Origin of the sequence: Vescimonas sanitatis (genome assembly GCF_049060325.1) — a bacterium.
Taxonomy (GTDB): domain Bacteria; phylum Bacillota; class Clostridia; order Oscillospirales; family Oscillospiraceae; genus Vescimonas; species Vescimonas sanitatis.
This window is the reverse complement of the sequence record NZ_JBMGPW010000004.1, coordinates 1-227,365: the sequence shown is the minus strand read 5'-3', so window position 1 is coordinate 227,365 and position 227,365 is coordinate 1. Positions and strand designations below refer to the sequence as shown.

Sequence of the window (227,365 nt, the reverse complement as noted above, 5' to 3'; positions counted from 1 at the left end):
CAGCAGCCGACGGCGGCGTTCGCTGTTGTCCCCGGCCTGGGTGTGGAGCCAGAACTCAAGACCCGCCCGATCCATGGGGTCATATACGGTACTCGCCATAGCCGCAGAAGCTCCTGTCGTAGTAGCGGGCCGTCAGTTGGGTCAGGCGGCGGCACTGCTCCAGCATGGGCCGCAGCTCCGCGATCCGGCGGCGCAGACGCCGGGCCTCCTCCTGATCGCCGGTGGTACGCAGGGCCAGGCGCAGCTGCGCCAGCCGCCCGGCCACCAGCGCGGCGCTGGCGTCGTACTGTACGGAAAGTTGTGATAATGTCATATGCGATCCCCCTCTTTCGTTGTTCTGCATGGTTCTTTTGTGAAAGCTGTATAACTTTAAAGCGATAAATTTTCTGTTTCCTGATAAACTTTCTTGTTGACATTGAGGGAAAGCTCTGGTATAATACGGTTCGCTGGTGAGATGCTGGTGTAGCTCAGCTGGTAGAGCAGCTGATTTGTAATCAGCAGGTCGGGGGTTCGAATCCGTCCACCAGCTCCAATTGAATACCCGTATATTTGGGGGATTTCCCGAGTGGCCAAAGGGGACAGACTGTAAATCTGCTGGCAATGCCTTCGGTGGTTCGAATCCACCATCCCCCACCAAAAATACCGATCAGCCCTTCAGGCGGTCGGTATTTTTATTGTCAACGCCGCGGTACCTATCATGTGCACGCCCCGAGAGAAGCGGCCCAGCCCGCCGCAAAAGAGCACGCTCCGGCGTGCTCTTTTCGTTTTTTGCCGCCCCCTCTGCCGCCGTTTGTATCCACCTCCTCCACGCCACAGCATTCTTGTGACAACCCCCTTTCAAAACCAAGAAACTTGTTGATGACGCTACTGTATCACAAGAAACTTGTGATGTCAAGTCAAAAATCACAAGTTTCTTGTGATTATCCCTTGACAAAACCAAAAATCCAGCGTAGTATACTGTCAAAAGCAGTCTGTATTTGTCGAGGAGGTGCGCGGCGTGTCTTTTGGTGAACAAATGCGGCGGCGGCGGGAGGAGCTGGGGCTGACCCGGCAGGCGCTGGCCGACCGACTGGGAGTGTCCGTATCCGCCGTGGGCAACTACGAGACGGGCATCAGCGCCCCCAAGGAGGAGGTGCTCCTGCGGCTGTTTGACGCGCTGGAGGCTGAGCCCAACTATCTGTACCGGGGCAGCTACCGCGCCGCCTCCGGCGGCCACAGTGACGAGGAGCGCCGTCTGCTGGCCAAATACCGGGATCTGCCCCTGTCCGGGCGCCAGACCGTCCACACGCTGGTGGACGCGCTGACCGAAATGACTGACGACCTGCGCGCCGCCGCACCCGCCGCCGAGAGGCGGGTCATCCCGCTGTACACATCACCCGCCGCCGCGGGCTTTGCCGCCCCGGTGTTCGGCGAGGACTATGAGCTGATACCGGTCACCGGCGACGTACCGCCCGGTGCGGAGCTGGCCGTGCGGATACAGGGCGACTCCATGGCGCCGGTCATCGCCGACGGCGCCGTGGTCTACGTGAACCACGACCCGGTGCAAAGCGGCGACGTGGGCATCTTCTGCGTGGACGGCGATATGCTGTGCAAGCAGTACTACCGGGATCCGCTGGGTATGGTATACCTGTTCTCCCTGAACCGGAAGCGCTCGGATATGGACGTGATATTCCACCGGGGCAGCGGCCGCAGCCTCACCTGCTTCGGCCGGGTGATGCTCCACACCCAGCCCCTCCCGGAGGGACATATATAACGAAGCAGCCCGCCTCTTTCGAGGCGGGCTGCGTTTTCGCGGTCACAATATAAATCCTCCGTCGCAGGTGAGCACCTGCCCGGTGATGAACGACGCCTTCTCGTCCGCCAGGAAGCTGACAGCGGCGGCGATGTCCTCCGGCGTGCCCAGACGGCCCAGCGGCGTCTCCTGCGCCAGCTGGGGGAGTACCTCCGGCGGCAGAGCGCCCAGCATATCGGTCTTGATGACACCCGGCGCAACGCAGTTGACCCGGATGCCCGTTGGCGCCAGCTCCGACGCCAGCGACCGCGTCAGCGCGATCAGCGCGCCCTTGGTGGCAGAGTACGTCACCTCGCAGCTGGCGCCCCGCAGGCCCCAGATGGAGGACACGTTGACGATGCACCCGGCGTGTTCGCGGAGCATATGGGGCAGCACCGCCTGTATGGTGTGGAACGCCCCGTCCACGTTCACGGCGAAATACCGGTGCCACAGGGCGTCGGTGATGTCCTGGAACAGCGCCTGTCCCGCCACGCCCGCATTGTTCACCAGCAGCGACACGGGGCCGAGCTCGCCCTCCACCCGCCGCACCATCTCGTTCACCTGCACCCGGTGCGCCACGTCCGCCTGCACGGCCATGGCGCGGCCGCCGGCGGCGCTGATCTCCGCCACCAGTGACATGGCGCAGTCCTGCCGCTCCCGGTAGTTGACGCACACGGCGTAGCCCTCGGCGGCCAAGCGGCGGGCCACCGCCCGTCCGATGCCCCGGGAGGAGCCGGTCACCAGCGCGATCTTTTCCATGGGATCATCCCCTTTTCACAGTCTTTCCCCGTGAGTATAGCAAATTTCCGCGGGAAAGGCAAGAAAAGTGTTGACAAACCGGGGTTGATAGGGTAATATACTATCGTTGTCTGCGCGGTTAGCTCAGCTGGTAGAGCACATGCTTGACGTGCATGGGGTCACAGGTTCGAGTCCTGTACCGCGCACCACGAAAACCTCGGAACCACAAGGGTTCCGAGGTTTTTTGCTTTGCAAATTTTGAATTCGAGTCAGTGACGCACGCCAAAAAAGCCCCGGGGCCGAAAAGGTCCCGGGGCTTTTGGAGCACAGGAAGCGTTGTAAAACGGCAGCGGTTTGTCCGAGACGCAGCGGCGCTTATCCCTCGCTCCGCACAGGCGGAAGGACCTGAAAATCGCCGCGGCGCTCCGGCATGGCGTCGCCGTACTGCTTGAAGTAGTCCAGGATCAGATCGGACATTTCCGTGCCGATCTCCCGCACCACGGGGCAGCCCACATAGCAGTCATACCCGCCGGTGCCGCTGGCGCGGTAGCTGTTCAGGCAGATGGTGAACACATCGGTATCCGCCACGGGCTTTCCCTGCACGGTCATGGCAGCGACCCGCTGCCCCACCGGGCGGGAGATATCGTAGGTGTAGGACACGCCCATGTAGTAGTCATAGTTGTAATGCTCCACCTTCGGCTCCAGGAAGCAGTCCGACACCCGCAGGGTGCCGTCGTCGTTCCGGGTAAAGTATGCCGCGCTGCGCTCCATCGCCTGCCGCAGGACGGCGCCGGTGATCTCCAGCACCGACAGCGTGTTGGTGTAGGGGTAGGCGATCAGCAGATCGCGCCGCCGCACCACCCGCGGGAGCCCCGCCGCGTCGTTGGCCAGGCTGGAGGCGGACAGCTGCGCGCCGCTGGCCCAAAGCTGCACCGCGTTGAACAGATCGGGGAGGCCGCTGCCTCCGGCCGCCATGTGCAGCGGCGTGTCCGGCATCAGAGGCTGCGGCAGATGGCCCACCACCTGATCCAGCCAGTCCTGGGCGCCGCGCTCCATGCCGGCGAACTCGTCCAGCCACTCCCGGCGGCATGCACCGGATGCGGGGATCGTCTCGCTGGTGAAGCGCTTGCCCGTTTCGGATATGGCCGCCTCGATGTGCAAGAATTCCTGTCCCCGGTCGGTGGGCTGCACCACGAAAGTACCGCACAGCGTCTGCCCGTGGACGGTCATGTGCTGGTGCCCTGTCAGCAGAAGGTCAAAGTCCAGCTCCTGGCACAGGCGGTAGGCCACGTTCTCATGGGTGGTGGACAGCACGCGGCCGGTGGCCAGATCTCTCTCGAAGCCGCCGTGATAAATGCACAGCGTCACATCCACCCGGCCCCGCAGGGATTCCAGCGCCGCACGCGCGGCGGGGATAGGGTCGCTGATAGTGATGCCGGACAGGTGCTCCGGCTTCTCCCAGATGTTCACGTAGTCGGTGACGATGCCCACGATGCCGATCCGCAGGCCGTTCTCCAGCGTGTGGATACGGGCAGGGAAGCGCACGCGGGCGCCGTCCCAGCGGACATTCTCGCAGACGCAGCGGGCGTGCAGAGCGTTGAGATAGCTGTCCAGATAGTCCATGCCGTAGTTGAAGTCGTGGTTGCCCAGGGTCACATAGTCGTAGCCGCAGCGGTTCATTATCTCGGCGAACCGGCTGGCGTCGCCCAATGTGTCATGGCAGTAGGCACCCAGCGGCGAGCCCTGCAGGATATCGCCGCCGTCGATGACCAGCGTGTTCCCGTCCTTATGAAACTGGCTGGCACACTTGAACAGACCGATATTCCTCTCCTGCCGGCTGCGGTAGTCGGTGGGATAGATATAACCATGGAGGTCAGAGGTGAAGTAGATGGTAAAGCGTTTTGTGTCCATCGGCTCACCCCCGTGCCAGCTTGATACGGATCCGGGAGGATATCCACTCGATGATCAGCACCAGCACGATCAGGCCCAGCAGGATCGCGCCCACCTCGTTCCAGCGATAGGCGCTCATGGCGAAGATCAGCGGCGCGCCGATACCGCCCGCGCCCACCAGGCCCAGCACCGTGGCGTCGCGCAGGTTCATGTCGAAGCGGTAGATGATGGTGGAGGTGAAGTCCGCCGTCAGCTGCGGCAGAATGCCGTAGCGGATCTTCTGGAACGTGGTGCAGCCCGCGGCGTCCAACGACTCCAGGATGCGCTTGTCCAGGTCCTCGATGCTCTCGATAAACATCTTGGACACCATGCCGATGGAGCACAGGGACATGGTCAGCAGGCCTGCGAAGGGGCCGGGGCCGGTGACGCGGATGAACATCAGGCCGTAGACAAAGGCGGGAACGGTGCGGATAGCGGCGATCAGAATGCGTCCCACCAGCGCCAGCGGCTTGGGGACCAGATTGCTGGCGGAGATAAACGACAGGGGCAGCGAGATCACCGCGCCCACGATGGTGCCCAGAAAGGCGATGCAGAACGTCTCCAGCAGCAGATAAGGCACACCGTTGGTGCCCAGTGTGAACAGCAGCTTGGCGGAGGGATGGAAGATGCCGGAGATGATATTCCCGGCTACCTCCAGCCCGTTGCTGGTGGGGTTGCTGGTCTGTACGGCCGTGCCGGACCACGCCAGCAGGCAGGCCACGATGAAGGCCGCCAGCAGCTGCCACAGCCACGTTTTCGGCGCGGAGGCGCAGGCTTTTTGAATTCTCTGTTCCATACGGCCCTCCTTACGTCAGTTTCTTACGCAGGGCGTGGCTGATCGCCTCGATGACCATAACGGCCACAAACAGAACGATCAGGATCATGCCAAGGCTGTCGTACTCACGCCAGCCGATCTTTTCATTCATAATAAGGCCCAGTCCGCCTGCGCCCACGTAGCCCAGAATGGAGGCGTAGCGCACGTTGCCCTCCAGGCAGAACAGGGATACGGACAGATAGGTGGGCAGCACCTGGGGAAACACCGCCGTGGTAAAGGCCTGCAGCCGGGTGGCGCCCAGCGCCTCCATGGCCTCATAGGGTCCCATATCCACCGTCTCGATGATCTCGAAGAGCTGCTTGCCCACATAGGCGAAGGTAAACACCGCGATGGCGCAGGTGCCCGCCATGGTGCCCAGGCCGAAGATGTAGGTGGCGATCAGGGCGCACACCAGCGTGGGCAGTGTCCGCACAAGGCTGAGAAACAGCCGGACGATGAACACCACCACGCGGTTGGTGACGATGTTGCTGGCGGCGGCTACGGCAAAGGGGATCGCCAGCACCGCGCCGATGAACGAACCCAGGAAGGACATCTTGATGGTGTCCCACAGGGGCTGCCAGATCTTGCTCAGATACCCCGTGTTGGGCGGGAACATGGCCGCGAGGATATCGAAAAACTTGCTGCCCTTCTTCACCAACACCCCGAAATCGAAGCCGGTGATGTGCACAGACAGCGCGCCCAGCGCCAGCACGATCAGAATGACCAGCGGCGCGCGGCTGCGTTTTTCCTCCACCACTGCGCCGTTGGGCAGCGTATAGCGGCGGGGCTTGAACAGACGGTCGTACAGGCTCATGCGTCTGCCTCCGTCTCGCTGTCGTCACCGTAGATGGCGTCCAGCACCGACTGGTCCACATTGGCGGAGGGCCCGTCATAGACGATCTTGCCGGCGCGGATGCCGATAATGCGGTCGGCGTACTCCAGCGCCAGCTCCACATGGTGGATGTTCAGCAGGATGGAGATGCCCATCTCCTCATTGATGCGGACGAAGTCCTGCATCACCTGCTTGGCGGTAACGGGGTCAAGGGCAGCCACCGGCTCATCTGCCAGAATGATCCGGGGGTTCTGGGTCAGTGTGCGGGCCAGCGCCACCCGCTGCTGCTGACCGCCGGAGAGCTGGTCGGCGCGGATGTAGGCCTTGTCCAGAATACCCACCTTATCCAGCGATTCTAGCGCCTTGATCTTGTCCGCCTTTCGGAAGGCACCCAGCAGCACCCGCCAGAAGGGCATATCCGGCACGCAGGCGGACAGCACGTTCTTGATGACGGTGGTGCGGGTCACCAGATTGAAGGACTGGAACACCATACCGATGCCCCGGCGGAACCGGCGCAGGCTCTTGCCCGACAGGGTGCTGACATCGGTGCCGTTCACCGTCAGCGTGCCGGAGGTGATCTGGTGCATCCGGTTCACGGAGCGCAGCAGCGTGGACTTGCCCGCGCCGGAACGGCCGATGATGGCCACAAACTCGCCGTCCTGAATGGTCAGGTCCACGTCGTCCAGACCCACCGTGCCGTTGGGATACACCTTGGATACATGGTCGAAAATGATCATATGGTCTCCTCTTTTCCTGAAATAGCACACGGGGAGGGCTGCACAGCGGAAGGTCATGGCTGTGCAGTCCTCCCCGCGCTTGGGAAAGTGCTTTAGTTGGCGGCAGACAGCTCCTGGATGAGCTTCTGCGCGGCGCGCTCGTTGTCGTAATCGGAAGCCTGTGCCACCTGATAGCCGTTGTGGCTGTAGATAGCGATGACTTCCTTACCGGCATCGGTGTTGCCGATGTTGATGAACGCCTGCTGCAGCGCGGCGATCAGGTCAGCGTCCATGATCTCGGAGTTCTTGCTGACGGAGATGGTGTCGTTGTAGATGGGGGCGGTCACGCCGATCACGCCGGTCTCCTCCCAGATGGAGCCTTCACGGCTGAACTCGGTGTTCCAGCGCTCGGCATAGTCGCGGCGCGCGTCGGCATAGGTCACCAGCACGTCCACCTGGCCGGAGGCCAGACGGGCAAAGGCGCTGGCGTAGGAGTCGGACTGCACGGCGCTCTTCAGGTCAGAGATGCCCTTGCCGTAGTGATCCTGCAGCCACAGGGCGGGATAGATGTAGCCGGCGGGGGAAGAGGTGCCCATGACGCTCCAGTTGGCGCTGTCCAGGTCCTCCCAGGTCAGCTCTTCGCCGGCGTTGACCTTCTTCACCAGCTCCTGGCCCTTGTCAGAGGGGCCGGCGATGAACAGGGCGCGGTAGGAAACGGCCTGCTTGTCGGAAGCCTCGGTGGGCTGGCCGTCATTCCAGTCCTTGGCGTTGTCGGAGTCCTTGCTCAAGCCGTCGCGGGTAGCGGTCAGAATGACCTCGGCGCCGTCGTCATACAGCACATAGGTGCCGCCGGGGATCAGACCCACGTCGATGGTGCCGGCCTCAAGGCCCTCGCCCACAGCCTCATAGGTGGTGCCGACAGTGATCTCCACGTCGCCCACCTCGTAGCCCTGCTTGGCCAGCTCGTCCTTCAGCATCTGCTTCAGGGGCTCGGTAACGGTAATGATCTCCTCCGGCTCGCGGGAGGGCACGAACGCGACCTTCAGGGTCTCGATCTTCTTCGCGCCGTCGGTGTCGCCGGTATTGTCGCCATCGGTCTTGTCACCGCAGCCGGCCAGCAGGCCGAGCGCCATGACCAGCGCCAGCAGCAGAGCAAAAAACTTTTTCATTCTTTTTTCCTCCATAAAGTGTTGTTCCCTTGCCCGGAGTAGTTCTCCGGGACGTGTACAGCGGCATGGCACAGCAAAAGGCGCACCATACCGTCTCACAGTATAGCACACCTTTATAGAGAAAAATTTTCCGATTTGGTAAAAAAAGTAATATCTCAGGCGTCCCTCTCCCGCCCGAAGTAGAACGCCACCAGCTCCTCGAACGCCAATATCACATGGCCGAAAAAGCTGTTGGGCAGGCTGCCGGCCAGCGTCTGCCGCGAGCCGTCCACCACAAACACGATGTCCGACATCTGTGCCAGGGTAGAGTCGCTCCGCTTGGTGAACGTGACGATCTTGTGGCCGTTCTGCCGGGCGTGACGCACGTCGTTCAGCACCGGCTCCGTCTCGCCGCTCTGGCTGACGGCGAACATCACCGGCGGGGCCTCCGCCGCGTCGGACAGGTGGTGCGCGTCGCGGAACAGCATATAGTCATAGAAATGAACGTTGTTGAACACCATAAAGCCGCAGATAGACAGCCGCTGGGCGATATAGGCACCCACAATGTTGGAAAAGCCTTCGCCGGTGGTGAACAGCTTGGCCCGGCGCGACTGGTCCAGCAGGCCGCAGAACCGGTCCAGCAGCTCGTCGGAATAATTGTCGATCAGGCTCTTGATATTCTCCGCGCTGCGGTCCTGGCCGTGGGAGTTGAACTGGCGGCTGAGGTAGTAGTACAGCTCGCTGTATCCGTCAAAGCCCAGCCGCTTGCACATCTTGACGATGGTGGTGGTGGAGAGAAAGTTCTCGTTGGCGATCTGCTGGATACCCACGCGCTTCTCGCCGCGCTCGATATGTGCCGTGATGCTGGTGATCACCCGTTTCTCGTCCTCAGAAAGCAGATTTGTCAGCAGAAAATAGCCGTCGCCCACAGCCTGTCCCTCCTTGCCATCCATGATATTTTTTTCATTATAGCAAACCGGGCGGCGCCTTGCAAGACAGCGCGGGAGAATTCGGCATTCCGCCGATGCGGCGGCCTCCGCGCCGTCCCGGGCGATAGCAGATGACAAAAGAGGGGTGTGATCACCCCTCTTTTGTTCTGCCGTTTCCGAAGCGGCCTGCGCGGAACCGTCAGCGCGCAAACACAGTCTCTCCGTTGAACGTCAGCTTGCAGATGCGCTCCGGCTCCATGGGCTCATCGAACCGCGCCCAAACCATGCAGCTGTCGTCGGCTTGATCCGCAATAAAGCTCCAATCGCAGGGGATAGACTTGCCGTCCTCGTCAAACGCTTTGAACGCGCTGAGGATGCCAGTGGTGGAGTCCACATAATCGGCGAAGTACACCGCCATGGACAGCTTGGAGCATTCGATTTTCTCCGCCGTGAGCACCTCCCCGCCATAGGAGAGGGAAACGCTCTCCGCCAGCACCTCGCTCTCAACGGTGACGGGCGTTTCCTCCAGCGTGACCCGCCAGTCCCCCGGCAGCACGGTGGTGGTGATCTCCTTTCCGCCCCAGTGCAGTTCCAAATAGGGGAGCGCTTCCTTGTCAACGGCCACATCCCGCCAAAAGTACCGCCAGTCGGCATCCGTGGCATCCGGGTCAAACTCGTCGGGCTGTCCGAAATGACAGTGGGACTCCGGGTAGATGACCGTGTCCGTTCGCGTGTCCAGGAAATACCAGTTCTTCTCCCAGGACGCGGACCATTCATCCGAGCCCAGCGGTTCTTTCATCACCAGATGGAGAGTGCCGTCCTCCCATCCGGCGTTGCAGATGGACGCGCCGCAGGGCAGCTGCACGTCCGCGTCCCCCGGCTGCCAGTAATACCGCACCGTTCCGTTGCGGAATCGCTGCTGGCACTGGGGCAGCTTTGCGTTCTCTCCGGCGTTTTCCACCATCTCCGCCACGTTGAAGTCGATCGTCTCGTCGTCGAACCACCGTTTCTCCTGCCAGTTGGCGAAGGTCATCACCAGACCGTTGGCACTGCTGCCCGGCTGCCAGTCGGCGTGTACGACGCCCTCCAGCTCGTTCTTCGGCACGCCCTCCTTCCGCTCCAGAAAATACGACACATAGGCGCCGGACATCATCTTGCCGGGGAAGTACAGCTCAAAGTCGGCGAATTGGCCGCTCTGATCCAGCACAGCCCCCTCGTTGGCCTTCACAGAATAGAGAAGATACAGGGTGCGCTCGTCCGAGATCACCTTTTCCACACGGATGTGCAGCTCCTCCGCAGCTGCCGTGGGTTGCTGTTGGGAGACCACCGGCGTCTCGTCCCCGTCGCCGATGACAGTCTGTTCAGGAGAAAAGATGTCGCGCCATGACAGCGGCAGTCTGCTGACGGCAAAGGCGGTCACGGATACGCCCAGTATGACCAGCATCGCCACGCACGCGGCGGATAATTTAGGGAAGCGGGCTGCCCGTTTCCGGCCCGCGTTCGCGGCATCAAAATCAAGGGCCTCCTCCAGATATGCCGCATCCACGTCTCCGATGGCGGAGAGCAGCTTTTCGGTGTTGTGCTCCATCATAGAGTTACCTCCTTGCGTTCCAGGTACGTATGTAATTTCCTGCGAATTCTGCCCAGCCGGACAGATACGTTGTTTTCAGTGGTACCGAAGGCATCCGCGATCTCGGACAACGGCTGCGCGAACCAGTACCGCCTGACGAACATGACCCGGTCATCCCGGCGCAGGGCAGCGAGAAACGCATTGATCTGCGCGGACAGCTCACCTGCGGCAAGCTGCTCGTCGAGGGAATGGGCGGAAATGCAGTCCTCCAGTTCGGATAGCGAGACCTCAAACCGGCTGCTCCGCTTCAGCGCGGAATTGGCCCGCAGCTTTTTCAAAGAGAGGTTGCGGACGATACGGCAGATATAGGCTCTCAGCGGGTCGGGGCGCTGCGGGGGAATGCTGTTCCACGCGCCGAGCCAGGCGTCGTTGACGCATTCCTCCGCGTCCTGCGGGTCATCCAGAATGTTGTCGGCGATTTGGAAGCACAGCGCGCCGTACTTCCGTGACAGCTCGGTGATCGCCTGCTCCGAGCGCTCAAAAAACAGGCGTATGATCTGTTGGTCCTCCATGGGGCGACGTACCTCCTTTCGCCTTCTTCACACATTAACTACCCTTTTGAAGCAGGATATGACGCTTCCTTTCAAAATCCTTACGAAGTATATTATATAGTAAAAAGAGCGCCTAAGCGCTCTTTTTGTGTCTGCACCCGATATATCCCACGGAAACGGGCGCGAATATGCCGCGGAAAAGGGTCGGCCGCGCATTGCTTTTATGGCCGTATGTTCGGCGAGGTGTTGTCGATGATCTCCCATTTCCCGGTTTTCGCATCCTGCGTCAAGTAGAAGTGCTGCTCCGTGCAGCCGTCGTTCATAAACGTTTTTGTGTGGTCGTACGCCACATAGTATTTTGCCCGGACGACGACAAAATGCTCTGCCAGATACTCGTCCGTCCAGCCTCTTGACGCGGCGAGTTCGCTGCCGGCGTACATTTTAACGACACGCGCTGTTTCGCTCTTATCCACTTCGATCTCATCCACACGCACACAAATCGTATATGCTTTATCGGCTTGCCCTTCGATGGCACTTTGAACGGTTTGCGCCGGATCGGGAGACGGCCTCTGAAGCCACCGGTCAAACAGCCCCAGCTCGTGTGCCGTAAAACCGCAGAGCGCCAATGCGGCGATGATGGCGGCGGCCAGTACGGCCAGCTTTTTAGTGCCTACTTTTGATGTGTGCGGGCGCTCATAGAAAAGAGCCTCCGTGATATATTTGTCCTCCAGTGCACTCATGGCATCGGTAAGCTTCACTGCGTTCACACAGACACCCCTCTTTCTATCAGATATTCCCGCAGCTTCTCACGAATACGGGACAGTCGGACAGACACATTTTTCTCCGTTAGTCCCACAAATTCGGCGATATCCCTGCCGCTGTCGCAAAACCAATAGCGGCGCATAAAGATAACGCGGTTTTCAGCGGTCAGCGTGTCCAAAAAGCTCTCTATGATGCGGGCTAACTCTCTGGCTTCGATCTCTGCGTCCACTGTGTCGGGAGATGCTATGCAGGCTTCGATCTCCTCCATAGCCGCCGCGCAGCGGCCGCTTCGTTTGGCCGCTTTCTTTCTGTAATAGTTGTTCAGGGAAGTATTCCGAACGATCTTGCAGAGGTAGGTCAGCAGCGGGTCGGGTCTTGCCGGCGGTATCGTGTTCCACGCGCCAAGGTAAGCGTCGTTGACGCATTCCTCCGCGTCCTGCCGGTCGTTTACAATATTGTATGAGAGCCGATAACACGCCTTGCCGTATTTCGTATCCAGCTCCCGTATCGCCTGCTGGTCGCGCTTGAAAAGCAGATCGATGATCTCTGCATCCTCCATCATGTACACCGCCTCCTTTCCGGCTTCACCTATGTACTACGGTTTTAACGGCAAATGCTACATCAATTTAAAAGATCATATCAGATTTTTGCAAGCGCTTACACCCATGCCGCTTACACCGCTTTTCTTCGCCGTGCGTTCCCCCACCCCGAGCTGCCGGCCGAACAGCCGCAGCAGCTCCGACGTCAGCCCGCCGATGGCTGTATATTGATTTCGCCTTCTCAACAAACGTGTTCACATCGGAGGCGGCAGCTCTTAGTTTCTCCGGCACGACCGTCTCCAGTTCGAACGTGCGGATTTTGAGATGCGAAAAAAGGAGCACCCCCGGCGGGGTGCTCCTTCGGTCACTTTTTGTCAGCACAGCTTGGCGCCGGCGGGGACGCTGTCGTCGATCAGCATCAGGTGCAGCTTCTCCTCACCCTTCTCCTTGTGCACGGCGGAGATCAGCATGCCGCAGGAGGGAATTCCCATCATCTTCCGCGGCGGCAGGTTCAGGATGGCGATGGCCGTCTTGCCGATGAGCTGCTCCGGCTCATAGTACTGGTGAATGCCGGAGAGGATGATGCGGTCCGTGCCGCTGCCGTCGTCCAGAGTGAACTTCAGCAGCTTGTCGCTCTTCTTCACCGCCTCGCAGTTCTTGATCTTCACGGCGCGGAAATCGGACTTCAGAAACGTATCGAAGTCTACCTCATCCTCCACATAGGGCTCCAGCTCCACGGCCGGCAGGGCGGCCTTCTTCTGCTGCTCCTGCAGCTCGTTCAGCTTGGCCAGGGCCTCGTCCACATCGATGCGGGGGAACAGATTATCACCCTTGCTGATGACCGCCTGGTTGGGCAGCACGCCCCACACGTTGGCGTTGTCCCAGCTGCGGCAGGCCTCGTCCGCGCCCAGCTTGGCGAATATCTTATCGCAGGTGTCGGGCATGACCGGCAGCAGCAGGGTCGTGCAGATGCGGATGGTCTCCAGCAGGTTGTACAGCACGGCGGCCAGGCGCTCGCGCTTGTTCTCATCCTTGCCCAGCGCCCAGGGGGCCGTCTCGTCGATATACTTGTTGGCCCGGTCGATGACCTTGAACACCTCGTCCAGTCCGTTCTGCAGCTGCAGCTTGTCCATCTCCGCCTGATAGCGGTCACGCAGCGCGCAGGCCATCTTCTTCAGCTCGCAGTCCTCCGGAGCGTCCTCCCGCTGTACGGGCAGCTTGCCGCCGAAGTACTTTTCCGCCATGCCGGTGGTGCGGCTGACCAGGTTGCCCAGCTTGTTGGCCAGGTCGGTGTTGATGGTGCCGATCAGCAGCTCGTTGCTGAAGTTGCCGTCGCTGCCGAAGGGAAACGTCCGCAGCAGGAAGAACCGCAGGGCGTCCACGCCGAACATCTCGGACAGGGCGTAGGGATCCACCACGTTGCCCTTGGACTTGGACATTTTGCCGCCGTCGATGACCAGCCATCCGTGACCGTACACATGCTTGGGCAGAGGCATACCCATGCTCATCAGCATGGCGGGCCAGATGATGCTGTGGAAGCGCACGATCTCCTTGCCCACGATGTGGTAGTCGGCGGGCCAATACTTGTCGTAGTCGTTATACTTGTCGTTGTCAAAGCCCAGGGCGGTGCAGTAGTTGAACAGCGCGTCCACCCACACATACACCACGTGGCCGGGATCAAAGTCCACGGGAATACCCCAGCTGAAGCTGGTGCGGCTGACGCACAGGTCCTCCAGGCCGGGCTTGATGAAGTTGTTGACCATCTCGTTGACGCGGGTGCGGGGCTGCAGGAAGTCCGTATCCTCCAGCAGATGCTGTATCCGGTCGGCGTACTTGCTCAGCCGGAAGAAATAGGCCTCCTCCTCCGCGTCCTTGACCTCGCGGCCGCAGTCGGGGCACTTGCCGTCCACCAGCTGGCTCTCGGTCCAGAAGCTCTCGCAGGGGGTGCAGTACTTGCCCTTGTAGGTGCCCTTATAGATGTCGCCCTTCTCGTACATGGTCTTGAAGATCTTTTGCACGGCGGCGCAGTGATAGTCATCGGTGGTGCGGATAAACCGGTCGTTGCTGATGTTCATCAGCTTCCACAGGTCCAGAATGCCCTTCTCGCCCTCCACGATGTGATCCACGAACGCCTGGGGCGTCATGCCGGCCTCCTTGGCCTTCGTCTCGATCTTCTGGCCGTGCTCGTCGGTGCCGGTCAGGAACATGACGTCATAGCCCTGCAAACGCTTGTACCGCGCGATGGCGTCGGTAGCCACGGTGCAGTAGCTGTGGCCGATGTGCAGCTTGTCCGAGGGGTAATAGATGGGCGTGGTGATATAAAACGTCTTCTTCTCCATAGGATAGTTCTCCTTTTCCCCGTTCCGAATGGAAGAACGGTATAAACTCACATATATCATTTTAGCCCACACTATGCGCTTTGTCAATCAGACCCGTATGTAAAATACCGTATTTTTGCGTAAAAACCCATTTACAGACGGCATCATATTCTGTATAATAAGGAATGTTGATTTTACCCGCTGTGCCGCGGAACAAAAGAGCATAGGAGGAAAACAAACGTGTCTTACAGAATTCTTGTAGTCAATCCCGGCTCCACCTCCACCAAGATCGGTGTCTATGAGGATGAGCAGCTTCTCTTCGACAAGACCCTGCGCCACAGTGCGGAGGAGATCGCCCAGTTCAACACTATCCCCGCCCAGAAGGACTGGCGCCGCGACCTGGTAATGAAGGCGCTGCGCGAGCAGGGCTTCGACGCCCGCACCCTCTCCGCCGTCTCCGGCCGCGGCGGTCTGCTGCGCCCCATTCGCGGCGGTACATACGCTGTCAACGACAACATGGTCAAGGACTGCACCATCGGCGTGCAGGGACAGCACGCCTCCAATCTGGGCGGCCTGATCGCCCGCGAGATCGGCGACGAGCTGGGCATCCCCTCCTACATCGTCGACCCTGTGGTCATCGATGAAATGGCAGACGTGGCCCGCTATTCCGGCCACCCCCTGTTCCAGCGCGTCAGCATTTTCCACGCTCTGAACCAGAAGGCCGTGGCCAAGCGCTTCGCCAAGGAGCAGGGCAAGAAGTATGAGGATCTGAACCTCATCGTCTGCCACATGGGCGGCGGCGTTTCCATCGGCGCGCACATGAAGGGCAGCGTGGTGGACACCCAGAACGCGCTGGACGGCGAGGGTCCCTTCTCTCCCGAGCGCTCCGGCTCCCTGCCCACCGGTCAGCTGGTGAAGCAGTGCTTCTCCGGCAAGTACACCGAGGGGGAGATGCACCGCATGCTCTCCGGCCGCGGCGGTCTGGTGGCCTACACCGGCTCCAACGATATGCGCTATCTGCTGGCGCAGGCCGAGCACGATAAGAAGATCGCCGGCGTGGTGGATGCCTTCCACTACCAGATCGGCAAGGAGATCGGTGCCATGGCCACCGTCATGCACGGCAAGGTGGACCAGATCATCCTCACCGGCGGCATCGCCTACGGCAAGGAGACCGTGGACGCCATCTCCGAGATGGTCGGCTGGATCGCTCCCATCACCGTCTATCCCGGCGAGGACGAGCTGCTGGCCCTGGCCCAGGGTGCCCTGCGCGTCCTGAAGGGCGAGGAGAAGGCCCAGGAGTACCGCCGTCCCCGTCCCGAGGACAACAACTGATACAACAGAGAAAATGAAACGTCCCGCGGCTCTCGCCGCGGGACGTTTTTGCCTTGACAATAGCCCGGTTTCCCGATATATTGAGGATATCACATATAAAAAGGAGAGAGAAATCATGATGCCTACCACCATGCTCATTATCGCCGGTGTCCTGGCCCTCGTCGCCACTGTCCTGGCCTTCATCTATGTGGTCCCGGAGAAGAAGCGGGAAAAGCTGGGCGCCTTTGGCAAGTTCCTCCACGATACCTGCAACTTCAAGTACCTGATGGTGGAAAAGATCCTTCAGGCCCTGTACATCTTCAACACCGCCGCCGTTATCATCTTCGGCGTGCTCATGCTCTTCCGCACCGAGTACAACTACTGGACCGGCGACCGCATCTGGATGGGCGGCTATGGTCTGCTGATCATCATCCTGGGGCCCATTGCGATCCGCCTCAGCTATGAATTGATGATGATGGCCATCTTGCTGCTGAAGAACGTCATCTCCATCAACCACAAGCTGGCCGATCAGACCGGCAACGGCAGCGGGGACGTGTTCGCCGCCCCGAATATGCAGGAGATGAAGGAGGCTCTCCGCCAGCGCCGTGAAGCGGCACAGGCGGCACAGGCGGCACAGGCGGCACAGGCGGCACAAGCTGCGACACAGGCGGCACAGAGCCAGCCCGCCAATTTCTGCAGCCAGTGCGGCGCCAAGCTGGAGAACGGTGTCTGCCCCCACTGCTCCGCCCCCAAGGACAGCGCCCCGGCCGACAGCACACCGCCTCAGGAATAAATCAGGCAAAAAAAGAAGCACCCGCCCGGGTGCTTCTTTTTTTGTTCAGCTTACGATCACATAGCTTCCGCTTTGCGGTGCCTCCGCCGTCATGGCCACCACCCGCGTCTCCGGGTCATAGCCCTCCGGCAGCGCCGCCTTTACGGCGGCAAGGTCGCCCTCCGCCGGCACATACAGCCGGTCGAACAGCTCAGCCATCTGCTCCACGGACAGACTGTCCGTGTTCCGCACTACCACCGACAGGGCTGTGCCCTCCGGCAGTGCCGACCGCAGATTTTCGGCAAAGTCGGCCAGCACCTGCGCCGGGTCCGCCGCCGTGTTGGCAACGCCCGTCGTATCCGACGGGTAGCAGAACTGGTCCAGCAGGACCTCCTTAAAGCCCAGCTCGCCGCACTCCTTCACCAGCGCGGTGATGTATTGCAGCACCTGCGGGTCGGTGGGGTCCAGCCAGGCCTGCCCCTCCGCGTCGTACCACAGCTGCCCGTCCTCCCGGACCAGCGCCGTTTCCGGCACGCTCCGGGCGTAGGCGCTGTCCCGGAAGCACACGATGTGCCCCACGGTGTACCGTCCGCTGCTCAGTAGTGTACGCAGACATTCGATGGGCCGTCCCGTCTCCACCACCACGCCCCGCGGCGTCTCCACGTCCGTGGCGTAGGTGATGCCGCCGGTGGTACGCTTTACCGCCAGCACCAGGTCCTCCGGTGCCAGCGTGTTCATGATGTAGTCCGCGCCCCACCACAGGCAGTCGTCCGGCAGCCGCGTGCCGTGCAGCGCCGCCACCTTCACATGGGGATGCTCCGGCACCACCGTGTCCACGATGTCATCCCGGTCTCCGGTGCCGTCGACGGTGCTGTCATCCGTTTTGTCATCACGGTCGTCCTTCCTGTGGAAAAAGGGAAGGTCGATGGTGGCGTTGCCCGCCTCGTCGTATACCACGTAATTCTGCAATGCCAGATAGGCCAGCGCGCCCACCAGCACCAGCGCCAGCACCACGATCAGCACGATCTTTCCGCCGGACATTCGGCCACGGTAGCTGTTGTATCCCTTTGTCGCCATAGACGTTACCTCACAAAGTCACGTTTCTCTATCGGAACGCGCTCACTGGATGGCATCCAGCAGCGCCACACGCCGGGCGTGACGTCCACCTTCAAACTCCGTGTGCAGGAAGATCTCCACCATCCGCTTGGCCAGATTGCCGCCGGTGATGCCCGCGCCCAATGCGAGCATGTTGGCATCGTTATGCCGCCGGGTCATCTCCGCCTGGAGAGAGTCGGTGCACAGCGCGCAGCGTATACCCTTCACCTTGTTGGCGGCGATGGAAACGCCGATGCCGGTGGTGCAGATCACGATGCCCTTGTCGCATTCCCCGGCGGCCACCGCCCGGGCGGCCTTCTCGGCGAATACGGGGTAGTCCACGCTCTCGGTGGAATAGCACCCGAAGTCCTCATAGTCGATGTCGTTCTCCTCCAGCCAGATGAGGATGTCCTGCTTCAGCAGGTAGCCGCCGTGGTCACAGGCGATGGCAATTTTCATAGTGGTCGTCTCCTTTGTGTTTTTACAGCTTCCGGAACGTGGGCTTTCCGCCCTCAAACGTGCAGAAATACCGGAACCCGCACGTCCGCAGCAGCGCCTGCGTTTCCCGGACGCAGCAGCCTACATATTCGGCGGAGTGCGCGTCCGAGCCGATGGTGATGATCTCGCCGCCCGTCTCCCGGTACAGCTTCAACAGCGGCGCGTCCGGCAGGGGCACGTTGCCCCGGTTGGTGTTGCACTCGATGCCGCACCCGCTTTCGATCAGTGCCCGGAAAATCTCCCGGCACTGGTCGTAATGACCGTCGAAGGTCATCTGCTCGCCCAGATTTTCATTCATGTACCGCAGCGGCAGCGTCAGGTGGCCCAGCACACTGAACCTACCCCACCGCGCCAGACGCAGTACGTCCTCCAAGTAGCTGTCTATGACTCTATGATAATACGTTTCGCTGTTTTTTTCAATGTAATACAGGTCAAAATGTTTGAATTTTTCGCCTGCCATATGCACGGAGCCTATAACAAAGTCCAGCTTTGGCGCCTCGCCCAGCAGTTTCTCCGCCCGGTCAAAGCCCATGGGCGCCTCGCCCAGCTCCGCCCCCAGCCGGATGGCCAGCCGCCCGGTGTATGTCTCCCGCGCCTCCGGCAGCTCCCGCAGCAGCCGCGACCAGTCGAAATGCTCCCGGGGCCGGTGGTCGCCCCACAGCACCGTGTCCACGTGGTCCGTCACGCAGATCTCATCCAGCCCGACCCGCACCGCCGCTTCCGCCAGCTCACTGACCGTCAGCTGTCCGTCCGGCGACGTGGCCGAGTGGGTATGATAGTCCGCCAGATACATCCTTCACCTGCTCATTTCTTCTTGAAGAAGCTCTTGCGCTTTTCGTAGTTGCTCTCGCCCAGCATATCGCTGAAGCTCCGCAGGGCCTCCTTCTGCTCCTTCGTCAGATTTCGCGGCGTCTCTACGTTCACGGTGACATACTGGTCGCCGCGGCCTCTGCCGTTCAGCACCGGGATACCCTTGCCCCGCAGCCGGAACACCGTGCCCGTCTGGGTGCCCTCCGGCAGGTCGTATTTCACCTTGCCGTCAATGGTGGGGATCTCCAGCGTGGCGCCCAGCACCGCCTGGGCGAAGGTGATGGGCGCGTCGCAGAACACGTCCACGCCCTCCCGGCGGAATGTCTCGTCCGGCTGCACCATGACGGTGATCAGCAGGTCGCCGGCGCTGCCGCCGTTTTTGCCGGCGTTGCCCTGGCCCCGCAGAGAGATGGTCTGGCCGTGGTCGATGCCGGCGGGGATGTTGACCTTGATGGTCTTGCGTTTCCGCACCCGACCCTGTCCGCCGCAGTCGGTACAGGGCTGATGGATAATGCGGCCGGTGCCGTGACACTTCTGGCAGGGACGGCTGGTGGCAAACACGCCCATAGGCGTCCGCTGCTGCACCTGCACCTGGCCGCTGCCGCGGCAGTCGGGGCAGATCTCCGGCGTGGTCCCCGGCTGGCAGCCGCTGCCCTTGCAGGTAGCGCACTGCTCGCTGCGCTCCACGGTCACGTCCTTCTCGCAGCCGAAGGCCGCCTCCTTGAACGTCACGGACACGCTGGCGCGGATGCTCTCGCCCCGCTGGGGCGCGTTGGGGTTACGGCGCTGGCCGCCAAAGCCGCCGCCGAAAAAGCTGCCGAAGATATCGCCCAGATCGCCGAAGTCGAAGCCGCCCGCACCGCCATACGCGCTGCCGCCTGCGCCCGCGCCGTAGCTGGGATCCACGCCCGCGAAGCCGAACTGGTCGTACCGGGCCTTTTTCTCCGGGTCGGACAGCACCTCGTTGGCCTCGTTGACCTCCTTGAACTTCTCCTCGGCCTCCTTGTCACCGGGGTTCATGTCCGGGTGGTACTTTCGGGCCAGCTTTTTATATGCTTTTTTGATCTCGTCCTCCGATGCGCCCTTGCTGACGCCGAGGACCTCATAATAATCTCGTTTTTCCTGTGCCATGGGATAAATCTCCTATTGCCAGTCTTGTTGCCTGCGGAGCCGACTCCATCGGCAAAGCGATGGATTTTGCGTCCTGCCGATGGCAGACCGACGACGGCGTACCGCGTGTACGTCGAGGAGGTCTGACGATGGCAGGGCGCAAAAGGCGCGCTTTTCCTAAACGCCGCGACAAGGGACAGGTATACCCTGTCCCTTATCACGGGATATATTTGCCTTACTTGTTGTTTTGGTCATCATCGTCGACTACCTTATAGTCGGCGTCGTAGTACTGCTGGCCGCCGTTGGGGTCGCCGCCGGGCTGCTGACCGCCCATGTTGGGGTCACCCTGAGGCGCCTGCTGCTGGTACAGCTTCTCGCTCATCTTGTAGAACAGCTGGGTCAGCTCCTCGGTGGCCGCCTTGATGGCGTCGGTGTCCTCGCCCTTCAGGGTCTCCTTCAGCTTCTCCACGCCGGCGCGGATAGGCTCCTTCTCGCTCTCGGGCACCTTGTCGCCCACCTCGTTCAGGGTCTTCTCGGCCTGATAGACCATCTGGTCGGCCTGGTTGCGGACCTCCACCTTCTCCTTGATCTTGGCGTCCTCGGCGGCATACTGCTCGGCCTCCTTGACGGCCTTCTCAATATCCTCCTTGCTCATGTTGGAGGAGGAGGTGATGGTGATGTGCTGGGCGTTGCCGGTTCCCAGGTCCTTGGCGCTGACGTTCACGATGCCGTTGGCATCGATGTCGAACGTGACCTCGATCTGGGGCACGCCGCGGCGGGCCGGGGCAATGCCGTCCAGGTGGAAGCGGCCCAGGCTCTTGTTGGCGGCGGCCATCTCACGCTCGCCCTGCAGCACGTTGACCTCCACGGAGGTCTGGTTGTCGGCGGCGGTGGAGAAGATCTGGCTCTTCTTCACAGGGATGGTGGTGTTGCGCTCGATCAGACGGGTGCACACGCCGCCCATGGTCTCAATACCCAGGGACAGGGGGGTCACGTCCAGCAGCAGCAGGCCCTTCACGTCGCCGGTCAGCACGCCTGCCTGCAGGGCGGCGCCCATGGCCACGCACTCATCGGGGTTGATGCCCTTGAACGGTTCGCTGCCGGTAAAACTCTTCACGGCCTCCACCACGGCGGGGATACGGCTGGAGCCGCCCACCATCAGCACCTTGGCCAGGTCGCTGGGCTTCAGACCGGCGTCGGACATAGCCTGACGCACGGGGCCCATGGTGGCCTCCACCAGGTGGCCGGTCAGCTCGTTGAACTTCGCCCGGGTCAGGGTGACGTCCAGATGCTTCGGGCCGGTGGCGTCGGCGGTGATATAGGGCAGATTGATGTTGCTGGTGGTCACGCCGGACAGCTCGATCTTGGCCTTCTCGGCGGCCTCCTTCAGGCGCTGCATGGCGACCTTGTCGCCGCTGAGGTCGATGCCGTCGGACTTCTTGAACTCGGACACCAGATACTTCATGATGCACTGGTCGAAGTCATCGCCGCCCAGGCGGTTGTTGCCGGCGGTGGCCAGCACCTCGATCACGCCGTCGTCGATCTCCAGGATGGACACATCAAAGGTGCCGCCGCCCAGGTCGTAGACCATGATCTTCTGTGCCTGCTCTTTATCCACACCGTAGGCCAATGCGGCGGCGGTGGGCTCGTTGATGATACGCTTCACGTCCAGGCCGGCGATCTTGCCGGCGTCCTTGGTGGCCTGACGCTGGCTGTCGGTGAAGTACGCGGGCACGGTAATGACCGCCTCGGTGACGGTGGTGCCCAGATACGCCTCAGCGTCGGATTTCAGCTTCTGCAGGATCATGGCGCTGATCTCCTGGGGGGTGTAGCTCTTGCCGTCGATGGTCACGCGGTGATCGGTGCCCATCTCACGCTTGATGGAGGAGATGGTGCGCTCCGGGTTAGTGATGGCCTGGCGCTTTGCCACCTGGCCCACCATACGCTCACCGGTCTTGCTGAACGCCACCACGGACGGGGTAGTGCGGTTGCCCTCCGCGTTGGGGATAACGACTGCCTCGCCGCCTTCCATCACGGCTACGCAGGAATTGGTCGTACCAAGGTCGATACCGATAACTTTAGACATAATGATTGCCTCCTGTATATAGATAAATATTTATTGCTTACTGTATTTGATCTGGCCGCTTAATAGGGCCGGTCCGGCATGATGAGCGCGGCAATGATATAGGCCAGCACACCGCTTCCGCCCAGCAGGCAGAACACCACCCACGCCAAACGCACCAGCGTGGAGTCGATGTTGAAATACTCCGCGATGCCGCCGCATACACCGGCTATCTTCTTGTCTGTGCTGCTCTTGTACAGTTTCTTGCCTTCCATGTTCGTTACCTCCCACTCAGTTGGCTACCTTCACCATGGCGAAGCGCAGTATTTTGTCGCCCAGTGTGTAGCCCTTTTGGAATACCTCTACCACGGTGTTCTCCGCCGCGGTCTCGTCCTCGGTGTGCATCACCGCGTTGTGCTTTTCCGGATCGAACTTCTCGCCCAGGGCGGGTATCTCCGCAACGTTCAGCTTGGTCAAGACCTCCTCGAACTGCTTGCAGATCAGCTCCAGTCCCTGCCGGTGTGCGTCGCCCTCCTCAAATTGGCTCACGCCCCGTTCCAGGTTGTCCAGCACCGCCAGAAACGGCTTGATGGTGTCGATCTTCGCGTCATTGTACAGGTGCTCCTTCTCGCGCGCAGTCCGCTTCCGGTAGTTGTCGTACTCCGCCGCCAGCCGCAGGTATTTGTCATTGGCGTCCGCCAGCGTTTTCGCCAGCGCCTCCATCTGCTCCATCTGTGCCTTGGTGACGGTGTAGGTATCCTCGGCCGCCTCGGCCGCTTCCGCTGCGTTCTCCACCGCTTCCGGCGCGGCTTCCTTCGCGGCGCTCTCGGCGGCCTCTGTCGCCTTCCTGTTCTTTTTATTATCCTTTTCGCTCATTCCGTTGTATCCTCCGGTAGCTGTTTTTTACCAAACATGCGGCTCAGGCTCTCCGCAAAGTAGCTCAGCCGCGCCGCGACCGCGGCGTAATCCATACGCGTGGGACCCACAACGCCCACTAAGCCGCGCATATTATCGCCGATATCATAGCTGGCGATCACCACGCTGCTCTCCTTCAGGGCGTCGTTGACGTTTTCCGGCCCGATGAGTATCTGCATGGGCGCGTCCCCGGCAGGCACAGGCAGCTCCTGCTTGTTGTCCACCATAAAGCTCATCAGGTCGTGGGCCTTGTCGATATCCCGGAATTCCGGGAATTTCAGCAGCTGGCTGGCACCGCTGGTGTACACCTGCTGGTGGTTGGACTCCTCCAGCAGCGACCCGGCGTACTCCGTCACCTGGTTCAAAATCAGGAACCATTGGCCGGACACCTGTTCGCTGAGGTTCATCAACGTGGCGTTCATCTGCTCCGCGGACACCCCGGTAAAGTGGGTGTTCAGCAGGTGACTCAGCTGCGGCAGCGCCTCCGCCTCAACGGGCAGCGACGTCCGCATCAGCTGGCTCTTTACCCGGCTGTCCGACAGCATCACCACGGCGATAAAGCCGGAGGCGTCCACGCCGATCAGCTCAAACCGCTGTACCGTGGCCGCCGTGCGGTGGTCCGCTACAGCGTAGGTGGGATAGCCCACAAAGCTGGACACCATCTGTCCCGCCTGGTCGATGACCTGCTCCACCTGCTGCAGGGGCTTCGCCAGCGCCGTATTGATGCTGGCCTCCTCCTCTGCCGACAGGGTCTTGCGGTCCATCAGCTCGTTGACGTACAGCCGGTAGCCCCTGGCCGATGGAATGCGCCCCGCCGAGGTATGGGGCTGCTCCAGATAGCCCATGTCCGTCAGGTCGGCCAGCTCGTTCCGCACAGTGGCGGAGCTGACCTTTTCCGGCATCAGCGCCACGATGGCCTTGGAGCCCACCGGTTCAGCGGTGTTGATGTAGCTGTCCACCACGATCTTCAGTATTTGCTTTTTTCGTTGGGTCAGTTCCATAAGTCCATTCTCCGTTTAGCACTCGTTATCTTTGAGTGCTAAACGCAGTGTACCACCGGCGGGAACCGTTGTCAATAGCCGGGGTTTTAATTATTTGTGAACAACGGAAAAAAGGGCGTCCCGCCGCGGCGGGACGCCCTTTTTTATTTATATATAATGTGTTATGACTGCGTCGGAGGTACGCCATCTGTCCTGGCAGGCTTGCCGGAACGGATGTAATCCTGCACCAGCACATAGACCACCGAGCACACCGGTACGCCCAGCAGCATACCCAGCACGCCGAAGGCGCCGCCGCCGATGGTCACCGCCGCCAGCACCCACAGTCCCGGCAGACCCACAGACTTGCCCACCACCTTGGGGTAGATCAGGTTGCCCTCCACCTGCTGCAATATCAGCAGGAAGATCAGGAAGGTCAGCGCCTTGATGGGACTTTGGAACACGATGAGGAACGCGCCGGTGGCCGCGCCGATCCACGCGCCGAAAATGGGGATCAGCGACAGGGACGCGATGATGACCGATACCGGCAGCGCGTAGGGCAGGCGCAGGATCAGCATACCGATACAGCACAGCGTGCCCAGGATAAACGCCTCGGTCACCTGTCCGGTGACGAAGCTGGAAAAGGCGTTGTTGGTCAGGCTCAGCAGGCGCATAAGACGGTCGGCGGCCTTCTGGGGCAGGATCCGCCGCAGCAGGCGGCGGGACTGTGCCAGAAGCGTCTCCTTCTGGGCCAGCAGATACAGGGAGAACACCAGCGCCAGCAGGAAGTTCACCAGTGCGGACAGAATGGACGTAGTGATGTTCAGGGTGGTATTTACCACGCTGTCGCCCTTCTCCTGTAGGAAACCGGTGATGGTATCCTTGACCTGGTCGGCGCTGAGGGACAGCTCCGGCAGCGTCACGCCGTGCTCGGCAGCGAAGTCGCTGAGATTTGTCCACCAGACCTGGATCTGGTTCACATAGGTGGGGATATTGGCTACCATAGTAGTGCCGGCCTCCTCCAGACGGGGGATAAGGATGAAGAAGATAGCAAAAATGATACCCAGGAACAGCAGCAGCGTCAGCGTCAGGCAGACAGGCCGCTTCAGCTTGGCGTTCCACGGACTGTTCCATTTGATCAGGCCGCGGTCCCACAGGCGCTCCAGCGCCACCATCATCAGGTTCAGCACAAACGCGATGCAGATGCCGATCAGCAGCGGTGAGAGCAGGTCCAGCAGACTGCCCAGCACACCGCTGATCCACTTCAGGTTGTTCAGTCCCCAGTACAGCAGTGCCGCAAAGGCGATCAGCAGCATGATCCGCTTGATATTTTTCTTATTCAGGTCCAAAGCCATCCCGCCCTTCGGTCGTGTTACACTATATATTATCATGTCCTGTGTAAAGTTTCCATGCAAAAAGCGGCGCAAAGTGGAAAATTTTTGTGAACAGTCCGGCGGCGCCTATCAAAAATACTTTTCCCTATCGGAAACTCCCACTTGCATTTTGTCGAACCATTCGATAAACTGTAAGGTGACTGAAAGATTTTTCACATATGGAGGTATTCCCTATGAAGCAGCTCAACCGCTGGGTCTACGCCATTGTGGGCGTCATCGTCCTGCTGTTCGCAGGTCTCGTGTACGCCTGGAGCGTGCTGTCCACCCCCATCGGCGCAGAGTTCACCGGCTGGACAAAGGCCCAGCTGAGCCTGACGTTCACCCTGGTGATGATCCTGTTCTGTATCGGCTCCCTGCTGTGCGGCCTGCTGGCCGGAAGGCTCAGCGCCAAAAACGCCGTGCGCCTGGGCGCAGTCCTGTTTCTGGCCGGCTTTTTCATCGCCAGCCGCTGCCAGTCGCCGCTGACGCTGTATCTGGGCTTCGGCGTGCTGTGCGGCCTCGGCTCCGGCCTGAGCTACAACGCCGTGATGAGCACCATGGTCCGCTGGTTCCCGGATCGGCCCGGCCTGATCTCCGGCGTGCTGCTGATGGGCTTCGGCGGCGGCAGCTTTCTGATCGGCAAGCTGTACCAGGCCTGGACACCTGCCGGCGTCGGCGGCTGGCGCACCAGCTTTCTGGTGCTGGGCATCGTATGCTTTGCGGTGCTGGCGGTGTGCTCCTTCTTTTTCGTAGCACCCGGTGCGGACTTTACCGCCCCGGCGGTCAAGGGCGGCAAGACCGTGTCCCGTCCCGCTGCCGCGGATGTCACTCCCGGCCAAATGCTGAAAAAAACCACTTTCTGGCTGTACTACGTCTGGGCCATCGCGGTCAGCGCTGCCGGACTGGCCCTGATCTCTCAGGCCAGCGGCGTGGTGTGGCAGGCCAGCGCCGACCAGACGGCGGCCTCCGTGGCCACCATCGTGGGCCTGATCTCCATCTGCAACGCCGTGGGCCGCGTGCTCTTCGGCGGGATGTACGACAAGTACGGCCGCAGCCTGTCCATGCAGCTGGTGAACGGCCTGTTCATCCTGACCTCTGCGGTGCTGCTGCTGGCCATGTCCAGAGGCAGCGTAGCGGTGGTCATCCTGGGCTTTGTACTGGGCGGTCTGGCCTATTCCGGCGTCACGCCCACCAACTCCGCCTTCTGCCGCGCCTATTTCGGTCCCGGCCACTATCCGGTGAATTTCCCCCTGATCAACACGAACCTGATCTTCGCCAGCTTCGGCAGCACCGTCTCCGGTGCGCTGTATGACGCCGGCGGGTCCTATAACAGCACGTTTCTCCTGATCATCGGCCTGGCGGCGGTGGGTATCGTCTGCTCCCTGGCCATCTCTGCCATCGACAAAAAGGGAAACTAAGGCACAGAACAGAGCGCCTGACCCGCTGGGTCAGGCGCTCTCTTTATTCGGATATGCGGAACAGACGCTTGCCGTTTTCCAGTGTGGCGCGGGCCAGCTGCTCCGCGGGAACGCCCTTCCACTCCGCCAGCTTCTCCGCCACCAGGCGGACATAGGCGGAGTCGTTGCGCTCGCCCCGATGGGGCACCGGGGTCATGTAGGGGCTATCCGTCTCGATGAGCATACGGTCCAGGGGCGTGACGGCGGCCACCTCCGGAGCGCGGCGGGCGTTTTTGTAGGTCACAGGGCCGTCGAAGCCCAGGTACCAGCCCAGGTCCAGCAGCTCCCGCGCCATCTCCGGGCTGCCGGAGAAGCAGTGGAACACGCCGGTAACATCGGGGAACTCCCGAACGATGGCCAGCGAGTCCCCGTGGGCCTCGCGATCGTGGAAAATGACCGGTAGGCGCAGCGCGCGGGCCAGCGCCAGCTGGGCGCGCAGCACCTGCTGCTGGAGCTTCCGGGGCGGGTTCTCAGCCCAGTAGTAGTCCAGACCGATCTCACCGATGGCCGCCACCTTGGGCTGCCGGGCCAATTCACGCAGCACATCGATATCCGCCGGGACAAAGCCGGCGCAGTTCTCCGGGTGGATGCCCACGGCGGCGTAGACATGGGGGTAGGCAGCGGCGTAGGACACCGCCTTGCGGGAGCTGTCCAGATCGCAGCCGGGGTTCAGCACCAGGGCGACACCGCGCTGCGGCAGGCTCTCCAGCAGCAGCTCGCGGTCCGGGTCGAAGGCCTCATCGTCGTAGTGGGCGTGGGTGTCAAACAGCATGGCTCACGCCTCCAGACGGACCTTGCCCAGGGTCGTGCTGTCCACGTTCTGCTCCTTGATGGCCTTCAGGCGGGCCATGTGGGGCTGCTGCATATGGACGCGCTGGTGTTCGGCGCTCTGCCAGCGCTCGATAAGCAGCAGCTCGTTCTCGTCCTGGGCAGAGAAGTAGTAATCATAGGCCAGGCAGCCGTCCTCCTGGCGAATAAGGGTCAGGATGCCCTCCTCCACCAGCTGGCGGACAAATTTCTCCCGGCAGCCGGGCTTGGCCTGGTAGCGGACATACAGCATGAGTTCTTCCATCGTGCACCTCCGGTGTTTTTTTGCTATTGTAGCACTTCGGGCGGGCAGGTGCAAATATTTCTACGGCTAAGCGCAAAAAAGCATTTACAAGCTGTATAAAATAAGATATACTTTACAAGCTGTATTTTATTTCCGGGTGGGATATGCCCCGGAGCCAAGACAAGATAGGGTGGGAGAGAAACATGGCAACGGATTTTTCCAGAACACTGAGCCTGCTGCGGCAGGAGAAGGGCATCAGCCAGCGGAAGGCGGCGGCGGCGCTGGGAATCAGTCAGGCGCTGCTGAGTCACTATGAAAACGGCATACGGGAGCCGGGTCTGGCCTTCGTGTGTAAGGTGTGTGACTTTTACCGGGTGTCGGCGGACTTTCTGCTGGGCCGCACCGCCAACCGGGACGGCGCGATGATCGACTCGGAAACGCTGTACGACGGCAGCACGGAGAAGGGCTCCCTGCGGGGGAGCATCATGGCCACGCTGCAGAAGAAGCTGGCGGTGAACACCACAGGGCTGCTGTTCGACCTGCTGAGCCGCACCAACAGCCGGGAGGCCATCACCGCCGCCGGAGACTGCCTCGGCGCCACGCTGTACGATCTGCTGCGGCGGCTGTACCGGCAAAGCGGCGGCAATGAGGATCTGTTCGCCACAGAGGCGGTGGACTTCGATGCCGGCGCAGTGGACGCGGCGCTGCTGCGGAGCCGCGGAGCCTATATGCGGGCACTGACGGAGACGGAGGCACTGCCCCACCTGAACTCCGACGCGCTGACCACCCTGCCCGGCATCGGGCAGAGCGCCGCCCAGGTCATCCACAACGTGGACGAACGGGCAGGGAAGTAAGGAGGTTTTCTGTATGTTTGACCAATCCCATATCCGCAATTTCTCCATCATCGCCCACATCGACCACGGTAAATCCCTTCCCCAACTTGCCTGACGGCAAGCCGGGGTCCCCTCTTTTCATTTGACATCCTCGGCGGAAATGAATTCCGCCTGCGGCAAGGTTTTGCTCCGCAAAACGCTTGTGCGCGCTATCCGCGCGGTCAGCGTGGATTTACCCTAAGGAGGTTTTCTGTATGTTTGACCAANACATCCTCGGCGGAAATGAATTCCGCCTGCGGCAAGGTTTTGCTCCGCAAAACGCTTGTGCGCGCTATCCGCGCGGTCAGCGTGGATTTACCCTAAGGAGGTTTTCTGTATGTTTGACCAATCTCATATCCGCAATTTCTCCATCATCGCCCACATCGACCACGGTAAATCCCTTCCCCAACTTGCCTGACGGCAAGCCGGGGTCCCTTCTTTTGATTTCACATCCTCGGCGGAAATGAATTCCGCCTGCGGCAAGGTTTTGCTCCGCAAAACGCTTGTGCGCGCTATCCGCGCGGTCAGCGTGGATTTACCCTAAGGAGGTTTTCTGTATGTTTGACCAATCCCATATCCGCAATTTCTCCATCATCGCCCACATTGACCACGGTAAATCCACGCTGGCGGACCGGCTGCTGGAGAAGTGCCACGCCGTTCCGGAGCGCGAGATGGAGAACCAGCTGCTGGACAATATGGACCTGGAACGCGAGCGCGGCATCACCATTAAATCCAGAGCCGTGCGTATTTTCTATACCGCCAATGACGGGGAGACCTACGCCCTGAACCTGATCGACACGCCGGGCCACGTGGACTTCAACTACGAGGTCAGCCGGTCTCTGGCCGCCTGCGAGGGCGCGCTGCTGGTGGTGGACGCCACCCAGGGCGTGGAGGCGCAGACCCTGGCCAACACCTATCTGGCCATGGACCACGACCTGGAGATCCTGCCGGTGTTCAACAAGATCGACCTGCCCGCCGCCGATCCCCTGAAGGCCAAGCAGGAGGTGGAGGACATCATCGGCCTGCCGGCACTGGAGGCCCCGGAGATCTCCGCCAAGCTGGGCACCAACATCGAGGCCGTGCTGGAGGACGTGGTACAGAACGTGCCCGCGCCCAAGGGCGACCCCAAGGCGCCCCTGCAGGCGCTGGTGTTCGACAGCCAGTACGACCCCTACGTGGGCGTGGTGGTGTATTTCCGTATTAAGCAGGGCACTATGCGGAAGGGGCAGACCATCCGCATGATGGCCACCGGCGCGGAGTACACCATTCTGGAGTGCGGCTACCTCAAGCCCATCGGCAACGAGCCGACGGACGCCTTACAGGCCGGCGAGGTGGGCTATTTCACCGCCAGCATCAAAAACGTGAAGGACACCCAGGTGGGCGATACCGTCACCGACGCGGTGAACCCCGCTGCGGAGCCGCTGCCCGGCTACCGCCCGGCGCAGTCCATGGTATACTGCGGCATCTACACCGAGGATGGCAGCAAGTACCCGGATCTGCGGGACGCGCTGGAAAAGCTGCAGCTGAACGACGCCAGCCTGACCTTCGAGCCGGAGAGCTCCGTAGCCCTGGGTTTCGGCTTCCGGTGCGGCTTTTTGGGTATGCTCCACATGGAGATCATCCAGGAGCGTCTGGAGCGGGAGTTCAACCTGGACCTGGTGACCACGCTGCCCAGCGTCATCTACCACGTCTACAAATCCGATGGCACCATGGTGAAGGTGGACAACCCCCACAACTACCCCGACCCCGGCACCATCGAGCACGCCGAGGAGCCGTATGTCAAGGTGTCCATCATCAGTCCCCAGGACTATGTGGGCAACATCATGCCCATGTGCCAGGAGCGCCGGGGCGAGTTCAAGGATATGCAGTATCTGGACACCCACCTGGTGGAGCTGCACTACCAGATGCCGCTGAACGAGATCATCTACGACTTTTTCGACACCCTGAAAGCCAACACCAAGGGCTACGCCAGTCTGGACTATGAGCTGTCCGGCTACCGCACCAGCGACCTGGTGAAGGTAGACCTGCTGCTCAACGGCGACGGCGTGGACGCCCTGAGCTTCATCGCCCACCGTGACAAGGCCTATCCCCGCGCCCGCCGCCTGTGTGAAAAGCTGAAGGAGAACATACCCCGCCAGCTGTTCGAGGTGCCCATCCAGGCGGCCATCGGCGGCCGCATCATCGCCCGTGAGACCGTCAAGGCCATGCGGAAGGACGTGCTGGCCAAGTGCTACGGCGGCGACATCACCCGCAAGAAGAAGCTGCTGGAGAAGCAGAAAGAGGGCAAGAAGAAGATGCGCAATCTGGGCACCGTGCAGGTACCCACGGAGGCGTTCATGGCCGTCCTTAAGCTGGACAGCGATTGACAAAAAAAGAAACCGCCTGCGGCGGTTTCTTTTTTTGCTCTATTCGATCGTGCCGAACAGCGCCCAGGTATTGCTGTCGGTGATCTTTACTTCCCGGTATTCGCCCAGATCAGCCCGGTCGCCGGTGCAGTGGACCAGGCGGCCGCCGGCGGTACGGGCCGTCAGGGGCCAGCGGGCGTCGTCGCTCTCGCCGTCCACCAGACAGCGCAGCGTCTGCCCCACATACTGGCGGTGCAGCTCCTCGGAGATGCCGTTCTGCACGGCACAGAGCCGGTCAAACCACCGCTGCTTCTCCTCACGGGGGACGGGGTCCTCCATCTTCGCCGCCGGGGTACCGGGGCGGGGGGAGAAGATAAACGTAAACAGGGCGTCGAAGCGGACCTTCTCCACCAGGGCCACCGTCTCCATGGCCTCGCTCTCCGTCTCACCGGGGAAGCCGATGATCACGTCGCTGGTCAGCACCAGGTCGGGCATGACCCTGCGGGCGTAGGTGATCAGGTCCAGGTATTTGGCCACATCGTAGGGGCGGTTCATGGCGCGGAGCACCCGGTCGCAGCCGGACTGCACCGGCAGGTGCAGCTGCTTGGCCACATGGCGGCTGGCGGCCATCACGTCGAACAGCTTGTGGCTGGCGTCCTTGGGCTGGGAGGACATGAAGCGGATGAGGTAGTCGCCGTCGATCTTGTCCAGGTCGGTCAGCAGATCGGCGAAGTCATAGCCGGCGCCCAGATCCTTGCCGTAGGAGTTGACGTTCTGCCCCAGCAGGGTGATCTCCCGGAAGCCGTCGGCCACCAGCTCCCGCACCTCGTCGATGATCCTCTCCGGGTCGCGGCTGCGTTCCCGGCCGCGGACGTAGGGCACGATGCAGTAGGAGCAGAAGTTGTTGCAGCCGTACATGATGGACACCCACGCGCGGGTGCGGCCCTCGCGGACCACCGGCATACCCTCGGCAATGGCGCCGTGCTCATCCTCCACGGAGAACACCCTGCGCCGCTGGGTATAGACCTGATACAGCAGCTCGGGGAACTTCCACAGGGCCTGCGGGCCGAACACCAGATCCACATGGCGGTAGGACTGGCGGACCTTCTCGGCCACCTCCGGCCGCTGCGCCATGCAGCCGCACAGGCAGATCACCTGCGCCGGGTTGGCCTTCTTCGTGTGGGTCAGCGCACCCAGATTGCCGTACACCCGCTTCTCCGCGTGGTCGCGGATGGCGCAGGTGTTCAGCACCACCACGTCCGCCTGGGCCGGATCGTCGGTGAACGAGCACCCCATGGCCCGGAGCATACCCATAATGTGCTGGCTGTCGGCCACGTTCTGCTGGCAGCCGAAGGTATCCACCAGCGCGCGGAGGGGCCGGGCGGCGTGCATCTCCTTCAGCTTTGCTTCAAAATCCCGCTGGCGGTCCAGCTGCGCGGCGGGGATCTGTACCTGTGTTCTTTCCAAGTGGACCTCCCTGCCCCCGGCGGGGGCGAAGTTAAAATATCGTGGACAGTATAGCACACCCGGCGCGGAAATACAAGGACGGCGGGGCCATAGGCAAAAAGACGCCGCCCCCGGAAGGGACGGCGCAAGCGGGTGGGATATTGGAAAGCCTCCGAACCGTATAGTACACCGGGGCGAAGCGCTTGTAAATAGGAGCTTTTGCCGCATTTTGGCGGAAAAAGTCGAAGGCTGTCGAATTTGACCGTTCCGCGAATTTTTTGTGAACATTTCACAAATTCTTCCAAACCCTCTTTTCAACGCAAGACATATTTGCTATAATTAGTCAAGGATAAGGGGAAACCACTCCCTGACCCTTGCACCGTTATCCGTTACGGAAAGGAGCAAACACTATGAAGTTCACATTCGCCTGCAAGAAGATCTCTCTCAACGACTCCATCAAGGAATACGCCGAGAAAAAGATCAGTAAGCTGGACAAGTATTTTCCGGAGGAGGCAGACGCCTTTGTGACCTTTGCTGTGGAGAAGAAAAACCGCTGTGTGGTGGAGCTGACCATCCGCGCCGCCAACGGCACGCTGTTCCGCGCCCAGACTGAGGATCCCGACGGCGATATGCGCAGCGCCATCGACGAGGCCGTCAGCTTCATCGACCGCCGCATCCGCAAGAACAAGACCCGCCTGGCCAAGAACCTGCGGCCCGACGCGCTGGTGTCCACCGTGCCCGCCGAATTCGACGTGGTGGAGGACAACGACTTCGACATCATCCGCACCAAGCGCTTCTCTGTCAAGCCCATGACTACCGACGAGGCCGTTCTGCAGATGAACCTGCTGGGGCACTCCTTCTATGTGTTCCGCAATATCGAGACGAACGCCGTGTGCGTGGTGTACCACCGCAACAACGGCGGCTACGGCCTGATCGAGACGGAGGAGTAATTCACATACACGACACGAGAGAGCACCGCCGAAAGGCCGCCTGACACAAGAAAACACACGGTTTTGCCTGTGTCTATCCGGCTGAAATCGACCGAAAAACGCCCACATGCGTCAGCATGCGGGCGTTTTTGCAGCCAATTTCAGCTCGAATTTACTTTGGCAAAACTGCTTCGCACCGAAAAAGAGCGCGTTTTGTGCAGAGCCGAGGCGCACCGCCGCAGGCATACTGGATGTCTGTCAAGGCGGCGCAACGATGGGGCTGCGCGAAACGCGCCTTTTGCGGCGTATGTTTTCTTATGCCAGGCGGCCTAAAGGCGGTGCTCTTTTTTTGCTGGCGGATCCCGTCATTTTGATGCAAATGACCCGCCGCTTTATCCGATGCTGTAAGTATATTCACTAAAATCACATATTTTGTGGATAAATATTCAAATTTTCCTTGACATTCCCGGACTGTGGTGGTAAATTATGCAACATCAACGAGAGAGATGCACCGGACGGCGGCAAGCCCATCCCCGGAAAACGCACACCGGAAAGGCGGTACGACCCATGAAAAATCACCACATCAAAGGAGTTTGCACGATGGCACTGCTGCGACGACGACAGGCGCACCGCCTGCACCACGCGGCATGAGCTCTCCCGACCACATACATTTTATACATGAATAAATATTCACCATATACGGAAGGATATACGACCATGAAAAAGTTTGTTTCTTTGCTTCTGGCGCTGATGATGGCGCTTTCTCTGGCGGCCTGCGGCAGCAAGGCCGATACGACAGCCGAGGACAAGACCGATGACACCACCACAGCAGAGCCGACCAACGCGCTGGAAAAGATCAAGGCCGACGGCGTGCTGACCGTGACCCTCAGCCCCGACTTCTCCCCCATGGAGTTTGTGGACTCCTCCAAAACCGGTCAGGACCAGTATGTGGGCTTTGACATCACGCTGGCCAAGTACATTGCCGAGAACCTGGGCGTGGAGCTGGTCATCGAGCCTATGGGCTTCGACGCCAGCCAGACCGCCGTGTACACCGGCTCCGTTCCCATGAGCATCTCCGGCTACTCCTGGACGGAGGACAGAGCCCAGAACTATGAGCTCAGCGATTACTACTACGCCGGTGAAAACGAGACGAGACAGGCCCTGCTCATCAAAAAGGAGAACGCGGATAAGTACACCTCCCCCGAGGATCTGGCCGGTCAGGACGTGGGCGCGCAGAACGCCTCCCTGCAGATGCAGCTGGTGACTGAGCAGCTGACGGGTGCCAATCCCATCTCCATCGGCGACATCACCGTGGGCGTCATGGAGCTCAAGAGCGGCAACATCGAGGCGCTGGCCGTGGCCTACGGCAACGCGGAGATGATCGTGGACGCCAACCCCGATCTGGTCATCTGCACCTGGGAATTCGACGTGAAGGCCGAGTATTCCGCCAACGTTATCATGATGCAGAAGGGTGAGACGGAGCTGCTGGACGCGGTGAACGCCATTCTGGCACAGGCCAAGGAGGCCAACCTCTACGACGGCTGGTACAAGGACGCCGTAGAGCTGGGCAAGAGCGAGAACGCACAGGAGCTGACACTGAACTGACACGGATATACACCGCGGCGGCGGGTACGAAAGCCGTACCCGCCGCCGTATACACAGTAAGAGGAAATCACCATGAAATTCATTGACTTTGAAAAGCTGGCGGCCCTGTTCCTGAAATACTGGGACAAATTCCTCATCGACGGCGTGTCGTACACGCTGGCGCTGGCCGCCATCACCGTGGCCTTCGGCGCGGTGTTCGCCTCTGTGCTGGCACTGATGAAGATGTCGAAGATACCGCCGCTGCGGTGGCTATCCACCATCTACATCGAGATCATCCGCGGCACGCCTATGCTGCTGCAGCTGTATTTCTTCTATTTCGGCCTGCCCATGCTGATCCCGGCGTTGAACAAGCAGAAGTTCCTCTGCATCGCCATCGCCCTGATCTGCAACAGCGCGGCCTACGTGTCCGAGGTCATCCGTTCCGGCATCCAGGCGGTGGATCCGGGGCAGAAGGAGGCGGCGCTGAGCCTTGGCTTCAGCGAGAGCAAGGCCATGTGGTTCGTGGTGGTGCCCCAGGCAGTGAAGAACATCCTGCCCGCCCTGGGCAACGAGTTTATCATGATCATCAAGGACACGTCCCTGGGCTCCACGTTCTTCATCGGCGACCTGATGACCCAGTACCTGGTGGTCAAGGGCGCCACATACCTGCCCATCGAGCCGCTGGTGATCGTGGGCGTCATCTACTTCATTATGACGTTCGTGCTCAGCAAGGTGTTCGGCCACTTTGAAAGAAAAATGAAGAAGGCCGACCGGAACAACGGCTATGGGCGCAAGCGGAAGCAGCAGCGGGAGGTGCATATCTGATGGCACAGACACTTATCCAGGTCAAGGACCTGAAGAAATACTACAACGGCGGCGACGTCAAGGCGCTGGACGGCGTCACGGTGGACGTGTACAAGGGCGACGTCATCGCGGTGATCGGGCCCTCCGGCGGCGGCAAGAGCACATTCCTGCGGAGCCTGAATCTGCTGGAAACGCCCACCTCCGGCTCCATCATCTTCGACGGGGTGGACATCACCGGCAAGAAGGTGGACCTCCCCCTCCATCGGCAGAAAATGGGCATGGTGTTCCAGCACTTCAATCTGTTCCCCAACAAAACCGTGCTGGAGAATCTGACCATGGCGCCCATCAAGATCAAAAAAGTCCCCAAGTCGGAGGCCGAGCAGAAGGCCATGGCGCTGCTCCAGCGCGTGGGCCTGGCGGACAGAGCCAACGACTACCCCGCCCAGCTGTCCGGCGGACAGAAGCAGCGTGTGGCCATCGTCCGGGCGCTGGCCATGGAGCCGGAGGTCATGCTGTTCGACGAGCCCACCAGCGCCCTGGACCCGGAGATGGTGGGCGAGGTGCTGGAGGTCATGCAGGAGCTGGCCCAGTCCGGCATGACCATGGTGGTGGTCACCCACGAGATGGGCTTCGCCAAAGAGGTGGGCAGCCGCGTGCTGTTCATGGACGCCGGCAAGATCGCCGAACAGGGCACCCCCGCCGATGTTTTCGATCACCCCCAGAGCCCTCGCCTTCAGGATTTCCTGAAGAAGGTGCTGTGAAAAAGGAGCAGACAATGAACGATGCAAAAAAGGCGGCGCTGGCCGCCATTGACGAGAAGAAGGAACTGGTGGCAGAGGTGGCGGACGCCATCTGGGACTATGCTGAGCTGTCCATGCAGGAGGTAAAGTCCGCCGCCCTGTTCGTCAAGGTGCTGAAGGCTGAGGGCTTTCAGGTGGAGGAAGGCATATGCGGCATCCCCACCGCCTTCTCCGCCTCCTTCGGCAGCGGTGGGCCGGTCATTGGCCTGCTGGCGGAGTACGATGCGCTGTCCGGCCTTTCGCAGGCGGCGGGCAGCACCGCGTACCACGAGCTGGTGAAGGGCGGCAGCGGCCACGGCTGCGGCCACAATCTGCTGGGCGCGGGGGCCATGGCCGCCGCCATCGGTCTGAAGCACTATCTGACCCAGACCGGAAAAAGCGGCACCGTCATCCTGTACGGCTGCCCCGGCGAGGAGGGCGTGGCGTCCAAGGCCTATATGGCTCGGGAGGGCCTGTGGTACGGCCTTGACGCGGCGCTGACGTGGCACCCCGGCGACAGCAGCGAGGTGACTACCGGCTCCACCAACTCCTGCATCCAGATGATCTACACGTTCCACGGGCTGGCGTCCCAGGCATCCACCGCGCCGGAGCGGGGCCGCAGCGCGCTGGACGCGGTAGAGCTGATGAATGTGGGCGTGCAGTTCCTGCGGGAGCATATGCCCCGCGACGCCCGGGTGCACTACTCCATTCTGGACGCAGGCGGCGTAAGCCCCAACGTGGTGCAGCACCAGGCCAGCGTCCTGTACATGATCCGTTCCAACTTCGTCAAGGACTGCATGGCCCTGCACCAGCGGGTGGACAAGATCGCGCAGGGCGCGGCGCTGATGACGGGCACCACCATCGAGCGCCGCTTCGTGGACGGCCTGTCTGACACCGTGTGCAACCACGCGCTGGAGAAGGTGCTGTACGACAACTTCTCCCAGCTGGGCGTACCGCCCTGCACGGCGGAGGAGCACGCTTTCATGGAGGCACTATCCGCCACCTACGAGGGGCGTGACGTCCCCGGCGGCGTGGGCGCGGAGAACGATCCCGCCTTCGCCGAAAAGGTGAAGGCCATGCAGACCGGCCACTTCAACGACTTCCTGATGCCGCTGTATCAGGGTCCCGCCTTCAACGCCGGCTCCACCGACGTGGGCGATGTCAGCTATCAGTGCCCCACGGCACAGATCCATGTGGCGGTGTGGCCCAACCACGTCCCCTGCCACAGCTGGCAGGTGGTGTCCTGCAACAAGACGCCCATGGCCCATAAGGCCACTGTGCACGCCGGCAAGGTGCTGTGCGCCGCCGCCATCGATCTGCTGGAGCATCCCGCGCTGCTGGAGGCCGCCAAGGCCGAGTTCCGGCAGCGGACGGCGGCCGGGTACACCTGCCCCATCCCGGCGGACGCCGTGCCGGCGCCCCTGGAGCTGTAAAGAAAGAACACCCCTGACCTGCCGGTCAGGGGTGTTCTCTTACAGATGCAGCTCCTTCAGCCGCCGGAAGCTGCGGCTCGCCAGCAGCAGGCCCAGCGCCGCCAGCACCAGCGCCGCCGCGCCCAGCACCCAGGTCAGCGTGTCCGTCAGCCCCCGGCTGCACAGCCAGGAGAACAGCCGGTAGGCGCCCATGACCAGCAGGATGCCCGCCAGCAGCAGCGCCACCAGCACGGTGGAATTCTCGCAGTTGTCTATCTTCTTCATGGCGTCCTCCCCTGCGCCGGAACGGCCCCGGCGCTTCCGCATACCATCATACCATCCGCCGCACAGCCCGTCAAGGGCAGAGAGCCGGGGACTGTCCTCACGGGCAGTCCCCGGCTTCGCGTTTACGCCAGCAGAGCGCGGTCGTTGTCGTATTCCTGGCCGCTGACCTTGCTGAACAGCGCCAGCAGGTCCGGCACCGTCAGCCGGGCCTTCTTCTCGCCGGAGATATCCAGCACGATCCGCCCGTTGTGCAGCATCAGCAGGCGGTTGCCGTAGTGGATAGCGTCGCGCATATTGTGGGTGATCATCAGCGTGGTCAGGTGGTTCTCCCGGACCAGGCGGTCGGTGATGTCCATGACCCGCTGGGCCGTCTGGGGATCCAGCGCCGCGGTATGCTCGTCCAGCAGCAGCAGCTTGGGCTTCTGCAAGGTGGCCATCAGCAGCGTCAGCGCCTGCCGCTGTCCGCCGGAGAGGGTGCCCACCTTGGTGGTCAGGCGGTCCTCCAGACCCAGACCCAGCTCCCGCAGCCGGCGGCGATAGTCCTCGCGCTCGCCGCGGCGGATGCCGGGACGCAGGGTGTGATGCCGGCCGCGGCGCTCCGCCAGAGCCAGGTTCTCCTCGATCTCCATGCCGGCGGAGGTACCCATCATGGGGTCCTGGTATACGCGGCCCAGGTAGCGGGCGCGCTTGTACTCCGGCAGAGAGGAAACGTTGACGCCGTCCAGCTCGATGCTGCCCTCGTCGGGCTGCCAGGTGCCGCAGATGGCGTTCTGCATGGTGCTCTTTCCGGCGCCGTTGCCGCCGATGACGGTGACGAAATCCCCGTCCCGCAGCGTCAGGCTCAGGTGATCCAGCGCCACGCCGTACTCGGTAACAGAGGTACCCAGAATGGGGATCTCTGCGGTGGCGTTATAGGCCGCCTGCAGCACCGGTGCCGTCCGTCTTGGTGTCGTCGGTCTTGCTGCCGCAGGCGGCCATGCTCACGCACATGACGGCGGCCAGCAGGGCGGTCGTCAGCCGCCGTGTGATGTTCTTTTTCATGGTGTGGTTCCTCCTGATGGGTGTTTTTGAAAATTTGGCTGCAAAAAAGCCGCCCTGTGGATCTGCGATCCATAGGGCGGCTTTGATGTCAGTGCGTCTCCGTGGGAGAACATCCTCATTTCATCAGCAGCATTTCCGGGCACCACAAATCACTCTTACTTCATCCGCATAGGTAAAGTAAAAGCTAAATGCGTATGCCTTGTACAGCTGCTTCATCATGTGTGGCGTTCTCCTTTCCCGAAGTTTTCTGTAAGATATCACAACAACAACAAGTCACCGTCAACCGTCATATCCACCAAAAATATTTGCCGGGAATAAACACTCCGCTACGCGCTTTCGCGCTTTAAAGTTCGGATGTGCCCGGTGTTCAAGCAAATACCCGGCACTTTCCGCCGTCATTTTCCGCTGGACATATCGCCCAGAGCGCCGCCGTCCTCTGTCAGCAGCGTCAACCCGGCAGGGCGCTCCGCCAGCAGATACTCCAGCACACCGCGGCTGACGTCATCCATCTCCCCGGCGCGGCGGATGTGCACCGCCAGCGGCTGCCGCGCCGCCAGACCGGTGAGCCACCGGATAAACGCCTGGGCCACTGCCGCCGGTGCGGCCGTGACCTCACCCTCCGCGCCGGCACACACCGCCGCAGCGGGCTGTATAGCCCCCAGCACCCGCAGCAGCGTCCGGTCGTCCGGCCGCACGTCGTTCCCGACGACGTCCAGCAGCTTTCCCACTGCGTCCGCCATCCAGAAGCAGGGCACCGCCCGGAGGCAGTAGGTCCGCACGTGCAGGCCCGGCGCATCGGTCCGCGCCGCCGCAGGCTCCTCCGGCGCGGCGGGCGCGGCCTTCAGCTCCGCGTATTTCTGCGTGATGGCGCTGCCGGGATAGATCTCCAGGTTGGAGGCCAGCCGGTTGCGGAACTCGTTGAAAAACCGGATAGCACGGCTGCGGTCGCCGCCGCGCTCATACAGCGTCATCAGCCGCAGGGCCAACTGCTCGTTGTAGGGCTCGTATTCCATGACCCGTTCCAGAATGCCCACGGCCTCCGGCAGCATATCCCGCTGCTCATACAGCTCCGCCGCCTTCATCAGCAGCCGGTTCTTCCGCTTCTCATAATAGATGCGCTGGCTGAGGATCAGCTCATTCAGGTCCTCGCAGTGGTTGAAATAGTACCCCTCCAGCAGCTCGCCGCCGAAGGCGTCACACGCCCGCTTCAGCTCGTCCGCCGACCGGGTCTCCGGGTCGATCTCGTCGATGGTCTGCAGATCGCAGATATAGTCGTATGCCCGGTCGATGCAGCAGTACTCCCGGTCCAGCTTGATGAGCGACCGCCCACCCTCGCCGATATCGGTGCTCTTTTTGATCTTCCACAGGGTATAGCGCAGATTATACTTGGCAGCGCTGGCGGCGCTGTCCGGCCAGAGGTAGGCCGCCAGCTTCTCCCGCGCGTAGTAGTCCCCGCCCCGCAGGAACAGGATACACAGCAGGGCGCATCCCTTGTTGCCCAGCTCCGGGGTGATGTCCGTGCCGTCGCAGATGACCTGCGGCTTGCCAAACAGTCTGATCTGAAGCATGGCCGTCACCTCACTGCCGGCTGTGCAGCACCGACCCGGACTTGATGGTCACGGTCACGTCGGTCTGCTCCAGCTGCTCTGCGGGCGCGGCGCGGATGTCGCGGTCCAGCACCACGATATCCGCCAGGTATCCCGGCGCCAGCTTTCCCTTGCGCTTGTCCTCAAACAGCGCGTAAGCGCCGTTGACGGTGTACATCTCGATGGCCTGCTCCACGGACACGGCGCACCGGGGCACGGCGCGGTTCACCGCCGCGTGGATGCCCAGCATGGGCCGCGGCTCCGTCACGTCACTGTCCGACCCGCCGCACACCACCGCGCCGGCGGCGAACATGGCGGCAAAGTCGTTGGAGCGCAGATAGCGCTCGCCCATCCGGCGCTCGTACATACCGCCCTTGCCGCCCCACAGGTAGGCGTAGGCCGGCTGCACCGAGAAGATCAGCTTCATGTCCGCCGCCCGGGCGATCTGCTCCGGCGTGGCCATGATGGCGTGCTCGATGCGGTGGCGCAGGGCGGTGCTTCCGCCCTGACGGATGGCCCTCTCGTGGGCCAGCAGCACGGACTCGATGGCCCGGTCGCCGATGCTGTACAGCGCCAGCTGCATATCCTGCCGGTAGCACTGCTGCACGAACTCGTCCAGTCCATCCTGGGGCAGGAAGATCTGTCCCCGGTAGTCCGGCCGGTCCGCGTAGGGTGCCGACAGGGCGGCGCTGTGGCTGGACAGGGTGCCGTCCACCATAATATTGCCGCCCACCCGGCGCAGCCCCAGCTTCCAGACCTTCGCCAGGTCCATGGTCTGATAGAACAGCGGCATATCCACCGGGAACTCGCCGCTGTGGGCGTAGATGAACTCCGCGTCCCGGTCGTCGAACAGCCAGCCGCCCTCGATGGCCGCCACGGTGGTGATGCCGTTTTCCAGCAGCCGGGACATGGCCAGATGGATGGCCTCCATGCGGAACTCGTCCGGCAGGCTCCGCAGCACATTGGAGCGCAGCACATAGTTGGCGTTCCGCCGGAAAATACCCGTAGGCAGGCCGCTGCCGTCCAGCTCCACGCCCTCCAGGGAGAAGGGCACCTTGTAATACAGCAGGGCGTGGGTGTTCAGCATGCTGACGTGGTACTCCTTGGAAAACAGCACCACCGGACTGTCGCTGCAATACTTGTCCAGCACATACCGGTCCGGAAAACGCTTTTCCTCGAACTGCGACTCCTCCACCTGGCAGCCCAGCACCGCGCCCTCCCGCTTTTCGGCGGCGGCCAGCATCTCGCCCAGCTCCCGGTGGGACCGCGCACCTCCCAGATCCACGCTCATCATGTTCACAGCGGTCTGCATCACATGGAAGTGGTTGTCGATAAACCCCGGCAGCACCGTGCCGCCCCTGGCGTCGATGACCTGCGTGCCGGGGCGCACCAGCTTCTGCCAATCATCGCCGCGGCCTGCGGCGCAGATCATTTTCCCCGCCGCGGCCACCCAATCGGCCCCGCCGTCGCCGCACATGGTCATGCAGCGCCCGTTTTTGATGATGATATCCGCGTACATAGCGTCCCGCCCTCCTGTTGAAAGCCGTGTTGTGTTATGGCCGTATTGTACACCAGGGCGGGCCGTCTGTCCAGTGGCGCTGTGTCCCCGGCGGCAAATGTACCAAATCGTTTGTTGAAAAGCGCGGCACAATTTGCTAAAATGTTTAGCAACAACGGAAATTCAACGCTTTTCCCACGCGCGGCGCAACATCTCCCGGTTACAATGACATCAAACTGAGGCGGAGCACGGCCGGCGCGCGCCCTCTCCGCCCTCCCGAAAAAACGAAAGGACAGGGATGTATATGAGCGTTTTGATTTTGAACCGCGAGCAGGTCAAGCGGGTCATCTCCATGAAGGAAGTCATCCAGGAGGTGCGCGAGGTCTATCGTCTGAAATCCCAGGGCAAGTCCGTGATCTGGCCGCTGGTCAACTATGAATTCGTGGACGAGCACGCCGCCATGGACATCCGTTCCGGCTATATCAAGGGCGTACAGCTCCACGGCCTGAAGATGCTGAACAACTTTCCCGAGAACCGGGAAAAGGGCCTGCCGCCCTTCAACGGCATTATGATGGTCTACGACTCCAACACCGGTATTCCCGTCAGCGTCATGGACGCCTCCTACGTCACCTGTATGCGTACCGGCGCCGCCGGCGCGCTGGGCGTGGACCTGCTGGCCCGCAAGGACGCCAGGCACCTGTTCATCCTGGGTGCCGGCAAACAGGCTCCCTTCCAGATCGCCGCCACGCTGCTGCTGCGTCCGGCCATCGATAAGGTCTACATTGCCGACCCCATGTTCCCCGACAACGCGGTGCAGTTCGCCGCCCACATTGCCCAGCAGCTCTCCGATGACTTCGGCATCGACGCCTCCGGCGTGGAGTTCCTGCCGGCGCTGGATATGGCCGCCGCCGTGGGCGACAGTGATGCCATCATCACCGTCACGCCCTCCCGCAAGCCCATCATCCAGAAGGCGTGGCTGAAGCCCGGCACCCATCTGAGCTGCCTGGGCTCCGACATGGAATCCAAGCAGGAGATCGAGAGCACCATCTTCCAGGGCGCCGCCTTCTACGCCGACGACCGCGCCCAGTGCATCCGCGTGGGCGAGATGGAGCTGCCCATCAAGCAGGGCGTCATCAGTGCCGACGACATCACCGGCGAGATCGGTGACCTCATCGACGGCAAGGTCCCCGGCCGCACCAGCGACACGCAGACCACCATCTTCGACGCCACCGGCCTGTACATTCTGGATCTGGCCGCCGCCAAGGTAGCCATCGACCGCGCACTGGCCGAGGGCGTGGGCTTGCAGGCCGACCTGTAACCCCGCGGAATATATCCGCTTACCCTACAAAACAGACGAAATGAGGAGGACAATAAAATGAAACTGGCATGGTTTGGTGTGGAAGAGTGGCTGAATCCCATGGACTCTCTCGCCCGTATCAATCTGGGCAGCAGCTGCGTCAGCGCCCTTCGTATGGACGAGCTGTTTGACCTGACCGGCGAGGATCTGGACGCTTTCCTGAACGAAATGCGTACCATGAGCCTGCATTATCACCACGGCGACGCCACCGGCTCCCCCCGGATCAAGGCGGCGGTGGCCGGCATTTACCCCAAGGGCAACGTGAAGCCCGAGGAAGTGATGATCACCCACGGCGGCACCGGCGCCAATGACCTGGTGCTGATGAGCGTGCTGGAGCCGGGTGACAACTGCGTGGTGATCAAGCCCTCCTATCAGCAGCACTACGATATCCCCAAGGGCAGCGGCATCGAGACCCGCGTGGTCCAGCTGAAGGCCGAGGATAACTATCAGCTGGATTTCGACGCCCTGGACAAGGCCTGCGACGCCAACACCAAGATGATCGTCCTGACCAACCCCAACAACCCCATCGGCGTGACCCTGTACGACGAGGGCCTGCGTAAGGTCGTGGACATCGCCGCCAAGCACGACGCCTGGATCCTCTGCGACGAGGTCTATCGCGGGCTGGACGAGAACTATATGCCCTCCATTCTGGACTACGGCTACCACAAGGCCATCTCCATCAGCAGTATGTCCAAGATGTACTCCATGGCCGGCACCCGTATCGGCTGGATCGTCTGCCGCGACCACGAGATGTACGAGGTCATGAAGACCCGCCGTTCCTACAACACCATCTGCTGCGGCATCTGGGACGAGATCATCGCCTCCATCGCGCTGGAGCATTACCAGGCCCTGTGGGCCCGCGCCCGTTCCATTCTGGAGCCCAACCGCAAGATCGTGGAGGACTGGGTGGCCTCCCAGCCCCACCTGCACCTGCGTGCCAAGGCCATGGGCACCACCTGCCTGATCGACTATGATTACGACGTGGACTCCGAGACCCTGGCCAAGGACGCCATGGCCACCGAGCAGATCCTGGTGGTCCCCGGCGACTACTTCGATATGCCCAAGACCATCCGCGTGGGCTACGGCGCCTTCCGCGATCCCCAGGTGCTGAAGGCCGGCCTGGAGGAGTTCGGCAAGTACCTGGAGAAGTACAACTAACTGACACATCCCTCTCTCACAAATTTCTTCCCCCCTGCGGCACGCGCCGCAAAACAAGCGCCCGGCTTCTGCCGGGCGCTTGTTTTTTCGTATTCCGTTGGCGCTCACACCCGCGCCCAGCGCATCCGGCCGTCTCCGAAGACAGCCGTCAGCCGCCCCGTGTCCTTCAGCCACGCCAGATAGGACCGCACCGTGCTGCCCACCAGCACATACTGCTCAAAGCTCATGGTCAGCCCGTAGGCGGCAAACAGCTGCTGCAGGATGTCCTCAAAGCCGCGGGGCGCGGCGCAGAGGTCCACGATCCTCTCCGCGATCTCATGCACCTTTCGGATATTGTACTGTGCCAGGTCGGCGATGTCCTCCGTCACCTCCGTGTGCGCGGGCACAAATACCTTCGCCGTCATGGCCTGCACCTGCTCCAGCGTTTTCAGGTACCCGGCCACGTCGTAAATAAAGCCGATCTGGTACTTGTCCAGTATCTCCCGGCTGGACAGGCAGTCCGCCAGAAACACCACGTCGTCCGGCGTCCGAAAGCCTACCATGTCGAAAAAGTGCCCGGGCAGGGGGATAGACGCAAAGCCCTCCGGCAGCTTGTCCGCCGTCAGCTCCGCCGCGTCGCTCTCCTGTGCCAGCAGAAACTTGTGCCGCAGGTCCTTGGGCGGATATCCGCCGTAGAGAAACGACGGCTCCAGCACCGGGTGCCGGGTAAACGCGCAGTCGATTCCCGGCGCGTAGATCCTGCAGCCCGTCTGTCCCTGCAAATACCGGTTCCCGCCGATGTGGTCGGCGTTGGCGTGGGTGTTGTAGATCGCCGTCAGCTGCCAGCCATTGGCGTCCAGCACCTGCCGTATCCTCCGCCCCGCGTCCTTGTCGTTGCCGCTGTCGATCAGGCAGACGTTTTTCTCATCCAGCCGGAAGAGACCGATGTTGGTGGGGCTCTTGATGTAATACGTCCTCTCGGTAAGCTGTATCAGTTCGTACATAGCGGTATCCCCTCCGTTACTTTTTTGTATCGCCATCCGATCATGTTTTGTTGCTTCCTTGTCCTGTCATCCTATCAGTTTTTCCGCCTCTTTGTAATGTCATTCTATCATGTTTTGCTGTTTCTTTGTGCTGTCATCCTATCATATTCCCCCGCTTCTTTGTATTGTCATCCTATCATATTTCCCTGCTTCTTTGTATTGTCATCCTATCATATTTTCCCGCAAAACACAAGCGCCCGGCTGATAGCCGGGCGCCTGCGTACCTCATCTGTATATGGCGCCGCTGGCCGCCACACAGTTCTTTCCGTTGTTTTTGCAGATATACAGCTGCCTGTCCGCCTTTGCGATAAGTGAAAAGTCCTTCAATTCCAGGCCTGTCCCGCACGCAACACCGAAAGAGGCCGTAACAATGTGCCTGTCCGGCAGGTCCTCCCTTGGAACAGCCACGGCGCGCACCGCGTCAAGAAGCGCACCGGCGATACGGCGGGCCTCCTCCTCACCGATATCCGGCAGGATCGCCACGAACTCCTCGCCTCCAAAGCGGAAGAGATACCGGTCGGCCGCCGCCAACACCCCGACCACGCTTCCGGCCACACGCCGCAGCGCTTCGTCGCCCTTCATGTGGGAGTAGTTGTCGTTGTACGATTTGAAATCATCCACGTCAAAAATAATGACGCTGACCCGTTCCGGCGCGGTTTTATCGGCAATGAACGTGCCATACGTCTCCATCGCCTTTTTATTCAGTGTTTCCGTCATCACGTCGTTGTAGGCCAGCTTGATGAAAGCGTGACCCATCTCCTTGATGTGCCGTTCGTTGGCGGACTGCCGAAGGAAGATGGACCGCAGCACGATAAAACCTACAATGATGGAAAATCGCAGCAGGAAATGCTTGAACAGATCATAGTTCTCCGCGTAGGGAAGCTGCCCGGGCAGCCACCAGCTGATCAATATCAGAACACATACCGCCACGGTATCCACACGGCGGTATGTGGGCGCGATCATGATCGCAAACAGATAGCACATGGAGATGGACAACCCGACCCGGTGAAAGTTGCAGGAGACCATAAAGACGGTAACGCTGGCGATCACCACCCCATAGTAGGCCAGCAGCGCAAACCGCGCCGGCGGCGCATCGTATTCTCCTCCACGCTTTTTATAGGCGATCGTAAACACCAGCATCGCCAGCGAGCCGCCGATCATCATGTAAAGCGGCACCATGTCAATGGGGATCATCGAGCGCGCCGCGATGTTCTTGACCAGGTAGATCCCGTTGGTCAGTATAAACAGAATGGCTGCATAAAATACGACCGAAAAATTCTGCCGCATAAGGATGCTCTCCACAGTCGGAATCTCATCGATCTGTATTCCCAGCACACGATCACTAAAGCTCTTAAACCTGGCAAACGCCATATCCGATATCCAGCAGGACACCCTCTGCACAATATCGACCTTATTCCCTCGTCTTTCCATACGATCCCTCCAGCAAATAATACGACCCCGTTTGTCTGCTTTTGTTGATCTATTGTTATATTTTACCATGCTTCCGCCCAAAACACAAGCGCCCGGCTGATAGCCGGGCGCTTGGTATTATGCGGGAAATCGAGCCCTTACTTGGCGTCCTTGATGGCGGCCTGTGCGGCGGCCAGACGGGCGATGGGCACGCGGAAGGGGCTGCAGGACACATAGTCCAGACCCACGCGGTGGCAGAACTCCACGCTGGAGGGGTCGCCGCCGTGCTCGCCGCAGATGCCCAGATGGATGTCGGGGCGGGTGGCGCGGCCCAGCTTGCAGGCCATATCCACCAGCTTGCCCACACCGACCTGATCCAGCCGGGCGAACGGATCGCTCTCATAGATCTTATTGTCGTAGTAAGCGGGCAGGAACTTGCCGGCATCGTCACGGCTGAAGCCAAAGGTCATCTGAGTCAGGTCGTTGGTACCGAAGGAGAAGAACTCCGCCTCGGTGGCGATGGCATCAGCGGTCAGCGCAGCGCGGGGGATCTCGATCATGGTGCCCACCAGGTACTTCATGTTCATACCGGCAGCAGCCAGCTCCTCGTCAGCGGTCTTGACCACCACGTCCTTGACGAACTTCAGCTCCTTGACCTCGCCCACCAGGGGAATCATGATCTCAGGCACCATGTTCCAGTCGGGGTGCTTCTTCTGGACGTTGATGGCGGCGCGGATGACGGCACGGGTCTGCATGACGGCGATCTCCGGGAAGGTGACGGCCAGACGGCAGCCGCGGTGACCCATCATGGGGTTGAACTCGTGCAGGGAGGCGATGATGGCCTTGATGTCGGCTACGGTCTTGCCCATATCCTTGGCCAGCAGCTCGATGTCCGCCTCCTCGGTGGGAACGAACTCGTGCAGGGGGGGATCCAGGAAGCGGATGGTGACGGGGCAGCCCTCCATGGCCTCGTAGATGCCCTCAAAGTCGCCCTGCTGCATGGGCAGCAGCTTGGCCAGAGCCTTCTCGCGCTGCTCCTTGGTGTCGGAGCAGATCATCTCGCGGATGGCGGCAATACGGTCGCCGTCGAAGAACATATGCTCAGTGCGGCACAGGCCGATACCCTGGGCGCCCAGAGAGCGGGCGCGGGCGGCGTCGGCGGGAGTGTCGGCATTGGTGCGGACCTTCAGCCGGCGGAACTTGTCGGCCCAGGCCATGATGCGGCCGAAATCGCCGCCCACATTGGCGTCCACGGTGGGCATAGCGCCGTCGTAGATGCTGCCGGTGGAGCCGTCCAGGCTCATCCAGTCGCCCTCGTGGTAGGTCTTGCCGGCCAGGGTAAACTGCTTGTTGGCCTCGTCCATGTTGATGGCGCCGCAGCCGGAGACGCAGCACTTGCCCATGCCGCGCGCCACCACAGCCGCGTGGGAGGTCATACCGCCGCGGACGGTCAGGATGCCCTGAGCGGCCTTCATGCCCTCGATGTCCTCGGGAGAGGTCTCCAGACGAACCAGGACCACCTTCTCGCCCCGGGCAGCCCACTCCTTGGCGTCCTCGGCGTTGAACACGATCTTGCCGCAGGCAGCGCCGGGGGAGGCGGGCAGCGCCTTGCCCACCGGCTCGGTGGCCTTCAACGCCTTGGGGTCGAACTGGGGATGCAGCAGGGTATCCAGGTTGCGGGGGTCGATCATCGCCACGGCCTGCTGCTCGGAGATCATGCCCTCGTCCACCAGGTCGCAGGCGATCTTCAGAGCGGCGGGAGCGGTGCGCTTGCCGTTGCGGCACTGCAGCATGTACAGCTTGCCGTGCTCCACGGTGAACTCCATATCCTGCATATCGCGATAGTGGTCCTCCAGGATATTGCAGACCTTCACGAACTCGTCATAGGCCTCGGGGAACTTCTCAGCCATCTCGGCAATGGGCATGGGGGTACGCACACCGGCCACCACGTCCTCGCCCTGGGCATTGGTCAGGAACTCGCCCATCAGCTTCTTCTCGCCGGTGGCGGGGTCACGGGTGAACGCCACGCCGGTGCCGCAGTCGTCGCCCATGTTGCCGAAGGCCATGGACTGCACGTTGACGGCGGTGCCCCAGGAATAGGGGATGTCGTTGTCGCGGCGGTACACGTTGGCGCGGGGGTTGTCCCAGCTGCGGAACACGGCCTTGATGGCGCCGATCAGCTGCTCCTTGGGATCGGTGGGGAAGTCGCTGCCGATCTTGGACTTGTACTCGGCCTTGAACTGCATGGCCAGCTCCTTCAGATCCTCGGCGGACAGCTCCACGTCCTGGGTCACGCCCTTCTTCTCCTTCATGGCATCGATCAGCTGCTCAAAGTACTTCTTGCCAACCTCCATGACCACATCGGAATACATCTGGATAAAGCGGCGATAGCAATCCCACGCCCAGCGGGGGTTGTTGGACTTCTTGGCGATCACGTCCACCACGTCCTCATTCAGACCCAGGTTCAGAATGGTGTCCATCATGCCGGGCATGGAGGCGCGGGCGCCGGAGCGCACGGATACCAGCAGGGGATTTTCCAGATCGCCGAACTTCTTGCCGGTGATCTTCTCCATCTTCTCGATATACTCCATGATCTCCGCCATGATCTCGCCGTTGATCTGGCGGCCGTCCTCGTAATACTGAGTGCAGGCCTCGGTGGTGATGGTAAAGCCCTGGGGCACGGGCAGACCGATATTGGTCATCTCCGCCAGGTTCGCACCCTTGCCGCCCAACAGCTCACGCATCTTGGCGTTGCCTTCGGTGAACAGGTAACAATACTTCTTGCTCATTGCAGTTCCTCCGTATATTAAATAGTTGTACCAAACATTGAGAACAATTTATTATAGTCATATTTTTTTTTAAAAGCAACCCTGTCGCGGATATTTTTACAAAAAAATGTTGTTTCCTCTGCGGACACTCGCCGTAAACCGATAACACATTTCCGTTTCCTCTATTTTCCGTCCTTTTTGGCGCAGCACCCGCAAAGCCGCCGTCCTGGCGCGCTTCTCCCGGCGGAACGGAGGGAAGATTTTGTGTCTTGCCTATTCCCCCACTCCTGTGGTATACTATTATATTGAATTAGTAGGCACTTTACCGGGAGGTATGCGCATGGTCCAGCTGCCCCAGGAAAACAGCATATTTGCCCGCACCGTGCGCCGCGCCGCCGGGGAGGACCGTCTCAGCCACGCGGTCATCCTGACGGGCCGGGGTGACCTGACCGCCGCTGCCCGATTTCTCGCCGCCGCCCACGTCTGCGAGGGGACGGACAGGCCCTGCCTGCGCTGCCGCCACTGCCGCAAGGTACTGGAGGGTATCCACCCGGACGTGATCCCCGTGCTGGATACAGAGCACAAGGAGCTGACGGTGGAGGCAGTCCGCGCCCTGCGTAAGGATGTGTACATCCGCCCCAACGAGGCCCGGCGCAAGGTATACGTCATCTCTGACTGCCGCCAGCTGAACCAGCGGGATCAGGATGTCCTGCTGAAGGTGGTGGAGGAGGGACCGCCCTATGCCGCTTTCATCTTCTGCGCCGACGCTCCCGCCGCCCTGCTGGAGACCGTCCGTTCCCGCTGTACTCTGCTGAAATACGACGGGGAAGACGCGCCCCTCAGCGACGGTACCGCGGAGCTGTGCCGTGCGTTTGCCTCCGGGCGTCTGCTGCCGGTGACCACGGCGCTGCTCTCCCGCGAGCAGTCCCTGAAGCGCGAGACGCTGCAGGCCCAGCTGGAGGAGTTGTGGCGCGCCGCGGCCGAAGCCCTGCTGGTGCAGCAGGGCAAAGCGCGGCCAGATCCCTCCTGTGCGGAGGCAGCCCTTCTGCTGGCGGACAGGCTGACGGCGCGGCAGCTGCTGGGACTGTGCGCGGCCAGTCAGCGCTTTGCCGAACAATGTGACCAAAATGCGGGCGTGGGCCAGATATTGGGCGCCCTCGCCGTGAAATGGGAGGAACTTTTATGACCGATGTGATCTCTGTCCGCTTCCGCAGCGGCTGCAAGGAATACTACTTCGACCCCAAGGGGCTCACGATCCCCGCCGGCACCGACGTGATCGTGGAGACCGCCCAGGGCCCGGAATTCGCCCACTGCGCGGCGGGCAACCACCAGGTGCCCGATGACGCGGTGGTCAAGCCCCTGCGGTCCGTCCTCCGCATCGCCACCGACAACGACAAGCACACCGCCGCCTACAACCGCAGCCGTGAGAAGGAAGCCTTCGACGTCTGCAAAAAGAAGATCCAGCAGCACAAGCTGGAGATGAAGCTGGTGCGGGTGGAGTGCAGCTTTGACGGCAGCAAGATCCTGTTTTTCTTTACCGCCGACGGCCGCGTGGACTTCCGCGAGCTGGTCAAGGACCTGGCCGGTGTGTTCCGCGCCCGCATCGAGCTGCGGCAGATCGGCGTCCGCGACGAGGCCAAGATGATCGGCGGTCTGGGCATCTGCGGCCGGCCCTTCTGCTGCGCCCAGTTCATGGACGAGTTCCTGCCCGTGTCCATCAAGATGGCCAAGACCCAGAACCTGAGTCTGAACCCCACCAAGATCTCCGGTACCTGCGGCCGGCTGATGTGCTGCCTGAAATATGAACAGGACGCCTATGAGGATGCCGTTAAGCGCCTGCCCAAGAACGACTCCTTTGTTCTGACGCCGGACGGCACCGGCAACGTCAGCGACGTAAACGTGCTGAAGGAGACTGTGAACGTCCGCCTGGATGACCGCACCGACGGTCCCCGCTGCTATCACAACTGCGAGGTCTGCGTCCTGCGGAGCGGCAAGGGCAGCCGCGACGGCATCGCGGTCCCCGACAAGCGCCCCGAGCGCTATGTGGAACCGCTGGCCGAGGAGGAGCTGCCCTCCATCACCCTGCTCAGCGATTTCGACCCGGACGCCGCGGCGGAGAGCGAAAAGAAGCGCAGCCGCCGCAGCCGCAGCCGCCGTCGGAGCGACGGCGAGAAGCGCCCGGCAGAAAAGCCCGCCGCCCCTGCGGAAAAAGCCCCTCGTTCCGATGCCCCCGCCGAAGGCGGAAAGCCCCGCCGCGAGGGCGGTGATCGCCGCCGCAGAAGCGGACGCCGCGGCGGAAACGGCGGTGCCAACGCCGCCGGCAGCACCGGCGCACCCGCACCCAAGGCAGTCAAGCCCGCCGGGGACGGCCAGGGTACCGTGAGCGGTGAGAAGAAGCGCAGCCGCCATCGGCCCCGCCGCAGAAGCGGCGGCAGTAAGCCCAACGGCGGCACGGAGGCGTAAATCATGCGTAAATTCAACGGCTTGCTGCTGGTCAGCGATTTCGACAACACCCTTGTCTACACCGAGGAGGCCCTGCAAAAGTGCGTGGATATGCCCCCCGTCTCTGACGAGAACCGCGCCGCCATCGAGTATTTCATGGCCAACGGCGGCATCTTTTCCGTGGCCACCGGCCGCGCCAAGCCCGCCTTTGAAACGGTTGTGGACGGCATTCCCATGAACGGTCCCACCGTGCTGTTCAACGGCGCAGCTATCTACGACTTCCCGCAGAAGAAGTACCTGGTCACGGCCTTTCTGCCCGACTCCGTCCGGGAGCACGTCACGGAGGTCGTCACCGCCCTGCCCCAGGTGGCTGTGGAGCTGTACCACGATGACAACACCATCCACGCCCTGAACGCCAACGACGTCACCCGCCGTCATATGCACATCACCCACGCGCCGTCCATCGAGGTAGACACCATGGACGACGTGCCGTCCCCCATCAGTAAGGCCCTTTTCTCCACCGAGGAGGCGCACCTGCCCGCCCTGTTGGACTTTCTGGCCTCCCGGCCCTGGTACCACGACTATGAGGTAGTCCCCAGCGCCGTGACCCTGGTGGAGCTGACAGCCAAGGGCGCCAACAAGGGCGGCATGGTCCGGCGTCTGGCGGACCTGCTGGGTGTGACACGGGAAAACGTGATCTGCGTGGGCGACCACGCCAACGACATCAGTATGCTCACCTGGGCCGGCCAGGGCTACGCCCCCGCCAACGCCATTCCCCAGGTGCTGCACACACCCGGCGTCCGCCGCCTGCCCGACTGCCGCGACAACGCCATTGCCCAGCTGATCCGTTCTCTGGACAAGCAGCTTTGAAAAAGAAAAAATCCAAGCCCCCTTTCGGGGCTTGGATTTTTATTTTATCAGGAACAATACAGACCGCGTTTGACCGCCCCGGCCACTGTCCCGTCGCTTTTCATCAAAAAGTTTTTTCCGAAAACCCGCCGTTTCCCCCCATTAAAGCCCCTTTTTATAAGGTTTTCTCTTCACAGCAAGGTTTGTTTACAATTTAATCCTTGACGTGAGGGGAAAATCATTGTATCATACGCTTTGTAACTATTTGTAACTTTTAGGGGCTTACACCATGACGCAGGATCAACAACAGAAAAAAGCCGCCGGCCGCGACCCCAACCGGGAGCACATGACCCTATCGGAGCTGTGGCAGCTGTGGCGTGACAATTTAATGAGCTGGCGGAGCTTCTGCGATGAGCACCACGATCTGTTCACCCTGAACATACAAGCGGGCTTCCGCCGCATCGGTCGGTGGCTGTCCGATCTGCGCAGCAATGCGCGGGCTCTGGCGGCCGCCAACCGCGACAGGCGGTTCCCCGAATCCGAATACGGCGCAGCCCAGCTGTTCCTCTTCTTCCGCGGCAGCCTGGAGCGCCGGGCCGCCGCCATACGCGAGGGCTTCTCCAACCGGCGCAAGGCACTGACCTGGATGGGCGGCAAACGCCGCCACTTTTTTGAGAAGATGCATCTGCACCCGGTGGCATTCCTGTGCGGCGCCATGGCCATCGCCGCCGCGGCCACCGTTCTGTCCCTGTACACCCTGGGCGCTCAGGTGACCTATGACGGTCAGGACCTTGGCATCGTCTCCTCCCGCCGCGCCGCCGAAAAGGTGGTGGCGGAGCTGGAGGATGTCACCCGCACGGCTACCGGCGACAGCGGCTACACCGTGGATACGGCGCTGCTCACCGCCGAAACAGGCGTTTTCCCCCGCCGCGAGCTGATCTCCGACGACGAGTTTGAAGAGACACTGAGCGACACCCTCGGCGTGGTGGATTACGCCTATGTCCTGTATGTGGACGGCGAAAAGGTGGTGGCCACCACCCGCTCCGGCGCGCTGGAGGACCTGCTGGAGCAGCTGAAGCTGGGCTATGAGACGGCGGACACGGTGAACGCCTACTTCGTGGAGGAAGTGGACATCCGGCAGGAGTACGTGGAGTCGTCCTACGTGATGAACCTGGGCTACATCGCCGAGATCCTCAACGAGACGAAGGAGGGCGAGGTGACGTACACCGTCACTTCCGGCGACAGCTATTACAGCATCGCGGAGAAATACGACCTGAACGTGGAAGCGCTGATGAAGCTGAACCCCGGCTATGACCCGAAAATCCTGCGGGTGGGCGATGTGCTGACCATCAGCAACGCCGTGCCCTATCTGACGGTGGTGAACGTGGAGCGGCAGCGGTACGTGCAGGATGTGCCGTACCAGGTGGAGTACACCGACGACAGCTCCATGTATCAGGGTGAGTATAAGGTCACGTCCCCCGGCGTGTACGGCAAGGCGGACATGACCGCCAACGTGACGTACATCAACGGCGAGGAGACGGAGCGCGAGGTGGTGGCCAGCGTGACGCTGTCCCAGCCGGTGACGGAGCAGCAGCTCCGCGGCACGAAGGAGCGGCCCACCTGGTATCCCACCGGGTCGTTCTCCTGGCCCTGCACCGGCATCCTCACCAGCCGGTTCGGCTATCGAAGCCTGCTGGGCAGCACCTACCACAGCGGCATCGACATCGGCAACAGCTACGGCACGTCCATCTACGCCTCCGACGGCGGCACGGTGACGTACTCCGGCTGGATGAGCGGGTACGGCTATCTGATCATCATCGACCACGGCAACGGGTACCAGACGTACTACGGGCATAACAGCAGTTTGGTGGCGTCCCTGGGGCAGAAGGTCCACAAGGGCCAGCTCATCGCCCGCATGGGCTCGACGGGCCGCTCCACCGGCAACCACTGCCACTTCGGCATCAAGCTCAACGGCACGTTCCTCAACCCGCTGAACTATCTGTAAACCGCAGCGCCCCTGCCCATCGGCGGGGGCGCCGATCTTTCCCTGCGGCAGGGCGCACGTTTCCGGGGTTGCAAAACCCAAAAACTATGGTACAATAGACCTGCGCCTGTATGTATTTCCCCGCCGGCGGCGGTGGAATGGAGAAACCGTTAAAATGAGGTGAAAAAGATGAAAAAACTGATCGCGCTGCTGTGCGCGGTGTGCGCCGCGGCCATGAGCCTGTGCGTCGCCTGTGCCAGCCCCCTCACCGGCGACACCAGCAACATGGGCCTGTGGATCACCCTGGTGGTCGTGGCCGTCATCGCCGTTGTAGTGCTGCTCATCGTGGGCAAAAAGAAGAAAAAATAAACAGCGTGCAGACCGCCCCGGGCCAATGGCCCGGGGCGGTTTTTATGCTGCTGGCCCTGGCCATAGACCTAAGTCTGGCTGCCTGCGGCGAATAACCCGCCGGCGCTAACGGTATGCTCTTTTTCGGCGCATGATCCAGACCCACAAAAAAGAGACGGCCTCGGCCGTCTCTTTTTATGCCTTTTATTCAAACAACCCCGCCTGTCCCGGCACCTCCGTATGCCCGATGGACTGTATCTGGCGGACATTTTCGGCGGTCAGCGCGTCGCTGATGGCCATCTTACGGATGATGTTCTGCACCGTCACGTCCAGCCCCGTGCCCTCCCTGTAGTCGGCAGGGAAGATGAAATCCACCCGTCCCTTGGCCAGCAGGTCCTCCACGCCGGCCCGGTTGCTGCTCTGGTACACGGCGATGGCCTGCCCGCCGTAGGACCGCATCATCTTCATACACGGCACGTCGGAAAGCCCGTCGCCCACATAGATCATGTTGGTAAAGGGCACCCGCTTGCTGTCGTCGGGCATGGAGTCGTTCAGCGTCTTGTCATCGGCCACGTCCAGCACACCCTTGTTGATGCGGTAGACGAACTGGGTCTTGTTGGTGAAGTTGACGTCCAGCTTGGGCCAGCAGGCGGCACCCGCCTCGTCATAGTAGAACTCGCAGGCGTAGATCTGCTTGAACTCGTGGGCAATACCGCTGCCCTCAATGATCTCCTTCAGCCCGGAGGACAGCACATAGTGCTCAATGGTCACGCCCTGCTGCTCACCGAAGGCGTTGATCCGCTGAAACCACTCCCGCACGCCGGGAAACAGCTCCATGCTGCGGCCGCACGCCACCAGAAAGTCCCGCTTCAGGTCCTTGCCCTGGGCGCGGCACTCGACGATCATGGTGTACATATACGCCAGCAGCCCGTCCATCCGGTTCTCCCGGCCGAAGGTGTTGGCCTTGTGCCAGAACTCCGCCGGGGTGTATCCCAGGGCCGGGATGAAGGCGTAGTCCTCCATATCCGTAGTACACAGCGTCTTGTCAAAGTCGTACAGCAGCGCGATGATGGGCTTTGTCATACCGTCTTCCTCCGTGGAAAAAAGGCGGCGCAAGGCCGCCTTTTGTTGTTGTGCTTACTTGTCTCCGCTGTAATTCCGACCGAACTTCAGCTCGTCCAGACTCAGCCGGAAATCGCTGGGGATGGCGCTGCCGTCCACCGGCGGCAGCTTGATGGTGGGCTCGTCGGTGACGGCGCTCCCGGCGCCCTTCTCCTCCGGCGCGTCGATGTACTTGCTGAGGATATCCTGCTCGATGGCGGACACCACATCGGCCTGGGGCGCGGCAGCAGGGACCTCCGGCTGCTCCGGCACAAAGTCCAGCTCCGGCAGAGACTGCAAAAAGGCGCTCTGGGCCTGGCACAGCTCCTCGCTGCGGCGAATGAACGCCGCGGTCTTCTCCTGTGCGGCCTGCAGCTTCTTCTCCGCCGCCCTGCGCTCATCGTCCAGCCGGTGGATCTCCGCCTGGGCCTCCACCTGCGCGTCGGCCAGGATCTTCTCCTTCTCGCTCTGGGCCTCCTGCACCAGCTTGGCGGCCATCTTCTGGGCCGTCAGCAGTGCCTGGCGCATGGCCTCCTCGGTGGAACGGTACTCCTCCACCTTCTCGGCCAGCACCTTCAGCTTGGCCTTCAGCGTGACATTCTCCTTGAACAGGGCGGTGTAGTCCTCCGTCAGCGCGTCCAGAAACTCATCCACAGACGCCATATTGTATCCGCCGCCGCCGAATGACGCCTTCGGGAATACTTTTTCGGAAACTTCCTGGGGTGTAAACATTGCCGATCCCTCCGTTATATGATTTCTTTAGAAGTACAATCCGTTGTTCTCCAGCTCATCGATCAGGTCGCCCATGATATCCACGGAGTAGGGGGTGATGATGTACGTATTGGCCGCCACCTTCTTGATCTTGCCCTCGCCGGCATAGGCTACGCCGGACAGGAAATCGATCAGCCGCCGGGCCACGTCCTTGTTGGTGGACTCCAGGTTCAGCACCACCGTGCGCTTCTCCTTCAGATGGTCCGCGATCTCCGAGGCGTTCTCGAAGCGCTCCGGCTTCACCAGCACCACCTTCAGCTGGGTGGTGGCGTGGATGTTCACCACCTTGTTGTGGCGGTCCTCGCTGCGGCGATCCTCACGGCGGTCGTCCTTGCGGTCGTCAAACAGGGAACGGGAGGACTCCTTTACCGGCTCCTCAAAATCGTCCTCATAATCATAATCCTCATCATCGTAGGGATGAATGATCTTCTTCAGCTCGTCCATCAGGCCCATGTGCAATACCTCCCGCGTATTATTTGGAATAGTCTCTTGCGCCGAAAATGGCGGTGCCCACGCGGACCATGTTGGCCCCCGCGCGAATGGCATCGGCAAAATCGCCGCTCATACCCATAGAAAGATATTCTAATCCATTATCGTACATTTTTCTGTTTATGTCAACATATAGTGCCTGTACTTTTTGAAAATATACCACATTTTCTTCCCGTGTGGCGTCCGCCGGGGGGATGGTCATCAGTCCCCGCACCCGCACATGGCCCATTTCCTTCGCCTGTGCCGCCGCGTTTTCCACCTCCTGCGGCGCAAAGCCGCTTTTGGCCGCCTCGCCGCCGATGTTCACCTCCAGCAGGATATCCTGCACGATGCCCAGCTTTTCCGCCTGCTTGTCCACCTCGGCCAACAGCTCCGGCGAGCCGATGGACTGGATCAGGGCCACCTTGCCCACCACCTGCTTCACCTTGTTGCGCTGCAAGTGGCCAATGAAATGCAGCGGCGCGCCGCGATAGGCATCCTCCGCCAGCTTTGCGGTCATCTCCTGCACCCGGTTCTCGCCCAGGGCGTCGATGCCGGCGGCGATGGCCTCCTGGCAGGCGGCGGCATCGTTCATCTTGCTGGCGCCCACCAGCGTGATATCCGCCCCGGTGCGGCCCGTCTCCCGTGCCGCCGCGTCGATCTCGGCGCGGATCGCTTCCAAATTTTCCCGAATAGACATCGCTTGTGCCTCCTTGTCTCTTTCGTATCTAAGCCGCGTGCGCCCGCTGGAGGCGGGTGCCGCCGTGTTTATCGGATGACCTTGCCGTCATACAGCTCGCCGGACGTGGCGATGACCTGATCGCCGGAGCGCAGGGTCTGTGTGTCCCGCACGCCCTCGGCGGGCTTCACCAGCGCGTAGCCCTCCCCCTGATATACCAGCTCGATCGGCCGGAAGGAGGCGTTCTCGCCGTCCACACAGTACACGCCGGTGGTGCCGTCCGCGCTGACCCGCAGCGCGTCGGCCGGTACCCGCAGTCCCTGATAGGTGTGCAGCACCGCGTCCGCCGCCTGATGACGCAGCAGCGTGGTCTGTGCCAGATACCGTGTGCTGGACAGCACCACCGCCGCCTGGCCGTTCTCCTCCCGGGACACGGACACCACGCTCATGCGGATGCTCTGGTCAAAGCCCTTGGCCAGACGCACATCCACCCGGCCCATATCCTTCAGCGCCGCCGCCTGCTCCGCCGGCAGCACCACCGCATAGTACCAGGTGTCGCCGTAGATCAGCTTGCCCACGTTGCTCTGCTCCGCCGCCGCCTTCACGCCGTTCAGCTTGCCCGGCGTCACGTCCTCCAGAAACGCCTCCGTCAGTACGCTCTCGTACCCGTCGCACACGGCGGAATAGGTGCCGGAGACCTTGGCGGTCACGGTCTTCGCGCCGGACAGCGCGGCTTTCTGCTGCTGTATCTCGCTTTCCACCGACTTGATCTGCGCCTGTATCTCCTCCTGTGACGTATAGCTCCCGTGGTCCCGCTTCAGCACGGCGGCCTTCAGCGCCGCCAGGTCGCTCTCCGCCGCGGCATAGTCCCCGGCGCTCAGCGTCTGCCGCAGGGCCAGGATGTCGCCGGTGATGGACGTATCCAGTTTCAGCGCCGCATCCGGGTCCAGATAGGACGTCAGGGCGAACTGCAGCTGCTGCAGCTGCAATTCCAGCGTCTCGATCCGGCTGACGGTCTGCAAAGCGCTGTCGTCGCTGTACACCGTGGCCACCGTCTCGCCGGCGGCCACCCGCTGTCCCTCCTGCACAGCCCGGGACACGGTGCCGGTCTGGCCGGGCAGCGGCTCCTCCGTCCGCACCAGCCAGCCCTCCATGGAGATAACGTCCTCCGCCTGTGCCTCATAGACCAGCGTGATGGTCATCGGGTCGGCAAAGTAGTTGTATACCTGCGCGGCGAAGTACACCAGCACCGCCGCCAGCACCGCGATAGGCAGCACCTTCAAAAGCGGCGACGAGCGCTTGTTGTTCCCCGCCGGGATGTTTGTGTTATTGTCTGGGGTGTTGTTCATGGGCTTCCCTCTTTGTCTATGTTCTCTTACTCCGCGTCCTCCCACAGCGTGACATTCCGCGCCGGCGCGATGGTGGAGATGGCGTGCTTGTAGATCACCTGCTGCCGCCCCTCGCTGTCCAGCACCACCACGAAGCAGTCGAACCCCGTGATGACGCCCCGCAGCTGAAAGCCGTTCACCAGGAACAGTGTCACCGGCACGTTCTCCTTCCGGGCCTTGGTAAGAAAGATATCCTGTAAGTTGTTTGTCTTCTGCATGATCGTCCACTCCTTGTATGTCTGTACGGACGATATGCACAATATCTGCCTCCGCCCGCCGCTATCAGCATACCCCGGCGGACAGGAGGAATTCTGTCGCATTTTGTAACCCCGCCGAAAAATCCGGCGTTTTTTCCCATAATATCCAGTGGATGGCCTCGTTGCGCCGCAGCCAGGTCAGCTGCCGCTTGGCGTACTGCCGTGACCGCAGCTTCACCTCCTCGATGGCCTCGGCCGTGGTGGCGCGGCCCTCGGCCACCGCCAGAAACTGCTTGTACCCGATGGCCTGCAGGGCCGTGGCGTTCCGGGGCAGGCCGCTTTGCAGCAGTGTCTCCACCTCCCGCAGCAGCCCCTGCGCCACCATCGCGTCCACCCGCCGGTCGATGCGCTCCTTCATATCCTCCCGGTCCCGGAAGGCCAGGCCGATGTACGCCGCGTCGTACCGGGGCGGTGCCTCCCGGCTTTTTCTGTCGTGCGCCCCGATAGTCTCCCCCGTCTCGTAATAGACCTCCAGCGCCCGGACGATCCGCTTTTCGTCCCGCAGGTGCAGCCGCGCCGCGCTCTCCGGGTCCACGGCCCGCAGCGCCTCCAGCAGCGCCTCCGCGCCATCCTTCGCCAGCTTTTCCTGCAATTCCCGGCGTATCTCCCCGCCCTGGCTGCCGGCGGCAAAGTCCTGCCCCCGCACCAGCGCGTCCAGATACAGCCCCGTGCCCCCCACCAGCACCGGCCGCTTTCCCCGCCGCAGGATGTCCTGCACACACGCGTCCGCCTCCCGGACGTACCGGGCCACGGACCAGCTCTCCGCCGGGTCCGCCACGGCCACCATGTGGTGGGGCACGCCCTCCATCTCCTCCGCCGTGGGGGCGGCGGTGCCGATGGTCATGCCCCGGTATATCTGCATGGAGTCCACGGACACCACCTCGCCGCCGAAGCGCTTGGCCAGCGCCACACCCATCTTCGTCTTGCCGCAGGCCGTGGGCCCCACCACGCAGACGACCTTGTTGTCCATGTCCTCACCTCGATCCGTTTTGGAAAGCGCCGCAGCGCCGTTATGGCCTGTAAAGTCGTGGATTTTTCGTTCTGCCGATGACGGGACGGTGCCGCTGTACTTTGTGTACAGCAAGCCGACCCGGCGATGGCAGAACGGAAGAGACGCGGCTTTACGCCCGTTTGAACATTTTTTCGATCTCGTATTCCCTCAGCTTCACCGCCACGGGCCGCCCGTGGGGGCAGTAGCGCACCGCGCCGGACTGCACCTGCGCCGCCAGCGCCCGCAGCTCCGCCGGATCGCTGGTCATACCGGCCTTGATGGCGCTCTTGCAGGCCACGGTGTGCAGCACCTCGTCCCGCAGGGCCGCCCGGTCCGCGCTGTGCAGGCGCAGCTTCTGCGCCAACTCCTCCAGCGTGGCGGCGGCGTCCTCGGCCCGCACATCGTCGGGCACCTCCCGCACCAGCACCGTGCCGTCGCCGAAGTCCTCGCACAAGAACCCGCAGTCCGCCAGCAGCTCCAGATTTTCCAGCACGGCGGTGTATTCCTCCGCCGCCAGCGTCACCGCCGCCGGCGTCAGCAGCAGCTGCCGCATGGGCGGCTCCGTGCGCGCCTTCAGCGCGTCGAACCGCATTCTCTCGTGGGCGGCGTGCTTGTCAATGAGCCACACGTTCCGTTCCGCGTCCTCGCAGATGATATACGTCTTCAGCACCTCGCCCGCCACGCGCCAGGGCTGCTCCGCCGCGGCGGGGCCCTCCGGCATGGCGATCTCCTGCTGCTCCGGCTCCGCGGCCGGGGCAGGGGAGGGCGTCGTCTCCGGTCGTTCCGCCGTTTCCTCCGCCGGTGTGCGGACCTCCGGCGGTGTGATGTGATACACCACGCCCGGCGCGGCCGGTGCCGTGAACGGCTTGTCCGGCCGGCACACCACGTCGTGCACCGCCATCACCGGCGTGACCGGGGCGGGAGCGGGCGCGGGTCTGACCGGCTCCGTAGCCGCCGGTCTTGCGGGTGCCGAGCCGATGGCCTTCCCCGCGGGCAGCGTCACCGCCTGCGAAGGCTTTGGCGCGTTCGGCCGTTTCAGGAATTCCTGTGCCGTCATGGTCTGATAGAAGGGCTTTTCCGCCGCTTTTGGCCGCCCCTCGCCGTCCAGCGCGTCTTTCACGGTGTAGTGCACCGCGTCGAACACCGCTTTCTCGGCGGCGAATTTCACCACCGTCTTGGCCGGGTGGACGTTCACGTCCACCTCGTTCACCGGCAGCGTGATGTGCAGCACACAGCCGGGGAACTTCCCTTTCAGCAGCCGGTTGCGGTAGGCCTCCTCCACGGCGGCGGTCAGCAGCTGGCTTTTTACCAGCCGCCCGTTGACAAAGAACAGCTGCCGCGCCCGGGTACCGTGTCCCGCGGCGGGACTGCTCACAAAGCCGCTGGCCCGCACATCGCCGCTGCCGCCGTCCACCTCCAGCAGACTTTTGGCAAAATCCCGGCCCAGGGCAGCGTAGATCGCCGACAGCAGCTGCCCGTCGCCGGGGGTGTGCAGCACCTCCTGCCCATCCCGCAGCAGCTTGAAGGACACCTCCGGGTGGCTGAGCGCCAGCTGTGTCACCACAGCGGCAGCCGCCGCGCCCTCGGCACTGTCCTTTTTCATGAATTTCATTCGCGCCGGGGTGTTGTAAAACAGGTCCCGCACACACACGGTGGTGCCCTCCGGGCACCCGGCGGCCGTGACCTCACCGGGTACGCCGCCCTCCAGATGCAGGGACGCGCCGCTGTCGGCGCCCCGCGCACGGGAGAAAATATCCAGCCGTGACACGGCGGCGATGGCCGCCAGCGCCTCGCCCCGGAAGCCCAGCGTCCCGATAGCCGCCAGGTCCTCCGCCCGGCGCAGCTTGCTGGTGGCGTGGCGCAGAAACGCGGTAGGCAGCTGCTCCGGCGCGATGCCGCAGCCGTTGTCCGTCACCCGCAGATACGTCATGCCGCCGTGCTCCAGCTCCACGGATACGGCGGACGCCCCGGCGTCCAAAGCGTTCTCCAGCAGCTCCTTGCACACGCTGGCGGGGCGCTCCACCACCTCGCCGGCAGCGATGAGATCGGCAATATGGGCAGGCAGTTGTTGTATCTGCGGCATGGTATTCACTCCTTTTCTATTGCAGCTTGCTCTTCAGTTCATACAGCAGGTTCAGCGCCTCCAGGGGGCTCAGCGCGTCTACCTGCGTCCGGCGGATGATATCCGCCACGGCGCCCTCGGCCATGCCCTCCAGGGATACCTGGTCCTCCCGCGCCGCCGGGGTGTGGGGCTGCCGGGGCTGGCTCTCCAGCTCCCGCAGGATCTCCCGCGCCCGCTTGAGCACCGTGTCCGGCAGGCCCGCCAGCTTGGCCACCTCGATGCCGTAGCTCCGGTCCGCGCCGCCGGGGACGATCTTCCGCAGAAAGACGATATCCTCGCCCCGGGCGTGGACGGCCACGTTGTAGTTCCGCACGTTGGGCAGCTCCTGCTCCAGCGTGGTCAGCTCATGATAATGGGTAGCGAACAGCGTCTTGGCCTTCAGCTTCCCGGCGCAGTGCTCCAGCACCGCCCGGGCAATGGACATTCCGTCGAATGTAGACGTACCCCGGCCGATCTCATCCAGAATGAGCAGGCTGTTCTTCGTGGCGCAGCGAAGCAGCTCCGACACCTCGGTCATCTCCACCATGAAGGTGGACTGTCCCGCCGCCAGGTCATCGCTGGCGCCGATGCGGGTGAAAATGCGGTCCACCACGCCGATATGCGCCCGCTGGGCGGGGACAAAGCACCCCACCTGGGCCATCAGCACGATCAGTGCCACCTGACGCATATAGGTGGACTTACCGGCCATGTTGGGACCGGTGATGATGGCCACCCGGTCCTCCTTTGCGCCCATGTGGGTGTCGTTGGGCACAAAGAATGCGTCGCCCCGCACCTTTTCCACCACCGGATGGCGTCCCGCCGTGATCTCGATGACCCCGGACTCGTCCACCTCCGGCCGACAGTAGTGGTTCTGGGCCGCTACCTCGGCAAAGGCGCACAGCGTGTCCAGCTGCGCGATCAGCGATGCCGCCAGCTGCACCCGCGTCACCTGTCCCGCCGCCTCTGTCCGCAGCGCGGCGAACAGGTCGTATTCCAGTGCCGCGTCCCGGTCATGGGCGGTGAGCACCTCATGCTCCAGGTCCTTCAGCTCCTGGGTGATATAGCGCTCGCCGTTCACCAGCGTCTGCTTGCGTATGTAGTCCGCCGGCACCTGGTCCTTAAAGGAGTTGCTCACCTCGATATAGTATCCGAACACCTTGTTGTACCCCACCTTCAGGGTACGGATGCCGGTCTTCTCCTTCTCACGAGCCTCCAGCTGCGCGATAAACCCCTTGCCGCCGGAGAGTATCCCCCGCAGCCGGTCCACCTCATCGTCATAGCCCTCGCGGATCATGCCGCCCTCCCGGACGGAGAACGGCGGCTCGTCCACCAGCACGGCGGCAATGCGCCCGCTGATGTCCTCCAGCGTCTCCAGCTGCTCGTCCAGCTTTCCCAGCGCCCCTGTCCGGAACGGCGTCAGGCACCGCTTGATCTCCGGCAGGTGCTCCAGCGCCGCCCGCAGGTTCACCAGGTCCCTGGCTCCGGCGGTGCCGTAGACGATCCGGCTCATCAGCCGTTCCATGTCGCCCATGCCGGTCAGGGCCAGCCGCAGCTCCTGGCGGCCCACGGTGTTGTCCGTCAGCGCCGCCACGGCATTCAGCCGCCGGTCGATGGCCGCCACGTTCAGCAGCGGCTGCTGCAGCCACATCCGCAGGTTCCGCGCGCCCATGGGCGTCTTGGTCTTATCCAGCACCCACAGCAGGCTGCCCTTCTTCTCCTTGCCCCGCAGCGTCTCCGTCAGCTCCAGATTGCGCCGGGCCGTCAGGTCCAGCTCCATGAACTGTCCCGTCCGGTACCACTCCAGCTTATCCAGCTGCTTCACGTCGGTCTTCTGCGTCTCGTAGAGATACGTCAGCAGTCCGCCCAGCGCCAGCAGCGGTGCACTCTCATTCCGGGGCAGGTCCCGCAGCGCCGCCTCGCCGAATTGCAGCCGCACCTTCTTCTCCGCGTCCGACACGTCGAACCGCCCCTCCGCCAGCCTCTCCCGCCGGCAGGAAAAGCGCTCCTCCAGCGCGGCGGTCAGCGCCGGGTCGTCATAGGCCGCGGCGTTCATCACCGCCTCCGCCGGGGCGAAGCGCCCCAGCTCGTTGATCAGCCCCGTCAACCGCTGCGCCCCGGTGAACGCCGTCACCTGGGCCTGCCCGGTGGAGATGTCCGCCGCGCACAGTCCCGCCGCCGTGTCTGTCAGATACACGCCGCACAGATAGTTGCTGCGCCCCGCGTCCAGGCATGCCTCGTCCAGCACCGTGCCGGGGGTGACGGTACGGATGATCTCCCGCTTCACCAGCCCCTTGGCCAGAGCCGGGTCCTCCATCTGCTCGCAGATGGACACCTTGTACCCCTTGGCGATCAGCCGCGCGATATACCCCTCGGCGGAGTGATACGGCACGCCGCACATGGGGATGCGCTCCTCGTCGGACTTGCTCTTGTCCTTGTCCCTGGTGGTCAGGGCCAGGTCCAGCTCCCTCGACGCCGTCCGGGCATCCGGCCCGAACATCTCGTAAAAATCACCCAGCCGGAAAAACAGCAGGGAGTCGGGGTGCTTCTCCTTCTCCTCCATATACTGCCGCATCATGGGTGTCAGCTCAGCCATAGCTCGGCTCCTTTCTCCCTCCGGAAAGTCTGCGCCTTACGGCGCGGGGCGCTCAGTCCAAAAAGCCCAGCAGGCCCAGAATTCCGAAGGTGGTGTACATCAGGCACATGACCACCAGCAGAATGGTGATGATGCTGTACATGGCGCTGGTTTTCTTCGTGTGCTTGTACTTGCGGATATAGAACAGCGTGCCGCAGGTGATGCCCAGCGTCAGGGAGGACAGGTGGGTCATTACCGCGCTGTCCTTGAAGGCTGTCAGGCGCAGGATCAGGATCACCAGCACCACGGCAAACTCCGCGATCAGCGTCACATTCAGCCAGGTGGGCAGCTTCACCTTCTCCTGCTGGTTCACCTTCTCGGCCACCTTCTGGGCCATGTACGCGCCGGTGGTGTACCCGCCGTAGTTGCTGTTCTTCTTCTTGGAATGGATATTCTTATTGGGGTTGCCCTTGGCCTTGCGGATGGCCTCCTCCTGGTTGGCGTACTGGTTCACGTTGGCCTTGTAGCTGTTCTTTGCCATGGTTTTATTCTCCTTCTATCGGTAGATTGGTAAGATAACGCCGCAGCATATCAAAAGCGTGGTGGGCAGACAGCGTCCGGATGCGCTCCCGGTCGCCGCCCAATGTCAGATGCCGCACGGTCACGCCCTCCGGCGCGGAAAGCCCCACGAACACGGTGCCCACCGGGTTTCCCCGGTCGTCCCCGTCGGGACCGGCCAGTCCGGTGACGGACACCGCCAGGTCCGCGCCTGTCAGCACCCGGACGCCCAGGGCCATGGCCCGGGCCACCTCTGCCGACACCGCGCCGCAGCGCGCCAGCAAATTCTCCGGCACGTGCAGCACCTGCTGCTTCACATGGTTCGTATAGCTGACTACGCCGCCCAGAAAGACCTGCGACGCGCCGGGGATATCCGTCAGCCGCTTGGCGATCAGTCCGCCGGTACAGCTCTCCGCCGCCGCCAGCGTCAGTCCCCGTTCCCGGCACAGCGTCAGCACCGTCTCCTCCAGTCCGGACACGTCCGCGCCGTAGAGATACGCGCCCAGCCGGGCCCTTACCTCCGCCAGCACCGGCGCCATCCGCGCCTCGCAGGCACGCTCGTCCGCCCCGCGGGCGGACAGCTGCAGCATCACCTCGCCCGGCTTGGCATAGGGTGCCAGCGTCATGTCCGCCTCCCGCCGCAGCAGGTCGTCCAGCAGCTCCTGCACCTGCGGCTCCGTCAGGCCGAAGATATGCAGCGTGTGTGACCGCACCGTCTGTCCCCGGACCTGCTCCAGCCAGGGCAGCAGGCAGTGCTCGGCCATATAGCGGCACTCACGGGGCACGCCGGGCAGCAGCGCCGCCATGGTCTCCCCGGCGGTGAACACGCACCCCGGGGCCGTGCCCACCGGATTGCGGAACACGGTGCACCCCTCCGGCAGATAGGCCTGCTGCATATCGCATTCCGGCATCTCCCGGCGGAATACCCGGTCGAAATACCGCCGCATATCCTCCACCACCTCCGGGTGGAACACCAGCGGCGTGTCCAGCGCGGCGCACACCGCCGTTTTCGTCATATCGTCGTAGGTGGGACCCAGCCCGCCGGTGAATACCAGCAGCTCTGCCCGTCCCCTTGCGATGGTCACGGCCTTTTCCAGCCGCGCCGCGTCGTCGTCCACAGTGGTGTGGTACAGCACCTCCACACCGGCGGCAGTCAGCAGCCGGGAGAGGAACGCGGCATTCGTATTGGTCACGCCGCCGGTCAGCAGCTCGCTGCCCACGGCGATGATCTCCGCGGTACGGGGCATAGACGCGCCTCCTTATAGCGTAGGTTTGATCCGGATCATCTCGCGTCCGGCCATGGCCCGCTGGCACAGGCCCTCCACATCCAGCGCGCTTTCGTACTCCCGCGTCTCCTCCACGCTGGGCTTCGTCTTGGGGTGCCGGGGCGTGAACACGGTGCAGCAGTCCTCATAGGGCAGGATGGACGTGTCGAAGGTGCCGATATGGCGGGCGATCTTCACGATCTCCTCCTTGTCCATGCCGATCAGGGGCCGCAGCACCGGCATGGTGGTCACGTCCTCGCTGACGGCCAGCGCCTGCATGGTCTGGCTGGCCACCTGACCCAGATTTTCTCCGGTGACCAGGGCGCGGCACCGCAGCTCCAGCGCCAGCATATTGGCCAGGCGCATCATAAACCGCCGCATGATCAGGGTAAAGTGATCCTCCGGGCATTTGCGGCGTATCTCCTCCTGAATTTCGGTAAAGGGGATGATGAACACCGCCAGCCGGCCGCACCAGGGGGTCAGCTCCTCCGCCAGCTTCAGCACCTTCTCCCGGGCCAGCTCGCCGGTATAGGGCGGAGAGGCGAAGTGGATCATCTCCAGCTGGACGCCCCGCTTGGCGATCATATAGCTGGCCACGGGGCTGTCGATACCGCCGGACAGCAGGCTCACCGCGTGGCCGCCCATGCCCAGGGGCAGACCGCCGGCGGCGGCCTCGGCGGGGCCGTGGACGTAGGCCGCGTCCTCCCGTACCTCGATGTACACCGTCAGCTCCGGGTGGTGTACGTCCACCGTCAGGTGGGGGAAGGCGTCGTGGAGCGCGCCGCCCACCCACTGGCTCAGCTGGATGGAGCCCATGGGGAAGGACTTGTCCGCCCGCTTGCTCTCCACCTTGAAGCTCTTAGCCGCGGTCAGCGCACCGCCCAGATAGGTCTTTGCCGTGTCGAAAATAGCCTCCTTGCTCTTCTCGCAAGGCAGCGCCCGGGTGATGGCGATGATGCCGAACACCTGCTTGCAGGCAGCGTAAGCCCCGGCGATGTCGCATTTCTCCTCCGCCGGCTCCACATAGATAGTGGACTGGCGGGAATATATCTTCCACTTGCCGAACCGCTGGGTGCGGCGGCGGATGTTGCTCATCAGCTTCATCTCAAAGCTGCGGCGGTTCAGTCCCTTCAGGACCACCTCGCCCAGCTTGCACAGAATGATCTCGTGCATATGGTTCTCTCCTTGTTGTTGGTGTACAGATGTGGGGACGGCGGGCGGGCAGCTTCATCCGCCCCTACAACGGGGCGTCGTACCCCAAGGGCATTTGTTCCGCTGCGCTCCACTGCGGGACGCCGTCCCCTACGGACGTTTATCGGCGGCGTACTGGGTCTGACGATGGCTGGGCGGAAAATATCCCGCCACGGCGGTGAGATTTTTTGTCCCGCCGATGGCAAGCTGACGACGGCGTATCAGGTATACGCCGAGGAGACTTGACGATGGCAGGGCGGAAATGTATCCCGCCACGGCGGCGAGATTTTTCGTCCTGCCGATGGCAAGCTGACGACGGCGTATCGGGTATACGTCGAGGAGGCTTGACGATGGCAGGGCGGAAAAGATGCCGCCGTCATTTCAGTGTACTGCTGCTGCGGTACTGTATGGCCTCGGCAAGATGTGCCGCCTCGATGCGCTCGCTGCCCTCCAGGTCGGCGATGGTGCGGGCCATACGCAGTATGCGGTCGTGGCTGCGGGCCGTCAGGCCCAGGCGCTCAAAGGCACCCTGCATCAGCTTTTCGCCGGCGGCGTCCAGCGCACAGTACTGGCCGATCATGGCGGGGGTCATGTAAGCGTTACAGGACACCTCCGTCCCCGCAAAGCGCTTTTTCTGCACCTCGCGGGCGGCGTTGACCCGTTCCCGGATGGCCGATGACGGCTCCGGCTGCTCCTTGCGGCGCATGGCCTCATATTCCACCGACGGCACATCGATGTGCATATCGATCCGATCCAGCAGCGGGCCGGAGATGCGCTGCATATACTGTTCCACCTGCTGGGGTGAACAGGTGCAGCGTCCGGAGGGGTGGCCGTACCAGCCGCAGCGGCAGGGGTTCATGGCGCACACCAGCATGAAGCGGCTGGGCAGCGTCAGGGAGCCGGAGGCCCGGGTGATGGTCACAAAGCCGTCCTCCAGCGGCTGGCGCAGCGTCTCCAGTGCCGCCTTGCTGAACTCCGGCAGCTCGTCCAGAAACAGCACGCCGTTGTGGGCCAGGGATATCTCTCCCGGCCGGGGTATCCCCCCGCCGCCGGAGAGCGACACGGTGGACGCCGTGTGGTGGGGGCTGCGGAAGGGCCGCGTATCCACCAGCGGGTGCCGCGGGTCGGTCATGCCCGCCACGGAATAGATCTCCGTGGTCTGCAGGGCCTCCGCCCGGGTCATGTCCGGCAGGATGGACGGCAGCCGCCGGGCCAGCATGGACTTGCCCGCGCCGGGCGAGCCCACCAGCAGCACATTGTGGCCGCCGGCGGCGGCGATCTCCAGCGCCCGCTTCACATTCTCCTGTCCCATCACGTCGGCGAAGTCCGGCAGGGGCCGGTCCTGATGTCCCGGCGTCCACCGGGGCGCCGGCGTCATGACCTGCTCGCCCTTCAGGTGGGCGATGAGCTGTCCCACGTCCGTCACACCGTACACGGTCAGCCCGTCGGCCAGGGTGGCCTCGGCGGCGTTGGCCTCGGGCACATACAGCGTATCGATGCCCAGCCGCGCCGCCGTCAGCGCCATGGGCAGCACGCCCGTCACTGGCCGCAGCGCGCCGGAGAGGCTCAGCTCGCCCAAAAACGCCGCGCCCTGGGGCAGGGGAGATATCTCCTCCGCCGCGGCCAGAATGCCCAGCAGGATGGGCAGGTCGTACACCGTGCCCTCCTTCCGCACCCGCGCCGGAGCCAGATTGACCGTGATGCGGCTGACAGGGAACTTGGCCCCGCAGTTTTTCACCGCCGCCCGGACACGCTCCCGCGACTCCTTCACCGCCGCGTCCGGCAGGCCCACCACGTCGAACCCCGGCAGTCCGCCGGACAGAAAGCACTCCACCGACACCTCATATCCGGTGATGCCCGTCAGGCCCAGCGACCGTACCGTCACCATCATGGACAGCGCCCCCTTTACACTAATTTTATAGCACCGTACATTTTACCACAAAATTCCCGCCGTGAACAGCCACTTTTTCCAAAAAAGTCCCCTGCCTTTTGCGCGGAGTGCATGAACCTGTCCCGCCGCCGTGAGAATTTTTGTGCATGGCGCTAAAAAAGTTTTATCGTGGCACAAATCACGAAAATGTGGGTTTACATCCAGGATTTTTTGTGCTACTATGACGGTGCCTAACATTCCGTACAAAGGGGTCTTTGCGCCCTTCTGGCGGTACGGAAGTATATAATGTAAGGAGGCTCATTATGGTAAGAAAAATGAAGTCCATGGATGGCAATAACGCCGCGGCGCACGTTTCCTACGCGTTCTCCGAGGTCGCAGCCATCTACCCCATCACCCCGTCCAGCCCCATGGCGGACTTCGTGGACCAGTGGAGCGCCAACGGTCTGAAAAACATCTTCGGCACCAAGGTCAAGGTCGTCGAGATGCAGTCCGAGGCCGGTGCCGCCGGTGCTGTCCACGGCTCTCTGGGCGCCGGTGCCCTGACCACCACGTACACCGCGTCCCAGGGCCTGCTGCTGATGATCCCCAATATGTACAAGATCGCGGCTGAGCAGCTGCCCTGCGTGTTCCACGTGTCCGCCCGTACCGTGTCCACTCAGGCGCTAAACATCTTCGGCGACCACTCCGACGTTATGGCCTGCCGCCAGACCGGCTTCGCCATGCTGTGCGAGGGCAACGTCCAGGAGGTCATGGATCTGTCCCCCGTGGCCCATCTGGCCGCGCTGGAGGGCAAGGTCCCCTTCATCAACTTCTTCGACGGCTTCCGCACCTCCCACGAGATCCAGAAGATCGCTGTCTGGGACTACGAGGATCTGAAGGATATGTGCGACATGGACGCCGTGGCCGAGTTCCGCCGCCACGCCCTGAACCCCGAGCATCCCCATATGCGCGGCAGCCACGAGAACGGCGACATCTTCTTCCAGCACCGCGAGGCCTGCAACAGCTACTACACCGCCCTGCCCGCCGTGGTCGAGAAGTACATGGACAAGATCAACGCCAAGCTGGGCACCGACTACAAGCTGTTCAACTACTACGGCGCCGCCGACGCTGACCGCGTCATCGTGGCCATGGGCTCCATCTGCGACGTGGCCGAGGAGGTCATCGACTACCTGAACGCCCACGGCGAGAAGGTCGGCCTCATCAAGGTCCGCCTGTTCCGCCCCTTCGCCGCCGAAAAGCTGGTGGAGGCCATTCCCGCCACCTGCAAGAAGATCGCCGTGCTGGACCGCACCAAGGAGCCCGGCTCCCAGGGCGAGCCTCTGTATCAGGACGTCGTCACCGCCCTGGCCAACGCCGGCCGGAACGACATCACCGTCATCGGCGGCCGTTACGGTCTGGGCAGCAAGGACACGCCTCCCGCCTCTGTCTTCGCCGTCTATACCGAGCTGGCCAAGGCCGAGATGAAGCGTCAGTTCACCATCGGCATCGTGGACGATGTGACCAACCTGTCCCTGCCCGAGGATAAGAACTGTCCCAACACCGCGGCCCCCGGCACCATCGAGTGCAAGTTCTGGGGTCTGGGCGGCGACGGCACCGTCGGCGCCAACAAGAACTCCATCAAGATCATCGGCGACCACACCGACAAGTACGTCCAGGCATACTTCCAGTATGACTCCAAGAAGACCGGCGGCGTGACCATCAGCCACCTGCGCTTCGGCGACAAGCCCATCCGCAGCCCGTACTACATCAACAAGGCTGACTTTGTGGCCTGCCACAACCCCAGCTACGTGACCAAGGGCTTCAAGATGGTGCAGGATGTCAAGCCCGGCGGTGTCTACATGATCAACTGCCAGTGGGACTTCGACGAGCTGAACCACCACATGGACGCCGCCTCCAAGCGCTATATCGCCCAGAACAACATCCAGCTCTACACCATCGATGCCATTGACCTGGCCATCGAGATCGGCATGGGCAAGCGCAACAACACCATCCTCCAGTCCGCGTTCTTCTCTCTGGCCAAGGTCATGCCCGAGGAGGAGGCCATCACCTACATGAAGGAGAAGGCCAAGGCCTCCTACCTGAAGAAGGGCCAGGACATCGTGGACATGAACTACAAGGCCATCGACCTGGGTGCCACCGCCTATAAGAAGATCGACGTGCCCGCCGACTGGGCCAACGCCGTGGATACCAAGCCCGCCAAGCAGCTCAAGGGCAAGCCCGAGCTGGTGAAGATGGTCAAGGATATCCTGGAGCCCGTGGGCAAGATGGACGGCGACAGCCTGCCCGTCTCCGCCTTCGTGGATCATGTGGACGGCCAGTTCGAGCTGGGCGCCGCCGCCTATGAGAAGCGCGGCGTGGCCGTCTCCGTCCCCACCTGGGACGCCGAGAAGTGCATCCAGTGCAACCAGTGCGCCTACGTCTGCCCCCACGCCACCATCCGTCCCTTCGCCCTCACCGCTGACGAGGCCGCCAAGGCCCCCGAGGCTGCCAAGATCGTGGATGTCAAGGCCGGCAAGGGCAAGGGCACCTATCAGTTCACCATGGCCATCAGCCCGCTGGACTGCATGGGCTGCGGCGTCTGCATCGGCGCCTGCCCGGTGAACGCCCTGTCCATGGTCGCCCAGGAGGGCGAGCTGCCCCAGCAGGACGTGTTCGACTACTGCGTGGCCGAGGTGTCCGAGAAGAAGGATATGCAGGACAACACCGTCAAGGGCAGCCAGTTCAAGCAGCCCATGCTGGAGTTCTCCGGCTCCTGCGCCGGCTGCGCCGAGACCAGCTATGCCCGTCTCGTCACCCAGCTGTTCGGCGACCATATGTATATCTCCAACGCCACCGGCTGCTCCTCCATCTGGGGCGGTCCCGCGGCTACGTCTCCCTACTGCACCAACAAGGCCGGTCACGGTCCCGCCTGGTGCAACTCCCTGTTCGAGGATAACGCCGAGCACGGTCTGGGTATGTTCACCGGCCAGAACAAGATCCGCGAGGATCTGGCCGACGAGACCCGCCAGCTGATCGCTGTGGAGTGGGCGCGTCCCGAGCTGAAGGCCGCTGCCCAGGCATGGCTGGACACCATGAACGACGGCACCGCCAACGCCGAGCCCGCCAAGGCCTACGTCAAGGCGCTGGAGGAGAGCATCTGCACCGTGGAGGAGCTGGCCGCCATGCCTCAGCTCGCCGCGCACGCCGCCGAGCTGAAGGCCAAGGGCGCCCTGCTGTGCGACTGCGCCGCCTGCACGCTGGCCGCTGATATCCTCAGCAAGAAGGAATACCTGGCCAAGAAGTCCATGTGGATCTTCGGCGGCGACGGCTGGGCCTACGATATCGGCTACGGCGGTCTGGACCACGTCATCGCCTCCAAGCAGGATGTCAACATCTTCGTATTCGACACCGAGGTATACTCCAACACCGGCGGACAGGCCTCCAAGGCCTCCAACATCGGCCAGGTGGCCCAGTTCGCCGCCGCCGGTAAGGAGGTCAAGAAGAAGAGCCTCTCCGAGATCGCCATGCAGTACGGCTATGTGTACGTGGCCCAGGTGGCCATGGGTGCCAACCCCGCCCAGACCATCAAGGCCATCACCGAGGCCGAGGCCTATCACGGCCCGTCCCTGATCATCGGCTACAGCCCCTGCGAGATGCACTCCATCAAGGGCGGCATGATGAACTGCCAGAAGGAAATGAAGAAGGCCGTGGACTGCGGCTACTGGAACCTGTTCCGCTACAATCCCGACGGCGGCGACAAGAAGTTCACCCTGGACTCCAAGGCCCCTGCCGGCGGCTATCAGGAGTTCCTGATGAACGAGGCCCGCTACTCCCGCCTGACCCGCGAATTCCCCGAGCGTGCGGACGTGCTGTTCAAGCGCAACGAGGACGAGGCCAAGGCCCGCTACGAGCATCTGCTCAAGCTCATCGATATGTACGACAAATAAGCCGTATCTCCTCACAGCACAAAAAGAGACAGCCTTGCGGCTGTCTCTTTTTTGCGTTTCCCCTTCCGCTGTCAAAACTTGTCAAGCGCCCATATTTTTCCTTGACGATACACCATTCATGCAAGTATAATATTTCCATTGTGTATTCCCAAACCGACAGAAGGGGAGAGCTCCATATATGAAAAACCGCATCCTCGCCGCGCTGCTGGCGCTGGTCCTCGGCGTGCCGCTGTACCTGCTGGCCGCCGACGCCGTCCCCACCGCCGCGGCCAAAACCGTTTCCTCCGCCGCACCGGCCCAGGCCGTGGCCCTGCTGAAGGCCCTTCCCTCCGTGGAGGACCTGGCCGCCGCTATGACCCCGGAGACGGACGCCGCCGCCATGATCACCCAGACCAGGGCCGACCTCCAGCGGGAGATCGAGCGCCAGACCGGCCCCAAGGGCATCGACCTGAGCTGGTGGCAGAGCCACTACAACGACATCATCGGCTACATTTACAGCCCCGGCACCCCCATCAGCTACCCCATCGCCTACGACGGCAACAACGAGTATTACCTCCACCACGATCTGTACGGCAATTACAGCGAATACGGCACCATCTTCCTGGACGCCCGCGTGTCCAGCGACTTCTCCGGCCACAACAACGTGCTCTATGGCCACCATATGTCCGACGGCTCCATGTTCGCCTCCATCTCCAACTATAAGCAGCAGTGGTACTACGACGCCCACCCCTACTTTTTCCTCTACACCAACGCCGGCAAGTACCGGGTAGACCTGTTCGCCGGCATCGTTGTCCCCGGCACCCACGAGGTGTTCAGCACCTCTCTCTCCGCCGACCAGCTCCAGCGCTTCATCAATAATTCCACCTTCTACTCCGGCAAGGGCGTCCCCTCCGGCCAGATCGTGACCCTCTGCACCTGCTCCTACGAGGCGGCCAACTACCGCTATGTGGTCCTGGGCGAACTGGTCAAGCTGGAGGATACCCCTGCTGACACCGCCATGGAGGCCGCCGCATGACCCACGAAGAACAACAAGCCCTTTTTGACACCATCCTCCGCCGGGCCAACCTCCCCGGCAGCTTCAATGTGGAAAACGGCATCCGCCTGACATCCCTGTCCGACGGCGGTGCCGAGGGCGAGGTCCGCCTGACCGCCGGCCACCTGAACCCCCTGGGCATCGTCCACGGCGGCGTGTACTGCACCCTGCTGGACCAGGTAGCCGGCGCCGCCGCCTGCACCCGGGGCAGCCGCGGCCTTACGGTGAACTGCGAGACCCGCTTCCTGGGCATCGCCCAGGGCGACGTCCTCTGCGGCCACGCTCAGGCCATCCACATGGGCCGCACCCTGGTGGTCATGCACGCCTGGGTCACCGACAGTCAGGATACCCTCTGTGCCGACGGCACCTACACCTTCCGCATGAAGTCCGGCTTCCCGGAGGACTGACCTCCCGGCGCCCCTTTCCCGCCCCTTGCAGCGCCCCCCCTCGGGGCGTTTTTCTTTTCCGGTTGCAATCCCCGCCCAAATAGTCTATCATAACAGCAGTACATTCTCCCGGAGGAAACACTATGTGGTATGTCATCCTGCTGGCCGTCTGCATCGGCGGCGACCAGCTTCTCAAGTGGTGGGTCACCTCCCACCTGGACGTGGGCCAGTCGGCCCCGCTGCTGCCGGGCATCGTCCGGCTCACCCGCCTGCACAACACCGGCGCTGCCTGGAGCAGCTTCTCCGGCAAGACCGGCCTTCTGGCCGCCGTCACCATCGTCCTGATGGCCGCCGTGGTCTATCTGGTGGTAAAAAAGATCGTCCGCCACCCCCTGGGCCTTACGTCCGCCATGCTGGTGCTTGGCGGCGGCGCAGGCAACATGATCGACCGTCTCTGCCGCGGCTACGTGGTGGATATGTTCGACCTGGAATTCATGTCCTACCCCATTTTCAACCTGGCGGATATCTTCGTGGTCATCGGCGTCCTGCTGGGCGCGGTGTACTACCTGTGGTTCTACGACAAATACGACAAGCCGAAAAAGGAGCCTGACCATGACGCGGGAGCTGACAGCCGCAACTGAACACGCCGGCGTCCGCCTGGACGCCTTCCTCTCCGCCGACGGCGCGCTGACCCGTTCCCAGGCCGCCCGCCTGATCGCCGAGGGCCGCGTCCGTGTCAACGGCAAGCCCGCCGCCAAAAGCGCCCGCCTCACCGGCGGTGAGACGGTCACCGTGGACGTCCCCCAACTCCGCGAGACAGCCCTGCCCCCCCAGGACATCCCCCTGGACGTGGTCTACGAGGACGACGACGTCATCGTGGTCAACAAGCCCACGGGCCTGGTGGTCCATCCGGCCCCCGGCCACCCGGACGGCACCCTGGTCAACGCCCTGCTCCACCACTGCGGCGACAGTCTCTCCGGCATCGGCGGCGAAAAGCGCCCCGGCATCGTCCACCGCATCGACCGCGATACCAGCGGCCTCATCATCGCCGCCAAAAACGACGCCGCCCACCTGGCCCTCAGCGCGCAGCTGAAGGACCACTCCCTCTCCCGCACCTATGAGTGCCTGGTGACCGGCAATATGAAGCAGGACAGCGGCACCGTGGACGCCCCCATCGGCCGCAGCAGCGCCGACCGGAAAAAGATGGCCGTGGTCCCCACCGGCCGCCGTGCCGTCACCCACTGGGAGGTCGTCGCCCGTTACCCCGGCGTCACCCACCTGCGCTGCCGTCTGGAGACCGGCCGCACCCACCAGATCCGCGTCCACATGGCCTACATTGGCCACCCCATCCTGGGCGACACGGTCTACGGCGCCAAAAAGCCGGTCCCCGGCCTCACCGGCCAGTGCCTCCACGCCACCGGCCTGCGCTTCGTCCACCCCCGCACCGGCGAACCGGTGGAGCTCCACTGCCCCCTGCCGCCCGAGTTCACCGCCATGCTCCAAAAGCTGCAAAACAAGTCCCAGTAAGCTGTGCAGCCGAAAAGAAGGTAAAAAGACCGGCCCCGCCGGTCCTTTTTTCGTCCCCCGCCCGCAGGCGTCAGCCTTCCCCTTGAGGGGTTCGCGGCGTTGAATGACACGCCTCCGTTAGCCTTCCCCTTGAGGGGTCCGCGGTGTTGAATGACACGCCTCCGTTAGCCTTCCCCCTTGATGGGTCCGCGGTGTTGAATGATACGCCTCCGTTAGCCTTCCTCTTGAGGGGTTCGCGGTGGGAGTGGCGCACTCTCAAGCCTTCCCCTTGAGGGGTTCGCGGCGTTGAATGACACGCCTCCGTTAGCCTTCCCCTTGAGGGGTTCGCGGTGGGAGTGGCGCACTCTCAAGCCTTCCCCTTGAGGGGAAGGTGCCCCCGAAGGGGGCGGATGAGGTGTCGCCGCGCAGCGGCGTAAAACGCCCTCGTCCCGCCCGCAGCCAGCGCAGGGGCTATTACGTGTCTCCGACGGGTCACTTTTGTCAACAGCGACAAAAGTGACCAAAAGCACCGCTTAGACCTACGGTCTAAGAACCCCTCGCGCGCTATACTCAGTTGCGATTTCCCGCGTATTCTCGCGGGCATAGCCTTTTGTCGTCGTTGTCGGACAAAAGGACTGTGCCTGCGTTCACCGGCGCGGAGGCTGGCGCGGCCGCTTGCCCCAGCCACGGTAGACGTTTTCGCTCCTACCGCCGCCCCCTCCAAGCCTTCCCCCTTGATGGGTCGCGGTGTTGAATGACACGCCTCCGTTAGCCTTCCCCCTTGATGGGTCGCGGTGTTGAATGACACGCCTCCGTCAGCCTTCCCCTTGAGGGGTTCGCGGTGTTGAATGACACGCCGGTGGCGTGTCAGATCCGCGGACCGACCGACCCGCAGGGAGACAGGTGCCCCCATATCCCGGCGGCGTCAGCCGCCACCTACCCATTGCGGTGCAAAACACCGCAATGGGCGCGATTTGATAATCGCCACTCGACCAGCGCACCAGCCCCTACCCTCACTGCTGTCAGCGGCAGCGGCGCAGGGATAATTTCGCGCCCCGGCGCGAGCTACTTTTGTCTGCGGTGACAAAAGTAGCCAAAAGCACCGCTTAGACCTACGGTCTAAGAACCCCTCGCGCGCTATGCCTGTTCGCTGCCGCCCACGCTTTCCCTCACGTAACCGGCGTTTTCCTGATCGTTGTCGTTCCCCCGACTGTGCCAGCACAGCTTTCCGCTGCCGCTGCCTGCTACTACGGCAAAAATTATTCGTTCTGCCGTGTCGCAGGCTAAGAAATCATTATATCCGTTCCCAACGGGCACACCTACCTTTGCCGCCTTGCGGCGGCAAAGGCGCGATTTGATAATCGCCACCCGGTAGAAGCAAACACCCCTACCGTGGCTGGGGCAAGCGGCCGCGCCAGCCTCCGCGCCGGTGAACGCAGGCACAGTCCTTTTGACCGACAGTGATGACCGCTGCACCCCGCCCGCGAGTACACACCGCCAAATTCGCACTTGCCCGCCCCGCGCCAAGGGGTCCTTAGACCGTAGGTCTAAGCGACTTTCTTTCCCACATTTCTTTCTTCGCAGAAAGAAATGTGGCCGCCGGAGGCCGCCTCCCCGTCAGGGGGAAACCGACTCGCCGCCGGGGCGGCGAAACCCTCCCCGCGCCAAGGGACCCTTAGACCGTAGGTCTAAGCGACTTTCTTTCCCACATTTCTTTCTTCGCAGAAAGAAATGTGGCCGCCGGAGGCCGCCTCCCCGCCAGGGGGAAACCGACTCGCCGCCGGGGCAGCGCCCCCCGCGCAGGCGCAAAAAAAGAGACGGCCTTCGCCGTCTCTTTTTGTATCTCATCAGTTGTCCGTGCGGTTCCGCCACTCCAACTCCTGCTCCAGCTCGAATTTCAGCTTCTTGTTCTCCTCCACCAGCGTGTCGTAGTGGGTGCCCTGCACGTAGTACTTCACGAACGCAAACGTGGCCTCGTTGAACTCCTCCTCCGTGTACTCCGGCAGCAGGGAGCCGTTCTTCCGGCGCAGACCGGTGACCTCGATCACCACCAGCCGGCGGTGCTCCTCGGACAGCTGAAACAGCTTCAGCTGCTCGGGAATTTCCAGCTCCAGGTCACAGCGCTCGTTTACGATCTCCAGCAGACGGCGCTGCTCCGGCTTGGCGGACACGATGACGCCGTGCTCGGCAAACAGCCGCTTCAGATAGCTGGCGGAGACCTCCTCCCGGGTAATCGTGCCCTTGCCGATGCCGGTGAGCATGGTGTTGGACAGGTTCAGGCTCACATAGACCTCACTGCCGGTCTTCGGGTATTTCATGGACGTACCTCCTGATGTTCCGTTTTATTCGCCTCGCGGGCGTGGCTTCGTTCTGCGTATACCGTACCACATTCTATAAGAAATTGCAACTATTATATGATAAAAACATGGTGTTTTTCTAAAAAATACATGGTTTTCATCATCCCAAACGTACCAAACATTTTATACGCGCCTCCTGCCGTCCCGGCAAACTTTCCCTATTCAAACGCCTCGCGATGTGATACAATGTTGCCATAGCACAGTGCGGGCGGGCACGCCTGCCCGACACGATAAGGACAAGGGGGCTCTGCCATGAACATCCAGCGCGCCTATGTGGAGATCACCAACCTCTGCAACCTCCACTGCGACTTCTGCGCCGGCCACCACCGGCCGCTGATGGCCATGCGTACCGACGACTTTGCGGTGGCGGCCAAAAAGCTGCGTGCCGTCACGCAGTATATCTACCTCCACGTTATGGGCGAACCGCTGCTCCACCCGGAGCTGGGGAAAATTTTGGATACCTGCGCCCAGCTGGACTTCCGTGTCTGCATCACCACCAACGGCACGCTCCTGCCCAAAAAGTTGGATATCCTGCTTGCCTGCCCCGCCCTGCATAAGGTAGCTGTCTCTCTCCATTCCTTCGAGGGCAACCACCTGAACGTGCCCCTGGAGGACTACGTCACCGGCTGTCTCCGCAGCTGCCAGAAGCTGGCCGCCGCTGGGGTCAACTGCACCCTGCGCCTGTGGAACAGCGGCATGCCCCAGGCCCTGAACCCGGAGATCGAGCGCATTCTGGGCGAGCTCACCGGGCAGAATACCGCCCACCTCCCCGAGGATATGCTCCACAACCGCCGCCTGGCCCCCCGCATCTACATACAGAAGGACGAGCACTTCTACTGGCCCGGCGACGAGAACAACGACTGCCCCGACGACACCCAGTACTGCTACGGCCTGCGCCGCCAGCTGGGCGTGCTGTGCGACGGCACCGTGATCCCCTGCTGTCTGGACAGCGAGGGCCGGCTGGCCCTGGGCAACATTTTCCACCAGAGCCTGGACTACATTCTCAACACGCCCCGGGCCCAGCGCATCCGCCGCGGCTTTGACTGCCGTAAGCCCGCCGAGGCCCTCTGCCGCCGCTGCCACTACGCCTCCCGCTTTAATATACCTTTACCACAGAGCAACAAAAAGTAACGATCAGACAACAGCATTTGAAAATAAATGGCAAACAAGAGTAACAAAAACAGCAACCAAAGCTCCCATAAAATACCAGTCCCGCTGGCCTCTCTGCCGGCAGTCCTGCTGCCCTGGTACGACCGGGAAAAGCGTTCTCTCCCTTGGCGAGATATCGTTACGCCTTATCGCACCTGGGTGTCGGAGATCATGCTCCAGCAGACGCGGGTACAGGCGGTGCTTCCCTATTTTGATCGGTTTATGGCCGCCGCGCCGGACGTGCCCGCCCTGGCGGAATTAGCGGAGGACCGCTTGCTCTCCCTGTGGCAGGGCCTGGGCTATTACAGCCGCGCCCGCAGCCTGCAGCGATCCGCCCGTGTCATGGTGGACCAATACGGCGGCTGTCTCCCTGACACGTACAGCGATTTGATACAGCTCCCCGGCATCGGCGACTATACGGCGGGCGCGATACTCTCCATCGCCTTTAATAAAGCCGTTCCTGCCGTTGACGGCAACGTACTGCGTATCGCGGCGCGGCTGACCGCCTGCGGCGATAACGTCCTTGACCCGCGGACACGCCAGCATGTCCGCGATGCGCTGGCGGCCGTCATGCCCACCGACCGCCCCGGCGATTTTAACCAGGCCATGATGGACCTGGGTGCCGCAGTCTGCTTGCCAAAAAATCCCAACTGCGAAAGCTGTCCCGCCGCAAGCCTTTGTGCCGCAAAGGCTGCGGGGCTTCAGTCCCGGCTGCCGGTGCGGGAAAAAAATACCGCCAAGCCGGAAAAGGACCTGACGGTCTTTCTGCTGACCACCCCCGATGGCCGCACCGCCCTGCGCCGCCGCCCGGAAACGGGCCTGCTCTCCGGCCTGTGGGAGTTTCCCAACACCGAGGGGATGCTGACGGAAGCCCTTGCGGCACAACAGCTTCGGGACTGGGGACTCACGCCGCTTTCCTGGGAGAAGCGCTTTTCGGACAGGCATATCTTTACCCATCTCCGCTGGAATATGACGGTATTTCGCTTAACCGTCGCTGGCGACGGCCCTCCGGATTGGGTCTGGGCATCTGATGACCGGGATCTCTACCCCATGCCCACCGCCTTCAAAAAGTTGGAAAATAAATAAAATCGTATGCAAATAAAGGAGAAACAGGGATGGCACAGTTGTATTTTAAGTTTGGCGCCATGGGCTCCAGCAAGACGGCCAACGCGCTGATGGCGCGGTTCAACTACGAGGAGCGCGGCCAGGAGACGCTGCTGGTAAAGCCCCGTCTGGACACCCGTGACGGCGACCATATGGTCTATTCCCGCATCGGCCTGAAACACCCCTGCATCTACTTTGACGAGATGCGCGAAATGTCGGAAACCGAACTGCAGACCTATGCCTGCATTATCATCGACGAAGCCCAGTTTCTGACAAAAGATGAGGTCTATTACCTCGTCCACCTCGTCGATGACTGCAGCATCCCCGTCATCTGCTACGGTCTCCGCGCCGACTTCAAGGGCGACTTGTTCCCGGGCAGCTACCACCTGCTGGTGCTGGCGGACAAGCTGGAGGAGGTCAAAACCATCTGCTGGTGCGGCAAAAAAGCGGCCTTTAACGCCCGTTTCGACGAAAATGGCCATGTGGTAAAGGAGGGCGCACAGGTGGTGCTGGGTGCCAACGACAAGTATATCGGTCTGTGTCGCCGCCACTGGATGGCTGGCGACCTGGGCCCGGATTTTGACATCCACAAGGTATGATCTGCACCTTATGTCCCCGTAACTGCGGGGCAGAGCGCACTGCGGAGCACGGCAGCGGATTCTGCGGTATGCCCGCCGGACTGCGGGTGGCACGGGCCATGCTGCACCAGTGGGAGGAGCCGCCCATCTCTGGCACAAATGGCGCGGGAACGATGTTTTTCTCCGGCTGTACCCTGCGGTGCTGCTACTGTCAGAATGGCAGTATTTCCGCCGGTGGTCAGGGAAAGGATATCTCCACGGCGCGGCTGCGGGAGATTTTCGACGAGCTGATCTCCCGGGGCGCACACAACATCGAACTGGTGACGCCCACACACTTTCTGCCGTGGATACTGCCGGCCCTGGAGCCAAAGCTTCCGGTACCGGTGGTGTACAACTGCGGTGGGTATGAAAAGGTCGATACGCTGCGGCAGCTGGAAGGAAAGGTAGACATATATCTACCGGACCTGAAATATGCCGACGGCGCGCTGGCTAAGGCACTCTCCGGGGCGGAGGACTACTTTCCCGCGGCCTGCGAAGCCATACGGGAGATGTTCCGTCAGGTGGGACGGCCGGTGTACGACGAGAACGGGCTGATAAAAAAGGGTGTGATCCTGCGGCATCTGGTACTGCCGGGGTATCTGAACAACACCCGGCAAGTGCTGGACTGGATCGCGGAGACCTTCGCGCCCGGCGACGTGGTGGTATCGCTGATGAGCCAGTATACGCCGCCGGCTGGCATGACGGGCCGACTGGCGCGGCGGGTGACGGCGGCGGAGTACCGGGCGGCAGTGACCTATATGCGGAACTGCGGCATTGAGGACGGCTTCGTGCAGGAACGGACCTCCGCCGAGGATGCATACACGCCGGCTTTTGACGGAACAGGCGTATAACAGCAAAAAAAGAAAGCCCTTCGGGCTTTCTTTTTTTGCTGTTATCGGGCCTGGGCGCGGTCATAGGAGACCACCACGCGGCGGTTTGGCTCAGTGCCCACGGAGTAAGTGGTGACACCGGGGACATCCTGCAGGGCGGCGTGGATCACATGGCGCTCGTAGGCATTCATGGGCTCCAGGGTCACACTGCGGCGATACTTCTGTACCTTGGACGCCACCTTGCGGGCCAGGCTCTCCAGACTCTGCTCACGGCGGGCACGGTAGTTCTCGGCATCCATCTGGACGCGAACACGCTTGCTGTCGCTGCCGGTGTTGATGGCATAATTGGTCAGCTGCTGGATGGCATCCAGCGTCTCGCCGCGATGGCCGATCAGCTGACCCAGACGCTCGCCCACCAGAATGACCTTGTAGCGGCCCTTCTCCACCTCGTAGACCTTGACCTCGGCGGCACTGTCCATATGCTGGAGCAGACCGGAGACGAAGGCGATGATACGCTTGGCGTTATCGTCATCACACTCGGGCAGGTCGATGGCCGGGGCCACAGGGGCGGGACGCTCCTTCTTTTCGGGGCGGGGACGGTCGCTGCGGTCGGGACAGCTCTGACGGTCCTGACGGGGCTTGTCAGCCTTTGGCGCTGCCGGTTTAGCGGGGACGGCGGGCTTGGGCTCCGCTTTGGGGGCGGCAGGGGTCTCGGGGATGATCTTCACCTCGGCGGGGGCGGCAACGTCTGCCTCCTCGGGACCATAGGTGATACGGATACGGGCGGGGGTGGCGCCGATGCCCAGGAAGCCGGTCTTGGCACGCTCCAGAATGGAGACAGACACGTCATCGCGGTCCATGCCCAGCTGCTCAAGGCCTTTACGCAGCGCCTCGTCCTCAGTCTTGCCCGTTACGTCGATATAACTCATAGACAAAACTCCTTATTCGTCGTAGTGTTCCTCGCGGTAGGCGCGGCCCCGTGCGTAGGGACGATTGCCCACCTTACCGGCTTCCGTGGTGCTCTCGCCGGTCTTTTTCTTTTTGGGTTGGGGCTGGGGCTTCTTGCCTCCCTTGGACTGGGCCTGCTGCTCCAGCTGACGGTTGTAATTCTCGCGGGCAGCCTGCATTTTAGCGTAGCGGGCCTCGCGCTTCTGGCGCTCCTTGTCGGTCTCCTCGCGGTCCAGCACCTTAGAGAAGTGCTTGTTCAGCACCTGCTCCTGAATGCAGGAGAAGGCGGCGTTGGCGATCCAGTAGACGCACAGGGCGGCGGGGAGGATGTAGCCCATCCACACCGTCATCAGGGGCATCATGTAGAGCATCGCCTTGGAGGAGCCGTTCATGTTGCTGTTGCCGTTGGTCTTCATGGAGATGCGGGTCATCAGGAACTGCAGCGCGGCGGAGATCAGCGGCATGAGCATGATGCCGATGACGGGCCAGCCGCCGGAGGGGAACTGGCTGAACAGATCCTTGGGCACGGCGGACAGGTCCATGCTGAGGAAGGTGTAGTTCAGGTCGATAAGACCATCGAATTTACCCTCGAAGCTGGACCAGTTATCGTGGATGAACTTGGCCAGATAGATCTGGTCATAAGCAGAGGCCTGACCACTGGCGCCGGACACATACCCCAGGGACACCGCCAGCTCGGTGATCTTGGCGATGACCTCGTTGGACAGGGACATGAAGTAGCGCAGAGGTGTGCGGATGATGTAGTACAGGGCGATCAGGATGGGGAAGGGCAGGAAGGACCACAGGCACCCGGACATGGGGTTGACACCCTCGCGGGCATAGAGGTCCGCGATCTCCTGCTGCTGCCTCTCCTTGTTGTTGGCGTATTTTTTCTGGATCTCCTGCACCTTGCTGTTCATGCGGCCCATGCGGAGCATACTCTTCTTGCTCTTGAGCTGGAAGGGAAGCAGCACCAGCTTGACGATCAGGGTGAAGAGGATCAGAGCGACGCCGTAAGAGCCCGTCCAGGTATAGAACAGGCGGGTGAGCCACGCGAACGGCACACAGATGTAGTAGCCGAGTTGTGCGAACATAGGCTTTTATTCCTCCGTAGTTTTTTGAGGGGGTGGCTTCAGGGCACCGGATCATACCAGCCGCCCTTGTGATGGTGGAAGGGATGGCACCGCATAAGACGCTTGAAGGCCAGCCAGCCGCCCTTGGCCGCACCGTATTTCTCGACCGCCTCAAGGGCGTACTGCGAGCAGGTGGGGATATAGCGGCAGCGGGGCGGGAACAGGGGCGAGACGGCCCGGCGATAAAAGCGGATAGCGGAGAGAAGAAGTCTTTTCATACATCCTCCCGCAGCAATCCCAGCTCTGCAAGGCAGCGGAGGTATTGCTTTTCCAGCTTATGATAGGGCAGCTCGGCGGCACGGACACGGCCCACCATGATAATATCCCAGCCGGGGAGCATATCGGCCCTGTGCAGGCGATAGAGCTCACGAAACCGGCGGCGGACACGGTTGCGGACCACGGCGTGGCCCAGCTTGGTGGAGACGGTGACGCCCAGGCGGCTCATGCCCTGTCTGTTCTTCAGGCAGTAGACCACCACGCCGCCGGAGACGGCAGACCGGCCCCTGCGGTAAATGCGGCGGAAGTCGCTGTTTTGCTTCACCGTTACTCTTGCGTCCATAGTTCCCTCGCTATACTGGTTTTGCCTCGCCAGATACACCGATAGGGACGGGGATCTCGATCCTCCGTCCCTCAGGGCTTATCTGTATGTGCGATGCACCTTCCGTGACCTCAATGGGTCAGACGGGCACGACCCTTGGCACGACGACGGGCCAGAACCTTGCGGCCGTTGCGGGTGGCCATTCTCTTGCGGAAGCCGTGCTCCTTGGAGCGCTGACGCTTCTTGGGCTGATAGGTACGGAACATTGCATGACACCTCCATTTTTAAGATTATCCGGCGGGACAACAAGGCCCCGCGCTTACTCGACAGCGGTGAGATATTCACCGCCGCAGTAAACATTTCCACGCCTGTTGCACATCTGCGTGCAACCACGCGGAGTATATTATACAGATACAGGGGGGCACTGTCAACAAAAATTTACCCACAAGCGCCCGTTTTTGCGGGAAAAACAGGGAAAAAGCCGGCAGTTTATATTTAGAATAGGTGTAGACTTCCGGCGTGTTTTCTGCTATAATGTAGTGGGATATTTTGCGGCGGTATACCCCCCGCCATTTTACTGCGGAGGAAAACAGACAGCCTCCGCCGAAAGGGGAGCTTTTGCTTGAATTCCATGAAAGACCTGTGGGACAGCGTGCTCAAGCGGCTGAGCCATGAGCTGTCCGAGACCACCATCAACACCTGGTTCGACGAGGTAACGGTGGTAACGATGGAGGACTCGGCCTTCGTGCTCCATTGCAGCAATACCTTTAAAAAGAGCACCATCGAGGCCCGGTTCCTGCCACACATCAAGGCGGCGCTGCGGGACCTGTTCTCCACGGACCTGGAGGTAAAAATTCTGGACGATCAGCAGCTGGCGGCTTACCATGGTGTGGCGCCGGACAGGCCGGGCGATCTGTCAGAGTCGGAGGCCTTCACCTTCGAGACGTATGTGGTGGGACCCCAGAACAAGCTGGCCTTTGCCGCCGCAAAGGCGGTGACGGAAAAGCCCGGCGAGAACTACAACCCGCTGTTTATCTACGGCGACTCCGGACTGGGCAAGACGCACCTGCTGTACGCTATCGCCAACGCCCTGCGTAAAAAGCGGCCAGAGGCACGGATCGTCTATGTGAAGGGCGACGACTTCACCAATGAGCTGATCGCCTCCATCCGGGAAAACCGCAACGCGGAATTCCGGGAAAAGTACCGGCAGACGGATATCCTGCTGATGGACGATATCCAATTCATCGCCGGCAAGATACAGACCCAGGAGGAGTTCTTCCATACCTTCAACACCCTGTACGAGTCCGGCCGGCAGATCGTGCTGACGTCAGACCGGCCGCCCAAGGAGATCACTCAGCTGGAGGACCGGCTGCGGACCCGGTTCGAGTGGGGCCTGATGGTGGATGTGGCGCCGCCGGACTTTGAAACACGGTTCGCCATCGTGCAGAATAAGGCAGCCATGCTGGGCGTGAAGCTGCCCAACGAGGTGACGGACTACATCGCGGAGAACATCACCTCCAACGTGCGGCAGATCGAGGGCACGCTGAACAAGATCCTGGCCTACCGGGATCTGCTGGACGACCAGGTCAACGAAGAGACCGTCAGCCGGGCCATCCGTGATATGCTGAAGAAGAGCAACGACTTTGCCCCCACCCCTGCCATTATCGTGGGATACATATGCAGCTACTTCCATGTGGACGAGGAAACGCTGCGGGGACAGAGCCGCAGCCGCGATGTGGTGGCCGCGCGGCAGATCGCCATGTACCTCATCCGCCGTATGACCTCCATGAGCCTGAACGACATCGGCAAGGAGTTCGGCGACAGGGACCACTCCACTATTCTGCACTCTCTGGACAAGGTGGAGAGCACGATGCGCTCTGACCCCGCCTTTGCCGAAAAGGTGAAGGAGATCACCACCAACATCAACAGCAAAAAGTGAGAAAGCGCGGGTGCTGGCGAGACAGAGCGAAAGGGGAGGGTTTTCCCCATTTCCTGTGTAATCCACGTGGAAAATCTGTGCAACATCCGCATCACACATGAAGATGTGGGAAACCCGGCGTGTTTTCCATAAAGGTATGTCTATAAAAAAGCCGATAACGGCGCGGGATAAACATGGATGTCCACATAAAATTTCCCTACTAATAAGACTACTGAAATAAAAAATTAGTTTATGATTTGATTTAGAAAAATAGAACCGCTTTTTTGCGTAGGGCTGATCTTTCAGACAGCGCAGGCGGCAATGACTTTCGGAAAGCGAGGAACGACGGATATGGTGAGATTTTCCTGTGAAAAGGCACTGGTACAACAGGCGGTGGCCGCGGTGTCTCGGGCGGTAGCGGCTAAAAGCTCCATCCCGGCGCTGGAGGGTATCCTGCTGGAGTGCGGCGAGGGACTGCGGCTGTCCGGCTATAATATGCAGACCGGCATACGCACCACGGTGGAGGCCGCAGTGTCCGAGGCAGGGCACATCGTGCTGAACGCCAGACTGTTCGGCGAGATGATCCGCCGCCTGCCGGATGATATGGTGACCTTTGAGGCAGACGACAAGTTTAACGTGAAGCTGAACTGCGGCGATGCCAGCTTCGAGCTTCCCGGCCTCAGCGCCGACGACTATCCGGAGCTGCCGGAGGTGGACGACCAGTTCTCCGTCACACTGGAGCAGCGGACGCTGAAGGCCATGATCAACCAGACCAGCTTTGCTGTTTCCGTCAATGAGGCCCGTCCCATCCACACCGGCGCCCTGTTTGAGATCAGCGACAAGGGACTGACCATGGTGGCGGTGGACGGCTTCCGTCTGGCGCTGCGCCGCGAGCCGCTGGAGCACATCGACGGCGGGGCCTTCAAGTTCGTGGCCCCCGGCGCCGCCCTGAATGAGGTGGAGAAAATATGCGCCGACACCGACGACATGGTGACGGTGACCCAGGGCAAGCGCCATCTGATGTTTGAGGCCGGGGCTACCCAGCTGATATGCCGCCGGTTGGAGGGTGAATTCCTGGACTACAAGAATGCCATACCTACCACCAACCCCATCTGCATCGAGGTGGACAACAAGACGATGATCGAAAGCCTGGACCGCGTCAGCGTGGTCATCAGCGAGAAGCTGAAAAGTCCGGTACGCTGCCTGTTCAGCCAGGACCGGGTGTATATGTCCGCCCGGACCGGAAACGGCGAAGCCCGGGATATCTGCCCCGTCCGCGGCGACGGACAGGAGCTGGAGATCGGCTTCAACAACCGCTATCTCATGGACGCCCTGCGCTATGCCCCGGCGGATACGGTGAAAATGCAGCTGAACACCGGTATTTCGCCCTGTATCATCACGCCCGTAGATGACAGTGACAACTTTCTTTATATGGTGCTGCCGGTGCGCCTGAAGGCGCAATAAAGGCACATCTCTTGTGCCCTGCCATCGCTACACCTCCTCGACACACACCCGGTACGCCGTCGTTGGTTTGCCATCGGCAGAACGCAGGAGCTGCACCTTTATCGAACTGTGCGCGCTTTTTATTGAAGAAAAAAACGGCATATTATATCTATGAACGAGGTTCATTATTATGGAGACTATCACCATCACAACGGAATATATAAAATTGCAGGATCTGCTGAAGTTTGCCGCGGCGGTAGAGACCGGCGGCGAGGCCAAGCTCGTCATCCAGGAGGGTGACGTGACGGTCAATGGCGAGGTGTGCACCATGCGTGGCAAGAAGATCCGGCCCGGCGACGTGGTGGCCTTCAACGGGCAGACGCTGACGGTGACGTATGAGAGTTGACGCCCTGCACCTGCAGGGCTGGCGGAACTACGGCACGCAGGCGCTGACGTTCGACCCCAGCTGCAACGTTATTTACGGAGAGAACGCCCAAGGAAAAACAAATCTGCTGGAGGCCATCGTATATCTTAGCTGTGGAAAAAGTCCCCGCGCCCACGGAGACAAGGAGCTGATCGGCTTTGATATGCAGGAGGCCGCGCTGTTGGGAAATATCTTTTCCCGACAGCGGGAATTTGTGACGGACATACGCCTCTTCCGCGGAAAGCGGCGGAAAATGACCGTTAACGGTGTGCCCGCCAAAAACAGCGCCGCCCTGTCCGACGTGCTGCATACGGTGTTTTTTGCGCCGGAGGATCTGTTTTTGATCCGGGCCGGTGCGGCGGAACGGCGGCGGTTCATGGACCTGTCGCTGTGCCAGCTGCGACCGCGGTACGCCGAGGCGCTGAGCCAGTACAGCCGGCTGTATGAGCACAAGACCCGCATCCTGCGGGACAGCGAGGACAAGCCAGAGCTTTTGGACCTGCTGCCGGAATTCAACGAGGGCCTGTGCCGCAGCGGCGCAGTGCTGGTAGGCTATCGGGCGCGGTTCTGTGCGGCGCTGGCGGAATATGCCCGGCAGGCACACTATGAGTGCAGCGGCGAGAGGGAGGAGCTGACCCTGACGTACCAGACCGTCAGGACCGTCGCCGACCCGCTGGGCAGTCAGGCAGATATCTACGCGGCGCTGACGGCACATATGGAGAGCCATCAGGCGGCGGAGCGTGCGGCGAAGCTGTGTCTCTCCGGCGCCCACAAGGACGATATCGAGGTGCTGGTCAACGGGCGCAGCGCGCGGCAGTTCTGCTCGCAGGGGCAGGTACGGACGGCGGCACTGAGCCTGAAGCTGGCGGAGCGCGAGATACACAAAAACGCCATGGGGGAGTATCCGGTAATGCTGCTGGACGATGTGCTCAGCGAGTTGGATCCCCGGCGGCAGGAATACGTACTGAATCGCATCAGCGGCGGACAGGTGTTTATCACCTGCTGCGAAAACGACCGGCTGGACACGCTGCTCAGCGGCAGGGTGTTCCATGTGCGGGGCGGGGAGGTACTGTGATGGCGTATCTGCACATCGGTATGAACGTGATGGTAGAGGACCGGCGGGTCATCGGTATCTTTGACCTGGATAACACCTCTACCTCAAAAAAAACGAGAGAGTTTTTACAGGGAGCCGAGCAGGAGGGCGTGGTACAGAGTGCCTGCGAGGACATACCGCGGTCCTTCGTGGTGTGTGACCATCCCTATCACCGGCAGATCGTGTATCTGTCGCAGATCAATTCCCGGACGCTGGGCAAGCGGGTCCAAGGAAAAGGAGAGTAGTACATGGCAGAACTGGAAAAGACCGTGGTGGATACGGAATACAACGCATCAGAAATACAGGTGCTGGAGGGGCTGGAGGCTGTGCGGAAGCGGCCGGGTATGTATATCGGTTCTACCAGCGCCAGCGGTCTGCACCACCTGGTATATGAGATCGTGGACAACGCCATCGACGAGGCGCTGGCCGGCTACTGCACGGACATTACCGTGACCATCAACGAGGGTGACACCATCACCGTCACCGATAACGGCCGTGGTATCCCCGTGGATATTCAGGCCCAGACGGGCCGGCCCGCCCTGGAGGTGGTGTTCACCGTGCTGCACGCCGGCGGCAAGTTTGGCGGTGGTGGCTATAAGGTTTCCGGCGGCCTGCACGGCGTGGGCGCGTCCGTGGTGAACGCTCTGAGTGAGTGGCTGACGGTGCAGGTACACAAGGACGGCAAAATCTATGAGATGAAATTCTCCCGGGGCAATATCACCCAGGAGATGAAGGTCATCGGCGAGACGGACCATACCGGCACCACCGTGACCTTTAAGCCGGACCCGGAGATGTTCGACACGTTGGAGTATGACTACGAGACGCTGCACACCCGTATGCGGGAGCAGGCGTTCCTGAACGCTGGTCTGCGGATCACTATCAGCGACGCCCGGCCGGGCAGAGAGAAGTCCGAGGCCATGTGCTATGAGGGCGGCATCCGGGAGTTCGTCACCTTCATCAACCGGAACAAGACCCCGCTCCACGAGGAGGTCATCTATCTCTCCGGCGCCAAGGGCGACAGCACGGCGGAGATCGCCATCCAGTATAACGACGGCTACAACGAGACGCTGGTGTCCTTCGCCAACGACATCCATACGCCGGAAGGCGGCATGCACGAGACGGGCTTCAAGGCGGCCCTGACCCGCGTGCTCAATGCCTACGGCCTGAAATACGGCATGATCAAGGAGGGAGACAAGGTCTCCGGCGAGGACGTGCGCGAGGGTATCACGGCGGTGATCTCCGTGAAGCTGACGGAGGCCCAGTTTGAGGGCCAGACCAAGGCCAAGCTGGGCAACGCCCATATCCGCACGCTGGTGGACAGTATCGTCAGCGACCAGCTGGCGGTGTATCTGGAGGAGCATCCCATGGTGGCCCGCACCATTCTGGATAAGGCCATGACCGCCAACCGCGCCCGGGAGGCGGCTCGCAAGGCGCGGGAGTCCATCCGCCGCAAGACGGTGCTGGGCGGCGCGGCTATGCCGGATAAGCTCCGGGACTGCAACGAAAATAACCCCGAGCTGACAGAGCTGTACATCGTGGAGGGCGACTCCGCAGGCGGCTCCGCCACGGCGGGACGGGACAGCCGGTTCCAGGCCATCCTGCCCCTGTGGGGCAAGATGCTCAACGTAGAGAAGGCCCGGGTGGACAAGGTCTACGGCAACGACAAGCTCCAGCCCGTCATCATCGCGTTGGGCGCAGGTATCGGCGAGGAGTTCGACGAGAACAAGCTGCGCTATCACAAGATCATCATCATGGCCGATGCCGATGTGGACGGCGCCCATATCCGCACCCTGCTGCTGACCTTCTTCTTCCGGTATATGCGGCCCCTCATCGAGGAGGGCTACGTCTATTCCGCCGTGCCGCCGCTTTACAAGCTGATCCGGGGCAAGACCTCCCGGGTGGCCTACTCCGACGAGGAGCGTGACCGGGTGTCCAACGAGATGCGGAACGGCGACCCCAACGTGAAAATCGGTATCAGCCGGTTTAAGGGTCTGGGCGAGATGGACGCCCATGAGCTGTGGGAGACGACTATGGATCCCAACACCCGGACGCTGCGCCGCATCACGCTGGACGATGCCGTAAAGGCCGACGCTACGTTCACCGTCCTCATGGGCGAGAAGGTGGAGCCCCGCAAGGAGTTTATCGAGCAGCGCGCTAAGTACGCGGTAAATCTGGATTATTAAGGAGGTCGTGTCAGTATGAGCAAAAAGCCCCAATACGACCCGGAAGAAATACGCTTTCCCAACCAGCATATCGTAGAGTCCCCGCTGGTGCCGGAGATGGAGAACTCCTATATCGAGTACGCCATGTCCGTCATCGTGGGCCGTGCGCTGCCTGACGTGCGGGACGGCCTGAAGCCCGTGCACCGGCGTATCCTGTACGCCATGTACGAGGATAACCTGACCAGCGACAAGCCCTTCAAGAAATCCGCCACCTGCGTGGGCGATGTGCTGGGCCGCTATCACCCCCACGGCGACGCCTCCGTGTACGACGCGCTGGTGCGTCTGGCGCAGGATTTCTCCATGCGCTATATGCTGGTGGACGGCCACGGCAACTTCGGCTCCGTGGATGGCGACCCCCCGGCCGCCTACCGATACACCGAAGCCCGTCTCAGCAAGATCTCCAACGAGATGCTCCGCGACATCGAAAAGGACACGGTGGATTGGGACCCCAACTTCGATGAGAGCCGCAAGGAGCCCCGTGTGCTGCCCTGCCGGTTCCCCAACCTGCTGGTGAACGGCTCCAGCGGTATCGCCGTGGGCATGGCCACCAACATCCCGCCCCACAACCTGCGGGAGGTCATCGGCGCGTGCATCTGCGTGCTGGATAACCCGGACGCCACCCTCAGCGACCTGATGGAGCACGTCAAGGGCCCCGACTTCCCCACAAAGGGCATCATCATGGGCAGAAGCGGCATCCGCGCCGCCTACGCCACGGGCCGGGGCAGGCTCATGGTCCGTGCCCGGCATGAGTTTGAGGAGTTCAACAACGGCCGCACCCGTATCATCATCACGGAGCTGCCCTATCAGGTGAACAAGCGGATGCTCATCAAGGCCATTGCCGACCAGGTGGAGGACAAGCGGCTGGAGGGTATCTCCGACATCCGGGACGAGTCCGACCGCAACGGTATGCGTATCGTGATCGAGCTCAAGCGCGACGCTAATCCCCAGGTAGTGCTGAACCGCCTGTTCGCCCAGACCCAGCTCCAGACCACCTTTGCCATCAATATGCTGGCGCTTGTGGAAAACCAGCGGCAGCCGAAAATACTGTCCCTGCGGCACATCATCGACGAGTACCTGAAATTCCAGGAGGAGATCATCATCCGCCGGACCCGCTTCGACCTGAAAAAGGCACAGGAGCGCGCCCACCTGCTGGAGGGCCTGCTCATCGCCCAGGACAACATCGACGAGGTCATCAAGATCATCCGCAGCAGCTACGACAACGCCAAGGAAAACCTGATGCAGCGCTTCGGGCTGGACGACGTGCAGGCCCAGGCCATTCTGGATATGCGCCTGAAGGCGCTGCAGGGTCTTGACCGGGAGAAGCTCCAGACCGAGTACAAGGAGCTGGAGGAGAAGATCGCCTACTTCCTGCGTATCCTCAGCGACGAGGGACTGGTGAAGTCCATCCTCAAGGAGGAACTGACCGCCATTGCCGACAAGTTCGGCGACGACCGCAAGACCGAGATACAGGACGTGGAGGACGAGCTGGACATCGAGGACCTGATCGAGGAGGAGCAGTGCGTCTTCACCCTGACGGAGAACGGCTACATCAAGCGCACGCCGGTCAGCGAATACGCCGCCCAGAGCAAGGGCGGCATGGGCAAGAAGGGCATCACCACCCGTGAGGAGGACACGGTGGTGGACGTGTTCACCGCGTCTACCCACGACTATATCCTGTTCTTTACCGACACCGGCAAGGTCTACCGCAAGAAGGGCTATCAGATCCCCGAGAGCGGCAAGGCCGCCAAGGGCGTGAACATCGTCAACATCATTCAGGTGGAGACGGGCGAGCGGGTGCAGGCTATGCTCCACTTCCGGGAGACGGGAGACGAGGAGCTGTACCTGTTCATGACCACCCGGAACGGCACGGTGAAGCGTCTGGAGGTCAGCGCCCTGAAGAACCTGCGGAACAACGGTATCCGCGCCCTGACGCTGGACGAAGGCGACCAGCTGATCTCCGTGACGGAGACGCGGGGGCATGACCGTATGCTTATCGCCACCCACGACGGACAGGCGGTGTGCTTCGACGAGACGGATGTGCGCGCCATGGGACGTACCGCCGTGGGCGTCCGGGGCATCCGGCTGCGGGAGGGCGACTATGTCATTGGCGCCGCCCGCGCCGACGCGGACAAGACCGTGCTGTCCATCACCGAGAACGGCTACGGCAAGCGGACGCCCATTGAGGAGTACCGCATTACCAACCGCGGCGGCATGGGTATCCGCAACTATATGGTCACGGACAAGACCGGCCCGGTGGTGGGCATGAAGGTGGTGGAAGGTACCGAGGACCTGCTGCTGGTGACGGCAGCGGGCATCCTGATCCGCACACCTGTGGAAAATATCCGCGTGGCGGGACGTGCCACCCAGGGCGTCATCGTCATGCGCTTCAAGGAGGAGGGCGACCGGGTCATCTCTTTGGCTCTGGCCGATCCCGAGGAGAAGGAGCAGCCCGCGTCGGAGGAGGCCCCGCTGTGAACGGCTCCGGGCTGGACATCATCGCGCGGATAGAGACGCCCTTTGCGGAGAAGTTCGGCGTGCCGCGGCAGAGCGGCATTGCCGACAGCCCCGGACGCATCGTGTTCGAAAAGCCCTTCCGGGACGTGGATGCGGTGCGGGGCCTGGAGGGCTTTTCACACATCTGGCTCATCTGGCAGTTTGACCGGGCGCAGCGGCAGAGCTGGTCGCCCACGGTGCGGCCGCCCCGGCTGGGTGGCAACGAGCGCGTGGGCGTGTTCGCCACCCGTTCGCCCTTCCGGCCCAACGGCCTCGGGCTCTCCGCCGTGGAGCTGGAGCGTGTGGCCTTGGACGAGCCGGAGGCCCCGGTACTGTATGTCCGGGGCGCGGATATGGTCAGCGGAACGCCCATCGTGGACATCAAACCCTATCTGGCCTACGCGGACAGCTATCCCGACGCCGCCGGCGGCTTTACCGGCGGCGGTGCCGGCGCGGTGCTTACGGTGGACTTTCCCCCGGAGCTGCTGGCGCAGTTTGACAGTGGGCAGCGCCACGGGCTGCTGAGCGCCCTGGCCGCCGACCCGCGGCCCCGGTATCAGGACGACCCCGACCGCGTGTACGGCATGGCTTACGCAGGAAAGAACGTGCGCTTTACCGTGCAGGACGGGACCGTGCGCGTCGTTGGGGTGGAGTGAAGGAAGGATATATGAGAACCGTTACGATCTACACCGACGGAGCCTGCTCCGGCAATCCCGGCCCGGGCGGCTGGGGGGCGATACTCAGCTATAAGGGTGCGGAGAAGGAACTCTCCGGCGGCGCGGCCCAGACCACCAACAACCGCATGGAGCTGACCGCCGTCATCGAGGCGCTGCGGCTTTTGAAGGAGCCGTGCGTGGTGGAGCTGTACAGCGACAGCAAGTACGTCATCGACGCGCTGGAAAAGGGCTGGGCCAGAAGCTGGCAGCAGCGGGGCTGGGTGAAAAGTGACAAAAAGCCGGCGCTGAACCCGGACCTGTGGGAGCAGCTGCTGGCGCTGACCGATATTCACGAGGTGCGCTGCCACTGGGTGAAGGGCCACGCGGAGAATGAAAAAAACAACCGCTGCGACCAGATGGCTGTGGCCGAGAGCAGAAAGTTTCAGTGAAATGCGCTGTCTGCTGTGGAAAAAACGCGGCGTAAAAGGCAGAATTCACAAATTGTTCATGGCCGCTTCAAGATTCGGCCAAAATTAGAGGGTATTATAGCATCATCCAAAGGAACAACACTTCCTGATGTGATTTTCTCTCTCTCCTAACACAAACACACGGAAACACCCCGGCCATTCGGCCGGGGTGTTTCTGCTTTTTTTTCGCTTTCGGCAACGTATGTTTGCTTGCTTTTTGGTTTACGCAGCGTTTGCCTGGTTGTCCTCTGCATGTGCTGCTTATGTGCTCTTTTTTATACGTTTGAGGCAGTCATGGTGTGCCTTTGTGTTCCGGAAGGCTCCAAAGCCCTGTATTCTCAAAAGACGGAGAGAAAAAAGGCGCACAAAAGGAAACGAGGCTCAGTTATAATAATCGGTCTCGTCGGTCAGCGCCATGGGCAGGCCGTTGTGGTAGACCGGCAGGGTCTGGAATTTGAAGCGGCTGGCCCGGTGCAGGGCGTCGATGCGCTCCTTGATGGCCGGGTCCACCACGCCGCGGCGGACGTACTCGTTCACCGCGCGGTAGGGGAAGCCCAGATTGTCCTCGTCGGTCAGGCCGGTGAGGCCGTCGGACGGCGGCTTGATGAGAAACTTCTCCGGCAGGCCAAGCTGACGGCCCAGGGCGACGACCTCCTCGGTGGTGTACATCCCCAGGGGGGAGAAGGCGCCGGCGCTGTCGCCGTAGATGGTGCAGTAGCCCACCCAGTCCTCGCTGAGGTTGCTGGTGTTGATGACGATGCCGCCCTCTACGGACTGGGCCACGGCGTACAGGGTGGCCATGCGGACGCGGCTGGGCAGATTGACCTTTGTCTGGCGGCTGGGGGTCAGGCCCGCTTTTTCCATCTCGTTCAGCACGCCCTGAACGGCGTCGTGGATGTTGATGGTGGTGTGGGGCAGGTCCAGGTGCTGCACCAGTGCCTGGGAGTAGTCGATGTCCGGCTGGACGCCGTCGGGCATGAGGACGCCGAGCACGTTCTCGCGGCCGTAGGCGGCCACGGCCAGGGCGGCCACGGTGGAGCTGTCCTTGCCGCCGGAGATGCCGATGACGGCGGTCTTGCCGTGGCAGGCATTCATCTGCTCGGCCATCCACTCCAGCAGGCCGGCCAGCTGTATCTGGGGGTTGAATTCCATATGCGATACCTCCCGTTCCGAAGTTTTGATGTCCTATTGTACCGCGTCGGGGAGGATTTTGCAAGGGCTATCCCAGCAGGGCCGCTGCATCCTCCGGCGTCAGGCCGGGCTGGAGCGCCAGGGTGACGCCATAGCCGATGAGCCGGCCCAGCTCACGGACGCGGCGGTCGATGTCCTGGGGTGTGACGAACAACCCGGAGGGCGGGGCGTCCTCGTCGCCGCAGAGGGCCGCGCCGTCGATGACCGTGGGGACCCCCAGGGCGATGACCGGCACGCCAAGCGTCCGGGCGTTGACCGCCTTGCGGTGATTGCCTACGCCGCTGCCGGGGATCAGGCCCGTGTCCCCCAGCTGCACGGTGGCACACAGCCGGTGACGGCTGCGGGCGGCCAGCGCGTCGATGGCGATGACCACCGAGGGGTGCAGGCGGTCCGCCGCGCCGCGGACCAGCTCCAGCGTCTCCACCCCCGTGCGGGCCAGCACGCCGGTGGCCAGGGCCGCCACCGGCGTCAGCGCGCCGAACTGCCGGGGCATGGAACGGACCATGTGCCGCGTGACCAGCAGGTGCTCCAGCGCCGCCGCGCCCACGGCGTCGGGGGTCATGGCGTCGTTGCCCAGGCCCACCACCAGGGCGGGGCCGTCCGATGGCGGCGGCAGCAGGGCGCGGAGCTCGCGGCACAGGCAGAGGGCGGCCCGGCCGGTCAGCGCCTCCTGACGGGACAGGGCGGGGCGCAGGTCGATGGTGATATAGCGGCCCTCGGGCTTGCCGATGGCCCGGGCGCCCGCCGGGGTATGGACATGGATGCGGGTGACGGGACAGCCGCACAGCAGGCATTCGGACTTGGTGACGCCGGTGCCGGGGGCGAAAATATCCCGGCCGGTGGGCAGCGCCTCCGCTGTTTCCACGGCCAGATCGGTACGCGAGAGGTTCATAGTAGTGGTCAACGCTCCCTTCTGAACACAAAATATTGTGGCTTTTGGGTAGCATGGCCGGTGAAATCGCTTTTATACAAAAACTGCCGCGGAAATTGCAAAAAAGTCTTGCATTTTTCAGGCAAAGATGCTAAAATATCATCCTGCGTGGAAGTGTATATTTTCGCTGCACAAAAAATTCAAGTCGGGGAGGTGTTTGGTTTGCCGAATATCAAGTCTGCTAAGAAGCGTGTTCTGGTGGCAGAGACGAGAAATGCTCGCAACAAAGCCAATAAGTCCGCACTGAAGACTGCTATCAAGAAGTTCGAGGCTGCTGCCGTTGAAGGCAATCGCACCGAGGCCGAGGGCACTTACAAGGTGGCGGTCAAGGCGATCGACAAGGCTGCTGCAAAGGGTCTGCTGCACAAGAACAACGCGGCCCACAAGAAGAGCGCGCTGACGCTGAAGCTGAACAACATTGGCTAATGACCAAACGCAACGGACATCCGCAAGGGTGTCCGTTTTGGTTTATACGGGAAAAGGGACGGCGGCGCCGTCCCTTTTTTCATATCCCCTTATACTTGCGGCGCGTGGCCATTCCGCCGCGGATGTGCCGCTGGGAACGGTTTTCGTCCAGTATGGCCTTTACCTGCGTGTACAGCGCCCGGTCGCACAGGGCCAGACGCTCGGACAGGTCCTTGTGTACGGTGGATTTGCTGACGCCGAACTTCTTGGCGGCGGCGCGGACGGTGGTCCGGTTCTCTATCATGTACAGGGCCAGCTCTTTGGCCCGCTGCTCCAGATCGTCTCGCATAACGCAACACTCCCATGCCGTTGTGCTCTATCTATATGGCGGAACGCGGGCGGATATGACAAAGGGAACGGACCGCACATCCTTAACGGACACTTAGCGGGCGGCGGGAGTATAATTTGGCATCATCCGGAGATGAAATGAGGCGAGTCTATGGATATTTGGAAGGAATTGCGGGACGAGGGCGTGGACAGCGGCCTGCTGGAGGAGGTACGCCGCTTCCGGGAGGCCCACCCCCTGACGCCGGAGGCACAGGAGCGCGTGCCCGTGCCGAAGTATCTCTACTACGGCAGGGAGGTATGGGAGAGCGCGGCGGCGGCGCTGCTGTGCGGCGAGCACCTGCTGCTGGCGGGGCCGAAGGCCACCGGCAAGAACGTGCTGGCGGAGGACCTGGCGGCGCTGTTTGGACGGCCGGTGTGGGACGTGTCCATGTATGTGAACGTGGACGCGGCGGCCCTGATCGGCGCGGACACGCTGAAGGACGGGCAGGTGGTGTTCCGGGAGGGACCGGTGTGCGCCTGTGCGCGGCTGGGCGGCTTTGGCGTGCTGGACGAGGTGAACATGGCAAAGAACGAGGCGCTGGCCGTGCTGCACGCCACGCTGGACCACCGGCGCGTCATCGACGTGCCGGGGTATGAGCGCATACAGCTGGACGACGCGGCGCGGTTCATCGGCACCATGAACTACGGCTACGCCGGCACCCGTGAGCTGAACGAGGCGCTGGTGAGCCGGTTCGTGGTGGTGGATATGCCGGTGATCTCCGACGAGAATTTGCAGAAGCTGCTGCGGCGCAGTTTCCCCACCCTGAAGCGGGAGTGGGCCGAGCAGCTGACGGCGCTGTTCCGGGACCTGCGGACCAAGTGCGACAGCGGCGAGATATCCACCAAGGCGCTGGACCTGCGGGGACTGCTGGCGGCCCTGCACCTGATCGAGAAGGGGATACCCTCCGGGCAGGCGCTGGACCTGGGCATCATCAACAAGGCCTTTGAGCCCTTTGAGCGCCAGCTGGTGGCGGACGCGGTGTGGGCGCGCCTGCCCAAGGACGCCACCCGGGATAAGCTGTTCGACTGATATGGACAGACAGGACAGAGAGACGCGCCGGGCGGAAAATCAGGTGTGGAACGGCTGGGGGGACTATGCCCGCAAGCCGGAGCTGCTGACCTTCGACCGGGCGGGGGACGCCGAGCTGTACGGCAATACGGTGCTGGGTCTGGCCTGCCGGTATTACGACTTTGACCGCTTCCGGCCGCTGCTGAACGAGTTTCACCGGTCGGCGCAGGAGGCACTGTACACGGACGTGTTCTTCCTGGTGCTGGAGGGGGCGGTGTTCGCCCGCGGCGCGGCGGAACGGCCGCTGCTGCCGGCGCTGCGGCGGGACTATGCCCGCCGGCTGCTGGCGCAGACGCCGATGGCCGAGGGCATGAACGGGGACGCCGTGCGCCGGGCCTGGGCCTGCCGCGTGCTGGAACAGCCGGAGGACCCGGCCCTGTCGCCGCTGCTGGACGAGCTGGCCGCGCCGGGGGACAGCACGGAGGCGCAGCTGATCCAGCGGACGGAGCGCGTGCTGTACACCTGGTTCCGCCGCGCACGCCGGGCTGCCGACGACCGCCAGTGGGCGGCGTGGGTAGGCCGAAAGCGGGACAAAAGCGGCGGCGTGCACTTTGTGCGGCCCAACGCCCTGCGGGCGCTGTCACATGACGCGCCCGGCGGCAGCGGCGGCTTGCAGAAGCAGACGCTGTTCAGCTTTTTGCAGGGCCGGACGCCGGAGCCGATCCTGCGGCGGTATGTGGAGGACTGCTTCGGCGCGTCCATGCTGACGCCGGGGCAGCTCAGTGAGGCGGAGCGCACCCTGTGCACCGGCGTGCACAAGAACTGCCGGCTGCACTTTACCCGCGGCGAGCCGGTGGGCCGCGCGCCCGCGCCGGAGGCGGCCTGGGACGCGGCCCACTTCCGGCAGCAGCGGGAGAAGAACCGGGCGTATTACCGGGCGCATCTGGTGGAAAACAAGCTGGCCATCGCACAGCTGACGCAGAAGCTGCAGAACACGCTGCTGCTGCGGGCGGAGGACGAGGGTGGTACGGGCCGCGCCGGGAGGCTGCGGCCGGAGCTGGCCTGGCGCGCCAGGGCGCTGGGGGACGAGCGGGTGTTTTCCCGCCGGTCGCCGCAGGAGCCGGGAGAGCTGTCCGTGGACCTGCTGCTGGACGGCTCGGCCTCGCAGAACCGGCAGCAGGAGAAGCTGGCCACACAGGCGTATCTTATCGCGGAGAGCCTGAGCCGGTGCCGCATCCCCGTGCGGGTGACGGCGTTCTGCTCCGTCAGCGGCTGCACGGTGCTGCGGGTGCTGCGGGACTATGACCATCCGGAGCAGAACGAGGGGGTATTCGACTATGTGGCCGCGGGGTGGAACCGGGACGGGCTGGCCCTGCGGGCCATGGGCTGGCTGCTGCGGCAGCGGCGCAGCGAGCAGTCGCTGCTGCTGGTGCTCTCGGACGCCAGCCCCAACGACGACCAGCGGATACCCAACGGCCTGGGCGGATGGGCCTACACCGGGAAGCGCGGCGTGGACGACACGGCGGCGGAGGCCGCGGCCCTGCGGCTGCGGGGCGTGCTGCCGGTGTGTCTGTTCACCGGAAGCGACCGGGAGGTGCCGGACGCCCGGCGTATCTACGGACAGGCCATGGAGCGCCTGCCGGCCATCGGGTGGCTGGCAGACGCGGTGACGCGGCTGATCCGGGGCCAGCTGCGGCGGGGATAGGACGGTATTCGACACAAAACGACAGAAAGAGACACACCGAAGGGTGTGTCTCTTTCGCTGCTCAATACCAGGTGATGCCCTCCAGATCCTGTATCTGCACCCGCAGGTCCTCCAGCAGTGTCTCCGCGGCGGCGGAGAGGGCGCGGCCCTTGGGTGTGACCAGGTAGAAGGTGCGCTCCGCCGGCGGGTGGGCCAGGCGCAGCACCTGTACGTTGTTGAACATCCGCAGATACGACTCCGTGGCGCCGGCGGGGATGATGCTCCAGCGCTTGCCGCCGGCGGGCAGGGTCTCGGCCAGTTGGGGCGTGTCGGCGTACAGCAGGGGGCGGGCGTCCACGCCGAACCAGTAGTCGTGCCACTGCTGTATCTCCGGCTGGCCGTAGATGAGTATCTCGTCCTGCACGTGCAGGGTGGTGGCCTCTACCGGTTCCGTCAGTGCCACCGTTCTGGGCACCACAAGGAAGAAGCCCTCGCGGAACAGGGGTTTGGCTTCGATCTGCAGATCGTAGTGCAATGCGCCGTCCACGATGGCCATGTCCGCGTCGCCCCGGGCCACGGCGGACACCGCCTGGTCCGTCCGCATGGACTCCACCCACAGGTTCACCGGCAGCTCACGCTCCAGAAACCGCTGGTACACCGGCGGCAGAATGTACTGGTTGGCGGTGTAGGCGGCGATGACGTGGAGAAACTCACGCTTTTCCGCGGCGGCGAAGGTCTGCGTCTCCGAAAGCAGGTTCTGCCACCGGCGGGCCAGAGGCAGGAAGTGCTGGCCCGCATCTGTCAGGGTGATGCGGCGCTGGCCCTTGCCGCGGTGGAACAGGGGCGCGCCCACCTGGTCCTCCAGTGCCTTCAGCCGGGCAGACAGGGACGGCTGGGTGATGTACAGCGCCTCGGCGGCGGCGGTCATGGTGCCGTGGTCCAGCACGGCGAAAAAGGTCTCGATGTCCTGGTTGGTCATAGGCGGCTCTCCAAATTATAGTTTGTGTCTATATTATACCGTAGAATAATCAATTTTACAAGCACCAACCTTTGTGGTATGATTTGACCACAATACAGAAAGGAGTTGTTCCCTATGACAAACACGAAAACCAAGACTTCCCCGGCAAAGGCGATCGCCGCTGTTGTGATCGCGGTTATTCTGGCGTTCACGCTGGTGTGCCTGCTGACGGGGAACATCAACCCCGTGTGCCGTGTCACCGCCATGCTGATGCCGGTGTGGCTGGCCGCCGAGCTGCGCCTGCTGTGCACGCTGCTGTAACGGGGCGCCGGCTGATTTTGCTGTTTTCTTCCCTTTTCTCTTTCTTATTTGCGAAAAACGCGGACGCAGGTGCGTCCGCGTTTTTCATCGTCCGGACGCGTAAAGACGGCGCAAAGAATACTACGAACTCCGAACTATTTTTCCGAAAAAACCCTGTATTTGTAACGCTTTCGTGAATTCTGCACCGTTCCGCTTGCAAGTCGGCGGCGGGGATGGTACACTTACACATTATTACAGTTTTACCCTGGGCGCATGGGCGCTGCAGGTGGAAAAAGGAGGGACGGATATGGCCGGCTTCAGCGTGAAAAAACCGCTGACGATCTTTGTGACGGTGCTGGGCATTATCGTGCTGGGCGTGGTGGCGTATCTGAAAATGACACCGGATCTGCTGCCCAACATGGACTTTCCCTATGTCATCATCGTCACTTCTGATCCCGGCGCCAGCCCGGAGTCCATCGAGCAGTCCATCACCAGGCCGGTGGAGCAGTCCATGGCTACGCTGGATAAGATCAAGACCGTCACCTCCACCAGCCAGGACAGCGTATCCATGGTCACGCTGGAGTTTGAGGATGGCGCCAATATGGATACCATCAGTGTGGACATCCAGCAGAAGATCTCCGTATTGCAGGGCAGTTGGGACGACACCGTCTCCGCCCCCTATGTGCTGAAGATCAATCCCTCCATGCTGCCGGTGATGGTGGCCGCCGTGACCCGGGAGGACATGGACGTGTACGCGCTCAGCGATTTCGTCACCGGAGAGCTGTCCCCCAAGCTGGAGGGCGTGTCCGGCGTGGCCAGCATTTCGGTCAGCGGCGCCGTGACCCGGGAGGCCCATGTGATCCTGGACGAGGCCAAGCTGGATGCCCTGTCGGAGAAGCTGGCGGATGCGGTGCGTACCGAACTGAACAAGACGAAGCTGGATCTGCAGAAGGCCAAGGACCAGGTGGAAAAGGGGCAGGCACAGCTGGATGAGGCCAAGGAGGCCATTGCCGCCGGCGCGGCGGCCAAGGCGGGCGCGGCGGTGGATAAGCTGTACGAATATCTGAAAGAGGCCCGGGGCCAGATCCCGGAGCCAGACCCGGATCCGGATCCCGGTGAGCCGCCCATCACCGTGCCCGGGCTGGAACAGCTGCAAAAGACGCTGGAACGGCTGAACGCGACGCTGGATAAGCTGATGAAGGATCTGGAAAGCGGCGAGCTGAAGCGGGAGGTCACCAGTGAGGTCTATAACATGACGCTCTCCCTGATCGACGGCATTACCCAGCTGACGGAGGCGCAGATACAGCTGGATGAGGCCATGACCCAGATCGAGGCCGGCATGGACCAGATCAACGAGGCGTACAAGTCCATCGCCGACCAGACGGACGTGGGCGGGATGCTGTCCATCTCCGCCGTCAGCCAGCTGCTGACGGCACAGAATTTCGCCATGCCCGCCGGGTACATTGAGGACAACGACGGCGTGCGCTACATGGTGTCTGTGGGCGAGAACGTGTCCACCCGGCAGGAGCTGGAGGACATGGTGCTGCTGGACCTGGGCATGGACGGCATCGAGCCGGTGACACTGGGCGACATCGCCACCGTGGTGGTCACGGACAACGCCGGGGAGCTGTACACCAAGGTCAACGGCGACAACGGCATTCTCATCACCTTTACCAAGCAGTCCAACTACGCCACGGCGGAGGTGTCCAATAACATCAGCGCACGGTTCGAGGAGCTGGAGGGCCAGTACGAGGGATTGTCCTTCGCGCCGCTGATGGACCAGGGCGACTATATCTACCTGATCGTGGAGACCATCACCTCGTCGCTGCTGTGGGGCGCGCTGTTCTCCGTGGTCATCCTGTACCTGTTCCTGCGGGATTGGCGGCCAACGGTCATCACGCTGGTATCTATCCCCGTCAGCGTGATCTTTGCCATCGTACTTATGTACTTCACCGGCGTGACCATCAACATGATCTCCCTGAGCGGTCTGGCCGTGGCGGTGGGTATGCTGGTGGATAACTCCGTGGTGGTCATTGAGAATATCTACCGCCTGCGGGCCAAGGGCGCCACCATCATTCAGGCGGCGGTGTCCGGCGCGGGCCAGGTGCTGGGCGCGGTGACGGCCTCTACCCTGACCACCGTGTGCGTGTTCGCGCCCATCGTGTTCGTAGAGGGCCTGACCCGCCAGCTGTTCACCGATCTGGCGCTGACCATCACCTACTCGCTGCTGGCCAGCCTGCTGGTGGCGCTGACACTGGTGCCGGCGATGGCCAGCGGTATGCTGCGCCGGCCCATGGTGCAGAAGCCGGGCCTGCTGGACAAGGTCTATCCCGCCTATCGGAAGGCCATCGCTTTTTCGCTGGACCACAAGGCCGGCGTGCTGCTGCTGTCGCTGGTGCTGCTGGTGACCAGTGCCGGCGCGTGCCTGCGCCGCGGCTTTACCTTTATGCCGGAGATGGATATGAACAACCTGTCCCTGACCATCACCATGCCGGAGGACACCTCCCGCGAGGAGGCGGTACGGCTGGCCGACGAGGTGCTGGAGCGGGTGATGACTGTGGACGACGTGCAGGATGCCGGCTTTATGATGGGCGGCGGCACCATGGGCGGCCTGAACATGGGCGGTGCCATGGGCGGCACCTCCGGCGGCAGCTATGACGTGGAGGGCTACATCACCATGCCGGAGGGGACCTTCGGCTCTGTGGCGGGGAAGGAGATCGAGACGCTGTGTGCCGACCTGCCCTGTGAGGTGACGGCCAGCGGCGTGATGAGCGGTATGATGAGCTATATGACCGGCAGCGGCGTGTCGCTGCAGGTGTTCGGCAGCGATATGGCGGACCTGCAGAGCAGCGCCCGGACCATCGCCCGGCGGCTGGAGCAGGTGGAGGGCGTCGGTGAGGTCAGCGACGGGCTGGACGCCTCGGCCCCGGCGCTGCAGGTGACCATCGACCGGAAGGCGGCGGCGGAGAAGGGTCTGACCGTGGCCCAGGTGTATATGCAGATCGCCGCGGCGCTGCAGAGCAGCGCCAGCGTCTCTGATGTGACGCTGGACAGCGAGGACATGGACCTGACCGTGGACGCGGCGGAGGGCAGCGTCCTCAAGCGGGAGAACCTGCTGGAGCTGGAGTTGTCTGCGGAGAGCAGCGCGTCCTCCGCCATGACCGGGAGCGCCTCAGGCATGACCGGCAGCAGCGCCGCGGGGCAGCTGACCGGCGGCAGTGAGGAGGACAAGACCTTCAAGTTGGGCGATGTGGCCACCGTGACGGAGACGGTGTCCATGAACACCATCTCCCGTGACCAGCAGCGCCGGTGCGTTACCGTGACCGCCGCCATCGCCGATGGCTACAACGTCACCCACGTGACCTCCGCGGCGCAGCAGGCCGTCAGCGGTCTGACGCTGCCGGAGGGCGTCACCGCGGAATTCAACGGAGAGAACGAGCAGATCATGGAGGCCATGAGCCAGCTGCTGCTGATGCTGCTGCTGGGCGTGGTGCTGGTGTACTTCATCATGGTGGCACAGTTCCAGTCGCTGAAATCCCCGTTCATCGTCATGTTCACCATCCCGCTGGCCTTTACCGGCGGCTTCCTGGCCCTGCTGATCGCGGGGATCGAGGTATCTGTCATCAGCCTGATCGGCTTCGTGATGCTGGTGGGCATCATCGTCAACAACGGTATCGTGCTGGTGGATTACATCAACCAGCAGCGGCTGTCCGGCATGGAGCGCCGGGAGGCGATCATCGACGCGGGCGTGACCCGCCTGCGGCCGATCCTGATGACCAGTCTGACCACGATTTTGGGCTTGATCGTCACCGCCACGGCGAAAAACGCCGGCACGGCGCTGATGCAGCCCATCGCCGTGGTCTGTATCGGCGGACTGCTGTACGCCACGCTGATGACGCTGTTCGTGGTGCCCTGTATGTACGACATGATGAACAAGAAGGACATGCAGAAGGTGGACGAGAGCGAATTGCAGATCGTGGATATGTGAGCAAAAAAAGAAAGCCCCGCGGGGCTTTCTTTTTTTACGCTTAATAGGCCAGCTTCTCGGCCAGATAGGCCTTCAGCTCGCTGATGGGGATACGCACCTGCTCCATGGTGTCGCGCTCGCGGACGGTGACGCAGTTGTCGCCGGGGTGCTCGGCATCGCCCACGGTGTCGAAGTCCACGGTGATGCAGAAGGGCGTGCCCACCTCGTCCTCGCGGCGGTAGCGCTTGCCGATGGAGCCGGTCTCGTCGAAGTCCAGCATCCACTCCTTGGACAGGTCCTCGTAGATCTTGCGGGCGGGCTCGGAGAGCTTCTTGCTCAGGGGCAGGATGGCGGCCTTGTAGGGCGCCAGGGCCGGGTGCAGGTGCAGCACCACGCGGACGTCGTTCTTCTCCGCGTCCACGACCTCCTCGTCGTAGGCGTCCACCAGCACGGCCAGGACGCTGCGCTCCACACCCAGGGACGGCTCGACCACATAGGGGATGTAGCGCTCGTTGGTCTCGGGGTCGAAGTAGGTCAGGTCCTTGCCGGACACGGTCTGGTGCTGGGTCAGGTCGTAGTCGGTACGGTCCGCCACGCCCCACAGCTCGCCCCAGCCGAAGGGGAACAGGAACTCGAAGTCCGTGGTGGCCTTGGAGTAGAAGCACAGCTCCTCGGGGTCGTGGTCACGCAGGCGCAGGTTCTCATCCTTCAATCCGATGCCCAGCAGCCAGTTGTGGCAGAAGGTGCGCCAGTAGTTGAACCACTCCAGGTCGGTGCCGGGTTTGCAGAAGAACTCCAGCTCCATCTGCTCGAACTCACGGACGCGGAAGATGAAGTTGCCCGGGGTGATCTCGTTGCGGAAGGACTTGCCGATCTGGCAGACGCCGAAGGGCAGCTTGCGGCGGGTGGTGCGCTGGGTGTTCACAAAGTTGGTGAAGATGCCCTGGGCCGTCTCGGGACGGAGATAGACGGTGTTCTTGGCGTCCTCGGTGACGCCCTGGAACGTCTTGAACATCAGGTTGAACTGGCGGATATCGGTGAAGTTGTGCTTGCCGCAGCTGGGGCAGGGGAGGTTGTGCTCCTCTACAAAGTCCTTCATCTCCTGCTGGGAGAAGGCGTCGATGGGCTTGCTGAGCTCAAAGCCGTTCTCGTGGCACCAGTCCTCGATGAGTTTGTCGGCGCGGAAGCGCTCCTTGCACTCCTTGCAGTCCATCAGGGGGTCGGAGAAGCCGGCCAGATGGCCGCTGGCCACCCAGGTCTGGGGGTTCATGAGGATGGCGGCGTCCTGCCCCACATTGTAGGGGTTCTCCTGGACAAATTTCTTCCACCAGGCCTTCTTGATGTTGTTCTTCAGCTCCACGCCCAGGGGACCGTAGTCCCAGGTGTTGGCCAGGCCGCCGTAGATCTCGGAGCCGGCAAAGATGATGCCGCGGTTTTTGCAGAGGGCGACGATCTTGTCCATCGTTTTTTCGGTGTTTTTCATGGTGAGGTTCCTCCTATATGAAGTGTTTTGGCAACAAAAAAACGCCCTGAGCCGGTAAGGCTCAGGGCGAACTAAACATAGTCCGTGGTTCCACCTGAATTTGGATACTTCCACACTCTTCTGCCGGTAACGGGGCTTCCGGCGGGCATTTCCTCCCGCGGCTCAGGGCCGCCACGCCCGTCATCGCCTGTATCAGGAAAAGAATAGCACGTTTCGGGGTGGTTGTCAAGCACGCAAAGCAAAAACCGCCGCAGCTGCGGCGGTTTTCGGCTGTTTTCGGTTACTTCCCGGCGGCCATGACCTTTCCGGCGGCGTCCACCACCAGACGGTCGGTCTTTGCGCCGGCGGCGCTCTTGCTGAAGCTCACCGTCCACGCGCCGGAGGTGACGTCATAGGTGGCGTACACCTGATCGTACGCGCCGGTGTACTGGGCCTTGGCCGCGTCGATGGCGGCCTGCTGGCTGACGCTCTTGCGGCCGATCTGGGCGGTGCCCAGAATGGACAGCAGCGCATCGCGGTTGGCGTTCCACACCTCGGTGGTCATGGTCTCGGAGGGGGAAGCCACATAGCTGCCCGGTACGTCCTCAAAAAAGATGTCCGCCATGCCCATGGTGCCCTTTTCCGTGTTCTCCTCCGTGTGCTGCCAGACCTTCATGCCGTTGGCAAGGGTGATCTCCTCACTGGTGACGCCGGTGCCGCAGATGCCGTAGCCTCCCGTCCAGCACAGCAGCGTGTAGCTGACAGTGGGGTCATCGGTCTTGTAGAAGCGGATGCCCTCGGTCTTGTCGGTGCCGTTGTCGGACACCTGCTCCCAGCTCCAGCCCTCAGGCAGCTCCAGCTTCATGTCTACATAGCCGTGGGTAAATTCGGCGGTGGTGACGGTGGGCTGGGGATCCGGCGCGGGATCGGGGTCGGGCTTGTCGTCGTTGTTCTTTTTGCCGCAGGCCATCAGCGACAGGGCGCAGGCCAGGGCCAGGATAAATGCCAAAAACTTCTTCATGGGGGTCGTGCCTCCTTTTCTGTCTCTATCTGTTTGTGTGTATATACACCGCCGGGGGGCGGGGAGGGCGATGTGCCCGCCCTCTATCCACTAAGACGGAGCGCGGCGGGGTTTAGTTCCGCTTTTCTTATTCGTGCCCCTCGGGCAGCTGGGCGATGACGGTCTTGTACAGATGGCGGAAGAAGAACAGCGTCAGCGTCAGGGAGAATACCTCCGCGATGGGGTAGCTCCACCACACCAGGTCGCTGTTGCCCACGGAGGCGCCGTACCGGGCCAGCACGTAGGCGATGGGGATCAGGAACACCAGCTGGCGGACAATGGAGGTGATCATGGAGTACAGGGATCTGCCCAGCGCCTGGAAGGAGGCGCCCAGGGCGATGCACGCGCCGGCCATGCAGAAGCTGATGGAGATGATCCGCAGGGCGGGTATACCCACGGAGAGCATGGTGTCGGTGGCGTCAAATATCTTCAGCAGAGGGCCGGGGATGACCCAGAAGAGGACGGTGCCGAAGACCATGATGATAGAGGCGTACAGCGCGCCGCGCTTGATGGTCTCCACCATGCGCTTGCGGTTCCGAGCACCGTAGTTATAGGCCACGATGGGCACCACGCCGTTGTTCATACCGAAGACGGGCATGAAAATAAAGGAGTTCAGCTTGAAGTACGCGCCGAAGGCGGTGGCCGCCGTCTCATGGGCGGCATGGTAGGTGATGAGTATCTTGTTCATCAGGAACGTCATCACCGAACCGATGGCGATCATAATGACGCTGGGCAGGCCGATGGCATAGATCTCGCCGATGAGCCGGAAGTCCGGGCGGAAGCCCTTGATGGACAGGGTGATATCGGTATTCTTCTTGTGGTTGAAGTATATGGCCAGGGCGCAGCCGCAGAACTGGCCGATGATGGTGGCCACGGCAGCGCCGGTAACGCCCATGTTCAGGGTAAAGATGAAGATGGGGTCCAGAATGATATTGATGATGGCGCCCAGACCCTGGGTGTACATACTGAGGATAGACCGCCCGGTGCCCTGGAGCAGCCGTTCGTACATGATCTGGCAGAACATACCCAGCGAGCCGATGGTCACCACCCGCAGGTAGTCGTTGCCCATGCGGATGATGTTCTCGATCTGGGTCTGGGAACGGAAGAACAGGTCGGAGCAGGTGGCACCCAAAAGGGCGGAGATGACGAAGCCCACCAGCGCCAGCAGTATGCCGTGGTTGGCGACCTTGTCGGCGCGTTCACGCTGTCCGGCACCCAGTGCCCGGCCCATCAGGGCGTTGACGCCTACGGCGGTGCCGGTGGCCAGACCGATCATCAGGTTCTGGGCGGGGAAGGCCAGCGAAACGGCGGTGAGCGCCTGCTCGCTGACACGGCTGACGAACACGCTGTCCACGATGTTGTACAGCGCCTGCACCAGCATGGACGCGATGATGGGCAGGGACATATTCCAGATCAGCTTGGAAATGGGCATGACGCCCAGCTTGTTTTCTTCGGGCAAGGTATCACTCTTTTCTGTGCGAAATATTCAGTGTCTCTTATTGTATCATGTATATCCATAAAAGGAAATCCCCGAAATGCGCTTTTTCTGCACATTTCGGGGGTGTTTTTTGTTGAAATAACGCAAAATTATTTCGCGCAGCGAAGCAGTTTACCGGCAGGAGAAAAAGGCCCGGATCTCCTCCGCCGTGCAGGCGGCGCTGCCCTGGGCAAAGCCGTCGCGGCCGCCGCCGCGGCCATGGAGCGCGTCGTTCATGTCCTTCACCAGCGGCCGGATATCCTGTCCGGCATGGATGAGCGCGTACCGGTACGTGCCGTCTGTTCCGGAGAACACGGCGCAGCGGCCGCCGCACGTCTGGGCCACGGCGTCGCACAGGCGGCGGACACCGTCGCCTTCCAGCGGCGCGGTGATGAGCACGGTGTCGCCCTTGCCGGCGTATTCCGCCGCTGTGTGGGCGAAGACCTGCGCTTCCAATCCGGCGGCGCGTTCCCTGGCGGCCAGCAGCTCAGACTGCATCCGCTCCACGGCGGCAAAGGATGCCTCCGGCTTTACCGACAGCGATTGCCCGATCTGCCGGGATTGTTCCCAGCAGGCGGAGAGATGGTCCAGCGCCCGCTGGCCGCACAGCAGCTCCAGCCGCACGCCGTCCCGGAATTTCTGCCAGCCCACGAACTTCACCAGGCCCACCTGGCCGCTGGCGGCCACATGGGTGCCGCAGCAGGCGCACAGGTCCGCGCCGGGAAACTCCGTGAGGCGCACAGGCCCCTCCAGGGCTTTTTTGCTGCGGTAGGGCAGGGCGGCCAGCTCCTCCGGGGAGGGATACCAGATGTGGATGGGGTGGTTTTCCCAGATGTACCGGTTGGCGCGGCGTTCGATGTCCTGCACCTGCTCCCAGCTGATGTCGGCGTTGTAGTCGATGGTCACGGTGTCTGCGCCCAGGTGGAAGCCCACGTTGTCGCAGTGGAAGGCACTGCACAGCATACCGGAGACGATGTGCTCGCCGGAGTGCTGCTGCATATGATCGAAGCGGCGCGCCCAGTCGATATGGCCGCTGACCTCCGCGCCTACAGGCAGCTCATGGTCGCACAGGTGGGTGACGACGCCGTCCTTCTCATGGACGTCCAGCACGCGGGCATCCCCCAGCGTGCCGTGGTCGGCGGGCTGTCCGCCGCCCTCGGGATAGAAGGCGGTGCGGTCCAGCACCACCGCAAAGCCGCCCGTCACAGCCCCGCAGGACTCCACCACGGCGGTGAAGTCCTGCAGAAAGGCGTTTTCATAGTAGAGCTTGACGGTCTCCATCAGTCGTCCTTCTCCACCTCGCCCACGATGGCGATGTGCAGCTCATCCAGCTGCTTCTGCTCCACGGTGGACGGCGCGCCCATCATGATGTCCTGGGCGTTCTTGTTCATGGGGAAGGGGATGATCTCGCGGATGGAGCTTTCGCCGGCCAGCAGCATGACCATGCGGTCCACGCCCGGGGCGATGCCCGCGTGGGGAGGCGCACCGTAGCAGAAGGCGTTGTACATGGCGGGGAACTTCTTTTTCACGTCCTCCTCGCCCAGGCGCACCAGCTCAAAGGCCTTGATCATGATCTCCGGGTCGTGGTTACGGACGGCGCCGGAGCTGAGCTCCACGCCGTTGCACACCAGGTCGTACTGGTTGGCGTAGATGTCCAGCGGGTCGATCTCGCCGCGCTCGGCTTTCAGCAGGATATCCATGCCGCCGTTGGGCATGGAGAACGGGTTGTGGCAGAACTCCAGCTCGCCGGACTCGTCGCCGATCTCGTACATGGGGAAGTCCACGATCCAGCAGAACTCGTAGCGCTCCTTGTCAAAGTGGTTTTCGCAGGCGGCGCCGAAGGTCTTGATGAGCACGCCCACGGACTTGGTGGCGTATTGGCCTGCGGCTGCCAGCACCAGGGTGCCCGGCTTCAGGTCGATGATCTTGCCCAGCTCGGCCTCCACCGGGGCGACGAACTTGGCGATGCCGCCGGCCAGCTGGCCGTTTTCGTCCACCTTGAACCAGTAGGCCTTGCTGCCGGACTGGACCTCGCAGTCGGTGAGCAGCTTCTCCACCTGCTTGCGGGTCAGGGCGCAGTCGCTGATGGGCACCATCTTTACGGTCTGGCCCTTGAAGGCCTCGAACTCGCTGGCGACGAACAGCTCGCTGACGTTTTTGCAGGTCAGGTCGATACGCAGGTCGGGCTTATCGGAGCCGTAGGTCTCCATGGCGGTGTTGTAGGGGATGCGGCGGAAGGGGGCGGAGGAGGCCACGTTGTAGGTGCCGAACTTGGCGAAGATAGGGGGCAGCACGTCCTCCAGCACGGCGAAGATGTCGTCCTGGGTGGCGAAGGCCATCTCCATATCCAGCTGATAGAACTCGCCGGGGCTGCGGTCGCCGCGGGCGTCCTCGTCGCGGAAGCAGGGGGCGATCTGGAAATAGCGGTCGAAGCCGGAGGTCATCAGCAGCTGCTTGAACTGCTGGGGCGCCTGGGGCAGGGCGTAGAACTTGCCGGGGTGCTTGCGGGCGGGCACCAGATAGTCGCGGGCGCCCTCGGGGGAGCTGGCGGTCAGGATGGGGGTGGTGATCTCCAGGAAGCCGTGCTCCATCATGGCGGCGCGCAGGGCGGCCACCACCTGGCAGCGCAGGATGATGTTCTGCTTGACCGCCGGGTTACGCAGGTCCAGATAGCGGTACTTCAGCCGCTGGGTCTCGTCGGCCTCGCGGCTGCGGTTGATCTCGAAGGGCAGGGCGTTGTAGCGGCAGCGGCCCAGCACCTCGATCTTGGTGGGGACCACCTCGATCTCGCCGGTGGGCAGCTTGGAGTTCTTGCTGGCGCGCTCGCGGACGGTGCCCTCCACGCTGATGGTGGACTCCTTGTTCAGGCTCTTGATGACCTTCAGGTCGGCCTCGTCCTCCACCACCACCTGGGTGGTGCCGTAGAAGTCACGCAGCACCACGAAGGCCAGGCTGCCGCCTACCTCGCGGACATTCTCCATCCAGCCCACGATCTTCACGGACTTGCCCACATCGGCCAGCCGCAGCGCATTGCAGGTATGTGTACGCATCTGCATCATTGTCGTTTTCCTCCCATTTATGATTGTGTTTTGTATAACCTTATTGAATTATTACGGATTGTTTATCAAAAACGCCGCCCCCTACACCCGTCTGCCGGAAATGCTTTGCGCCGTAGGGTAAGGCGCTTACTTCTCCACGATGACCCTGCCCTTGTTCCTCTCGGCCAGACCGTCGCGCACCCGCGCCAGGGTGGCGGCAAAGTCCAGGGTGGTCTGCTCGCCGCTGGTCATATCCTTGCAGGCGATGACGTTATTTTTCACCTCGTCCTCGCCCAGGAACACCACATAGGGCACGCCGGTCTTGTCGGCGTAGTTCATCTTGGCCTTGAACTTTTTTTGCTCGGTGTACAGTTGGGTCCGCACGCCGGCGTCCCGCAGCTTTGTGGCCAGTGTGACGGCGGCGGACAGGTCCTCGGTCATGGGCAGGATCAGCACATCCGCCGGAGCGGTGGGCAGATCGCCGTTGAGCATTCCCTGCTCGCCCAGCACGTAGAACAGCCGGGTCAGGCCGATGGAGATGCCCACGCCGGGCAGCTGCTTGTCGGTGTAGTACGCTGCCAGGTTGTCATACCGGCCGCCGGAGCAGACGGAGCCGATCTCCGGGTGGTCCAGCAGCGCCGTCTCGTACACGGTGCCGGTGTAGTAATCCAAGCCCCGGGCAATGGTCAGGTCCACGGCAAAGTTCTCCTCCGGCACGCCGAAGGCGGACAGGTATTTCACCACGGTCTTCAGCTGGTCCAGGCCCTCGTCAAACGTTTCGTTCCGGCCGGCGTAGCCCTCCAGGGCGGAGAGAACCTGATCGTTGCTGCCGGTGATGGCGATGAATTTCAGGATCTCATCGGCGCTTTCGGCGGACACGCCCACCTCGTCGGTCAGCAGGGCGCGGACTTTCTCTGCGCCGATCTTGTCCAGCTTGTCCACGGTACGCATGATGTCGCCGGCCTTGTCGGTCAGGCCCAGCATGGCATAAAAGCCGTTGAGGATCTTGCGGTTGTTCACCCGGATGCAGAAGCGCCTGAGCCCCAGCTCACTGAACGCACGGTAGATGATGGCGGGCATCTCGGCCTCGTTGGTGATGTCCAGCTTGCCGTCGCCGATCACGTCGATATCCGCCTGATAGAACTCACGGAAGCGGCCGCGCTGGGCGCGCTCGCCCCGGTAGACCTTGCCGATCTGGTAGCGGCGGAAGGGGAAGGACAGGTCGTTGTAGTGCAGGGCCACATACTTGGCCAGCGGCACCGTCAGGTCAAACCGCAGGGCCAGGTCGGCGTCGCCCTTGTTGAAGCGGTAGATCTGCTTCTCCGTTTCGCCGCCGCCCTTGGCCAGCAGCACCTCCGCCGCCTCGATCACCGGGGTGTCCAGCGGGGTGAAGCCGTACAGAGAATAGGTGCGGCGCAGGATGTCCATCATGCGCTCCATCTGCTGCTGCGGCTTGGGCAGCAGCTCCATAAAGCCGGACAGGGTCCGGGGGGTCATCTCAGCCATTTTCCGTCGCTCCTTTATCTTCGGTGGTTTCGTTTTGCTCGTTTGTCTCCGGCAGCTCCTCCGCACCGGGCGTTAGCGTGTGGGCGGCGGCCTCGCGGGCGGCCTCGGCCTCCGCCTCGTGCTTCAGCTCCCAGGCGACCTCGCGGTAGATATTATCCAGGGCCCGGCCCTTCTTCACGCCGATGCGCTGGCCGATGACACCGCCGACTATGGCCAGCGCCAGGCCCGCATACCACAGACCCGGTACAATGACAGGCAGCAGCAGGCCCGCCAGCGCACCGAACCAGACGCCCAGCTCCTCGCAGTGGCCCCGGACGGCGTGGTAGGCACCTTTTTTCTCCCGGAGGTGCGTCATTCGCTTCAGCTGCGCCAGGCACATACCGACCCGCAGCAGCGCCAGCGCCGTCAGCGGGATGAAGATGTCCCGCACGTGGTTGTTGATGAAGTCCAAAACAGCCTGCATAGCGTTCTCCTTTGTGTTTGTGTCGGCGGCGCGGACGAAAAAACGCTCCCGTCCCTGCATTGGGACGAGAGCGTAAAACACTTCGTGGTGCCACCCAAATTCGGCCTTGCGGCCCTTTTTGCTCCTGTTACGGGGAGCGCGCCGTGGATGTTTCCATCCCCGCTAACTCGCTGTCTTCACCTGTGCCTTGCCGCGGTGCGCTTTCAGCCGATGGCGCACCTCTCTTGCAGCGGCGGTGTACAGGCTACTCCTGCGAGGTCTGCACGGTTATCCCTTATTGTATGCGATTTGCCGATGGTTGTCAAGCCGTAAAGGGCTTGTTCTTGGGGTTGACGATGTCACGCCAGTCCAGGTCGCCCCGGTCCAGACCCAGCACCAGCATCTCGGCGGTGGCCAGGTTGCTGGCAAAGGGCACGTTGTTCTGGTCGCACAGGCGGGAAATATACGTGATGTCTGCGTCCGGCGTTTTCTGGTTGGGGTCACCGAAGCACAGCACCATATCGATCTCGTTATAGGCGATGCGGGCGGCGATCTGCTGTCCGCCGCCGTGGGCGAAGGACAGGAAGCGGTGTATGGTCAGCCCGGTAGCATCGGCGATCTGCTGGCCGGTGCGGGCGGTGGCGCAGAGGGTGTGCTTGGCCAGGATGCCGCAGTAGGCGGTGCAGAACTGGACCATCAGCTCTTTCCGGTTGTCGTGTGCCATCAATGCAATATTCATGGAGGGCTCCTTTCCTTATATCTTCATCAGCGGGGTTTTCTGCCCCATGATGCGTTTCGCAATGTTTTCATAGGCCCGGGCGGCGTAGTAGTTCTGCTCCCGCAGCACCAGTCCGCGGTTCAGGCAGTAGGGGACGTCCGGGTCCTCCGGTATCACGCCCAGCAGCGGCAGGCCCGCCGCGTCGATGGCGTCGTCGATGGTGGTGTGCAGCTGACGCAGCACCTTTTTGGACACGCGCCCTACCACCAGATGCACCGTCCCGCTGGGAAAGGCGGACAGCTCTGCGGCGGTGCGCTGGGCGTCCCGCATGGCGGACACGTCCGTGGTGGTGATGACGATCACCTGGTCGGCCATGCACGCTGCCATCTGGAAGCCCTGACCCAGTCCGGCGGGCGCGTCGATCAGGCACCAGTCGTAGCTTTCCCGTATCTCACGCGCCAGCGCCTGCAGCTTCGGCACCGACAGGGACAGCGGGCGGTCGGCCATGGGTGCGGTCAGCAGGGAGAGGGAGGGGTATCGCTCATGGGGCACCGCCGCCTCATGCAGGGTGCAGCGGCCCTCCAGCACGTCGGAGAAGTCCATCAGCGCCCGGTCGCTGAGCCCCAGCGCCAGATCCAGGTTCCGCAGGGTGATGTCACAGTCCAGGCACAGCACCCGCTGCCCCATGTGGGCCAGCGCCAGCGCCACGTTGGCGGTGAAGGTGGTCTTGCCGGTGCCGCCCTTGCCGGACGCCACGGCGATGATCTTGCCCATGGACTCCCTCCTTTCACGGGCCGCCTATACCAGCGGCGCTTTTTTGATCCGGGCAAAGGCCCGGGGAAATTGCTTCGGTGTGTGCTGTGTTTTTTCGATGGATACGATGCGGTGCACCACGTCCGTCTCCGGCACGGTGTAGTCCGTGACGCCGGAGAGCTGTCCGCCCAGCTGGGCGATGGCGCTGTGGGCCTGCCGTATCTCCTCGTCGGTGGAGACGGACTTCATGGCGGCGAACTGTCCGCCTACCTTTACCAGCGGCAGCGTCAGCTCGCACAGTACGTTCAGCTGGGCCACGGCACGGGAGGCCGCCAGATCGAACTGCTCCCGGTGCTGCGCGGCGAATTCCTCCGCCCGGGCGTGAACGCAGGTCACATTTTTCAGGCCCAGGTCTGTCTGGACCTCCTTCAGGAAGTCCACCCGCTTGCCCAGACTGTCCAGCAGCGTGAAGCGGGCGTCCGGCGTCAAGATCGCCAGCACCATGCCGGGAAAGCCTGCGCCGGTGCCTACGTCGATGACGCGCTTGCCGGACAGGTCCAGCTGCGCCGCCAGCGCCGCGCAGTCCAGCAGGTGCAGGGTGGCAACGTCCCGGGGCGCGGTGATGGCCGTGAGGTTCATCACCTTGTTCTTTTCCAGCAGCAGTTCGGCGTAGCGCGCCAGCTTGTCCGCAGCGGCGGGGTCCAGGTCCAGGGCCGTCAGGCCGGCGGTCAGGAGGTCCCTCATTTCTGCTGCTCTTTCAGCAGGTCGCGGATCTCGGTCAGCAGCTCCTCGCTGGTGGGAGCCGGTTCTTCCTCCTCCTGCGGCTCCTCGTCCTTTTTGCCCAGCTTGTGCAGCTGGTTGATGGTCTTGACCATCAGGAAGATGACGAAGGCCACCAGAACAAAGTCAATGACCGTGCTCAGAAACGTGCCGATGCCCAGGGTAACGGCCTCGGTGACCACCTGGCCTGCCTCGTCCAGCACCTCCGGCTTCAGAACGATATTCAGCTGTCCCAGATCCACGCCGCCGATGAGCAGGCCGATCAGCGGCATGAACACATCGTTCACCAGAGAGGTGGTGATCTTACCGAACGCGGTACCGATGATCACGCCGACGGCCATGTCCATGACGTTGCCGCGCATGGCGAAGGTCTTGAATTCCGCAAAAAACTTCTTCATGTGTAAAAGCTCCTATACTAAAAGTATAATTACGGATAACTATTACGATACGCTATCAGTGCAGCGGTACCAGGCGCTCCTTGCCGCCCATGTAGGGCTGCAGCGCCTTGGGCACCAGCACGGAGCCGTCCGCCTGCAGGTTGTTCTCCAACAGGGCGATCAGCATACGGGGCGGGGCCACCACGGTGTTGTTCAGGGTGTGGGGCAGGTACAGTTTGCCGTCCTCGCCGCGGACGCGGATCTTCAGGCGGCGGGCCTGGGCGTCGCCCAGGTTGGAGCAGGAGCACACCTCGAAGTACTTTTGCTGCCGGGGGGACCAGGCCTCGATGTCGCAGGACTTGCACTTCAGGTCCGCCAGGTCGCCGGAGCAGCACTCCAGCTGCCGTACAGGGATATCCAGGCTGCGGAACAGCTCCACGGAGTAGCGCCACATCTTCTCGTACCAGGCCTTGGAGTCCTCGGGCTTGCAGACCACGATCATCTCCTGCTTTTCGAACTGGTGGATGCGGTACACACCACGCTCCTCGATGCCGTGGGCGCCCTTCTCTTTGCGGAAGCAGGGGGAGTAGGAGGTCAGCGTCTGGGGCAGCTTGTCCTCCGGCAGGATCTGGTCGATGAACTTGCCGATCATGGAGTGCTCGCTGGTGCCGATCAGGTACAGGTCCTCGCCCTCGATCTTGTACATCATGGCGTCCATGTCCGTCTGGCTCATCACGCCCTCCACCACGTTGCCGTGGATCATAAACGGCGGGATGCAGTAGGTGAAGCCCTTGTCGATCATAAAGTCACGGCCATAGGCGGTGACGGCGGAGTGCAGCCGTGCGATGTCGCCCATCAGGTAATAGAAGCCGTTGCCGGATACACGGGCGGCGGCGTCCATATCCACGCCGTCGAAGCGCTCCATGATCTCCGTGTGGTAGGAGATGGGGAAGTCTGGGGTCTTGGGCTCGCCGAAGCGCTCCACCTCTACGTTGCAGCTGTCGTCCGGACCGATGGGCACGGACTCGTCGATCATCTGGGGGATGACCAGCAGCAGCTTGTTCATGGCCGCCTCGGCGTTGGCCTTCTTCTCCTCCAGCCGAGCCATGCGCTCGGCGTTGGCCTTTACGGCGGCGTTGTTGGCATCGATCTCCGCCTGAAGGGCGGCCTTCTCCGCCTCGTCGGCGCACTTTTTCAGCCTGCCGAACAGGGGACCGTTGGCCTTGGAGATCTTGTTGCGCTCGGCCTTCAGGGCCTCGCCCTCGTTGATGGCCTCGCGGCGCTCGCTGTCCAGGGCGATGACCTCGTCCACCAGGGGCAGCTTGGCGTTCTGGAACTTCTTGCGGATATTCTCCTTTACCAGGTCCGGGTTCTCCCGGATAAACTTGATGTCAAGCATATTCTATACCTCTATTCGATGATGTTTCACGTGAAACGCTTATCGCTTTCCCAGCTTCTCCAGAGCCTCCAGCAGGGCGTTCAGGTCCTCGGTGCCGTAGTATTCCAGCTCGATGCGCCCCTTCTTTTTGCCGTTGACGATGCGGCAGGGGCGGCCCAGCTTTTCGCCCAGCTCACGGGCGGCCTCCTCAACATAATTGACGGAAAGCGCGTCCTTTTGGGGCTTTTCTTTTTTCTCGGCGGTGAGTTTTTTCACCAGCAGTTCCGTCTGGCGGACGGAGAGGGCGTCCTTGACCACGGTCTCCGCGGCGGCCTGCTGCTGTTTGCTGCCCAGCGTCAACAGGGCGCGGGCGTGTCCGGCGGAAAGCCGTCCGTCCTCCACCATGGCCCGCACCGGATCGGTCAGCCCCAGCAGGCGCAGGGCGTTGGCCACGGTGGGGCGGGACTTGCCCACCCGCTGGGCACATTCGTCCTGGGTCATGCCGTATTGCTCCGTCAGCACCCGGTAGCCCTCGGCCTCCTCAATGGGGTTCAGATCCTCTCGCTGGAGGTTTTCGATCATGGCCAGCTCCATGGCCTTGCGGTCGTCGGCCTCGATGACCACCACGGGCACCTGTGTCAGCCCGGCCATCCGCGCCGCCCGCCACCGCCGTTCACCGGCGATGATCTGATAGTAGCCGGATTGCAGCTTCCGCACGGTCAGCGGCTGGATGATGCCGTGTATCCGGATGGAGTCCGCCAGGTCACTGAGGGCCTCCGGCTCAAAGCTCTTTCTGGGCTGGGTGGAGCAGCTCTCCACCTGGCTGATGGGCAGCAGCAGGGAGGAGGCGCGCTCGTCCTTGGCGGCGATGACGTCATCGCCCAGCAGTGCGCTCAGTCCCTTGCCCAGACCTTTTGTGTTCGCCATACCGCGTCTCCTTTCAGCAGTTGCTCTTCCGCAAAAATTCCGCCGCCAGCGCCGTGTATGCGTCCGCGCCCCGGCAGGTCTTGTCATAGGCGGTGATGGGCTTGCCGTGGCTGGGCGCTTCGCTGAGCCGCACGTTCCGCGGGATCACGGTGCTGTACACCTTCCCGGCAAAAAACCGCTTCAGCTCCTGGGCCACTTGAATGGACAGGTTAGTGCGGCCATCGAACATGGTCAGCAGCACGCCCTCGATGTCCAGCCCCGGGTTCATGCTGCGCCGCACGATACGCACGGTGTTCATCAGGTCGCTGAGTCCCTCCAGCGCGTAATACTCGCCCTGCACCGGTACCAGCAGACTGTTGGCGGCGCACAGCGCGTTCAGCGTCAGCAGTTCCAGCGAGGGCGGACAGTCGATGAAAATGAAATCGTAATTGTCCGCCACCTGCCGCAGCGCGGCCTTCAGCAGGAACTGCCGGTCGTCCATGTTGATCATCTCCACGCCGGCGCCGGCCAGCGCCTTGCTGCTTGGCAGCACGTCGCCATAGGGCGTGGCCACGATCAGCTGGGCCGTCTCTGCGCCGTTGATGAGCGCGTCATATACGCCGTTGCTGGTGGTCTTGTCCACGCCCATGCCGCTGGTGGCGTTGGCCTGAGGGTCAAAATCGCACAGCAGCACCCGCTTGCCAGCGGCTTTTACGGCAGCGGCCAGGTTTACACAGGTGGTGGTCTTGCCCACGCCGCCCTTCTGATTTACGATCGCAATGATTTTCGCCACAGCAAATTCCTCTTTCTATCTGAGTTCATTATGATAGTATATACCACCTGCATGGAGGGTTTCAAGAGGGAAAATGCAAATTTTCGCCCTTTTGTTTCACGTGAAACATAAAGGGACAAAAACAGGGCGGCTGTTTCACGTGAAACAGCCGCCCCGTTCCTTATACCAGTATCACGCCGTTCAGCGGCGGCAATGTCAGGTGTGCTTTCCCGTCGATGACCAGAAATCGCTGTCCGGTTATCGCATCCTGCGCGGTGGGCGCGTCCCAGGCCAGCGTCAGGTCTGCCGGCGCGTCCCCGGCGTTCAGCGCCGTTACCGTGCGCTCGCCTCCGCACTCACGCTCGATGGCCAGAGCGCCGCCTCGGGCCAGCAGATAGCGCAGGGCGCCCGAGCGCAGGCTCTCCCGCGTTCGCCGCAGCTGTCCCAGAGTGCGGAAGAAGTCCGTCAGCGCCGCGTCCTCGCTGCCCCAGGGGAAGGCGCCCCGGTTCAGGGGGTCCTCGAAGCCCTGCACGCCGGCCTCGTCGCCGTAGAAGAGGGTGGGAGAGCCGGGGAAGCTGTAGAGCAGCATTCCCGCCAGACGGAGCTTTGCCAGGCCCCGGGCCAGCTCAGTGGGGGAGAGGCGGTACGCCGCACGCTCCGCCTTGGTTTTCGGTGTGCCCTCCGCGCCCAGCAGCGTCAGAATGCGCGCTGTGTCGTGGGTGCCCAGGAAGTTCATGGCGCCATAGAAGGCAAAGGGCGGGTAGTTCTCACGAATTGTCTCCATGCTGTCGCGGAAGACCGCGGCGTCGCCGCCGGCCAGCCAGTTCAGCAGGGCCGTGCGGAAGGGGTAGTTCATCAGGCCGTGGACCTGGCGGCCCAGCAGGTATCTGCGCCGTTGGGAGTAGGCGATCTTGTTGCTGCCGTCCTCCCAGACCTCACCCAGCAGGTAAGCCCCGGGCTTTTCCGCGTCGATGGCCGAGCGGATGCCCTCAATAAAGTCGCCGGGCAGCTCGTCGGCCACATCCAGCCGCCAGCCGTCCGCGCCGCAGCGCAGCCAATGCCGGACCACGCTGTCCTGATCGCCGAAGATGAAGTCACGGTAAGCCGGCTGCGCCTCATTGACGGCGGGCAGGGTCTTCACGCCCCACCAGGCGTCGTAGTCCGACGGCCACGGGTGGAAGCTGTACCAGTTGTAATACTCTGAATTCTGGCTCTGGGCCGCCCCCGGCTCCGGATAGTAGCCCTCGGCGTTGAAGTACCGGCTGTTGCTGCCGGTATGGTTGAACACGCCGTCCAGTATCACACGCATCCCACGCTGATGGGCGGCGGTGCACAGGGTGCGGAAGTCAGCCTCTGTGCCCAGCAGCGGGTCGATGGCCCGATAGTCGCCGGTGTCGTAGCGGTGGTTGCTGGCGGCCTCAAAAATGGGGTTCAGATACAGCGTCGTCACGACCAGGCCCGCCAGATAGTCCAGCTTCTCCGTGATGCCCTGCAGCGAGCCGCCAAAGAAGTCACGGTTGGTGATCTGCCCGTGCTCGTCCGGAAGGGACACCGGCTGCTCGTTCCAGCCGCGGTGCAGCCACCGGTGCCCGGGCATATGGCTCACGTCCGGCATGGATACACGGCGGAACCGATCCGGGAAGATCTGGTACGTCACGCCGCGCCCGAACCAGTCCGGGGCGGGGGAGGGCTCGTATACCGTCAGCTGCCAGCGTGCCGCCTTCTCCGGCGCGTCCTGCACGCCATTTTTGCCGTACCACACGCAGCGCCCGTCCACGTCCGTCAGGCGGAAGCAGTACCAGCACAGCTCACCGCCAGCCGGTGCGGTGTATGTGCCGGCGAAGCCGCCCTCCGCCGGCGGCAGGGCGCACGTGTCCTCCGTGCCTGAAAACTCCCGGAGCACCAGCAGCTCGCAGCCGTAGTAAGTGTCGTCCGCCAGCGCAAAGCGCACTTCGGCGCCGCAGGGGACGGCGCCGAAGGGATCTTTATAATGTTTGTCTCTCGAATTGAAATAGGGTCCCATGTGTGCCTCTTGTCTCTATAACAGATTTACCGCATCAGCGTGTCCTCGCCGGCGGCGGTGGCGCCGGTGCCGTCCCGGGTGAACCAGGCGTTGATGATGTCCACGGCCGCATTGGCCAGCAGACTGCCGCTGCCGCCCTTCTCCACCACGATGGCGATGGCGATCTCCGGATCGTCATAGGGGGCGTAGGCCACAAAGGTGCCGTTGGCGATATCCGTACCCACCTGGGCCGAGCCGGTCTTGGCGCCGGCCTCCACCACACAGCGGGAAAAGGCGCTCCGCAGGGAGTCGTAGGTCAGATCGTGCATACCCTTGGTCACCGCCGCCATGGTGCTGTCCGAGATGTTCAGGTCGTTCAGCGGCCCCTTGCCATATATGTCGATAACTCGTGAATTATCATAAGATTTTACGTTTTTCAGAAGATGTGCCTCATAGTGCTCGCCGCCGGATACCAGCGTAGCCACATAGTTGGCCAGCTGCAGGGGGGTGAACAGGTTGTAGGACTGGCCGATGGCCGCCGTGATGGTCTGGCCGTCGGTCCACTCCCGGTCGTGGGCCTCCGCCCACTCCGGGGAGGCCAGCACGCCGCTGACGTCGCCGATCTCAATGCCCGTGGACTGCCCCAGGCCGAAGGCTGTGGCGTACTCGTCCAGCTTCTTGATGCCTGTCAGCCGGCCCACCTCGTAGTAGAAGTAGTTGCAGGAGTCCACGATGGCCTGACTGACGTTGATGCGCCCGTGGGTGGTGTGGGCCTGCCGCCAGATCCAGCACATGGGCTGCGGGTCCACATAGTAGGTGTAGATACCCTTGTCTTCGATAATGGTACTGGGGGTGATGATGCCCTCCTCCAGCGCCGCCACGGACGTGCACAGCTTGAAGGTGGAGCCGGGGGCGTACACGCCCTGGGTGGCCCGGTTAAACATGGGCAGGCGTTCGTCCTTCACCAGCTCATCATAGTCCTGGTTGAACGTCTCCAGATCGTAGGTGGGGTAGCTGGCCATGGCCAGTACCTCGCCGGTGCCCACCTGAATGACCGCCGCCGCGCCGCCGCGCTCGTTGCTGTCCTTGTCGATCATGCCCTGAATGGTACTGGCCAGCGTGTCCTCCACCACCTGCTGCAGGTCGATGTCGATGGTCAGCGCCACGGTGCCGCCGGGCTGGGGCTCCCGGGTGTACAGCTCGCCGGTGATCTTGCCGTTCTCGTCGGTGGTGATGAGCCGCTTGCCGTCCTTGCCGTGGAGGTATTCCTCAAAGGCCTTCTCCACGCCGTCCTTGCCCACCAGGTCATTCATATTGTAGCCCTTGTCGGCGTAGCCCACATAGCCGGTGCTCTCGTCGCTGCGCCACTCCTCCTGCCATATGGCGCCCACGGTGCCCAGAATGTGCGCCGCCAGCTTGGTGTTGTACACCCGCGCCGCCGCCGTCTTGATGGTCACGCCCCGGTACTTTCCGTCGGTGATGCGGCCCAGCAGCTCCGTGGATACATCCTCGGCAAAGGTGTAGCTGCTGCGCCCGTCCAGTTCATACCGCACGCCCACGATCAGACGCGCCTGCGCGTTGGTATAGCTGTCATCGACCTTGTAGAGCTTCCGCATGGCGGCCAGCACTTCCGCGCTGCCGCCGTCCGTGGGCAGCTTGTTGTCGTCCAGATACTCCCGGAAGCTCTTGGTCAGGCTTTTGCTGGTCAGCTGGGGAGAGGACCCTGTGGTCATGGGCAGGGTGTCGTTCCATGTGACGCCCTGCTCCTGACACAGCTGTATCAGCTGCCAGATGGCGTCGTTCAGCGCGGCCTCGTCCTTGCCGAAGCTGCTCTTGTCTACCACCAGCGTATAGGCCAGCCGGTTGCTCACCAGCACCTTGCCATTCCGGTCGGTGATGATGCCCCGGGAGGCGGTCACCGTTTCGCTGGCGGTGTTGCTGGTGATGGACCTGGCCCGATTTTCGCTGCCGTGTACCACCTGTGCGTCATACAGCACCGCAAAAAACAGCACCAGAAACGCACAGAAAAACCCCAGCAGCACATATACCCGCCGCCGGGAGGGGTGAGGATTTTTCATCATAGCTTGGTTCTCCTATGGTCATTCGCTCAGTGTCCGCCGCCGTGCCCACCGGAACAGCGGGTGCGCTGCCGCCGCGAAGGGCAGCGATACCAAAAGCTCTCTGCCCAGCAGCAGGCCCGCCGCGGTCAGCCCCGCGCCGCTGTGTCCCGCCAGCACCGCCATGTGCAGCAGTCCGCAGAGCAGCATACATACGCCTGTCGCCACCAGCGAGCACACCACGCCCGCCATGATGACCTGCCCGCTCAGCAGCCACGCTGCCGCCGCGCCAAGCAGGAACGCCAGCGCGTAAAAGCACGGCAGGCCCGCCACCGGCGAGAGAAGGTCGCACACCAGCCCGAAAAATACCGCGTACAGCAGCGCCTGCTCGTTGCGCTCCAGCGTGGCCGGTATCACCGCGATGGCCGGCAGCAGGAACGGGTGCACGCCCCATACCCGCACGTGTACCAGAACCAGCCCCTGCAGCAGTGCCAGCGCCAGCGCGCACAGACAGTACAATATCCACTTCAGCAGTATCACCCGCCGCGTCATAGCCGTCCTCCATCATTGGATCACGTCAAAATCCGTGATAATAAACATCTCCTGTATCGCCGCCACATCGCATTTGGGCGAGAGCACCGCGTACCGTGCCAGCCCGCCGTCATCCGTCTGCACGGACTCCACCGTGCCGATGACCAGCCCGGCGGGATAGTAGCCGCCCAGTCCGGACGTGACGATCACATCGCCCTTGATCAGGCTCGCGCTGTCGTTGAGGTATTGCAGCCGCAGCCTGCCCTCGGCCATCAGGGCCAGGTCACCGCCGGCCACCGCCGTCTCGCCGGTGCGGAATACCCGCGCGCCGAACTGGGAATCCGTGTCCAGCACCGTGGACAGCCGGCACCAGTTCAGGCCCACGTCTGTGACCACACCCACCAGGTTCCCGGCGCTGTCCACCGCGCAGTCGCCTATGGCCACACCGTGCTGACTGCCCCGGTCCAGCACCAGCGTGCTGGCCCAGTTGGACACGTCGCGCTGGGTGACGCGGGCCGCCTCGAACACCAGGTCGCTGCGCTGCTGCCGCAGGCCCAGCAGCTGGCGCAGCTCTTTATTCTCGGTCGCCGCCGGCTCCATCTGCCGCAGCTGCTCCTCCAGCTCCGCGATCTGCTGCCGCAGCTCATCGTTCTCCTGCTGTAGGGTCTCCACGTCCTCAAACCGCTGGCTAATGCCGCCGACCCAGCCCGCCACGGCGGAACCCGCCGCCCGGAAGGGCGAGGCGATCACGCCCAGGGCATTGTGCAGCAGCCCCGTTCCGGAGCTCAGGGCCGACACCACGCACAGCACCACCGCGATGGTAGCCGCCGCGGCCAGCAGCCATATTCCCGTTTTCGTAAAAAATCGCTTCATGTGTCGTTTGTTCCTCTCTGAAGTCTCCCCCGGCAGGGGAGGCGGCAGCGCACCCTCTCAGAGGGAGCGAAAGGGGCATTATCCCAGCAGCTGTATCCCGAATTCGCCCAGCATCTCCGCCAGCAGCACCACCGGCAGCCCCATCACGTTGAAAAAGTCGCCGTCGATGCGCGCCACCAGCAGCGCGCCCTGCCCCTGTACGCCGTAGGCCCCGGCTTTGTCCATGGGCTCGCCCCCGGCGATGTAGGCCTTCAGCTCCCGCTGTGTGGCCGGACGGAAATACACGTCCGTGTGCTGGGCACGGGTCAGGGCTTTCTCCCCCTGCCGCACCGTCACACCGGTACAGACGGTGTGGCGCCGACCCTGCAGGGCCGTCAGCATTTGCAGGGCCTCCGCCTGGTCGGCGGGCTTGCCCAGCTTCTTGTCGTCCAGAAACACCATCGTATCCGCCGTGATGACGATCTCGTCCGCGTCGGACGCCACCGCCTGGGATTTCTCCCGGGAGATGTAGCACACCGTCTCCTCCGGCGTCAGCCCGGCGGGGAAGTATTCCTCCACCTCCGGCACCCGGACGGTAAAGTCGGTGATGCCCATCCGACGCAAAAGCTCCTGCCGCCGGGGGGACCCGGAGGCCAGCACGATCTTTGCCATATACGTCACCTGCCTGTGGAGCCGAAGCCGCCGGCGCCCCGGTCCGTCTCGTCCAGGTCCTCCGTCACCGTCACCGTGGGCTGCACCACCGGCACCACCATCAGCTGGGCGATCCGGTCCCCGGGCTGCACCGTGTACGGTTCGCTTCCCAGGTTTACCAGCCCCACGCCGATCTCGCCCCGGTAGTCGCTGTCGATGACGCCCACGCCGTTGGAAAGGCACACGCCCTTCTTGATGCCCAGCCCGCTGCGGGCGAACACCAGCGCCGCGTAGTCCGCCGACGGCAGGGCGATGGCGATGCCGGTGGGTACCAGCCGCCGTTCCCCGGCTGCCAGCGTCACCGCCTCGTCGATGCAGGCACACAGGTCCATGCAGGCCGCGCCGGCGGTGGCAAAGCGGGGGAGGGGTATCTCCGTCCCGATCTTGGGGGACAGGGCCTTGATCTTCAGCTCCATAGTAACACCTTTTTCTCCTGAAATTGAATACGGCTTGTAAATTATAACGAGTGTTATACCATTTGTTTTACTCTACGCCCCGGTAGAACAGCCCGCGTGTGCTGTTGTCACCGGCGGTGACGGTCCCGGCCCTGTGGGCGCGGAGAAGCGCCGCGCACTCCGCCGCCGTCTCTGTGGTAAACCGCAGGCGTCCGTACCGCAGGCCGCACCGGAATACCTCCGGCTTGTCCGCCAGCACCAGCGTCTTTCCGTTCTCGATCTCGCACCGGCACCCGTAGGCGCACAGCACCGGGAATTGCTCGCCCCGCCGGTCGGTCAGCACGCTGCCCGCCCCATGGGCGCAGCCCACGCTGTTCTTCGTCACGCAGTTTTCGGTGATCATCAGCGGCAGGCGGCCATAGACAAGGGCCTCGCAGTCCGCATATTTTCCCAGGTCCCGCACCTGCTGCCACCGCAGCTCGAAGCTGGCCGTCACGGACGATAGCTTCTGCTCCTGCCAGAAGCGCACCGCCCGGCTGTTGTACACGTTCAGACCGAAGTCGCCGCGGAGCGTTTTGCCCAGTCCCTTCACGATGGCCAGATGGCCCAGGTTGCCGATGGCCGCGGAGGCGACCTCCGGGTGCCGCTGCAGAATATCCCGGAACACCGGTTCGTCCACCGTGCGGAATATCCGGGGCAGCACCGCGCAGAACTCCGCCTGCCCGATATAGGGCATCAGGTCCATCTTATCCAGCAGCTCCGCCGGGATATACACGATAGCGGGGCGTTCCGCCAGCAGCTCGGCCGTCAGCTGATCGGGCCTGCTGATGGACACGGTAAAGTCCAGCTCCGCCGCGCCCGCCGGGGCCTCCGGCAGGGGAGAGGCGGGCAGTTCACGGCGCTTCGGAGTGTCCATCCGCCGATCCGCCAGCTCGTCCAGCAGCTCCCGCCGCAGCGCGTTCACCGCGCTGGCGGACACCATCAGCCCCTCGTCCAGCTCTATTTCGATCTGATCCGCCGCGAACACCGTGCCGCCGGTCTTGGTCAGCCGCTGCCGCAGCTCCTCCTCCGTCACGGCGCGGTTTCGCGCCTCCTCCGGCATATCGCCCGTGGCCATGACTATGGTGACGCCGCCCGGGACGGCGCACGCGCCGCTCAGCCGCACCGGTTTTCCCCGGCGCACCGTCAGACGGAGGTTCACAGGTATCTTTCGGTTTTCTTTTCCGTTTTCGTATGTCTCGCGGGCGCGGGCGAACAGCTCCTTTGGCTCCGGCACGTTCTCCGGCCGGGTGCCGAACATGGCCTTGCCCTTCCTGCCCAGCCAATAGCTGTCCGTAAAGCCGCTGCGGGAGAAGGCCTGCTCCAGCGCCCGGGACTCCTCCGCCGTGGGCAGCCGCCTTTCGTCCAGCAGGCGGCGGTAGATGCCCGTCACTACGGCCACGTATTCCGGCCGCTTCAGCCGTCCCTCCAGCTTCAGGCAGGCCACGCCCATGCGCTGCATGTCCTGCAAATAGGCGGACAGGTTGGCGTCCTTCAGGCTCAGGGGATGCGCGCCCCGGCAGGGGCCGTTCACGCCGTAGGGCAGACGGCAGGGCTGGGCGCAGGCGCCCCGGTTGCCGCTGCGCTGCCCCAGCACGGCGCTCATCTCGCACTGGCCGGAGTAGCACATACACAGCGCCCCGTGGCCGAACACCTCGATCTCCGCGCCGCAGCCGGCGCAGATCTCCCGTACCTCGTCCCGGTCCAGCTCCCGGGCCAGCACCACGCGCTCCATGCCCAACGCCGCGGCCGCATTGGCGCCGCCCAGCGTGAACAGGCTCATCTGCGTGCTGGCGTGAAGAGGCAGGTCCGGCACGATCTCCTTTGCCAGGGTCAGCAGGCCCCAGTCCTGCACCAGCACCGCGTCCACGCCCATGGCGCTGGCCTTCCGCAGCGACGCGGCCGCCCCGGGCAGCTCCCGGTCGGTCAGCAGGGTGTTCAGGGTCAAAAAGACCCGCACACCCCGCAGATGGCAATACCGCACCGCCGACGCGAATTCCTCGTCGGTAAAGTTTTTCGCGCTCCGCCGCGCGTTGAACGCACCGAAGCCCATATACACCGCGTCCGCGCCGTTCTGCACCGCGGCGGTCAGTGCCTCATATCCCCCCGCGGGGGCCAAAAGCTCCATCATCACCGGCGGTTGTTCTGGTTCTGGGCGTTCTGCAGCTTCCGGCGCAGCTCGGCGGCCTCGTTCTTAGCGCGGCTGGCCTCGTCCAGATAGGTCTTCACCTGCCGGCGCAGATTTTCCGCGCCCTCCTGCGCCTTGGTGAGCTGGTCCGCCAGATTGACCGCCGCCAGCACCGCCGCCGCGTCACGGCTCATGTGGGCGCTGTCCATCAGCTTCTGCATCTCCGCATCCACCATGCTGCCGATCTTCTCCATGTAGGCGGCGTCCTCCTCCGCTACGAGGATATACTCCGTGCCGCAGATAGACATCGTTACCCGGTTCGCCATGCCAAAACCCTCCTTAATTCATTTCGTTGGGTATATATACTTATACAAATAGCATTATACCACAAAACCCGCCGGAGAAAAGTCTATTTTGGCGAAAAGCGGAAATTTGTAAAAAGTTGTCCCGCCCCGCTTTACGCCGACCCCTTTTTCGTGTAGAATGGAGAGCACGAATGAGAAGGGAGGTCATCGCCATGGACGGCTATATACTTCGGAACAGGCAGGAGCAGCTGACGCTGTCCGCCGACGCGGCCGACAAGCTGCTGCAAAGCGGTCAGGGCGACGCCGCCCTGCTGTATCTGGCCCTGCGCCGCTTCGGCCGGGGCGTCACACCGGAGGAGCTGGAAAAGGTCCTGCCCATCAGCCGCCTGCGGATCGACGCGGCGGAGAAGGTCCTTCAGGACCTGGACCTGCTGCCTCGACCGGCCCGCCAGGCACCGCCCGATCCGGCGGACGAACGCCCGGTCTACACCGCCCAGGACATCGCCGGACTGCTGACGGACAACGAGGGCTTCCGCCTGCTGGTGCCCCAGACGGAGCAGCAGCTGGGCAAGAAGCTCCGCACCGCCGACTTGCAGATATTGGCCGGTCTTTACGATGACCTGGGTATGCCCGCCGACGTGATCTATCTCCTGGTGTGCCACTGTGTCGAACGGGCTCGCAGCCAGTGGGGCGAGGGTAGACGCCCAACCATGCGCCAGGTGGAAAAAGAGGGCTATCGCTGGGCACAGCTTGGCATATTTGACCAGAATTCTGCTGCGGTATACCTGAAAAAATGGGCAGAGCGCAACAGGAAGTACACTTCCTATTTGTCGAATTTACGAATTCTTAACAGACCGCCGGTGGAGGCCGAACGCCGCTACATCGACCAGTGGATGGACATGGGCTTCCCGCCGGAGACGGTGGCTCTGGCCTATGAGCGCACGGTGTTCTACAAGAAGGACCTGAACTGGCGCTATCTTAACGGCATCCTGCGCCGCTGGCACGACGCCGGCTGGCATACGCCCCGCCAGGTAGAGGAGGGCGAGGCGGCCGGCAAGCGGCCCGCTGCCGCCGGTAAGTCCGCCGCCCCCGCCGGGGACAAGGACGCCTGGATGCGCCGCTATATCAAGAGGTGAGAGTATGTCATACGACGGTATCATCATGCAGCGGGCCATTGCCCGCTTTGACCAGGCCCGCCAGCGTCGGGAGGCCGAGCTGGACCAGCGCCGCCGGGAGGTCTTTGCCCGCCAGCCCCGCCTGCGGGACATCGACCGCACCCTCCGCACCACCATGAGCCGCATCGTGGCCGCCGCCGCCAAAAAGGGCGAGGACCCGCTGCCCGCCCTGCGGGTCCTGCGGGACGAAAATCTCTCCCTGCAGCGCGAGCGCGCCGCCCTGCTGGAGGACATGGGCTATCCCGCCGACTATCTGGAGGACAAGCCCGCCTGCTCCCTCTGCGGCGACACCGGCTACACCCGGTCCGGCGTCTGCGCCTGCCTGAAGCAGTACTATGCCCGCGAGCAGCTGGCGGAGCTCTCCCGGCTTCTTCCCTTGGGCGAGGCCCGGTTCGACACCTTCCGCTTCGACCTGTACGACAGCGCCGTGTGGGACAGCTACGGCGTTTCGCCCCGGGCCAACATGGAGCGCAACTTCGACGTCTGCCGGGACTTTGCCCGCCAGTTCTCCCGGGGCAGCGGCAGCCTGCTGCTCTCCGGCGGCACCGGTCTGGGCAAGACGTTCCTCTCCGCCTGCATCGCCCGGGAGGTCAGCGACGCCGGCTTCTCCGTGGTCTACGACACCGCGATCAGCGTTTTCTCCCGCTATGAGGACGCCAAATTCCGTCCCGACGAGGTCAGCGATGCCGACGTCCGCCGCTGCGAGAGCTGCGACCTGCTGATCCTGGACGACCTGGGCACCGAGATGACCACCGCCTTTGTCCAGAGCGCTCTCTATCAGATCGTCAACGGCCGTATGCTCTCCGGCAGGTCCACCATCATCAGCACCAACCTGGCCCCGGACGAGCTGGGCCGCCGCTATGGCGCGCCCATCCTCTCCCGTATCGAGGGTGCCTACCAGATCCTGCCCTTCTTCGGCGAGGATATCCGCACAAAGCAGTGACCGCCGCACCCGTCCCGACAGGGGCGGGTGCATTTTTTTATTTCCCGACGGTCTTCGCCCGCTTTCGACAGGCCTCCCGCCGTACAATAGGCGAAAAAAGGAGGCGACCGCCATGAAAAAAGACCAGAAGACCGATTTCCTCTCTGCCCGTGTGCGATACATACCCATCAACGATATCCGTCCCAACCCCCAGCAGCCCCGCCGCCGCTTTGACCCGGAGAGTTTGCAGGAGCTGGCGGCCAGCATCGCCGCCTACGGCATTCTGCAGCCGCTCACCGTCCGGCAGCAGGGCGCAGTCTACGAGCTGGTGGCCGGCGAGCGCCGCTGGCGGGCGGCACGGATCGCCGGGCTGCGGCAGGTGCCCTGTCTGCTGGCCCGGGTGGATGAGGAGGACGCCGCTCTGCTGGCCCTGATCGAGAACCTCCAGCGCCGCGACCTGGACTACATGGAGGAGGCGGCCGCCATCGCCCGCCTGCTCCGCCGCTACGGCCTCAGCCAGCAGCAGGCGGCGGAAAAGCTGGGCCGCAGCCAGTCCGCCGTGGCCAACAAGCTGCGTCTGCTGCGGTTGGAGGAGCCGGTGGCAGAGGCTCTGCACCGCTACGGCCTGACCGAGCGCCACGCCCGCGCCCTCCTGCGTCTGGAGGACCCGGAGCAGCGCCTTGCCGCCGTCGAACACATCGGCAAAAACCAGCTGAACGTCGCCGATGCCGAGGCCTACATAGACCGTCTGGTCACACAGAACCAGACCACGCCGATCCGCCGCCGCAGCACCTATATCCTAAAAGACGTCCGGCTGTTTCTCAACAGCGTGGACCGGGGCGTCCGGCTCATGCAGACCGCCGGCGTCGGCGCCAAAGTCGCCCGCCGGGACACGGAGGACGCCATCTGCCTCACCGTCACCATCCCCCGCGCAAAGCCGCAGAAAGATGTGTCGTAACGCTTTTGTAACCCATTCCTTGACAAACCGTGATACAATGCAGTAACGGCACGGCATTTTGCCGGTATTGCCCAAACCTGATGATACAAAGGAGGGGACACCATGAGCGACGAGTTGAATATGTCCTCTGTTACCGCCGATCCCGCGCCGGAGACGGCCGGCAAGCGCGCGGCCCCGGAAGAAAAGCCTCCCAAGACCCCCGGCAAAAGAGCCGGACTGATCATCGGCATCGCCGCGGCGGTGCTGGTGCTGGCCTACGCGGGCTGCTGTGTGGCCGCCAACGCGCTGTATTCCCACACGGCGTTTCCCAACACCTCCGTGCTGGGCATGGATATGTCCGGCCTGTCGGCGCAGGAGGCCGAGCAGCGCTGGACGGAGCAGGGGAGTGCCCTGCTGGACGGCATGACCATCCGCCTGACCCGTGACGGGCAGGAGATCGGCAGCACCACCCTTTCCGACCTGGGCGTCACCGTTCTGCCCGTCTATGTCTCCAAGGCTGCCGGCTGCGACGTGCAGGACCGGGGCTGGGGCAGCGATGTGACCGCGTTCCTCCGCGGCGGCTGGCGCTTTATCGAGAGCTGGTTCAGGGCCGTGGATGTCACGCCCCAGCTGGACGTGGACGAGGCGAAGCTTACCGCCGCCTGTGAACAGCTGTCCGACACCGTGGGCTGCACCGTAACGGACGGCGGCTACCGGCTGGCGGAGGGTGAGGGTCTGTACATCACCAAGCCGCAGGACGGCGAGAAGCTGGACGCGGCGGCGCTGCGCGCCGAGTTGGTGCAGCGCTTCGAGAGCCGCGACCTGTCCGCTGCGGCGCGGTCCGTGGAATGTGTGTTCGCGGCCCACACCGCCGCGCCCATGGACGTGCAGGCGCTCCACGACGAGATCGCCGGCACCATGGCCGCCGCCATCTGCGACAAATCCACCGGCAAGCCCACCCAGTCCCGCGTGGGCGTACAGTTCGATGTGGAGACGGTGCAAAAGCAACTGGACGTCGCCCAGCCGGGCGAGGAATTCCTGGCTGACGCCCAGGTGCAGTTCCCTCCCGCCGCCACCGAGGAGCTGGAGCAGGCCATGTTCCGGGACGTGATCGGCACCTGCACCACCACCTGCGCCGGCCCCTGGGGCCGCCGCCAGAACATCAAGCTGGCCTCTGCCGCCATCAACGGCCGTATCTATAACCCCGGCGAGGAGTTCTGGTACAACGCCACTGTGGGCCAGCGCACCGAGGCCCGGGGCTTCCAGCCCGCCGCCGCCTACTCCGGCGGCAAGACCGTTACCTCCATCGGCGGCGGTATCTGCCAGGTATCCTCCACGCTGTACTATTCCGCCCTCATGGCGGACCTGCAGATCGTCCTGCGCTACGCCCATATGTTCGACCCCGGCTATATGCCCGTCACGGGCTGTGATGCCACGGTCAGCTGGGGCGGCCCGGACTTTGCCTTCCGCAACAGCACCAACTACCCCATCAAGATCACCACCAGCTACAACGACGAGACCAACCAGCTGACCATCACCCTGCTGGGCACCAAGACCGACGACCACTATGTGGAGATGACCAACCAGTTCCTCTCCTACTCCGAGCGCAAGACGGTCTATCAGGAGTCCGAGCGCATCGCCCCCGGCACCACCGAGGTGGAACAGTACGGCCACAACGGCTACGCCGTGCAGACCTACCGCAACGTCTACGCCGGCGACGGCACGCTCCTCCGCAGCACCAAGGAGGCGTACAGCGACTACGACCGGGCCGACAAGATCATCCTGGTCGCCCCCGGCGAGCTGCCGCAGTAAATAAAGAAACAGCCCCCTGCCGGGGGCTGTTTTCTGCTTTCGCTGTGTCTTCGCCGGGAGCAGACAGAGAAAAAGACCGGCGAAAGCCGGTCTTTTCTTTCTGCGTATCATTCTCTCCGTAGGGCTTCGATGGGGTTCAGCTTCGATGCCTTCATGGCCGGAACCAGGCCGAACACCACGCCGATGACCATGGAGAAGGCCACGGCGATGATGCACGCCGGTACGCTGATGGCCACCGGTGTCCCCATGATGTGGGACATCATCTCCGCCAGGCCGATGCCCGTGGCCACGCCCAGTATGCCGCCCATGCTGGTCAGCACCGCCGCCTCCGTCAGGAACTGCCAGAGGATGCGGCTCTGCTGCGCGCCGATGGCGATCTTCAATCCGATCTCGCGGGTGCGCTCCGTCACGGACACCAGCATGATGTTCATCACGCCGATGCCGCCCACCACCAGCGAGATAGCCGCGATCCAGATCAACTGCTTGTTGGTGCTCTCCGACAGGCTCTGCAGATCGCTGGCCTGCTGCAGAAGGTCCTTGGACTCGTACTTGTACTTCGTGGTCCGGATGGCGTTCTCGTTCAGATACTTGGCCACATTGTCGCCGGCGGCGGTCATGTCGTTGGTGCTGGTGGCCCGCACCGCCGCGTACTGGGGTTCATCATACCGGTACGGTACCGACCAGCATACGTCCGGGATGAAAATGGTCCCCGCTGTGCTGCCGGCGTACATCTGATAATCCTTAAAGCTGTTGATCACCGGTCCGCTGCTGGACCGGGAGGACACCACACCCACCACGGTGAACGGAATCCCGTTGATCTCGATGGTGCCGCCGATGGGGTTCTCCCCCTGGAACAGCGACTTTGCCGACTTCGCGTCGATAAGCGCCACATTCCGCCGGTTCTCATAGTCCCCCGCCGTGAAGGAGCGTCCGTAGTTCACCGCGTAGTCCACGGCCGTCAGATAGTGGTCGTCCACGCCGTACAGCGACCCGCTGAACGCCGTATTGCCCACATACACGTTGTCGCACCAATCCCGGGAGTAGTACATACTCACCAGCGACACGCTGCCCAGCTTCTCCATCTCATCCCGCATCTCCCGGGTCACTGGGTCGATACCCTCCGGCAGCGCCGAGTAGTTCAGGTCGAAATAGTTTTGGCTGTCCGTGGCGCCGATGGTCACCCGCACCACGTTGTTGCCCGCGCCGATCAGGTTCTGCTTGATCTGCTCGTTGGTGCCCTGAATGGTGGACACGATGGTGATGATCGCGGCGATACCGATAATAATGCCCAGCATGGTCAGAAACGACCGCAGCTTGTGGCTCCACACGCCCTGAAAGGCGAGATTTATATTTTCCAACATATGGTTATCCCGCCTCCTTTATATGCCGTAGTTGTACAGCTGGTCGGCCGTGGCTTCCTGGGTGTGGGCACCCTCCACCACGTCGCGTCCATAGGGGAACGCCACGTAGTCGTCGATGGTCAGCCCGCCCCGTATCTGGGTGTAGCTGCCCCACAGATCCCGGCCGGTCTGTACCCACCGCTGCTCCAGTCTGCCGTCCTCGCCCCGGGCCATCACATAGCTCTTGCCGTTGTCGGTCCGGATGAACATACTCTCCAGATACAGTGAACTGCCGCTTTCTTCCGCGCTGGTGTCCTTCTGGTACTGTATATCCACATAGTCATTGGGCTGCAAATTCGCATCCTCGGTGACAAACACCTTGAAGGGGTAGTAGGACACGTTACTGTTGCCGTCGCCCCAGTTGTTGCCGTTGCTGGTGGGATAGTCGTCGATGGACACGATGGTGCCCTCGCAGGCTGCGCCGGTCATCCAGCTGCTGATGGATACGGTGTCGCCCACCTGCACGCTGCCCAGATCCATCTCGCTGAGGGTGCCGGTGACGTAATATCCGCCGCCGCCGGACAGCTCCACCACGGCCTCGCTGTTGTTATAGGCCTCGTCCGGGTCCCGTACGGCCTTCACCGTGCCGTCGAACTCCGCGTACACGTTGCCGTCGCCCAGCTCCGCCAGCTTCTTGTCCAGCTTCAGCTTCGCCACCTTCAGGTTGACCTCCTGCTCCTTTACCGCCTGAGCCTTCTCCAGAATGGCCTTGTTCAGATCCAGCTGGGTCATGGAGGCATCCAGCAGCTCCTGCACCTGTGCCATCTGGCGCTGCAGCTTCTCGATCTCGGCCTTCTTATCGCCGTAGTCCGGCGCGCCGTCAGTGAACGGCTTGAAGCCGTTCCACGGCTTGACGGTCACAGATACCAGCTTTTTGGCCGTTGTGCCGCTGGTCTCGCCGCCTTCGCCGCCCTCGCCGGTGCCGGCAGGGGGCTGCTGCGGGTCTTGGGTCTCGCCGCCGGTCTCGCCGCCGGTCTCGCCGCCGCTGGGCACATCCTCCGTCACCGCCGTCAGGATATAGCCCTCGTTGCCCATCACAGCTCCGCCCAGCTTGTTGCCTGCACGGGTGACAAACACCAGATACAGCGTGCCGTCCGTCTTGCCCAGACTGCTGAAAATGCGCATCAGGTCAGCCTGCGACAGCGCGAAGCTGCCGTCGCTGTCCGTCGTGCGGTAGTAGTAGATGGCGTTGTCCTTGTCGTTGCCGCTGCCGGTGCCCAGCTTCATGTCGTCGGTAATGATGATCTGCTTCAGATCCACCACGTCCTTGTTGTCGTCCGGGCTCTTGGTGGCGTCCTCAATAAGCTTGTTCAGCTCCTTTTCCAGCTTATCATACTCCGCCTGCAGCGTCTCCTTGTTCTTCGCCTTCTTCAGCAGCTCCAGTTCGTTCTTCATGACCTCCAGATTCTCCACCTGCCGGTCATAGTCGATCTTGGCGCGCTCCACGGTGGCCTGTGTCAGGGTGGAGTCATAGCTCACCAGCGCCGTGCCCTTCTTGACGCTGTCGCCCTCCTTGACCCACACCTTCTTCACCGTCTGGCTCTGGGAGATGTAGATTTTCTGCAATTTGTCCGTGGTCACCATGCCGCTGGTGTTGGAGGTGTCCCCCCAGTAGTCGGTCATGGCGAAGTCGTTGACGGCGTATACGTTCACGTCGCCCCGCTGGGCGTTCCGGGCGATGGTCAGTCCGCCCCACACCGCGCCGCACACGCCCACCACGCAGGCGGCGGCGATAATGCCCTTTTTCAGCTTCTTGCTCATGCGCGGCTTCTCGCCGTCGGGGCGCTTTTCGCCGATATGCAGCTTTTCCCGCAGCGTCAGCTTCTCACTCATAGTCGTCACCTCCCGACAGTACGCCGTCCCGTATGGTCATGACCTTGGCGGCGTGGTTGGCGATGGAATGGTCGTGGGTGATCATGATGATGGTGGAGCCGCCGTCATGCAGCTGCTGAAACAGCTCCATCACCGCCGCGCCGCTGGCACTGTCCAGCGCGCCGGTGGGCTCGTCGGCCAGCAGCAGCTTCGGCTTGCCCACGATGGCCCGTGCGATGGCCACCCGCTGGCACTGTCCGCCGGACAGCTGGTCCGGCCGGTGATCCACCCGGTCGGAAAGCCCCACTGTCTCCAGCGCGGCCCGGGCCCGTTCCAGCCGTTCCGCCTTCTTCACCCCGCCGTACAGCAGGGGCAGCGCCACGTTCTCCACCGCCGTCAGCTTGGGCAGAAGGTTGAAGCTCTGGAACACGAAGCCCAGCTCCTTGTTCCGTACCTCCGCCAGCTGCTTGTTGTTGCAGGTGGTCACGTCCCGTCCGCCCAGCAGATAGCTGCCGCTGGTGGGCACGTCCAGACACCCGATCAGGTTCATCAGCGTGGTCTTGCCGCTGCCGGAGGGACCCATGATAGCCAGGTATTCCCCCTCCTCCACGTCAAGGTTCACGTTTTTCAGGATATGTGCCACGGACTTTCCCATGGGGTAGTCCTTGCATATATCGCGCATTTCCAAAATCATGGTCAGCCCTCCATCGGCGGAATGATCGCCGGCGCGGAGGCGTCCGCGCCGCCGGGAATCACGGCTGCGGTGCTGCCGTCGTCCGTGACGGTGTCGTTCTCAGCGGGCATATCGCCGCCGTCCATGCCGTCCATGGGCACGTTTTCGTCGATTTTTTCACCGTCGCCCTCGGGGTATACCTCGCCGCCGCTGGCGCCGGGGTCAAAGGTGCCCTCGTCATAGGTGATGCACGTCATGCCCGCCTTCAGGCTCTCGTCGGGATAGGCGATGTAGTCCTCCGCCGTCAGGCCGTCCGTCACGGGATAGGTGTCCGTCTCCGTGTTGTACTCGCCCAGGGTGATGCTCCGCTTCTCCAGCTTGCCCTTGCTGTTCTGAGCCCACACCCAGGGCTTGCCCTCGGCGTCGTTGATGAAGTAGCTGGGCAGGTTGATCAGGCTTTCGTCCTGGGTGTCCTCCTGACCGTAGTCCGGCTCTATGTACACGTGCTGGCCCATCAGCAGGCCCTCGCCGTCGCCCTCCAGCGTCACATAGAAGGGGTACTTGCTGGACATGGCCGTGTCGCTGTCGCCGTAGTCGCTGCGCGTCTGCTGGGCGTTGTTCCAGTCGATGGAGCTGATGCTGCCCTTCCACGTCTGGTCGCTGACCCGGGAACGGATGACCACCGCCGTGCCCTCGGTCAGCACGCTGGCGTTGTTTTCATTCACATAGCCCTTGATGCGGAAGCCGCCCGTCTCCACGATGGTCATGAACGGCAGGGCGTTGCCGGAGTTGTCCGTGCCGCCGTCCGGGTTCAGGGACTGTACCTCGCCGTCCACCGGGGACTTGACGGTGCTGTCGGCGGTGTTGGCCTTCAGCTTCTCAATGTCCTTTTTCTTGGTGGCGATGTTGGCCTTCGTCTCCAGCACCTTTACGTTCTGCTCCCGCAGGTCCAGGGCGTACTGCCGCTTGGTGGCGTCGTCATAGGTGCTGTCCATCAGCTTCTGTATGTTTTCCAGCTCCGCCTGCTGGTCCTCCAGCGTGGCGTTCAGCTGCTCCAGCTCCAGCTGGGCCATCTCCAGGTCGGTGCGGATCTGGCTGAGGTCATAGGTCAGCAGCACGTCGCCCTTTTTTACGCTGTCGCCCACCTTCACCTTGATGGTGTCGATGGTCATGGCGTCGTTTTTCTTGATGGTCGTCTCGCCCAGCGGGCTGACGATGCCTGCGAACCGGTCCGCCAGACCTACGGACCCCAGCCCGCAGATCATAGACACCGACTGCACGGAGGCCTCGCCCTCCGCTGCGCCGCAGCCGGACACACAGCCCAGCAGCATCACCAGCGCCAGTACAAAAGCCGCTTTTTTCATGTCGTGTTCTCCTTTTTCCTTCCCGCGCGCCCGCGGGATGATTTGCCTATTTACTTAGACGGCAGAAATTGTCATTCCGTTCCGCCGCTGTCCCCGACAATATCATATCATGCGCCTGGCCCTCAAAATGTGAACAAATCGTGAACACACGCTTAAGACCTTACTAAGGTTCCGTATCAAAACGGTGGCAAAACGCCCCGCGGAATATTGACAGCGTGCGGGGGAGTGTCCTATTATTATGGTGTTCCGTGTCCATCCCGGACATCTTACCGGTGTACGGGCGCCTTTCGACGGACACGGTCCGTGTATGATACCACCGGCAGGAGGTTTTGCCATGAACAAAAAACGTATCCGCCAGATGGACCTGGCCCTGCGCCGCCGCCTTTCCGACCGTCCCGCCGCGGACTATTTTGCCCCCGGGGACGCCCTGCTCCGCACCATCGAGAGCGAGGGCTATATGCAGCGCTTCACCGGGCTGTTCAACGGCACGCGCCTCCGCTGCGCCGACGTGCTGGCCCTCTGCCGCCCGGAGCTGGAGACGCTGTGCCCCGGCGAACCGTCCGAGGGCTGGCTGGCCTATGCCTACGACTATGCCCGCCGCCTGCTCTACCCGGAAAAGACCGATGCGGAGCCCTTCGCCCCCGGTGCGGTGTTCCTGCTGTCGGTGCTGCAGGTGCTGTTTGCCGCCGAGGCGGAGCTGCTGCCCCACGACCCGGCCTGGACCTTCGATTTCCTGACCGATGATGAGCTGGCCGGCAGTCCCTGTGCCCCGTCCTATCAGCGCTTCCTGCGCCTGTGGAGGCGGGAGTTCGTCTATGAGCTGATGCGTTTGGGCCTGGAGGTCACGCCCTACCGCACCCTTGAGCATATCGCCGGTGTCCACCACCTCGCCGTCACCGCCGCCCGCGCCCTGCGGAAAAGCGGCGTGGCCGTGGACGTGGCCCTGGTCTCCGGCGCCGCCGCCGGCCACGATCTGGGCAAGTTCGGCTGCCGCCCCGGCGAGCGCGTGCCCTACCTGCACTATTTCTACACCGACCAGTGGTTCCGCCGCCGCCGGATGACCGATATCGGCCACGTGGCCGCCAACCACTCCGTCTGGGACCTGGAGCCCGACTACCTCTCCGTGGAGGCGCTGCTGCTGATCTACGCCGACTTCCGCGTCAAGCAGCTCCACGATGCGCAGGGCCGGGAGATCACACGTATCTCCACCCTGGCTCAGGCCTTTCAGGTGATCCTGGATAAGCTGGATGACGTGGACGGCGAGAAGCAGAAGCGCTATACCCGGGTCTACGCTCGGCTGGAGGACTTTGAGCAGTTCATGGTCAGCTGCGGCGTGGATGTCACCATGTCCGGCGGCGATACGCCCCCGCTGCCGGAGAAGCACACCGCCCTTATGACCGACGACGAGGCCCTCCGCGCCCTGACGCTCCGCTGCGTGGGCCACAATATGGAGCTGATGCACCGCCTTACCGACCAGCGCAGCTTTGCCCGTCTGCTGGAGGAGGCCCGCGGCGAGACGGATTGGCGCCGTCTCCGCGCCTATCTGGCGGTGATGGAGTCCTACTCCCTCTATCTGCATATCCCCCAGAAGGTCCAGACCCTGACGTTCCTCTACGAGCTGCTGATGCACCGCGAGGGCGATATCCGCCGTCAGGCGGCGGCACTGCTGGGCGAGATCATCGCCGGCTTCCACGCCGGCTACGCCAAGGAGCGCCCCGCCGACATCCGCCCGGACCCCCGGGCCATCACCGACGTGGACCAGTGGAGACTCTATCTGGACAAGATACTGTATCCCGACCATAAGCTCATGCCCCAGCACCGCCGCTGGATCGGCTATACCCTGAAATTCGCCGTCGGCTCCCTGCTGAGCCACTGCCCCGGCCGGGAGGAGCGCTTCCTGGCCCCGGTGTTCGCCTACTACCGCAGGCCGGAGGATCTGGACGACTACACCGCCTTCCAGCTGCTGGATACCGCCGCCGCCCTGCCGGATACGGCCTATACGGCCAGCCGCGCCCGGCAGATGACGGACTTTGCCGCCGCCCTGTCCCTGCGTAAGGACCTGACCATCCGCATGGCCGCCGTGCTGCTGCTGGACCGTCTCGCCCGCCTGTACCCGGAGGACGGCCGCGCGCTGGAGGCCGTGACCGCCGTCCCCGACGGCGACAGCGGCACCCTGCGCTATCTCAAGCAGGATGTGCTCTCTCAGGGTGCGCCCCTTCTTCTGCCGGAGGACGTGGTCTCCGAGATCTTCCTGGACAACCTGAAGACCGCCACCCCCTGGATCACCAAGCAGGGCAACCTGCGCCTGCTGACGGACTTTGCCCGCAGCGGCAAAAGCCCCGCCCTCCATATCGCCACCCACCTGTCCAACCTCATCAAGGTCAGCGACCGCGTCACCGTCCGCCACAGCGCCGGCAACGCCCTGCTGGCCCTGGCGCCCCGCCTGACGGCCGACCAGCGCAACGAGGTGGCGGTGGAGCTGTGCCGCGGCCTGGAGCTGGGCCAGCAGGAGTTCACCAAATATATCCCCGACTACCTGGGCCGTTTTGCCCTGTGGCTGCCCCCGGCGGAGCTGGATGAGGTGCTGGACGACCTTCGCGTGAACCTCAGCTCCTCCGACAGCCGCGTTACCGCCTCCGTGCTGGATACCGTGGGCGTCATCTATGAGGCGTACGATGCCTATCGCTCCCGCTTCCCGGAGACGGACGACGCCTACCGCCGCCGCCGTGAACGGCTGCTGGGCCTGCTGATGCGGGGCCTCAGCGGCATTGACGGCGCCACCCGGCAGGAGGCCCTGTTCGTGTTGGGCCGCCGGGTCTTCGGCTCCGGAGAGCTGGGCCGCCACGAAAAGCGCCGCGCCTTTATGCTCACCCAGCGCAAGCTGCTCTCCGCCCAGGACGAATTCCCCGGCGAGGGCCTGACGTTCTACTACCGGGCCGCCATGCTGGGCAAGCTCTACCGCTTCATCACCGAGGAGCGCCTGTTCCACAAGGGCTTTGACTTCGGCGCGCCCCGCCCCGTGGCCTTCTTCCCCGGCACCTTCGACCCCTTCACCCTGTCCCACAAGGGCATCGTCCGGGCCATCCGCGACCAGGGCTTCGAGGTCCTGCTGGCCATTGACGAGTTCTCCTGGTCCAAAAAGACCCAGCCCTACCGCCTGCGCCGGCGCATCGCCGCCATGGCCGTGGCCGACGTGTTCCACGTCAGCATTTTCCCGGAGGACTTCCCGGTGAACATCGCCAACCCGGAGAACCTCCACGAGCTGCGCGCCGCCTTCCCGGGCCGCAGCGTGTCCATCGTGGTGGGCAGCGACGTGGTGCTCCACGCCTCGTCCTACAAAAAGTCCGTCACGCCGGACTCCATCCATACCTTCGACCACGTGGTCTTCCGCCGCACCGAGCCGGACGCCGAGCCGGCGGATTACAGCTGCATCACCGGCAAGGTGCTGGAGCTGACGCTCCCGCCCCAGCTGGAGGAGATCAGCTCCACCCGCATCCGCGAGGCGGTGGATGCCAACCGCGACATCTCCAACCTCATCGATCCCACGGTGCAGGAGTTCATCTATCGCCGCGGCCTGTACCTCCGCGAGCCCCAGGACAAGCCCGTTCTCCGCACCGAGGACCTGAGCTTCCTGCCTGCCTCGCCGGAGACGGCGGAGAAATTCCTCCGCACCATGCTCTCCGCGCCCACCGCCGCGGCGCTGCGGACGCAGATCGAGAGCCGCGGCGACGACGTGATGGTCTGCCGGGACACCGACGGCACCATTCTGGGCGCGGCCAGCTACGCCTGCCTGGACTCCGCCCGCCTCTTCGCCCGCCTGGGCGACCCGGCCCTCTCCGGTCTGGTCCGCCAGAACGCCGGCGGCCGCACCCTGCTCATCAGCGGGCTGTTCGTGCCCCGGGGCGAGCGCCAGAGCGACCTCTGCCAGCTGCTCATCACCGAGGTGCTGACCCTGGCCCTCAGCCGTGAGTTCACCTATGCCCTCTACCTTCCCCTGGAGGGCGCCGTCTCCGGCTACGGCCGCCAGCTGCTGACGCTTCAGGGCTTCGTCCCGGCTGGTGACAGCACGGACGCCCTGGCCGTGGATATGCGCTGCCCCATCGTCCTCAGCCGCAACGTGGACACCGCGGTGAAGGCGCCCTTCAGCTCCTCGCCCCGGGTGCTTGCCGCCATCGCCGCCGCCCACCGCCGCCTGCAGGCGGCGCTGACAAAGCTGCAGCCCGGATCTCTGGTGCTCAGCCTGTCCGCCGGCGTCATCTACCACCGGCTGCTCCAGCGTATCACCGGCCGCAACGGCGTCCCCGCGGAGCCCACCACGCCCCGCGTCCTCGGCCCGGATATCTGCGTCCCCTACGGCAAGATCCTCCGCGGCGTGGCCGTGCCCAACACCGTCACCAAGACCCTGCGTACCGACAAGGTCTACGAGCCGGACCTCAGCACCTATTCCATCGAAGCCTACCCGGACTACTCGCCCCTGCCCGACCAGGTCCGCACCATCCACGCCTTCGCCCGCCCCGTCATTCTCGTGGACGATATGCTCCACGACGGCAAGCGCATCCGCCGCCTGGCCCCGCTGCTCGCCGAGACGAACACCCCCGTGGATCAGGTGCTGGTGGGCTACCTCACCGGCATGGGCCGCGATCTGATGGAGCAGCTGGGCTACGACGTGGACGCCATCTACTACCTGCCCAACCTGCGCCTGCGCTTCGTCGAGTCCACGCTCTATCCCTTTATCGGCGGCGATACCGTCCGCCGCAGCGAGGCCCTGCCCGGCGGCCTTCAGCCCGCCGTCAACCGCATCCTGCCCTACGCCGCCCCCGAGTACACCGGCATGGACGACGAGACCGCCTGGGAGCTCTCCCTCTGCTGCCTTGAGAACGCCCGCGATATCCTCCTGGCCCTTGAAACGGAATTCCGTTCCCTCTACGCCCGCAACCTCACCCTCAGCCGTCTCGGCGAAGCGGTCATCCTGCCCCTCTGCCCCGACAAGGGCGGCTGCATGACCTACGATCTCTCCCGCGCCGCCAGCACGTATCTGGAGGGAGATATAGAGCTCCTGAAACGTATGCGCCCTGCGAGATAATGCACCGTCTTTTCCGCCCTGCCATCGTCAAATCTCCTCGACGTACACACGGTACGCCTTCGTCGGTTTGCCATCGGCAGGACGCAAAATCCGGCACATTCTCTATTCCTCAAGGGGGGGCCTGCGCCTCCGCGCCTCGTCTTGACACAAAATCTGAACCTTTATCAAGGCTATGCGGCGCCGCCTCGTCACCGGCAGGACGCAAAATCCGGCACATTCTCTATTCCTCAAGGGGGGGCCTGCGCCTCCGCGCCTCGTCTTGACACAAGATCTGAACCTTTATCAAGACTATGCGGCGCCGCCTCGTCATCGGCAGGACGCAAGATCCGGCACATTCTCTGCTCCTCAGGGGGCCTGCCGTGGCGTGAAATTTGCGCGTCAGCACCCCGCCGGAGGCAAAAAGATAGAAACAGGAGAAGCTACTATGATCGATCTCAACGATATCGCCCTGCCGCGCATCCCGTCTAAGTGCCGCGTCACCCTGCTGGCTCTGGGCGATGTGGGCAGCACGCTGCTGACGGGCCTGCGGCTCATGGGCGGCGACGTGATAGGCTCCATCGGCATCTGCGACGTGCGCCCCGGCGTTTCCGACCGCTGGGAGTTCGAGCTGAACCAGATACAGTCCCCGGACGGTGCGGCGCTGCCCCCGGTGGACATCATCGCGCCGGAGCAGCTGTTCGACGGCGACGTGTTCCTGTTCTGTGCCTCCCGGATGATCCCGGATACCTCCGTCACGGCGGGGGATGTCCGCATGGCCCAGTACGGACTGAACCGGGAGCTGGTGTCCGTCTACGCCCGTATGGCCCGGGACAGGCGGTACAGGGGCCTGTTCTGCGTGGTCAGCGATCCGGTGGACCCACTCTGCCGTGCCGTCCTGCGTGAAAGCGGCCTGTCCCCGGCCCAGGTCCGGGGCTTCGGTCTGGGCGTCATGCACGCCCGCGCCCTGTACTACGCCCGGAGGGACCCTCGCTTCGCGTCCTACCTCACCGAGGGCCGCGCCTTCGGCCCCCACGGCGAGGACCTGGTGCTGGCCAACTCCATTGCGCACTACGACGACGCCCTCTCCCGTGAGTTGACGGAGAAGGTGGCCCACGCCAATCTGGAGATGCGTAAGCTGGGCTACAAGCCCTATGTGGCCCCGGCCCTGTCCTCCGGCGCGCTGAGCCTGCTGGCCCTGCTGCGGGGGCAGTGGCATTATTCCTCCGTCTACGACGGCCAGGTGTTCATGGGCTGCCGCAATCGTCTGACCCCCGCCGGCATCGAGACGGAGCCGCTGACCCTGCCGCCCGCCCTGCAAAAGCGTATCGACGACACCCGCGCCAAGCTGAACGCCATAGAATAACGGAGGTATCCGCCATGCTCACCGTTCTGCTCCCCGAAAACGACCGCAGCCCCGCCCTGCGGGACCTGCTGGTGCCCCTGCTGCCTCCGGGCAGCGATATCCGCGACCCCGATGACGGGCTGGAGGACCTGGCCGGCCGCCGTCTGCTGTTCGCTGTGGCGCTGGACGAGGGCGGCTGCAATATGGCCTATTACCGTATGCTCTCCCGCCTGCGCCGCAGCACAGACCTGCTCTCCGACAGTATCGGCGCGTGCATCGTCACCGGCGTGGGCGAGTTCTACACCAAGGATGTGGCCCGGGACATGGTCTTCGCCGCCAACCAGGCGGGCTGCGGCTTCCTCGGCCGCCCACTGGTGGAGGCCACCGGTTCCCTGCGGAATTTCCGCACCCAGGCCCAGATCGGCGGCACCGATGAGGTCACGGCCTTCCATGCCGCTGTGGCGGAGCTGCTCTCCCGCCTGAACGGCTGGGAAAAGCCCGCCCCCATCCGCCATGTGCTGGCTCTCCACGCCTCCCAGCGCGCCACGTCCAACACCCTGGCCCTGTGGGAGCTGGTGAAGGCCGGTCTTCCGTCGGACATGGAGGTGCAGGAGATCTGCCTCCGCAACGGCACCATGGCCGACTGCAACGGGTGCAGCTATACCGCCTGTCTCCACTTCGGCGAGCAGGGCGGCTGCTTCTACGGCGGCCCCATGGTGGACGAGGTCTATCCCGCCGTGCGGAAATGCGACGCCCTGGTCATGCTCTGCGCCAACTACAACGACGCCCTGGCTGCCAACCTGACCGCCTGTGTCAACCGGCTCACGGCCCTGTTCCGCCAGACCCGTATGTACGACAAGCGGATCTTCGGCCTGATCGTCTCCGGCTACTCCGGCGGCGACCTGCTGGCCCGCCAGTTGATCTCCGCCCTGAACATGAACAAGTCCTTCTATCTCCCGCCCCGCTTCTCCCTGCTGGAAACGGCCAACGAGCGCGGCAGCCTTGTGAAGCTGCCGGGCATCGAGGCGCAGGCGGCGGCCTTCGCCCGGCACATCGCGGAGAGCTGAATAACCCCGCCGCAAACCGGGGAAAATACTTCCATCAATCAAAAGGAGGTGTGTTCCATGCAGGCAATGGTGTTGGAGAAGGCGTGCATCCAGTGCGGACTGTGCGCGGGGCTGTGCCCGGAGGTGTTCGAGCTGAACAGCGGCGAGCCCGCCCGGGTGACGGTGGACCCTATCCCGGACGCGCAGAAGATCGGCGTGCAGGAGGCGGCGGACAGCTGTCCCGTGGCCGCCATTCAGGTAACGGCGTAAAAATCCCCGGAAATGCCGCAAAAACCACTTTACAACGGTGATTTTCTGTGGTATTATCTCAAAGTACGCGCTAAGCGCGTCCGACCCCTGCCCTAGCCCTGCGGAGCGTTCCATCTCTCCCACGGCCCAGGCTGCGGGCGTATTTCAAGAAAGGTGGAAACACAACCATGATGCTGAAAGACCAGAAGACCTCTATCATCGAGGCCAATCGCACCCACGAGACCGACACCGGCTCCCCCGAGGTCCAGGTGGCCATTCTCACCGAGCGTATCAACCAGCTGACCGCGCACCTGAAGGTCCATCCCCATGACTTCCACAGCCGCCGCGGTATGCAGATGATGATCGGTAAGCGCCGTCGTCTGCTGGACTACCTGGCCAAGAAGGACATCGAGCGTTATCGTGCCCTGATCGCCAAGCTGGGTCTGCGTAAGTAAGTTGAAACAGGGTGATGTGCGCTTGCGCATCACCCTTCTTTCACATTCTGCGCCGTGTACAAATTGACCATTAGCAGTTGAAAATGCGCCGAAATTCAGGGTTTCGGAGCGTTTTCAAGTGCTAACGGCGATAGGTCGCGGGCAGAATGCCATTTCACAAAAAAGGAGAAACGATATGTCAACGATCATCACCAAGCGCCAGTTCCCCCACTATCACAAATACACCATGGACCTGGCCGGCCGTCCCCTGACGCTGGAGGTGGGCAAGCTGGCTGAGCTGGCCAACGCCGCCGTCATGGTGGGCTATGGCGACACCCGCGTGCTGTGCTGCGTCACCGCCGCGCCCCGTCCCCGCGACGGCATCGACTTCTTCCCCCTCAGCGTGGACTTTGAGGAGAAGATGTACGCCGTGGGCCGCATTCCCGGCAGCTTTAACCGCCGCGAGGGCCGTCCCGGCGAGAAGGGCATCCTGACCTCCCGCGTCATCGACCGCCCCATCCGCCCCCTGTTCCCCTATGACTTCCGCAACGACGTGTCCGTCATGTGCACCGTCATGGCCGTGGACCACGACTGCTCCCCCGAGATCGCCGCGCTGATCGGCACCTCCGCCGCCCTGGCCATCTCCGACATTCCCTGGAACGGCCCCGTGGCCGCCCTGAAGGTGGGCCTGGTGGACGGCAAGCTGGTCTTCAACCCCGACAGCGAGCAGCGCAAGGTCAGCGACCTGGACGTCACCGTGGTTTCCACCGGCAAGAAGGTCGTCATGATCGAGGCCGGCGCCAACGAGGTCCCCAACGATGTCATGTTCGAGGCCATCAAGCAGGCCCACGAGGAGAACCAGAAGCAGATCGCCCTCATCAATCAGATGGTGGCCGAGATCGGCAAGCCCAAGTTCGACTATCCCCACGCCGACTTCAACTACGAGCTGTTCAACAAGATCACCGCCGACTTCATGGACGAGGCCAAGGCCGCCATGGACACCGACGACAAGAACGTCCGCGAGCAGCGCTGGAACGCCATGATCGAGAAGTGGCACGAGAAGTACCTGGAAGAGTACCCCAACATGGACCAGTACCTGGAGGAGATCACCTACAAGTTCCAGAAGATGATCGTCAAGAAGTGGCTGCTGGAGGGTCACCGTGTGGATGGCCGTCAGAAGAACGAGATCCGTCCCCTGGACGCCGAGGTGGGCGTGCTGCCCCGCGTTCACGGCTCCGGCCTGTTCACCCGCGGCCAGACCCAGGTCCTGTCCGTCTGCACGCTGGACACTCTGTCCGCCAACCAGAAGCTGGACACCATTTGGGAGGAGACCGAGAAGCGCTATATGCACCACTACAACTTCCCCGGCTACTCCGTGGGTGAGGCCAAGCCTGCCCGCAGCCCCGGCCGCCGCGAGATCGGCCACGGTGCGCTGGCCGAGCGCGCCCTGCTGCCCGTCATTCCTCCCGTGGAGGAGTTCCCCTACGCCATCCGCGTGGTCAGCGAGGTCGTGTCCTCCAACGGCTCCACGTCCCAGGGCTCCATCTGCGGCAGCACCCTGGCCCTCATGGACGCCGGCGTGCCCATCAAGGCCCCTGTGGCCGGCATCTCCTGCGGCCTGATCCAGGATGACGACGGCTCCTTCACCACCTTCATCGACATCCAGGGCGTGGAGGACTTCCACGGCGAGATGGACTTCAAGGTGGCCGGTACCAAGAAGGGTATCACCGCCATCCAGATGGACCTGAAGAACGACGGTCTGACCATGGAGATCATCAAGAACGCGCTGGACATCACCTACGATGCCCGCTGCCAGATCCTGGACCAGGTCATGCTGCCCTGCATCGCCGAGCCCCGGCCCGAGGTCAGCAAGTACGCCCCCAAGATGGTCACCATGCACATCGACCCGGATAAGATCCGCGACGTCATCGGCAAGGGCGGCTCCGTCATCCAGAAGATCGTGGCCGAGTCCGGCGCCAAGATCGACATCGACGACGACGGCACCATCCACATCGCCTCCCCCGATGCCGAGAGCTGCGAAAAGGCCAAGAAGTGCATCGACGACATCGTCTTCGTGCCCGAGGTGGGCCAGCTGTACTACGGCCGCGTCGTGCGCCTGATGACCTTCGGCGCCTTCGTGGAGCTGGCCCCCGGCAAGGACGGTCTGGTCCATATCTCCAAGCTGGCCGACAAGCGCATCGAGAAGGTGGAGGACGCCTGCAAGATCGGCGACATGATGTGGGTCAAGGTCACGGAGATCGACGAAAAGGGCCGCGTGAACCTGAGCCACAAGGACGCCATGAAGGAGATCTCCGCCAAGGAAGCCGCCGGCGAGCCCATCAAGTAAAGCATCGTTTTTTATATCCCCCGGTCCGCCGGGGGATATTTCTTTTTCCCGCCGCCTGTGGTATACTGAAAAAAACACCCTGCAAGGAGGTCCCGCCTATGTCCGACAACATCGCCGCCATCGCCACGCCCGGACAGCCCAGCGCCATCGGTATCCTGCGCCTGTCCGGCCCGGATACCTGTGCCGCGCTGGACGCGGTGTTCCGCGCCAAAAACGGCAGGCCCGCCGCGCAGCAGCGCCCCCGCGCCATGGTGCTGGGCGAGCTGCTGGACGAGACGGGGCAGGTCATCGACAGCGTGCTGTGCGTCCATTTCCCCGCGCCCCACAGCTATACCGGAGAGGACTGCGCCGAGCTCCACTGCCACGGCAGCCCCATCGTGCTGGACACGGGCCTCCGCGCCCTGTTTGCCGCCGGCTGCCGCCAGGCCGGTCCCGGCGAGTTTACCAAGCGGGCCTTTCTCAACGGGCAGCTGGACCTGCTCCAGGCGGAGTCCGTGGCGGACCTGATCGACGCCGAGACGGCCCAGCAGGCCCACAACGCCGTCTGCCAGCTGGACGGCGCGCTGAGCCGCACCGTGGCGCGTATCTACGACGGCCTCATGGACATGGCCGCCCGGTTCTACGCCGTGGTAGACTATCCGGACGAGGACATCGAGGATCTCCAACGCGAGCAGATGCTGGACACCCTGCGCCGGGCCCAGAACGATCTGGAAGCGCTGGTGGCCGGGTTTTCCCGCGGCCGTTTGCTGAAGCTGGGCGTGCCCACGGTGCTGCTGGGCAAGCCTAACGCCGGCAAATCCTCTCTGCTGAACGCCCTCCTGGGCTATGACCGGGCTATCGTCACCGACATCGCCGGCACCACCCGCGACACGGTGGAGGAAAAGGTCACCGTGGGCGGCGTGCTCCTGCGGCTCATCGACACGGCGGGCATCCGCGACGGCGGCGACGCCGTGGAGACCATGGGTGTGGAGCGCAGCCGCGCCGCCGCGAAGCAGGCATCTCTGGCCCTGCTGGTGCTGGACGGCTCCCGGGAGCTGACGGCGGAGGACGAGGCCGCCATCGCCCTGGCCAACACCGTCCCCCACCTGATCGTGGCCGTCAATAAATCCGACCTGCCCCGGGCGCTGGACGTCGGCGCCCTGGCGGACCGCTTCGACAACGTGCTGTCCGTCTCCGCCATCACCGGCGCGGGACTGGACACGCTGACCGACGCCATCGCGGCGCAGTTCCCGTCGGGCGAGACTGCCGGCGGCGCGCTGCTGACCAACGCCCGTCAGGCCGACGCCGCCAACCGCGCCCTCTCCGCCGTGGCCGAGGCCCGCGGCGCCCTCCGTATCGGCATGACCCCCGACGTGGTGCTCACCGACTGCGAGGCGGCACTGGCCGCGCTGGGTGAGCTGAACGGCAAACAGGTCCGCGACGATCTGGTGGACACCATCTTCTCCCGCTTCTGCGTGGGGAAATAGGCGATAGACACCTGTATTTCTGCTAATATTCCGTATTATTTACAATTTGGCTCTTTTCCTGCGGCGGTTTTCATGCTATGATAGCGGGGAATATCACTCCCAAGGAGGTTTATCCCATGCGCGAATATGTCATTATGACCGACAGCTGCTGCGACCTGACCGACCACATGGCCAAGGAGCTGGAGCTGACCGTGGTGCCCCTGACCGTCCACATCGATGGGCACGATTACCCTAACCTGCTGGACGGCAGCGCCATCAGCTTCGAGGATTTCTACGGCAAGATCCGCGGCGGTGTGCTGGCCACCACCTCCGCCGCCAACGTAGGCCAGTTTCAGGAGGCCATGCGCCCCATTCTGGCTGACGGCAAGGACATCGTCAGCATCAACTTCTCCAGCGCCCTCTCCACCACCTACCAAAGTGCGTGCATCGCCGCCCAGGACATGAAGGAGGAGTTTCCCGATGCCAACATCTATGTGGTGGACTCCCTCTCCGCCTCTCTGGGCCAGGGCCTGCTGCTCTATCTGACCGTCCAGAAGAAGCGCGAGGGCCTCTCCGCTCAGGAGCTGGTGCAGTGGGTGGAGGACAACAAGCTCCACATCGACCACTGGTTCACCGTGGATGACCTGAACTACCTGAAGATGGGCGGCCGTCTCAGTGCCGGCGCCGCGTTCTTCGGCTCCATGCTCTCCATCAAGCCCGTCATGCACACCTCCGACGAGGGCAAGCTGGTCCCCGTCAGCAAGGTCCGCGGCCGCAAGGCCAGCCTGAAGGCCCTCATCGACAAGATCGCCGAGCTGGGCATCGAGCCCAGCGAGCAGGTCATGTTCATCTGCCATGCCGACTGCGAGGTGGAGGCCCGCGCCGTGGCCGAGGAGATGAAGGCCCGCTACGGCGTCAAGGAGGTCTACATCAACTACATCGGGCCTGTGATCGGCAGCCACACGGGGCCGAATACCATGGGCATATTCTTCGTAGGCACCAAGAGATAACGGCGCGTCTCTTGCGCCAATACTTCGTTGCGGCGGCTTGCCGTACACAAAGTACGCCTGCGCCGCCGCGCCTCGTCTTGGCGCAAGATCCATTGCCGTTAGAGGTTTGTCATCGACGGGACACAAGCTCCGTCGCCGCTGGCGGTGTACGGTGCATTTCAACTTTGCGGGAGGTCATCCTATGGACTGGCTGGAACTCAAGATCGACACGAGCCACGCGGGCTTGGACGCGGTGACGGAAATGCTGGAGCAGCAGGGGGTCACCGGCGTGATGATCGACGACGAGGCGGACTTTCAGAGCTTTCTGGAGAACAACCGCCAATACTGGGATTATGTGGATGACGACCTGCTGGCGCAGAAGAAGGGCGTCAGCCGCGTGACGTTCTATCTGGAACGGAACGAGGACGCCTACGGCACCGTGGCCGCCGTGCGTATGGCCATGTCGGCGCTGAAAAAGGACCACCCGGAGTACGCGCCCCTGCTGCTGACCATGGCCGACGTGGCCGACGAGGACTGGGAGAACAACTGGAAGCAGTTTTACAAGCCCATGGAGATCGGCAGCCGCCTGCTGGTGGTGCCGGAGTGGGAGGAGGCCGCCGACCCCACGCGGGTGAAGCTGGTGCTGAACCCCGGCCTGACCTTCGGCACCGGCAGCCACGCCACCACCCGCCTGTGCCTGCAGGCGCTGGATACGCACATCCACGGCGGTGAGCGGGTGCTGGACCTGGGCTGCGGCAGCGGCATCCTGTCCATCGCCGCCCTGCGCCTGGGCGCGGAGAGCGCCTTCGCCTGCGACATCGACGAGAAATGCGTGGACGTGGCCTACGAGAACGCCGCCCTGAACGGTATCGGAAAGGACCGCTACACCGTCCGCTGGGGCGATGTGCTCACCGACGCCGCCCTGCGGCAGGAGATGGGCGCCGGCTACGATATCGTGGTGGCCAACATCGTGGCGGATGTCATCATGGGCCTCAGCCCCCACGTCCGTCCTTTCCTGAAGCCCGGCGGCCGCTTCCTCTGCTCCGGCATCATCGACGACCGGGCGGCGGAGGTGCTGGAAAAGCTGAAGGCCGACGGCTGGGATGTGTTCGAGCAGCGCAGCAGCGAGGGCTGGTTCAGCTATCTCTGCAAGTAACGCAAAGAAAAAGATCGGCGCGGAGCTGCCGTCTCGGCCATTACAGCACACCTGCTGCATCTCTGTGGATAACGACAAAAAAAAGACCGGCGCGGGCCGGCCTTTTTTGCGCTTCGCCTGTCCGCGCCGCCGGGAACGGGAGAATTCACGGAATGTACTTTTCTTTTTCCTGAAAAGTTGCTATACTGAAAGCAAACGTAACATATAGCGAACGCGAATGTATACAGCAAAAGCAACGGAAAGTAAACGAAAGTAAAGGAGAAAACCGAAGCCATGATGAAGCGAATTCTGCGCCTGACGGCGTTTTTGCTGGGGTCGACGCTGCTGCTGTCCGCCTGCGGCAATACAAAAGGTAAAGAGATGGTGGACGCCTCCACCCAGACCGCCCCGCCCGTAGAAGGCGTCACCGCCCTGGCCCTGTGCGACGGCGATGTGACCCTCCGTTTTGAAAAGGACGAAACCGGCGCCTGGACCTGGTTTGACGACCCCGCCTTCCCCCTGGACCAGACGGCGCTGGAGGACCTGCTGGCCCTGCCCGCCGCCCTGGACAGCGGCGAAACGGTGGCCGATGTGCAGGAGCTGGCCGTCTATGGCCTGGAGGCTCCCAAGAAGTACATCACCGTCACCTCCGACGGCGTGGACGTCGTCTATTATCTCGGCGACCAGGCCGCGGATGGCCGCTGGTATGTACTCACCCCTGCCGGCACGGTGCGCTATACCTCTGACGAAAATAAGATGCTGCTCAGCCGCAGCATCTACGCCATGGCGGTCCTGCCCGTTCTGCCGGTCATCGAGCCGGACAGGCTGGTCAGCGTAAGTTTGCTGCGCGCCGACGGCACCGCTGCTGTCTCCTTCTACACCGCCGAGGACGGTACCCGCCGCAGCGCCAACCGGGACGTCACGGAAAAGACCGCCGCCCTGGCTGATGAGATCGCTGCCCTGACGCTCACCGCTTGCGTGGACTACGACCCGGCGGAGGGTGCGGCCGCCGTCTGCGGCCTGGACACGCCGGAGGTCACGCTGACGGTGAACTACCTGGCTGACAACAGCGCCGAGCGGACGCTGATCCTTGCCGTCGGCCTGTCCACCGGCGACGGCGGCCGCTATGTGGCCCTGGACGGCGACACCACCATCTACCGGATGGAGGAGTCGTCCCTGACCCAGATCCTGACCCTGTCCGAGACGGGGCTGTAAGCCATGAAAAGGGAGGCGCGGCTATGCGTATACTGATCGTGGAGGATGAAAAGCGCCTGGCGGGCACCCTGCAGGACCTGCTGCGCCGCCAGGGCTATACCGCCGACGTGTGTTATGACGGCATCTCCGGCCTGGACAACGCCCGCAGCGATATCTACGACCTGCTGGTGCTGGACGCCATGCTTCCCGGCATTGACGGCTTTACCCTGCTGCGCCAGCTGCGCGGCGGCGGCAGCCGCCTGCCGGTGCTGATGCTCACCGCCCGCAGTGAGCTGAATGACCGCGTCCGCGGCCTGGACGCCGGTGCGGACTACTACTTGACCAAACCCTTCGAGCCGGAGGAGCTGCTTGCCTGTATCCGGTCCCTGCTGCGCCGTGGCGGTGAGGACGCCGCTGCCGACCCGGAGGTGACGGCCTTCGGCGACCTGACGCTGCATATGGGCACATTCCTGCTGGAATGCGGCCCGCGAAGCGTCCGCCTCAGCCGCCGGGAGTACGACCTGATGGAGCTGCTGATGCGGAACGGCAGTCAGATCGTCTCCAAGGAGCAGCTGATCCTGAAGGTCTGGGGCTACGACTCCGCCGCCGAGGACAACAACGTGGAGGTCTATATCTCCTTCCTTCGCCGCAAGCTCACCCATCTGCAATCCACTGTGAAGATCAAGACCCTCCGTATGGTGGGTTATTGTCTGGAGGTGGAGGCATGATCCGGCACCTTCGCTGGAAGGTGGTGGCCACCAATATGCTACTGATCTCGCTGGTGCTGCTGGCGGTGTTCGCGGCGGTGTACTTCATCTCCCGGGGCAACTATCACAAGAATGTGCAGCAGCAGCTGTATCAGGCGCTGGAGCAGGGCGACTATGGCCGCAGCCAGCCCGGCATGGACAGCATCCCCTGCTTTGTGGCCGAGGTCTATGGCAGCGGCACCGTCCGCGTGGCCGGCAACAGCTACTATGACCTCAGCGACGAGACCCGCATGGCGGAGATCGTCACTGCCGCCCTGGCGGCGGACGAGGACGCCGGCACGTTGGACGAATTTCATCTGCGCTACCTGCGCCAGCGGGGCTACACCACTACTGCCATTGCGTTTACCGATACCTATCTGGAATACACCTCCCTGCACACACTGCTGAAGGCCTGCTCTCTGGTGGGCTGCGGCGCACTGGTGGTGCTGTTTCTGTGCAGCTACCTGCTCTCCGGTGTGGTTACCAAGCCTGTAGGTGCCGCCTGGGCCCAGCAGGAGCAGTTCCTCTCCGACGCCAGCCATGAGCTGAAGACCCCTCTGACGGTCATCCTTTCCTCCGCCGAGCTGCTGGAGCAGAGCGCTTCGCCGGAGCAGGCGGTCTACGTGGACAATATCCGGGCGGAGGGCCGCCGCATGAAGGCCCTGGTGGAGGATATGCTCACCCTCTTCCGCGCCCAGAAGAACGCCGGCAGCCCGCCGGACACCGTCACCGACCTGTCGGAGGCGGCGGTGACTGCCGCCCTGCGGTTTGAGCCGGTGGCCTTTGAGGCCGGCCATGTGCTGGATTACGATATTGCGCCGTCTCTTCCTGTCCGGGGCGACGGCGCCAAGCTGGGCCAGGCCCTGGCGGTGCTGCTGGATAACGCCGTCAAATACGCCGCACCCGGTACGCCCATCCGCCTGACCGCCGTCCGGCAGGGCAGCCGCGCTGTGGTGTCCGTGACCGATCAGGGGCCGGATATCCCTTCGGACAAGCTCCCCCGCATTTTTGACCGCTTTTACCGCGCCGACGACGCCCGTACCGACGGCGACAGCTTTGGCCTGGGCCTGCCCATTGCCAAAGCCATCGTGGATGCCCACCGGGGAGTCCTTCGCTGTGACAGCAGCGGCGGCGTGACCACCTTTAGTATCTCCCTGCCCCTGACGGCAGGGAAGCAGGAGAGAGGCACAGACCATGTTTGATACCCTTATCCGGGGCGGCGCCGTTGTTGACGGCACGGGCCGCCCCGCATTTGCGGCCGATGTGGCCGTTTCCGGCGGCAGGATCGCCGCCATCGGCGATCTGTCCGCAGCGTCCGCCGCTCATGTTATCGACGCCGCCGGCAGGACCGTTACCCCCGGCTTTATTGACATCCACCGCCACGCCGACGCGGCGCTGTTCCGCCCGGGCTTCGGCGCGGCGGAGCTGTGTCAGGGCCTTACCACCATCGTCAACGGCAACTGCGGCCTCAGCGCCGCCCCCTTCGGCCCCGCCCATAGCGACGCCATCCGGGACTACCTGCGCCCCATCACCGGCGTTCTCCCGCCGGGGCTGGTGACGGAAACCCTCTCCGGCTATTTCGTCTCTGTGCCGAATATCCCCGTCCATGTGGGTATGCTGGCCGGTGCCGGCGTCCTTCGGGCGGACGCGGCCGGCTACGAGCTGGAGCACCTGGAGGACCGCCACTACCGCGCCCTGCACCGCGCCCTGGAGCAGGCTCTGGCCGACGGCGCGCTGGGCGTTTCTCTGGGCCTGGGTTACGCCCCGGAGTGCTTCTATACCACGGCGGAGCTGATCCGTGCGCTCTCACCCATCGCGGGACAGGATATCCCCCTCACCGTCCATATGCGGCAGGAGGGCGCGGGCGTCTGCGATTCCATCGAGGAGATGCTGCTGGTGGCCCGGGAACTGCGGGTCCCTCTGCATATCAGCCACCTGAAAGCCATGGGCCGGGACAACTGGGGCAAAAAAATACCCCGGGCCCTGGAGCTGCTGCACCGGGCGAAGGAAGAGGGGCTGGATGTGGGCTGCGACGTGTACCCCTACACCGCCGGCTCCACCCAGCTGCTGCATATCCTGCCGCCGGAGTTTCTGGAGGGCGGCATGGACGCCGTTGTCCGCCGCCTGGCCGACCCCCACGAACGCGAGACGCTGGCTCACCGTATTGAAGACGGCGGCGGGTTTGACGACATTGCCAAGCTGGCTGGCTGGGACGGCATCTTCCTCAGCAGTCTTCACTGCCCGGAGGACGCGCCGCTGCTGGGCAAGAGCATCGCCCAGGAGGCCGCCATGGAGCACAAATCCCCGCTGGACGCCTGCTGCGACCTGCTGATCCGCGAGCACTGCCAGGTGACTATGATCGACTTCATGGCCGCGGAGGAAGACATCGCCGCTATCCTCCGCAGTCCCCTCAGCTGCCTGATCTCTGACGCCACCTACCCCACCGAGGGGATGCCCCATCCACGGGTCTACGGCAGCTGTACCCGTCTGCTGCAGCACTTCGTCCGGGAACAGGGTGTGCTGACGCTGGAGCAGGGCGTTCACAAGCTGACCCAGGCCCCGGCACAGGCCCTGCGCCTTGCGGGTAAGGGCGTTATCGCCGTGGGTGCGGACGCGGACCTGTGTGTGTTCGACCCCGCCGCCCTTACCGAGCGCGGTACCTATCAGGACCCCTGCCAAACGGCCCTGGGTATGGACGCCGTGCTGGTGGCCGGCCGGCTGGCCGTGAAGAACGGAGAAATGACCGGCGTGAAGGCTGGGACCCTCATCCGCAAATAAAAAGATCTCCCCCGGTCGGGGGAGATCTTTTTATTTCTTTTCGCCGCCGGACACGTTGGCCACGAACACGCACACCAGAATGATGACTACGCCAAGAGCCTGCCACAGGCTGAAATCCTCCTTCAGGAAGAGCACGCCCGCCAGCACCGATACCACCGTGGTCACGTTGGAGAACAGGGAACTCTCCGACACTGTCAGGTGGCTGTTGGCGAAGTTCAGCAGTCCGTAGGCCACACCGGAGGACAGTATGCCCAGATACAGCACCGCCAGCCAGAAGCTGCCGCTTTGCGCCGGCGCGGTGATCAGCTCGCTGTTTATCCCGCCGGCCTGTATCAGCGCCACCGGAATAAACACCGCCATGCCCACCACAAACATCACATAGGTCATCTCAAAGGGGGTGAAGCGCTTGGCGGCATCGTGGCTCAGCCCATAGTACACCGTGTCGCTGAGCATGGTCAGCAGCAGGAACAGCAGGCCCAGCGCCGAGATCATCACCGCCCCGCCCACGGAGATCAGCGCTACGCCGCCGATCGCGCCCAGGGCGCACAGCACCTGCCGCCGGGTGACGCGCTCATGCAGAACCAGCACGTCCATCAGGATGCAGCACACCGGCACCGCCGCGATGATGGTCCCCGCCACAGCGGCGGAGGTGTACAGGATGCCGTAGTTTTCGAAGATGAAGTACGCTACCGGCTGCACGATACCCAGCAGAAGCAGCTTTCCCACCGGCTTTCCCTTCAGAGAGAAGGCGAACAGCGGCTTTCCGCGTACCTTGCCCACCAGAGCATTCAGCGCGATGACCAGCGACATGGCCGCCACCGCCACCGTGAACCGGAAGGCCAGCAGCACTGTGGGCGCCGCCGTGACCAGCGCCATTTTTGAGAACATAAAGCTCATGCCGAAGATGGTGGCCGCGGTCAGCGCCGCCAGCAGCGACAGAATATGCAGTTTTTTCTGGTCCATAGGCAATACCTCTTTCTCTTTAACGCCGGTATCATACCATACGCCGCATGAAATAGCAAGGAAAAGCGATCACCTCCCGCGCTGCGTCCGGAGCAAAAAGGGCGCCGCCCGAAGGGGGCGGCGTCCTTTCACCGGCACGTTGGGAGGGCGCGCCGGCATTCACCAATTTGAAGGGGAATAGGGAGAAAAATTAAGGATAGAAAACAAAGGGTGTTGGGTTACTTGTCCATTGCCTTGGACACGATACCCGTAACCACCAGGACCGCCACCAGGCCAGCCAGAATGAGGTTCAGCACCATGCTCAGCGCCTCCTTTCGTTTGGGCTTCTTAACGTGTCTTTAGCATAGCACAGGACAAGCAATTTGTAAAACGCATGATTATCATCAAAACCATGAAAAATACTTTGCAGTACATGGCGAGATATGCTATACTGGCCCTGAACAGGAGGTGTCCCCATGTCCGTCACCAAATACCAGATATACCTCAAGACCGTGGAGCTGGGCAGCTTTACCGCCGCCGCCCGCGCCCTGAATTTCACCCAGTCCGGCGTCAGCCACGCCATCGGCTCGCTGGAGGAGGAGCTGGGCGTTACGCTGCTGGTCCGCAGCCACGGCGGTGTCACCCCCACGGCGGATGGCCGCGCCCTGGCACCATATTTTCAGGAGATGTGCGCCCTGTCCCACCGTCTGGAGCAGCACGCCGAGGACCTGCGGGGGCTGGATACCGGTCTTATCCGCGTGGCAACCTTCACCAGTGTGTCGGAAAAGTGGCTGCCCGGTATGCTCAAGACATTTCAGGAAAAGTACCCCCGCATCGAGTTCGAGCTCCTGCCCTCCAACTTCAACAACGAGATCTCCGACTGGGTCCTCCACGGTCAGGCGGACTGCGGCTTTATCTCCCTGCCCACCCCGGCGGAGAAGTATCTGGATTACTGGTTGCTCCAGCGGGACCAGTGGAAGGTCATCCTGCCCTGCGACCACCCGCTGGCGGGCCGCCAGCCCTTCCCACCGGAGGCCCTGGAGCAGTACCCTCTTATCCTGCTGGATGAGGGCGACGACTATGAGATCCAGGCCATTTTCGATCACTACAAGGTCCGGCCCCGGATCCAATACACCGTTCAGCAGGACCAGACGATCCTGGCCATGGTCTCCGGCGGCCTGGGCATCAGCGTCATGGAGGAGCTGATGCTCTACAAGTGCGCCTATCCGCTGGCTGCCAGCACCCTGCCCAAGGTGTTCCACCGGGACATCGGCATCTGTGTCAAGGACAAGAACGCCCTCTCCCACTCCACGCAGGCGTTCATCGACCACACCCGCCATTGGGTGCTGCAAAACTTTCCCGAGGGCTGGAACGCCCCCAAGCCCCACGAGCGATAAACGAAAAAGCAAAACCAAACGCCGTCCTCCGCCGTCAGTATTGGCAGAGGACGGCGTTTCGCTGTCCGCCGGAGGACGATCCCGTCCTTCCTGAAGGCGTAAAGTGCGCGGGACCTGCCCCGCGCCCGAAAGGAGTGCTTACATGATGAAAAAGATAGTTGCATTGCTGATGGCGCTGGTCATGGCGATGTCTCTGATGGCCTGCGGCCAGAAGGAGGATAACATCGGCGGCGAGAAAAAGGACGACCAGACGCAGACCGACGGTCAGTCCGTTGACCTGCGGGCGGCGTACGAGGCCGGTATCAAGCATGTGCAGGAGGAGCTGGGCGACAACGCGCCTGTGCTGCTGGAGGAGACGGCTGTGGAGATCCTGAACAGCTACTACCCCGGCCTGGAGAACGCCAAGCTGAAGCAGTCCGTGTTCTTCATCTCGCCCACCGCCACCTCCTGCGAGGTGTCCATGGTGGAGGCGGAGAGCGCCGCCGACGCCGAGATCGTTCGCCAGAGCTTCCAGGCCCGCGTGGACGCCATGGCCGACGAGACCAACTACCCCGAGGAGGCCGGTATGTGGAAGAACAACGCCACCGTTACCGTCAACGGCAACTATGTGGTGCTGGAGGTGCTGCCCGACGGCTGCACCGTACCCGACGCATTCCTGGCAAAATTCTGATTTCCTATGGCGTTTCCCCTTTCTGTGTGCTATGATGGTCTGAACGATACACACAGAAAGGAGAGTGGCCGATGGAGGACGCTCAGATCATAGATCATTTTTTCCACCGCGACCCGGAGGCCCTCCGCGCCGCGCAGGAGAAATACGAAAAGCGCTGCCTTGCCGCCGCCCGGCACATCCTGCCGGACGTTCGGGACGCGGAGGAGTGCGTCAGTGACGTGTGGCTCCGTTTGTGGAACGCTATCCCACCGGAGCGTCCCCGGTCGCTGGCAGCGTACATCACCACCGTCACCCGCCGCCTGGCCCTGGACAAGTGCGACTATAACCGCGCCGCCCAGCGCCGCAGCGACCTGACTGTGGCCTTCGAGGAGCTGGAGGGCTGCCTGCCCGCCGAGGACGGCGCAGTCCGCGCCCTGGAGCAGCAGGAGTTCCGCCGGGTGCTCAACGGCTTCCTGCGTAAGCTGACCCGGCAGAGCCGGACGTATTTCATCCGCCGTTACTGGTATGGCGAGAGCATCCGCGAGATCGCCGACAGCTGCGGCGCGGGCGAGGAGAAGGTCAAATCCTCCCTCTTCCGCACCCGTCAGCGTCTGCGTACCGTGCTGGAAAAGGAGGGGATGCTGTGAACGACAACAGAATGAAGCGCTGGATGGACGCCATCGACGACGATCTGCTGGAGGAGGCCCAGCGTCCCCTGCCCCGCAGCGGTGCGGCGCGCCGCTGGGGTGCTCTGGCCGCGTGCTTCTGCGCCGCGGCCTTGGCCCTGGCCCTGTGGCAGCCCTGGTCCGCCGGTATCGGTGACAATACCGCCGGCGCGGACGCCGACTTCGGCGGCATGGACAAGAGCTTTTCCGTCGCCATGCCGCCTGCGCTGGACGCCGAGCCGCTCTCTGCCTCTCTGGCCCTGCCGGAGAGCGCGTCTCTGACCTCTGACTACCGGTGGCGTCAGGACGGCGAGGGCGCCGTCACCGGCGTGTCCTGTACCGTCCTGCTGGACGGGTATGACTATGACTACGGCGCGGCCTATGCCAGCCAGCCCCTGCCCGCCCCGGACGGTACCCTCCCGGCGGACACCTGGCAGGTGAACGACCTGACGCTGCTGGTCTATGACGACGGTGCCGTGGGCTGGTACGACACGTCCGCCGGTATCCAGTGGTACTGCGCGGCCTGGGACGGCGGAGAGCCGCTGGTCACCGCCTTTACCCTGATGGACGCACAGTATTACACCGTTCCCACCGCCCCGGAAGGCGCGGACGTGCTGGGCTATGACCTCTTTGACCTGAACGGTGAGACCGTCACCGAAGTCTCCTTTACCCTGAACAGCGTTACCTGGCACTACCGCATGGCCCCCACTTTGGACGTTTCAGAAACAATACCGGACATCTCCGACTTCACCGGCGGCAGCCTGACGGCGGAGGGCAGGCTCCGCTGGTGCCCCACCGTCCTCCGATGGGACGCGGGCGGCGCCGGCTGCATCATCTGGCGGGACATCGCTCCCGGTCTGGCGTACAGTCTGACCGCGGACACCGGTGCGTCGGAGAAGACGCTGGCGGATATGGCCGCCCTGGTGTTCAAGCCTGCCCAGGGGGAGTCCTGAATAAGACGCAAAAAGCACCCCGAAAGGGGTGCTTTTTGCGTCACTCGTCGTATTTCCGACAGTACAGCAGGTTGCGGGCGGCGTCATTTTCGCCCCGCACAGGGGCAGGAATGTCTGCGTTCTTCCATGGCGGTTCTGTCAGAACTCATCGATCCAGTCTGACGGCGGTGCCGCTGGCGGTGACCATCAGCATGCCGTTGTCAGAGCCAAGCACCTCATAGTCCACATCCACGGCCACCACAGCGTCCGCGTTCAGTTGGAGGGCGCGCTGCTCCAGTTCATAAAGCGCCTGCTCCCGCGCGTTGATCAGCTCGCTTTCGTAGGTGCCGGAGCGCCCGCCGAAGAAGTTGCTGAAGCTGGCGGCGATGTCCTTGACCACGTTAACGCCGGCAATGACCTCGCCAAATACGATCCCCTTATACTCCGTGATGCGGCGACCCTCTACGGTGGGGGTGGTGGTAATGATCATAGCGATCCCTCCTCTCAGAACTCCGGTGCGTCCGATGTCTTGCGGTACAGCAGGGGCTTGCCCTCGGCGTCCACCAGCAGCGTCAGCCCGCCGGAATTGCCCACGGCGTGGTAGAGATACTGCACACCGGTCTGGGTATCCACCAGTACTTCGCTGCTGCTGATAAAGCCGCTGTCCTCCATGACCTTGATAAAGCGCTGCTCCTTCTTTGCCATAGGCTTACTCCGCGGCGGGCGCGTCGTTCTCCACCAGCATTTTCGCGCTGGCGGCCAGACCGGCCAGACCCTGTATCTCGCTGGGGATGATGAGCTTCGTGGCCTTGCCGTCCGCCACCTTCTGCAGCGCCTCCAGCGCCTTGAGCTTGATGACCTGGTCGTTGGGGGCGTTCTCATTCAGCATACGCATGGAGTCGGCCATGGCCTGCTGCACCTTCAGGATGGACTCCGCCTCGGCCTCGGCGGCCATGATCTTGGCCTGTTTGGCGGCGTCGGCCCGCAGCAGGGTGGACTGCTTCTCGCCCTCGGCGATCAGCACCTTGCTGGCCTTCTCGCCCTCGGCCTGCAGGATGGACTCCCGGCGCTCGCGCTCGGCCTTCATCTGCTTTTCCATGGCGTTCTGGATCTCCCGGGGCGGCAGGATGTTCTTCAGCTCCACGCGGTTGACCTTGATGCCCCAGGGGTCGGTAGCCTCGTCCAGAATGGAGCGCATCTTGGCGTTGATGGTGTCGCGGCTGGTCAGGGACTGGTCCAGCTCCAGCTCGCCGATGATGTTGCGCAGCGTGGTGGCCGTCAGGTTCTCGATGGCGCTCATGGGGTATTCCACGCCGTAGGTGTACAGCTTGGGGTCCGTGATCTGGAAATAGATGACGGTGTCGATCTGCATGGTCACGTTGTCCTTGGTGATGACCGGCTGGGGATCGAAATCGGCCACCTGCTCCTTCAGACTGACCTTCTTTACCACCCGCTCGATGAAGGGCAGCTTGAAGTGCAGACCAACGCCCCACACGCTGTGGAACGCGCCCAGGCGCTCGATGACGTAGGCCTTGGACTGCTGGACGATCTGGATGCAGCTGACGATGACGGCCAGAATGAGAATGACCAGAATGATGATGGCGATGGTTCCCGATGTCGGCATAATAGTTCCTCCTTATTCTCCTGTGTGTTTCATAGTCTCAGTATGCTTATGGATGAGGTGGATGATGCGGGCGACTACGCCCAGCAGTATGGCGGCCAATCCGCCCAGAACATACGGCATATCAAGGCTCCTTCTGTACGATGAGCTTCACGCCCTCCATCCGCAGGATACGCACGGCGGCGTCCGGCTCTATGACCTCCCCGTCGGCGCTGCGCGCCGTCCAGGTCTTACCGTCTATATAGACGGCGCCGGAGGGCAGCGCGTTGTCGATGCGCTCTGTCACGCGGCCCACATTGTTCAGTACCCGGTCGGCGTTGGTGGGCTTGATATCCTTTTTCATCAGCTTGGCCACCAGCGGCCGGGTAAAGGCCAGCGCCGCGATGGACACCGCGAAGAACAGTCCCACCTGCAGCCACACCGGCCCGCCGCATACTGCGGCGATCAGTCCGGCCACGCTGCCCAGGACGAACCAGATGGATGTCAACCCGGCGGTGGCGGTCTCCGCCACGCCGAAAATGATGATAGCAGCGATCCATATCGTTGTCGCCATGTCTGTGTCGCCTCCTCTCAGAATAAGCCCAATGATGCCGGCCAGCGCACCGATGCCCACCAGCACACCTGCGGCCAGCCATTTGTTCTTCGGGGACAGGTTGGTCAGGAAGGCGCCCACGGCGCTGCCCAGCGTGGCGCGGGGCAGGGGGGCGGCCTCCTGCTCCGGCGCGGGGCGTGCCTCCACCGCCGCGGCGGGTACCGGGGCCTCCTCGGCGAACAGGTCGGCGATAGACACCTGATAGCGGTTGCAGATATAAAGGATCTTCTCCATCTCCGGGTAGCCCCGTCCGCTTTCCCATTTGCTCACCGCCTGGCGGGAGACCTGCAACTGCTCGGCGAATTGCTCCTGTGTCAGTCCGTTGCCGCGCCGTACCGCTGCCAGCCGATCACCAAATGCCATATGTGTCCTCCTTTGCTTTCGGTGCCGTCAGTATACGGGACACCGACGGAAAAGTCTATCACGTTCAGGTTGCATTTCCGTAAAATTGTCTGCCAATGTACCGTGCATGGTGCAACCTCAGGTTTACATTCCCTATTATAGCGTAAGCGGTCCCGAAAAGCCACTGGAAATTTAGGTTGCGCGCCCTGGTATTTTTCGGTATACTCTTTGGTAGTCAAGAAACCGAGGTGTATCCCATGATAACTTACGAGATCCCCTGCCTGCTGGGGTTGGAAAAGCTGGTGGCCGACGAGATCAAGCGCCTTGGCCTGGCCGACGTGCGTGCGGAAAACGGCCGTGTGCTCTGTCAGGGCAGCTGGGCGGACTGCGCCCGGCTGAATATCAATCTGCGCTGCGGCGCCCGGGTCATCGCCCTGCTGGGGCAGTTCCCGGCGCGGAGCTTCGAGGAGCTGTTCCAGGGCGTGCGCGCCATCCCCTGGGAGGAGTTTCTGCCCCGGGAGGCGGCCTTCCCGGTAAAGGGCTACTCCATCTCCTCCCAGCTGCACTCCGTGCCCGCCTGCCAGAGCATCATCAAAAAGGCCGTGGTGGAGCGCCTGAAGGCCCACTACGGCATGGATCAGTTTCCGGAGACGGGGACGAAATACCAGATACGCTTTTCCGTGTTCAAGGATCAGGTGTCCATCGGCCTGGATGCCAGCGGCGAAGGGCTGTACAAGCGGGGCTACCGCGCCGTAGGCGTGGAGGCGCCCCTGCGGGAGACGCTGGCGGCGGCACTGGTGACCCTCAGCCGCTACCGGGGCCGCGACCCCTTCTGCGATCCCTTCTGCGGCAGCGGTACTATCCCCATCGAGGCGGCGCTCATCGCCAAAAACCGCGCCCCCGGTCTGGACCGGCGCTTTGACGCCCAGAAGTGGGCATTCCTGCCGCCTGCGTGCTGGATGGACGCGGCAGATGAGGCCCAGGACAGGGAATTTCATGGGCAGTACGATATCTGGGGCGGCGACATCGACCCCCGCGCCGTGGACATTGCCCGGGACAACGCCCGCAAGGCCGGCGTGGACGACTGCGTCCGCTTTGAGGTGGCCGACGCGGCCCAATTCCACCGGGACAGCACCTATGGCCAGCTGGTGACCAACCCGCCCTACGGCGAGCGCCTGCTGGAGAGACAGGAGGCCGAGGCGCTGTACCGCGCCTTCGGCAAGGCGTGGCGCACGCTGCCCGCAGGCTGGCGCACACTGGTGCTTTCGAGCCACACGGAGTTCGAGCGCTGCTTCGGCAAGCCGGCGGACAAAAAGCGCAAGCTCTATAACGGCATGATCAAGTGTGATGTGTTTATGTACGGCAATGTCTGATGGCCATCTTTTCCGCTGATGCTTTGTTGCGGCGGCTTGCCGTACACAAAGTACGCCTACGCTGCCGCGCCGCGCCTCAGCGAAAAATCTGAGCCGTTAGGGGGGACATCTTTTCCGCCCTGCCTTAATAAATCCCCGGCATATGACTTTATTTTCAATTTGTTCACTTTCTTTTGCAGAAACATGATACAATTACCCGTATGCTTTCGAAATAAATTCAACGAAATTCTAATATGTTGATGAGGAGGAGAGCCTCGATGAAGCATATTTTTATCATCAATCCCACGGCGGGCAAGACCGACAGCCGGCAGAAGATCTACGACATGGCGGAGTCGCTGCGGCAGAAGCACGGGCTGGACGTGCAGTGCATCCTGACGAAAAAGCAGGGCCACGCCACGGAGCTGGCGAAGAAGCTCTGCGAGACGGGCGAGGCACTGCGGTTCTACGCCTGCGGCGGCGACGGGACCGTCAACGAGGTGGCCAACGGCATTATCGGCTATGACAACGCCGCCATGACCGTGATCCCCGTGGGCACCGGCAACGATTTCCTAAAGAACTTCGGCGATGATATGGAGAAGTTCCGGGACGCCGAAAACCTATGGGACGGCCCGCAGTTTCCTATGGACGCCATCGACGTCAACGGCCGCGTGGCGCTGACCATCGCCTGCTCCGGCATCGACGCGCGGGTGGCCCGGGACGTACATAAATACAGCGAGAGCCCGCTGCTGGACGGCAAGGGCAGCTATATCTACTCTCTGGCGGTGAATTTCCTGTTCAAGGGCATCGGCACCCACTGGACCATCACCCTGGACGATGTGACCACGGAGGGCGACTGGTCGCTGGTATCTGTGTGCAACGGCCGGTACTACGGCGGCGGCTTTATGCCTGTGGCCGAGGCCCGGATGGATGACGGCGTGCTGAATACCCTGGTGGTCAGAGAGGTCAACCGCCGCACGTTCCTGAAATTCGTGGGGCCGTACTCCAGGGGCGAGTACGCCAAGTTTCCGGAATACGCGCACTGCTCCTGTCCCAAGGTGGTACATATCCACTCGGAGAAGCCGGACATCGTCACCTGCCTGGACGGCGAGAGCGTGGTCAACAGCGATGTGACCATTAAGCTGCACGACAAAAAGCTGAACTTCTTCGGCCCGGAGGGCTGCTCCTGCAACCGGACGGCCCGCGGCTGAGGACAGCGCTTGAACATTTTGTGAATTTTTCAAAATTTCTCCGTTTCCCCCTTGCAAATCCCGCATAGTGTGGTATGATAATCAGCGTTAGCACTCAAGCATTTTGAGTGCTAACGCTGAAACTGTTTTATCAAAAATAGAAATACAAGGAGGAACCAACTATGAAGCTGACACCGCTTGCTGACCGCGTGGTGCTGAAGATGACCGAGCCGGAGGAGACCACCAAGGGCGGCATTATCCTGACCGGCTCCGCCAAGGAGAAGCCCTCTGTGGCTGAGGTCATTTCCGTGGGCCCCGGCGGCACCGTTGACGGGAAGACCGTGGTCATGTCCGTGAAGGCCGGCGACAAGGTCATCACCGACAAGTATGCCGGCACCAAGGTGACGCTGGAGGACGTGGAGTATATCATCGTCAAGCAGAGCGACATCCTGGCTATCGTGGAGTGATGTGCTTTGCCGCGTACACGCCGCGGCAAATGCTTTAAGTTTGCGTGTTCCCCTGTAAATCATTCTCAATTTTGGAGGCATTAGATATGGCAAAGATCATCAAGCGCGGCGACGAAGCCCGCAAGGCGCTGGAAGCCGGTGTCAATCAGCTGGCCGATACCGTAAAGGTCACCCTGGGCCCCAAGGGCCGCAACGTGGTGCTGGATAAGAAGTTCGGCACACCCCTTATCACCAACGACGGTGTTTCCATCGCCAAGGAGATCGAGCTGGACGATCCGTTCGAGAACATGGGCGCGCAGCTGGTGCGCGAGGTGTCCACCAAGACCAATGACGTGGCCGGCGACGGCACGACGACCGCTACATTGCTGGCACAGGCCATGATCCGCGAGGGCCTGCGTAACCTGGCCGCCGGCGCCAACCCCATCGTGATGAAGAAGGGCATGGCCAAGGCCGTGGAGGCCGCTGTGGGCGCCATCAAGGAGCAGAGCCAGAAGGTCAACGGCACCGATGACATCGCCCGCGTGGGCACCGTGTCCTCCGGCGACGAGACCATCGGCAAGCTGATCGCCGAGGCTATGGAGAAGGTCAGCGCCGACGGCGTGATCACCATCGAGGAGTCCAAGACCGCCGAGACGTACAGCGAGGTCGTGGAGGGCATGATGTTCGACCGCGGCTACATCACCCCCTATATGGCCACCGATATGGAGAAGATGGAGGCCGTCGTGGACGATCCCTACATCCTCATCACCGATAAGAAGATCTCTGTGATCTCCGACATCCTGCCCCTGCTGGAGCAGATGCTGCAGAGCGGCAAGAAGCTGGTTATCATCGCCGAGGACGTGGAGGGTGAGGCCCTGTCCACCCTGCTGGTGAACCGCCTGAAGGGCGTGCTGAACGTGGTGTGCGTCAAGGCCCCCGGCTTTGGCGACCGCCGCAAGGAGATGCTGCAGGATATCGCTATCCTGACCGGCGGCCAGGTCATCAGCGAGGAGCTGGGCCTGACGCTGAAGGATGCCACCATTGATATGCTGGGCCGTGCCCGCCAGATCAAGGTGACCAAGGAGAACACCATCATCGTGGACGGTATGGGCGACCAGCAGGCTATCAAGGACCGTGTGGCCCAGATTCGCGCGCAGATCGGTGTGACCACCAGCGAGTACGACAAGGAGAAGCTGCAGGAGCGCCTGGCCAAGCTGGCCGGCGGCGTGGCGGTCATCAAGGTCGGTGCGGCTACCGAGACCGAGATGAAGGAGAAGAAGCTGCGTATCGAGGACGCCTTGAACGCCACCAAGGCCGCTGTGGAGGAAGGTATCGTGGCCGGCGGCGGCACCATCTATGTGAACGTGATCCCCGCCGTCACCGCGCTGCTGAACAGCACCGAGGGCGACGAGCGTGTGGGCGTGTCCCTGGTAGCCAAGGCCCTGGAGGCCCCCATCCGCCAGATCGCGGCCAATGCCGGCATCGACGGCTCCGTGGTGCTGGAGAAGGTGCGCTCCGCCGGCAAGAACGGCTACGGCTTCGACGCTTATAAGGAGGAGTACTGCGATATGATCGCCAGCGGCATCGTGGATCCCGCCAAGGTCACCCGCAGCGCCCTGGAGAATGCCGCCAGTGTGTCCGGCATGGTGCTGACCACCGAATCCCTGGTGGCCGACAAGCCCCAGCCCCCCGCACCGGCAGCCCCCGCACCCGACATGGGCGGCATGGGGATGTATTAATAAATTGACGCACGGGGGACACGGCGCCAGCCGCGTCCCTCGTATTTTCTCCCGGTTTTGCAAAAAAGCTGTTGACAAAGGGAGCTGAAATATGGTATAGTAACTCGTGCCTGTCGAGGATGACATGGCGGCGTAGCTCAGTTGGCTAGAGCATGCGGTTCATACCCGCAGTGTCACCGGTTCAAATCCAGTCGCCGCTACCACACCGGAGAGATGCGTCAGCATCTCTCCGGTATACCCCTCGAAAGACGGCCCGTTGGTCAAGAGGTTAAGACACGGCCCTTTCACGGCTGTAACATGGGTTCGATTCCCGTACGGGTCACCATGTCGGCACCCCGAGGGTCGCCGACAATTCGGAGGCTTAGCTCAGCTGGTTAGAGCGCCTGCTTCACACGCAGGAGGTCACTGGTTCGAGTCCAGCAGTCTCCACCAAAAAGTTCCTGATTTCGTAAAAAATCAGGAACTTTTTTCTGTTTATACTCCCAAATAGTGACGCAGCATTTTGGCGTTTTTCGCTTGACCCAAACCGTGACCCAAAAGCCGAGAGGTCAAGAAAGCACCGGAGAGGGGCGGATGATGCCATCCGCCCCTCTCCGGTGCTGTTTTTTGTGGTCTACATGGTCTGGCTGATGACGCTGCCGATGGTGTCGGCGGCGTCACGCTTCATCCCCTCCGTGGCGTGGGTGTAGGTGCTGAGGGTAAAGCCCGCGTCATAGTGTCCCAGTGCGCCGGACAGCGTCTTGACGTCCACACCGTACTTGAGGGACAGCGTGGCGAAGGTGTGCCTTAGGTCGTGAAACCTGATGTGCTCCGCGCCGATGGCCTTCAGGCTCTTCTCATGGGTGTGCCGGAAGGAATCCGGGTCGAACATGGTGCCGGTCTTGGGCGATACGAATAGGTATCGAACTGGACAGTTCCTTGAGAATCTACTGGAAGATACACCACATGATTTCCTATCGTTGAACGTGTACAGGTTTGATGTCGCCGATTTGCATTTTTCCGAAATATAGAAACAGAATAGGGGAGAATCGGAAACCTACTCATCATTGAAATAATGAGAGCATATTGCGTTTCAGGGCACTTCCGGATCCTCTGCTTTGTTTTGACAAAGCAAAAAGCCAGGCCTCCGGGTACCCAGAGGCCTGGCTTTTTATGGGAGAGCGGAAGGATCAATCGCGATCCAGCTCTTTCAGGGCGGTATATGCCACGTCGCAGCACTTGGCAATATCGCCGGCGGGGGTAAACTCTTCCGGGCAGTGGCTGCGGCCATTCTTGCTGGGAGCAAAAAGCATGCCTACATCCGTTACCTGGGAAATGAACATGGAATCATGTCCGGCGCCGCTGGGCAACGTCTTCAGCGGTAGTTTGTTTTCGCGCAGCCCTTGAGACAATGCGGCGGTGACTTTTTCGGACAGGTGGACGGGGGCCACTTCCATCAAGCCGACGGTCTCGGTCTGATAGCCTTCTGCTTGCAGCTGTGCCAACAGCTTTTCCACTGCGCCAAAAATGGTATCGATGGACGCCTGGTGGGGTGAGCGGCACTCCACCGACATTTCTACCTTACCGGGAACCACGTTGGGCGCGCCCGGCTCCACGTGGAGGGAGCCGCAGGTGGTCACGGTGCCATCATTCAGCTCCCGGGCCACTTCATCCACGAGATGCACGATCTTCATAGCCGCCACAACAGCGTCAAGACGCAGGCGCATGGGGGTCGTTCCACCGTGATCGGGCCGGCCTGTGATGATGAGCTTCTTGGTGCGGATACCCACGATGGTATCCACGATGCCGACGGACAGTTTTTCGCTTTCCAGCACCGGGCCCTGCTCAATATGGGGTTCGATGAAATAAGCCCAACTGGTCTTATCGCGTTTTACCTGAGGCAAGTCATCCGGGGTCAAGCCGTAGGCCTTCATGACATCGTAGGCGGTGACGCCGTCGTTGTTTGTCAACTGCTTCAGATAGTCCGTCTCCAGCAGGCCGGACAGAGCCTTGCCGCCCAGGATACCGGAGCTGAAGGAGTTGCCTTCTTCCTCCACAATAGCGATCACCTCAAAGGGATGCCGCAGAGAGAGGTTGTCCTCCTGCATCATCCGGGCCAGCTCCAGACCGCAGATAATGCCCATGGCACCGTCGTATTTACCGCCATTGCGGACGGAATCCAGATGGGAACCAACGGCGATGGCCGCCAGGGAACGATCTGTGCCCTCCTTCCGGCCGATCAGATTACCCATGGAATCCAGGCGGACGGACAGGCCTGCTGCCTCGAGCTCTTGCTTCAGGTACGCCTGGGCAGCTCGGTACTCTGTGGTGTAGGACAGACGGGTAATGCCTGCGCCGGGCGTTGCGTTGAACTGCGCCAACGCTTCGACCGTCTGCTCAATACGGGATCGATTTGCAAAAGCCATAGTATCACTTCCTTACTTGATGGGCTGCACCATCTTGCCGTGGCCCGGCTGTGCCACAACTTCGCCGTTTTCGGCCACGACGGTGCCGCGCACCATGGTCAGCACGGGAGCACCCTTGACGGCAAAGCCGTTGAAGGGGCTGTGCTTCACCACAGAGTGGAACTTAGCCGCGTCGACGGTGTACTCCTTGTTCAGATCCACCAGTACCACATCGGCGTCGGCGCCCACCTGCAGCGTGCCCTTCTTGGGGAAGATACGGAACAGCTTGGCGGGATTTTCACACATGACCTCCACCAGCTTCTGCATGGTGATCCGGCCCTTGTTGACGCCCTCGGTCAGCATAACGGGCAGAGAGGTCTCCAAACCAAGCGCACCGTTGCCGGCCTGCCAGATGTCAGCCCAGTCTTTCTTTTTCGCTTTTTGCTTTTGATACACTTGTGGCACAGGGAGCGACCCTATTTCGCGTTCCTAACGTACGTTCAGTTGGTCATGTTATAGCACACAGTTTGCGAAATGTCAACAGATTTATCCGACGAATATCTGCTTTATTTGTTGCCTTTTTTGCTGATAATCGCGGGTTCTTTTTATTTCCGTTTGACAGGATGAAAAAGAGCGCTATTCTTTTATACGAATGAACGTTCATACGTCGCTGTGCTATTCCGGCACCTCTATCGCGGCCATCGCTAAGGAGATCGGCATACAGAAGTCTTCGCTATACGCCCATTTCGCAGATAAGGAGCAGCTTTTTCTGGAAGTCTTTCAACGGTTTCACGACGAGACCGCACTGAAGCTCTCTGCCATTTTTCTGACAGAACTGCCGGATAAGGAGAAGCTACACGAGGCCTTTCTGCTGTTCTGCGTCGGCAGGAACGCCAGCATCTTCCGGATCGGCCTGTGATTGGCCTTTGCAGCACGAGCAGATGCGAATAGGCGTTGCCATGGCGAAATCCCACCAAAATGCGAAGTAAGGCCCCCGGGAATTACCCGGGGGCCTTCACGGTTATCGTATATATTTGGAGGATGAAAAATCGGATTTATTCATCCTATGTCGTAGGCACTGCATCGAAAGAATTCAATCGTAAGGCGGAACACCGCATAAGCCAGCAAGTCTACTTTCAGGATATCCGTTTGGGGCCGTTCACATCACGGACAGCATATTGTAGCGCTTCAGCAGCTGAATGTCCTCCCGGGAGATGCGCAGGTCCTGCAGAAACTCCGGTGTCTCCGGCTGGATGCTCTTGGACAGAAATACCTTGGTGGAGGTAGGCATAATGGGTCGGCAGGAGATGCCGAAGCCCAGCCCCCACTTTGTTCCGGCGTTCAGATAGGAGGCGGGCAGACAGAGGAGATAGACGTCCATCTCCGTGTCCTGATTGTGGGTAACGATGTTGCTGAGGGCATCGTAGTGGCTCAGCGTACCCAGATAGGTGTTTTCACAGTTCCGGTACTGCTGATAGTCCTGAAAGTTCATGTACAGCGCTATGTCATAGGCGTTGGCGCCGGTCTTGGCCCGGATATCGATGACACTGCGGACCAGACTGTTGTTCCGGCCGTCGAAATAGTACATATACAGCCGGTCAACGCCGCGGAAGAAGGCGGGCACGCTGTCGGCCGTCAGATCTTCCACGGGCAGCGGGGCACAGTACAGCAGCTTTTCCGGCGGCACACCCAGGGCGGCCGCCACCTCGTACAGCGTCACCACGTCCATGGCGATCTGCCCGCTTTCGTACTTGGATACGGTGGCCCCGGTTTTGTGGAGCAGCGCCGCCAGCTCCACGATCTTCATTCCGCGCTTTTTGCGGTAGTATTTGATCTTCGCGCCGATCTCTTCTGTCAATGTCATGGCACTTTCCTCAAAATCAAGTTTTAGTGATTTGACCCTCTGCTTTTCAGTATAGACGCTTTTCCCGGTCCGCGCAAGGGAAAATATAATTGTGAGGAAAGTTTTTCACAAAATTCGTTCCTGAAAAGTAAGCGGCGGGCTTTGACGGGGCGCGCGGCGGCTGGTATTATAAAACCATAACAGGAAAGGAGCGATACACCATGACCTACAACTTCGACGAGATCATTGATCGGCGCAACACCAATTCCGAGAATGTAGAGGGCTGGCGGCCCTACATTTTCCACTGCGGGCCGGAGAGGGTGTTCCCCTACAAGGACGAGGAATTCATCCGGATGTGGGTGGCGGACATGGAGTTCGCTGTGGCGCCGGAGATCCTGCAGGCCATCACCGACCGGGTAGATCGGCGCATTTTGGGCTATACCCTGGTGTACGATAAGGGTTATTATGAGGCGCTGCGCGCCTGGTGCGAGAGCCGTTACGGCTGGTCCTTCCCCAAGGAGCAGCTGACGTTCTCTCCCGGCGTCATCCCGGCGCTGTACCAGCTGACGGAGGACCTGGTCAAGCCGCTGAATGGCAAGGTCCTGACCATGACGCCTGCCTACGGCTTTTTCCTCCACGCCTGCGAATACAACGGCGTGGAGCTGGTGACCTCGCCCCTGCGGGAGGAGGGCGGCCGCTTCTCCGTGGACTGGGAGGACCTTGAGGCGAAGGCCGCCGACCCGGATGTGAAGCTGCTGATGCTCTGCAATCCCCACAACCCCACCGGCCGCATCTGGACCGAGGATGAGCTGCGCCACATGGCGGCCATCATCGAAAAGCACCGGCTGTGGGTGGTGTCCGACGAGATCCACTGCGACCTGATCCGCACCGGCTTGCACCATACCCCTATGGGCAAGGTCATGCCGGACTATGACCGGCTCATCACCTGTATGTCCGCCAGCAAGACCTTTAATCTGGCGGGCCTGATGCACTCCAATATTATCATCCGCGACGCGGAGGAGCGTGCCCGCTTCCAGGATCGGGACAAGAACATCGGCGCGGTGAACCCGCTGTCCATCGCGGCCCACAAGGCGGCCTATGAGTACGGCGGCCCCTGGCTGGAGCAGCTGAAGGCCTATGTGGACGGCAACCTGGCCCTGGTGGACCGTTTCCTGAAGGAGAACATTCCCGGCGCGAAGTTTACCATTCCTGAGTCCACCTACTTCGCCTGGGTGGACCTGCGGGAGGTGCTGCCGGAGGTGGAGGACCTGCCGGACTTCTTTGCCAACAAGGCCGGCGTGCTGCTGGAGGGCGGCGACGGCCTGTTCGTGGGCAACGCCAGGGGGCATATCCGCCTGAATTTGGCCATGCCCCGCGCCACGGTGCAGACCGGCCTGGAGCGTATCGCCGAGGCCATCCGCAAGGAGAAGGCCGGCGCATAACGCCGCGGCCGCACGAATAGGCGTTGCACATCTCCTGCCTATCTGCTACAATGGCGGCAGTGTGCTGTGCGGGAGGGAAAACGCCTATGAAAAAAACGCTGGATTCCAACGCGATCAAGCTCGTCGCCATCGCGGCCATGACCGTCGACCATGTGGCCTGGTGGCTGTTTCCCGGCTATCCCCGGGCGGTGCTGCCACTGGCGATGCATATCATCGGTCGGCTGACCTGTCCCATCATGTGCTACTTTGTGGCGGAGGGCTATCACCACACCCGGGATATCCGGAAATACACGGCGCGGATGTTCCTGTTCGCGGTCATATCCCACTTCGCCTATATGTTCGCGTCGGCGGATTTTGCCGGCTGGCGGTCGTTTATCCCGTTTTCCTCCGGCAGAGTGCTGAACCAGACCAGCGTCATGTGGTCGCTGGCATGGGGGCTGGTGATGCTGCGGGTGGTCCATGACCGGCGGCTCCGCCCGGCGGTGCAGGTGGCGCTGATCCTGCTGATCTGCCTGGTCAGCTTCCCGGCGGACTGGAGCTGTATCGCCGCCCTGTGCATCATGGCCTTCGGTACCAATCGGGGAAAGCTGAAGACGCAGGCGCTGTGGATGATGTTCTATGTGGCGCTTTACGCGGTGGTGTACGCCCTGGCGCTGGACTGGGTCTACGGCCTGGTGCAGCTGGCGGTGGTGCTGGCCGTTCCCGTGCTGGCGCTGTATAACGGGCAGCGTGGGCCGTCGCCGCGGGTGAACACGGTGATGAAGTGGCTGTTTTACCTGTACTACCCGGCGCACCTGGCCTTGATCGGCTGGCTGCAAATGCAATGAGACGCAGATACCCGGCACGCCTTCGGCGCGCCGGGTATCTTTTGTTGACGTGGTCGATTTACAGCAAGGGGCGCCAGGGCGTCTCTCTGACCAGTCGTATCATCTCCCGGGCGAAGATGCCCAGAGCGCTGTCCCGACGGTACAGCACCCGCAGCTCCCAGCTGAGCTCGGGGACGTCTATGGCGTAGAAAATAAGCTTTCGCAGAGTATCCGACGGTATCCGGCCAATGAAGTAGCTGGGGATGAAAGAGGCGCAGTTTTCCAGAGAGGCCACCAGCGTGTGGTTGATGACCGGATCGCCGCAGTGGATCAGCGTGTTGGGAATAATGCTGTAATGCTGGAAAAACCGGTGGGAGGAGGCGTAGATCATCTGATTTTTGTTGTACATACAGTACTGAAACGGCGGCAGGTCCTCCACCGCCAGCGGCTGCACCAGCAGAGCGTCTCCTGCATGAGCGGCTTTCTGCAGGAGGGCGCGGTGCAGGCCTTCCGCATCCCTGATGAGGTAGAGGCCATGCGCCAGAGCTACCAGCGTCGGCGCGATGCCTTTGTGGGCCGGCTCAACGCCATCCCGGGCGTGCACTGTCAGATGCCCGAGGGCGCCTTCTACACCTGGGTGTCCTTCGATGTGGACATGACCTCCGACGAGATGTGCGACTACATTCTGGACCATGCCAAGGTGGTGGGCGTCTCCGGCGCGGCCTACGGCATGACTCAGGGCTGCTTCCTGCGCTTCTCCTTTGCCAGTGACGCCGCGGCACTGTCAGCCGCGGCCGACCGGATCGAGGCGGCCATGCGGGCATATCAACAACGATAACCGACGGAGCTTTCTTCCTGTCTTCCTCTCCCCACAAAACACCACACCCCGCGGCGCTTGCGCCGTGGGGTGTGGTGTTTTGTGTCCAGCGCCGGCCTTTACTGCTTGTTTCCCGGCCGGAACGCGCCGCTGGGCGGGGTGGGGGCGCTGCCGGGGTCAAAGCTGCCGCCGGGTATCTGGCCGGACTGACCGCCCATGCTGCCCATGCCGCCCATGCCGCCCATGCCGGTCTGTACGCTGCCGGTCTGGGCTGCGGCGGCGGCTACCGCTTTCTGGTGACCCGGATGGAGGACGGGCGCAGCATGGCTATCTTCCTGGAGTGCAGCCAGTCCCGCCGCGCCGTGCGGACGGTGCTGGTGTGGTCCCTGGCGGCGGACGCGATCTGCACGCTGCCGGTGCTTGGGTTGGTGGCGCGGCGGGTGTCCAACCGCTGCGAGAACGCCGGAAGCATCGATACCGGCAAGCTCTTTGACCGGTTTTACCGGGCGGACCCGGCCCGCACCGCCGGCGGCTTCGGCATCGGGCTCTCCATCGCCCGGAGCATTGCCGAGGGCCATCGCGGCGCCATCTCCGCCCGCACGGAGGGCGATACCATCACCTTTACCGCCCTGCTGAAATAAACGGGACGGGGCCGTCAGGCCCCGTCCCGTACTTTTCTGCGTTAATTCTGATAGTGTACCCGCCACGCCGTGTCCAGCGGCTGGCAGGCGAGCGCCGTGCCGTCCAGGTCGGCGCGGTGCATATCCACGGCGCACAGCTGGGCGGCGTCGTAGGTGGTGTAGTAATACACCCCGGTGTCGGCATTGCAGCAGCTGGTATACAGCGTCAGCTCGCACGCGCCGTCCTCCAGCACGCAGCAGCCCCGCTGCTGTGCCGCCGCGCCCAGAATGTGCAGGAGCTGGCTGACGCTCTCGGCCTCGCCGTCGCCGGAGCGGCTGTTCAGCCGGGTAAAGGCCGTCCGCACGAACCGGGAGGGGGAGGACAGGTCGCCGGGCAGACCCATGGCGCCCATGCCCCGACTGTATGTCTCCAGCGGCAGGGCGGGGGAGAAGCGGTTTTCCGGCGGCTGGGGGGACAGCTGGGCGTAGTCGTTCAGCCGGAACAGCTGCATGGGGAAGGGCGGCTCGTTGGTCAGCACGCCCGCCGGGTCCTCATAGATCCGCAGGCCCTCCGCCGTCTGCTCTACCGCGAAGCACTGCTCCCGGTCCGCCAGCAGCCAGTGCAGCCGGGCCGGGGGCAGCCCCGGCAGAAAGGCGTCGTCGGTGATGCGGCTCTCCGCCAGCAGGTCCCGGGCCTCCGCCGCCGTGGCGCAGCAGCCCAGCAGCCAGGGGATCAGCTCGAACTGGGCCACGTTGGCCTTTCCCGGCGCGCAGGGGCCGTATACAGCGCTGCGTACGAAGTTCAGCCCCGCCATGCACAGGCCCTTCTCGTTCACCGCGTCATAGTACAGGGGATAGCCGTCCTGTACAGAGGCCATGCCGATCATGGCGTAGTGCCGCGTCAGGTCCGGCAGGTGCCGCATGGGCAGGGGAAAGTGCCGGGGTGTGATGACCACCTGCTCGCCGAAGCCGCGCTCATAGTCCAGATTGCGCCCGAAATAGAAGTATTTTGTCTTGTATGTGGCCGCAGTACACATGGGCCGGGACCTCCTTTTATTCGTTATCCGCCGGCTCGGCGGGGTACTGCCGCTTCAGGAAAGAGAGAAAATACCGGGCGGCGCTGTTGGCCGGCGGCGGTGTCTTTACCGCCGCGCCCAGCCGGCGTGACAGCGGCTCCGCCAGCGGGAGCACCCGCACCTGGCCCTCATAGCCCGCCAGAGAGAAGGCGGACAGCACCGACACGCCCAGTCCCGCCGCCACCATGGACAGTATGGCCGCGTCGTCCGACGCCGTGACCTCCAGCCGTGGTGCCTCCGGCGGCAGCAGCCGCGCCACATACTGCTCCGGGCAGGAGAGAAATGTCTCCTGCAGCAGGCGCTCCAGGGGGATGACGTCCTCCGTCCAGGGGAAGTCCGGCGGCACCACCGCCACCAGCGGCGCGTCCGTCAGCGGCGTCCAATAGAAGCCCTTGCCGCAAGTCTCCTCCACCAGGGCCAGCTGCACCCGTTCCTCCTCCAGCGCCGCGGCCAGCTCATAGCCGCCCACCAGTACGTCGATCTTGATCTCCGGGTGCAGCTTGCGGAACTTCTGCAGCAGCGCCGGCAGCCGTGCCCGGGCGATGCTGGCGAAGCAGCCGATCCGCAGCACGCGGTTGTGGGTCTCGCCCTGGGCCGCCGCCTCCCGCCGCAGGGTCTCACTGGCGCGCAGATAGTCCTGTATATAGGGCAGCAGGTGCTCACCCTCCTCCGAGAGCCGGACGCCGTGGCTGCTGCGGGTGAGCAGGGTACAGCCCAGCTCGGCCTCCAGCTTGTTCACCATGTGCGTCATGGCGGACTGGGTGTAGCCCAGCTGCGCCGTCGCCTTTCCAAAGCTGCCGCACTGCACTGCCGTCAGCAGCGCCCGCAGCCGTTTGTCATCCATAGGGGCCTCGCTTTCTGTACAAATTGGACAAAATTGCAACGATTATTTTTAACTATATCACAAGAGCTGTCGCCGTTCAATGCCATAAACGTAAACTTTCCACCAACGATTTGGAAAATGCGGTAAACGTTTTTATACGCCATCAAAATTTTTCATGTGCCGTTCGATAAGCGTCATTTCCGTAATGATGAAAAGCATGATACGCTATATGCACAGGATGCAACGCGCTTTAAAGCGTGAGCCTGCACCGGCGCGCCGCAGTCGGCGGCGTGGGAACAAGAGAAGAGAAATGGAGAAATCAGAATGATCGGACAGAGGAAAAACACCGCGGCAGATATCGTTGTCGTGGGCTTTGCGCTGTTTTCCATGTTTTTCGGCGCGGGCAACGTGATCTTCCCGCCCTTTTTGGGCATGGAGGCCGGCAGCCAGTGGCTGGCGGGCTTTTCCACCTATTTCATTGCGGATATCGGTCTGGCGATGATGGGTATGTTCGCCCTGCTCCGCGTGGGCAGCAGCGAGAAGGTACTGGAACGGGCGGGCAAAGTCCCCGCCGAGATCCTCATGTGCGCCATCATTCTGTGTATCGGCCCCATGGTGGCCATCCCCCGCACCAGCGCCAGCACCTATGAGATGGCCATCGCGCCCAACCTGTCCGGCGTATCGCCGGTGGTGTTCTCCGTGGTGTTCTTCGCGGTGATCCTGGCTCTGTGCATCAAGGAGTCCGCCGTGGTGGACATTGTAGGCAAGGTGCTCACGCCGCTGCTGCTGGTGGGCCTGTTCGCCATTATTATCAAGGGTGTGATCACGCCGCTGGGCGATATCGCGCCCCTGGCGCAGATCGACAACGTGGCCGTCACCGGCATCAAGGCCGGCTACCAGACCATGGACGCGCTGGCGGCCCTGCCCTTCGGCATCATCGTGCTGCAAAGCGTCACCGCCAAGGGCTATCAGCGGGGCCAGAGCCAGCTTCGCGTGGTGGGCGGCGCCGCGCTGCTGGCGGGCGTGCTGCTGCTGGCGGTGTATATGGGTCTGGCCTATCTGGGCGCCACCGTGTCCGCACAGTACACGTCCTCCATCGGCCGCGCGGCCCTCATCATGGCCATCATAGAGGCGTTGATGGGCAAGACCGGCATGGTGATCTTCGGAGTGGTGGTGGGCCTGGCCTGCGTCACCACGGCCATCGCCCTGACCAGCTCCGCCGCGGCGTATTTCACGGAGCTGTGTCGCGGGAAGATCAGCTACAAGGTGTTCGTGACGGTCATCTGCGTGTTCAGCGCCGTGGTGTCCAACCTGGGCCTGGACCGTATCGTGGCCGTGGCCGCGCCGGTGCTGGATATAGTATATCCCCCCACGCTGGTGCTTATTTGCGTCTCCCTCATCATACCCAAGGTCCACGACTTTGTCAGCCGGGGCGCCGCGCTGGGCGCACTGCTGACCAGCGTGCTGTGCACCCTGCACACCTGCGGTGTGAAGCTGCCGCTGGTGGAGGCCCTGCCGCTGTATGATCTTGGCCTGAGCTGGCTGCTGCCCGCCGCCGTATTTGGCCTTGCCGCCCAGCTGCTGACGCTGCTGCCCGGCGTCCGCTGTGCGGAGAAGCCCGCCCGCCGCGCCAGCGAAAAGCATTAAACCGCTTCCCCCGGGCGGGGCCGTTCTTACCCCACGGTCCCGCCCTTCTCTCCTATATTTATTATATACCGGCGGCTGTCTGAAACAGTCCGCCGGCGGGATCAGCTTGACAAGAGCAGGCGTTTGCCGTACAATAAACACGCTGCTGACGTCGAAAGTACGCTTGAGACGGAAGATGCGCCATAGGTTCTGCGCCCGCGAAGCGGGCGCTGTGGTCGTGTCGCGGTGGCGGCGCGGCTTTTTTATTTAGCCGCGGATCTTACGACGGGAGGTTTTGCTATGGAAACACGGGTGGCGGTCATTGCGGTCATCGTAGAAAATGAGGACGCAGTGGCGGAGCTGAACGCGCTGCTGCATCAGTACGGCGCATATATCATTGGGCGGATGGGCGTGCCCTACCGCGCCCGGGGCGTGAACATCATCTCCGTGGTGCTGGATGCGCCGCAGGACGCGATCTCCGCCCTCAGCGGGAAGATCGGGAGGCTGGAGGGTGTCAGTGCCAAGACGCTGTACTCCAACGTGATCACACCGATAGAAGACAGATAGGCATGCTGCACGACAGCTTTGTATAAGAGACCGTATCACGGAAAGGAGAAAACAACATGAAAAAAATGATATCCCTGCTGCTGGCGCTGGCGCTGGCATTGACGCTGTGCGCCTGCGTAACGCCGAAAACGCCTATGCCCATTGAGGATGGCGACAAATCCGCCGTCCAGCCGGTCACTGTGCGGTTGGGCGGGCTGAAGGGCCCTACCTCCATGGGCATGGTAAAGCTGTTTGACGATGCGGACAACGGCCTGGGCCAGAACGCGTATACGTACACCATCGCGGCCAGCGCCAATGAGCTGACGCCCCAGCTGGTGCAGGGCGAGCTGGATGTGCTGGCGGTGCCGGCCAACGTGGCGGCCATTCTGTATAACCAGACGGAGGGCGGCGTGGTGCTGCTGGCCGCCGGCACGCTGGGTGTGCTGTATATCGTGGAAAAGGGCGGCGAGACGGTGACGGACATTGCCTCTCTGAACGGAAAGACCATCTACGCCACCGGCAAGGGCGCTACCCCGGAGTACGCGTTGACCTATCTGCTCTCGCAGCACGGGCTGACTCTGGGTGAGGACGTACAGGTGGAGTGGAAGAGCGAGCCCACGGAGATCGTGGCCCTGATGGCAGAGCAGGACAACGCCGTGGCCATGCTGCCCCAGCCCTTCGTCACCGTGGCGCAGAGCCAGGTGGAGGGCCTGCGTGTGGCGCTGGATATGAGCGCCGAATGGGATGCGCTGGACAACGGCAGCCGCCTGATCACTTCGGTACTGGTGGCCCGCAAGGCATTTGCTGATGAGCATCCTGCGGCGCTGGCGGCCTTTTTGGAGGACTACGCCGCCAGCACGGACTACGCCAATGAGCACCCGGCCGAGGCCGCTGTGCTGGTGGAGAAATATGGCATCGTCAAGGCCGCCGTGGCAGAGAAGGCGCTGCCCCAGTGCAACCTGGTATGTATTACCGGCGTGGATATGAAGGTCGCCGTGGGCGGCTATCTGCAAACACTGTATGACCTGAAGACGGAGGCCGTGGGCGGCGCCATGCCCGGTGACGGCTTCTACTGGATGGGCGCATGAGCGCACCCGCGGACAAAAAAATAAAGACCTGGCAGCGTGCCGGCGCGGTGGTGCTGGCCCTGTCGGTCTGGCAGGCGGCCTCCTGGGCCGTGGGCTCGGCACTGCTGCTGCCGGGACCGGTAACGGTGCTAGGGCGGCTTTGTGCCCTGGCGGTGACGTCGACCTTCCGGCGGGCGGTGGCGTTCAGCTTTTGCCGTATCGCCGGCGGCTTTGCCCTGGCACTGGTGCTGGCCTTTGTGCTGGCGCTGGCGGCGGGACGCTGGCCGGTGGTGGAGGTGCTGCTGCGGCCCTATGTGCTGGCCATCAAGGCGGTGCCGGTGGCGTCGTTCATCATCCTGGCACTGATCTGGATGCGGACATCGGCGCTGCCGCTGTTCATCTCATTCCTGATGGTCTTCCCCATTCTGTACACCAACGTGCTGGCGGGCCTCCGCAGTGCGGATAGCCAGCTTTTGGAAATGGCCCGGGCCTTCCGGGTGCCCTGGCGGCGGCAGCTGCACAGCATCCTGCTGCCGGCGGTGGAGCCGTTCCTGCTGGCGGGCTGCGCCGCGGCTCTGGGCATGAGCTGGAAGGCAGGCGTAGCGGCCGAGGTCATCGGTGTGGTGGCCGGCTCCCTGGGCGAGAGACTGTACGACGCGAAGATCTACCTCCAGACCGCCGACCTGCTGGCCTGGACCGCAGTGATCGTGGCGCTGAGCGCCCTGTTTGAGAGACTGGTGCTGGCCCTGCTGCGGCGGGGCTTCCGTCGGCTGGAAAGGGGGTGCGGCGCATGAACGCGGCACATCTGTACAAGCGCTTCGGCGACAAGGTCGTGCTGGAGGACGTGAGCCTGACCCTCCCGGGCGGGGCGGTGGTGTGTCTGATGGCCCCCTCCGGCCGCGGCAAGACCACACTCCTGCGCTGTATCGCCGGGTTGGAGATGCCGGACAGCGGCACCGTCACCGGCGTGCCGGAGCGATTGGGTTTCGTGTTTCAGGAGGACCGTCTGTGCCCGCAGCTGGATGCCGTGGAGAACGTGCGTCTGGTCACGGGCCGGGCCATGTCCCGGCCGGATATCGAGGCGCACCTGCGGGAGCTGGGATTGGCGGACTGCCTGGACCAGCGGGCGGCGGAACTGTCCGGCGGACAGCGGCGGCGGGTGTCCATTGCCCGGGCGGTATGTTATGTGCCGGAGCTGCTGCTGCTGGATGAACCCTTTAAGGGCCTGGACGGCGCGGCCCGGGACCGGACGGCGCAGTATCTTCTGCGGCACCGGAACGGCGCGGCGGTGCTGTGCGTCACCCACGACCGGGCGGACGCCGCGGCCCTGGGCGCAGAGATCGTGGAAATATGAAAAGAGACGGCGGATGCCGTCTCTTTTTGCTTTATCTGATCTGTCCGTTGCCGCGGATGACGTATTTATACGTGGCCAGCTCGTCCAGACCCATGGGGCCCCGGGCGTGGAGCTTCTGGGTGGAGATGCCCATCTCGCAGCCCAGCCCGAACTCGCCGCCGTCGGTAAAGCGGGTGGAGGCATTGACATACACGGCGGCGCTGTCCACCCCGTTGACAAAGGCCTCGGCGTGGGCGGGGTCTTCGGTGACGATGGCCTCGCTGTGGCCGGTGGAGTGGGCGGCGATGTGAACGATGGCCTCGTCCACGCTGTCCACGAGCTTTACGGCCAGGATATAGTCCAGAAATTCGGTGTCGAAGTCCTGCCCGCCGGCGGGCGTTCCGGGGATGATTGCCGCGGCGCGCTCGTCCAGCCGCAGCTCCACGGGGACCTTGCCTGCGGCGGCTCGGTCATCCACCAAGCGCTTTTTCAGCCGGGGCAGGAAAGCCTGCGCCGCGGCGCTATGTACCAGCAGTACCTCTTCGGCGTTGCACACGGAGGGACGGCTGGCCTTGGCGTTTTCCACAATGTTCAGGGCCTTGCTCAGATCGGCGCTCTCGTCCACATACACATGGCAGATACCGGTACCCGTCTCGATGCAGGGCACGGTGGCGCCGGCCACGCAGGCCCGGATCAGTCCCGCGCCGCCCCGGGGGATCAGCAGGTCCACCAGACCCTTGGCGGTCATGATGTCCGCGGCAGACTGGTGGGTGGTGTCGTCCACGATGTTCAGAATGTCCGGGTCGCCGCCCTCGGCGGCGATGCCGGCCTTCAGCGCCTGCACGATGGCGCGGGCGGTACGGTAGGCCTCCCTGCCGCTGCGGAGTACGCAGACATTGCCGGATTTCAGCGCCAGGGCCGCCGCATCTGAGGTAACGTTGGGGCGGCTCTCATAGATAATGGACACCAGCCCCAGAGGGACCTGTACCTTCTGGATGACCAGACCGTTGGGGCGGCGCACCTCGGACAGCACGCGGCCGGTGTGGTCCGGCAGGGCGGCAATGGCCCGTACGCCGTCGGCCATGCCCGCCAGTCGGTCATGGTCCAGCCGCAGCCGGTCCAGCATCACATCGGAGATATGCCCCCGGGCATCGCTCATGTCGGTTTCATTTTCCGCCAGAATAGCGCCCTCATGGGACAGAAGACTGTCGGCCATGGACAGCAGCAGGGCGTTTTTGCCTGCCTCGTCCAGGACGGCCAGTCCGCCCCGGGCGGCGCGGGTCTTTTTCAGAATATCGATAGTGGTCATGGTTCACTTCTCCTTTGCCAGAAATCGGGTGCCCACAGGCTTTCCGCCCACGATGTCGTACAGCAGGGCGGGCTTGCTGCCATTGGCGATGACCATCTGGCAGCCGACCTCGGTGACGATCTGCGCAGCCTTCAGCTTGGTGGCCATGCCGCCTGTGCCCAGGCCGCTGCCGCTGCCGCCGCCCAGAGCGAGAATGTGCGCGTCGATGGACGGCACCACGGGGATAAGCTTCGCGGTGGGATCCCTGTGGGGATCGCCGTCATACAGACCGTCGATATCACTGAGCAATATCAGCAGGTCGGCCTGTACCGCCGCCGCCACGATGGCGGAAAGCGTGTCGTTCTCGCCGATGGTGTTCTCCACGCCCACCTCGTCAGTGGCCACGGTGTCGTTTTCGTTGATGACAGGCAGCGCGCCCAGCTCCAACAGGCGAAAAATGGTGTTCCGCATATTACGGCTGCGCTGCTCGTTCTTTACATCCTCGCCGGTGAGCAGCACCTGTGCCACTGTGTGGTTGTACTCGTTGAACAGCTTGTCGTAGGTGTACATCAGCTCGCACTGACCCACAGCGGCGGCCGCCTGCTTCGTGGGCATATCCTTAGGTCGTCCCGGCAGGTTCAGCTTGCCCACGCCCATGCCGATGGCACCGGAGGAAACGAGAATGATCTCGTGCCCGGCGTTTTTCAGGTCGCTCAGGACCTTGCACAGGCCCTCCATCCGCTGGATGTTCAGCCGTCCGGTGGCGTGGGCCAGGGTGGAGGTGCCGACTTTTACCGTGATACGCATAGAAATGCCCCCTTCGGGAAAGGAATTTGGAGCCATTATACTACGAAACCCGGGGGATGAAAAGAAAAATTTTCCTTGACAGGCAAGAGAGAGCTGTGATATGCTGACTGTACTAACACGCATAGTACACTTGATACGGAAAGGAGCGTGTGCGATATGATCGTGCTGGACTACCGGGACAGCCGTCCCCTGTACCAGCAGGTGAAGGACAGCCTGCGGCGCATGATGCTGACAGGGCTGCTGGAGCCAGACGAAAAGCTGCCCTCCGTGCGCTCTCTGGCTACGCAGCTGGCCATCAACCCCAACACCATCCAGCGGGCTTACGCGGAGCTGGAGGCGGAGGGGTACATCTACTCTGTGGCGGGCAGAGGGAGCTTTGTCTCCGCCGGGGACGGCGAGCATCTGCGGCGCATCGCTGAACTGACGGGGCGGCTGGTCCCGCTACTGGAGGAGCTGAAGAGCCTGGGCTATACCCGGGAACAGCTGCTGGTACTTTGGGAAGGAGGAGAGGGTAAATGATCGAGGTAAAAAACGTCGTCAAGACCTTTGACGGCTTCCGGGCGCTGGACGACCTGACCATGACGGTGCCCCACGGCGCGGTGTACGGTCTGGTAGGGCCCAACGGCGCGGGGAAATCCACCATCATCCGCCATTTGGCGGGCATCTACCGGCAAGACAGCGGCGACGTGCTGGTGGACGGTCAGCCGGTATACGAGAACACCGCCGTGAAGAGTCGTATGGCCGTTATCGGCGACGACTGGTACTACTTCCCGCAGTCGGGCATCCGGGAGATGGCGAAATTCCTCGCCGGTATCTACCCCGATTTCAGCTGGGAGCGGTACGAGAAGCTGAAGCAGGTCTTCCCGCTGGATGAGAAAATGATGCTGCGGCGGATGAGCAAGGGTATGCAGAAGCAGGCGGCCTTTTGGCTGATGGTGTGCTGTATGCCGGAGTACCTCATTCTGGACGAGCCGGTGGATGGCCTTGACCCGGTGATGCGGCGGCAGGTGTGGTCGCTGCTTCTGGGCGACGTGGCGGAGCGCGGCACGACGGTGCTGGTCTCCAGCCACAACCTGCGGGAGCTGGAGGATGTGTGCGACCACGTGGGCATCCTGAACCACGGAAAGGTGCTGCTGGAGCGGAGTCTCAGCGATCTGCAGGACAACACGGTGAAGCTGCAGGTGGCCTATCAGGGCGTTACCGAGCCGCCGCTGCCGGCGGAGCTGAACATCCTGCACCGCAGCCACGTGGGACGGGTGTACACCTATATCGTCCGGGGCAGCAGTCAGGAGATTATGCGCCGGATGCAGATCACCGAGCCGGTGCTGCTGGAATCCATCCCGCTGACGCTGGAGGAGATATTCATTTACGAGCTGGGAGGTGTGGATTATGCCGCGAAAGACATCCTTCTGTAACGCCGCGCTGCTGCGCAGCGATATAAAGCGCTACTGGCCGCTGCTGTTTTTGTATGTGGCCGTGTGGGTGGTGATCCTTCCCATGCAGATACTGTCGGCGAGCCGGGAGTGCGACGGCGTGGCGGAGGGCATCATGACCGTGCTGCAGCTGCGGCAGCACAACGTCATCATCCAGTCCATACCCGCCTCCGTGGTCATGTCCCTGCTGTTCGGCTGCTTTGCGGCCATGGCGGTGTGGTCGTACCTGATGTCCGGCCGCACCGTGGGACTGATGCACGCCCTGCCGGTGACACGGACACAGGCATTTTTCTCCCACGTCCTCTCTGCGCTGGGAGCGCTGACGGCGGGGAACGTGCTGATCTTCCTGCTGACCGCTCTGTGCAGCGCCGGCTTCTCCTACGTGGACTGGGCGGCGCTGGGCACGTGGCTGCTGCTGACGGAGCTGATGGCGCTGTTCTTCTTCGCGCTCGGCTCCCTGTGCGCCATGGTCACGGGATGGCTGCTGGCGGTGCCGGTGCTCTACGGCGCGATGAACGTCATCGCCCTCCTTCTGTACGCGGTGATAAGCACGATGACGCAGATGTTTTACTTCGGCTACAGCAACAGCGACATTCCGGAGTTCATTACCTGGCTGACACCGGTGGGTCGGATCTGGGATGCCGTGGCCAACGGCGGCGCCCAGCCCATCGAAGTGCAGTTCCGCGAGCCCATCGGCACCCAAAGCTATCAACGCGTCCAGCTGCCGGCCTCCGCCTTCTCCACCTGTATCATCTACGCCGCGGTGGGCATCGCACTGCTGGCGCTGGTGTGGTGGCTGTATAAAAAGCGCCCCAGCGAGACGGCCGGCGACGCTATGTCCTTCCGGTGGCTGCGCCCCATCGCCCGGTGGAGTATCGGTCTGTGCGGCGGTCTGGGGCTGGGTCTGTTCCTGCGCTATACCGCCTTTATCGATGGCGGCTTCGCCTGCCTGCTGATCTGTCAGCTGGTCATGGGCGTGATCTGCTTCTTCGCCGCCCAGATGCTGCTGCAAAAGAAGTTCCGCATCTTCAACAAGCGCTGGTGGCTGGAGACGGCGGCCATGGTGCTGGTGCTGGCGGCGGTGACGGTGTGCGTGAAGCTGGACATTACCGGCTATCAGCACCGCGTCCCGGACGCGGAGGACGTGACCTCCGTCCGCTTCAGCGCCAGCTATGCGGATTTCACCGCCGATGATCCCGCAGCGGTGGAGAGCGTGATCTCCCTCCACCGCGCCATTCTGGAGCAGTACGATGAGACAGGCGAAAGGCTGGAGAACCAAACCTATCTGGACACGGAGGGCGGCCCGATCACCCGCTATGTGCGTGTGGACTACCAGCTGCGGAACGGCACGAGTCTGCGTCGTGAGTGGAGGGTATCGATCGTCAACGGCTCCGATGTCCACCGGCTGCTGACCCAGCTGGTGAACCGCACCGACAGCCGGGAGAGCCTCATCGGCATCGACTCGCTGGCGCGGTACGGCGGCGTGAACGCCGTGATCAGCGGCTACGTCCGCCGGTACGACACCGACGAGGTGGCCGAGTTGACCCGGCAGCAGGCGCAGGACCTGGCCTCCCTGGCCCTGGCTGACGCAGCCAACAGCTCCGGGCCGCTGGATCCGCGGAGTGACGACTTCTATTCCTATGCCAAGGGCTATGACATGGATATACAGCTCCGCGTGGTGATCGACCGTGAGACCTCCACCACCGTGCCGCTGAACGTGCCCGCCTTTGCGCTGCGGATGCAGAAGTTCATCGACGGGCTGGAGTTCCAGGTGGACGGCACCTATGATAGCTCCACCGTGGCCGTGGACGAGATATTGTACAACTGAGCTGATACGCCAGCCCCCGGCTCTGCCGGGGGCTGGCGGTATACGTGAAAGCAGTCCCCCGGCAAGGCCGGGGGACTGCTGCTGTTTACTCGTTGGTGTAGTTGTCGAAATAGCCCTGAATGTAGACGATGGGCGTGCCCTTGTCACCGGAGCCGCTGGTCAGGTCGCACAGGGAGCCGATCAGGTCGGTGAGGTTCCGGGGCGTGGTGCCCTCGGACACCATGTTGCCCACCAGAGACTTCTTGGCGTCCTTGGCCTTGATCTTCTCGGAGATGGCGTTCTTCAGTTCCTCGCCGCTGAGGTCGGCGAACTCCTTGTCCGCCAGATACTTCAGCTTCAGCTCGTTGGGCGTACCAACCAGACCGCTGGTATAGCCGGGAGCCACCACGGGGTCAGCCAGCTCCCAGATCTTCCCGGCGGGATCCTTAAACGCGCCATCGCCGTAGACCATGGCCTCCACCCGCTTGCCGGTGGCGTCGCTCATCGCCTTGCCGATGGCCTCCGCCACCGCCTTGGCGTCGCGGGGAAACAGCTTCACGCGGTCGTCGTCCGCCTTGTTGCTGCCCAGCAGGCCGTACTGGGCGTTGTAGCCGCTGCCGTCCACGGGCGCGGTCAGCAGGTCGTCCAGACCCAGCACCGCCTTGGCACCGGCGGCGGTCAGCAGACGCTTGCTGCGCTGGCGGCTGTGGATGTCGCAGGTGATCACCGTGTCGGTGTAGGGCAGGATAGCGGTGACGCGGTTGGCGAACACGATCTCCGCCTGGGCACCGGCCTCCTCGATGATGGACTTGTAATAGGCCACATAGTCCACGCCGGTGAAGGGATGCACCACCTCACCGAAAGCCGCGCGGAACTGCTCCAGCGACAGCACATCGTGCCACGGGTCGATGCCGGCCTCGTCCAGCTGGTCCAGGCTCACCAGATGGTTGCCCACCTCGTCGGAGGGATAGCTCAGCAGCAGCACGACCTTCTCCGCGCCCATGGCGATGCCACGCAGCAGCAGGGAGAAGCGGTTGCGGCTGAGGATGGGGAATGCCACGCCCACGGTCTTGCCGCCGGTCTTGGCGCGGACGTCCTCGGCGATCTGCTCACAGGTGGCGTAGTTGCCCTGGCAGCGGGCCACCACGGACTCGGTCACGGCCACCACGTCGCCGTCGCGGGCAGTGATGTTGTTTTCAGCCAGCGCATTCAGCACGGTGCTGACGGTGATGTCCACCACGCTGTCGCCCTCGCGGAAGATGGGGGCGCGCACGCCCCGGACCACGGTACCCAAAGTTCTGCTCATAGCGGAAGCCCTCCTGATATAATTAAGGTGTTGTGTTGAAATCGTCAAAGGCAGCGCAAACGCGTAACAGTAAATAGTATATCACAAAATAAACATAAGTAAAATACATAAAATTGATATCTGCATTTTGATTAGCTAATGATGCGGCTGGCGCAGAAATTCCTCTTGCTTTTTTGCGGGAAATGTGTATAATAACAGGGTATGCAAGTGAATACGGGCTTGTAGCTCAGCTGGGAGAGCAAGCCTGATATATTGCAACCTTGTCCCGCAAAAATCTCGCGGCCAAAATTTTCGCCATCGGAGTTGCCGAAAATTTTGGCAAGGTGGTCAAAACCCACCTCGCAAATTCGTCAACAAGACAAACAACTTCATATCCGGGCTTGTAGCTCAGCTGGGAGAGCGTTCGGTTCGCATCCCTATGGTCGCACATCGACCTGCGAGTTTCAGTCCATGATTTCGGAGAGGTTTTTCTCTGAATTCTTCTAAAATCGGAAAACTTGAAAATCAGCTTTTTGTTGCAAAAACCCGCAAAAAGCGGCAATATGGGCCTATAGCTCAGCTGGGAGAGCGTACGGTTCGCATCCGTAAGGTCGTCGGTTCGATCCCGATTAGGTCCACCATTTCGAGAAAAATCACCGCCATTTTGGCGGTGATTTTTCGTTTGACCACAATAATACCACAGACGGCAGAAAATTCTGACCGCTTTTGAAATCCGCAGGCGGTGAGTAGCAGCCCCTCACCACCTGCGGATTTTCGTTTTATGTGTTTGCCGGTGCGGCAAGTTCTGCTCTGACCTCATCGTAGTATTTCTGCACCGTGGTGCGGTCCATGCCTGTTTCCCGTGCGATATAGCTTTTATTGCTCACGCCGGGGTGCTGGCGCAGGTACTCCGCCAGCTGCTTTTTCTTGGGGCTGACGCCGTCTGGATACTCCGCAGCCGTCCCATTCCGCAGGACAGCGATCTCCGCTTTCATTTGCAGGATCAGCTTCGCCAGCTTTTCCTCACATTCCTCCCGCGTGCGGCCATATACATTGCGGGAGTGCTTCTTGCCGTCTGGCCAGACGGGCGAGTACCGTCCCTCCCACAGATCCTCCTTGATCTGCTTGATGTAGCCCGTGCCGGGTCTGCGGCGCGGCGGTGTGTACGGTTCAAACCTCTGCGCCCCTGATGCAGCTTCTGCTTTCTGTCGGGATATTTCTGCCTTTGCGATGCCGCGGTCGATGCTGGCTGCGGCATTTTCCTGCATTTCGTTGGTAATGTGGGTGTAGATATTCAGCGTGGTCTTGGCGGAGACATGGCCAATGATGGCGGACAGTGTCTTCACATCCATGCCGTGTTCCAGTGACATGGTGGCGAAGGTATGGCGCAGATCGTGAAAGCGCACCTTTTTGCAGTCTGCCCGTTCCAATATCTGCTGGAGCCGCTTGCGGACATAGCTGGGGTCGATGGGCTGGTTCGGCTTGATGCGGGACGGGAACATCAGCGGGGAGAATACTTCTTTCCGATATTCCCGTAGAAGTCCCACCATGACTGGCGACAGGATGATCGTGCGAAACGCTGCTTTTGTTTTCGGCTCGCTGATGATATTCTTACCGCCAACTGGTGTGACCTGCTTGCTGATATGGAGTTCCCCTGTCTCAAAGTTCAGGTCATCCCATGTGAGTGCCAGTATCTCACCCCGGCGAAGTCCTGTGGTCAGCTCCAGCAGGAAGAGTTCGTACATCCCCTCCGCTTTGGCTTGTATCAGAAATCGCTGAATTTCTTCTTTGGACAGCACCTTCATTTCTTTCGGCTCCGGCGGCGGGAGCTTGACGCCGAGGATGGGATTTTTCTTGATCAAGCCATCCTTGACCGCCCTGTCCAGCGCCATCCGTATTACATGATAGCAGCTTCGCACCGACCGCTCCGCCATCTCCGGCCCCTTGGTGTCCCGATGTGTCTTCCTGCCGTTGGCCTTCATTTCGTTCAGAAACTTCTGGCAGTCCGCCTGCGTCAGCTTATTCAGCGGGATATGCCCGAGACCGGGAATAGCGTGGACATAGATCCACTCCTCATAGCCCTTCTGCGTAGTGGGGCGGATGGATGGCTTGCAGTGATTTTCATACCAGTAATTCATCCAATCCCCAAACCGCATATCCGGTTTTACCTTGAAGGGGGCGACCTCGGTGTACTCCTCCCGAAGTCTTTTCAGCTTTTCCACGCATTCCGCCTTTGTTTTTGCCAGGACGCTTTTTTGCTTTGCCTTTCCGTTTTCATCGTAGCCCACGATGTGACGGCCTTCCCACCGTCCGTCGCTTCTCAAGCGGACAGTACCCTGACCGTTTTTGCGTTTCCTTGCCATGTGATCACTCCTTCACCACAAAGTCATTCATAAACTCACTCACGATCCCTGACGCTTTGCGGTGCATATCCCCTGTGACATGGGTGTAGGTGTCCAGCGTGAACGAGGTTTTCGTGTGGCCCAGAATGCCGGAGAGCGTTTTGGCATCCACGCCGCTGGTCAGCGCGTGAGTGGCGAAGGTGTGCCGGAGATCGTGAAAACGCATATCCGGAAGTCCTGCTTCCGCCAGCAGCTTTTTCATGCGGGTGTAACCGCTGTTCGGCATGATGGGGTCTTCCGGGTGGATCGGGTTCGGGAATATCCACTGGGAGATGGATGTCCTTTTTCGCGCGGACAGCAGCTGCACCGTGCTGGGCGGTAGTTTGATGATCCTGCGTCCCGCACCGGTTTTCGTTTCGCCCACATAGTAACCGCCGCCCTCCTTGTTGTGGAGTGTTCTGCGGACGGTCAGCGTTCCTTTTTCCGCATCAAAGTCTGTCCACATAAGGCCGCACAGCTCACCCCGCCGCAGGCCGGTGGTGATCTCCAGATAGAAGAAGTCGTGCCAGTGCTCATCTGCCTTAATAGCTTCCATGAATCGTTCCAGCTGTTTGTCATTGAGGATAGTTTTTGCGGTAGTCACTTTCTTCGGCAGTGTCACATCGTCGGTGGGGTTCTTTACGATCAGGTGGCGGTCAACAGCCGCATTCAGCGCCTGATGCAGGACGCCGTGTATCCTGCGGACCGTGGTGGGAGACAGCGCCCCGCCGTCCACGCCGCCCTCCCGCTGCAGCTTTCGATACAAGGTCTGAACATCGGCAGCAGTCACCTTGCTGATTTGTTTGCTGCCAAGGGAGGGTTTGATATTTCGCTCTGCATACCCACGGTAGCCCTTGTATGTGGATGGCCGGACCGACGGTTCGGCACACTCCCTCAACCAGATGTCCAGCCACTCCCCCAGTGTCATGCGGCTGTCCTCCGTAAGTTCGGCACCGTCATACTCGACAATGCACCGATGCATCTTTTCCATCAGAGCCTTTTGCGTCTTCGCGGATACATAGTGGAAGATCGAGTCGCCGTTTTCCTTGTGTCCGACCACAATACGCCCTTCCCAGCGACCATCGTCACGCTTGCGTACCATGCCGTCACCGGATGGCCTTCGTTTCGCCATTTACAGTTATCCCTCCCGTCCGTTTTTCTTTGTATAGGCATTGCATTCCCTGCGCTGCCTGCAGCCTGTTTTACAAACACACCATACCGATAACCCTTTGCGAAAGCGAGAAGAATTATCGATGTCGACGCACTTTCTACGAAAGCAACAACAGTCGCGCCCATAGCTTTCACCACATGGTCTGCTGCCAGCTCTGCCCCCGGCTCAGCTTTTGTCCCAAGGCCAGTTTCTTCAGCGCCTCTCGATGCCGCTGCTTGCTCTCCGTCCATGCCGGCGGCGCAGGCAGCGGCGGCAAATCGTCTGCCTCCTCTATGGACCGACCCAGCCGAACCAGCTCGCTTGCCAGTTCTCCCATCCAGCCCTCCTCCGGCTCCGGCGTGTTGGGCCGGAAGCCCACCGCCTGTCGGTAGGCAAACAGCGTTTCCAAATTCTCCTTCAGAAATGTTTCATCGTGGAGGCTGCTGTCCCGGCACCGCTGACCGTCAGGACAGACAAAGGTGATATGTTTCCGTGTGTCCGTCCAGATAACTTCATAGCCCTCGTACTCCATGTTTTCGACGAAGCTCTCCCGGTCATCGGCATATTCCAGTGCGTCGTTGATGGCTTGGATGAGATCCAGCTTCCAGCTATCGCCACGCAGTCCCGCCTGGTACTCGCCGGGGCGCATCTGCTTTTTCCGAGTGTGCTTTTTTGGCGGCTCCAGCACCTGCAGCCCGTGCGCCATGCAGATCTCATCATTGACCTGCCGATGCCGCTGGAGATCTGCGGCGTTCTGGTGCAGCTTTTTGCCGTCCTTGCAGCTCACGCTGTTGACCACCAGATGGTTATGAAGATGGTTTGTGTCCAAGTGTGTTGCCACGACTACCTCAAAATCTGGGAACTGCTTCTGCGCGAACTCCACGCCGATGGCGTTGACCTGCTGTGGCGTCAGCCCGTCCTCCGCCGGGAAGGATTGAACGAAGTGATAGAATTGTCTGCCATCCGTTTTTCGGAATTGCTGTTTGGTTGTCATCATTTCCAGGTACGATGTCCTTGCCACGCAGTTGTGTCCCGTCACCATCCATTGGTCGTCCAGCATGGTTTTGCAGGCCTGCGTCACATATTTCAGCACGCCCATCATCGTACCAGCCGTCTGTTTCTTGTTGCGTACTGCGGTGAAGATGGCCATTACTGCACCTCCCGGCTGATGCGCAGCAGCTTTTGGCAGAGATCTGCATAACCGTCTATGAGCTCGTCGCTTCTGAGGATCTGGATGCGTCCCATGTTTGCCAGTGTCGTGAGCTGGTTGAGGTTCCTGCCTTGGGCTTTCACTTCGGCGAGGATCTCATCCAGTCCGTCCACCCGGACGATCTCCTTGCCCAGCGCGCAGGTGATGATGTAATCGGTGACAGTCATTCCGGCTTGCTTGGCCTGATGCTGGATCAGGTCTTTGATGCCCGGTGTCATTCTTGCGGTGATGATCGCTGTTTTCTTTCTCTGCATTGAACTCCTTTCTCTCCCTTGGGGCTGGGGGTGCCGGGGCCTTGCCCCGGCGAGTGCGTCCGGCGTATAGCCGGACGCTATGCTTGCCCCACCGAAGGGTGGGAACTTTGCCCCTACGGGGCATTTCTGCCCTGAACGCCCCCACATAACTGCCCTCGCTGTTGTTGCTACCTTCGACCGTAAAATCTCACACGGCGGCTTACAGCGGTGTACATGGCGGTACTTTACGCGCTCCGCTCCCCTGCTGCCGGAGTGAACGTAGCGCCCAGCTTTTCGGCTCTTGCCTGTGCCCGCTGCCGTTCCATGGCTTGCCCCGCCTTCTCCATCTGGCGCTCGTAACAGAGGGCGAGGGCATTCTTAATCGGCAGGATGGTGTACCTGAGACAGCCGTTGCGCTTGAGACCGGCCCTGGTGATGATCTCCGTGCGCTCTGTTCGGATGAGCCCATGCTCCTCCAGCGCGGCAACATACTTTGCCACGGTGTTGACCGAGATACCCAGCTTCCTTGCGATGGTGGGATAGCTGACAAGGCACTGGTAGGTTCGTCGATCCTCAATGCGGAGCAGATAGGCGTAGATGTTGATCTCCATGTGGTGCAGTCCCAGATCAAAGACTGCGTTGGGAACGGGGAAAAAGTTTTTGATGGTGTCCTTCTTCACATAGGGCGTGTTCAGCATCCCGACGCCCCTTTCGTGTGTGCGGCAATCCATTTCCGCAGTTCCTCCTTCGGAACGACGATGCGCTTGCCGATCCGCAGAGAGGGAAAATCATCCTCCTGAATGAGTTCGTAAATGCTGGAGTCCGAGACTCCCATGAGATCCACCAGCTGCTTCACATTCAGCAGCAGGGGCAGTTCGTCATAGCTGGTATAAATGCTTTTCTTCAAATCGTGTCCTCCTTGTAGCTTTGTTGGTAGAGCGTATTCATTTTTTAGTGATGGTGTAGGTCTGATCTCACCTCCCATGATTTTTCTCTGCTGTACGCCGCGCTCTTGCTCCGTTGGTGCGCTCCCCCTTCGCGGGATCGTGGCGACACTTCGCCCAGAGCATCCGGGCTGCGGCGGCAGGGATTCACTTTTCAAGGTTCCAAAAATAATGGTTGACATATCTGTCCTAACGGATTAGACTTATTTCATAAAACGTGTTTCCTGCGTCTACTTCTAATCGTACTATACCATGTCAGCACCCTGTTGTCAAGTCTTAGCGAAAGCAGTATATTTCATTAGTCTAATTTAAGGAGTGCACATTATGCCAGACTATATTTTTAAAACCTACATTGACGGCGGCAGGGAGTACTACGAGTACACCGATGCGGCGGATAGAGAGCAGATCATAAAAAAAGACTTTCCGTTCCCGGAAAGTCTGATGGAGCTGCTGTATATGGATACGCAAGAGCTGGAAGCCATCACCAAGAAAATGGACAAAGCCTTGCTGGCTTTTTACCAGTCCGGCGCCAAGGATGACCTGCAGGTCGTAGCAGCAGGACTGAACGAGCTTGCATCCCGACACGTCTATTTTGAGCTGCTGCGGCTGGACTGGACAGAGCGGTTGAAAGCGGCGGAGCGCGTCACGCCCAAGGAGTACCTTCGGCTGCTGCCGCATAAAAAAATCAGCCACATTTACAGCAACATCGATACCATGCAGCGGCAGATCATCAGTTTAATCGCACATGCGCTGGACATGGACGGCGAGAAGAAATCCGTATCTGAAAAGATGGTAGCCTACTACAACGCCGAGGGCAATGACACGTTGTACACTTTCCAGTTCCAGCCACAGCCTGTCAACTTCGAGGTCATCGACAGACGGATCTTTGCCGAGGTGCTATATCCCAAGGACATCTATGACCTCATCGACCACCATATACGGGAGTGCGTGAAGCGTGAGGTGAGGATGCGGGTATGCAAGAACTGCCTGCGCTACTTCGCTGTGACGGGCAAGGCCAGCACGGAGTACTGCGACCGGATCTGTGACAGCAAGGGCCGCACCTGCCGGGAGATCGGGGCCATCAACACATGGACGCAGCGCAAGCAGGGCGACGAGGTGTTCAAGGAATATCGCAGAGAGTACAAAAAGCGTTTCGCCCGCATCAACGCCGGCAAGCTGACCAAGAGCGTATTTTACGCCTGGAGTGAGGAAGCCAGAAAGAAAAAAGAGGATTGCGACAACGGCACGATCACACCGGAGGATTTCTCCCGCTGGCTGAAGGAGTCGTGAGAAAGAGATGCCGCTAAAACAATGTCCTAATGGCGGCGAATGTGCAAAGCGGAAAGAGGAGGATCCTTTTCGTAAAACCTCCTGGTTTCGAGAATTTACGAGATTTCTTTGTCAGCGCGGGAGCAGCCGCAGGCCATCCGGTGCGATAGCCTGCGGCTGTCGGTAATCTTTGATTATGGCATCCCACGCCGTGGGGTGCCCCTTCCATATGGAAGGGGACACTGATGATCTGCACCAATTCTAAAAATGTGTCCTACCTCGATTGCCTGTGGGGAGAACTTTACGGCAGCATCAACAACGGATTTTTGCGGATATTCGCCAAATAGCATTAAAATAGCATGGCGGCGTCCTCCCGTGGGCCGCCATGCCTTTAACTGCTGGGAATGACAGAAAGAAAGCAGCGGCCTTGATTTCTCAAAACCGCCACCAGTGAATATAAATTAAGCGTGAAAATGGGTCTGCCCAGCAGCGGTTTTTTTCTTTTCTGCCGCTGGGCAGATGTTTTTTCTTTAGATACATGATAAGAGGAATTTTTGAAGATTCCATAAAGATTTGAAAAATGGACGGACATAAAAGACGTCCATTACACTATCGGAAAATCAGCAAGGAAGTTTCATAGTAACCTTTGCGCCGCCGGTTTCTTTTGAATTTTCTAAAATAAGCTGACCATTATGTTGTTCCATAATCGAATTTGTAATATATAGACCCATACCAAAGTGTAACTTTGAATTGCGGCTTTGATCGCCCATATAGAACCGTTCCTGTGCGTGGCATAATGCCTCTTTAGAAAACCCCGTTCCCTCGTCTGTGACTGAAATTTCCACGAAACCGTTGTTACTCTGAACATCCACATAAAGCGTTCCGCCTTGCGGGGAGTAGTCCAGCCCATTACTGATAACATTCATAATAGCACGTTCTATCAGCACCCTATCAAATTTCAGCATTTGAGGGAGTGAAGCAGTATTCATTTGCAGCCGAATTTCTTTTGTCCGGCATAGTGATTCCATATAACCGAACAAGTGCTGCATGAACGCTGGCAAGTCTATACTTTCAATATGGAGCTGATAACCAACCGCCGCCCGTGATATATCAATCAGGGTTTGAATATATGACTGCATCTGGCCGGAGCTTTCCACGACGTAACCAGCGTATAATCGTTGCTCATCATCAAGATTTGTTTCTGTGAGTAAATCAGCATTTCCTTGAATAACCGTCAGAGGCGTTTTCAAATCATGGGCAAGCGCGGCGATTTGCTCTTTCTGTGTCTGTTCGGTTTTCCATTGCCGTTCTAACGAAATTTTCAGATTATCTTTCATATCTGAAAAAGATGCAAGGACATCTTCAAACTCTTTGATTTTGGCGTGTCCTACTTCAAAATCAAGGTTTTGCTTTGAAACCTCCGCAGTTGCTTCTAAAAGCGGGTTCAGTTGTGTACGCAGGTTCTTAGCAAATCTGGCGGTCAGTATGATAATGACCAGCAGCGAATTTACAGCCATCAGGATAAACGCAAGCGTGTCAGGAGATGGAAAATATTCCGGTAGCCATGACACTGTAAATTGAGAACCAATATAGTACCTTAAAACGCAAAATTCGTTTTCCCGGACAACAAGTGCAAACTGCCTCCCCGTAGCATATTCAATATATTCTCCCTTTGCGTACAGCAGGGCAATTTCTTTTTCATCATCGTCCATATTGCTGTAAAGCTCATTAAAGTTCTTGTCCAGAATTAAGTAGCCGCATCCCTGTGGAATCACAACCTTTGTAATATCCGGGGCAATCGTCAGCGTTGGAATGATCTCTTTTACCTGCAATTCACTTAGATTTGCTCTTGTAGCTAATCCAGCATTTACAGCAAGTCCCTCCAAACCAGAAGGGACAATAATTGCCGCTACCAGCATGACAATGAGGGAGATAGCAAACTGGCGAAACAATATTTTCAATGTAGGTTTCTTTTTCACTCCCATTTATATCCTATCCCCCATACGGTGCTGATCGGACTTATTTTGAAATGCTCCAATTTCGCACGAATATTTTTTATATGCGTTGAGATCGTAGAGTTATCGCCTATTCCATCAAACCCGAAAACGGCTTCATAGATTTGTTCTTTTGTAAAAACCTGTCCCCGGTTTTTCGCAAGGTATTCACAGATTGAATACTCGCTTTTGGTAAGGGGAACCGGCTGTTCTGAAACATACAGTACCTTTGCGGAAAGGTCAAATCTTATATCAGGCTCAAATGAAAGTGTGCTGTGATGCTCCCTTTTTTCTCTGCGTAAATGTGCCGCGACACGGGCGCGAAGCTCCTGAATACGAAAAGGTTTCGTAATATAATCATCCGCACCGATGCCCAATCCAAACAATATATCTTCCTCTAATGTCTTTGCGGTCAGAAAGAGAATCGGGCAGTCTACCATATTCCTGATCTGTTTGCAAAACTCAAACCCGTCTGTGCCAGGCATCATCACATCCAAAAGAATGAGGTCATAGAAATGCAGCTTTTTGATGTCTACATCATCCGCATTTTGACAGACTGTTATCAAATATCCATCTTTCCCCAAACTGTTCTTAATCAATTCCAAGATAGAAACTTCATCGTCAACTACAAGTAAGTGGGTCAAAAAATCACCTCCCGCCCCATTATACCACATTGTCGAAGTTACTCATCATTATTTTTAATGTCAGCTTTCCGATATTCATTGTTGATATTTACAGCTACGGCATTGCTTATATCCACATCCACAATACTGTAAACGTAGCCGAAACTGAAATCTTCCCCCGCCACATTTTTGAAGCGTTTCGATACCTGCCCGATTTCTTCTTGCAGTTCTGACATTTCAAGACATTCATCCGTTATGGTATATGTCAGGCCGTTATATGAAATTTCATCATAGTTTGCGGCGTTCAGCTCATAATACGGCAGAGATTCATTTAACGCCTTATTTTTATCGGCGGTATCGCGGAGCGCACCGCAGGCCGATAAGTATATAAGACTTACAAGCACAATTACCACGGCAAACAGGCACTTTTTATTCACTGTTTTTACCTCCCTCCCAACCATGAAACCAAACCAAACTGGCAATCAGCAGACAAACAGTGCAGCATACAGAAATAATCATACCGCTGAAAAAATCGGTTTTTACCTGTGCATACAGTTGGGGGCTATCCCATGCAAGCACAGTGTAATCCATAGCACGAACGCCCCAGGCCCAGGGAATATATTTCCATGTAGCGTCACCAAGCCCTGTTATCATAAGGGCAGCTATTAAACTCCCTGCAATTCCCAATCCCATAGATGCACCTTTTCCGAAGCTCATTCCCACAAACAAATGAATCAGGTAAATGGGAAGCATGGTAATCAACAATAGAATCCCTGCTTTCAGGTAAAGGCTTGCCGGAGCATCCCTATATAGTGCAGCGAATGTTCCTAACGCTAAAAATGTTGCGCCAAAAGCACAGATCATCAGAAAACCAAGTTTACCAATATACGTTGCCATGCGAGATGGGATTGTTCCCAACAAAAGCTGATAATGCCCGGCCTGATTTTCGATCTGAACAACCAGGCCCACAATAATGCCGATCAGAAACGGGAACGCAACGGCCAGCACTTCCAGATAGGCACTGATTTTGGTTGCCAGTTCCCATCTGGATATATGATAGTAACCCGCAAAAATCGCCGCACATATAATCGGAATCATGCTGTGCATATAGAGCAAAATGCTATGTTTACACTTCTGATATTCTGCTTTCCAGCAGCGAACCACAGATACCATAGTTACCCCACCTCCTTTTTCTCAAACCATCTTGCAGTTAAAAATGACAGCGCCGCAAACCAGGCCAGCGAAATGACCAATACAAGTATAATCATCCAAAATGCCATTGCCGTACTCTGATCTGCAACCGGCTCACCATTAGGCAAAATACCTAACACGGAAATCATAAGATGCGGCACCCAGCTATACGGGCAGATCATCCACAAAGAGGTTGTAGCCGTGAAAATCCCTAAAACGCTTCCAAGTCCGGCATTAAGAATAACCGTGACAAAGATACCAACTTTTTTTGATAACCATAAGCACAGCGGAACTTCCCATAGGCTTGCAATGACAATACAAGCTGTTCCGGCCGCAGCCTGCCAAATTCCGATTGTCAGGGGAATTTCGTTGATAACTAATATTGCAAAACCGCCCAACAGATTTAGCGCCAGGAAAATGAAATTCCCCACACAGGAGTAAATACCGGCCACTCCAATTTTTGCTTTCCAGACTTTGTTCTGCGAAACAGGCAATGAAGCAACGGCACGATATTTTAGCTTGCCATTATCCCGCTGTTCAATCAAGGCACAGGTGAGCGTAAGGAATCCAGGATAAAGCAGGATATACCACCAATTATAAGAATTGAGCTGGAACCAAAGAGGGGCAAAAAAGTTCATAAGCGCAGTTACAAACGGGGCCAGAACGATCAGCGTTTTTGTGAAAGTTCTCTTATGCTTTAGGTTCTCTGCCTGAATATATGCCATCTCCATTTAATATCCCTCCTTACCATTTCTGCGAATAACATCCATAAAGAGTTGTTCCAAATCTTCACCGGCGCGAAGCTCTCCCTCATATCCAAGGACGCCGCCAGCAATGATACCCACATGATCTGCAATCTGCTGGACTTCTGACAGAATATGGCTGGACAAAATAACTGTAATCCCTTTGCAGGGAAAAGAGCGAATTAACTCTCGAAGTTCCTCAATCCCTAAAGGGTCAAGGCCGTTAGTCGGTTCATCCAGAATCAAAAGCTGGGGACTGTTCAGCAATGCAATAGCAATACCAAGCCGCTGCTTCATACCAAGAGAAAACTGCCCGGCCCGTTTCTTGCCGGTATTCGTGAGCTGGACAATTTGCAATACCTCGTTAATTCGTGCATCGTCCAGGCCGAGCAATGTAGTTCTGACTTTGAGATTTTCGTATGCAGTCAGATTTTCGTAAAGCGGGGGCATCTCAATCAAAGCACCGATATGCTCCAGATCATTCCGCTTCCACGGGTGGCCGTCAAACTCGATGCTTCCCGATGTGGGGCGCAAAATGCCGGTGAGCATTTTTAAGATCGTGGATTTGCCAGCCCCATTCGGCCCCAGCAGACCATAAACCGAGTTGCGCCGGATGTTCAGTGACACATTGTTTACCGCCATTTGCCCCTTGAAATTTTTGCAGAGGTCAGTCGTTTTCAAAATCATATCCATATAATCAAGTCCTTTCTTTGATTTTACGGATAGCATACCGGGCAATTTTGAAGATTTCATAAAGATTCCCGAAAACAGAATATGAACAATACACCGTAACCGTAGAGCATATCGCAACAAAGCACCAACCTACGCATTTAGGCCTTAAAAAGCCCTATAGGGGTGTTTTTCGGGCGTTTTCTCCGGCTCTTGACTTGGAGAAAACGGAGATTTTTCAATGGAAAACGCTCCGGCGATACATTCCTCGTCCGAAGCGTTCCCAGCATCAAATATGCGTTTTTTCCGGCTCTTAACCGTCAATCATAAATCAGCTCATGCATGATGATTTCCTCTGCTCGGCTGCGGATGGAGTTCATGGACTGCACCCATAACATCTGATTTTCCGCTTTCATAGCTTCGTCTACGCCCTCGGCTTCTGCCATCTGCTCAATGATAAGACTGCATCTTTCCGTTGCCTGCTCGTTCAGATCGGCAAGGTAGGTGTGCAGTTCACCTGAGAGGACAAGGGTCGAATAGAGGGCAGGGCAAAACTGTCTCAAATACGCCCTGTGAAGATTGCCCCACCTGCCAATGGGACGGTGTTCCTCCGGCAGCTTCCAGTCCGGCACATAGTAATCGCCTACGAGAATGTAGTCGATGCCGTTTTCGTGGATTCTTGGCTTCAATTCCTTCATGCTGGTACTTCCTCCTGTCTTGATTTCTTTTTGTGGTACTCATCTCTGCGCTTGGCAAGGGTGGCTTCATATCGCCGGATGGCTTCGGGATCTCCGGCTTCCGCATCGGCTTTCATTTTCTGATAATGGGGCTTGTTATCCCCTGCAATCGGGGAAACGCTGTGCGCAATAATTTCGTTATTGAAGGTATCCGGCAGCAATGTCCATTCCCATTGCTTTCCCATGCTTTTCAGAACGGTCATGTCAGATACAACGAGTTGAAGCGGGGCTTTTGCATTCCTCTGAATGAGCTGATGAAAAAGAAAACGGCGTGACTTTCGTCACGCCGCCCCTTGCAAACACAAGGTTTTCACCATTTTTTGATTTTACTGTTTTACGACAACCCGGTATTTTGTGAGTGTCTACTTTCAGTTTATAGGTGCAGCTTCTTTTGAAGCTGCACCTGATCTTTTTAAAATCTTTCGCTTGTCTGCCCAGAATCAGAACTCCGGAGTGCTGTTCACAGCTCTCTGGCTCTGCATGCGATAAGTCACCTTGGCCATCTTCCGGTTCTTTACGGAGCTGATGATGGTGGGGATTGCGCCGATCAGTGTGAAGGCATACAGCTTGATAAGCTCACCGGTATAAACGCCGCCGTCCAGAATTTCTTCGTCAATGAGGTAGGGGATAGCCCGATAGGAATCTGTCAGACTGGCCTCAAAATACTTGGCAACAGTAATGGCCCAATCCAGCCGATAGCCCACATAGGTCATTGCCAGCATCAGCACACAGGCAATCACAATTCCCTTGGTGGACAGACGCCCGCCCAGAAGCTCATATCCCTTCAGCGTGCAGACAGCCAGCACAATGCCAGACAAAGCCGCTACATAGCCCAGCTGTCCCAGCAGCACAATGCAGCCCACGCCCAGCAGGCATCCCAGTAGAGCGCCCACCACACCGGCCAGCACATTCTCCGGCTTGCCGGCAGATTCCTGCTGAATCTGTTCCTGATTATGGCCCAGCTGCTGATAGCAGCTGTCACACAGCAGGGACGGAACCCCTGCCATGATGCATGCATCCGTGTCCGCCGTCTGCCCGCAATTTTGGCAGCAGCTCTGGTAGCCGCCGGTGCGCAGGAGGGATACCACCTCGCCCGTGACCTGCTCCAGCTGGTCAATTTGCTTAAAGCTGCCGAATCGGGGCTTCAGGATAAATTCCACCCGGCTGCGGCGAATGGAGTAGTTTACAATCAGCTTGTTGCTCTTGACAAAAGCCTTGATTTCCGCCGCATCCGGCTCCTGTCCGCTGTGAGTCAGGGAAAAAACAAGAGAAACAAAATTCTGGTTGCTGGTGCTGCGCATCAGCATCATATGCAGGCCGCCCTGCATCCCAAAGAGAATGCCGCTCTGCGCGTCTGCTGTCAGGTGAAGCCGCTGGGCCACCTGATCCAGATAATTCTGCTGGGATTTACTCATGTTGAAAACTCTCCTTATCTTTCTGTGTTTCAGCCGCCGGACGCAGGCGGCAGACCGGTACACATAAGCTGGCCTCGATGAGTATAGCATAGAAACCATGTGTAGTCAAGTGCACGGCACCTCCAGCAGTTCCCGAAAGCCATCGAAATGATAGATAGGCTATTGTGTTTGTTCCGCACCAATAGTGCCCACAGATCTCACTTCGTTTTCACAAGAGATAGGGTCCGGCATTTTCTGTTCTTTTTCTCTTTTGCTTTACCGTGCCGTGTGGCATCTGTGGTTGTGTTTTCCCACACTGGCTGATGGAGATTTTGGGCACTTGGATTTTTTGAGTTCGAGGTAACTCGTCGTTACATTTCTCGATGCTCTACAGCAGTCTTTTCGTTAGCATAGGTAGTTGCCCCGGTCTTAATTTTAAAAAACACAGCTCTATACACACGGTATAATCAGCGACCGAGTTTTATGTTTTTGTAATAAATATAAATGGCAGCACACTTGCATCTTCCGTGTGTTGGCCTTTAATACGCTCACCCTCCGATGACTGCCCATCTTGGCTGGCGAGAGCGTCAACTGGTACACCTGCATCATTGCCGAGTGTGTGGTGCTTATCTTTGCTGTGATTCTGATGAAATACTTCGAAAGAACCGACCTCGTGTTCAAATATCTGCAGTATTAAAAGGGAAGAAGTTATCCAATTATAGCTTTCTCTTTTAGATTAATTGTTTTAAACAAGATGGCGGCTAACCATACTCGTCGTCTTCAGACGTTTCTCTTTGTCTATTGCATCCCATTCCCTGCACTGCCCCTGCCAAAGAAAGCGGTTGACGATTTTCCTCACTTGGTCTATCATAGGCGTATGTAGATTACCACCTCGTTTAGATGATATCGACGCACATCTCCTGTGACCACAACACGTACCACATACGCTTCCGGGACACATGGTTACAACGGGAAAAAGAGGCCACAAGACCATTTACATTCCAGCCGAAAGCGCTGGAAATGTTTGAAAATCAATACAAATCAGAGCTTTTAATTCGTTCGCATCCGAGAGGTCGAGGGTTCGAATCCCTTCAGGTCCACCACGAAAAGCTGTGAAATTTCATATTTCACAGCTTTTTTGCAACTTTTTGAGAAAATTTGTGTGGATGCGAACCGAGCGTTTCCGGCGAATTTTGGTATATTTGGGGGAATTCGCCCCCGAATGGTTCGCATCCGTGTTATGGGAGAGGGGACATTATGAACGAAAAGCAAATGCATCGAGATGCTACGCTCGAACAACTTGCGAAAACCGTTGCATCACTCCAGTCATTTGATTACGATACCTTTGACGCAGCACGAGAATCAGTCAACATAGACGGAGCCGAGTATGTGTTCGACAAACTGTCTCTCTGCGGGTATGCGCACAATTTGAGCGCACGCGATTACCGCACTTTTGGCGAATATTTGTGTCAGTTTTTGGAAGAAGATAGATTGTCCGATGATATGAAAGCTCGAGAAGAATATGCGGTTCTATTCGACTTGTCCTCGCACTATAAGGAACTCAGGAGCACGAAAATTCTTAAAATTGAGCGGCCGGATTTCGTGCTCGGAAATTCCGGTGAAATTGGCATTGAAGTTACACGACTGACAACCGAAAGCGAGTCTGTCATGCGGAGAATCTCAAAAGAAAATTTTGGGAAAGGACGCACTGCGGCGGATATTCGGGAAAATGCGAAAAAAGTACATGGCGGAAAAGCTGAAAACTACTCATACTTCGATTTGGGCGAAGCGGTGGCGGTTGGAGAGAGCCTCGTCGACCTTTCGGAGAGATACAAAATGTACTCCGAAAGAATTGTGAATAAGTACCACAAATACAAAGAGTTATTCTGCAAGTATAAGAAGTTTATTGTTCTCTGCAATGCGGTCGGATCGTTCTGCTTGACATCCAAAGAGATATCGGAGGAAATACTTGCCCTCGCCAAAGAAACTGAACCCAATTTGGGAGGATTCACGCTGTGCATACTTCGGACAGATTCGGATGGTAAGAGCGAGGTGGATTCATTCTGCCTATAGAATCGCATAACACGACATAAATATGGGGGCAGAGCGTCGGCTTGTTGGTTTCGTAGAACCATCGAGCCGGCGCTTTTTTCATTTACAAAGCAAGGAGGATCACAACATGAATGACCACAACGCAAAACAGCAGCTCCGCTACCTTGAGGAAGTCTGTGCGTGCCTGCACCGTGCAGGCTTTGAAACCCAGCCTCTGGAGAACTCGCAGATACCTGTTCAATGGAATGGCACACCTCTCTGCCACATCACCGGCAAGGGCAGTGTGTTCTATCGGCGGGAGGATGTGTCCACGCCCCAGGCGGAGGAAGCCCTCATCCGTGCCGAAGACATCGCGGCTCGGACACTGGAGTACATGAATGCTATGGAGACTGCCCCGCAGCTCAAAGCCAGCGGGCTGGAGGGCGATTACCGAATCCTTACCGACTTCAACGGCACAGTGCTGGCGGGAACACATAGCAAACACGGCGTCCAATTCGTTACATGGGATTGGGACTATGACCGCACGGGCTTATCCCACGGACACTATTTCATGGAGAACTATAACGGAGCCAAGCAAAATTTTGCCATACGAAGCGGCCTCATCCACAAGGAGCAGCTTTTCAGCCCAGAGCAGATGACAGAGATCTACCGCTGCTGCGCCGACTCTGTAGACGGTGATTTTTTCGACCTCACCGCCGAACAGGAAAAGGTGATCCGAAGCGTACAGCAGCAGATCGAGGATTGTGTGCCGGATTTGGCCGAGCGCATCCGGCAGCAGGAAGACGCGATGGAACAGACAATGTAATAATGTAATACAGAATGTCACGGGACGAAGTTTGAAGGGTCAGACTTCGTCCTTTTTGCATTTTATGGACAAAAGTCGGAGGAAAACATGATCGATGGGATCAGACGCAGTGTAGACAAACGCACCTGCACGGCATTTGTGCCGACGCCGCCGGAGCCGGTGTTTTGCACTGAGAACGAACGATGCCGCGGATGCCCGTACCCCGCCCACGGTGTCATCTGCTGGCATCGGGATGGGACTTGCCTGCGGACAGATATGGAGAAAATCGAGAGGAGGCAGAAGAATGATACTTAAAGCAGATTTTCGCTGCAAGCAGGTCGCGCTAGAGGTGGAGGCTTGCGTGGTGGAGAAGGTGGTCGAACTTTCCACCGCAGAGTTTGACCAGTTCTGCCGGTCGATGCTGGAGAAATATCCGTTCATCAGAGAGGCCAGGGCTTCGCTTCACTATGATGACGGGATGAGGTATGGTTTCCTTGTATTGGGAGTAGGCCGAAATGATGGCATCCTTGTTGATACGCAGGGAGCGGATTATGCCCGGTACAGTGCCTTTGTCCCCAACGCCCGCAGCTTGCTGACGCCGGATATGGGGATCGACCGCAGCTATCTTTCGCCGGCAGAGCCTTGGCGGGATGAGAGCAGGGATGAAATGCTCCGCATGACGCTGCGCGTCGATGGAAAGCCGGACTACACCCTCGTCCTCCCCGCTGATGAGGAATACCTCGACGCGGTGAAGGATTACCTCGATATTGATGTTTTCGCGGATGCCATGCTCTGTGATATTCGCTTCAAGGTGCCTTACATCGGTGAGCTGATCCGCGATACGGATTGCCCCGCCGTGGAGGATTACAACGATTTTGCCGAAGCCTTGGAGGACATCTGGCAGCAGGACGGGATGCTCCTGACCTACGCTGCCGTGCTGGAGGCCGAGCGGCCGGATACGCTGCGCGGAGCCTGTGAGCTCCTGCGAGATCTGGACAACTACCAGCGCATCACGGAGGATGCCTATGGTTACGGGCAGCAGCGATTGCAGGAAACGCTGGGGCTGGATGATGAGGCCATCTATGAGCTGGACGGCTACATGGATTTTGAGAAATACGGTCAGGACTGCATGGAAAACGACTGCGTGACAAAAACGGAGTTCGGCCTGCTGCGGCGCTTGGACCCGCCCTTCCCGGAGCAGACACAGGGGCAGAGGATGATGTAAGCAAAAGCGGCTCGATCCATTTGGAACGAGCCGCTTGGTAGGCAGACAAACGGGAATTTGTTTGTACAATGTTCAAGATATAACTGTTATTATGTCTTGATTAGAGTACAAACTCATATAAGAGGAACTTCCTCGGTACCCCAATATCAACATATGTGATTTCAACCGTATCCACATACTTAAATCCAAACGACATATACATTTTCTGTGGAATATCATTTCCCTCTATGCAATCAAGACGAATTGATTTAAGGTTTCTTTCCCTTGCTGTGTCTATTGCGTGTTGAACTAACTGCTTCGAGTATCCACGACCTCCATATTCCGGAAGGACACGCAAGGCATGAAGAACTACTGTCTCGTTATCATTTGCATCAATAAGCCATTTAACTGCGTGATACGCCTCATCACGATCATGATTCATAATATACGCCGCAACAATTCGACCATCTTCAATACCGATAAACTGATTTCTCTCTTTGATTGCATCTTTGATCATTTCATCTGGAGGGAAACCACCTTTATCTCCCTCCGGCAGAAAATCTTTTTCGCTCAAAACTTTACACATACCGTCATAAAACTGTCGCAATTCTATAAAATTTTTCTCTTCTGCATATCTGATAATCATAGAAATCTATCCCTCCAACTTCCGATTTGTTTGCCACATCATAGCACACCCTCAAAAATGTGTAAAGCCAAATTCTACACCGAAAGGAGATCTTAACCTTGAAAGATGCAACGCAATTTCATATCCGCCCTGCCCGCCCGGAGGAGGCGGGCTTATTTTATACCCCGCACCCCGAAGAAGATAAGCGGCTGGGTACCGTTGGCCACGTCCGCATGGACTTCGGGCGCAGCGGCAACGAGTTCTGGCATACATGGTGGCCCCGTGGCCCGGAGGAGCTGAACAGCCCCGCATTCAAGCTGGAGCTGCAGGAGGTCGTGGACACGCTGCGGGAGAGTGTGCTGAAAAGCCGCTTTGCTATGGAGCGTTTCTGTTATGATCACGGCGGCAAAATCGACGGCGGCTGGACACAAAACTACGGTTACATCGTGGAAACCGAGCATTACCGCTACTGCCTGCGCTGCAATCCGTCCCCCGGAGATTATAACTGCTACTGTACGGCCTATGATCTGGATGTCCAGCGGCAGAACATGGCGTGGGAAGAAGTGCCTCACATGGAAATAGAGGGCATGATATGAGCATGGGAACGGCTTGTGCCAGAGGGCCTCCCACCGTAATAGGTCATTGTAGATCTTTCCGTTGACTTACGGATGGTTGTGTGGTAGTTGTTTGTGCTACCAAAAACACGAAAGGAGAAACGCACATGAAAAAGAGGATCATGACACTGATGATGGGGGCACTCCTGCTGCTCACGGCCTGCGGGCAGACGAGGGACAACTCCACATCGACGATGCTGCCAGTGGCGGCGGTGCAGAGCGCAGCACAAGGTGTGGCTGGTGTAGCGGACAAGACGGCGGACAAGGCTGAAATGCCGCAGAAGGAGGAAAAAACCGAGGACAGTGCGGATGCGCTGCTGCCTGTCGAACGGGTGGATACGCCTACAGATGCAGAAGCGGAAAAGAATCTTGCACCCGCTGCACCGAAAGAGCCGGCAACACCCGCGCCTGTGCCGGAGGATACACCTGCTTCCACACCCACGCCGGCACCTACACAGAAGCCGGCAGAGAAACAGGAGGAACAACCTGCGCCTGCGCCTACGCCCGAACCTACGCCCACGCCGAAGCCTGCCGCCAGCGGGGACATCTACTCCATCGCGGAGGCTATTCAAGCAGGCAACGAGTACGCAAGAGCGCAGTACGGCGTGACCATCGACACCAGTATGACCGCCGCCGACTCCAGCTACTTCCCCGGCACGGCGGACAGCGTGGCATGGCTGGCGGAGAACGGTGGACAGGCGGCACTGACCGCCGCGGTGCGGGGTAATGTGGACGCCACCTTCGCCTGCCTTGCCGCTATGGACGGCGCGGAAACGGTCAGTGCGTATGCGCGGTTCAACTGCACCGTCCGCTACGATGCGGCATCGGACGAATACATCGTGGTGGTGCTGTACGGATAAACCAACTGAATACCCGACCAAAAGGCCGACAGCGTATGCTGCCGGCCTTTTGCGTTGGGAGAAAGGACGAGCATGAAGAAAACAATTCCTAAGCTGTTGACGCTGGTGTGCCTACTGGTGGCTGTCATGGGATTGTCCGTTGTGACAGCCCACGCCGCCACGGTCACGGGCATCGTCAGCAGCGGCAACGAGTACCGCTACCACGAGGACAAGACGCCTGTGTCCCAGTGGGGGCCGTACACCAGCAACAAGCTCAAGTATTTCACCCGGAACGACACCGGGGAGACTGTCCCGGCCTACTGTATGGAGCCGGAGGTGCGCTCCGCCAGCGGTGATTTGCAGTATTCCTCCACATCGTGGAGCGATTTGACGTGGAATCAGCGGTATGCCGTGACGCTGGCTATGGCCTACGGTTATGGCGGCAATTACGGCTTCAATATGCACCCGGACTGCGCGCAGCTGGCGACGCAGGCGGTGGTGTGGGAGTTCGTGTGCGGCTACCGCAGCCCGGTGTATCCCTACGCGCTGTATGATACCACCTGCGCCAACCTGTTCCATTATGCGGGCGACGACGTGGCGGTGGCGTACAACATCATTATTGACCGCATTATGAACCACGGCAAGATCCCCAGCTTCGCGGTGAAGTACCGTAACCAGCTTTCGGACGCCAACGCTATTACGCTGACATGGGACGGCAGTCAGTATGTGGGTACAGCCACCGATACCAATGGTGTGCTGTCGCAGTATTACTTCAGCACCAATATCAGCGGTGTGACGGTCAATCAGAGCTGGAACACGCTGACCGTGACGGCCACAAAGGACGCAGCGGCGCAGCTGAACGGCTATATCAGCAGCGACTACGGCTACTCGCTGGATGTGGCGGGCACGGAGTCCGTGCTGCTGGAACCCAGCAACGGCAGCGGCTACCAGGCGTGTGCGGCGCTGACCTCGCTGCCTGATCCCGTGTGGGCGTATATACACTTTAAGGTCAACATTGTGGAGGAGAAGGGCAGCCTGACCATCAACAAAGTCGATGCGGAGACCGGCAAGGCGCTGGCGGGCGTGACCTACCGGCTGTACGACAGCGCAGGGAAAAAGGTGGCAGATGTGACCACCGGCGCGGACGGCAAGGCAGTGCTTGCTGATTTGCTGCAGGGCAGGTATAGCTATCAGGAGATCAGCGCTCTCTCTGGCTATGTGGTGGACAGCACTAAGTATCAGATCAACATTACGGCCACGGCGTTGAATATTACGGCGAAACGGACGAACGCGCTGGCAAAAGGCAGCCTGACCATCAATAAGGTAGATGCCGAAACAGGCAAGGCGCTGGCGGGCGTGACCTACCGGCTATACGACAGCACGGGGGAAAAGGTGGCAGACGCTACCACCGGCGCGGACGGTAAGGCGGTTTTTGGTGATTTGCCGCAGGGCAAGTACAGCTATCAGGAGATCAGCGCACCCAGCGGTTATGTAGTGGACAACACCGAGTATCAGATCACCATTACGGCCACAGCACTGAACATTACGCACAAGCGGACAAATGCGTTGGCAAAAGGCAGCATTACCGTCCGCAAGTTGGATGCCACAGGCGCACCTCTTGCCGGTGCGGAGCTGCTGCTGGAGACCTCCGCAGACGGCGAGACGTGGGCGGAGGTCGGCAGAGTGACCACTGACAACATAGGCATCGCCAAGTGGGAGAATCTTAAAATCGGTGTTCAATTCCGTATTACCGAAGTAAAAGCACCTGCGGGGTACACCCTGATGACCGAGCCGCTGTTCACAGGAACGTTGGACAGCAATAACCGAGACATTACCATCACTGCCTGCAACAACGCAGGCTTCGTCCTGCCCTTCACAGGCGGTACGGGATTTACAACCTATTTCCTGTTTGCAGCACTCATGCTTTGCATGGGTGTTTATTTTTGCAAAAAATTAGCCCGCCGCAAAACGGCAGGCTGATGGTTCAATTCTGAAAGGCTTGTAGCTGCTGTTCACAGAACTCGCATAGAGCCTCCGTGCGCCAATCGCTGGGCATCAGGCGGCAACATACAGATTCACCCTTTCTTTCAGCACCGTATCACGGAAGCGTACATCGTTTTCCATTTGAGGCCGCTGCTCCAGCGAGCTTACCGTAATCAGGTCAATGCTTTTTTGGAGCGCGTCTTCCAAGTCGCAGTACACAGCGGAAAGCGAGAGGAGACTCTTGATGTTTGTCCCCGAGGTGTCAATCAAAAGGTCTATGTCACTGGATTCGGTCGCCGTGCCGCGGGCATAGGAACCGAACAGATAAACCGCCTTCAGCCCGTACTTCTGTGCAACAGGCAAAATACGCTGCGCGATTTGCTCCACGGTATAGACCATCTGCAATCACCTCCTTCGGATTGATACCACCAGTATACCCGTAAAAAGTGAAAAACTCAACTCAAAAATTATGAACAAGGAGAACAACTGAACATGAAAAAGATCCATCGCCTATTGGCCATGCTCATGGCCACTATCATGGCTCTGAGCCTCATCACCACAGCATTTGCCGAGCCGACCATTGACACCAGCAAGAAAGCATCCCTTTCCATCTACAAGTACGACATCACCACGGCCAGTGCGGAGGGCGCATGGGACACTGGGTCCTATGTCAGCACCGGCCTGCATGACGACGCGGTTATCGACAAGCTGAGCAAGTACGCCATTCAGGGCGTAGAGTTCACATACCTCCGCGTGGCCGACATCACCATGAACAATGAAGTGTTGGACGGTCAGCGCACGGTGGGTGTGCTGTATGGCTTTGATGGCTCTGAACGCAGCAACGCCGTGCTGTCTGCCATCGGCCTGACCGGCGCAGACGCTCACAAGACTGAGGATGACGTCAACTACTTCACCAGCGATGTGCTCAACAACAAGCTGTCCACCGCGCTGACTGCCAATGCCACCACCGTGAAAAATGCGCTGGAGGCCGCTGCCAAGAACGGCGGTGTTGCCATGACCGAAACGGATGCCACCGGACACACCTCCGCTTCCAATATGGAGCAGGGGCTTTATCTGGTGGTGGAGACTCGCGTCCCTGAAAACGTGACCTCCACCTGCAATCCCTTCTTCGTGTCCCTGCCCATGACCACCATGGACGGCACAGCATGGAACTACGATGTCACCGTTTACCCCAAGAACCAGACCGGCAATCCTACGCTGGATAAGACCGTGCGTGAAGCAAAGAACTCCACCTGCAAGAATACCGGCAGCCTGACCGACATCCAAAAACCAAGCTGTGATCCACCTAAGACCAGTAACCACCAAGGGAGGGACTTCCGTCCCTCCCTTGGTGGTTGTCCAGCAGTTTGTCGCAATCGGGGCGGGCTTATGCCGGCAGGTTGATATGACCGATTTTATCCAGCGCAGAGAGATCAACGCTTTCCACATATGCTTTGATCTCGTCATCGCCGAGAGAGTCACCCGGCTGAGAGACCAGGCTGATAAATGCGTTCTCGCCGTTGTAAAGGACAATGAACTGATGGTTGCCGGAGTAAACAGACACTGTCTCGCCGCGCGCGGTGGTATACGACCACTCGTGATATTCATGGGCGTCATCCAGAGAAAGGCAGTCGATGCTCATGCTTCCCTTCACCCGGCGGTTTATGGCAACGGTGCAGAAGCTTTCTTCCTCGCCGCCGGTGCTCCAGTCATCCCCGTAGGAGAAGGAGCCGTCGTTCCATACCCGATAGTCGGGGACGCCCTGCCGGGACGGGCTTTCCAGCGTCAAAAAGCCATCGCTGCCGATGATCTCGCAAAAGCTCGTATATCCGGAGCCTTCGTATAGAGCGTCCCACGGCTTGAGATCGTATTTCTCGCTGATCTCAAGGAACTTGTTGACCAGCGTTTCCGTGTAAAGGCCGTTGTAGACCCTCCCAAGGGCTTCGCCCCAGTCCCCCAGAGGCTGGTGCAGCGCATCTCCGTTATAACCGTTTGCTTCGTAGGAGCTGGAGAAGGCGTTGAACTCGCGGGAGGCCTCGTATTCGGGGGAGCCGATGCAGCCCTGCATGCTGATGGTCATTCCGTCAGCCAGCTTTTTGCCTGCATATTCACCGTTCACATAGTTGTCGGAAACGATCTGGCTGCCCATCACAGCGTCTCTGATACCAAACAGATTCACCGCGTAGGCCCCCACGCACATGGCGCACAAAAGCGCTATGACAGCCGCCGCCACCAGTACCGATCTTCTGACAGGTCTCTTTTTGTGAATCGTATAGTTTTCCATGTTCATAATCTCCTTTTCGGCATCAGATGCCTCAACCGTCTGCATCAGGTCGATGGCATCCAGTATAAATTTCGGATCAATATTGTTGAACCCGGACAGAAAGTCAAACGATGTCATAGCAAGCCCTCCTTAGATAAATATAGCCGTAATTTCTGCCTGGTTCGGAAAAGTGAGGTTTTTACTTTGCTTTGTGAACACTTGAACCTCAAGGCAATGTCCGCTATGGAAGCAAAGAACCAGTAGCGGCACACAAAGATATTTCGGTCGTCTGCTGAGAGTGTGCAAAGAAATTGATTGACCGCCGCGGCAAACTCCTTCCTCTCGCATTCCGCTTCCACGGAATCACCGGAAGCGATGGTGTCCTTCAGCTCGTCCAATACAAGATCAAACTCACCGCCGCCGCGTTTCCGGGCGTACTGCTCCCGCAACTTCATCAGGCTGAGATTTCTGACAATGGCTGCCGCAAAAGCCTGAAAACACGTTGGCCGCTGTGGGGGAATGCTGTTCCATAGGGCCATGTATGTATCAGACACGCATTCTTCCGCGTCCTGCGCGTTGGATAGGATATTGAGAGAAATTTTCATGCAAAGCCTGCCGTACTTTTCATCGGTACAGGAGATGGCCTCCTGACTTCGCTGCCAGTATAGATCAATGATTCTTTCGTCCTCCATGACGGCCTCCTTTAAGAGCTCTCATCCAGTAAGTTGCAAAAAGCGGTGGACAGGTTACAGTTTTTTCAGCGGTGAATGTGGCAGCGCAAAATGCCCGAGGATAAACGGTGTCATCGTCATATTTTAGCGTCTTTCCGTCCGACAGGCAAGGAGAGGTACCGCAACGCCGCAGACAAGGGTACGATCCAGGTCATTGCCGGACACCGGGGCTGGCGCGGTGCGGACTACTTCCGGTATATCGACCGCTTGCAGGCGGGCGATACCGTGAGGCTCACCAACTTATGGGAGACGCTGACCTACACCGTAGCTGACATTCAGATCATCCAGCCCCATGAGGTAGATAAGATCAAGATACAGCAGGGGTGCGACCTGCTGACGCTTCTGACCTGCCACCCCTACGCCAGCGGCGGGAGGCAGCGCTTTGTGGTGTACTGCGAGAGAAAGGAGGTGAGATAACTATAAGCATTTTCGGCAAGGTGACCTTCGTGGGAGACGATGACAGCCTCTATGACGATGCAGACGCCTTCCTGGACTGCATCCGTAGGGAATTGCCATATTTTAGTACCTCAGGTTTCCGCTATGAAGTCCTGACAGACGATCCCGCTATCCGCAAGGCAGCAGATGACATCCTGTTTGACTTTCTTGGTGAGGAAAACCCATGTGAGCTGGAAGACTACACACAGACGATGGGAGGAATTTAGTATGAACGTAAATCGGGAGATGCTGACGTTCCTGCGGAAGCAGTACCCTGTGGGTACACGCATCCGGCTGGACTCCATGCAGGATCCGTATGCACCGGTGGAGGCTGGCACGACGGGGAAACTGGACTATATCGACGACGCCGGGCAGTTTCATATGAAATGGGACAACGGACGGACGCTGGTGCTCATCCCCGGCGTGGACAGCTTTACCGTTTTACCGCCCGAGCTCAGAATGACGAAGCTATATATGCCGCTTACCGCCGAGCTTTATGAGCCGGATGTGTATGGCAATATGCAGGAAGAACCGGAGCTGCTGACCGGACACGACCTGACCGCGTATGAGGATCATATCCGCAGCGCACTGGTGAAGTATCGGATGCCGGAGGAGACCACCCGAGGCATCATGCACTGGTACGATACGCCGGACAGTGTGAACGACAAGGTGCGCTCCGTTACCTTCGACGTGGAGCGGCGAAACGGCAAGCTGTGGGGTATCGCGGAATGTCAGATCAGCGGCGAGTTGTCAGCGGCAGAGCTGACCACGCTGAAGGAATATATTGAAGGACAGGCGTCGGACGGCTGGGGCGAGGGTTTCGAGCAGCATGAGATCGCCGTTGGACGCGGCAGCGAGCTGTATGTGCACCTGTGGCAGGATCACGGTTGGAGCATCCAGACGGAGCGGGAACGCTTCTGCGCCCACTTTGAAAAGCTGCCGGAGATGTGCTTCACGCTGCTGCCGGGCACAGGACAGCTTATCTGCATCAAACGCGGCGAAAGCGGGTACTACCCCAGCGATTGGTCTACCGGTGACGCCCGCGAGAACCGCCGTATCGCGGATGAGCAGAACAGAAAGAGGGGCGTGACGCCTGCGCAGGAGGAGGCCATGAAGATCGGCAGCATGTGCGGCTGGGATGTACCCGGTGCAGACCCGGACAACTGTGAGGACATCGTACAGCGCCGTGGGGGGATGGAGCTTGGATAAAAAGATTATCTCCATATACATGGGCAATCCCGACAACAGCAATCACGCGGAGCTGGAGCTGCCCGCCACGCCATGGGAAATGGTGGATGCCATGGACAGACTGCGTCTGTCAGCTGGACAAGAACCCTATTGGCAGGTGGAGGACATGGGCCGATATGAATTTCTCGCCCCACATCTTGATGGGTACGATTTGTACCAGTTTAACGCACTGGCAGAGAAGCTCCGTACATTCGGTGATGTGGATGCCGTGGCTTTCGAGGGTCTGGTGCAGATGGAGCTTAACAATCTGTATCAGAACAACGGCGGTGATCTGACGCTCCGGCGGGTACTGGATCTGGCATACAGCGTGGATTGCTGTCATGTGGTGCCGGGGATCACGGACGATGCAGCACTGGGACAGTTCTACGTGGAGAACGATTTTCTTCCGGCTTTGGCAACCGTGCCGGACAGCGTATTGGAAATGCTGGACTACGAGAAGATCGGCAGATCGATGCGTGAGGGTGAGGGCGGCGTACTTACGCCCCGCGGCTATGTGATGCAGGAGTCCGAGCTGCGGCAGGCCCCGTCCAACTTGGGCAGACCGCCACGAAAGCCGCCGTATATGATCTATTTCCTCTGTGTCAGCGACATCCGTGCTGTAAAGTTGTACCTACCCGCAAAGCAGGCGGAGCTGGACGCCGTACTGGACTGCCTGGAGGTGGACAGCTGGCAGGAGGTGCGGCTGGAGGAGTGCGACGCCGCCATGCCGGAGATGTGGCACTTCACGGATATGGCCTATGACGGCATGGAGCAGATCAACCGATTTGCACAGTGCCTGGAGGAACTGGACAGAAATAACGAACTGATAAAGTTCAAGGCTGTGGCCGGTCAGCTGGACATCAGAAGCCTGGACGATGCGCTTGCACTGGCAGAGCATCTGAGCGAATATGCCCTTGAGCCGGGGCTCTATTCTCTGGAGGGATTGGCGAGGGAGGAGCTCTCCGTCATCGTGGGAGACCCGGATGGTGACCTGCTGATGCGGTATCTGAATATGGACGCCTACGGCGCAGCGCTGTTATGGCGGGATAAGGGAGTTTTCAGTGACTACGGCTATATCTGCCGTCCGGACGGACAGCCGCTGCAAGTACCGCGGCAAGGCGTGGACATGACCATGCAGTAAAATTTAACAACAATGGGGCCGCTTTCCGAAAAGGGATGGCGATCCCTCTTTTTGCGCCCTTTTCGGTGAACGGTCACCGGAAGGGAGTGCAAGAATGACGAAGGAAACCGTCGCCCTGTATCTGGAAAATGGATTTAAGGGGCGCAGAAATGTGATCAGCAGCCGGGAATTGGAGCGTGTGCTGGGCATCAGCGGGAACGAGCTGCGGCGGCGCGTCAACCGTCTGCGGCAGGACACCGTACCCATCGCGGCAGACCAGCGGGGCTACTACTTCGCGGAAACGGCGGCGGAGGTCTATGATACCATCCGCGGCTTGCAGAAAATGCGCAGCGGACTGGACGCGGCTATCTCCGGACTGGAGCGTGCGTTGGAGAAATTTGATGCGTGACAGCCTGATAAAGCTCATGCCTTGGATGGGCGGTAAGGGACAGCTTATGTGGGCCATACAGATGCTCTTGCCCATCCATTATAAAGCACTGGTGGATGTGTTTGGCGGCAGCGGTATCATCACGCTGAATACCGCCGTGCCGAAGGGGTGCCTGCAAATATATAACGACCTGAACCACGACCTGTATAACCTGCTTTTCTGCGTCAAGCACCGCCCTATGGCCCTGACGAAAGAACTGAGCTTTCTCCCCATCAATGCCCGTGATGAATTTGATGTGCTGCGCAGACAGCTGCAGGGCGAGGACTTCACACAGCTGTATCTGGATGAGGAGCTGCAGCTGGCAGAGCAGATGTTCCCACCGCCGGAGGCGGAGGAGGTCAAGCGGCTGCTGCAAAGCCGTGCGGAGCTGTCGGATGTGCGCCGCGCCGCCGCTATCTACAAGCTGCAGCGATACAGCTATAACGGCAACGGCGACAGTTATGGTGTGAGCTCCTGCGATATACAGCGGTTTTTTCGGGATATTTGGGAGTGTTCTCACCGCCTGAAGGATGTAGCGCTGGAGAATAAGGATTTCGAGAGCATCATCACCACCCATAATGACCCGCAGACCACGGTCTACTGTGACCCGCCCTATTATGAGGCGGAGCGTTACGCGGTGGAGTTTCCCCGCAGTGACCATCAACGGCTCCATGACGTACTGGCGCAGCACAAGGGCTTCGCCATGGTGTCCTATAACAACTGCGACTATATTCGCAGGCTCTACGAGGACTTTTTCATTTATGAAGTGGAGCGTCCCAACAGCCAATCCAAGAAGAAAAATGACATATACCGGGAATACATCATGACCAACTATGACCCCCGTGTTTTTGCATCGCAGATGACGATATTCGGCGATTACAGCAGCGATGGGAAGATATGCCGACTGGTGCATATCCCGGAACGACCTTTGAGAACTTGAGGAGGATCTATCATGAAGAACGAAATGACACTGGACAAGACCGGCCTGACCATCCCCGGCAGTGAGTTGGCAGAATGCGGCATGGCGGGCGTAGATCTGTCTGCCCAGATGACGCACAGCCTTCTGCTGCTTATGCCTCGTGAGATGACAGCGGTACAGACGGCAGACGCACTGGCCGGACTGTTTGACGCGGCATCGCAGCTTGTGTCTGCCCTGCTGGACGCCTGTCGTATGCCCTGCTGCAAGGACTGCGATTCGGACGTGAGGGAATTTGACCTCGATGCCGTGCCTGCGCCGATCCGGAAGCTGCTGCTGGATAGCGGCTGCTGCCCGTCCCTGCTGGAATGCTATCTGGAGGAGGGAGATGTGGTCTATGCTGCCGAATGAGGCAATGTACCCCTACACGGCGAAGGAGGCAAGGGACAGGGGCGAACTGGAGCTGTGGCGTGCCAATTTTCGCACCAACTGTGCCTGTGCCGGGGCGATAGAGCTTGCGATCCATCGGGACTTTGACGGAATGTATCTCAAGGACGGCTGCGCCAAAAGCGTCATTGACCAGTACGGCTATAGGCGTGTAGGGTATGTGCTGGCCAACACCTTGCAGCTGCACGCCTATGACGGACGCTACCACGAAACGAACAAGAGATGGAGCAGCGCCATCTTTATACCTGAAGACGGCGGACACCGCCATACCTTCCTCATTGGCAGCCATCCCGCTGTGCTGGACGGCTTCGCCAGTGACTACCGAGCGGAGCTGGCAAGGCTGCGGCAGAACCAGGACGCATCCACTATGGGCGAAATGACGATGTGAAGGAGGAAGCTATGAGATATGTGAAACGTGCAGTGCTGGTCTGCGGTGCGGCGACGCTGCTCTGCTGGTTGTTTTCCGTGGCGGCCTACGCCACCGGCAGGGGCGATGTTGCCGGAGCCGTGGAGAGTACATGGGCGGCGGCATCAGGGCAGATCAAGACCGTTGTCAACAATGTGGTATTTCCTGCCATTGATATGATCCTCGCCATTTTCTTCTTTGTGAAGCTGGGTACTTCGTACTTCGACTACCGAAAGACGGGCCAGTTTGAATGGACGGCACCGGCCATTCTGTTTGCCTGCCTGGTGTTCACGCTGACGGCGCCGCTGTACATCTGGGACATCGTGGGTGTGTGACCGCGATGTCTGAACATTTTTCGGTTGGCTTTTTGCAGAAAGCGTGGTAGAATAACATGGAAATGACTGAGAAAAGAGGTGGCACGATGCAGTATACGCTGATGCACAAGAACATCGCAGTCCTCGATATGGAGCTGGATGAGGTGACAAGTTCTATCCAGCGGATCGACGCGGTGTATCGTTCGGAGCATCTTCCTGTGGCAACAGCCTCAAGGCGGGACGGTGTGGATCGTGCCGCGCTCAATGCATGGTGGATCGACCGCTGCATTCCCGCCAGCCGTTCCGGTGTGCGAAAGGCACTGGAAACACTGAATCTGCCCAATACGCAGGTGTTGCTGACACGCTGCTTTGGCCTGAGCCTCTCAGACCAGTACTGGGTCAGGCCCTGGGGCAGCGACCTCCAGTGGGAGCGTATCAACTTTTTCGAAAATCCCTTCTCAGAGGATATCGGTGATGTCCTGCTGGGCAAGGCCACAGACGCGGCGAATTTCGATTTCAGCTCCCCTGACAACACGTCGGATGGCTATCTGAAGAAGCGATGGAAGATCATCGACGGGAAGCGGTGTCTTCTGAAAGCAGGAAGCAATCCCTTTATGCAGCAGCCGTTCAACGAGGTGATCGCATCGCTGGTGGCGGAGAGACTGGGCATTCCCCACGTCCCCTATACACTGCTCTGGGATGATGACACGCCCTACAGTGTCTGTGAGGATTTCGTTACGCCGGACACGGAGCTTGTCAGCGCGTGGCGCGTGATGCAGTCCGTGAAAAAGGACAACAACACATCGGTCTACCGCCACTATCTGAACTGCTGCGAGGCGTTGGGTGTGGAGGGTATGGAACACGCGGTGGATCAGATGATCGTGCTGGACTACCTTATCGCCAACGAGGACAGGCATCAGAACAACTTCGGACTACTCCGCAGTGCAGATACACTGGAATGGTTGGGCGCCGCACCTATCTTCGATAGCGGCTCCTCCTTGGGGTACGATAAGCTGACACCCCAGATCCTCTCCGCCCGTGCCATTGAGTGTAAACCATTCAAAAAAACGCACCATGAACAGCTCAAGCTGGTGACCTCTTTCGGCTGGATCGACTTTGATAGGCTGAGGGGCGTTGAGCAGGATATCCGGGACATCTTGGATCAGGCCGGTGAGTATGTGGACGAGAGCCGTAAGGCTGCGATCATCTCTGCATTTTCCTCCCGGCTTGGACAGCTGATGGTCTTGGCGAAGGTGCAGCGGCAGGAGGATGACGTGGCACAGGATGTGGAACAGGACAGGGCGCAGGATTACGGCTTTAAGATGGAACTGTGACCTGCAACATAATACGATAACAGGAAGCACTCTGCTGACGGCAGAGTGCTTCCTGCGTTTATGGAGGTGAGAGCTTATTTTTATTTGGGACTTTGTAGCCGATACGGTGCTGGGTCAGATCGTGGACTGGTTCTACGGTCAGATCGTGGGCTTTCTCGGCAATTTCTTTTCGGAGATGGGAAACATGGGCGCCGAGCTCTTTGCCATGAGCTGGGTACAGAGCGTGGTATTGTTTTTCTCCTATCTGGGCTGGGCGCTGTTTGCCATAGGGCTGGTGGTAGCCTGCTTCGAGTGCGGCGTGGAATATTCCGGTGGCCGCGGTAATGTCAAGGAAACGGCTTTGAATGCCATGAAAGGTTTTCTGGCGGTCTCCCTTTTTACACAGGTACCGGTGCGTTTGTATGAGCTGGCGGTATCGCTGCAGGCCGACCTGACGGCAGGCATCACCGGCTTTGGGACGACCAGCATCGGGGATGCGGCGAAAGCGGCGCTGGAGGATTTCAACGCCGTGGAGAGCCTGACATCTTCCGGACAAATCATTTTGCGGGGCTTTGGCCCGGTAACCAGCGGACTTATGGTCATCTTCTGCCTTGCGCTGATGGCCTACGCGGTCATTAAGGTCTTCTTCGCCAACCTTAAGCGCGGCGGTATTTTACTCATTCAGATCGCGGTGGGCAGTCTGTATATGTTCTCTGTACCGCGCGGCTATGGCGACGGATTCATACAGTGGTGTAAGCAGGTCGTGGGTCTGTGTCTCACGGCTTTTTTGCAGGCCACCATCCTTGTAGCTGGCTTGATGGTGTTTAAGGATCACGCGCTGCTGGGCCTGGGACTTATGCTCTCTGCCGGAGAGATCCCCCGTATCGCCGGTGCGTTCGGGCTGGATACCACCACGCGGGCCAATATCTCCTCGGCTGTCTACACGGCACAGAGCGCGGTCAGTATGGCGCGGACGGTGGTGGCCGCGGCGAAATGAGAGTTATCACCATGGGAAGTCTTTTCGATGGAATAGGAGGCTTCCCGCTGGCGGCCATCCATAACGGCGTTGTGCCCCTGTGGGCCAGCGAGATCGAGGCTTTCCCCATCCGCGTTACAGCGGAACGACTGCCGGGGATGCTGCACTATGGGGATATCACGAAGCTGCGCGGGGACGAGCTGCCGCCCGTGGACATTATCTGCGGCGGCAGCCCCTGTCAGGATTATGCCGAGAAAATAGTTATTCCGAAGTCATTGCATAGAGTCTTGTAAAACAAGGATTCTCCGCAAAAACTTCGGAATAACAAAGCGGGCCTCATTTTATATAATGTGGACATGCAGACAACCGTCTGACACCACAAAATATAAGGAGGGCCTATGAAACTGATTGAATTAGACGCAACTGCACAGCGTGCCCTGGAGTTGTTAACCAATGCGGGG

The 227,365-nt window shown here is 61.2% G+C and carries 218 protein-coding genes, 7 tRNA genes and 1 pseudogene (1 of these 226 cut by a window edge); 108 read left to right on the top strand and 118 right to left on the bottom strand.

Annotated features, from left to right (window positions below; all coding sequences use genetic code 11):
- Together ACOMDU_RS07000 and ACOMDU_RS06995 are read right to left on the bottom strand one after the other, a co-directional pair.
- A protein-coding gene (locus ACOMDU_RS07000; RefSeq protein ID WP_022135424.1) for a sigma-70 family RNA polymerase sigma factor crosses the window boundary here: on the bottom strand, positions 1-99 show its 5' end (the start). The gene continues 189 nt to the left of window position 1, outside the view; 99 of the gene's 288 nt are visible here — the first part of the coding sequence; its start codon is at positions 97-99; the stop codon falls past the left edge of the window.
- Positions 80-313, bottom strand: coding sequence for a hypothetical protein (locus ACOMDU_RS06995; RefSeq protein ID WP_421129690.1), 234 nt, complete (start codon positions 311-313; stop codon positions 80-82). The genes ACOMDU_RS07000 and ACOMDU_RS06995 overlap by 20 nt, the downstream gene beginning before the upstream one ends.
- A gap of 143 nt (positions 314-456) precedes the next feature.
- Here ACOMDU_RS06995 and ACOMDU_RS06990 point away from each other — a divergent pair.
- The 3 genes from ACOMDU_RS06990 to ACOMDU_RS06980 all read left to right on the top strand — a co-directional run bounded on the left by ACOMDU_RS06990 (position 457) and on the right by ACOMDU_RS06980 (position 1,753).
- Positions 457-532, top strand: a tRNA-Thr gene (locus tag ACOMDU_RS06990).
- Positions 533-551: 19 nt separating this feature from the next.
- Positions 552-636 (top strand) — tRNA-Tyr (locus ACOMDU_RS06985).
- Positions 637-997: 361 nt separating this feature from the next.
- Positions 998-1,753 (top strand): XRE family transcriptional regulator, encoded by a 756-nt coding sequence (locus ACOMDU_RS06980; RefSeq protein ID WP_421129689.1) that lies wholly within the window; start codon positions 998-1,000, stop codon positions 1,751-1,753.
- Positions 1,754-1,795: 42 nt separating this feature from the next.
- Here ACOMDU_RS06980 and ymfI read toward each other — a convergent pair whose 3' ends face one another.
- Positions 1,796-2,530: an elongation factor P 5-aminopentanone reductase gene (gene ymfI, locus ACOMDU_RS06975; protein WP_421129688.1), complete on the bottom strand. Its 735-nt coding sequence runs from the start codon at positions 2,528-2,530 to the stop codon at positions 1,796-1,798.
- 112 nt (positions 2,531-2,642) lie between these two features.
- Here ymfI and ACOMDU_RS06970 point away from each other — a divergent pair.
- Positions 2,643-2,718: transfer RNA gene (locus ACOMDU_RS06970), tRNA-Val, on the top strand.
- Positions 2,719-2,884: 166 nt separating this feature from the next.
- On the opposite strand, the gene ACOMDU_RS06965 is transcribed toward ACOMDU_RS06970, so the two are convergent.
- The 11 genes from ACOMDU_RS06965 to metG form a co-directional block, all read right to left on the bottom strand.
- Positions 2,885-4,420 (bottom strand): bifunctional metallophosphatase/5'-nucleotidase, encoded by a 1,536-nt coding sequence (locus ACOMDU_RS06965; RefSeq protein WP_421129687.1) that lies wholly within the window; start codon positions 4,418-4,420, stop codon positions 2,885-2,887.
- A 4-nt stretch (positions 4,421-4,424) separates the two neighbouring features.
- Positions 4,425-5,234 (bottom strand): phosphonate ABC transporter, permease protein PhnE, encoded by an 810-nt coding sequence (gene phnE, locus ACOMDU_RS06960; protein WP_421129686.1) that lies wholly within the window; start codon positions 5,232-5,234, stop codon positions 4,425-4,427.
- A 10-nt stretch (positions 5,235-5,244) separates the two neighbouring features.
- Complete coding sequence (gene phnE, locus ACOMDU_RS06955) at positions 5,245-6,066, bottom strand: phosphonate ABC transporter, permease protein PhnE (protein WP_022135069.1); 822 nt, start codon at positions 6,064-6,066, stop codon at positions 5,245-5,247.
- Entirely contained in the window at positions 6,063-6,821 is a 759-nt protein-coding gene (gene phnC, locus ACOMDU_RS06950; protein ID WP_421129685.1) for a phosphonate ABC transporter ATP-binding protein, read from the bottom strand. Before phnC ends, phnE (ACOMDU_RS06955) begins: the two co-directional genes overlap by 4 nt.
- Positions 6,822-6,913: 92 nt before the next feature.
- The gene (locus ACOMDU_RS06945; RefSeq protein WP_022135067.1) at positions 6,914-7,969 is read right to left on the bottom strand and encodes a phosphate/phosphite/phosphonate ABC transporter substrate-binding protein; all 1,056 of its coding nucleotides are present in this window, start codon (positions 7,967-7,969) and stop codon (positions 6,914-6,916) included.
- Positions 7,970-8,124: 155 nt separating this feature from the next.
- Positions 8,125-8,901, bottom strand: coding sequence for a MurR/RpiR family transcriptional regulator (locus tag ACOMDU_RS06940; protein WP_421129684.1), 777 nt, complete (start codon positions 8,899-8,901; stop codon positions 8,125-8,127).
- 175 nt (positions 8,902-9,076) lie between these two features.
- A complete protein-coding gene (locus ACOMDU_RS06935) occupies positions 9,077-10,468 on the bottom strand; it encodes a DUF4179 domain-containing protein (RefSeq protein ID WP_421129683.1) in 1,392 nt (463 codons plus the stop codon).
- Positions 10,465-11,019: an RNA polymerase sigma factor gene (locus tag ACOMDU_RS06930; protein WP_421129682.1), complete on the bottom strand. Its 555-nt coding sequence runs from the start codon at positions 11,017-11,019 to the stop codon at positions 10,465-10,467. The genes ACOMDU_RS06935 and ACOMDU_RS06930 overlap by 4 nt, the downstream gene beginning before the upstream one ends.
- Before the next feature lie 200 nt (positions 11,020-11,219).
- On the bottom strand, positions 11,220-11,765 hold the full coding sequence (locus ACOMDU_RS06925; RefSeq protein ID WP_421129681.1) for a hypothetical protein: 546 nt from the start codon (positions 11,763-11,765) through the stop codon (positions 11,220-11,222).
- A complete protein-coding gene (locus ACOMDU_RS06920; RefSeq protein ID WP_421129680.1) occupies positions 11,762-12,322 on the bottom strand; it encodes an RNA polymerase sigma factor in 561 nt (186 codons plus the stop codon). The genes ACOMDU_RS06925 and ACOMDU_RS06920 overlap by 4 nt, the downstream gene beginning before the upstream one ends.
- A 351-nt stretch (positions 12,323-12,673) precedes the next feature.
- Positions 12,674-14,638 (bottom strand): methionine--tRNA ligase, encoded by a 1,965-nt coding sequence (gene metG, locus ACOMDU_RS06915; protein WP_421129679.1) that lies wholly within the window; start codon positions 14,636-14,638, stop codon positions 12,674-12,676.
- A 219-nt stretch (positions 14,639-14,857) separates the two neighbouring features.
- Between metG and buk the strand changes: the two genes are divergently transcribed.
- Complete coding sequence (gene buk / locus ACOMDU_RS06910) at positions 14,858-15,949, top strand: butyrate kinase (protein WP_421129678.1); 1,092 nt, start codon at positions 14,858-14,860, stop codon at positions 15,947-15,949.
- Positions 15,950-16,064: 115 nt separating this feature from the next.
- Positions 16,065-16,721: a zinc ribbon domain-containing protein gene (locus tag ACOMDU_RS06905; protein ID WP_421129677.1), complete on the top strand. Its 657-nt coding sequence runs from the start codon at positions 16,065-16,067 to the stop codon at positions 16,719-16,721.
- Between the two features lie 45 nt (positions 16,722-16,766).
- Here the strand turns inward: ACOMDU_RS06905 and ACOMDU_RS06900 are convergent, their stop codons facing one another.
- The 9 genes from ACOMDU_RS06900 to ACOMDU_RS06860 all read right to left on the bottom strand — a co-directional run bounded on the left by ACOMDU_RS06900 (position 16,767) and on the right by ACOMDU_RS06860 (position 25,516).
- Positions 16,767-17,777 (bottom strand): putative glycoside hydrolase, encoded by a 1,011-nt coding sequence (locus tag ACOMDU_RS06900; RefSeq protein ID WP_421129676.1) that lies wholly within the window; start codon positions 17,775-17,777, stop codon positions 16,767-16,769.
- A 42-nt stretch (positions 17,778-17,819) separates the two neighbouring features.
- On the bottom strand, positions 17,820-18,254 hold the full coding sequence (gene rpiB, locus ACOMDU_RS06895) for a ribose 5-phosphate isomerase B (RefSeq protein WP_421129675.1): 435 nt from the start codon (positions 18,252-18,254) through the stop codon (positions 17,820-17,822).
- Positions 18,255-18,276: 22 nt separating this feature from the next.
- On the bottom strand, positions 18,277-19,086 hold the full coding sequence (locus ACOMDU_RS06890; RefSeq protein WP_421129674.1) for a histidinol-phosphatase HisJ family protein: 810 nt from the start codon (positions 19,084-19,086) through the stop codon (positions 18,277-18,279).
- An 11-nt stretch (positions 19,087-19,097) separates the two neighbouring features.
- Complete coding sequence (gene dnaJ, locus ACOMDU_RS06885; protein ID WP_421129673.1) at positions 19,098-20,234, bottom strand: molecular chaperone DnaJ; 1,137 nt, start codon at positions 20,232-20,234, stop codon at positions 19,098-19,100.
- 214 nt (positions 20,235-20,448) lie between these two features.
- Positions 20,449-22,299 carry a molecular chaperone DnaK gene (dnaK, locus tag ACOMDU_RS06880; RefSeq protein WP_421129672.1) on the bottom strand — a complete coding sequence of 617 codons (1,851 nt, stop codon included), beginning with the start codon at positions 22,297-22,299 and terminating at the stop codon, positions 20,449-20,451.
- A 59-nt stretch (positions 22,300-22,358) separates the two neighbouring features.
- Positions 22,359-22,550, bottom strand: coding sequence for a PspC domain-containing protein (locus ACOMDU_RS06875; protein ID WP_022135525.1), 192 nt, complete (start codon positions 22,548-22,550; stop codon positions 22,359-22,361).
- A gap of 16 nt (positions 22,551-22,566) precedes the next feature.
- Complete coding sequence (grpE, locus tag ACOMDU_RS06870; protein WP_421129671.1) at positions 22,567-23,151, bottom strand: nucleotide exchange factor GrpE; 585 nt, start codon at positions 23,149-23,151, stop codon at positions 22,567-22,569.
- Positions 23,148-24,191, bottom strand: coding sequence for a heat-inducible transcriptional repressor HrcA (hrcA, locus tag ACOMDU_RS06865; RefSeq protein ID WP_022135523.1), 1,044 nt, complete (start codon positions 24,189-24,191; stop codon positions 23,148-23,150). The genes grpE and hrcA overlap by 4 nt, the downstream gene beginning before the upstream one ends.
- 161 nt (positions 24,192-24,352) lie before the next feature.
- Entirely contained in the window at positions 24,353-25,516 is a 1,164-nt protein-coding gene (locus ACOMDU_RS06860) for an AI-2E family transporter (protein ID WP_421129670.1), read from the bottom strand.
- Between the two features lie 218 nt (positions 25,517-25,734).
- Between ACOMDU_RS06860 and ACOMDU_RS06855 the strand changes: the two genes are divergently transcribed.
- A complete protein-coding gene (locus ACOMDU_RS06855; RefSeq protein WP_421129669.1) occupies positions 25,735-26,958 on the top strand; it encodes an MFS transporter in 1,224 nt (407 codons plus the stop codon).
- A gap of 43 nt (positions 26,959-27,001) precedes the next feature.
- Here the strand turns inward: ACOMDU_RS06855 and ACOMDU_RS06850 are convergent, their stop codons facing one another.
- Together ACOMDU_RS06850 and ACOMDU_RS06845 are read right to left on the bottom strand one after the other, a co-directional pair.
- Positions 27,002-27,769: a TatD family hydrolase gene (locus tag ACOMDU_RS06850; protein WP_421129668.1), complete on the bottom strand. Its 768-nt coding sequence runs from the start codon at positions 27,767-27,769 to the stop codon at positions 27,002-27,004.
- A 3-nt stretch (positions 27,770-27,772) separates the two neighbouring features.
- Positions 27,773-28,069 (bottom strand): putative quinol monooxygenase, encoded by a 297-nt coding sequence (locus ACOMDU_RS06845; protein WP_022135519.1) that lies wholly within the window; start codon positions 28,067-28,069, stop codon positions 27,773-27,775.
- Between the two features lie 182 nt (positions 28,070-28,251).
- On the opposite strand from ACOMDU_RS06845, the gene ACOMDU_RS06840 reads away from it, so the two are divergent.
- Together ACOMDU_RS06840 and lepA are read left to right on the top strand one after the other, a co-directional pair.
- Entirely contained in the window at positions 28,252-28,902 is a 651-nt protein-coding gene (locus ACOMDU_RS06840) for a helix-turn-helix domain-containing protein (RefSeq protein ID WP_421129667.1), read from the top strand.
- Between the two features lie 575 nt (positions 28,903-29,477).
- Positions 29,478-31,286 carry a translation elongation factor 4 gene (gene lepA / locus ACOMDU_RS06835; RefSeq protein WP_421129666.1) on the top strand — a complete coding sequence of 603 codons (1,809 nt, stop codon included), beginning with the start codon at positions 29,478-29,480 and terminating at the stop codon, positions 31,284-31,286.
- Between the two features lie 39 nt (positions 31,287-31,325).
- Here lepA and miaB read toward each other — a convergent pair whose 3' ends face one another.
- The gene (miaB, locus tag ACOMDU_RS06830) at positions 31,326-32,732 is read right to left on the bottom strand and encodes a tRNA (N6-isopentenyl adenosine(37)-C2)-methylthiotransferase MiaB (protein WP_421129665.1); all 1,407 of its coding nucleotides are present in this window, start codon (positions 32,730-32,732) and stop codon (positions 31,326-31,328) included.
- 389 nt (positions 32,733-33,121) lie between these two features.
- Here miaB and hpf point away from each other — a divergent pair, with 389 nt between their 5' ends.
- Together hpf and ACOMDU_RS06820 are read left to right on the top strand one after the other, a co-directional pair.
- Entirely contained in the window at positions 33,122-33,661 is a 540-nt protein-coding gene (gene hpf / locus ACOMDU_RS06825) for a ribosome hibernation-promoting factor, HPF/YfiA family (protein ID WP_022135515.1), read from the top strand.
- Positions 33,662-33,767: 106 nt separating this feature from the next.
- Positions 33,768-34,061 carry a hypothetical protein gene (locus tag ACOMDU_RS06820; protein ID WP_421129664.1) on the top strand — a complete coding sequence of 98 codons (294 nt, stop codon included), beginning with the start codon at positions 33,768-33,770 and terminating at the stop codon, positions 34,059-34,061.
- Positions 34,062-34,063: 2 nt separating this feature from the next.
- Here the strand turns inward: ACOMDU_RS06820 and ACOMDU_RS06815 are convergent, their stop codons facing one another.
- Complete coding sequence (locus tag ACOMDU_RS06815) at positions 34,064-34,282, bottom strand: hypothetical protein (RefSeq protein WP_421129663.1); 219 nt, start codon at positions 34,280-34,282, stop codon at positions 34,064-34,066.
- Positions 34,283-34,357: 75 nt separating this feature from the next.
- Here ACOMDU_RS06815 and ACOMDU_RS06810 point away from each other — a divergent pair, with 75 nt between their 5' ends.
- The 4 genes from ACOMDU_RS06810 (at position 34,358) to ACOMDU_RS06795 (ending at position 38,240) form a co-directional block, all read left to right on the top strand.
- The gene (locus ACOMDU_RS06810) at positions 34,358-35,245 is read left to right on the top strand and encodes a transporter substrate-binding domain-containing protein (protein WP_421129662.1); all 888 of its coding nucleotides are present in this window, start codon (positions 34,358-34,360) and stop codon (positions 35,243-35,245) included.
- Positions 35,246-35,326: 81 nt separating this feature from the next.
- The gene (locus ACOMDU_RS06805; protein ID WP_421129718.1) at positions 35,327-36,049 is read left to right on the top strand and encodes an amino acid ABC transporter permease; all 723 of its coding nucleotides are present in this window, start codon (positions 35,327-35,329) and stop codon (positions 36,047-36,049) included.
- On the top strand, positions 36,049-36,789 hold the full coding sequence (locus ACOMDU_RS06800) for an amino acid ABC transporter ATP-binding protein (RefSeq protein WP_417025638.1): 741 nt from the start codon (positions 36,049-36,051) through the stop codon (positions 36,787-36,789). The genes ACOMDU_RS06805 and ACOMDU_RS06800 overlap by 1 nt, the downstream gene beginning before the upstream one ends.
- 14 nt (positions 36,790-36,803) lie before the next feature.
- Entirely contained in the window at positions 36,804-38,240 is a 1,437-nt protein-coding gene (locus tag ACOMDU_RS06795) for an amidohydrolase (RefSeq protein ID WP_421129661.1), read from the top strand.
- A 39-nt stretch (positions 38,241-38,279) separates the two neighbouring features.
- On the opposite strand, the gene ACOMDU_RS06790 is transcribed toward ACOMDU_RS06795, so the two are convergent.
- The 5 genes from ACOMDU_RS06790 to ACOMDU_RS06770 form a co-directional block, all read right to left on the bottom strand.
- On the bottom strand, positions 38,280-38,504 hold the full coding sequence (locus ACOMDU_RS06790; protein WP_022135510.1) for a hypothetical protein: 225 nt from the start codon (positions 38,502-38,504) through the stop codon (positions 38,280-38,282).
- 122 nt (positions 38,505-38,626) lie between these two features.
- Positions 38,627-39,400, bottom strand: coding sequence for an ABC transporter ATP-binding protein (locus tag ACOMDU_RS06785; protein ID WP_421129717.1), 774 nt, complete (start codon positions 39,398-39,400; stop codon positions 38,627-38,629).
- A gap of 13 nt (positions 39,401-39,413) precedes the next feature.
- A complete protein-coding gene (locus ACOMDU_RS06780) occupies positions 39,414-39,545 on the bottom strand; it encodes a hypothetical protein (RefSeq protein ID WP_421129660.1) in 132 nt (43 codons plus the stop codon).
- A 395-nt stretch (positions 39,546-39,940) separates the two neighbouring features.
- The gene (locus ACOMDU_RS06775) at positions 39,941-41,113 is read right to left on the bottom strand and encodes an AfsR/SARP family transcriptional regulator (RefSeq protein WP_421129659.1); all 1,173 of its coding nucleotides are present in this window, start codon (positions 41,111-41,113) and stop codon (positions 39,941-39,943) included.
- 10 nt (positions 41,114-41,123) lie between these two features.
- Positions 41,124-42,650 carry an amidohydrolase gene (locus tag ACOMDU_RS06770; protein WP_421129658.1) on the bottom strand — a complete coding sequence of 509 codons (1,527 nt, stop codon included), beginning with the start codon at positions 42,648-42,650 and terminating at the stop codon, positions 41,124-41,126.
- Positions 42,651-42,933: 283 nt separating this feature from the next.
- On the opposite strand from ACOMDU_RS06770, the gene ACOMDU_RS06765 reads away from it, so the two are divergent.
- On the top strand, positions 42,934-43,947 hold the full coding sequence (locus ACOMDU_RS06765; RefSeq protein ID WP_421129657.1) for an ornithine cyclodeaminase family protein: 1,014 nt from the start codon (positions 42,934-42,936) through the stop codon (positions 43,945-43,947).
- Positions 43,948-44,004: 57 nt separating this feature from the next.
- Entirely contained in the window at positions 44,005-45,144 is a 1,140-nt protein-coding gene (locus ACOMDU_RS06760; RefSeq protein ID WP_022136166.1) for an aminotransferase class I/II-fold pyridoxal phosphate-dependent enzyme, read from the top strand.
- 104 nt (positions 45,145-45,248) lie between these two features.
- Here the strand turns inward: ACOMDU_RS06760 and ACOMDU_RS06755 are convergent, their stop codons facing one another.
- From ACOMDU_RS06755 to ppdK, 3 genes are all read right to left on the bottom strand, one after another.
- A complete protein-coding gene (locus tag ACOMDU_RS06755; protein ID WP_421129656.1) occupies positions 45,249-46,127 on the bottom strand; it encodes an MBL fold metallo-hydrolase in 879 nt (292 codons plus the stop codon).
- Positions 46,128-46,391: 264 nt separating this feature from the next.
- The gene (locus ACOMDU_RS06750; protein ID WP_421129655.1) at positions 46,392-47,597 is read right to left on the bottom strand and encodes a GGDEF domain-containing protein; all 1,206 of its coding nucleotides are present in this window, start codon (positions 47,595-47,597) and stop codon (positions 46,392-46,394) included.
- 137 nt (positions 47,598-47,734) lie between these two features.
- Positions 47,735-50,365 carry a pyruvate, phosphate dikinase gene (ppdK, locus tag ACOMDU_RS06745; RefSeq protein WP_421129654.1) on the bottom strand — a complete coding sequence of 877 codons (2,631 nt, stop codon included), beginning with the start codon at positions 50,363-50,365 and terminating at the stop codon, positions 47,735-47,737.
- Positions 50,366-50,684: 319 nt separating this feature from the next.
- Between ppdK and ACOMDU_RS06740 the strand changes: the two genes are divergently transcribed.
- The 6 genes from ACOMDU_RS06740 (at position 50,685) to ACOMDU_RS06715 (ending at position 55,988) form a co-directional block, all read left to right on the top strand.
- Positions 50,685-51,530, top strand: a complete 846-nt coding sequence (locus ACOMDU_RS06740; RefSeq protein WP_421129653.1) for a DNA polymerase III subunit delta' — start codon at positions 50,685-50,687, stop codon at positions 51,528-51,530.
- The gene (locus ACOMDU_RS13855) at positions 51,527-52,807 is read left to right on the top strand and encodes a PSP1 domain-containing protein (RefSeq protein WP_476718545.1); all 1,281 of its coding nucleotides are present in this window, start codon (positions 51,527-51,529) and stop codon (positions 52,805-52,807) included. The genes ACOMDU_RS06740 and ACOMDU_RS13855 overlap by 4 nt, the downstream gene beginning before the upstream one ends.
- Before the next feature lie 3 nt (positions 52,808-52,810).
- A complete protein-coding gene (locus ACOMDU_RS06730) occupies positions 52,811-53,656 on the top strand; it encodes an HAD-IIB family hydrolase (protein WP_421129652.1) in 846 nt (281 codons plus the stop codon).
- On the top strand, positions 53,653-53,853 hold the full coding sequence (locus tag ACOMDU_RS06725; RefSeq protein ID WP_421129651.1) for a hypothetical protein: 201 nt from the start codon (positions 53,653-53,655) through the stop codon (positions 53,851-53,853). Before ACOMDU_RS06730 ends, ACOMDU_RS06725 begins: the two co-directional genes overlap by 4 nt.
- A 71-nt stretch (positions 53,854-53,924) precedes the next feature.
- A complete protein-coding gene (locus ACOMDU_RS06720) occupies positions 53,925-55,640 on the top strand; it encodes a peptidoglycan DD-metalloendopeptidase family protein (RefSeq protein ID WP_421129650.1) in 1,716 nt (571 codons plus the stop codon).
- A gap of 168 nt (positions 55,641-55,808) precedes the next feature.
- A complete protein-coding gene (locus tag ACOMDU_RS06715; RefSeq protein WP_022135275.1) occupies positions 55,809-55,988 on the top strand; it encodes a sortase B protein-sorting domain-containing protein in 180 nt (59 codons plus the stop codon).
- 183 nt (positions 55,989-56,171) lie between these two features.
- Here the strand turns inward: ACOMDU_RS06715 and ACOMDU_RS06710 are convergent, their stop codons facing one another.
- From ACOMDU_RS06710 to ACOMDU_RS06650, 13 genes are all read right to left on the bottom strand, one after another.
- Positions 56,172-57,050, bottom strand: coding sequence for an HAD family hydrolase (locus ACOMDU_RS06710; RefSeq protein ID WP_421129649.1), 879 nt, complete (start codon positions 57,048-57,050; stop codon positions 56,172-56,174).
- 54 nt (positions 57,051-57,104) lie between these two features.
- Entirely contained in the window at positions 57,105-57,800 is a 696-nt protein-coding gene (locus ACOMDU_RS06705) for a DivIVA domain-containing protein (protein ID WP_421129648.1), read from the bottom strand.
- Positions 57,801-57,827: 27 nt separating this feature from the next.
- Complete coding sequence (locus ACOMDU_RS06700; protein WP_022135278.1) at positions 57,828-58,292, bottom strand: cell division protein SepF; 465 nt, start codon at positions 58,290-58,292, stop codon at positions 57,828-57,830.
- A gap of 19 nt (positions 58,293-58,311) precedes the next feature.
- The gene (locus ACOMDU_RS06695; protein ID WP_421129647.1) at positions 58,312-59,007 is read right to left on the bottom strand and encodes a YggS family pyridoxal phosphate-dependent enzyme; all 696 of its coding nucleotides are present in this window, start codon (positions 59,005-59,007) and stop codon (positions 58,312-58,314) included.
- Positions 59,008-59,075: 68 nt separating this feature from the next.
- Entirely contained in the window at positions 59,076-60,335 is a 1,260-nt protein-coding gene (locus ACOMDU_RS06690; RefSeq protein WP_421129646.1) for a biotin/lipoyl attachment domain-containing protein, read from the bottom strand.
- A gap of 26 nt (positions 60,336-60,361) precedes the next feature.
- Complete coding sequence (hfq, locus tag ACOMDU_RS06685) at positions 60,362-60,592, bottom strand: RNA chaperone Hfq (RefSeq protein WP_022135281.1); 231 nt, start codon at positions 60,590-60,592, stop codon at positions 60,362-60,364.
- A gap of 64 nt (positions 60,593-60,656) precedes the next feature.
- Entirely contained in the window at positions 60,657-61,715 is a 1,059-nt protein-coding gene (miaA, locus tag ACOMDU_RS06680; protein WP_421129645.1) for a tRNA (adenosine(37)-N6)-dimethylallyltransferase MiaA, read from the bottom strand.
- 37 nt (positions 61,716-61,752) lie between these two features.
- On the bottom strand, positions 61,753-63,705 hold the full coding sequence (mutL, locus tag ACOMDU_RS06675) for a DNA mismatch repair endonuclease MutL (protein ID WP_421129644.1): 1,953 nt from the start codon (positions 63,703-63,705) through the stop codon (positions 61,753-61,755).
- A 16-nt stretch (positions 63,706-63,721) separates the two neighbouring features.
- A complete protein-coding gene (mutS, locus tag ACOMDU_RS06670) occupies positions 63,722-66,316 on the bottom strand; it encodes a DNA mismatch repair protein MutS (protein WP_421129643.1) in 2,595 nt (864 codons plus the stop codon).
- A 52-nt stretch (positions 66,317-66,368) separates the two neighbouring features.
- The gene (locus tag ACOMDU_RS06665; RefSeq protein WP_421129642.1) at positions 66,369-66,836 is read right to left on the bottom strand and encodes a hypothetical protein; all 468 of its coding nucleotides are present in this window, start codon (positions 66,834-66,836) and stop codon (positions 66,369-66,371) included.
- 4 nt (positions 66,837-66,840) lie between these two features.
- Positions 66,841-68,100: a competence/damage-inducible protein A gene (locus ACOMDU_RS06660; RefSeq protein ID WP_421129641.1), complete on the bottom strand. Its 1,260-nt coding sequence runs from the start codon at positions 68,098-68,100 to the stop codon at positions 66,841-66,843.
- A 12-nt stretch (positions 68,101-68,112) separates the two neighbouring features.
- Positions 68,113-69,291, bottom strand: a complete 1,179-nt coding sequence (gene thiI, locus ACOMDU_RS06655; RefSeq protein WP_421129640.1) for a tRNA uracil 4-sulfurtransferase ThiI — start codon at positions 69,289-69,291, stop codon at positions 68,113-68,115.
- A 394-nt stretch (positions 69,292-69,685) separates the two neighbouring features.
- Positions 69,686-71,200 carry a YifB family Mg chelatase-like AAA ATPase gene (locus tag ACOMDU_RS06650; protein WP_022135288.1) on the bottom strand — a complete coding sequence of 505 codons (1,515 nt, stop codon included), beginning with the start codon at positions 71,198-71,200 and terminating at the stop codon, positions 69,686-69,688.
- 302 nt (positions 71,201-71,502) lie between these two features.
- On the opposite strand from ACOMDU_RS06650, the gene nifJ reads away from it, so the two are divergent.
- The 5 genes from nifJ to ACOMDU_RS06625 all read left to right on the top strand — a co-directional run bounded on the left by nifJ (position 71,503) and on the right by ACOMDU_RS06625 (position 78,072).
- Positions 71,503-75,126, top strand: a complete 3,624-nt coding sequence (gene nifJ / locus ACOMDU_RS06645; protein ID WP_421129639.1) for a pyruvate:ferredoxin (flavodoxin) oxidoreductase — start codon at positions 71,503-71,505, stop codon at positions 75,124-75,126.
- A 178-nt stretch (positions 75,127-75,304) separates the two neighbouring features.
- Positions 75,305-76,141: a class B sortase gene (locus ACOMDU_RS06640; RefSeq protein WP_421129638.1), complete on the top strand. Its 837-nt coding sequence runs from the start codon at positions 75,305-75,307 to the stop codon at positions 76,139-76,141.
- Positions 76,138-76,566, top strand: a complete 429-nt coding sequence (locus tag ACOMDU_RS06635; protein WP_421129637.1) for a PaaI family thioesterase — start codon at positions 76,138-76,140, stop codon at positions 76,564-76,566. Before ACOMDU_RS06640 ends, ACOMDU_RS06635 begins: the two co-directional genes overlap by 4 nt.
- A 122-nt stretch (positions 76,567-76,688) precedes the next feature.
- A complete protein-coding gene (gene lspA, locus ACOMDU_RS06630; RefSeq protein ID WP_421129636.1) occupies positions 76,689-77,186 on the top strand; it encodes a signal peptidase II in 498 nt (165 codons plus the stop codon).
- Positions 77,158-78,072 (top strand): RluA family pseudouridine synthase, encoded by a 915-nt coding sequence (locus tag ACOMDU_RS06625; protein ID WP_421129634.1) that lies wholly within the window; start codon positions 77,158-77,160, stop codon positions 78,070-78,072. Before lspA ends, ACOMDU_RS06625 begins: the two co-directional genes overlap by 29 nt.
- Positions 78,073-79,898: 1,826 nt before the next feature.
- Here ACOMDU_RS06625 and ACOMDU_RS06620 read toward each other — a convergent pair.
- Positions 79,899-80,369 (bottom strand): hypothetical protein, encoded by a 471-nt coding sequence (locus ACOMDU_RS06620; RefSeq protein ID WP_022135508.1) that lies wholly within the window; start codon positions 80,367-80,369, stop codon positions 79,899-79,901.
- A 291-nt stretch (positions 80,370-80,660) separates the two neighbouring features.
- Between ACOMDU_RS06620 and ACOMDU_RS06615 the strand changes: the two genes are divergently transcribed.
- The 4 genes from ACOMDU_RS06615 to ACOMDU_RS06600 are packed head-to-tail and all read left to right on the top strand — an operon-like array spanning position 80,661 to position 84,129.
- Entirely contained in the window at positions 80,661-81,539 is an 879-nt protein-coding gene (locus ACOMDU_RS06615; protein WP_421129633.1) for a radical SAM/SPASM domain-containing protein, read from the top strand.
- A 27-nt stretch (positions 81,540-81,566) separates the two neighbouring features.
- The gene (mutY, locus tag ACOMDU_RS06610) at positions 81,567-82,643 is read left to right on the top strand and encodes an A/G-specific adenine glycosylase (RefSeq protein ID WP_421129631.1); all 1,077 of its coding nucleotides are present in this window, start codon (positions 81,567-81,569) and stop codon (positions 82,641-82,643) included.
- 29 nt (positions 82,644-82,672) lie between these two features.
- Positions 82,673-83,260 carry a thymidine kinase gene (locus ACOMDU_RS06605; RefSeq protein ID WP_022135505.1) on the top strand — a complete coding sequence of 196 codons (588 nt, stop codon included), beginning with the start codon at positions 82,673-82,675 and terminating at the stop codon, positions 83,258-83,260.
- The gene (locus ACOMDU_RS06600) at positions 83,257-84,129 is read left to right on the top strand and encodes a radical SAM protein (protein ID WP_421129630.1); all 873 of its coding nucleotides are present in this window, start codon (positions 83,257-83,259) and stop codon (positions 84,127-84,129) included. Before ACOMDU_RS06605 ends, ACOMDU_RS06600 begins: the two co-directional genes overlap by 4 nt.
- 41 nt (positions 84,130-84,170) lie before the next feature.
- Here ACOMDU_RS06600 and jag read toward each other — a convergent pair whose 3' ends face one another.
- The 5 genes from jag to rpmH all read right to left on the bottom strand — a co-directional run bounded on the left by jag (position 84,171) and on the right by rpmH (position 86,990).
- Positions 84,171-85,037: an RNA-binding cell elongation regulator Jag/EloR gene (jag, locus tag ACOMDU_RS06595; RefSeq protein WP_421129629.1), complete on the bottom strand. Its 867-nt coding sequence runs from the start codon at positions 85,035-85,037 to the stop codon at positions 84,171-84,173.
- 12 nt (positions 85,038-85,049) lie between these two features.
- On the bottom strand, positions 85,050-86,147 hold the full coding sequence (locus ACOMDU_RS06590) for a membrane protein insertase YidC (protein ID WP_421129628.1): 1,098 nt from the start codon (positions 86,145-86,147) through the stop codon (positions 85,050-85,052).
- Positions 86,148-86,185: 38 nt separating this feature from the next.
- Positions 86,186-86,404, bottom strand: coding sequence for a membrane protein insertion efficiency factor YidD (gene yidD / locus ACOMDU_RS06585; RefSeq protein ID WP_022135501.1), 219 nt, complete (start codon positions 86,402-86,404; stop codon positions 86,186-86,188).
- Positions 86,401-86,745 carry a ribonuclease P protein component gene (gene rnpA, locus ACOMDU_RS06580; protein WP_022135500.1) on the bottom strand — a complete coding sequence of 115 codons (345 nt, stop codon included), beginning with the start codon at positions 86,743-86,745 and terminating at the stop codon, positions 86,401-86,403. Before rnpA ends, yidD begins: the two co-directional genes overlap by 4 nt.
- A 110-nt stretch (positions 86,746-86,855) precedes the next feature.
- On the bottom strand, positions 86,856-86,990 hold the full coding sequence (gene rpmH, locus ACOMDU_RS06575; RefSeq protein WP_021859246.1) for a 50S ribosomal protein L34: 135 nt from the start codon (positions 86,988-86,990) through the stop codon (positions 86,856-86,858).
- 365 nt (positions 86,991-87,355) lie between these two features.
- On the opposite strand from rpmH, the gene dnaA reads away from it, so the two are divergent.
- The 9 genes from dnaA (at position 87,356) to rnhA (ending at position 97,422) form a co-directional block, all read left to right on the top strand.
- Entirely contained in the window at positions 87,356-88,663 is a 1,308-nt protein-coding gene (gene dnaA, locus ACOMDU_RS06570) for a chromosomal replication initiator protein DnaA (protein WP_421129716.1), read from the top strand.
- A 330-nt stretch (positions 88,664-88,993) separates the two neighbouring features.
- The gene (dnaN, locus tag ACOMDU_RS06565) at positions 88,994-90,106 is read left to right on the top strand and encodes a DNA polymerase III subunit beta (RefSeq protein WP_022135498.1); all 1,113 of its coding nucleotides are present in this window, start codon (positions 88,994-88,996) and stop codon (positions 90,104-90,106) included.
- Between the two features lie 169 nt (positions 90,107-90,275).
- Entirely contained in the window at positions 90,276-90,491 is a 216-nt protein-coding gene (locus ACOMDU_RS06560; RefSeq protein ID WP_421129626.1) for an RNA-binding S4 domain-containing protein, read from the top strand.
- Complete coding sequence (gene recF / locus ACOMDU_RS06555) at positions 90,481-91,584, top strand: DNA replication/repair protein RecF (RefSeq protein WP_421129625.1); 1,104 nt, start codon at positions 90,481-90,483, stop codon at positions 91,582-91,584. Before ACOMDU_RS06560 ends, recF begins: the two co-directional genes overlap by 11 nt.
- A complete protein-coding gene (gene remB / locus ACOMDU_RS06550; RefSeq protein ID WP_022135495.1) occupies positions 91,584-91,847 on the top strand; it encodes an extracellular matrix regulator RemB in 264 nt (87 codons plus the stop codon). The genes recF and remB overlap by 1 nt, the downstream gene beginning before the upstream one ends.
- 3 nt (positions 91,848-91,850) lie before the next feature.
- On the top strand, positions 91,851-93,785 hold the full coding sequence (gyrB, locus tag ACOMDU_RS06545; RefSeq protein ID WP_421129624.1) for a DNA topoisomerase (ATP-hydrolyzing) subunit B: 1,935 nt from the start codon (positions 91,851-91,853) through the stop codon (positions 93,783-93,785).
- Between the two features lie 15 nt (positions 93,786-93,800).
- Positions 93,801-96,299, top strand: a complete 2,499-nt coding sequence (gene gyrA, locus ACOMDU_RS06540) for a DNA gyrase subunit A (protein WP_421129623.1) — start codon at positions 93,801-93,803, stop codon at positions 96,297-96,299.
- Complete coding sequence (gene tsaA / locus ACOMDU_RS06535) at positions 96,296-96,973, top strand: tRNA (N6-threonylcarbamoyladenosine(37)-N6)-methyltransferase TrmO (RefSeq protein ID WP_421129622.1); 678 nt, start codon at positions 96,296-96,298, stop codon at positions 96,971-96,973. Before gyrA ends, tsaA begins: the two co-directional genes overlap by 4 nt.
- Before the next feature lie 11 nt (positions 96,974-96,984).
- Positions 96,985-97,422, top strand: coding sequence for a ribonuclease HI (rnhA, locus tag ACOMDU_RS06530; protein ID WP_421129621.1), 438 nt, complete (start codon positions 96,985-96,987; stop codon positions 97,420-97,422).
- A 399-nt stretch (positions 97,423-97,821) separates the two neighbouring features.
- On the opposite strand, the gene nadE is transcribed toward rnhA, so the two are convergent.
- Together nadE and gpr are read right to left on the bottom strand one after the other, a co-directional pair.
- A complete protein-coding gene (gene nadE / locus ACOMDU_RS06525) occupies positions 97,822-98,592 on the bottom strand; it encodes an NAD(+) synthase (RefSeq protein ID WP_421129620.1) in 771 nt (256 codons plus the stop codon).
- 67 nt (positions 98,593-98,659) lie between these two features.
- Complete coding sequence (gene gpr, locus ACOMDU_RS06520; RefSeq protein ID WP_421129619.1) at positions 98,660-99,535, bottom strand: GPR endopeptidase; 876 nt, start codon at positions 99,533-99,535, stop codon at positions 98,660-98,662.
- 189 nt (positions 99,536-99,724) lie between these two features.
- On the opposite strand from gpr, the gene rpsT reads away from it, so the two are divergent.
- Positions 99,725-99,988, top strand: coding sequence for a 30S ribosomal protein S20 (gene rpsT, locus ACOMDU_RS06515; RefSeq protein WP_022135488.1), 264 nt, complete (start codon positions 99,725-99,727; stop codon positions 99,986-99,988).
- Positions 99,989-100,067: 79 nt separating this feature from the next.
- On the opposite strand, the gene ACOMDU_RS06510 is transcribed toward rpsT, so the two are convergent.
- The gene (locus ACOMDU_RS06510; RefSeq protein ID WP_022135487.1) at positions 100,068-100,316 is read right to left on the bottom strand and encodes a sporulation transcriptional regulator SpoIIID; all 249 of its coding nucleotides are present in this window, start codon (positions 100,314-100,316) and stop codon (positions 100,068-100,070) included.
- A 150-nt stretch (positions 100,317-100,466) separates the two neighbouring features.
- Here ACOMDU_RS06510 and ACOMDU_RS06505 point away from each other — a divergent pair, with 150 nt between their 5' ends.
- Together ACOMDU_RS06505 and ACOMDU_RS06500 are read left to right on the top strand one after the other, a co-directional pair.
- A complete protein-coding gene (locus ACOMDU_RS06505; protein WP_421129618.1) occupies positions 100,467-101,384 on the top strand; it encodes an AAA family ATPase in 918 nt (305 codons plus the stop codon).
- Position 101,385: 1 nt separating this feature from the next.
- Entirely contained in the window at positions 101,386-103,068 is a 1,683-nt protein-coding gene (locus ACOMDU_RS06500; protein WP_421129617.1) for a hypothetical protein, read from the top strand.
- 61 nt (positions 103,069-103,129) lie between these two features.
- On the opposite strand, the gene ACOMDU_RS06495 is transcribed toward ACOMDU_RS06500, so the two are convergent.
- Entirely contained in the window at positions 103,130-104,026 is an 897-nt protein-coding gene (locus tag ACOMDU_RS06495; RefSeq protein ID WP_421129616.1) for a LysR family transcriptional regulator, read from the bottom strand.
- Between the two features lie 114 nt (positions 104,027-104,140).
- Between ACOMDU_RS06495 and ACOMDU_RS06490 the strand changes: the two genes are divergently transcribed.
- Both ACOMDU_RS06490 and ACOMDU_RS06485 read left to right on the top strand, forming a co-directional pair.
- Positions 104,141-104,326 (top strand): hypothetical protein, encoded by a 186-nt coding sequence (locus ACOMDU_RS06490; RefSeq protein WP_022135453.1) that lies wholly within the window; start codon positions 104,141-104,143, stop codon positions 104,324-104,326.
- Between the two features lie 286 nt (positions 104,327-104,612).
- Positions 104,613-108,293 carry an efflux RND transporter permease subunit gene (locus ACOMDU_RS06485; protein ID WP_421129615.1) on the top strand — a complete coding sequence of 1,227 codons (3,681 nt, stop codon included), beginning with the start codon at positions 104,613-104,615 and terminating at the stop codon, positions 108,291-108,293.
- A 40-nt stretch (positions 108,294-108,333) separates the two neighbouring features.
- On the opposite strand, the gene ACOMDU_RS06480 is transcribed toward ACOMDU_RS06485, so the two are convergent.
- The 22 genes from ACOMDU_RS06480 to zapA all read right to left on the bottom strand — a co-directional run bounded on the left by ACOMDU_RS06480 (position 108,334) and on the right by zapA (position 131,982).
- Positions 108,334-109,755, bottom strand: coding sequence for a glycine--tRNA ligase (locus ACOMDU_RS06480; protein WP_421129614.1), 1,422 nt, complete (start codon positions 109,753-109,755; stop codon positions 108,334-108,336).
- Positions 109,756-110,035: 280 nt separating this feature from the next.
- Positions 110,036-110,755: a hypothetical protein gene (locus ACOMDU_RS06475; protein WP_421129613.1), complete on the bottom strand. Its 720-nt coding sequence runs from the start codon at positions 110,753-110,755 to the stop codon at positions 110,036-110,038.
- 127 nt (positions 110,756-110,882) lie between these two features.
- On the bottom strand, positions 110,883-112,253 hold the full coding sequence (locus ACOMDU_RS06470; protein WP_421129612.1) for an MATE family efflux transporter: 1,371 nt from the start codon (positions 112,251-112,253) through the stop codon (positions 110,883-110,885).
- A gap of 150 nt (positions 112,254-112,403) precedes the next feature.
- Positions 112,404-113,552 (bottom strand): alanyl-tRNA editing protein, encoded by a 1,149-nt coding sequence (locus tag ACOMDU_RS06465; RefSeq protein ID WP_421129611.1) that lies wholly within the window; start codon positions 113,550-113,552, stop codon positions 112,404-112,406.
- A complete protein-coding gene (gene aspS / locus ACOMDU_RS06460; protein ID WP_421129609.1) occupies positions 113,552-115,330 on the bottom strand; it encodes an aspartate--tRNA ligase in 1,779 nt (592 codons plus the stop codon). The genes ACOMDU_RS06465 and aspS overlap by 1 nt, the downstream gene beginning before the upstream one ends.
- A gap of 126 nt (positions 115,331-115,456) precedes the next feature.
- Complete coding sequence (gene hisS, locus ACOMDU_RS06455) at positions 115,457-116,815, bottom strand: histidine--tRNA ligase (protein ID WP_421129608.1); 1,359 nt, start codon at positions 116,813-116,815, stop codon at positions 115,457-115,459.
- Positions 116,808-117,278 carry a hypothetical protein gene (locus tag ACOMDU_RS06450; RefSeq protein ID WP_421129606.1) on the bottom strand — a complete coding sequence of 157 codons (471 nt, stop codon included), beginning with the start codon at positions 117,276-117,278 and terminating at the stop codon, positions 116,808-116,810. Before ACOMDU_RS06450 ends, hisS begins: the two co-directional genes overlap by 8 nt.
- 301 nt (positions 117,279-117,579) lie before the next feature.
- Positions 117,580-117,996 (bottom strand): methylglyoxal synthase, encoded by a 417-nt coding sequence (locus ACOMDU_RS06445; RefSeq protein WP_022135462.1) that lies wholly within the window; start codon positions 117,994-117,996, stop codon positions 117,580-117,582.
- Positions 117,997-118,011: 15 nt separating this feature from the next.
- The gene (minD, locus tag ACOMDU_RS06440) at positions 118,012-118,749 is read right to left on the bottom strand and encodes a septum site-determining protein MinD (protein ID WP_022135463.1); all 738 of its coding nucleotides are present in this window, start codon (positions 118,747-118,749) and stop codon (positions 118,012-118,014) included.
- Between the two features lie 24 nt (positions 118,750-118,773).
- Positions 118,774-119,472, bottom strand: a complete 699-nt coding sequence (gene rsmG / locus ACOMDU_RS06435) for a 16S rRNA (guanine(527)-N(7))-methyltransferase RsmG (RefSeq protein WP_421129605.1) — start codon at positions 119,470-119,472, stop codon at positions 118,774-118,776.
- Positions 119,469-119,906, bottom strand: a complete 438-nt coding sequence (gene mscL, locus ACOMDU_RS06430) for a large-conductance mechanosensitive channel protein MscL (protein ID WP_421129604.1) — start codon at positions 119,904-119,906, stop codon at positions 119,469-119,471. Before mscL ends, rsmG begins: the two co-directional genes overlap by 4 nt.
- Positions 119,907-119,961: 55 nt before the next feature.
- Positions 119,962-121,284 (bottom strand): serine--tRNA ligase, encoded by a 1,323-nt coding sequence (gene serS, locus ACOMDU_RS06425; protein WP_421129603.1) that lies wholly within the window; start codon positions 121,282-121,284, stop codon positions 119,962-119,964.
- 39 nt (positions 121,285-121,323) lie between these two features.
- Complete coding sequence (locus ACOMDU_RS06420) at positions 121,324-122,190, bottom strand: ParB/RepB/Spo0J family partition protein (RefSeq protein WP_421129602.1); 867 nt, start codon at positions 122,188-122,190, stop codon at positions 121,324-121,326.
- 13 nt (positions 122,191-122,203) lie between these two features.
- Positions 122,204-122,962, bottom strand: a complete 759-nt coding sequence (locus tag ACOMDU_RS06415) for a ParA family protein (protein ID WP_421129601.1) — start codon at positions 122,960-122,962, stop codon at positions 122,204-122,206.
- Positions 122,963-123,122: 160 nt separating this feature from the next.
- Entirely contained in the window at positions 123,123-124,964 is a 1,842-nt protein-coding gene (locus ACOMDU_RS06410; RefSeq protein ID WP_421129600.1) for an alpha-amylase family glycosyl hydrolase, read from the bottom strand.
- A gap of 26 nt (positions 124,965-124,990) precedes the next feature.
- Positions 124,991-127,024: a penicillin-binding transpeptidase domain-containing protein gene (locus ACOMDU_RS06405; RefSeq protein WP_421129598.1), complete on the bottom strand. Its 2,034-nt coding sequence runs from the start codon at positions 127,022-127,024 to the stop codon at positions 124,991-124,993.
- A gap of 18 nt (positions 127,025-127,042) precedes the next feature.
- Positions 127,043-127,552: a hypothetical protein gene (locus tag ACOMDU_RS06400; RefSeq protein WP_421129597.1), complete on the bottom strand. Its 510-nt coding sequence runs from the start codon at positions 127,550-127,552 to the stop codon at positions 127,043-127,045.
- Between the two features lie 12 nt (positions 127,553-127,564).
- Positions 127,565-128,404: a rod shape-determining protein MreC gene (gene mreC, locus ACOMDU_RS06395; RefSeq protein ID WP_421129596.1), complete on the bottom strand. Its 840-nt coding sequence runs from the start codon at positions 128,402-128,404 to the stop codon at positions 127,565-127,567.
- Between the two features lie 78 nt (positions 128,405-128,482).
- Complete coding sequence (locus ACOMDU_RS06390; protein WP_421129595.1) at positions 128,483-129,055, bottom strand: Maf family protein; 573 nt, start codon at positions 129,053-129,055, stop codon at positions 128,483-128,485.
- A gap of 5 nt (positions 129,056-129,060) precedes the next feature.
- Positions 129,061-129,510 (bottom strand): dUTP diphosphatase, encoded by a 450-nt coding sequence (gene dut, locus ACOMDU_RS06385; protein ID WP_421129594.1) that lies wholly within the window; start codon positions 129,508-129,510, stop codon positions 129,061-129,063.
- 67 nt (positions 129,511-129,577) lie between these two features.
- Positions 129,578-131,659 (bottom strand): U32 family peptidase, encoded by a 2,082-nt coding sequence (locus ACOMDU_RS06380; RefSeq protein ID WP_421129593.1) that lies wholly within the window; start codon positions 131,657-131,659, stop codon positions 129,578-129,580.
- Entirely contained in the window at positions 131,659-131,982 is a 324-nt protein-coding gene (gene zapA / locus ACOMDU_RS06375; RefSeq protein WP_421129592.1) for a cell division protein ZapA, read from the bottom strand. The genes ACOMDU_RS06380 and zapA overlap by 1 nt, the downstream gene beginning before the upstream one ends.
- 191 nt (positions 131,983-132,173) lie before the next feature.
- Between zapA and ACOMDU_RS06370 the strand changes: the two genes are divergently transcribed.
- The 4 genes from ACOMDU_RS06370 to ACOMDU_RS06355 all read left to right on the top strand — a co-directional run bounded on the left by ACOMDU_RS06370 (position 132,174) and on the right by ACOMDU_RS06355 (position 136,807).
- Positions 132,174-133,097: a DnaD domain protein gene (locus tag ACOMDU_RS06370; RefSeq protein WP_421129591.1), complete on the top strand. Its 924-nt coding sequence runs from the start codon at positions 132,174-132,176 to the stop codon at positions 133,095-133,097.
- Between the two features lie 4 nt (positions 133,098-133,101).
- Positions 133,102-134,079 (top strand): ATP-binding protein, encoded by a 978-nt coding sequence (locus ACOMDU_RS06365; protein ID WP_421129590.1) that lies wholly within the window; start codon positions 133,102-133,104, stop codon positions 134,077-134,079.
- 112 nt (positions 134,080-134,191) lie between these two features.
- The gene (locus tag ACOMDU_RS06360; RefSeq protein WP_421129589.1) at positions 134,192-135,016 is read left to right on the top strand and encodes a ParB/RepB/Spo0J family partition protein; all 825 of its coding nucleotides are present in this window, start codon (positions 134,192-134,194) and stop codon (positions 135,014-135,016) included.
- Positions 135,017-135,118: 102 nt separating this feature from the next.
- Positions 135,119-136,807 (top strand): VanW family protein, encoded by a 1,689-nt coding sequence (locus ACOMDU_RS06355; RefSeq protein WP_421129588.1) that lies wholly within the window; start codon positions 135,119-135,121, stop codon positions 136,805-136,807.
- Positions 136,808-136,914: 107 nt separating this feature from the next.
- Here the strand turns inward: ACOMDU_RS06355 and ACOMDU_RS06350 are convergent, their stop codons facing one another.
- Genes ACOMDU_RS06350 through ACOMDU_RS06335 form a run of 4 tightly spaced genes read right to left on the bottom strand, consistent with a single transcriptional unit; the run spans position 136,915 to position 142,056 of the window.
- Entirely contained in the window at positions 136,915-138,168 is a 1,254-nt protein-coding gene (locus ACOMDU_RS06350) for an ABC transporter permease (protein WP_421129587.1), read from the bottom strand.
- Positions 138,169-138,186: 18 nt separating this feature from the next.
- The gene (locus ACOMDU_RS06345) at positions 138,187-140,040 is read right to left on the bottom strand and encodes a hypothetical protein (protein ID WP_421129586.1); all 1,854 of its coding nucleotides are present in this window, start codon (positions 140,038-140,040) and stop codon (positions 138,187-138,189) included.
- Positions 140,033-140,719, bottom strand: coding sequence for an ABC transporter ATP-binding protein (locus tag ACOMDU_RS06340; protein ID WP_476718546.1), 687 nt, complete (start codon positions 140,717-140,719; stop codon positions 140,033-140,035). Before ACOMDU_RS06340 ends, ACOMDU_RS06345 begins: the two co-directional genes overlap by 8 nt.
- Positions 140,716-142,056, bottom strand: coding sequence for an efflux RND transporter periplasmic adaptor subunit (locus ACOMDU_RS06335; protein WP_421129584.1), 1,341 nt, complete (start codon positions 142,054-142,056; stop codon positions 140,716-140,718). Before ACOMDU_RS06335 ends, ACOMDU_RS06340 begins: the two co-directional genes overlap by 4 nt.
- Positions 142,057-142,390: 334 nt before the next feature.
- Here ACOMDU_RS06335 and ACOMDU_RS06330 point away from each other — a divergent pair, with 334 nt between their 5' ends.
- The 13 genes from ACOMDU_RS06330 to ACOMDU_RS06270 all read left to right on the top strand — a co-directional run bounded on the left by ACOMDU_RS06330 (position 142,391) and on the right by ACOMDU_RS06270 (position 160,823).
- On the top strand, positions 142,391-147,139 hold the full coding sequence (locus ACOMDU_RS06330) for a nicotinate-nicotinamide nucleotide adenylyltransferase (protein ID WP_421129583.1): 4,749 nt from the start codon (positions 142,391-142,393) through the stop codon (positions 147,137-147,139).
- Between the two features lie 424 nt (positions 147,140-147,563).
- Positions 147,564-148,481 carry a Rossmann-fold NAD(P)-binding domain-containing protein gene (locus ACOMDU_RS06325; RefSeq protein WP_421129582.1) on the top strand — a complete coding sequence of 306 codons (918 nt, stop codon included), beginning with the start codon at positions 147,564-147,566 and terminating at the stop codon, positions 148,479-148,481.
- 14 nt (positions 148,482-148,495) lie between these two features.
- Positions 148,496-149,527, top strand: a complete 1,032-nt coding sequence (locus ACOMDU_RS06320) for a flavodoxin family protein (RefSeq protein WP_421129581.1) — start codon at positions 148,496-148,498, stop codon at positions 149,525-149,527.
- A gap of 57 nt (positions 149,528-149,584) precedes the next feature.
- Positions 149,585-149,776: a ferredoxin gene (locus tag ACOMDU_RS06315; RefSeq protein ID WP_421129580.1), complete on the top strand. Its 192-nt coding sequence runs from the start codon at positions 149,585-149,587 to the stop codon at positions 149,774-149,776.
- Positions 149,777-149,943: 167 nt separating this feature from the next.
- Positions 149,944-150,210, top strand: a complete 267-nt coding sequence (rpsO, locus tag ACOMDU_RS06310; protein ID WP_022135710.1) for a 30S ribosomal protein S15 — start codon at positions 149,944-149,946, stop codon at positions 150,208-150,210.
- A gap of 175 nt (positions 150,211-150,385) precedes the next feature.
- Positions 150,386-152,536, top strand: coding sequence for a polyribonucleotide nucleotidyltransferase (locus ACOMDU_RS06305; protein WP_421129579.1), 2,151 nt, complete (start codon positions 150,386-150,388; stop codon positions 152,534-152,536).
- 98 nt (positions 152,537-152,634) lie between these two features.
- The gene (gene mnmE, locus ACOMDU_RS06300) at positions 152,635-154,002 is read left to right on the top strand and encodes a tRNA uridine-5-carboxymethylaminomethyl(34) synthesis GTPase MnmE (RefSeq protein ID WP_421129577.1); all 1,368 of its coding nucleotides are present in this window, start codon (positions 152,635-152,637) and stop codon (positions 154,000-154,002) included.
- A 116-nt stretch (positions 154,003-154,118) separates the two neighbouring features.
- On the top strand, positions 154,119-154,991 hold the full coding sequence (locus tag ACOMDU_RS06295; RefSeq protein WP_421129576.1) for a DegV family protein: 873 nt from the start codon (positions 154,119-154,121) through the stop codon (positions 154,989-154,991).
- A 181-nt stretch (positions 154,992-155,172) separates the two neighbouring features.
- Positions 155,173-156,126 carry a 50S ribosomal protein L11 methyltransferase gene (gene prmA / locus ACOMDU_RS06290; RefSeq protein ID WP_421129575.1) on the top strand — a complete coding sequence of 318 codons (954 nt, stop codon included), beginning with the start codon at positions 155,173-155,175 and terminating at the stop codon, positions 156,124-156,126.
- Between the two features lie 273 nt (positions 156,127-156,399).
- Positions 156,400-157,320, top strand: coding sequence for a DUF4340 domain-containing protein (locus ACOMDU_RS06285; RefSeq protein ID WP_421129574.1), 921 nt, complete (start codon positions 156,400-156,402; stop codon positions 157,318-157,320).
- Between the two features lie 23 nt (positions 157,321-157,343).
- Positions 157,344-158,027: a response regulator transcription factor gene (locus tag ACOMDU_RS06280; RefSeq protein ID WP_421129573.1), complete on the top strand. Its 684-nt coding sequence runs from the start codon at positions 157,344-157,346 to the stop codon at positions 158,025-158,027.
- Positions 158,024-159,247: a sensor histidine kinase gene (locus ACOMDU_RS06275; RefSeq protein WP_022135298.1), complete on the top strand. Its 1,224-nt coding sequence runs from the start codon at positions 158,024-158,026 to the stop codon at positions 159,245-159,247. Before ACOMDU_RS06280 ends, ACOMDU_RS06275 begins: the two co-directional genes overlap by 4 nt.
- On the top strand, positions 159,240-160,823 hold the full coding sequence (locus ACOMDU_RS06270) for an N-acyl-D-amino-acid deacylase family protein (RefSeq protein ID WP_421129572.1): 1,584 nt from the start codon (positions 159,240-159,242) through the stop codon (positions 160,821-160,823). Before ACOMDU_RS06275 ends, ACOMDU_RS06270 begins: the two co-directional genes overlap by 8 nt.
- A gap of 30 nt (positions 160,824-160,853) precedes the next feature.
- On the opposite strand, the gene ACOMDU_RS06265 is transcribed toward ACOMDU_RS06270, so the two are convergent.
- Positions 160,854-161,786 (bottom strand): DMT family transporter, encoded by a 933-nt coding sequence (locus tag ACOMDU_RS06265; RefSeq protein ID WP_421129571.1) that lies wholly within the window; start codon positions 161,784-161,786, stop codon positions 160,854-160,856.
- A gap of 455 nt (positions 161,787-162,241) precedes the next feature.
- Between ACOMDU_RS06265 and ACOMDU_RS06260 the strand changes: the two genes are divergently transcribed.
- From ACOMDU_RS06260 to ACOMDU_RS06245, 4 genes are all read left to right on the top strand, one after another.
- Positions 162,242-163,162 (top strand): LysR family transcriptional regulator, encoded by a 921-nt coding sequence (locus tag ACOMDU_RS06260; protein WP_421129570.1) that lies wholly within the window; start codon positions 162,242-162,244, stop codon positions 163,160-163,162.
- Positions 163,163-163,304: 142 nt separating this feature from the next.
- Positions 163,305-163,832 (top strand): DUF4358 domain-containing protein, encoded by a 528-nt coding sequence (locus tag ACOMDU_RS06255; protein WP_421129569.1) that lies wholly within the window; start codon positions 163,305-163,307, stop codon positions 163,830-163,832.
- Between the two features lie 71 nt (positions 163,833-163,903).
- Positions 163,904-164,458, top strand: coding sequence for an RNA polymerase sigma factor (locus tag ACOMDU_RS06250; protein WP_421129568.1), 555 nt, complete (start codon positions 163,904-163,906; stop codon positions 164,456-164,458).
- Positions 164,455-165,429, top strand: coding sequence for a hypothetical protein (locus tag ACOMDU_RS06245; protein ID WP_421129567.1), 975 nt, complete (start codon positions 164,455-164,457; stop codon positions 165,427-165,429). Before ACOMDU_RS06250 ends, ACOMDU_RS06245 begins: the two co-directional genes overlap by 4 nt.
- A 145-nt stretch (positions 165,430-165,574) precedes the next feature.
- Here the strand turns inward: ACOMDU_RS06245 and ACOMDU_RS06240 are convergent, their stop codons facing one another.
- From ACOMDU_RS06240 to ACOMDU_RS06225, 4 genes are all read right to left on the bottom strand, one after another.
- The gene (locus ACOMDU_RS06240; protein WP_421129566.1) at positions 165,575-165,898 is read right to left on the bottom strand and encodes a putative heavy metal-binding protein; all 324 of its coding nucleotides are present in this window, start codon (positions 165,896-165,898) and stop codon (positions 165,575-165,577) included.
- A gap of 14 nt (positions 165,899-165,912) precedes the next feature.
- Entirely contained in the window at positions 165,913-166,113 is a 201-nt protein-coding gene (locus ACOMDU_RS06235) for a DUF6440 family protein (RefSeq protein WP_421129565.1), read from the bottom strand.
- A gap of 4 nt (positions 166,114-166,117) precedes the next feature.
- Positions 166,118-167,032 carry an SPFH domain-containing protein gene (locus ACOMDU_RS06230; protein WP_421129563.1) on the bottom strand — a complete coding sequence of 305 codons (915 nt, stop codon included), beginning with the start codon at positions 167,030-167,032 and terminating at the stop codon, positions 166,118-166,120.
- Positions 167,033-167,153: 121 nt separating this feature from the next.
- The gene (locus tag ACOMDU_RS06225; protein WP_476718544.1) at positions 167,154-167,984 is read right to left on the bottom strand and encodes an NfeD family protein; all 831 of its coding nucleotides are present in this window, start codon (positions 167,982-167,984) and stop codon (positions 167,154-167,156) included.
- Positions 167,985-168,220: 236 nt separating this feature from the next.
- Between ACOMDU_RS06225 and ACOMDU_RS06215 the strand changes: the two genes are divergently transcribed.
- The 7 genes from ACOMDU_RS06215 (at position 168,221) to ACOMDU_RS06185 (ending at position 173,119) form a co-directional block, all read left to right on the top strand.
- Positions 168,221-169,336, top strand: a complete 1,116-nt coding sequence (locus ACOMDU_RS06215) for a THUMP domain-containing class I SAM-dependent RNA methyltransferase (RefSeq protein ID WP_421129562.1) — start codon at positions 168,221-168,223, stop codon at positions 169,334-169,336.
- A 257-nt stretch (positions 169,337-169,593) separates the two neighbouring features.
- Positions 169,594-170,523 carry a diacylglycerol/lipid kinase family protein gene (locus ACOMDU_RS06210; RefSeq protein WP_022135663.1) on the top strand — a complete coding sequence of 310 codons (930 nt, stop codon included), beginning with the start codon at positions 169,594-169,596 and terminating at the stop codon, positions 170,521-170,523.
- A gap of 161 nt (positions 170,524-170,684) precedes the next feature.
- The gene (locus tag ACOMDU_RS06205; protein WP_022135664.1) at positions 170,685-170,969 is read left to right on the top strand and encodes a co-chaperone GroES; all 285 of its coding nucleotides are present in this window, start codon (positions 170,685-170,687) and stop codon (positions 170,967-170,969) included.
- Between the two features lie 86 nt (positions 170,970-171,055).
- Positions 171,056-172,687, top strand: a complete 1,632-nt coding sequence (gene groL, locus ACOMDU_RS06200; protein ID WP_421129561.1) for a chaperonin GroEL — start codon at positions 171,056-171,058, stop codon at positions 172,685-172,687.
- Positions 172,688-172,813: 126 nt separating this feature from the next.
- A tRNA-Met gene (locus tag ACOMDU_RS06195) sits at positions 172,814-172,890 on the top strand.
- Positions 172,891-172,937: 47 nt separating this feature from the next.
- Positions 172,938-173,012, top strand: a tRNA-Glu gene (locus tag ACOMDU_RS06190).
- A 30-nt stretch (positions 173,013-173,042) separates the two neighbouring features.
- Positions 173,043-173,119 (top strand) — tRNA-Val (locus ACOMDU_RS06185).
- A 181-nt stretch (positions 173,120-173,300) separates the two neighbouring features.
- Here ACOMDU_RS06185 and ACOMDU_RS06180 read toward each other — a convergent pair.
- The 3 genes from ACOMDU_RS06180 to ACOMDU_RS06170 all read right to left on the bottom strand — a co-directional run bounded on the left by ACOMDU_RS06180 (position 173,301) and on the right by ACOMDU_RS06170 (position 175,536).
- On the bottom strand, positions 173,301-173,660 hold the full coding sequence (locus ACOMDU_RS06180; RefSeq protein WP_421129714.1) for a tyrosine-type recombinase/integrase: 360 nt from the start codon (positions 173,658-173,660) through the stop codon (positions 173,301-173,303).
- 196 nt (positions 173,661-173,856) lie between these two features.
- Positions 173,857-175,092, bottom strand: coding sequence for a Zn-dependent hydrolase (locus ACOMDU_RS06175; RefSeq protein ID WP_421129560.1), 1,236 nt, complete (start codon positions 175,090-175,092; stop codon positions 173,857-173,859).
- A 12-nt stretch (positions 175,093-175,104) separates the two neighbouring features.
- Positions 175,105-175,536, bottom strand: a complete 432-nt coding sequence (locus ACOMDU_RS06170) for an amidohydrolase family protein (RefSeq protein ID WP_421129559.1) — start codon at positions 175,534-175,536, stop codon at positions 175,105-175,107.
- Between the two features lie 187 nt (positions 175,537-175,723).
- On the opposite strand from ACOMDU_RS06170, the gene ACOMDU_RS06165 reads away from it, so the two are divergent.
- Positions 175,724-175,990, top strand: coding sequence for a TetR/AcrR family transcriptional regulator (locus ACOMDU_RS06165; RefSeq protein WP_421129558.1), 267 nt, complete (start codon positions 175,724-175,726; stop codon positions 175,988-175,990).
- Between the two features lie 240 nt (positions 175,991-176,230).
- On the opposite strand, the gene ACOMDU_RS06160 is transcribed toward ACOMDU_RS06165, so the two are convergent.
- Complete coding sequence (locus ACOMDU_RS06160; protein WP_421129557.1) at positions 176,231-176,935, bottom strand: helix-turn-helix domain-containing protein; 705 nt, start codon at positions 176,933-176,935, stop codon at positions 176,231-176,233.
- 200 nt (positions 176,936-177,135) lie between these two features.
- On the opposite strand from ACOMDU_RS06160, the gene ACOMDU_RS06155 reads away from it, so the two are divergent.
- Together ACOMDU_RS06155 and ACOMDU_RS06150 are read left to right on the top strand one after the other, a co-directional pair.
- On the top strand, positions 177,136-178,356 hold the full coding sequence (locus ACOMDU_RS06155) for a MalY/PatB family protein (RefSeq protein ID WP_421129556.1): 1,221 nt from the start codon (positions 177,136-177,138) through the stop codon (positions 178,354-178,356).
- Positions 178,357-178,442: 86 nt separating this feature from the next.
- Positions 178,443-179,183: a TraX family protein gene (locus tag ACOMDU_RS06150; protein WP_421129555.1), complete on the top strand. Its 741-nt coding sequence runs from the start codon at positions 178,443-178,445 to the stop codon at positions 179,181-179,183.
- A 58-nt stretch (positions 179,184-179,241) separates the two neighbouring features.
- Here the strand turns inward: ACOMDU_RS06150 and ACOMDU_RS06145 are convergent, their stop codons facing one another.
- Positions 179,242-179,616 carry a hypothetical protein gene (locus ACOMDU_RS06145; protein ID WP_421129719.1) on the bottom strand — a complete coding sequence of 125 codons (375 nt, stop codon included), beginning with the start codon at positions 179,614-179,616 and terminating at the stop codon, positions 179,242-179,244.
- Here ACOMDU_RS06145 and ACOMDU_RS06140 point away from each other — a divergent pair.
- A complete protein-coding gene (locus ACOMDU_RS06140; RefSeq protein WP_421129554.1) occupies positions 179,518-180,000 on the top strand; it encodes an aminotransferase class I/II-fold pyridoxal phosphate-dependent enzyme in 483 nt (160 codons plus the stop codon). The two genes, ACOMDU_RS06145 and ACOMDU_RS06140, sit on opposite strands and share 99 nt — an antisense overlap.
- A gap of 71 nt (positions 180,001-180,071) precedes the next feature.
- Positions 180,072-180,620 (top strand): ATP-binding protein, encoded by a 549-nt coding sequence (locus tag ACOMDU_RS06135; protein ID WP_421129553.1) that lies wholly within the window; start codon positions 180,072-180,074, stop codon positions 180,618-180,620.
- 41 nt (positions 180,621-180,661) lie between these two features.
- Here the strand turns inward: ACOMDU_RS06135 and bsh are convergent, their stop codons facing one another.
- Positions 180,662-181,636, bottom strand: a complete 975-nt coding sequence (gene bsh / locus ACOMDU_RS06130) for a choloylglycine hydrolase (protein ID WP_421129552.1) — start codon at positions 181,634-181,636, stop codon at positions 180,662-180,664.
- Between the two features lie 16 nt (positions 181,637-181,652).
- A complete protein-coding gene (locus tag ACOMDU_RS06125; protein WP_421129550.1) occupies positions 181,653-182,519 on the bottom strand; it encodes a LysR family transcriptional regulator in 867 nt (288 codons plus the stop codon).
- A 303-nt stretch (positions 182,520-182,822) separates the two neighbouring features.
- Between ACOMDU_RS06125 and brnQ the strand changes: the two genes are divergently transcribed.
- The 5 genes from brnQ (at position 182,823) to ACOMDU_RS06100 (ending at position 187,091) form a co-directional block, all read left to right on the top strand.
- On the top strand, positions 182,823-184,145 hold the full coding sequence (gene brnQ, locus ACOMDU_RS06120) for a branched-chain amino acid transport system II carrier protein (RefSeq protein ID WP_421129549.1): 1,323 nt from the start codon (positions 182,823-182,825) through the stop codon (positions 184,143-184,145).
- A gap of 279 nt (positions 184,146-184,424) precedes the next feature.
- Positions 184,425-184,691, top strand: coding sequence for a TM1266 family iron-only hydrogenase system putative regulator (locus ACOMDU_RS06115; RefSeq protein ID WP_421129548.1), 267 nt, complete (start codon positions 184,425-184,427; stop codon positions 184,689-184,691).
- A 56-nt stretch (positions 184,692-184,747) separates the two neighbouring features.
- Complete coding sequence (locus tag ACOMDU_RS06110; protein WP_421129546.1) at positions 184,748-185,758, top strand: ABC transporter substrate-binding protein; 1,011 nt, start codon at positions 184,748-184,750, stop codon at positions 185,756-185,758.
- Complete coding sequence (locus ACOMDU_RS06105) at positions 185,755-186,531, top strand: ABC transporter permease (protein ID WP_421129545.1); 777 nt, start codon at positions 185,755-185,757, stop codon at positions 186,529-186,531. The genes ACOMDU_RS06110 and ACOMDU_RS06105 overlap by 4 nt, the downstream gene beginning before the upstream one ends.
- The gene (locus tag ACOMDU_RS06100) at positions 186,528-187,091 is read left to right on the top strand and encodes an ATP-binding cassette domain-containing protein (protein WP_421129544.1); all 564 of its coding nucleotides are present in this window, start codon (positions 186,528-186,530) and stop codon (positions 187,089-187,091) included. The genes ACOMDU_RS06105 and ACOMDU_RS06100 overlap by 4 nt, the downstream gene beginning before the upstream one ends.
- A 31-nt stretch (positions 187,092-187,122) precedes the next feature.
- On the opposite strand, the gene ACOMDU_RS06095 is transcribed toward ACOMDU_RS06100, so the two are convergent.
- Together ACOMDU_RS06095 and proB are read right to left on the bottom strand one after the other, a co-directional pair.
- The gene (locus ACOMDU_RS06095; protein WP_421129542.1) at positions 187,123-188,379 is read right to left on the bottom strand and encodes a glutamate-5-semialdehyde dehydrogenase; all 1,257 of its coding nucleotides are present in this window, start codon (positions 188,377-188,379) and stop codon (positions 187,123-187,125) included.
- Between the two features lie 3 nt (positions 188,380-188,382).
- A complete protein-coding gene (gene proB / locus ACOMDU_RS06090) occupies positions 188,383-189,165 on the bottom strand; it encodes a glutamate 5-kinase (RefSeq protein WP_022136031.1) in 783 nt (260 codons plus the stop codon).
- A 156-nt stretch (positions 189,166-189,321) separates the two neighbouring features.
- Between proB and ACOMDU_RS06085 the strand changes: the two genes are divergently transcribed.
- From ACOMDU_RS06085 to ACOMDU_RS06075, 3 genes are read left to right on the top strand one after another with little or no spacing between them, the layout of a single operon-like run.
- Positions 189,322-189,684, top strand: a complete 363-nt coding sequence (locus ACOMDU_RS06085) for a GntR family transcriptional regulator (RefSeq protein WP_421129541.1) — start codon at positions 189,322-189,324, stop codon at positions 189,682-189,684.
- Entirely contained in the window at positions 189,681-190,580 is a 900-nt protein-coding gene (locus ACOMDU_RS06080; protein ID WP_421129540.1) for an ABC transporter ATP-binding protein, read from the top strand. The genes ACOMDU_RS06085 and ACOMDU_RS06080 overlap by 4 nt, the downstream gene beginning before the upstream one ends.
- Entirely contained in the window at positions 190,555-192,426 is a 1,872-nt protein-coding gene (locus tag ACOMDU_RS06075) for an ABC transporter permease (protein ID WP_421129538.1), read from the top strand. Before ACOMDU_RS06080 ends, ACOMDU_RS06075 begins: the two co-directional genes overlap by 26 nt.
- Before the next feature lie 85 nt (positions 192,427-192,511).
- Here the strand turns inward: ACOMDU_RS06075 and ACOMDU_RS06070 are convergent, their stop codons facing one another.
- Positions 192,512-193,711, bottom strand: coding sequence for a coenzyme F420-0:L-glutamate ligase (locus tag ACOMDU_RS06070; RefSeq protein WP_421129537.1), 1,200 nt, complete (start codon positions 193,709-193,711; stop codon positions 192,512-192,514).
- 544 nt (positions 193,712-194,255) lie between these two features.
- Here ACOMDU_RS06070 and ACOMDU_RS06065 point away from each other — a divergent pair.
- A tRNA-Ala gene (locus ACOMDU_RS06065) sits at positions 194,256-194,331 on the top strand.
- A 138-nt stretch (positions 194,332-194,469) separates the two neighbouring features.
- Here the strand turns inward: ACOMDU_RS06065 and ACOMDU_RS06060 are convergent.
- The 6 genes from ACOMDU_RS06060 to ACOMDU_RS06035 all read right to left on the bottom strand — a co-directional run bounded on the left by ACOMDU_RS06060 (position 194,470) and on the right by ACOMDU_RS06035 (position 199,571).
- Positions 194,470-196,053, bottom strand: coding sequence for a tyrosine-type recombinase/integrase (locus ACOMDU_RS06060; RefSeq protein WP_421129536.1), 1,584 nt, complete (start codon positions 196,051-196,053; stop codon positions 194,470-194,472).
- A 4-nt stretch (positions 196,054-196,057) separates the two neighbouring features.
- Positions 196,058-197,203 carry a tyrosine-type recombinase/integrase gene (locus ACOMDU_RS06055; protein ID WP_421129535.1) on the bottom strand — a complete coding sequence of 382 codons (1,146 nt, stop codon included), beginning with the start codon at positions 197,201-197,203 and terminating at the stop codon, positions 196,058-196,060.
- A 169-nt stretch (positions 197,204-197,372) separates the two neighbouring features.
- Positions 197,373-198,371, bottom strand: coding sequence for a relaxase/mobilization nuclease domain-containing protein (locus tag ACOMDU_RS06050; RefSeq protein ID WP_421129533.1), 999 nt, complete (start codon positions 198,369-198,371; stop codon positions 197,373-197,375).
- Positions 198,371-198,685 (bottom strand): plasmid mobilization protein, encoded by a 315-nt coding sequence (locus tag ACOMDU_RS06045; RefSeq protein WP_421129532.1) that lies wholly within the window; start codon positions 198,683-198,685, stop codon positions 198,371-198,373. The genes ACOMDU_RS06050 and ACOMDU_RS06045 overlap by 1 nt, the downstream gene beginning before the upstream one ends.
- Positions 198,686-198,909: 224 nt before the next feature.
- Positions 198,910-199,395, bottom strand: coding sequence for a helix-turn-helix domain-containing protein (locus ACOMDU_RS06040; RefSeq protein ID WP_421129530.1), 486 nt, complete (start codon positions 199,393-199,395; stop codon positions 198,910-198,912).
- Complete coding sequence (locus ACOMDU_RS06035) at positions 199,356-199,571, bottom strand: helix-turn-helix transcriptional regulator (protein WP_337593802.1); 216 nt, start codon at positions 199,569-199,571, stop codon at positions 199,356-199,358. The genes ACOMDU_RS06040 and ACOMDU_RS06035 overlap by 40 nt, the downstream gene beginning before the upstream one ends.
- 361 nt (positions 199,572-199,932) lie before the next feature.
- Here ACOMDU_RS06035 and ACOMDU_RS06030 point away from each other — a divergent pair, with 361 nt between their 5' ends.
- Positions 199,933-200,898 carry a DUF6076 domain-containing protein gene (locus tag ACOMDU_RS06030; protein WP_421129528.1) on the top strand — a complete coding sequence of 322 codons (966 nt, stop codon included), beginning with the start codon at positions 199,933-199,935 and terminating at the stop codon, positions 200,896-200,898.
- 599 nt (positions 200,899-201,497) lie between these two features.
- On the opposite strand, the gene ACOMDU_RS06025 is transcribed toward ACOMDU_RS06030, so the two are convergent.
- The 9 genes from ACOMDU_RS06025 to ACOMDU_RS05985 all read right to left on the bottom strand — a co-directional run bounded on the left by ACOMDU_RS06025 (position 201,498) and on the right by ACOMDU_RS05985 (position 208,249).
- Entirely contained in the window at positions 201,498-202,862 is a 1,365-nt protein-coding gene (locus ACOMDU_RS06025; RefSeq protein ID WP_421129527.1) for a sensor histidine kinase, read from the bottom strand.
- The gene (locus ACOMDU_RS06020; protein ID WP_055056575.1) at positions 202,853-203,515 is read right to left on the bottom strand and encodes a response regulator transcription factor; all 663 of its coding nucleotides are present in this window, start codon (positions 203,513-203,515) and stop codon (positions 202,853-202,855) included. Before ACOMDU_RS06020 ends, ACOMDU_RS06025 begins: the two co-directional genes overlap by 10 nt.
- A 38-nt stretch (positions 203,516-203,553) precedes the next feature.
- Entirely contained in the window at positions 203,554-203,931 is a 378-nt protein-coding gene (locus ACOMDU_RS06015; RefSeq protein ID WP_421129526.1) for a NisI/SpaI family lantibiotic immunity lipoprotein, read from the bottom strand.
- Positions 203,924-204,667, bottom strand: coding sequence for a lantibiotic immunity ABC transporter MutG family permease subunit (locus tag ACOMDU_RS06010; RefSeq protein ID WP_025580193.1), 744 nt, complete (start codon positions 204,665-204,667; stop codon positions 203,924-203,926). Before ACOMDU_RS06010 ends, ACOMDU_RS06015 begins: the two co-directional genes overlap by 8 nt.
- A gap of 2 nt (positions 204,668-204,669) precedes the next feature.
- Positions 204,670-205,416, bottom strand: coding sequence for a lantibiotic immunity ABC transporter MutE/EpiE family permease subunit (locus ACOMDU_RS06005; protein ID WP_008705323.1), 747 nt, complete (start codon positions 205,414-205,416; stop codon positions 204,670-204,672).
- The gene (locus tag ACOMDU_RS06000) at positions 205,417-206,121 is read right to left on the bottom strand and encodes a lantibiotic protection ABC transporter ATP-binding protein (protein WP_025580190.1); all 705 of its coding nucleotides are present in this window, start codon (positions 206,119-206,121) and stop codon (positions 205,417-205,419) included.
- Between the two features lie 296 nt (positions 206,122-206,417).
- Entirely contained in the window at positions 206,418-206,795 is a 378-nt protein-coding gene (locus ACOMDU_RS05995; protein ID WP_337593369.1) for a TnpV protein, read from the bottom strand.
- Complete coding sequence (locus ACOMDU_RS05990; protein ID WP_337593368.1) at positions 206,792-207,037, bottom strand: hypothetical protein; 246 nt, start codon at positions 207,035-207,037, stop codon at positions 206,792-206,794. Before ACOMDU_RS05990 ends, ACOMDU_RS05995 begins: the two co-directional genes overlap by 4 nt.
- A gap of 237 nt (positions 207,038-207,274) precedes the next feature.
- Entirely contained in the window at positions 207,275-208,249 is a 975-nt protein-coding gene (locus tag ACOMDU_RS05985; RefSeq protein WP_337593367.1) for a hypothetical protein, read from the bottom strand.
- Positions 208,250-209,485: 1,236 nt separating this feature from the next.
- Between ACOMDU_RS05985 and ACOMDU_RS05980 the strand changes: the two genes are divergently transcribed.
- The 3 genes from ACOMDU_RS05980 to ACOMDU_RS05970 all read left to right on the top strand — a co-directional run bounded on the left by ACOMDU_RS05980 (position 209,486) and on the right by ACOMDU_RS05970 (position 212,289).
- On the top strand, positions 209,486-210,301 hold the full coding sequence (locus ACOMDU_RS05980) for a hypothetical protein (RefSeq protein ID WP_421129522.1): 816 nt from the start codon (positions 209,486-209,488) through the stop codon (positions 210,299-210,301).
- A gap of 106 nt (positions 210,302-210,407) precedes the next feature.
- The gene (locus ACOMDU_RS05975; RefSeq protein WP_421129521.1) at positions 210,408-211,085 is read left to right on the top strand and encodes a hypothetical protein; all 678 of its coding nucleotides are present in this window, start codon (positions 210,408-210,410) and stop codon (positions 211,083-211,085) included.
- Between the two features lie 283 nt (positions 211,086-211,368).
- The gene (locus ACOMDU_RS05970) at positions 211,369-212,289 is read left to right on the top strand and encodes a DUF6329 domain-containing protein (protein ID WP_421129520.1); all 921 of its coding nucleotides are present in this window, start codon (positions 211,369-211,371) and stop codon (positions 212,287-212,289) included.
- A 100-nt stretch (positions 212,290-212,389) separates the two neighbouring features.
- Here the strand turns inward: ACOMDU_RS05970 and ACOMDU_RS05965 are convergent, their stop codons facing one another.
- The gene (locus ACOMDU_RS05965; RefSeq protein WP_421129518.1) at positions 212,390-212,914 is read right to left on the bottom strand and encodes a GNAT family N-acetyltransferase; all 525 of its coding nucleotides are present in this window, start codon (positions 212,912-212,914) and stop codon (positions 212,390-212,392) included.
- Positions 212,915-213,012: 98 nt separating this feature from the next.
- Here ACOMDU_RS05965 and ACOMDU_RS05960 point away from each other — a divergent pair, with 98 nt between their 5' ends.
- The 3 genes from ACOMDU_RS05960 to ACOMDU_RS05950 all read left to right on the top strand — a co-directional run bounded on the left by ACOMDU_RS05960 (position 213,013) and on the right by ACOMDU_RS05950 (position 216,326).
- Positions 213,013-213,489, top strand: coding sequence for a hypothetical protein (locus tag ACOMDU_RS05960; RefSeq protein WP_421129516.1), 477 nt, complete (start codon positions 213,013-213,015; stop codon positions 213,487-213,489).
- A 125-nt stretch (positions 213,490-213,614) separates the two neighbouring features.
- Positions 213,615-214,367, top strand: coding sequence for a hypothetical protein (locus ACOMDU_RS05955; RefSeq protein ID WP_421129512.1), 753 nt, complete (start codon positions 213,615-213,617; stop codon positions 214,365-214,367).
- A 72-nt stretch (positions 214,368-214,439) separates the two neighbouring features.
- Positions 214,440-216,326, top strand: a complete 1,887-nt coding sequence (locus ACOMDU_RS05950; RefSeq protein WP_421129510.1) for a SpaA isopeptide-forming pilin-related protein — start codon at positions 214,440-214,442, stop codon at positions 216,324-216,326.
- A gap of 75 nt (positions 216,327-216,401) precedes the next feature.
- Here ACOMDU_RS05950 and ACOMDU_RS05945 read toward each other — a convergent pair whose 3' ends face one another.
- Positions 216,402-216,728 carry a nucleotidyltransferase family protein gene (locus tag ACOMDU_RS05945; protein ID WP_421129508.1) on the bottom strand — a complete coding sequence of 109 codons (327 nt, stop codon included), beginning with the start codon at positions 216,726-216,728 and terminating at the stop codon, positions 216,402-216,404.
- Between the two features lie 93 nt (positions 216,729-216,821).
- Between ACOMDU_RS05945 and ACOMDU_RS05940 the strand changes: the two genes are divergently transcribed.
- A complete protein-coding gene (locus ACOMDU_RS05940) occupies positions 216,822-217,733 on the top strand; it encodes a SpaH/EbpB family LPXTG-anchored major pilin (protein ID WP_421129506.1) in 912 nt (303 codons plus the stop codon).
- On the opposite strand, the gene ACOMDU_RS05935 is transcribed toward ACOMDU_RS05940, so the two are convergent.
- Both ACOMDU_RS05935 and ACOMDU_RS05930 read right to left on the bottom strand, forming a co-directional pair.
- Positions 217,717-218,730: a hypothetical protein gene (locus ACOMDU_RS05935; RefSeq protein ID WP_421129504.1), complete on the bottom strand. Its 1,014-nt coding sequence runs from the start codon at positions 218,728-218,730 to the stop codon at positions 217,717-217,719. The genes ACOMDU_RS05940 and ACOMDU_RS05935 overlap by 17 nt on opposite strands.
- The gene (locus tag ACOMDU_RS05930; protein ID WP_421129502.1) at positions 218,727-219,284 is read right to left on the bottom strand and encodes an RNA polymerase sigma factor; all 558 of its coding nucleotides are present in this window, start codon (positions 219,282-219,284) and stop codon (positions 218,727-218,729) included. The genes ACOMDU_RS05935 and ACOMDU_RS05930 overlap by 4 nt, the downstream gene beginning before the upstream one ends.
- 90 nt (positions 219,285-219,374) lie before the next feature.
- Here ACOMDU_RS05930 and ACOMDU_RS05925 point away from each other — a divergent pair, with 90 nt between their 5' ends.
- From ACOMDU_RS05925 to ACOMDU_RS05870, 12 genes and pseudogenes are all read left to right on the top strand, one after another.
- On the top strand, positions 219,375-219,740 hold the full coding sequence (locus tag ACOMDU_RS05925; protein ID WP_421129500.1) for a class C sortase: 366 nt from the start codon (positions 219,375-219,377) through the stop codon (positions 219,738-219,740).
- A 29-nt stretch (positions 219,741-219,769) separates the two neighbouring features.
- The gene (locus tag ACOMDU_RS05920) at positions 219,770-219,985 is read left to right on the top strand and encodes a hypothetical protein (RefSeq protein ID WP_421129498.1); all 216 of its coding nucleotides are present in this window, start codon (positions 219,770-219,772) and stop codon (positions 219,983-219,985) included.
- A gap of 1 nt (position 219,986) precedes the next feature.
- Positions 219,987-220,967, top strand: a complete 981-nt coding sequence (locus tag ACOMDU_RS05915) for a DUF4314 domain-containing protein (RefSeq protein ID WP_421129497.1) — start codon at positions 219,987-219,989, stop codon at positions 220,965-220,967.
- The gene (locus ACOMDU_RS05910; RefSeq protein ID WP_421129495.1) at positions 220,960-222,126 is read left to right on the top strand and encodes a hypothetical protein; all 1,167 of its coding nucleotides are present in this window, start codon (positions 220,960-220,962) and stop codon (positions 222,124-222,126) included. Before ACOMDU_RS05915 ends, ACOMDU_RS05910 begins: the two co-directional genes overlap by 8 nt.
- Positions 222,127-222,220: 94 nt before the next feature.
- On the top strand, positions 222,221-222,514 hold the full coding sequence (locus ACOMDU_RS05905) for a hypothetical protein (RefSeq protein ID WP_321044916.1): 294 nt from the start codon (positions 222,221-222,223) through the stop codon (positions 222,512-222,514).
- The gene (locus ACOMDU_RS05900; protein WP_421129493.1) at positions 222,507-223,472 is read left to right on the top strand and encodes a DNA adenine methylase; all 966 of its coding nucleotides are present in this window, start codon (positions 222,507-222,509) and stop codon (positions 223,470-223,472) included. Before ACOMDU_RS05905 ends, ACOMDU_RS05900 begins: the two co-directional genes overlap by 8 nt.
- 12 nt (positions 223,473-223,484) lie before the next feature.
- Positions 223,485-223,859: a hypothetical protein gene (locus ACOMDU_RS05895; protein ID WP_421129491.1), complete on the top strand. Its 375-nt coding sequence runs from the start codon at positions 223,485-223,487 to the stop codon at positions 223,857-223,859.
- Positions 223,846-224,283 carry a DUF3849 domain-containing protein gene (locus ACOMDU_RS05890; RefSeq protein ID WP_421129489.1) on the top strand — a complete coding sequence of 146 codons (438 nt, stop codon included), beginning with the start codon at positions 223,846-223,848 and terminating at the stop codon, positions 224,281-224,283. The genes ACOMDU_RS05895 and ACOMDU_RS05890 overlap by 14 nt, the downstream gene beginning before the upstream one ends.
- Positions 224,284-224,294: 11 nt before the next feature.
- The gene (locus ACOMDU_RS05885; protein WP_421129487.1) at positions 224,295-224,636 is read left to right on the top strand and encodes a DUF3852 domain-containing protein; all 342 of its coding nucleotides are present in this window, start codon (positions 224,295-224,297) and stop codon (positions 224,634-224,636) included.
- Positions 224,637-224,722: 86 nt separating this feature from the next.
- A complete protein-coding gene (locus ACOMDU_RS05880; RefSeq protein ID WP_421129485.1) occupies positions 224,723-225,949 on the top strand; it encodes a HipA domain-containing protein in 1,227 nt (408 codons plus the stop codon).
- Between the two features lie 76 nt (positions 225,950-226,025).
- Positions 226,026-226,925, top strand: a complete 900-nt coding sequence (locus ACOMDU_RS05875) for a conjugal transfer protein TrbL family protein (protein ID WP_321044988.1) — start codon at positions 226,026-226,028, stop codon at positions 226,923-226,925.
- Positions 226,922-227,149, top strand: a pseudogene (locus tag ACOMDU_RS05870) (DNA cytosine methyltransferase); the annotation flags it as partial. The gene ACOMDU_RS05875 and the pseudogene ACOMDU_RS05870, both read left to right, overlap by 4 nt.
- Positions 227,150-227,365 lie beyond the last annotated feature (216 nt).

Coding starts and splice junctions, on each gene's coding strand:
- ACOMDU_RS06360 (WP_421129589.1), top strand. CDS start 134,192: ATGAAAAAAGACCAGAAGACCGATTTCCTCTCTGCCCGTGTGCGATAC.
- ACOMDU_RS05880 (WP_421129485.1), top strand. CDS start 224,723: ATGCAGTATACGCTGATGCACAAGAACATCGCAGTCCTCGATATGGAG.
- hisS (WP_421129608.1), bottom strand. CDS start 116,815: ATGGCTGAGATGACCCCCCGGACCCTGTCCGGCTTTATGGAGCTGCTG.
- ACOMDU_RS06855 (WP_421129669.1), top strand. CDS start 25,735: ATGAAGCAGCTCAACCGCTGGGTCTACGCCATTGTGGGCGTCATCGTC.
- ACOMDU_RS06945 (WP_022135067.1), bottom strand. CDS start 7,969: ATGAAAAAGTTTTTTGCTCTGCTGCTGGCGCTGGTCATGGCGCTCGGC.
- nifJ (WP_421129639.1), top strand. CDS start 71,503: ATGGTAAGAAAAATGAAGTCCATGGATGGCAATAACGCCGCGGCGCAC.
- ACOMDU_RS06750 (WP_421129655.1), bottom strand. CDS start 47,597: ATGGAAAGACGAGGGAATAAGGTCGATATTGTGCAGAGGGTGTCCTGC.
- ACOMDU_RS06315 (WP_421129580.1), top strand. CDS start 149,585: ATGCAGGCAATGGTGTTGGAGAAGGCGTGCATCCAGTGCGGACTGTGC.
- mutY (WP_421129631.1), top strand. CDS start 81,567: ATGGCAAACAAGAGTAACAAAAACAGCAACCAAAGCTCCCATAAAATA.
- ACOMDU_RS06795 (WP_421129661.1), top strand. CDS start 36,804: ATGAACGATGCAAAAAAGGCGGCGCTGGCCGCCATTGACGAGAAGAAG.
- ACOMDU_RS06325 (WP_421129582.1), top strand. CDS start 147,564: ATGATCGATCTCAACGATATCGCCCTGCCGCGCATCCCGTCTAAGTGC.
- ACOMDU_RS06480 (WP_421129614.1), bottom strand. CDS start 109,755: ATGAAAAACACCGAAAAAACGATGGACAAGATCGTCGCCCTCTGCAAA.
- ACOMDU_RS06265 (WP_421129571.1), bottom strand. CDS start 161,786: ATGGACCAGAAAAAACTGCATATTCTGTCGCTGCTGGCGGCGCTGACC.
- ACOMDU_RS06215 (WP_421129562.1), top strand. CDS start 168,221: ATGATAACTTACGAGATCCCCTGCCTGCTGGGGTTGGAAAAGCTGGTG.
- ACOMDU_RS05965 (WP_421129518.1), bottom strand. CDS start 212,914: ATGATTATCAGATATGCAGAAGAGAAAAATTTTATAGAATTGCGACAG.
- ACOMDU_RS06605 (WP_022135505.1), top strand. CDS start 82,673: ATGGCACAGTTGTATTTTAAGTTTGGCGCCATGGGCTCCAGCAAGACG.
- ACOMDU_RS06560 (WP_421129626.1), top strand. CDS start 90,276: ATGGAGACTATCACCATCACAACGGAATATATAAAATTGCAGGATCTG.
- ACOMDU_RS06495 (WP_421129616.1), bottom strand. CDS start 104,026: ATGACCAACCAGGACATCGAGACCTTTTTCGCCGTGCTGGACCACGGC.
- ACOMDU_RS06140 (WP_421129554.1), top strand. CDS start 179,518: ATGCTGGAAAAACCGGTGGGAGGAGGCGTAGATCATCTGATTTTTGTT.
- proB (WP_022136031.1), bottom strand. CDS start 189,165: ATGCGTATCACGGTAAAAGTCGGCACCTCCACCCTGGCCCACGCCACC.
- ACOMDU_RS06210 (WP_022135663.1), top strand. CDS start 169,594: ATGAAGCATATTTTTATCATCAATCCCACGGCGGGCAAGACCGACAGC.
- ACOMDU_RS06640 (WP_421129638.1), top strand. CDS start 75,305: ATGAAAAACCGCATCCTCGCCGCGCTGCTGGCGCTGGTCCTCGGCGTG.
- rsmG (WP_421129605.1), bottom strand. CDS start 119,472: ATGAGGGACCTCCTGACCGCCGGCCTGACGGCCCTGGACCTGGACCCC.
- ACOMDU_RS06730 (WP_421129652.1), top strand. CDS start 52,811: ATGCGTAAATTCAACGGCTTGCTGCTGGTCAGCGATTTCGACAACACC.
- ACOMDU_RS05980 (WP_421129522.1), top strand. CDS start 209,486: ATGAACGAAAAGCAAATGCATCGAGATGCTACGCTCGAACAACTTGCG.
- grpE (WP_421129671.1), bottom strand. CDS start 23,151: ATGAGCGAAAAGGATAATAAAAAGAACAGGAAGGCGACAGAGGCCGCC.
- ACOMDU_RS06475 (WP_421129613.1), bottom strand. CDS start 110,755: ATGAAGAAGTTTTTGGCATTTATCCTGGCCCTGGCCTGCGCCCTGTCG.
- ACOMDU_RS06820 (WP_421129664.1), top strand. CDS start 33,768: ATGCGTCAGCATGCGGGCGTTTTTGCAGCCAATTTCAGCTCGAATTTA.
- ACOMDU_RS06025 (WP_421129527.1), bottom strand. CDS start 202,862: ATGGGAGTGAAAAAGAAACCTACATTGAAAATATTGTTTCGCCAGTTT.
- ACOMDU_RS06205 (WP_022135664.1), top strand. CDS start 170,685: ATGAAGCTGACACCGCTTGCTGACCGCGTGGTGCTGAAGATGACCGAG.
- ACOMDU_RS06465 (WP_421129611.1), bottom strand. CDS start 113,552: ATGGAGACCGTCAAGCTCTACTATGAAAACGCCTTTCTGCAGGACTTC.
- ACOMDU_RS06705 (WP_421129648.1), bottom strand. CDS start 57,800: ATGTTTACACCCCAGGAAGTTTCCGAAAAAGTATTCCCGAAGGCGTCA.
- ACOMDU_RS06850 (WP_421129668.1), bottom strand. CDS start 27,769: ATGCTGTTTGACACCCACGCCCACTACGACGATGAGGCCTTCGACCCG.
- ACOMDU_RS06240 (WP_421129566.1), bottom strand. CDS start 165,898: ATGATCATTACCACCACCCCCACCGTAGAGGGTCGCCGCATCACGGAG.
- ACOMDU_RS06345 (WP_421129586.1), bottom strand. CDS start 140,040: ATGAGTGAGAAGCTGACGCTGCGGGAAAAGCTGCATATCGGCGAAAAG.
- ACOMDU_RS06935 (WP_421129683.1), bottom strand. CDS start 10,468: ATGATGGAGCACAACACCGAAAAGCTGCTCTCCGCCATCGGAGACGTG.
- ACOMDU_RS06740 (WP_421129653.1), top strand. CDS start 50,685: ATGGTCCAGCTGCCCCAGGAAAACAGCATATTTGCCCGCACCGTGCGC.
- ACOMDU_RS06510 (WP_022135487.1), bottom strand. CDS start 100,316: ATGCGAGACGATCTGGAGCAGCGGGCCAAAGAGCTGGCCCTGTACATG.
- ACOMDU_RS06370 (WP_421129591.1), top strand. CDS start 132,174: ATGGACGGCTATATACTTCGGAACAGGCAGGAGCAGCTGACGCTGTCC.
- ymfI (WP_421129688.1), bottom strand. CDS start 2,530: ATGGAAAAGATCGCGCTGGTGACCGGCTCCTCCCGGGGCATCGGACGG.
- ACOMDU_RS06085 (WP_421129541.1), top strand. CDS start 189,322: ATGATCGTGCTGGACTACCGGGACAGCCGTCCCCTGTACCAGCAGGTG.
- ACOMDU_RS06295 (WP_421129576.1), top strand. CDS start 154,119: ATGCGCGAATATGTCATTATGACCGACAGCTGCTGCGACCTGACCGAC.
- ACOMDU_RS06650 (WP_022135288.1), bottom strand. CDS start 71,200: ATGATGGTGACGGTACGGTCGCTGGGCCTGACGGGCATCACCGGATAT.
- ACOMDU_RS06075 (WP_421129538.1), top strand. CDS start 190,555: ATGCCGCGAAAGACATCCTTCTGTAACGCCGCGCTGCTGCGCAGCGAT.
- yidD (WP_022135501.1), bottom strand. CDS start 86,404: ATGAAAAGACTTCTTCTCTCCGCTATCCGCTTTTATCGCCGGGCCGTC.
- ACOMDU_RS05990 (WP_337593368.1), bottom strand. CDS start 207,037: ATGACCGTTCTGAAAAGCATGGGAAAGCAATGGGAATGGACATTGCTG.
- ACOMDU_RS06155 (WP_421129556.1), top strand. CDS start 177,136: ATGACCTACAACTTCGACGAGATCATTGATCGGCGCAACACCAATTCC.
- ACOMDU_RS06045 (WP_421129532.1), bottom strand. CDS start 198,685: ATGCAGAGAAAGAAAACAGCGATCATCACCGCAAGAATGACACCGGGC.
- ACOMDU_RS06400 (WP_421129597.1), bottom strand. CDS start 127,552: ATGACGCGGCGGGTGATACTGCTGAAGTGGATATTGTACTGTCTGTGC.
- dnaA (WP_421129716.1), top strand. CDS start 87,356: ATGAAAGACCTGTGGGACAGCGTGCTCAAGCGGCTGAGCCATGAGCTG.
- thiI (WP_421129640.1), bottom strand. CDS start 69,291: ATGCACGAGATCATTCTGTGCAAGCTGGGCGAGGTGGTCCTGAAGGGA.
- phnE (WP_022135069.1), bottom strand. CDS start 6,066: ATGAGCCTGTACGACCGTCTGTTCAAGCCCCGCCGCTATACGCTGCCC.
- ACOMDU_RS06010 (WP_025580193.1), bottom strand. CDS start 204,667: ATGGTATCTGTGGTTCGCTGCTGGAAAGCAGAATATCAGAAGTGTAAA.
- ACOMDU_RS06110 (WP_421129546.1), top strand. CDS start 184,748: ATGAAAAAAATGATATCCCTGCTGCTGGCGCTGGCGCTGGCATTGACG.
- ACOMDU_RS06700 (WP_022135278.1), bottom strand. CDS start 58,292: ATGGGCCTGATGGACGAGCTGAAGAAGATCATTCATCCCTACGATGAT.
- ACOMDU_RS13855 (WP_476718545.1), top strand. CDS start 51,527: ATGACCGATGTGATCTCTGTCCGCTTCCGCAGCGGCTGCAAGGAATAC.
- ACOMDU_RS06060 (WP_421129536.1), bottom strand. CDS start 196,053: ATGGCAAGGAAACGCAAAAACGGTCAGGGTACTGTCCGCTTGAGAAGC.
- hfq (WP_022135281.1), bottom strand. CDS start 60,592: ATGCAGAAGACAAACAACTTACAGGATATCTTTCTTACCAAGGCCCGG.
- dnaJ (WP_421129673.1), bottom strand. CDS start 20,234: ATGGCACAGGAAAAACGAGATTATTATGAGGTCCTCGGCGTCAGCAAG.
- bsh (WP_421129552.1), bottom strand. CDS start 181,636: ATGTGTACTGCGGCCACATACAAGACAAAATACTTCTATTTCGGGCGC.
- ACOMDU_RS06840 (WP_421129667.1), top strand. CDS start 28,252: ATGGCAACGGATTTTTCCAGAACACTGAGCCTGCTGCGGCAGGAGAAG.
- ACOMDU_RS06620 (WP_022135508.1), bottom strand. CDS start 80,369: ATGAAATACCCGAAGACCGGCAGTGAGGTCTATGTGAGCCTGAACCTG.
- serS (WP_421129603.1), bottom strand. CDS start 121,284: ATGCTTGACATCAAGTTTATCCGGGAGAACCCGGACCTGGTAAAGGAG.
- ACOMDU_RS06755 (WP_421129656.1), bottom strand. CDS start 46,127: ATGTACGAACTGATACAGCTTACCGAGAGGACGTATTACATCAAGAGC.
- ACOMDU_RS06080 (WP_421129540.1), top strand. CDS start 189,681: ATGATCGAGGTAAAAAACGTCGTCAAGACCTTTGACGGCTTCCGGGCG.
- ACOMDU_RS05995 (WP_337593369.1), bottom strand. CDS start 206,795: ATGAAGGAATTGAAGCCAAGAATCCACGAAAACGGCATCGACTACATT.
- ACOMDU_RS06490 (WP_022135453.1), top strand. CDS start 104,141: ATGACAAACACGAAAACCAAGACTTCCCCGGCAAAGGCGATCGCCGCT.
- ACOMDU_RS05955 (WP_421129512.1), top strand. CDS start 213,615: ATGAAAAAGAGGATCATGACACTGATGATGGGGGCACTCCTGCTGCTC.
- ACOMDU_RS06900 (WP_421129676.1), bottom strand. CDS start 17,777: ATGGCGACAAAGGGATACAACAGCTACCGTGGCCGAATGTCCGGCGGA.
- rnhA (WP_421129621.1), top strand. CDS start 96,985: ATGAGAACCGTTACGATCTACACCGACGGAGCCTGCTCCGGCAATCCC.
- ACOMDU_RS06720 (WP_421129650.1), top strand. CDS start 53,925: ATGACGCAGGATCAACAACAGAAAAAAGCCGCCGGCCGCGACCCCAAC.
- dnaN (WP_022135498.1), top strand. CDS start 88,994: ATGGTGAGATTTTCCTGTGAAAAGGCACTGGTACAACAGGCGGTGGCC.
- ACOMDU_RS05945 (WP_421129508.1), bottom strand. CDS start 216,728: ATGGTCTATACCGTGGAGCAAATCGCGCAGCGTATTTTGCCTGTTGCA.
- ACOMDU_RS06695 (WP_421129647.1), bottom strand. CDS start 59,007: ATGTCTATTCGGGAAAATTTGGAAGCGATCCGCGCCGAGATCGACGCG.
- ACOMDU_RS06000 (WP_025580190.1), bottom strand. CDS start 206,121: ATGGATATGATTTTGAAAACGACTGACCTCTGCAAAAATTTCAAGGGG.
- metG (WP_421129679.1), bottom strand. CDS start 14,638: ATGGAGAAGAAGACGTTTTATATCACCACGCCCATCTATTACCCCTCG.
- ACOMDU_RS05935 (WP_421129504.1), bottom strand. CDS start 218,730: ATGACATCGTTTGACTTTCTGTCCGGGTTCAACAATATTGATCCGAAA.
- ACOMDU_RS06600 (WP_421129630.1), top strand. CDS start 83,257: ATGATCTGCACCTTATGTCCCCGTAACTGCGGGGCAGAGCGCACTGCG.
- mnmE (WP_421129577.1), top strand. CDS start 152,635: ATGTCCGACAACATCGCCGCCATCGCCACGCCCGGACAGCCCAGCGCC.
- rpiB (WP_421129675.1), bottom strand. CDS start 18,254: ATGAAAATTGCCATCGCCTGTGACCACGGCGGCTACCTGCTGAAGCAG.
- ACOMDU_RS05975 (WP_421129521.1), top strand. CDS start 210,408: ATGAATGACCACAACGCAAAACAGCAGCTCCGCTACCTTGAGGAAGTC.
- ACOMDU_RS06260 (WP_421129570.1), top strand. CDS start 162,242: ATGTCCGTCACCAAATACCAGATATACCTCAAGACCGTGGAGCTGGGC.
- ACOMDU_RS06930 (WP_421129682.1), bottom strand. CDS start 11,019: ATGGAGGACCAACAGATCATACGCCTGTTTTTTGAGCGCTCGGAGCAG.
- ACOMDU_RS05905 (WP_321044916.1), top strand. CDS start 222,221: ATGACGAAGGAAACCGTCGCCCTGTATCTGGAAAATGGATTTAAGGGG.
- ACOMDU_RS06350 (WP_421129587.1), bottom strand. CDS start 138,168: ATGTTGGAAAATATAAATCTCGCCTTTCAGGGCGTGTGGAGCCACAAG.
- groL (WP_421129561.1), top strand. CDS start 171,056: ATGGCAAAGATCATCAAGCGCGGCGACGAAGCCCGCAAGGCGCTGGAA.
- ACOMDU_RS05915 (WP_421129497.1), top strand. CDS start 219,987: ATGAACGTAAATCGGGAGATGCTGACGTTCCTGCGGAAGCAGTACCCT.
- ACOMDU_RS06050 (WP_421129533.1), bottom strand. CDS start 198,371: ATGGCCATCTTCACCGCAGTACGCAACAAGAAACAGACGGCTGGTACG.
- ACOMDU_RS06040 (WP_421129530.1), bottom strand. CDS start 199,395: ATGGATTGCCGCACACACGAAAGGGGCGTCGGGATGCTGAACACGCCC.
- ACOMDU_RS06505 (WP_421129618.1), top strand. CDS start 100,467: ATGGATATTTGGAAGGAATTGCGGGACGAGGGCGTGGACAGCGGCCTG.
- ACOMDU_RS06225 (WP_476718544.1), bottom strand. CDS start 167,984: ATGGCATTTGGTGATCGGCTGGCAGCGGTACGGCGCGGCAACGGACTG.
- ACOMDU_RS06770 (WP_421129658.1), bottom strand. CDS start 42,650: ATGTACGCGGATATCATCATCAAAAACGGGCGCTGCATGACCATGTGC.
- gyrB (WP_421129624.1), top strand. CDS start 91,851: ATGGCAGAACTGGAAAAGACCGTGGTGGATACGGAATACAACGCATCA.
- ACOMDU_RS06030 (WP_421129528.1), top strand. CDS start 199,933: ATGCCAGACTATATTTTTAAAACCTACATTGACGGCGGCAGGGAGTAC.
- gyrA (WP_421129623.1), top strand. CDS start 93,801: ATGAGCAAAAAGCCCCAATACGACCCGGAAGAAATACGCTTTCCCAAC.
- ACOMDU_RS06175 (WP_421129560.1), bottom strand. CDS start 175,092: ATGGCTTTTGCAAATCGATCCCGTATTGAGCAGACGGTCGAAGCGTTG.
- ACOMDU_RS06710 (WP_421129649.1), bottom strand. CDS start 57,050: ATGACAAAGCCCATCATCGCGCTGCTGTACGACTTTGACAAGACGCTG.
- remB (WP_022135495.1), top strand. CDS start 91,584: ATGGCGTATCTGCACATCGGTATGAACGTGATGGTAGAGGACCGGCGG.
- brnQ (WP_421129549.1), top strand. CDS start 182,823: ATGATCGGACAGAGGAAAAACACCGCGGCAGATATCGTTGTCGTGGGC.
- lepA (WP_421129666.1), top strand. CDS start 29,478: ATGTTTGACCAATCCCATATCCGCAATTTCTCCATCATCGCCCACATT.
- ACOMDU_RS05950 (WP_421129510.1), top strand. CDS start 214,440: ATGAAGAAAACAATTCCTAAGCTGTTGACGCTGGTGTGCCTACTGGTG.
- ACOMDU_RS06875 (WP_022135525.1), bottom strand. CDS start 22,550: ATGGAAGGCAAGAAACTGTACAAGAGCAGCACAGACAAGAAGATAGCC.
- zapA (WP_421129592.1), bottom strand. CDS start 131,982: ATGGCGAACCGGGTAACGATGTCTATCTGCGGCACGGAGTATATCCTC.
- mutL (WP_421129644.1), bottom strand. CDS start 63,705: ATGCCGCAGATACAACAACTGCCTGCCCATATTGCCGATCTCATCGCT.
- ACOMDU_RS06660 (WP_421129641.1), bottom strand. CDS start 68,100: ATGCCCCGTACCGCGGAGATCATCGCCGTGGGCAGCGAGCTGCTGACC.
- ACOMDU_RS06125 (WP_421129550.1), bottom strand. CDS start 182,519: ATGGATGACAAACGGCTGCGGGCGCTGCTGACGGCAGTGCAGTGCGGC.
- ACOMDU_RS05925 (WP_421129500.1), top strand. CDS start 219,375: ATGCCCGAGGATAAACGGTGTCATCGTCATATTTTAGCGTCTTTCCGT.
- ACOMDU_RS05930 (WP_421129502.1), bottom strand. CDS start 219,284: ATGGAGGACGAAAGAATCATTGATCTATACTGGCAGCGAAGTCAGGAG.
- ACOMDU_RS06100 (WP_421129544.1), top strand. CDS start 186,528: ATGAACGCGGCACATCTGTACAAGCGCTTCGGCGACAAGGTCGTGCTG.
- ACOMDU_RS06055 (WP_421129535.1), bottom strand. CDS start 197,203: ATGGCGAAACGAAGGCCATCCGGTGACGGCATGGTACGCAAGCGTGAC.
- ACOMDU_RS06790 (WP_022135510.1), bottom strand. CDS start 38,504: ATGAAGAAGATAGACAACTGCGAGAATTCCACCGTGCTGGTGGCGCTG.
- ACOMDU_RS06230 (WP_421129563.1), bottom strand. CDS start 167,032: ATGCCGACATCGGGAACCATCGCCATCATCATTCTGGTCATTCTCATT.
- ACOMDU_RS06615 (WP_421129633.1), top strand. CDS start 80,661: ATGAACATCCAGCGCGCCTATGTGGAGATCACCAACCTCTGCAACCTC.
- ACOMDU_RS06965 (WP_421129687.1), bottom strand. CDS start 4,420: ATGGACACAAAACGCTTTACCATCTACTTCACCTCTGACCTCCATGGT.
- ACOMDU_RS06810 (WP_421129662.1), top strand. CDS start 34,358: ATGAAAAAGTTTGTTTCTTTGCTTCTGGCGCTGATGATGGCGCTTTCT.
- ACOMDU_RS06800 (WP_417025638.1), top strand. CDS start 36,049: ATGGCACAGACACTTATCCAGGTCAAGGACCTGAAGAAATACTACAAC.
- ACOMDU_RS06420 (WP_421129602.1), bottom strand. CDS start 122,190: ATGGCGAACACAAAAGGTCTGGGCAAGGGACTGAGCGCACTGCTGGGC.
- ACOMDU_RS05890 (WP_421129489.1), top strand. CDS start 223,846: ATGCTGCCGAATGAGGCAATGTACCCCTACACGGCGAAGGAGGCAAGG.
- ACOMDU_RS06095 (WP_421129542.1), bottom strand. CDS start 188,379: ATGACCACTATCGATATTCTGAAAAAGACCCGCGCCGCCCGGGGCGGA.
- ACOMDU_RS06380 (WP_421129593.1), bottom strand. CDS start 131,659: ATGATGGAGCTTTTGGCCCCCGCGGGGGGATATGAGGCACTGACCGCC.
- ACOMDU_RS06105 (WP_421129545.1), top strand. CDS start 185,755: ATGAGCGCACCCGCGGACAAAAAAATAAAGACCTGGCAGCGTGCCGGC.
- ACOMDU_RS06160 (WP_421129557.1), bottom strand. CDS start 176,935: ATGACATTGACAGAAGAGATCGGCGCGAAGATCAAATACTACCGCAAA.
- ACOMDU_RS06590 (WP_421129628.1), bottom strand. CDS start 86,147: ATGTTCGCACAACTCGGCTACTACATCTGTGTGCCGTTCGCGTGGCTC.
- mreC (WP_421129596.1), bottom strand. CDS start 128,404: ATGAAGCGATTTTTTACGAAAACGGGAATATGGCTGCTGGCCGCGGCG.
- ACOMDU_RS06635 (WP_421129637.1), top strand. CDS start 76,138: ATGACCCACGAAGAACAACAAGCCCTTTTTGACACCATCCTCCGCCGG.
- ACOMDU_RS06715 (WP_022135275.1), top strand. CDS start 55,809: ATGAAAAAACTGATCGCGCTGCTGTGCGCGGTGTGCGCCGCGGCCATG.
- ACOMDU_RS06320 (WP_421129581.1), top strand. CDS start 148,496: ATGCTCACCGTTCTGCTCCCCGAAAACGACCGCAGCCCCGCCCTGCGG.
- nadE (WP_421129620.1), bottom strand. CDS start 98,592: ATGGAATTCAACCCCCAGATACAGCTGGCCGGCCTGCTGGAGTGGATG.
- ACOMDU_RS06005 (WP_008705323.1), bottom strand. CDS start 205,416: ATGGAGATGGCATATATTCAGGCAGAGAACCTAAAGCATAAGAGAACT.
- ACOMDU_RS06390 (WP_421129595.1), bottom strand. CDS start 129,055: ATGGCAAAGATCGTGCTGGCCTCCGGGTCCCCCCGGCGGCAGGAGCTT.
- ACOMDU_RS06410 (WP_421129600.1), bottom strand. CDS start 124,964: ATGGGACCCTATTTCAATTCGAGAGACAAACATTATAAAGATCCCTTC.
- ACOMDU_RS06625 (WP_421129634.1), top strand. CDS start 77,158: ATGACGCGGGAGCTGACAGCCGCAACTGAACACGCCGGCGTCCGCCTG.
- ACOMDU_RS06270 (WP_421129572.1), top strand. CDS start 159,240: ATGTTTGATACCCTTATCCGGGGCGGCGCCGTTGTTGACGGCACGGGC.
- ACOMDU_RS06250 (WP_421129568.1), top strand. CDS start 163,904: ATGGAGGACGCTCAGATCATAGATCATTTTTTCCACCGCGACCCGGAG.
- ACOMDU_RS05895 (WP_421129491.1), top strand. CDS start 223,485: ATGAAGAACGAAATGACACTGGACAAGACCGGCCTGACCATCCCCGGC.
- lspA (WP_421129636.1), top strand. CDS start 76,689: ATGTGGTATGTCATCCTGCTGGCCGTCTGCATCGGCGGCGACCAGCTT.
- minD (WP_022135463.1), bottom strand. CDS start 118,749: ATGGGCAAGATCATCGCCGTGGCGTCCGGCAAGGGCGGCACCGGCAAG.
- ACOMDU_RS06485 (WP_421129615.1), top strand. CDS start 104,613: ATGGCCGGCTTCAGCGTGAAAAAACCGCTGACGATCTTTGTGACGGTG.
- ACOMDU_RS05985 (WP_337593367.1), bottom strand. CDS start 208,249: ATGAGTAAATCCCAGCAGAATTATCTGGATCAGGTGGCCCAGCGGCTT.
- ACOMDU_RS06760 (WP_022136166.1), top strand. CDS start 44,005: ATGAAACTGGCATGGTTTGGTGTGGAAGAGTGGCTGAATCCCATGGAC.
- ACOMDU_RS06255 (WP_421129569.1), top strand. CDS start 163,305: ATGATGAAAAAGATAGTTGCATTGCTGATGGCGCTGGTCATGGCGATG.
- ACOMDU_RS05940 (WP_421129506.1), top strand. CDS start 216,822: ATGAAAAAGATCCATCGCCTATTGGCCATGCTCATGGCCACTATCATG.
- ACOMDU_RS06765 (WP_421129657.1), top strand. CDS start 42,934: ATGAGCGTTTTGATTTTGAACCGCGAGCAGGTCAAGCGGGTCATCTCC.
- rpsO (WP_022135710.1), top strand. CDS start 149,944: ATGATGCTGAAAGACCAGAAGACCTCTATCATCGAGGCCAATCGCACC.
- ACOMDU_RS06940 (WP_421129684.1), bottom strand. CDS start 8,901: ATGGATGGCAAGGAGGGACAGGCTGTGGGCGACGGCTATTTTCTGCTG.
- ACOMDU_RS06500 (WP_421129617.1), top strand. CDS start 101,386: ATGGACAGACAGGACAGAGAGACGCGCCGGGCGGAAAATCAGGTGTGG.
- ACOMDU_RS06690 (WP_421129646.1), bottom strand. CDS start 60,335: ATGAACAACACCCCAGACAATAACACAAACATCCCGGCGGGGAACAAC.
- ACOMDU_RS06115 (WP_421129548.1), top strand. CDS start 184,425: ATGGAAACACGGGTGGCGGTCATTGCGGTCATCGTAGAAAATGAGGAC.
- ACOMDU_RS06275 (WP_022135298.1), top strand. CDS start 158,024: ATGATCCGGCACCTTCGCTGGAAGGTGGTGGCCACCAATATGCTACTG.
- aspS (WP_421129609.1), bottom strand. CDS start 115,330: ATGATGCAGATGCGTACACATACCTGCAATGCGCTGCGGCTGGCCGAT.
- rpmH (WP_021859246.1), bottom strand. CDS start 86,990: ATGTTCCGTACCTATCAGCCCAAGAAGCGTCAGCGCTCCAAGGAGCAC.
- ACOMDU_RS06405 (WP_421129598.1), bottom strand. CDS start 127,024: ATGATGAAAAATCCTCACCCCTCCCGGCGGCGGGTATATGTGCTGCTG.
- rnpA (WP_022135500.1), bottom strand. CDS start 86,745: ATGGACGCAAGAGTAACGGTGAAGCAAAACAGCGACTTCCGCCGCATT.
- ppdK (WP_421129654.1), bottom strand. CDS start 50,365: ATGAGCAAGAAGTATTGTTACCTGTTCACCGAAGGCAACGCCAAGATG.
- recF (WP_421129625.1), top strand. CDS start 90,481: ATGAGAGTTGACGCCCTGCACCTGCAGGGCTGGCGGAACTACGGCACG.
- dut (WP_421129594.1), bottom strand. CDS start 129,510: ATGGAGCTGAAGATCAAGGCCCTGTCCCCCAAGATCGGGACGGAGATA.
- ACOMDU_RS06445 (WP_022135462.1), bottom strand. CDS start 117,996: ATGAATATTGCATTGATGGCACACGACAACCGGAAAGAGCTGATGGTC.
- ACOMDU_RS06285 (WP_421129574.1), top strand. CDS start 156,400: ATGATGAAGCGAATTCTGCGCCTGACGGCGTTTTTGCTGGGGTCGACG.
- ACOMDU_RS06890 (WP_421129674.1), bottom strand. CDS start 19,086: ATGTATCTGGCGGACTATCATACCCACTCGGCCACGTCGCCGGACGGA.
- ACOMDU_RS06845 (WP_022135519.1), bottom strand. CDS start 28,069: ATGGAAGAACTCATGCTGTATGTCCGCTACCAGGCCAAGCCCGGCTGC.
- hrcA (WP_022135523.1), bottom strand. CDS start 24,191: ATGGAACTGACCCAACGAAAAAAGCAAATACTGAAGATCGTGGTGGAC.
- ACOMDU_RS06775 (WP_421129659.1), bottom strand. CDS start 41,113: ATGCTTCAGATCAGACTGTTTGGCAAGCCGCAGGTCATCTGCGACGGC.
- mutS (WP_421129643.1), bottom strand. CDS start 66,316: ATGGCTGAGCTGACACCCATGATGCGGCAGTATATGGAGGAGAAGGAG.
- hpf (WP_022135515.1), top strand. CDS start 33,122: ATGAAGTTCACATTCGCCTGCAAGAAGATCTCTCTCAACGACTCCATC.
- ACOMDU_RS05970 (WP_421129520.1), top strand. CDS start 211,369: ATGATACTTAAAGCAGATTTTCGCTGCAAGCAGGTCGCGCTAGAGGTG.
- ACOMDU_RS06995 (WP_421129690.1), bottom strand. CDS start 313: ATGACATTATCACAACTTTCCGTACAGTACGACGCCAGCGCCGCGCTG.
- ACOMDU_RS06305 (WP_421129579.1), top strand. CDS start 150,386: ATGTCAACGATCATCACCAAGCGCCAGTTCCCCCACTATCACAAATAC.
- ACOMDU_RS05885 (WP_421129487.1), top strand. CDS start 224,295: ATGAGATATGTGAAACGTGCAGTGCTGGTCTGCGGTGCGGCGACGCTG.
- ACOMDU_RS06330 (WP_421129583.1), top strand. CDS start 142,391: ATGAACAAAAAACGTATCCGCCAGATGGACCTGGCCCTGCGCCGCCGC.
- ACOMDU_RS06780 (WP_421129660.1), bottom strand. CDS start 39,545: ATGAAAAAGAACATCACACGGCGGCTGACGACCGCCCTGCTGGCCGCC.
- ACOMDU_RS06365 (WP_421129590.1), top strand. CDS start 133,102: ATGTCATACGACGGTATCATCATGCAGCGGGCCATTGCCCGCTTTGAC.
- ACOMDU_RS06905 (WP_421129677.1), top strand. CDS start 16,065: ATGATGCCTACCACCATGCTCATTATCGCCGGTGTCCTGGCCCTCGTC.
- phnE (WP_421129686.1), bottom strand. CDS start 5,234: ATGGAACAGAGAATTCAAAAAGCCTGCGCCTCCGCGCCGAAAACGTGG.
- ACOMDU_RS06450 (WP_421129606.1), bottom strand. CDS start 117,278: ATGCAGGCTGTTTTGGACTTCATCAACAACCACGTGCGGGACATCTTC.
- ACOMDU_RS06335 (WP_421129584.1), bottom strand. CDS start 142,056: ATGAAAAAAGCGGCTTTTGTACTGGCGCTGGTGATGCTGCTGGGCTGT.
- ACOMDU_RS06920 (WP_421129680.1), bottom strand. CDS start 12,322: ATGATGGAGGATGCAGAGATCATCGATCTGCTTTTCAAGCGCGACCAG.
- prmA (WP_421129575.1), top strand. CDS start 155,173: ATGGACTGGCTGGAACTCAAGATCGACACGAGCCACGCGGGCTTGGAC.
- jag (WP_421129629.1), bottom strand. CDS start 85,037: ATGAGTTATATCGACGTAACGGGCAAGACTGAGGACGAGGCGCTGCGT.
- mscL (WP_421129604.1), bottom strand. CDS start 119,906: ATGAAGAAGTTTTTTGCGGAATTCAAGACCTTCGCCATGCGCGGCAAC.
- ACOMDU_RS06280 (WP_421129573.1), top strand. CDS start 157,344: ATGCGTATACTGATCGTGGAGGATGAAAAGCGCCTGGCGGGCACCCTG.
- ACOMDU_RS06150 (WP_421129555.1), top strand. CDS start 178,443: ATGAAAAAAACGCTGGATTCCAACGCGATCAAGCTCGTCGCCATCGCG.
- ACOMDU_RS06355 (WP_421129588.1), top strand. CDS start 135,119: ATGAGCGACGAGTTGAATATGTCCTCTGTTACCGCCGATCCCGCGCCG.
- ACOMDU_RS06665 (WP_421129642.1), bottom strand. CDS start 66,836: ATGGCAAAGAACAGCTACAAGGCCAACGTGAACCAGTACGCCAACCAG.
- ACOMDU_RS05900 (WP_421129493.1), top strand. CDS start 222,507: ATGCGTGACAGCCTGATAAAGCTCATGCCTTGGATGGGCGGTAAGGGA.
- ACOMDU_RS06235 (WP_421129565.1), bottom strand. CDS start 166,113: ATGGCAAAGAAGGAGCAGCGCTTTATCAAGGTCATGGAGGACAGCGGC.
- dnaK (WP_421129672.1), bottom strand. CDS start 22,299: ATGTCTAAAGTTATCGGTATCGACCTTGGTACGACCAATTCCTGCGTA.
- ACOMDU_RS06165 (WP_421129558.1), top strand. CDS start 175,724: ATGAACGTTCATACGTCGCTGTGCTATTCCGGCACCTCTATCGCGGCC.
- phnC (WP_421129685.1), bottom strand. CDS start 6,821: ATGATCATTTTCGACCATGTATCCAAGGTGTATCCCAACGGCACGGTG.
- ACOMDU_RS06070 (WP_421129537.1), bottom strand. CDS start 193,711: ATGAGCAGAACTTTGGGTACCGTGGTCCGGGGCGTGCGCGCCCCCATC.